223 protein-coding genes, 5 tRNA genes, 1 other RNA gene and 1 pseudogene (2 of these 230 running past the window's edge) are annotated in these 230,686 nt (G+C 48.4%); 75 read left to right on the forward strand and 155 right to left on the reverse strand.

Features of this window, described 5'->3' with window-relative positions:
- The 3 genes in view from METBU_RS0110835 to METBU_RS0110845 are tightly spaced (each overlapping or abutting the next) and all read right to left on the reverse strand, a layout consistent with a single transcriptional unit that may run on beyond the window.
- Nucleotides 1-168, reverse strand: the 5' portion of a protein-coding gene (locus METBU_RS0110835) for a type IV pilus inner membrane component PilO (RefSeq protein ID WP_017840648.1). Its footprint begins 468 nt before the window's first position; 168 of the gene's 636 nt are visible here — the first part of the coding sequence; it begins with the start codon at nt 166-168; the stop codon falls past the left edge of the window.
- The gene (locus METBU_RS0110840; RefSeq protein WP_017840649.1) at nt 168-731 is read right to left on the reverse strand and encodes a PilN domain-containing protein; all 564 of its coding nucleotides are present in this window, start codon (nt 729-731) and stop codon (nt 168-170) included. Before METBU_RS0110840 ends, METBU_RS0110835 begins: the two co-directional genes overlap by 1 nt.
- Entirely contained in the window at nt 731-1,792 is a 1,062-nt protein-coding gene (locus tag METBU_RS0110845) for a pilus assembly protein PilM (RefSeq protein WP_026130159.1), read from the reverse strand. Before METBU_RS0110845 ends, METBU_RS0110840 begins: the two co-directional genes overlap by 1 nt.
- An 833-nt stretch (nt 1,793-2,625) precedes the next feature.
- Between METBU_RS0110845 and METBU_RS0110850 the strand changes: the two genes are divergently transcribed.
- On the forward strand, nt 2,626-4,998 hold the full coding sequence (locus tag METBU_RS0110850; protein WP_017840651.1) for a penicillin-binding protein 1A: 2,373 nt from the start codon (nt 2,626-2,628) through the stop codon (nt 4,996-4,998).
- A gap of 105 nt (nt 4,999-5,103) precedes the next feature.
- Here METBU_RS0110850 and METBU_RS0110855 read toward each other — a convergent pair whose 3' ends face one another.
- Together METBU_RS0110855 and METBU_RS0110860 are read right to left on the reverse strand one after the other, a co-directional pair.
- On the reverse strand, nt 5,104-6,600 hold the full coding sequence (locus METBU_RS0110855) for a hypothetical protein (protein WP_017840652.1): 1,497 nt from the start codon (nt 6,598-6,600) through the stop codon (nt 5,104-5,106).
- Between the two features lie 1,429 nt (nt 6,601-8,029).
- A complete protein-coding gene (locus METBU_RS0110860) occupies nt 8,030-9,016 on the reverse strand; it encodes an Rpn family recombination-promoting nuclease/putative transposase (protein ID WP_026130160.1) in 987 nt (328 codons plus the stop codon).
- Nucleotides 9,017-9,344: 328 nt separating this feature from the next.
- Between METBU_RS0110860 and METBU_RS28080 the strand changes: the two genes are divergently transcribed.
- Genes METBU_RS28080 through METBU_RS0110875 form a run of 3 tightly spaced genes read left to right on the forward strand, consistent with a single transcriptional unit; the run spans nt 9,345 to nt 11,484 of the window.
- On the forward strand, nt 9,345-9,635 hold the full coding sequence (locus METBU_RS28080) for a PDDEXK family nuclease (RefSeq protein ID WP_017840654.1): 291 nt from the start codon (nt 9,345-9,347) through the stop codon (nt 9,633-9,635).
- A gap of 13 nt (nt 9,636-9,648) precedes the next feature.
- Nucleotides 9,649-10,659, forward strand: a complete 1,011-nt coding sequence (locus METBU_RS0110870) for a glycosyltransferase family 4 protein (RefSeq protein WP_201764854.1) — start codon at nt 9,649-9,651, stop codon at nt 10,657-10,659.
- A 39-nt stretch (nt 10,660-10,698) separates the two neighbouring features.
- Nucleotides 10,699-11,484, forward strand: coding sequence for a class I SAM-dependent methyltransferase (locus METBU_RS0110875; RefSeq protein ID WP_017840656.1), 786 nt, complete (start codon nt 10,699-10,701; stop codon nt 11,482-11,484).
- 153 nt (nt 11,485-11,637) lie between these two features.
- On the opposite strand, the gene METBU_RS23955 is transcribed toward METBU_RS0110875, so the two are convergent.
- The 25 genes and pseudogenes from METBU_RS23955 to METBU_RS26280 all read right to left on the reverse strand — a co-directional run.
- Complete coding sequence (locus METBU_RS23955; protein WP_138767081.1) at nt 11,638-12,795, reverse strand: glycosyltransferase; 1,158 nt, start codon at nt 12,793-12,795, stop codon at nt 11,638-11,640.
- Nucleotides 12,796-12,912: 117 nt separating this feature from the next.
- Nucleotides 12,913-14,058: a glycosyltransferase gene (locus METBU_RS25280; RefSeq protein ID WP_017840658.1), complete on the reverse strand. Its 1,146-nt coding sequence runs from the start codon at nt 14,056-14,058 to the stop codon at nt 12,913-12,915.
- Between the two features lie 406 nt (nt 14,059-14,464).
- On the reverse strand, nt 14,465-15,784 hold the full coding sequence (locus METBU_RS0110895; RefSeq protein ID WP_017840660.1) for a flippase: 1,320 nt from the start codon (nt 15,782-15,784) through the stop codon (nt 14,465-14,467).
- The gene (locus METBU_RS0110900; protein ID WP_017840661.1) at nt 15,781-16,977 is read right to left on the reverse strand and encodes a glycosyltransferase; all 1,197 of its coding nucleotides are present in this window, start codon (nt 16,975-16,977) and stop codon (nt 15,781-15,783) included. Before METBU_RS0110900 ends, METBU_RS0110895 begins: the two co-directional genes overlap by 4 nt.
- A complete protein-coding gene (locus tag METBU_RS0110905) occupies nt 16,977-18,011 on the reverse strand; it encodes a hypothetical protein (RefSeq protein WP_040575320.1) in 1,035 nt (344 codons plus the stop codon). The genes METBU_RS0110900 and METBU_RS0110905 overlap by 1 nt, the downstream gene beginning before the upstream one ends.
- A gap of 22 nt (nt 18,012-18,033) precedes the next feature.
- Nucleotides 18,034-18,924, reverse strand: a complete 891-nt coding sequence (locus METBU_RS0110910) for a hypothetical protein (RefSeq protein WP_017840663.1) — start codon at nt 18,922-18,924, stop codon at nt 18,034-18,036.
- 252 nt (nt 18,925-19,176) lie between these two features.
- Nucleotides 19,177-19,758 carry an acyltransferase gene (locus METBU_RS0110915; protein WP_017840664.1) on the reverse strand — a complete coding sequence of 194 codons (582 nt, stop codon included), beginning with the start codon at nt 19,756-19,758 and terminating at the stop codon, nt 19,177-19,179.
- Nucleotides 19,755-20,717, reverse strand: a complete 963-nt coding sequence (locus tag METBU_RS0110920; RefSeq protein ID WP_017840665.1) for a Gfo/Idh/MocA family oxidoreductase — start codon at nt 20,715-20,717, stop codon at nt 19,755-19,757. Before METBU_RS0110920 ends, METBU_RS0110915 begins: the two co-directional genes overlap by 4 nt.
- A 14-nt stretch (nt 20,718-20,731) precedes the next feature.
- On the reverse strand, nt 20,732-20,920 hold the full coding sequence (locus METBU_RS0110925; protein WP_017840666.1) for a hypothetical protein: 189 nt from the start codon (nt 20,918-20,920) through the stop codon (nt 20,732-20,734).
- Between the two features lie 128 nt (nt 20,921-21,048).
- Nucleotides 21,049-21,333, reverse strand: coding sequence for a DUF2442 domain-containing protein (locus METBU_RS0110930; protein ID WP_017840667.1), 285 nt, complete (start codon nt 21,331-21,333; stop codon nt 21,049-21,051).
- Between the two features lie 212 nt (nt 21,334-21,545).
- Nucleotides 21,546-21,635, reverse strand: coding sequence for a DUF4160 domain-containing protein (locus METBU_RS29220; RefSeq protein WP_201764855.1), 90 nt, complete (start codon nt 21,633-21,635; stop codon nt 21,546-21,548).
- Entirely contained in the window at nt 21,605-21,796 is a 192-nt protein-coding gene (locus METBU_RS28085) for a hypothetical protein (RefSeq protein ID WP_017840669.1), read from the reverse strand. Before METBU_RS28085 ends, METBU_RS29220 begins: the two co-directional genes overlap by 31 nt.
- The gene (locus METBU_RS28090) at nt 21,784-21,933 is read right to left on the reverse strand and encodes a hypothetical protein (protein WP_175421660.1); all 150 of its coding nucleotides are present in this window, start codon (nt 21,931-21,933) and stop codon (nt 21,784-21,786) included. The genes METBU_RS28085 and METBU_RS28090 overlap by 13 nt, the downstream gene beginning before the upstream one ends.
- A gap of 12 nt (nt 21,934-21,945) precedes the next feature.
- Nucleotides 21,946-22,356 (reverse strand): type II toxin-antitoxin system VapC family toxin, encoded by a 411-nt coding sequence (locus tag METBU_RS0110945; protein ID WP_017840670.1) that lies wholly within the window; start codon nt 22,354-22,356, stop codon nt 21,946-21,948.
- Nucleotides 22,356-22,625, reverse strand: a complete 270-nt coding sequence (locus tag METBU_RS0110950) for a hypothetical protein (RefSeq protein ID WP_017840671.1) — start codon at nt 22,623-22,625, stop codon at nt 22,356-22,358. Before METBU_RS0110950 ends, METBU_RS0110945 begins: the two co-directional genes overlap by 1 nt.
- 53 nt (nt 22,626-22,678) lie before the next feature.
- Nucleotides 22,679-23,029 (reverse strand): ATP-binding cassette domain-containing protein, encoded by a 351-nt coding sequence (locus METBU_RS0110955; protein WP_017840672.1) that lies wholly within the window; start codon nt 23,027-23,029, stop codon nt 22,679-22,681.
- Nucleotides 23,030-23,033: 4 nt separating this feature from the next.
- The gene (locus METBU_RS0110960; protein ID WP_138767080.1) at nt 23,034-23,330 is read right to left on the reverse strand and encodes a hypothetical protein; all 297 of its coding nucleotides are present in this window, start codon (nt 23,328-23,330) and stop codon (nt 23,034-23,036) included.
- A complete protein-coding gene (locus tag METBU_RS0110965) occupies nt 23,293-23,883 on the reverse strand; it encodes an ABC transporter permease (protein ID WP_026130163.1) in 591 nt (196 codons plus the stop codon). Before METBU_RS0110965 ends, METBU_RS0110960 begins: the two co-directional genes overlap by 38 nt.
- A gap of 476 nt (nt 23,884-24,359) precedes the next feature.
- Nucleotides 24,360-24,980 (reverse strand): hypothetical protein, encoded by a 621-nt coding sequence (locus tag METBU_RS0110970; protein ID WP_017840673.1) that lies wholly within the window; start codon nt 24,978-24,980, stop codon nt 24,360-24,362.
- Nucleotides 24,981-24,995: 15 nt separating this feature from the next.
- Nucleotides 24,996-25,700, reverse strand: a complete 705-nt coding sequence (locus METBU_RS28095) for a class I SAM-dependent methyltransferase (protein WP_174888151.1) — start codon at nt 25,698-25,700, stop codon at nt 24,996-24,998.
- Between the two features lie 9 nt (nt 25,701-25,709).
- Entirely contained in the window at nt 25,710-26,978 is a 1,269-nt protein-coding gene (locus METBU_RS0110980) for a glycosyltransferase (RefSeq protein WP_235726403.1), read from the reverse strand.
- A 471-nt stretch (nt 26,979-27,449) separates the two neighbouring features.
- Nucleotides 27,450-28,355, reverse strand: a complete 906-nt coding sequence (locus METBU_RS0110985; protein ID WP_017840675.1) for a glycosyltransferase family 2 protein — start codon at nt 28,353-28,355, stop codon at nt 27,450-27,452.
- Between the two features lie 616 nt (nt 28,356-28,971).
- Nucleotides 28,972-29,529 carry a Uma2 family endonuclease gene (locus METBU_RS0110990; RefSeq protein ID WP_017840676.1) on the reverse strand — a complete coding sequence of 186 codons (558 nt, stop codon included), beginning with the start codon at nt 29,527-29,529 and terminating at the stop codon, nt 28,972-28,974.
- Between the two features lie 529 nt (nt 29,530-30,058).
- The gene (locus METBU_RS0111000; protein WP_138767077.1) at nt 30,059-30,355 is read right to left on the reverse strand and encodes a BrnA antitoxin family protein; all 297 of its coding nucleotides are present in this window, start codon (nt 30,353-30,355) and stop codon (nt 30,059-30,061) included.
- Nucleotides 30,339-30,587 (reverse strand): annotated as a pseudogene (locus tag METBU_RS26280) (BrnT family toxin); the annotation flags it as partial. The pseudogene METBU_RS26280 and the gene METBU_RS0111000, both read right to left, overlap by 17 nt.
- Nucleotides 30,588-30,923: 336 nt before the next feature.
- Here METBU_RS26280 and METBU_RS0111005 point away from each other — a divergent pair.
- Both METBU_RS0111005 and METBU_RS23975 read left to right on the forward strand, forming a co-directional pair.
- A complete protein-coding gene (locus tag METBU_RS0111005) occupies nt 30,924-31,160 on the forward strand; it encodes a FitA-like ribbon-helix-helix domain-containing protein (RefSeq protein ID WP_017840679.1) in 237 nt (78 codons plus the stop codon).
- Nucleotides 31,126-31,419: a PIN domain-containing protein gene (locus METBU_RS23975; RefSeq protein WP_201764856.1), complete on the forward strand. Its 294-nt coding sequence runs from the start codon at nt 31,126-31,128 to the stop codon at nt 31,417-31,419. Before METBU_RS0111005 ends, METBU_RS23975 begins: the two co-directional genes overlap by 35 nt.
- A gap of 793 nt (nt 31,420-32,212) precedes the next feature.
- Here METBU_RS23975 and METBU_RS0111015 read toward each other — a convergent pair.
- Nucleotides 32,213-33,103 (reverse strand): DUF4351 domain-containing protein, encoded by an 891-nt coding sequence (locus tag METBU_RS0111015; RefSeq protein WP_017840681.1) that lies wholly within the window; start codon nt 33,101-33,103, stop codon nt 32,213-32,215.
- 248 nt (nt 33,104-33,351) lie between these two features.
- Between METBU_RS0111015 and METBU_RS23980 the strand changes: the two genes are divergently transcribed.
- Nucleotides 33,352-33,555, forward strand: coding sequence for a type II toxin-antitoxin system RelE/ParE family toxin (locus METBU_RS23980; protein ID WP_017840682.1), 204 nt, complete (start codon nt 33,352-33,354; stop codon nt 33,553-33,555).
- Nucleotides 33,556-33,655: 100 nt separating this feature from the next.
- On the forward strand, nt 33,656-33,937 hold the full coding sequence (locus METBU_RS0111025; RefSeq protein ID WP_017840683.1) for an addiction module antidote protein: 282 nt from the start codon (nt 33,656-33,658) through the stop codon (nt 33,935-33,937).
- 460 nt (nt 33,938-34,397) lie between these two features.
- Here the strand turns inward: METBU_RS0111025 and METBU_RS0111030 are convergent, their stop codons facing one another.
- The 4 genes from METBU_RS0111030 to METBU_RS0111050 form a co-directional block, all read right to left on the reverse strand.
- Nucleotides 34,398-34,715: a helix-turn-helix domain-containing protein gene (locus tag METBU_RS0111030; protein WP_017840684.1), complete on the reverse strand. Its 318-nt coding sequence runs from the start codon at nt 34,713-34,715 to the stop codon at nt 34,398-34,400.
- Nucleotides 34,708-35,082, reverse strand: a complete 375-nt coding sequence (locus METBU_RS0111035) for a type II toxin-antitoxin system RelE/ParE family toxin (RefSeq protein WP_026130165.1) — start codon at nt 35,080-35,082, stop codon at nt 34,708-34,710. Before METBU_RS0111035 ends, METBU_RS0111030 begins: the two co-directional genes overlap by 8 nt.
- A gap of 595 nt (nt 35,083-35,677) precedes the next feature.
- Nucleotides 35,678-37,474, reverse strand: coding sequence for a tetratricopeptide repeat protein (locus METBU_RS0111045; RefSeq protein ID WP_186005680.1), 1,797 nt, complete (start codon nt 37,472-37,474; stop codon nt 35,678-35,680).
- Between the two features lie 373 nt (nt 37,475-37,847).
- Nucleotides 37,848-38,336 carry a pilin gene (locus METBU_RS0111050; RefSeq protein WP_017840688.1) on the reverse strand — a complete coding sequence of 163 codons (489 nt, stop codon included), beginning with the start codon at nt 38,334-38,336 and terminating at the stop codon, nt 37,848-37,850.
- A 295-nt stretch (nt 38,337-38,631) separates the two neighbouring features.
- On the opposite strand from METBU_RS0111050, the gene METBU_RS0111055 reads away from it, so the two are divergent.
- The 3 genes from METBU_RS0111055 (at nt 38,632) to METBU_RS0111065 (ending at nt 40,600) form a co-directional block, all read left to right on the forward strand.
- The gene (locus tag METBU_RS0111055) at nt 38,632-38,910 is read left to right on the forward strand and encodes a type II toxin-antitoxin system RelE/ParE family toxin (RefSeq protein ID WP_017840689.1); all 279 of its coding nucleotides are present in this window, start codon (nt 38,632-38,634) and stop codon (nt 38,908-38,910) included.
- Between the two features lie 13 nt (nt 38,911-38,923).
- The gene (locus METBU_RS0111060) at nt 38,924-39,226 is read left to right on the forward strand and encodes a HigA family addiction module antitoxin (protein WP_017840690.1); all 303 of its coding nucleotides are present in this window, start codon (nt 38,924-38,926) and stop codon (nt 39,224-39,226) included.
- Between the two features lie 306 nt (nt 39,227-39,532).
- Nucleotides 39,533-40,600: a DUF4351 domain-containing protein gene (locus tag METBU_RS0111065; RefSeq protein WP_017840691.1), complete on the forward strand. Its 1,068-nt coding sequence runs from the start codon at nt 39,533-39,535 to the stop codon at nt 40,598-40,600.
- A 559-nt stretch (nt 40,601-41,159) separates the two neighbouring features.
- Here METBU_RS0111065 and rpmE read toward each other — a convergent pair.
- The 3 genes from rpmE to nhaD form a co-directional block, all read right to left on the reverse strand.
- On the reverse strand, nt 41,160-41,360 hold the full coding sequence (gene rpmE, locus METBU_RS26285; protein WP_083877704.1) for a 50S ribosomal protein L31: 201 nt from the start codon (nt 41,358-41,360) through the stop codon (nt 41,160-41,162).
- Between the two features lie 571 nt (nt 41,361-41,931).
- Entirely contained in the window at nt 41,932-43,299 is a 1,368-nt protein-coding gene (locus METBU_RS0111070) for an AmpG family muropeptide MFS transporter (RefSeq protein WP_175421658.1), read from the reverse strand.
- 55 nt (nt 43,300-43,354) lie between these two features.
- Nucleotides 43,355-44,710, reverse strand: coding sequence for a sodium:proton antiporter NhaD (gene nhaD, locus METBU_RS0111075; RefSeq protein WP_138767275.1), 1,356 nt, complete (start codon nt 44,708-44,710; stop codon nt 43,355-43,357).
- Nucleotides 44,711-45,105: 395 nt separating this feature from the next.
- On the opposite strand from nhaD, the gene METBU_RS0111080 reads away from it, so the two are divergent.
- From METBU_RS0111080 to METBU_RS28420, 5 genes are all read left to right on the forward strand, one after another.
- A complete protein-coding gene (locus METBU_RS0111080; protein WP_017840694.1) occupies nt 45,106-46,758 on the forward strand; it encodes a nitrite/sulfite reductase in 1,653 nt (550 codons plus the stop codon).
- Entirely contained in the window at nt 46,745-47,200 is a 456-nt protein-coding gene (locus METBU_RS0111085) for a DUF934 domain-containing protein (protein ID WP_017840695.1), read from the forward strand. Before METBU_RS0111080 ends, METBU_RS0111085 begins: the two co-directional genes overlap by 14 nt.
- 586 nt (nt 47,201-47,786) lie before the next feature.
- Entirely contained in the window at nt 47,787-47,990 is a 204-nt protein-coding gene (locus METBU_RS28755; RefSeq protein WP_235726404.1) for a hypothetical protein, read from the forward strand.
- A 19-nt stretch (nt 47,991-48,009) separates the two neighbouring features.
- Entirely contained in the window at nt 48,010-48,804 is a 795-nt protein-coding gene (locus METBU_RS28415; protein WP_201764913.1) for a hypothetical protein, read from the forward strand.
- A 22-nt stretch (nt 48,805-48,826) separates the two neighbouring features.
- Nucleotides 48,827-49,399, forward strand: coding sequence for a hypothetical protein (locus METBU_RS28420; protein ID WP_201764857.1), 573 nt, complete (start codon nt 48,827-48,829; stop codon nt 49,397-49,399).
- Between the two features lie 98 nt (nt 49,400-49,497).
- Here the strand turns inward: METBU_RS28420 and sucD are convergent, their stop codons facing one another.
- Complete coding sequence (gene sucD / locus METBU_RS0111100; protein WP_017840696.1) at nt 49,498-50,367, reverse strand: succinate--CoA ligase subunit alpha; 870 nt, start codon at nt 50,365-50,367, stop codon at nt 49,498-49,500.
- The gene (sucC, locus tag METBU_RS0111105) at nt 50,364-51,530 is read right to left on the reverse strand and encodes an ADP-forming succinate--CoA ligase subunit beta (protein WP_017840697.1); all 1,167 of its coding nucleotides are present in this window, start codon (nt 51,528-51,530) and stop codon (nt 50,364-50,366) included. Before sucC ends, sucD begins: the two co-directional genes overlap by 4 nt.
- A 545-nt stretch (nt 51,531-52,075) precedes the next feature.
- On the opposite strand from sucC, the gene METBU_RS0111110 reads away from it, so the two are divergent.
- A complete protein-coding gene (locus tag METBU_RS0111110) occupies nt 52,076-53,707 on the forward strand; it encodes a sensor histidine kinase (RefSeq protein ID WP_017840698.1) in 1,632 nt (543 codons plus the stop codon).
- The gene (locus tag METBU_RS0111115) at nt 53,704-55,041 is read left to right on the forward strand and encodes a sigma-54-dependent transcriptional regulator (protein ID WP_017840699.1); all 1,338 of its coding nucleotides are present in this window, start codon (nt 53,704-53,706) and stop codon (nt 55,039-55,041) included. The genes METBU_RS0111110 and METBU_RS0111115 overlap by 4 nt, the downstream gene beginning before the upstream one ends.
- Nucleotides 55,042-55,291: 250 nt before the next feature.
- On the opposite strand, the gene METBU_RS0111125 is transcribed toward METBU_RS0111115, so the two are convergent.
- From METBU_RS0111125 to METBU_RS0111150, 5 genes are all read right to left on the reverse strand, one after another.
- Nucleotides 55,292-55,741, reverse strand: a complete 450-nt coding sequence (locus METBU_RS0111125) for a hypothetical protein (protein WP_017840700.1) — start codon at nt 55,739-55,741, stop codon at nt 55,292-55,294.
- Between the two features lie 328 nt (nt 55,742-56,069).
- Nucleotides 56,070-57,290: a UbiH/UbiF/VisC/COQ6 family ubiquinone biosynthesis hydroxylase gene (locus tag METBU_RS0111135; protein ID WP_017840702.1), complete on the reverse strand. Its 1,221-nt coding sequence runs from the start codon at nt 57,288-57,290 to the stop codon at nt 56,070-56,072.
- 5 nt (nt 57,291-57,295) lie between these two features.
- On the reverse strand, nt 57,296-58,507 hold the full coding sequence (gene ubiH / locus METBU_RS0111140; protein WP_017840703.1) for a 2-octaprenyl-6-methoxyphenyl hydroxylase: 1,212 nt from the start codon (nt 58,505-58,507) through the stop codon (nt 57,296-57,298).
- Complete coding sequence (pepP, locus tag METBU_RS0111145; protein ID WP_017840704.1) at nt 58,507-59,817, reverse strand: Xaa-Pro aminopeptidase; 1,311 nt, start codon at nt 59,815-59,817, stop codon at nt 58,507-58,509. Before pepP ends, ubiH begins: the two co-directional genes overlap by 1 nt.
- Nucleotides 59,818-60,297: 480 nt before the next feature.
- Nucleotides 60,298-60,828, reverse strand: a complete 531-nt coding sequence (locus METBU_RS0111150) for a UPF0149 family protein (RefSeq protein ID WP_017840705.1) — start codon at nt 60,826-60,828, stop codon at nt 60,298-60,300.
- 258 nt (nt 60,829-61,086) lie between these two features.
- Here METBU_RS0111150 and METBU_RS0111155 point away from each other — a divergent pair, with 258 nt between their 5' ends.
- The 4 genes from METBU_RS0111155 to METBU_RS0111165 all read left to right on the forward strand — a co-directional run bounded on the left by METBU_RS0111155 (nt 61,087) and on the right by METBU_RS0111165 (nt 62,296).
- A complete protein-coding gene (locus tag METBU_RS0111155; protein ID WP_017840706.1) occupies nt 61,087-61,314 on the forward strand; it encodes a TIGR02449 family protein in 228 nt (75 codons plus the stop codon).
- Entirely contained in the window at nt 61,311-61,619 is a 309-nt protein-coding gene (locus METBU_RS0111160; RefSeq protein ID WP_017840707.1) for a cell division protein ZapA, read from the forward strand. The genes METBU_RS0111155 and METBU_RS0111160 overlap by 4 nt, the downstream gene beginning before the upstream one ends.
- Nucleotides 61,620-61,631: 12 nt before the next feature.
- Nucleotides 61,632-61,812, forward strand: a non-coding RNA gene (gene ssrS / locus METBU_RS26295) — 6S RNA.
- Nucleotides 61,813-61,837: 25 nt separating this feature from the next.
- A complete protein-coding gene (locus tag METBU_RS0111165; RefSeq protein ID WP_017840708.1) occupies nt 61,838-62,296 on the forward strand; it encodes an EVE domain-containing protein in 459 nt (152 codons plus the stop codon).
- 271 nt (nt 62,297-62,567) lie between these two features.
- Here METBU_RS0111165 and METBU_RS0111170 read toward each other — a convergent pair whose 3' ends face one another.
- Entirely contained in the window at nt 62,568-63,797 is a 1,230-nt protein-coding gene (locus tag METBU_RS0111170) for a pyrophosphate--fructose-6-phosphate 1-phosphotransferase (protein ID WP_017840709.1), read from the reverse strand.
- A 340-nt stretch (nt 63,798-64,137) separates the two neighbouring features.
- Between METBU_RS0111170 and METBU_RS0111175 the strand changes: the two genes are divergently transcribed.
- Nucleotides 64,138-64,941 carry a spermine/spermidine synthase domain-containing protein gene (locus METBU_RS0111175; protein WP_014149725.1) on the forward strand — a complete coding sequence of 268 codons (804 nt, stop codon included), beginning with the start codon at nt 64,138-64,140 and terminating at the stop codon, nt 64,939-64,941.
- Nucleotides 64,938-67,073: a YgiQ family radical SAM protein gene (locus tag METBU_RS0111180; protein WP_017840710.1), complete on the forward strand. Its 2,136-nt coding sequence runs from the start codon at nt 64,938-64,940 to the stop codon at nt 67,071-67,073. The genes METBU_RS0111175 and METBU_RS0111180 overlap by 4 nt, the downstream gene beginning before the upstream one ends.
- A 151-nt stretch (nt 67,074-67,224) precedes the next feature.
- Here the strand turns inward: METBU_RS0111180 and METBU_RS0111190 are convergent, their stop codons facing one another.
- The 5 genes from METBU_RS0111190 to istA all read right to left on the reverse strand — a co-directional run bounded on the left by METBU_RS0111190 (nt 67,225) and on the right by istA (nt 73,149).
- Entirely contained in the window at nt 67,225-67,515 is a 291-nt protein-coding gene (locus tag METBU_RS0111190) for a hypothetical protein (protein ID WP_017840711.1), read from the reverse strand.
- Between the two features lie 253 nt (nt 67,516-67,768).
- Nucleotides 67,769-69,019 carry a group II intron reverse transcriptase/maturase gene (ltrA, locus tag METBU_RS0111195; RefSeq protein WP_014148637.1) on the reverse strand — a complete coding sequence of 417 codons (1,251 nt, stop codon included), beginning with the start codon at nt 69,017-69,019 and terminating at the stop codon, nt 67,769-67,771.
- Between the two features lie 757 nt (nt 69,020-69,776).
- Nucleotides 69,777-70,706 (reverse strand): Rpn family recombination-promoting nuclease/putative transposase, encoded by a 930-nt coding sequence (locus tag METBU_RS0111200; protein ID WP_017840712.1) that lies wholly within the window; start codon nt 70,704-70,706, stop codon nt 69,777-69,779.
- Between the two features lie 150 nt (nt 70,707-70,856).
- The gene (istB, locus tag METBU_RS0111205) at nt 70,857-71,603 is read right to left on the reverse strand and encodes an IS21-like element helper ATPase IstB (RefSeq protein WP_017840713.1); all 747 of its coding nucleotides are present in this window, start codon (nt 71,601-71,603) and stop codon (nt 70,857-70,859) included.
- Nucleotides 71,590-73,149: an IS21 family transposase gene (gene istA, locus METBU_RS0111210; RefSeq protein ID WP_083877846.1), complete on the reverse strand. Its 1,560-nt coding sequence runs from the start codon at nt 73,147-73,149 to the stop codon at nt 71,590-71,592. Before istA ends, istB begins: the two co-directional genes overlap by 14 nt.
- 909 nt (nt 73,150-74,058) lie before the next feature.
- Between istA and METBU_RS0111215 the strand changes: the two genes are divergently transcribed.
- Both METBU_RS0111215 and METBU_RS29135 read left to right on the forward strand, forming a co-directional pair.
- Nucleotides 74,059-74,262, forward strand: a complete 204-nt coding sequence (locus tag METBU_RS0111215; protein ID WP_017840715.1) for a type II toxin-antitoxin system HicB family antitoxin — start codon at nt 74,059-74,061, stop codon at nt 74,260-74,262.
- On the forward strand, nt 74,234-74,599 hold the full coding sequence (locus METBU_RS29135; RefSeq protein ID WP_328285802.1) for a type II toxin-antitoxin system HicA family toxin: 366 nt from the start codon (nt 74,234-74,236) through the stop codon (nt 74,597-74,599). The genes METBU_RS0111215 and METBU_RS29135 overlap by 29 nt, the downstream gene beginning before the upstream one ends.
- A 661-nt stretch (nt 74,600-75,260) precedes the next feature.
- Here METBU_RS29135 and METBU_RS0111225 read toward each other — a convergent pair.
- The 9 genes from METBU_RS0111225 to METBU_RS0111270 form a co-directional block, all read right to left on the reverse strand.
- The gene (locus METBU_RS0111225; protein WP_017840717.1) at nt 75,261-76,667 is read right to left on the reverse strand and encodes a DcaP family trimeric outer membrane transporter; all 1,407 of its coding nucleotides are present in this window, start codon (nt 76,665-76,667) and stop codon (nt 75,261-75,263) included.
- Between the two features lie 17 nt (nt 76,668-76,684).
- Nucleotides 76,685-77,140, reverse strand: a complete 456-nt coding sequence (locus METBU_RS0111230; RefSeq protein ID WP_138767074.1) for a hypothetical protein — start codon at nt 77,138-77,140, stop codon at nt 76,685-76,687.
- Nucleotides 77,141-77,493: 353 nt separating this feature from the next.
- On the reverse strand, nt 77,494-78,039 hold the full coding sequence (rimI, locus tag METBU_RS0111235; RefSeq protein WP_017840719.1) for a ribosomal protein S18-alanine N-acetyltransferase: 546 nt from the start codon (nt 78,037-78,039) through the stop codon (nt 77,494-77,496).
- 2 nt (nt 78,040-78,041) lie between these two features.
- Nucleotides 78,042-78,830 carry a uracil-DNA glycosylase gene (locus METBU_RS0111240; protein WP_017840720.1) on the reverse strand — a complete coding sequence of 263 codons (789 nt, stop codon included), beginning with the start codon at nt 78,828-78,830 and terminating at the stop codon, nt 78,042-78,044.
- 74 nt (nt 78,831-78,904) lie between these two features.
- A complete protein-coding gene (locus tag METBU_RS0111245; RefSeq protein WP_017840721.1) occupies nt 78,905-80,449 on the reverse strand; it encodes a 2-isopropylmalate synthase in 1,545 nt (514 codons plus the stop codon).
- Nucleotides 80,450-80,876: 427 nt separating this feature from the next.
- Nucleotides 80,877-81,617 (reverse strand): CDP-diacylglycerol--serine O-phosphatidyltransferase, encoded by a 741-nt coding sequence (gene pssA / locus METBU_RS0111255; protein ID WP_026130168.1) that lies wholly within the window; start codon nt 81,615-81,617, stop codon nt 80,877-80,879.
- 698 nt (nt 81,618-82,315) lie between these two features.
- Nucleotides 82,316-83,332, reverse strand: a complete 1,017-nt coding sequence (gene ilvC / locus METBU_RS0111260; protein WP_017840724.1) for a ketol-acid reductoisomerase — start codon at nt 83,330-83,332, stop codon at nt 82,316-82,318.
- 213 nt (nt 83,333-83,545) lie between these two features.
- Nucleotides 83,546-84,037: an acetolactate synthase small subunit gene (gene ilvN / locus METBU_RS0111265; protein WP_017840725.1), complete on the reverse strand. Its 492-nt coding sequence runs from the start codon at nt 84,035-84,037 to the stop codon at nt 83,546-83,548.
- Nucleotides 84,037-85,773 (reverse strand): acetolactate synthase 3 large subunit, encoded by a 1,737-nt coding sequence (locus METBU_RS0111270; protein WP_026130169.1) that lies wholly within the window; start codon nt 85,771-85,773, stop codon nt 84,037-84,039. Before METBU_RS0111270 ends, ilvN begins: the two co-directional genes overlap by 1 nt.
- 503 nt (nt 85,774-86,276) lie before the next feature.
- Here METBU_RS0111270 and METBU_RS0111275 point away from each other — a divergent pair.
- Nucleotides 86,277-87,131 (forward strand): isocitrate lyase/PEP mutase family protein, encoded by an 855-nt coding sequence (locus METBU_RS0111275; protein WP_017840727.1) that lies wholly within the window; start codon nt 86,277-86,279, stop codon nt 87,129-87,131.
- Here the strand turns inward: METBU_RS0111275 and METBU_RS0111280 are convergent.
- The 3 genes from METBU_RS0111280 to moaD form a co-directional block, all read right to left on the reverse strand.
- Complete coding sequence (locus tag METBU_RS0111280; protein WP_017840728.1) at nt 87,128-87,925, reverse strand: DUF2797 domain-containing protein; 798 nt, start codon at nt 87,923-87,925, stop codon at nt 87,128-87,130. The genes METBU_RS0111275 and METBU_RS0111280 overlap by 4 nt on opposite strands.
- 312 nt (nt 87,926-88,237) lie before the next feature.
- Nucleotides 88,238-88,717 (reverse strand): molybdenum cofactor biosynthesis protein MoaE, encoded by a 480-nt coding sequence (locus METBU_RS0111285; RefSeq protein WP_017840729.1) that lies wholly within the window; start codon nt 88,715-88,717, stop codon nt 88,238-88,240.
- Nucleotides 88,718-88,723: 6 nt separating this feature from the next.
- Nucleotides 88,724-88,957 carry a molybdopterin converting factor subunit 1 gene (moaD, locus tag METBU_RS0111290; RefSeq protein WP_017840730.1) on the reverse strand — a complete coding sequence of 78 codons (234 nt, stop codon included), beginning with the start codon at nt 88,955-88,957 and terminating at the stop codon, nt 88,724-88,726.
- A gap of 72 nt (nt 88,958-89,029) precedes the next feature.
- Here moaD and moaC point away from each other — a divergent pair, with 72 nt between their 5' ends.
- Complete coding sequence (gene moaC / locus METBU_RS0111295) at nt 89,030-89,506, forward strand: cyclic pyranopterin monophosphate synthase MoaC (RefSeq protein ID WP_017840731.1); 477 nt, start codon at nt 89,030-89,032, stop codon at nt 89,504-89,506.
- Nucleotides 89,507-89,544: 38 nt separating this feature from the next.
- Entirely contained in the window at nt 89,545-90,240 is a 696-nt protein-coding gene (locus tag METBU_RS0111300; RefSeq protein ID WP_017840732.1) for an ABC transporter permease, read from the forward strand.
- A gap of 143 nt (nt 90,241-90,383) precedes the next feature.
- On the opposite strand, the gene sodB is transcribed toward METBU_RS0111300, so the two are convergent.
- Nucleotides 90,384-90,965, reverse strand: coding sequence for a superoxide dismutase [Fe] (gene sodB / locus METBU_RS0111305; protein WP_017840733.1), 582 nt, complete (start codon nt 90,963-90,965; stop codon nt 90,384-90,386).
- 757 nt (nt 90,966-91,722) lie between these two features.
- Here sodB and METBU_RS0111310 point away from each other — a divergent pair.
- The 3 genes from METBU_RS0111310 to fdxA all read left to right on the forward strand — a co-directional run bounded on the left by METBU_RS0111310 (nt 91,723) and on the right by fdxA (nt 94,114).
- Nucleotides 91,723-92,193 carry a CYTH domain-containing protein gene (locus METBU_RS0111310; RefSeq protein WP_017840734.1) on the forward strand — a complete coding sequence of 157 codons (471 nt, stop codon included), beginning with the start codon at nt 91,723-91,725 and terminating at the stop codon, nt 92,191-92,193.
- 60 nt (nt 92,194-92,253) lie between these two features.
- Nucleotides 92,254-92,916 (forward strand): tetratricopeptide repeat protein, encoded by a 663-nt coding sequence (locus METBU_RS23990; RefSeq protein WP_017840735.1) that lies wholly within the window; start codon nt 92,254-92,256, stop codon nt 92,914-92,916.
- An 874-nt stretch (nt 92,917-93,790) separates the two neighbouring features.
- Nucleotides 93,791-94,114, forward strand: a complete 324-nt coding sequence (fdxA, locus tag METBU_RS0111325; protein WP_017840737.1) for a ferredoxin FdxA — start codon at nt 93,791-93,793, stop codon at nt 94,112-94,114.
- A 522-nt stretch (nt 94,115-94,636) separates the two neighbouring features.
- Here the strand turns inward: fdxA and rplQ are convergent.
- The 51 genes from rplQ to METBU_RS0111575 form a co-directional block, all read right to left on the reverse strand.
- Nucleotides 94,637-95,017 carry a 50S ribosomal protein L17 gene (rplQ, locus tag METBU_RS0111330; protein WP_026130170.1) on the reverse strand — a complete coding sequence of 127 codons (381 nt, stop codon included), beginning with the start codon at nt 95,015-95,017 and terminating at the stop codon, nt 94,637-94,639.
- A 25-nt stretch (nt 95,018-95,042) separates the two neighbouring features.
- Entirely contained in the window at nt 95,043-96,053 is a 1,011-nt protein-coding gene (locus tag METBU_RS0111335; protein ID WP_017840739.1) for a DNA-directed RNA polymerase subunit alpha, read from the reverse strand.
- A gap of 24 nt (nt 96,054-96,077) precedes the next feature.
- The gene (rpsD, locus tag METBU_RS0111340) at nt 96,078-96,698 is read right to left on the reverse strand and encodes a 30S ribosomal protein S4 (RefSeq protein ID WP_017840740.1); all 621 of its coding nucleotides are present in this window, start codon (nt 96,696-96,698) and stop codon (nt 96,078-96,080) included.
- Nucleotides 96,699-96,716: 18 nt separating this feature from the next.
- A complete protein-coding gene (rpsK, locus tag METBU_RS0111345) occupies nt 96,717-97,103 on the reverse strand; it encodes a 30S ribosomal protein S11 (protein ID WP_017840741.1) in 387 nt (128 codons plus the stop codon).
- A 29-nt stretch (nt 97,104-97,132) separates the two neighbouring features.
- Entirely contained in the window at nt 97,133-97,489 is a 357-nt protein-coding gene (gene rpsM, locus METBU_RS0111350) for a 30S ribosomal protein S13 (RefSeq protein ID WP_017840742.1), read from the reverse strand.
- A 78-nt stretch (nt 97,490-97,567) separates the two neighbouring features.
- Nucleotides 97,568-97,681, reverse strand: coding sequence for a 50S ribosomal protein L36 (gene rpmJ, locus METBU_RS26305; protein ID WP_083877706.1), 114 nt, complete (start codon nt 97,679-97,681; stop codon nt 97,568-97,570).
- A gap of 30 nt (nt 97,682-97,711) precedes the next feature.
- On the reverse strand, nt 97,712-99,013 hold the full coding sequence (gene secY / locus METBU_RS0111355) for a preprotein translocase subunit SecY (protein ID WP_014149753.1): 1,302 nt from the start codon (nt 99,011-99,013) through the stop codon (nt 97,712-97,714).
- Between the two features lie 21 nt (nt 99,014-99,034).
- The gene (rplO, locus tag METBU_RS0111360) at nt 99,035-99,469 is read right to left on the reverse strand and encodes a 50S ribosomal protein L15 (protein ID WP_017840743.1); all 435 of its coding nucleotides are present in this window, start codon (nt 99,467-99,469) and stop codon (nt 99,035-99,037) included.
- Entirely contained in the window at nt 99,469-99,654 is a 186-nt protein-coding gene (gene rpmD, locus METBU_RS0111365) for a 50S ribosomal protein L30 (RefSeq protein ID WP_017840744.1), read from the reverse strand. The genes rplO and rpmD overlap by 1 nt, the downstream gene beginning before the upstream one ends.
- Before the next feature lie 5 nt (nt 99,655-99,659).
- Nucleotides 99,660-100,166: a 30S ribosomal protein S5 gene (rpsE, locus tag METBU_RS0111370; RefSeq protein WP_017840745.1), complete on the reverse strand. Its 507-nt coding sequence runs from the start codon at nt 100,164-100,166 to the stop codon at nt 99,660-99,662.
- 10 nt (nt 100,167-100,176) lie between these two features.
- The gene (gene rplR / locus METBU_RS0111375; protein WP_017840746.1) at nt 100,177-100,530 is read right to left on the reverse strand and encodes a 50S ribosomal protein L18; all 354 of its coding nucleotides are present in this window, start codon (nt 100,528-100,530) and stop codon (nt 100,177-100,179) included.
- 9 nt (nt 100,531-100,539) lie between these two features.
- Nucleotides 100,540-101,073, reverse strand: a complete 534-nt coding sequence (gene rplF / locus METBU_RS0111380) for a 50S ribosomal protein L6 (RefSeq protein WP_017840747.1) — start codon at nt 101,071-101,073, stop codon at nt 100,540-100,542.
- Between the two features lie 15 nt (nt 101,074-101,088).
- Nucleotides 101,089-101,484 carry a 30S ribosomal protein S8 gene (rpsH, locus tag METBU_RS0111385; protein WP_014149759.1) on the reverse strand — a complete coding sequence of 132 codons (396 nt, stop codon included), beginning with the start codon at nt 101,482-101,484 and terminating at the stop codon, nt 101,089-101,091.
- Nucleotides 101,485-101,504: 20 nt separating this feature from the next.
- Entirely contained in the window at nt 101,505-101,810 is a 306-nt protein-coding gene (gene rpsN, locus METBU_RS0111390; protein ID WP_017840748.1) for a 30S ribosomal protein S14, read from the reverse strand.
- 14 nt (nt 101,811-101,824) lie between these two features.
- On the reverse strand, nt 101,825-102,364 hold the full coding sequence (gene rplE, locus METBU_RS0111395; RefSeq protein WP_017840749.1) for a 50S ribosomal protein L5: 540 nt from the start codon (nt 102,362-102,364) through the stop codon (nt 101,825-101,827).
- A gap of 17 nt (nt 102,365-102,381) precedes the next feature.
- Nucleotides 102,382-102,699, reverse strand: a complete 318-nt coding sequence (rplX, locus tag METBU_RS0111400) for a 50S ribosomal protein L24 (protein ID WP_017840750.1) — start codon at nt 102,697-102,699, stop codon at nt 102,382-102,384.
- Between the two features lie 13 nt (nt 102,700-102,712).
- Nucleotides 102,713-103,081, reverse strand: a complete 369-nt coding sequence (rplN, locus tag METBU_RS0111405) for a 50S ribosomal protein L14 (protein ID WP_014149763.1) — start codon at nt 103,079-103,081, stop codon at nt 102,713-102,715.
- Nucleotides 103,082-103,120: 39 nt separating this feature from the next.
- Nucleotides 103,121-103,384, reverse strand: a complete 264-nt coding sequence (gene rpsQ / locus METBU_RS0111410; protein ID WP_017840751.1) for a 30S ribosomal protein S17 — start codon at nt 103,382-103,384, stop codon at nt 103,121-103,123.
- A gap of 3 nt (nt 103,385-103,387) precedes the next feature.
- Nucleotides 103,388-103,579, reverse strand: a complete 192-nt coding sequence (rpmC, locus tag METBU_RS0111415) for a 50S ribosomal protein L29 (RefSeq protein ID WP_017840752.1) — start codon at nt 103,577-103,579, stop codon at nt 103,388-103,390.
- Complete coding sequence (gene rplP / locus METBU_RS0111420; RefSeq protein ID WP_017840753.1) at nt 103,579-103,992, reverse strand: 50S ribosomal protein L16; 414 nt, start codon at nt 103,990-103,992, stop codon at nt 103,579-103,581. Before rplP ends, rpmC begins: the two co-directional genes overlap by 1 nt.
- Nucleotides 103,993-104,008: 16 nt before the next feature.
- Nucleotides 104,009-104,680 carry a 30S ribosomal protein S3 gene (gene rpsC, locus METBU_RS0111425; RefSeq protein WP_017840754.1) on the reverse strand — a complete coding sequence of 224 codons (672 nt, stop codon included), beginning with the start codon at nt 104,678-104,680 and terminating at the stop codon, nt 104,009-104,011.
- 8 nt (nt 104,681-104,688) lie between these two features.
- Entirely contained in the window at nt 104,689-105,024 is a 336-nt protein-coding gene (rplV, locus tag METBU_RS0111430) for a 50S ribosomal protein L22 (protein ID WP_017840755.1), read from the reverse strand.
- Between the two features lie 8 nt (nt 105,025-105,032).
- Nucleotides 105,033-105,305: a 30S ribosomal protein S19 gene (rpsS, locus tag METBU_RS0111435; protein WP_014149769.1), complete on the reverse strand. Its 273-nt coding sequence runs from the start codon at nt 105,303-105,305 to the stop codon at nt 105,033-105,035.
- A 12-nt stretch (nt 105,306-105,317) separates the two neighbouring features.
- Complete coding sequence (gene rplB / locus METBU_RS0111440; protein ID WP_017840756.1) at nt 105,318-106,145, reverse strand: 50S ribosomal protein L2; 828 nt, start codon at nt 106,143-106,145, stop codon at nt 105,318-105,320.
- 41 nt (nt 106,146-106,186) lie between these two features.
- Nucleotides 106,187-106,489 (reverse strand): 50S ribosomal protein L23, encoded by a 303-nt coding sequence (gene rplW, locus METBU_RS0111445; protein WP_017840757.1) that lies wholly within the window; start codon nt 106,487-106,489, stop codon nt 106,187-106,189.
- Nucleotides 106,486-107,106, reverse strand: coding sequence for a 50S ribosomal protein L4 (gene rplD / locus METBU_RS0111450; protein ID WP_017840758.1), 621 nt, complete (start codon nt 107,104-107,106; stop codon nt 106,486-106,488). The genes rplW and rplD overlap by 4 nt, the downstream gene beginning before the upstream one ends.
- Complete coding sequence (rplC, locus tag METBU_RS0111455; RefSeq protein ID WP_017840759.1) at nt 107,103-107,762, reverse strand: 50S ribosomal protein L3; 660 nt, start codon at nt 107,760-107,762, stop codon at nt 107,103-107,105. Before rplC ends, rplD begins: the two co-directional genes overlap by 4 nt.
- An 18-nt stretch (nt 107,763-107,780) precedes the next feature.
- Nucleotides 107,781-108,092: a 30S ribosomal protein S10 gene (gene rpsJ, locus METBU_RS0111460; protein WP_014149774.1), complete on the reverse strand. Its 312-nt coding sequence runs from the start codon at nt 108,090-108,092 to the stop codon at nt 107,781-107,783.
- Nucleotides 108,093-108,097: 5 nt separating this feature from the next.
- Complete coding sequence (gene tuf, locus METBU_RS0111465) at nt 108,098-109,288, reverse strand: elongation factor Tu (protein WP_017840760.1); 1,191 nt, start codon at nt 109,286-109,288, stop codon at nt 108,098-108,100.
- A gap of 28 nt (nt 109,289-109,316) precedes the next feature.
- Nucleotides 109,317-111,413 carry an elongation factor G gene (gene fusA, locus METBU_RS0111470; RefSeq protein ID WP_026130171.1) on the reverse strand — a complete coding sequence of 699 codons (2,097 nt, stop codon included), beginning with the start codon at nt 111,411-111,413 and terminating at the stop codon, nt 109,317-109,319.
- 24 nt (nt 111,414-111,437) lie between these two features.
- Entirely contained in the window at nt 111,438-111,908 is a 471-nt protein-coding gene (rpsG, locus tag METBU_RS0111475; RefSeq protein ID WP_017840762.1) for a 30S ribosomal protein S7, read from the reverse strand.
- Between the two features lie 19 nt (nt 111,909-111,927).
- Nucleotides 111,928-112,302 carry a 30S ribosomal protein S12 gene (gene rpsL, locus METBU_RS0111480; RefSeq protein ID WP_017840763.1) on the reverse strand — a complete coding sequence of 125 codons (375 nt, stop codon included), beginning with the start codon at nt 112,300-112,302 and terminating at the stop codon, nt 111,928-111,930.
- A gap of 174 nt (nt 112,303-112,476) precedes the next feature.
- Nucleotides 112,477-116,679, reverse strand: coding sequence for a DNA-directed RNA polymerase subunit beta' (gene rpoC / locus METBU_RS0111485; protein ID WP_017840764.1), 4,203 nt, complete (start codon nt 116,677-116,679; stop codon nt 112,477-112,479).
- 84 nt (nt 116,680-116,763) lie between these two features.
- The gene (gene rpoB, locus METBU_RS0111490; protein WP_017840765.1) at nt 116,764-120,840 is read right to left on the reverse strand and encodes a DNA-directed RNA polymerase subunit beta; all 4,077 of its coding nucleotides are present in this window, start codon (nt 120,838-120,840) and stop codon (nt 116,764-116,766) included.
- Between the two features lie 127 nt (nt 120,841-120,967).
- The gene (gene rplL / locus METBU_RS0111495; protein WP_017840766.1) at nt 120,968-121,336 is read right to left on the reverse strand and encodes a 50S ribosomal protein L7/L12; all 369 of its coding nucleotides are present in this window, start codon (nt 121,334-121,336) and stop codon (nt 120,968-120,970) included.
- Between the two features lie 44 nt (nt 121,337-121,380).
- Entirely contained in the window at nt 121,381-121,875 is a 495-nt protein-coding gene (rplJ, locus tag METBU_RS0111500; protein WP_017840767.1) for a 50S ribosomal protein L10, read from the reverse strand.
- Between the two features lie 187 nt (nt 121,876-122,062).
- A complete protein-coding gene (rplA, locus tag METBU_RS0111505; protein WP_017840768.1) occupies nt 122,063-122,758 on the reverse strand; it encodes a 50S ribosomal protein L1 in 696 nt (231 codons plus the stop codon).
- Complete coding sequence (gene rplK, locus METBU_RS0111510; RefSeq protein WP_017840769.1) at nt 122,758-123,189, reverse strand: 50S ribosomal protein L11; 432 nt, start codon at nt 123,187-123,189, stop codon at nt 122,758-122,760. Before rplK ends, rplA begins: the two co-directional genes overlap by 1 nt.
- Nucleotides 123,190-123,291: 102 nt before the next feature.
- Nucleotides 123,292-123,825, reverse strand: coding sequence for a transcription termination/antitermination protein NusG (gene nusG / locus METBU_RS0111515; protein WP_017840770.1), 534 nt, complete (start codon nt 123,823-123,825; stop codon nt 123,292-123,294).
- Nucleotides 123,826-123,828: 3 nt separating this feature from the next.
- Nucleotides 123,829-124,206, reverse strand: a complete 378-nt coding sequence (gene secE, locus METBU_RS0111520) for a preprotein translocase subunit SecE (protein ID WP_017840771.1) — start codon at nt 124,204-124,206, stop codon at nt 123,829-123,831.
- A 38-nt stretch (nt 124,207-124,244) separates the two neighbouring features.
- Nucleotides 124,245-124,320, reverse strand: a tRNA-Trp gene (locus METBU_RS0111525).
- Nucleotides 124,321-124,356: 36 nt separating this feature from the next.
- Nucleotides 124,357-125,547, reverse strand: coding sequence for an elongation factor Tu (gene tuf / locus METBU_RS0111530; protein ID WP_017840760.1), 1,191 nt, complete (start codon nt 125,545-125,547; stop codon nt 124,357-124,359).
- 38 nt (nt 125,548-125,585) lie between these two features.
- Nucleotides 125,586-125,661 (reverse strand) — tRNA-Thr (locus METBU_RS0111535).
- Nucleotides 125,662-125,678: 17 nt separating this feature from the next.
- Nucleotides 125,679-125,752, reverse strand: a tRNA-Gly gene (locus METBU_RS0111540).
- A gap of 20 nt (nt 125,753-125,772) precedes the next feature.
- Nucleotides 125,773-125,857 (reverse strand) — tRNA-Tyr (locus METBU_RS0111545).
- A gap of 153 nt (nt 125,858-126,010) precedes the next feature.
- On the reverse strand, nt 126,011-126,631 hold the full coding sequence (locus METBU_RS0111550; protein ID WP_017840772.1) for a 50S ribosomal protein L25/general stress protein Ctc: 621 nt from the start codon (nt 126,629-126,631) through the stop codon (nt 126,011-126,013).
- Nucleotides 126,632-126,673: 42 nt separating this feature from the next.
- Nucleotides 126,674-127,627, reverse strand: a complete 954-nt coding sequence (locus METBU_RS0111555) for a ribose-phosphate diphosphokinase (RefSeq protein ID WP_017840773.1) — start codon at nt 127,625-127,627, stop codon at nt 126,674-126,676.
- A 40-nt stretch (nt 127,628-127,667) separates the two neighbouring features.
- Nucleotides 127,668-127,742, reverse strand: a tRNA-Gln gene (locus METBU_RS0111560).
- Nucleotides 127,743-127,766: 24 nt separating this feature from the next.
- Entirely contained in the window at nt 127,767-128,615 is an 849-nt protein-coding gene (ispE, locus tag METBU_RS0111565) for a 4-(cytidine 5'-diphospho)-2-C-methyl-D-erythritol kinase (protein WP_017840774.1), read from the reverse strand.
- Nucleotides 128,608-129,195 carry a lipoprotein insertase outer membrane protein LolB gene (gene lolB, locus METBU_RS0111570; protein ID WP_017840775.1) on the reverse strand — a complete coding sequence of 196 codons (588 nt, stop codon included), beginning with the start codon at nt 129,193-129,195 and terminating at the stop codon, nt 128,608-128,610. The genes ispE and lolB overlap by 8 nt, the downstream gene beginning before the upstream one ends.
- The gene (locus tag METBU_RS0111575; protein ID WP_017840776.1) at nt 129,192-130,853 is read right to left on the reverse strand and encodes a tetratricopeptide repeat protein; all 1,662 of its coding nucleotides are present in this window, start codon (nt 130,851-130,853) and stop codon (nt 129,192-129,194) included. The genes lolB and METBU_RS0111575 overlap by 4 nt, the downstream gene beginning before the upstream one ends.
- Nucleotides 130,854-131,257: 404 nt before the next feature.
- On the opposite strand from METBU_RS0111575, the gene hemA reads away from it, so the two are divergent.
- The 4 genes from hemA to METBU_RS0111595 are packed head-to-tail and all read left to right on the forward strand — an operon-like array spanning nt 131,258 to nt 134,905.
- Nucleotides 131,258-132,517, forward strand: a complete 1,260-nt coding sequence (gene hemA / locus METBU_RS0111580; RefSeq protein ID WP_026130173.1) for a glutamyl-tRNA reductase — start codon at nt 131,258-131,260, stop codon at nt 132,515-132,517.
- Complete coding sequence (gene prfA / locus METBU_RS0111585) at nt 132,514-133,599, forward strand: peptide chain release factor 1 (protein ID WP_017840778.1); 1,086 nt, start codon at nt 132,514-132,516, stop codon at nt 133,597-133,599. The genes hemA and prfA overlap by 4 nt, the downstream gene beginning before the upstream one ends.
- Nucleotides 133,600-133,604: 5 nt before the next feature.
- Complete coding sequence (gene prmC / locus METBU_RS0111590) at nt 133,605-134,450, forward strand: peptide chain release factor N(5)-glutamine methyltransferase (RefSeq protein ID WP_017840779.1); 846 nt, start codon at nt 133,605-133,607, stop codon at nt 134,448-134,450.
- A gap of 38 nt (nt 134,451-134,488) precedes the next feature.
- Nucleotides 134,489-134,905 (forward strand): M67 family metallopeptidase, encoded by a 417-nt coding sequence (locus METBU_RS0111595; RefSeq protein ID WP_017840780.1) that lies wholly within the window; start codon nt 134,489-134,491, stop codon nt 134,903-134,905.
- Between the two features lie 30 nt (nt 134,906-134,935).
- On the opposite strand, the gene METBU_RS0111600 is transcribed toward METBU_RS0111595, so the two are convergent.
- The 5 genes from METBU_RS0111600 to gatC are packed head-to-tail and all read right to left on the reverse strand — an operon-like array spanning nt 134,936 to nt 139,390.
- Nucleotides 134,936-135,505 (reverse strand): Uma2 family endonuclease, encoded by a 570-nt coding sequence (locus METBU_RS0111600; protein WP_017840781.1) that lies wholly within the window; start codon nt 135,503-135,505, stop codon nt 134,936-134,938.
- 53 nt (nt 135,506-135,558) lie between these two features.
- Nucleotides 135,559-136,998, reverse strand: a complete 1,440-nt coding sequence (gene gatB, locus METBU_RS0111605) for an Asp-tRNA(Asn)/Glu-tRNA(Gln) amidotransferase subunit GatB (protein WP_017840782.1) — start codon at nt 136,996-136,998, stop codon at nt 135,559-135,561.
- Between the two features lie 18 nt (nt 136,999-137,016).
- A complete protein-coding gene (locus METBU_RS0111610; RefSeq protein ID WP_017840783.1) occupies nt 137,017-137,622 on the reverse strand; it encodes a Uma2 family endonuclease in 606 nt (201 codons plus the stop codon).
- Between the two features lie 12 nt (nt 137,623-137,634).
- Nucleotides 137,635-139,086, reverse strand: coding sequence for an Asp-tRNA(Asn)/Glu-tRNA(Gln) amidotransferase subunit GatA (gene gatA / locus METBU_RS0111615; RefSeq protein ID WP_017840784.1), 1,452 nt, complete (start codon nt 139,084-139,086; stop codon nt 137,635-137,637).
- Nucleotides 139,087-139,102: 16 nt separating this feature from the next.
- Nucleotides 139,103-139,390, reverse strand: a complete 288-nt coding sequence (gene gatC, locus METBU_RS0111620; protein ID WP_017840785.1) for an Asp-tRNA(Asn)/Glu-tRNA(Gln) amidotransferase subunit GatC — start codon at nt 139,388-139,390, stop codon at nt 139,103-139,105.
- Between the two features lie 676 nt (nt 139,391-140,066).
- Between gatC and METBU_RS0111625 the strand changes: the two genes are divergently transcribed.
- The 13 genes from METBU_RS0111625 (at nt 140,067) to METBU_RS0111685 (ending at nt 153,982) form a co-directional block, all read left to right on the forward strand.
- Entirely contained in the window at nt 140,067-141,110 is a 1,044-nt protein-coding gene (locus METBU_RS0111625; RefSeq protein WP_014149802.1) for a rod shape-determining protein, read from the forward strand.
- A 142-nt stretch (nt 141,111-141,252) separates the two neighbouring features.
- Nucleotides 141,253-142,176: a rod shape-determining protein MreC gene (gene mreC / locus METBU_RS0111630; protein ID WP_017840786.1), complete on the forward strand. Its 924-nt coding sequence runs from the start codon at nt 141,253-141,255 to the stop codon at nt 142,174-142,176.
- The gene (mreD, locus tag METBU_RS0111635; protein ID WP_026130175.1) at nt 142,163-142,651 is read left to right on the forward strand and encodes a rod shape-determining protein MreD; all 489 of its coding nucleotides are present in this window, start codon (nt 142,163-142,165) and stop codon (nt 142,649-142,651) included. The genes mreC and mreD overlap by 14 nt, the downstream gene beginning before the upstream one ends.
- Nucleotides 142,652-142,663: 12 nt before the next feature.
- On the forward strand, nt 142,664-144,523 hold the full coding sequence (gene mrdA, locus METBU_RS0111640) for a penicillin-binding protein 2 (protein ID WP_017840788.1): 1,860 nt from the start codon (nt 142,664-142,666) through the stop codon (nt 144,521-144,523).
- A complete protein-coding gene (gene rodA, locus METBU_RS0111645) occupies nt 144,501-145,631 on the forward strand; it encodes a rod shape-determining protein RodA (RefSeq protein WP_017840789.1) in 1,131 nt (376 codons plus the stop codon). The genes mrdA and rodA overlap by 23 nt, the downstream gene beginning before the upstream one ends.
- Nucleotides 145,632-145,633: 2 nt before the next feature.
- Nucleotides 145,634-146,962: a lytic murein transglycosylase B gene (mltB, locus tag METBU_RS23995; protein ID WP_017840790.1), complete on the forward strand. Its 1,329-nt coding sequence runs from the start codon at nt 145,634-145,636 to the stop codon at nt 146,960-146,962.
- 53 nt (nt 146,963-147,015) lie between these two features.
- Nucleotides 147,016-148,179, forward strand: a complete 1,164-nt coding sequence (locus METBU_RS0111655) for a D-alanyl-D-alanine carboxypeptidase family protein (RefSeq protein ID WP_017840791.1) — start codon at nt 147,016-147,018, stop codon at nt 148,177-148,179.
- A 3-nt stretch (nt 148,180-148,182) separates the two neighbouring features.
- Entirely contained in the window at nt 148,183-149,028 is an 846-nt protein-coding gene (locus METBU_RS0111660; RefSeq protein WP_017840792.1) for a D-amino acid aminotransferase, read from the forward strand.
- Complete coding sequence (locus METBU_RS0111665; protein WP_017840793.1) at nt 149,025-149,291, forward strand: YbeD family protein; 267 nt, start codon at nt 149,025-149,027, stop codon at nt 149,289-149,291. The genes METBU_RS0111660 and METBU_RS0111665 overlap by 4 nt, the downstream gene beginning before the upstream one ends.
- Nucleotides 149,292-149,416: 125 nt before the next feature.
- Nucleotides 149,417-150,025, forward strand: a complete 609-nt coding sequence (gene lipB / locus METBU_RS0111670) for a lipoyl(octanoyl) transferase LipB (protein ID WP_017840794.1) — start codon at nt 149,417-149,419, stop codon at nt 150,023-150,025.
- The gene (gene lipA, locus METBU_RS0111675) at nt 150,022-150,987 is read left to right on the forward strand and encodes a lipoyl synthase (protein ID WP_017840795.1); all 966 of its coding nucleotides are present in this window, start codon (nt 150,022-150,024) and stop codon (nt 150,985-150,987) included. Before lipB ends, lipA begins: the two co-directional genes overlap by 4 nt.
- A gap of 103 nt (nt 150,988-151,090) precedes the next feature.
- Complete coding sequence (locus METBU_RS0111680) at nt 151,091-153,367, forward strand: Tex family protein (protein WP_017840796.1); 2,277 nt, start codon at nt 151,091-151,093, stop codon at nt 153,365-153,367.
- A gap of 57 nt (nt 153,368-153,424) precedes the next feature.
- Nucleotides 153,425-153,982 (forward strand): exosortase system-associated protein, TIGR04073 family, encoded by a 558-nt coding sequence (locus METBU_RS0111685; protein WP_026130176.1) that lies wholly within the window; start codon nt 153,425-153,427, stop codon nt 153,980-153,982.
- A gap of 196 nt (nt 153,983-154,178) precedes the next feature.
- Here the strand turns inward: METBU_RS0111685 and METBU_RS0111690 are convergent, their stop codons facing one another.
- A complete protein-coding gene (locus tag METBU_RS0111690; protein WP_017840798.1) occupies nt 154,179-155,444 on the reverse strand; it encodes a hypothetical protein in 1,266 nt (421 codons plus the stop codon).
- Between the two features lie 24 nt (nt 155,445-155,468).
- On the opposite strand from METBU_RS0111690, the gene METBU_RS28105 reads away from it, so the two are divergent.
- A complete protein-coding gene (locus METBU_RS28105) occupies nt 155,469-155,855 on the forward strand; it encodes a hypothetical protein (RefSeq protein WP_175421642.1) in 387 nt (128 codons plus the stop codon).
- 50 nt (nt 155,856-155,905) lie between these two features.
- Here METBU_RS28105 and METBU_RS0111700 read toward each other — a convergent pair whose 3' ends face one another.
- Nucleotides 155,906-157,330 (reverse strand): sodium/proline symporter, encoded by a 1,425-nt coding sequence (locus tag METBU_RS0111700; protein WP_017840800.1) that lies wholly within the window; start codon nt 157,328-157,330, stop codon nt 155,906-155,908.
- 547 nt (nt 157,331-157,877) lie between these two features.
- Entirely contained in the window at nt 157,878-158,762 is an 885-nt protein-coding gene (locus tag METBU_RS0111710) for a TPR end-of-group domain-containing protein (RefSeq protein ID WP_026130177.1), read from the reverse strand.
- A 300-nt stretch (nt 158,763-159,062) separates the two neighbouring features.
- Here METBU_RS0111710 and METBU_RS28110 point away from each other — a divergent pair, with 300 nt between their 5' ends.
- Nucleotides 159,063-159,488 carry a hypothetical protein gene (locus METBU_RS28110; RefSeq protein WP_186005681.1) on the forward strand — a complete coding sequence of 142 codons (426 nt, stop codon included), beginning with the start codon at nt 159,063-159,065 and terminating at the stop codon, nt 159,486-159,488.
- 31 nt (nt 159,489-159,519) lie between these two features.
- On the opposite strand, the gene METBU_RS0111720 is transcribed toward METBU_RS28110, so the two are convergent.
- The 3 genes from METBU_RS0111720 to ectA all read right to left on the reverse strand — a co-directional run bounded on the left by METBU_RS0111720 (nt 159,520) and on the right by ectA (nt 162,076).
- Nucleotides 159,520-159,924, reverse strand: a complete 405-nt coding sequence (locus tag METBU_RS0111720) for an ectoine synthase (protein ID WP_017840804.1) — start codon at nt 159,922-159,924, stop codon at nt 159,520-159,522.
- A 300-nt stretch (nt 159,925-160,224) separates the two neighbouring features.
- Nucleotides 160,225-161,535: a diaminobutyrate--2-oxoglutarate transaminase gene (ectB, locus tag METBU_RS0111725; RefSeq protein WP_017840805.1), complete on the reverse strand. Its 1,311-nt coding sequence runs from the start codon at nt 161,533-161,535 to the stop codon at nt 160,225-160,227.
- Nucleotides 161,536-161,581: 46 nt separating this feature from the next.
- A complete protein-coding gene (gene ectA, locus METBU_RS0111730; protein ID WP_017840806.1) occupies nt 161,582-162,076 on the reverse strand; it encodes a diaminobutyrate acetyltransferase in 495 nt (164 codons plus the stop codon).
- Between the two features lie 779 nt (nt 162,077-162,855).
- Between ectA and METBU_RS24000 the strand changes: the two genes are divergently transcribed.
- On the forward strand, nt 162,856-163,347 hold the full coding sequence (locus METBU_RS24000; RefSeq protein ID WP_017840807.1) for a MarR family winged helix-turn-helix transcriptional regulator: 492 nt from the start codon (nt 162,856-162,858) through the stop codon (nt 163,345-163,347).
- Nucleotides 163,348-163,429: 82 nt separating this feature from the next.
- Here the strand turns inward: METBU_RS24000 and METBU_RS0111740 are convergent, their stop codons facing one another.
- Together METBU_RS0111740 and METBU_RS0111745 are read right to left on the reverse strand one after the other, a co-directional pair.
- Complete coding sequence (locus METBU_RS0111740; RefSeq protein ID WP_017840808.1) at nt 163,430-164,317, reverse strand: lysylphosphatidylglycerol synthase transmembrane domain-containing protein; 888 nt, start codon at nt 164,315-164,317, stop codon at nt 163,430-163,432.
- A 309-nt stretch (nt 164,318-164,626) separates the two neighbouring features.
- Nucleotides 164,627-165,649, reverse strand: coding sequence for a glycosyltransferase family 4 protein (locus METBU_RS0111745; protein ID WP_017840809.1), 1,023 nt, complete (start codon nt 165,647-165,649; stop codon nt 164,627-164,629).
- A 27-nt stretch (nt 165,650-165,676) separates the two neighbouring features.
- Here METBU_RS0111745 and METBU_RS24005 point away from each other — a divergent pair, with 27 nt between their 5' ends.
- Nucleotides 165,677-166,369 carry a CDP-alcohol phosphatidyltransferase family protein gene (locus METBU_RS24005; protein ID WP_017840810.1) on the forward strand — a complete coding sequence of 231 codons (693 nt, stop codon included), beginning with the start codon at nt 165,677-165,679 and terminating at the stop codon, nt 166,367-166,369.
- Nucleotides 166,359-167,141 (forward strand): class I SAM-dependent methyltransferase, encoded by a 783-nt coding sequence (locus METBU_RS25295; protein ID WP_083877707.1) that lies wholly within the window; start codon nt 166,359-166,361, stop codon nt 167,139-167,141. The genes METBU_RS24005 and METBU_RS25295 overlap by 11 nt, the downstream gene beginning before the upstream one ends.
- Nucleotides 167,142-167,455: 314 nt before the next feature.
- Here METBU_RS25295 and METBU_RS0111760 read toward each other — a convergent pair whose 3' ends face one another.
- On the reverse strand, nt 167,456-169,054 hold the full coding sequence (locus tag METBU_RS0111760) for a SulP family inorganic anion transporter (protein WP_175421657.1): 1,599 nt from the start codon (nt 169,052-169,054) through the stop codon (nt 167,456-167,458).
- Nucleotides 169,055-169,203: 149 nt separating this feature from the next.
- Here METBU_RS0111760 and METBU_RS0111765 point away from each other — a divergent pair, with 149 nt between their 5' ends.
- The 3 genes from METBU_RS0111765 to METBU_RS0111775 all read left to right on the forward strand — a co-directional run bounded on the left by METBU_RS0111765 (nt 169,204) and on the right by METBU_RS0111775 (nt 172,330).
- Nucleotides 169,204-170,097 carry a LysR family transcriptional regulator gene (locus METBU_RS0111765; protein WP_017840813.1) on the forward strand — a complete coding sequence of 298 codons (894 nt, stop codon included), beginning with the start codon at nt 169,204-169,206 and terminating at the stop codon, nt 170,095-170,097.
- Nucleotides 170,098-170,427: 330 nt separating this feature from the next.
- Nucleotides 170,428-171,231: a class I SAM-dependent methyltransferase gene (locus METBU_RS0111770; protein WP_017840814.1), complete on the forward strand. Its 804-nt coding sequence runs from the start codon at nt 170,428-170,430 to the stop codon at nt 171,229-171,231.
- The gene (locus METBU_RS0111775; protein WP_017840815.1) at nt 171,221-172,330 is read left to right on the forward strand and encodes a TolB family protein; all 1,110 of its coding nucleotides are present in this window, start codon (nt 171,221-171,223) and stop codon (nt 172,328-172,330) included. Before METBU_RS0111770 ends, METBU_RS0111775 begins: the two co-directional genes overlap by 11 nt.
- Before the next feature lie 176 nt (nt 172,331-172,506).
- Here METBU_RS0111775 and METBU_RS0111780 read toward each other — a convergent pair whose 3' ends face one another.
- Together METBU_RS0111780 and METBU_RS0111785 are read right to left on the reverse strand one after the other, a co-directional pair.
- The gene (locus METBU_RS0111780; RefSeq protein WP_026130179.1) at nt 172,507-173,304 is read right to left on the reverse strand and encodes a DODA-type extradiol aromatic ring-opening family dioxygenase; all 798 of its coding nucleotides are present in this window, start codon (nt 173,302-173,304) and stop codon (nt 172,507-172,509) included.
- Between the two features lie 223 nt (nt 173,305-173,527).
- Entirely contained in the window at nt 173,528-173,866 is a 339-nt protein-coding gene (locus METBU_RS0111785) for a hypothetical protein (RefSeq protein WP_017840817.1), read from the reverse strand.
- An 873-nt stretch (nt 173,867-174,739) separates the two neighbouring features.
- Between METBU_RS0111785 and ltrA (METBU_RS0111790) the strand changes: the two genes are divergently transcribed.
- Entirely contained in the window at nt 174,740-175,918 is a 1,179-nt protein-coding gene (gene ltrA / locus METBU_RS0111790; protein WP_017839828.1) for a group II intron reverse transcriptase/maturase, read from the forward strand.
- 326 nt (nt 175,919-176,244) lie between these two features.
- On the opposite strand, the gene METBU_RS0111795 is transcribed toward ltrA (METBU_RS0111790), so the two are convergent.
- The 10 genes from METBU_RS0111795 to METBU_RS0111855 all read right to left on the reverse strand — a co-directional run bounded on the left by METBU_RS0111795 (nt 176,245) and on the right by METBU_RS0111855 (nt 188,243).
- Nucleotides 176,245-177,144, reverse strand: a complete 900-nt coding sequence (locus METBU_RS0111795) for a class I SAM-dependent methyltransferase (protein ID WP_017840818.1) — start codon at nt 177,142-177,144, stop codon at nt 176,245-176,247.
- Between the two features lie 3 nt (nt 177,145-177,147).
- Nucleotides 177,148-177,516 (reverse strand): 6-pyruvoyl trahydropterin synthase family protein, encoded by a 369-nt coding sequence (locus METBU_RS0111800; protein WP_017840819.1) that lies wholly within the window; start codon nt 177,514-177,516, stop codon nt 177,148-177,150.
- A gap of 7 nt (nt 177,517-177,523) precedes the next feature.
- The gene (locus METBU_RS0111805) at nt 177,524-178,561 is read right to left on the reverse strand and encodes a zinc-binding dehydrogenase (protein WP_017840820.1); all 1,038 of its coding nucleotides are present in this window, start codon (nt 178,559-178,561) and stop codon (nt 177,524-177,526) included.
- A complete protein-coding gene (ribA, locus tag METBU_RS29140; protein ID WP_017840821.1) occupies nt 178,551-179,894 on the reverse strand; it encodes a GTP cyclohydrolase II in 1,344 nt (447 codons plus the stop codon). The genes METBU_RS0111805 and ribA overlap by 11 nt, the downstream gene beginning before the upstream one ends.
- A 1,040-nt stretch (nt 179,895-180,934) precedes the next feature.
- Nucleotides 180,935-182,509 carry an apolipoprotein N-acyltransferase gene (lnt, locus tag METBU_RS0111825; protein ID WP_017840824.1) on the reverse strand — a complete coding sequence of 525 codons (1,575 nt, stop codon included), beginning with the start codon at nt 182,507-182,509 and terminating at the stop codon, nt 180,935-180,937.
- Nucleotides 182,510-182,769: 260 nt separating this feature from the next.
- Nucleotides 182,770-183,186, reverse strand: coding sequence for a hypothetical protein (locus tag METBU_RS0111830; protein WP_017840825.1), 417 nt, complete (start codon nt 183,184-183,186; stop codon nt 182,770-182,772).
- Nucleotides 183,183-183,971: a lysophospholipid acyltransferase family protein gene (locus tag METBU_RS0111835; protein ID WP_017840826.1), complete on the reverse strand. Its 789-nt coding sequence runs from the start codon at nt 183,969-183,971 to the stop codon at nt 183,183-183,185. The genes METBU_RS0111830 and METBU_RS0111835 overlap by 4 nt, the downstream gene beginning before the upstream one ends.
- Before the next feature lie 89 nt (nt 183,972-184,060).
- Nucleotides 184,061-186,130, reverse strand: a complete 2,070-nt coding sequence (gene glyS / locus METBU_RS0111840; protein WP_017840827.1) for a glycine--tRNA ligase subunit beta — start codon at nt 186,128-186,130, stop codon at nt 184,061-184,063.
- Nucleotides 186,127-187,047, reverse strand: a complete 921-nt coding sequence (glyQ, locus tag METBU_RS0111845) for a glycine--tRNA ligase subunit alpha (RefSeq protein ID WP_017840828.1) — start codon at nt 187,045-187,047, stop codon at nt 186,127-186,129. The genes glyS and glyQ overlap by 4 nt, the downstream gene beginning before the upstream one ends.
- A 692-nt stretch (nt 187,048-187,739) precedes the next feature.
- Nucleotides 187,740-188,243, reverse strand: coding sequence for a DciA family protein (locus METBU_RS0111855; RefSeq protein WP_017840830.1), 504 nt, complete (start codon nt 188,241-188,243; stop codon nt 187,740-187,742).
- A gap of 311 nt (nt 188,244-188,554) precedes the next feature.
- Here METBU_RS0111855 and METBU_RS26310 point away from each other — a divergent pair, with 311 nt between their 5' ends.
- A complete protein-coding gene (locus tag METBU_RS26310) occupies nt 188,555-188,764 on the forward strand; it encodes a cold-shock protein (protein WP_017840831.1) in 210 nt (69 codons plus the stop codon).
- Nucleotides 188,765-189,010: 246 nt separating this feature from the next.
- Here METBU_RS26310 and METBU_RS0111865 read toward each other — a convergent pair whose 3' ends face one another.
- A complete protein-coding gene (locus METBU_RS0111865) occupies nt 189,011-189,289 on the reverse strand; it encodes a late competence development ComFB family protein (RefSeq protein ID WP_235726405.1) in 279 nt (92 codons plus the stop codon).
- Between the two features lie 534 nt (nt 189,290-189,823).
- Here METBU_RS0111865 and METBU_RS0111870 point away from each other — a divergent pair.
- The gene (locus METBU_RS0111870) at nt 189,824-190,306 is read left to right on the forward strand and encodes a cytochrome P460 family protein (protein WP_017840833.1); all 483 of its coding nucleotides are present in this window, start codon (nt 189,824-189,826) and stop codon (nt 190,304-190,306) included.
- Nucleotides 190,307-190,433: 127 nt separating this feature from the next.
- On the opposite strand, the gene glk is transcribed toward METBU_RS0111870, so the two are convergent.
- Together glk and METBU_RS0111880 are read right to left on the reverse strand one after the other, a co-directional pair.
- Nucleotides 190,434-191,417, reverse strand: a complete 984-nt coding sequence (gene glk, locus METBU_RS0111875) for a glucokinase (protein ID WP_017840834.1) — start codon at nt 191,415-191,417, stop codon at nt 190,434-190,436.
- A complete protein-coding gene (locus tag METBU_RS0111880; protein WP_017840835.1) occupies nt 191,414-194,650 on the reverse strand; it encodes a glycoside hydrolase family 15 protein in 3,237 nt (1,078 codons plus the stop codon). The genes glk and METBU_RS0111880 overlap by 4 nt, the downstream gene beginning before the upstream one ends.
- 344 nt (nt 194,651-194,994) lie before the next feature.
- Here METBU_RS0111880 and METBU_RS0111885 point away from each other — a divergent pair, with 344 nt between their 5' ends.
- Nucleotides 194,995-198,294: an ATP-binding protein gene (locus METBU_RS0111885; protein ID WP_083877708.1), complete on the forward strand. Its 3,300-nt coding sequence runs from the start codon at nt 194,995-194,997 to the stop codon at nt 198,292-198,294.
- Here METBU_RS0111885 and METBU_RS0111890 read toward each other — a convergent pair.
- Complete coding sequence (locus METBU_RS0111890) at nt 198,272-199,396, reverse strand: ISAs1 family transposase (RefSeq protein ID WP_017840837.1); 1,125 nt, start codon at nt 199,394-199,396, stop codon at nt 198,272-198,274. The two genes, METBU_RS0111885 and METBU_RS0111890, sit on opposite strands and share 23 nt — an antisense overlap.
- 53 nt (nt 199,397-199,449) lie before the next feature.
- Here METBU_RS0111890 and METBU_RS25300 point away from each other — a divergent pair, with 53 nt between their 5' ends.
- From METBU_RS25300 to METBU_RS0111905, 3 genes are all read left to right on the forward strand, one after another.
- Nucleotides 199,450-201,282 (forward strand): GGDEF domain-containing protein, encoded by a 1,833-nt coding sequence (locus METBU_RS25300; RefSeq protein ID WP_017840838.1) that lies wholly within the window; start codon nt 199,450-199,452, stop codon nt 201,280-201,282.
- 462 nt (nt 201,283-201,744) lie between these two features.
- The gene (locus METBU_RS0111900; protein WP_138767070.1) at nt 201,745-202,959 is read left to right on the forward strand and encodes an MFS transporter; all 1,215 of its coding nucleotides are present in this window, start codon (nt 201,745-201,747) and stop codon (nt 202,957-202,959) included.
- Nucleotides 202,960-203,008: 49 nt separating this feature from the next.
- Nucleotides 203,009-203,887 (forward strand): bile acid:sodium symporter family protein, encoded by an 879-nt coding sequence (locus tag METBU_RS0111905; RefSeq protein ID WP_014147198.1) that lies wholly within the window; start codon nt 203,009-203,011, stop codon nt 203,885-203,887.
- 248 nt (nt 203,888-204,135) lie between these two features.
- Here METBU_RS0111905 and METBU_RS0111910 read toward each other — a convergent pair whose 3' ends face one another.
- Nucleotides 204,136-204,444 (reverse strand): DUF2288 domain-containing protein, encoded by a 309-nt coding sequence (locus tag METBU_RS0111910; RefSeq protein WP_014147197.1) that lies wholly within the window; start codon nt 204,442-204,444, stop codon nt 204,136-204,138.
- A 322-nt stretch (nt 204,445-204,766) separates the two neighbouring features.
- On the opposite strand from METBU_RS0111910, the gene METBU_RS24025 reads away from it, so the two are divergent.
- From METBU_RS24025 to METBU_RS0111965, 11 genes are all read left to right on the forward strand, one after another.
- Nucleotides 204,767-205,540, forward strand: coding sequence for a TPR end-of-group domain-containing protein (locus METBU_RS24025; RefSeq protein ID WP_017840840.1), 774 nt, complete (start codon nt 204,767-204,769; stop codon nt 205,538-205,540).
- 723 nt (nt 205,541-206,263) lie between these two features.
- Nucleotides 206,264-209,647: a transglutaminase family protein gene (locus METBU_RS0111925; protein ID WP_017840842.1), complete on the forward strand. Its 3,384-nt coding sequence runs from the start codon at nt 206,264-206,266 to the stop codon at nt 209,645-209,647.
- A gap of 412 nt (nt 209,648-210,059) precedes the next feature.
- The gene (locus METBU_RS0111930; protein ID WP_017840843.1) at nt 210,060-212,624 is read left to right on the forward strand and encodes a circularly permuted type 2 ATP-grasp protein; all 2,565 of its coding nucleotides are present in this window, start codon (nt 210,060-210,062) and stop codon (nt 212,622-212,624) included.
- Entirely contained in the window at nt 212,621-213,544 is a 924-nt protein-coding gene (locus METBU_RS0111935) for a transglutaminase family protein (protein WP_017840844.1), read from the forward strand. Before METBU_RS0111930 ends, METBU_RS0111935 begins: the two co-directional genes overlap by 4 nt.
- 295 nt (nt 213,545-213,839) lie before the next feature.
- Nucleotides 213,840-213,995 (forward strand): hypothetical protein, encoded by a 156-nt coding sequence (locus METBU_RS28115; RefSeq protein ID WP_186005692.1) that lies wholly within the window; start codon nt 213,840-213,842, stop codon nt 213,993-213,995.
- A 44-nt stretch (nt 213,996-214,039) separates the two neighbouring features.
- Nucleotides 214,040-214,735: a P-loop NTPase family protein gene (locus METBU_RS0111940; protein WP_017840845.1), complete on the forward strand. Its 696-nt coding sequence runs from the start codon at nt 214,040-214,042 to the stop codon at nt 214,733-214,735.
- Between the two features lie 371 nt (nt 214,736-215,106).
- Nucleotides 215,107-217,623, forward strand: coding sequence for a hypothetical protein (locus METBU_RS0111945; RefSeq protein WP_017840846.1), 2,517 nt, complete (start codon nt 215,107-215,109; stop codon nt 217,621-217,623).
- Between the two features lie 5 nt (nt 217,624-217,628).
- Nucleotides 217,629-217,967: a J domain-containing protein gene (locus METBU_RS0111950; protein ID WP_017840847.1), complete on the forward strand. Its 339-nt coding sequence runs from the start codon at nt 217,629-217,631 to the stop codon at nt 217,965-217,967.
- Nucleotides 217,964-218,614, forward strand: coding sequence for a nucleotide exchange factor GrpE (locus METBU_RS0111955; RefSeq protein WP_017840848.1), 651 nt, complete (start codon nt 217,964-217,966; stop codon nt 218,612-218,614). The genes METBU_RS0111950 and METBU_RS0111955 overlap by 4 nt, the downstream gene beginning before the upstream one ends.
- 17 nt (nt 218,615-218,631) lie before the next feature.
- Nucleotides 218,632-220,386, forward strand: coding sequence for an Hsp70 family protein (locus METBU_RS0111960; protein ID WP_017840849.1), 1,755 nt, complete (start codon nt 218,632-218,634; stop codon nt 220,384-220,386).
- A complete protein-coding gene (locus METBU_RS0111965) occupies nt 220,386-220,808 on the forward strand; it encodes an FmdB family zinc ribbon protein (protein WP_017840850.1) in 423 nt (140 codons plus the stop codon). Before METBU_RS0111960 ends, METBU_RS0111965 begins: the two co-directional genes overlap by 1 nt.
- A 314-nt stretch (nt 220,809-221,122) precedes the next feature.
- On the opposite strand, the gene yacG is transcribed toward METBU_RS0111965, so the two are convergent.
- From yacG to METBU_RS0112010, 9 genes are all read right to left on the reverse strand, one after another.
- Nucleotides 221,123-221,329: a DNA gyrase inhibitor YacG gene (yacG, locus tag METBU_RS0111970; protein ID WP_014147184.1), complete on the reverse strand. Its 207-nt coding sequence runs from the start codon at nt 221,327-221,329 to the stop codon at nt 221,123-221,125.
- The gene (gene zapD, locus METBU_RS0111975) at nt 221,329-222,099 is read right to left on the reverse strand and encodes a cell division protein ZapD (protein ID WP_026130183.1); all 771 of its coding nucleotides are present in this window, start codon (nt 222,097-222,099) and stop codon (nt 221,329-221,331) included. The genes yacG and zapD overlap by 1 nt, the downstream gene beginning before the upstream one ends.
- A gap of 3 nt (nt 222,100-222,102) precedes the next feature.
- Nucleotides 222,103-222,726, reverse strand: a complete 624-nt coding sequence (coaE, locus tag METBU_RS0111980; RefSeq protein ID WP_017840852.1) for a dephospho-CoA kinase — start codon at nt 222,724-222,726, stop codon at nt 222,103-222,105.
- The gene (locus tag METBU_RS0111985; protein WP_017840853.1) at nt 222,713-223,615 is read right to left on the reverse strand and encodes a prepilin peptidase; all 903 of its coding nucleotides are present in this window, start codon (nt 223,613-223,615) and stop codon (nt 222,713-222,715) included. Before METBU_RS0111985 ends, coaE begins: the two co-directional genes overlap by 14 nt.
- A gap of 155 nt (nt 223,616-223,770) precedes the next feature.
- Nucleotides 223,771-224,991 (reverse strand): type II secretion system F family protein, encoded by a 1,221-nt coding sequence (locus METBU_RS0111990; protein ID WP_017840854.1) that lies wholly within the window; start codon nt 224,989-224,991, stop codon nt 223,771-223,773.
- Between the two features lie 2 nt (nt 224,992-224,993).
- Nucleotides 224,994-226,712, reverse strand: a complete 1,719-nt coding sequence (gene pilB, locus METBU_RS0111995) for a type IV-A pilus assembly ATPase PilB (RefSeq protein WP_017840855.1) — start codon at nt 226,710-226,712, stop codon at nt 224,994-224,996.
- 101 nt (nt 226,713-226,813) lie between these two features.
- The gene (locus METBU_RS0112000) at nt 226,814-229,624 is read right to left on the reverse strand and encodes a valine--tRNA ligase (RefSeq protein ID WP_017840856.1); all 2,811 of its coding nucleotides are present in this window, start codon (nt 229,622-229,624) and stop codon (nt 226,814-226,816) included.
- A 65-nt stretch (nt 229,625-229,689) separates the two neighbouring features.
- Nucleotides 229,690-230,118, reverse strand: coding sequence for a DNA polymerase III subunit chi (locus tag METBU_RS0112005; RefSeq protein ID WP_017840857.1), 429 nt, complete (start codon nt 230,116-230,118; stop codon nt 229,690-229,692).
- Nucleotides 230,119-230,686 carry the end of a leucyl aminopeptidase gene (locus METBU_RS0112010; RefSeq protein ID WP_017840858.1) on the reverse strand. Its footprint extends 932 nt past the window's final position, so 568 of the gene's 1,500 nt are visible here — the last part of the coding sequence; its start codon lies off the right edge, out of view — the gene reads right to left on this strand; the stop codon is at nt 230,119-230,121.

The raw sequence follows: 230,686 nt of genomic DNA on the forward strand, positions 1-230,686 counted from the left end.
CCGCTCAGTTTGTTCCAATCGTTCCAACGCTTCCAATTGATCGGCGGTATCGTAATAATAACCGCCGACCGCAACGAGTACGCACGCAATTGCAATGACTACGGCTTTAACCGGTGTCGGCCAAGACCCGGCCTCATTAAAATCCCAATTAATTTCAGACAGATTCATCAGTTTTTCTCATCTTCGGAAATCGCGCCCAGTTTCGCGATAAGAATAAAATCGCTGAGCTGATCGACTTTGGTTTTTTGTTGAGACTGAATGATGTTCAACTTTGGACTGTGCAGCCACTCTGAAGCCTCAATCGCCCGCATAAACGCCGATACCCGCGCATTCGATTCGGTCTTGCCGTTAAACGTCAATACCTTATCGGACTGCACAAAGCTTGTTAGAAAAACGCCGTCCGGAGTCCTTCTAGCGACTTCGTCGAACAGGTGTACAATCAGGGGCCTACTTTCCTGCAGCTTTTGAATCACATCGATCTTAGTCAGTAATTCGGTTTTCTTTTCTTCGATGTTTTTAATTTCGGCAATTTTCTTGTCGACCGCAGCGATTTCATTCCTGAGCATTTGGTTCCGACTTTCCTGATACGACATTACGTCGTCGTAATGCATGTGAACCGCAAAAATCAACACCAAGGTTAAGGCAATCGACAACAAAGCAGCAGTCAAGAATTGCTGTTGCTGTTGTTTTTTAAGCTCGGCTCGCCAAGGGAGCAGGTTAATTCGGGCCATTAATCGAAACTCCTTAGCGCAAGACCGCAGGCAATCATCATAGCCGGCGCATCGCTACTTAAACTTTGCGGTTTCACTCGATTCGATAAAGCCATATTGATAAACGGATTGGCAATAAAACAGGGAATACTCAAGTTCTGCTCGACCAACTTATCGACACCGGGTATCGAGGAACAACCACCCGCCAAAATAATCGAATCGATCGTTCGGTTGGCGCTCGATGAAACAAAAAATTGGAGCGATCGGGCGATTTGCTGAACCATCGCCTTCTTGAATGGCTCCAATACGTCAATAATATAATTATCCGGAAGACCGCCGTGCCGCTTGGCAAGACCGGCTTCTTCGTAGGACAAACCGTAGCGTCGTTGAATTTCATCGGTCAACTGCCTTCCGCCGAAGCCCTGTTCGCGCGTATAAATGGTTCTACCGTTCGCAATGACGTTCAAAGTCGCCATCGTCGAACCGATATCCGAGATAGCAATAGTCTGCCCTTCGGTTGAACCGGGCAATTGATCGGAGATAAGCGCAAAGGCGTTTTCCATCGCAAACGCTTCGACATCAATGATTTTGGCTTTTAAACCAGCCTTTTCCAAGGCCTCGATGCGGTCCTCGACATTTTCACGACGGGATGCAACCAAGAGCACATCAACCATTTCGGAGTTTTTAGCGTTTTTTCCTTGAACTTCAAAATCCAGGTTGACCTCATCCAGAGCATAAGGCACATATTGATCTGCCTCTACCATGATTTGTTCGTAGACTTCTTCGTCCGAATAATTAGCGGGCATCGTAATGATTTTGGTCATGACCGCCGAACCCGCAACCGCGACGCAGGCATGTTTGACTTTCGTTCCGGATTGTTTGATGGCTTGTTTGATCGCATCAGAGATTACATCGACATTCGCGAAATTTTTATCGATAACGGCATCCTGCGGCAATGGCGCTACAGCATAACTTTCGACTCGATAACGAGGACCGTTTTTCGATAATTCCAATAACTTAACGGCTGCCGTGCTAATGTCGATTCCGACTACAGGCACATTTTTGCGACTAAACCAGTTCATCGTGGAACCCTTGTAAAACATTGAATTGTTGTTGCATCGAATACTCTGCTGCCTATCTAGTTATCGATAATCCTAAAAAGAGCGGTCTACAACACTTTCACCGGTCTGGTTAAGCCTCAAACTGCCCTTTTTAGGATAATGCGTCATGATAAAAAGCACATAAGCCATCAAAACGAGAGCACATCTTTAGTGTTGGATTAGAGCGCCGAAACACTGGCACTAACATCAATACGCCCGATCAAACTGCACAGGCACCAGTATAGTAGTGTTTTTAAATTACATAAAAAAATATTCATTCCGCTTTGATTTCGATCGCTTTTTCAATTCGAATCACCAATATCGCATAGCTGATAAAAACAAATTTTCAGTATCGAAAATCAAAGATTTAGTCTCCGTCCATAAGATATATTCACCCATATGAATGGCCGTCACTCCATGGCAGAACGAGGTTTTCAATCCCATTCTAAAAGTTTTAACCGTGACCAAAGAACCGAAACGTTCGGGGCTTGAGCATACCCCATACGCATCAAGCTAAGGATTTCGTGATAAATAACGTCCTGGAACTATGGGCTTTGTTGAGGGTTCGGTAACTCGCTTGGCAGGTGTCGGCGGCAGCAACAAAATAACATGATTTTCGAGCATTCATCAAAGTTTGTGTTGCTCAAAAGTCAAATCAAGTATATTTTTAGCAACAGTCAATGTCAGATTTCTTTTTATTCAATCCGTTAAGAATCAATCGAACCTGACGATATAATCAAAACACTAGTCACCAACTTGTTAGCTAGACAATAACATCGGCACAATTACTTTAGTGGTACAAACCGGAATACTTCGTGATAATTAAATTACTGATCACCTTTTTTAAATGGCTCAGCGTGCTTTTTCTAATCGGCCTGATATCAGCGGCGATTTACGGCTATCTGTTATTAGAGCGCATCTCCGAAGAACTGCCCGATGTTAACCGATTAAAGGATGTTCATTATCAAACGCCGCTACAAATTTATAGCAAAGATAATCTTTTAATCGCTGAATTCGGCGAAAAAAAACGTAGCCCTATCACGATCGACCAGGCTCCGAAAGAGCTAATTCATGCATTTCTAGCCGCCGAAGACAAACATTTTTACGAACACCAAGGCGTCGATTTTGTAGGCCTATTTCGCGCCGCTTTGAAACTAGCCGCCACCGGTAAAAAGGAACAAGGCGGCAGCACGATCACGATGCAAGTCACACGAAACTTTCTACTGAGTCGCGAAAAAACCTACACTCGCAAATTAAAAGAAATACTTCTATCGCTCAAGATAGAAGAGATTTTTTCAAAAGATACTATTCTCGAACTTTATTTGAATAAGATCTATCTAGGTCAACGCTCCTACGGCGTTGCCGCTGCCGCCCAAACTTACTACGGCAAATCATTAAACGACCTTACGCTGGCGGAATCCGCAATGATAGCCGGCCTACCAAAAGCCCCTTCGGCCTATAATCCTATCGTTAACCCTGCGCGGGCAATGGAAAGACGTGACTATGTATTATACCGAATGCATAAAATCGGCTATATCGACCAACAAACTTACCAAGCCGCCCTCGCCGAAGCCAATACAGCAAGAGTGATTCATCGCGGCATCGAACTGTCGGCGCCTTTTATCGCAGAAATGGCCCGGCAAAAAATTCTTGAACTTTACGGAACTCAAGCATACGGTTCGGGGATGAAAGTCTACACGACGATTACCCGCCCTCTGCAAAACGCAGCCACACGGGCTTTAAGAAATGCGGTGCATAGCTATGACGAGCGCCACGGATACCGTTTTAAATTGCCCGATGCTCCCGCTCAAAAAACCGACATCGACAAAATGCCGATCATCGGCGACAGCTATCCGGCGTTGATCAAACAAATCGATAACGACAAAGCAATCGTCCAATTACGCGGCGGAAAAACCGTTGAAGTACCATGGAAGAACATGAAATGGGCGCGCAAATTTATTTCACGAAACGCGCGAGGGTCCGCGCCGCAATCCATCCGCGACCTATTCAAAACCGGCGACGCTATTTTTGTCAGACGACTGAACGATAAAACCTGGGCTTTAGCGCAAATACCGGAAGCCGAAGGAGCTTTAGTCGCCATCGATACGATCGACGGAGCGATACTGGCATTAGCCGGCGGTTACGACTTCAATCACAACAAATTCAATCGAGTGACACAGTCGAACCGGCAACCGGGATCGGGCTTTAAACCCATTATCTATACAGCAGCCTTGGAAAACGGTTACACGGCCGCATCGCTAGTCAACGATGCTCCTATTGTAATGGAAGGCTCAAGGCCCGGTCATGAATGGCGTCCGGAGAACTATAATCGAAAGTTTTCCGGCCCGACCAGCCTAAGAGTGGCGCTTCGACAATCCAAAAACCTGATTTCAGTTCGCTTGCTGATGAATTTAGGCATCAAGCCCGTCATTGAGACTGCCATGCGTTTCGGGTTTCAAAAGAATCAGCTACCCAATAGTTATACGCTTGCGCTGGGCAGCGGCCAAGCCACCCCACTGCAGATGGCGCGCGCTTATGCAGTCTTCGCGAACGGCGGCTTTCTGGTCGAGCCTTACTTGATCGACCGGATTGAGTCCGGCGACGGCAAATTACTGTATCAAGCCAATCCTCAAGTCGCCTGCCTGGATTGCTCCAGCGAATCTCCGGCATTCATCAATCAAGCACCACGCATCATCACGCCGCAAATTAGTTTTTTAATGAACTCTCTGCTACGCGACGTTGTACAAAGAGGCACCGCAGTCAAAGCGAAACAACTCGGACGCGCCGACCTTGCCGGAAAAACCGGCACGACCAACGATCACCGCGACGCATGGTTTAACGGTTATAGCGCCACCGTATCCGCCGCGGCATGGGTAGGATTCGACAATTTCAACAGCTTGGGCGACAAAGAAACCGGCGGCGCCGCCGCCTTGCCGATGTGGATGGAATTCATGCAAACCGCTTTACGCGATAAGCCGGAAATCCCTTTAACGCAGCCGGAAGGTGTTGCAAAGATGTATGTCGACGCAGAAAGCGGCATGATGCTTTCGGCAGAAATACCGGGAGGCATATGGGAATTTTTCGACACGACGCAACAAGCCAAAATGCATTCGCACACGAATTTCGAATTCACGGAACCCGGAGAAGCCAATTTCAGCGAAAGACATCCCATTGAAACGCTGTTTTAGCCCCTAAGAACATCAATGCCATTAAGTTAAGCCGTTCGTGGCGAGCCTGTCGAACCATGGGCGGCTTAACTTATCGACTCGAACTTCGACATGTCTTAAAAAGGATCAACCGCCAAGCTCGCCACCATCAGCTTCAAACCTGACCTGATAGCGCATATATTGCGCAGTCTCTTCCAGCAAGCGCAACAGCACCAAACGCCCCTCCTTCAACGCAATCTCAGTGCCCAAATTAAACTTCTTATGCCAGGGAAGATAGCATTGATAATGCCCTTCGTAACTTTCCATTATAAAAATCTCCTCAGGCGATGAATCGGCGGTGGTAACCGCAAACGGGCTTTCAGAAACCAATTCCAATAAAGCACTCTGGTATAGCGATTTTTTAACCGACACAATTGGTCTTGCAATCGCCAACAAAGGCTGCAAGCTTTGACCATAAAGAATCAGCAAGCTGTTTCCTTCTACAGGCAGCTTCAAGTATTCCGCAAGATAAATCGCGGGCAAACCGGTTTTAAACGTTTTGATAGCACCGTATTGCAGTTCGACTTTTTCCTGCTTTTTTTGTCTGCCCCAAATTTCATCATTGCTGATCCGGCTTAAAACTTGTTCTTCAGGCTCGGGGTCGGCCGCCAATTCGAAATACTCCAGTATTTTTTCAGGCTTCGGCGTATTGATTAACGAAACCCGGCCGCCGCGAATATGCTTATTCAAAAACAATGCGGCCTGCTCATAGCCCGAAACGAAAGCATAATACTTGGGTAAAACGCGTTCCGTACTACGAACCAATTGCTGAAAATTAGACAACGTATTAAAGAGAGCGGCCCCATAAGTAACCGGCAAACTCACCTGCGTATTCAGCACGGCTTTAGTCAACGCTTCGACATGGAAAGTCAGCACTTTCAGACCTTCCGGCTTTAAAACCAAAGGCTCGGGCGGTTTACCGCGTTGATAGTCCCAATAAAAACCCGTCTGATGCTCAAATAGCGTCAATAAAGCTTGCTTTTGCGTGCAAAAAGCAAATAAGGCCTGAATCTCATCACGATTAAAACGATAGGGATTACAAATAACAAACAGTAAATTGCGCCGCAAAGCCTTGGCACCGCTATTCAACGGCTGAAATACCGGCAAAGCCGACGTAATCAACGTATCCAACCCGGCCTCTTGAGCATGCTGATAGGCGAGCCCCATATCATGCCAAAACGAACCGGGTAATCGTTCATAACTCAGTGCGCGATGAAAACTACTCCAGCCAAGCATTTGCAAAGCATAGTTAGCATGCAAAGCCTTATTGGCCGCATTGGTTTGCGCTAAAAAAATATGCAACTGTGCCAGATATACCATCAACTGAGAAGACAACCGAGCCAGCTTATAAAGATCCGGTTTTTGTATAATAATCCGCTCTAAAAATTCAACGATCTTAACCACCACCGGATCGAACAAATCGACGACTAGAGCCAGCTCCTCGCTATCGAGCTTCTCGCTTTGCTTGACCAGTAGATTCAAAACCTTTAATACTTCGCTACCAACCGCCACCGCATCAGGCGAGTTCAATTGACTGAACCAATGTTTTACGGACGAACGATTTAATTCAAAAGGCAGGGTCATGACAAATAATGATGCTTTTGTGACAAATGCGTTAATTCTAGCGCTTTTGAATGAAATTGAAAGAAAGTTGATATTTTACAGCCGATTTGTATCTCGCTTCTTTACGTTTCTATCAATAAAGAGGCTGTGAAAGTACCCGCGAATACATCATAAAAAAACCTGATTAGCAAGTTTCTTCGGCTAAAGCCCAAAGACCAGCATATCCCTAGCAGGACGGGTTTCGTAAGCCATGCGCGTTAAGCTAAAAACGGCCAACCCGCATCACGCTATTCCCCAAGCTCCAGATCGGGAAAGCCCACCTCCGGAAGCTCCAGCTTCCCCTAGCAGAACGGGGTTTGCAACCCCGTCCTAAACGTTTTGACTTTGGCCGAAGTTAGCCGAAATGTTTAGGGCAAACCGAAACGTTGGGGACGGGTTAAATAACCCGTCCCGCAAAGGAAGCTCCAGCTTCCTGAGACCGACACAACCTATAAGCGCCAACTTAAGGGAAAACTCGTCATTCCGCCAGGGATTGGCGGAATCCAGGTCCAGGGATGGCAATGCTTAGCTTCACACTCATGCAACCTGGATATCGGCAATCCATGCCGTTACCTGATTAGCAAGTTTCTTCAGCTAAAGCCCAAAAACCAGCATATCCCTAGCAGGACGGGGTTTGCAACCCCGTCCTAAACGTTTTGACTTTGGCCGAAGTTAGCCGAAATGTTTAGGGCAAACCGAAACGTTGGGGACGGGTTAAATAACCCGTCCCGCAAAAGAAAACTCGTCATTCCGCCAGGGATTGGCGGAATCCAGGTCCAGGGATGGCGATGCTTAGCTTCACACTCATGTAACCTGGATATCGGCAATCCATGCCGTTATGACGAATAAAGCCACAAATACACCATAGTATAGGCACTAAGTTGGTGCTTATGCCGACACAACTGCCGCACACTCTCAATCAACCCCGACTCGCTCGTTCACTCTTTCTTGATTGTCGGGAAGCTAGAGCTTCCCGAACAGGTTACCCAAGCTGGAGCTCTCATCGTTATACATAAATTGAAGGATCACCTAGCGTTAGGTGTCACTGCCATTAAGTTAACGGAAACTGGTCATTCCGCCATGGACTGGCGAAATCCAGTGCCATGGATGGCAAGCTTTTGAGGTGCATTAGAGCCTGAATACAAGCATTATTCATTTCTGTGATGGCTTAACTTAATGGCAGTGACGCTCTGCGTGGGAACTATAGGGGGGGGGGTGAATCATTACAGAAACGCTTGTTTGAGAATGTAGGATGCGGTGAACAGCGTGAACCGCATCAATCACGAACCATGCGGTTCGCGCTTCACCGCATCCTAGGGACTAAGGCAAGACCGGCATGCATTCCCACACTGGCGCGGAGGGAACGAGGAAAAGCCGACTATCTTGACACCGGTAAAAAACAAAATCGGCATTATTGCAGCAATGCATCCAAAGTATCGGCAGCAAAAATGCGCCCGGCCCACTTTTCGAGTTGTCGAGTGTCGGCTTGTTGTATGCGTTGTTCGGCCCACGCAGGCAAATCACCGTATTTCAAACGAATTTGCATGCTCAACAAGTGAGCGGCTTCTTTTCGAACGCCGCGTTTCTCGCCTATTTTTTCACCTTCCTTCATGCCTTCATTTTTCCATTGCAGGGTCCAATCGGTCATTTGTTCAGCTAACATGGCGTCTACCTCATTCAGTTCTTGATACTCAGGGATGCTGTCTTGTTTTAATTTTACGCGCAATAGACGACTTAACCAAATGGCAAAGCTTCGACGAATGTCTTGATATTGCGGCGTTTTCAGTTGTTGGTGCAAGCGCTGAACACAGGCCCGCATGTCATCCGGCGTGCGGCAATGTTCCATGGCAATCAGATGCCCGACCAGATTGTTAGGATGCTTTTGGCTGTAGTCTTTCGGGGTATCTTTTTCTTGCAATAAAAAATAACTCAGGCGCGGCGTGTAAGCGCTTAACGCGGGATGCACCGAATCAATCAAGCCGTCTATGGCTACCGGGCCTGTCCAGTCCGACGAACCATTATAAATGACGATGGGCATCACCGGCGGCAGTTTGTCGCCTTTTTTCAGGGACTGGGAGCGGATGATGTCTTGATAGAGCAGGCCCATATAGGTCATCACGCGATTGGCCATAAAATAGTCGTCGCTGGATTGAAATTCCAGCAGCAAATAGAGATACAGCCAGGTGTCTTTAAATTTCAGCCGCCAGATGCTGTCATCGTGACGCTGGCGTAAGTCATCGGTAACAAAACTGGATTTATACGGTTCCAGAGTTTTAAAGTCGATAGCGTCCAGCCAGTCGGGATGAACGAAGCCGGTGATTAAGTCTTCGACCAGGCGCGGGTGACTGAATAGCAATTTATAGCCGGTGTCGTGCTTCATTGATTTTTTAGTGCTCATGGTTTTCGCATAGGATTTCACCTGTAACATATATTGCTGATAACCCAAAAGCATAAATGAGAACTCAGAAAACTAGCACCGCCAATCAGGCTTGCACGGGGTAATCGAGAATCAGGTTTTTAAAGTTTTGATCGTGCATGAATCCAATAGCTTGAGTCAACGCTTCAATTATCGTTAACTATCGATTTCAAGCGAAATGATTTCAGCCATAACTATAGCCACTATTGAATACCCTTGCATCCACTTTCTATTTTTGATTACTCTGGAGCGACCTAAAACGATCTAGTGCAATTCCGCTCTATGTGAGCGAAACAAAAACGACATTACGTTGAATGTTGAAGAGTTCTTGGTTGCCGAGATCAAACATAAACTCATCGACGGTCATATCCCTACCATGAAGGGAAGGAGAGGCAATCATAACCGCATTGCCGAAAATATCTATACAAACAGAATTCAGCAATCATCTAAAAAATCAACCCTATTTCACCGAAACTCCGGCCATCATCGTCGCAGTACTACCAAAAACGACCCGGTGCAGCAACTGAAAATAGACATTGAAGAGACATACGAAAAGTGCGATAAATTACAATTTAACCCAATAATATTATCGATCTATTAAAATGAAAATATGGATGCCTTACATCGCCGCAGGTAGCGGGTCGGATATTTCAACTCACTATCTAGCAGCCGGCTTAAAAAAATTTGGGTGTGAGGTAATAAAGCAGTCATTCAATCGCTATTTTGAATTCGCTCCGTGGTTACTCAAGCGAGTAACGCCACCAGCCGATACCGATATTGTCTTAACAAACAGCTGGAATGGGTTCGCTTTTATACGCCACGGTGCCCGCATGGTAACTGTGGATAGACTGTTTGTACTTGACCCAGCTTTAGAGCCCTATAAAAGTAAGCTACAGCGTTATTATCACCAATACCTCGTACGCCATTTCGTGCGCCAAAGTCTAAATCATGCCGATGCAGTTGTAGCCGTTAGCCATTACACTGCGGATATTTTAGCTCGCACTCTGCAGTGCTCCCGACCACACGTCATCGTTAATGCGATAGACACCGACTTTTTTTCTCCACCGCCCTCAAATAAAGAACCGTTGCTAAATCGCCCGGTTCGCTTGCTTTATGTGGGCAACTTATCCGCTCGTAAAGGTACAGATCTACTGGCTCCAATTGCCCGTGTGCTCGGCAGCAGGTACGAGCTTCGTTATACATCAGGGTTACGCCTTGCTAAAAACTTTACCAACAGCCCGCCTAACTTGCTACCTATCGGGCGCCTTAACCAAGAACAGGTTCGCGAGGCTTACCGACAAGCAGACTTGTTGATTTTTCCGTCGCGCGGCGAAGGTTTGCCTAGAGCAGTCATGGAAGCGATGGCTTGCGGCACGCCTGTGGTAGCTGCCAATGTCTCCTCACTCCCTGAAGCAGTATCGGATCATGTCGGTCGTCTTTGCCCTGTTGATGATGTCATGGGCTTTGTGAATGCAATACATGAATTGACTCAAGACCCGATTGCTTTAAATAATATGAGCATGAATGCACGCTCTCATGCAGAACAACATTTTAATCTGAATAGAATGATAGAAGAGTATGTTGTTTTGTTTGAGCAGGTCTTACAAAAATCGAAAAATTCTTGACCGTTTTCATGTGTCGTCCAAATAATCAAGGGGGCCATTTTGAGCATTAAGCATCAAAATTACATACAAAACATTTTTTCCATTCTTGATGATATTGGCCGTAAAGCAAGTTTCGATAATGCAATTATCGATTTTGGATGCGGCACTGGCCAAACAGTAAAATTGTTACTTCAGAAAGGCTACCGTAACACTGTTGGTTTCGATATAGATCCTGAGAGAATCGAAATAGCCAAAAAAAGTGTCACTCCCGAGCATCAGAGCTGTTTTCATACCATTAATATATGTCCCTATCATTTGCCAATACAAGACGACTCTGTAGACTTTTTATTCAGCAGCCAAGTTCTAGAACATGTCGAAGTACTTGATGAAGTTTTTTCCGAATTGTCTCGAATAATGAAATCGGACGCAATTAGTGTGCATATTTTTCCTCCCAAGTTCAGACTACTGGAAACCCACACCCATGTTCCCTTTGGAAACACTTTTAGATCAACAGGATGGCATCGACTATGGATTTTACTTGGGTTTAGACAAACACTAACGGAACACCTGTCTTCTACACAATGCGCACAAGCCCATTTAGCCTATCTCCGTAAAAGAACATTTTACCGCACTGAAAAAGAAATTATCGCCATTGCAAACCGTCATGATCTAAAGGCCTATTTTCTAAATGGATTAAAATATTCGCATAATCTAAGAGTTTTACAGCCCATGGCCCCATTCAAGTTAACCAAGTTCTTTTATAGTTCATTTATATCTAAACTTTTAGTATTAGAGCCCGACAACAATAAACAGAATTCGTCATTGCGCGCTGATTTTGGCTCATAGATATTCGGTATGTTCCCAAATTTTCGTAAGAAACGACTCCGTTTACCAACCGACAGCTAATAAAAATCAATTTGATTCAAGTTATTTTTAATACGGTAATTTATGAGTAATGCGCATAATCCAGTCGTTTGTTCATACGGACTTTAAATTCGACTACTGATGATTCGGTACCGACAGCAACAACTCCAAATACGCATTTGCCGCTTTATCGACCGTAAAATCCTCGGCGTGGGCTTTTAATTGCTCGGGAGGCACAAAAAACTCCCCTTTCAAACTCTTTACGATGGCATTACCAAGCGCATCGATATCGCCTACCGGCACCAATTGCCCATAACGCCCTTCTTCCAATATTTCGGCGGGTCCGCTTGGGCAATCTGTAGCGACTATCTGGGTACCGGCCGCCATCGCCTCAATCAACACGCCGGGTAAACCTTCGGTCCTGGAAGATAAAACCAAGACAGCCGCTTTATTCATCCAAGGCAAAGGATTAGCCTGAAAGCCCGGACAATGAACACATGCATGCAAGTCATAATCGCTAATCATCTTATCAATGACTGATATTAACGGCCCGTCGCCCAAAAGCACCAAGCGCGCTTGCACCTGCTTGACTACCTGAGCGAAGGCGGGAAGCAAAATGTCCAAGCCTTTTAATTTTACGAATCGCCCGGCGAAAACAACCCAGGGCCGATCGTCGGGTATGTCTTGAATAGGCAGATCTTCAGCTAAAAGCTCCTGTGTCTGCGGCGTGACGACAGGATTGTAAACCACATGAAGGCGTTCACGCGAAACCGGCAAATACCGGCTAAAATCCTGTGCGACGCCCTTGGAAACAGCAATTACGGCTCGTAAATCCGTACAATATCGGCGTAAAAGAGACATCACCAGGCGTTCTTTCAAACGCTTGAAAATTCCGGTGAATTGTTGCTGCGTGGATATATGATTATGCACGCTCATCACAATCGGCGTCGTCAAACGCAACCGGCGAGTCACCCATAACGCGACCAAAGCAATATCATTCGGCGCCGCCAAAATATGCGTCGGTTTGCGCCGCCTGAGATAACGCCACAGACCGACAGGCAGCCAATAACTACTATGTCGCGCCAGTTCGAATACGCGGACTGATTCCGGCAGATCCCGACATAGCGGGCCTTTGAACTGACTTACCAATAAATCGACCTCAAACCCTTTTTGCCTAAATGCCTCAATCAAATAAATATGCACGCGCTCCATTCCTCCGCCGGCCAAGGTCGGTATCATTACGGCCAGTCTTATATTTGTTTGTTCAACGGACATTGAATTTAAATCTATCATTGAATTATTGTTGATCGAAATCGGTATAGCCCGAATGCAACCAAACGGAATCCGAAAATTTCGGGGCACCGAACTTCCCGTATTCCGCTTCGCTGCATACGGGCTACGCGGAACGCTTTAGCCTATTAAACGATCGGGTTTCGGCTTGTTCGGGTTCGTTTCTTGCGGATTTAATAGCTCTTCATACACCCATGTCTTTACCGAAAAATCGAGATAATGCCGGGCGAACTCGTGCGCATGACTTGGAGTAAAACCATTTTTTCGCAAACCGGCATACCATGTCAGCATGTCCGGTATAGATAACGGCGAATCATCCGCCGCAGCTTTAAATACAAACGCCGCACCCTCATCAATATCGACGTCCGTATAAGAAAAAATCACAGGCAAGCCCATTGCCAAATATTCACGGGTTTTTAGCGGCGATGCAAGGGTAAGATTTTTTCGATGACAGCCAAGAGGCGACACGCCTACATGCGAACTCACAAACAACTCAATCAACTTATCACCGACTTGAAAACCGTTGAAATGGACATAATCAGTAACAGCCACCTCATCGACCAGCGCTTCCAACTTCGCTTTTTCAGGCCCATCGCCGACGATCCGGAAAACGACAATCGGACCGGAATGCAGACTTGCCTGACGATCCGCTTCGTAGGCGGCAATACCTTTAATGACGCGATCGAAGCCATGCCAAAAAAAAAGTTTAGCGACACCAATCAGCACCAACTCGTCGCCGGAATAAGCGGCATGATTTTTAACGCAAACCGCTTGTGTATCGAAACCGTTTCCCGCCAATACTGTTTTGTCTTTTAATCCCAGCATAAACCAAGGATGCTCGCGTCCATACTGAATAATCCGATGCGCAACCCAATGCGACCATGGCAGACTTAAAACCAACAAGATCATGCGCATCAAAGCGCCGCCGAGACACGTTCTTTGCCCCCAAATCTCGAAGAGTCCATTTGCAACGGGTGTCGGGATATCGATGACAACTTTCGCGCCTTTTTTTCTTGCGGCCATGAGCGCCGTCACCAGAATAAGCGAGTAGTAACCGCAACCACGCAAAATGATCAAATCCGCATCCAGGCGCAGTAATTTTTCTCGAAGCTGCATGACACCGCGCCAACCGTCTTCGGTACCCCAAAAAATCTCGCACTGGTAACCTTTCCTCGTCAACGCCTGCATCGTGGATTCGATTTTAGTAACAACCCCAACATCCTTACGCCGATCGATAGCCGCGAGATAACAAATTTTGAGGCTCATTCCGCTTTTTCCTTTAACTGAAGTCTACTACACTCACTGCGCTGCCACACCGTCCGAAACGATCCAACTCGGGCGATGACACGGAGTAGCGGCACGCAGGACCACAATCGCTCTGTAACGTTTCGCTGCTGAAATCGAACGCACCCATTTCGGCATTCGCGAACACTCTTGCGCGCTTGATCAGAGAAAGCGTCCGCATGCGTAGCGGGTAACGTTGGCGCAAGTCATAAAGGCAGAATTGCCGAGTGGCGACGTGTATTTCCCAGAGCAAATGCACTGACGCCCGCTAGATTGGCTGATTCTACTCGACGCCTTACGCCTCCAACACCCGCCGCAGCGACAATCCCGGCCAAAACAATGGCACATCGTAGTAAAACAATAGCAACAATGATCTGAACAAAATCGATCATAATCCCCGAATACCGTTTCGGATATAAAGGATATCCGCAGGCTTGATTATTATCGAATCAAACCAACGATTGCCTGAAAAGCGGCCATAGATCATAAGACGTAGCATTAGGTTAACCGTATAGGCCAGTGTCGTGGCAAGTGCTGCGCCAAATAAACCATAAGGCGGAATGAGTAATAGATTTCCAATGATATTAATGATTACGACAAAAATGGATGTATACATATTCAATTCCGGCCTGCCGCGCGCTGCAATGTCATTGGCAAGAATACGCGACGCAGATGTCATTACAATACCGGGCAGCAATACCCAAAGCGGGATGAGCGCCTTAACATAATCCGCACCAAAAAAAGTTCTTATTAACCAATCAGCCAATATTGCGACACCAATAGCTCCGGTTAGCGTGGCAAGCAAGACCCAACGAGTAATGAAAGGCGTCAGTTTGATTCGCCTATCTTCATTCGATGAAAGTTCTGTCAGTTTAGGTAACAATACCGTACTCACTGCCTGCGAGATAAGCCAAAGCTTTTCCGCCAAAGCAACAGCGATTACATAAATGCCAACGGCGCCGGGTCCTAAAAAAAAATTAGCCAGGAAAACATCGGCTTTGTAATTTACAAAAGCAAGGATATTACTCAAGTGCGCTTTCCAGCCATAACGAATGGTTTTACGGATAACGCTTCCCGGAAGGTCATCAGTGACTCTTTTTTCAACCAATGGCCCGAGCCAAAAGGCCGTAAATATTAAAACGACAACTTGCGAAACAACTTGCGCGGCCATCAACAACGAAATGAAACGGTTGCCGCTAACAATCAATCCTCCAACTAAAAAAAGCAGAACGGCTGGTTGAATAATTCCCAATAGGTTATAAGGACCAAAGCGTTGCAAGCCCTGAAACACGCTTAGCAAATAACTATTCAGCAGTGCTATAGGAAAAACAGCCAATGCCAACCAGAGAATAAACGGATCGATGCCGGGAAAGAGCGCTTCATTTTTCCGGTAAATCATAAACGAACCAACCACTAATCCAAGCAAACTCAACACAGCAAAGATACGCAAATTTGCGCTTATGCATTGACGAACGGTAAGCTGTTGAGATCCCAAATAATAGACGTTTGCCGAGGCCACTCCCAGATTGAGAAAACTTACTAAAAGCGATGGTAGCAACAGCGCAATCGCAAACGCGCCATTGCCTTCGGGCCCATAGACACGAGCAATAAATACAACAGTCATAAGATTTAGCAAGGCGGCAATTATTTGTCGAAAAAAGGTCGCTCCGATGTTGAACGTTAGCTTTCTTAATCCTATGTCTTTCATTGACTGGCTATTTTCGAATTACTAGATTTTGAAAGCGCGTCATGATAGACCTGACTCAGTCGCTCTATAACTGCTTGTTCGCTGTAACGCGACCGGCATCCTTCGCGAATGATTCCAGGGCTAAAATCATGGAAAACCGACCGTAATCGCTGCATGGCTTCCGCCAATGCCGCGACGTTGTCATTAGCTACCAGCACACCCTCTTTCGGTCGAATGATCGACTCCGGACCGCCGCAGCGAGTCGCGATAACAGGCTTGCCTAGTGCCAATGCTTCGATAACGACAACACCAAAGGTCTCTTGGCGACTAGACAACACAAACACATCCGAAGCCGCGATTGCGTCTGCGACTTGATCTCGCGTTAAGGCTCCTAAAAAACGCACGCGACGACCTATTCCAAGATGTTTGGCAAGCGCCTCGAGAGATTCGCGCTCAGGTCCGTCGCCACCAATATCCAAGGTCACAAGAGGAACACCACGGAAAGCGTTTGCGAAAGCCATGATGAGGTTATCAATTTTCTTGTTTTCTTTTAGAATTGCGATACTTATGAAACGAAAACAATCTCCGGTTTTTTTTTGCACCGTAAGAGGTCGTTGAAGAAACCGTGCGTCGACAATATTCGGGATTTCTTGCCAGTCGCCGTTCTCCAAACTCAGTCTGTTTTCCAAAAGCGCGCAAAAAGTTTGACTCACAGCGATACGCCGATAGGCATCACGGGCCACAACCGAGGATATCTTGAGCTGTTCAGGCGTTAACAAGTCACGCGCATACCAACTTGCATGCTCAGTCACGATATAGGGAATGCCATAATTTCGTTTGATTTCAAAAGCCAGAATGCCCGCATTGAGCATAGAATGTACATGAATGACGTCTGGAGTACCGTATTGTTCAATATAACGATCAAACAGTGCTCTTCCTTGACGCAGCCACAGCCAACGCTTGCCGCCGGGAATTAAAGGCAACCACGCCAGGCCATAAGCGCGTAGCGTTGGCAAACCCAGGTCGATCTCCTGCTCGATTCCGTATTTGCCGGTAAAGATTTTCTTCCATTTTTTTAATGGATCAAGCTTCGGGTAAATTACACCCGCTTTAAATCCGTGATTGACAAGCGCAAGGGCCTGCTCGCGGAAAAACACGCCGTTGATATCGTTGTGATGAGCAGGGTACCACGATGGGATGATGAGGATGTGCATCAAAGTCCGATTTTCATAATACTCTGAAATAAATCCCTCACGATACTCCTGGGCGTCAGGTTCTTTGGTTTGGATAGGGCTAAATAGCCAGTCATCGAATCAGAATGCGGAACATGTTTTAGTACCCATTCCTGATGCGCCTTAATTATCCGAGCTCTATTCGAAGCGACTCCGATAAAACTACGATCAATCCTGTCAATATCTGATGAATTCCGAATGGCGCTTCTATAGGTACAAAGGTGGCTATAATATCTTGCTGGCATCTTCATTGCACTTATATCGAATCGCCTTCCTCCAAGCTTTATATGACGAGATATAGTAATTGGTTTAACATCTTCATGCTCGAAATAATAATCAGAGCGGTAGCCGCGTATCGATTTTGGTGGATCGCTGGGGAGTTCGTAAAATTTTTTTAAAACGGACAAGAATATGACATCGTTTATTGCTTTTGATGCTTCAAAAGCATCTACAATATGTTTAGGGCTAAACACTTCACCATTGCACCATAAATCTCTTGGTAATTTCACGATATCCAAAAGTTCTATACAATTTTCCTTGAGTTCGATGTCTAAATTCTTCAGCAAATTAATGCTATGAAAAACAGACCACGTTCTGGTTGCCCAAGCTCGGACATCTAATTCTCCGTTTTTTTCCGCTGTCCAATACTGAAGCATTCTTGATTGCGTGAAGTCAAGAAGGTAACACACACTCAGTCCGATCTTTTCTTCTTTTGTCAACTCATCAAAAGAAGGCGGCCTATCATTACCAAAAATAATATCAATGTTGCTGGCATATATTATAAATTGGATTTCATTTTTCATTGAAATAGGCAATATCACCGGACCGTGCAAAAAAACACCATCGTTAATACCTTTAACACTCAAATTAGATTGTTTACCTCCAAGATTGGAGTCCTCTGTAATGACAATCAGATCAAGATCGGATAATCCCGGAGCGCCAATGCTGCCCATAGTGGCGACAGTCCTGACACTATCATTATTTTGAACCCGCGCCAGATAAATCTCTAACGCCATAGCGTATGAGTTTTTACTTATTCTAGTCGGCCAGTTTACGAGTTTCATCAAGAACTACCTGAAAATTAGATAAGAATTTTTTCATATGAATTAAAAAATCATTAATACATATATCTGATATTTTTTTATTTTTATAAAGATTTATTAAGATCAAGTCGACTTTGTTTTGTGGTATTTTTTCGTATATGGTGTGGTTTCGTAAAAGCTTTATCCAGTTAGGGGAAACTGGCCAGGTATTTCGAAGGTATGTTGCAATCGATAGGGTCGAATTAAATATCTCATGAAAATCTTCACTAAAACGGTGTATGGCTTGCTTCTTATTCAACAACACCCCTTTTGATTGATAATAGTAAACCGGCACCATTAAAAAGTTGCTCAACAGTTGCTTAATGGAATACATTCCAATGCCGTATCGAAAAAATAACTCCGGATTTCTGAGTCGATCAAGAGTGAGTTCTAAATGTTTTCGGCTGACAATTTTTGTATCATCTACTGAATTCGAAATAGTAAATTCCATTTCTTTGCTCGTTAGTGACCAGCAGTTATCATATGCGCAAAGTGGCAAGATTGATTCATTATAATTTGAGATATCATATTTATTTATAAAAAATGCACCATGATGTTGCAATGGGTCAACTTTTATAATTAGCTCATTAACCATTTTATTTATGGCTACTAATTGATTTGATACTGTACTTTCTTTAATGCAAAAAACATCTCCAAGAACAATGGTTATTTCAAGGTCGCTATACTCTGTGAACGAAAAATCGCCAAAGCTTCCATGTATTATTAATGTTTCATATATTGTTAAGCTCGATAAATAACTGTCCAATTCTTTTAAAGAATCTAAAAAAAATATGCTTTTTGATTGCGGTAGATTCTTAATGTCTGGGATTTTTAATGTTTTTTTCATTCAATTCCATTTACTTTTCTAGTTTGGAACAAGCTTAAACCAATCACCTTCGAATAGCCTCGTATTTTGATTCACCAAATGGCGTTGGCGCATAAATATTGAATTTAAACCATTGGTTTAGAGGTATTTATAGGTGAATCTTTGAATGCCGCTGATCATTCTAGCTAAAAACCAGAGAAGCAACGCCAGGAAAATCCTGCAACTAATTGTTTTAGAAATGCTATATTTATGCAACAACGCCTCACTAAACCCTCATGTTTCTACCACCACAACCCAATCCGCCGTCAATCGATAGCATTGACCGCTGTGCGGACAAACCGCCGTTGCTTCACCGTGCAAGGGCAAATCGAGCCTTTCGCCATATTCGCTGATCCAGCCGATCTGCCGGGCCGGTACGCCGACCATCAAGGCATAGGGTTTTACGTCCCGGTTGATCACTGCACCGGCACCGATAAAGGCAAACTCGCCGATGGTCACGCCGCAGACGATAGTGCAATTAGCGCCTAAGGTGGCGCCGCGTTTAACGAGCGTCGGACGGTATTCGTTTTTGCGCGGCACAGCAGAGCGAGGATTGTAAACATTAGTAAACACCATGCTTGGGCCGCAGAAGACCTCGTCTTCCAAGGTCACCGCATCGTAAACGCTGACGTTGTTTTGAATTTTGACATAATCGCCGATAACCGCTTGATTGCCGATATAAACATTTTGCCCCAACGAACAGTGTTTTCCGATTCGGGCACCGGCGCAAACATGCACCCAATGCCAAATGCGGGTTTGTTCGCCGATTTGCGCGCCTTCATCGATAATGGCGCTGAAATGTGCGGTATAGCTCATTTGCTTTGTTTGCTCTCTATCCGATTACAGAAAGGATGATAGTCGCTTTGCAAGCCGGCCGGTTTTTCATTACGAATCCGATAGACCATTTCCACCGCAGTACGCGCCGCATCCAAACCATAGCCTTGACCAGCCAAAATTGCCTGATAGCTCAACGTGTGCAGGTCGGTAAAACCGTCGGAAAATTCAACAGCTCGGTCGTTGACGGTAATCGACCGGTAGGTTCGTTGTCGCGTGTCTTGTTGCGCCGGGGGGAGATCTTGCGCGTTAACAGACAGAAACCAGCGTACTCGTGCGTTTTTCATTTCCAAATAGCCGGCGGCACGCTCGTGTTGATTAATGTGTACCGTGCTATTGATGCAATCGCCGAATACCCAAGCCAGCATATCGAAAAAATGGACGCCGATATTGGTAGCGATGCCGCCCGATTTTTCGACTTGTCCTTTCCAGCTCCGATGATACCAGTTGCCGCGCGAGGTAATGTAGGTAATTTCGACGTCGTGTATCCGGTCGTCCGCTTGCTGAATGTGTTCTTTGAGTTGAATGATCGCCGGGTGAAGACGCAATTGTAATATGTTGAATACTTTTTTCCCGGTTTCTTGCTCCATTTCTTGAAGTCCGTCGATGTTCCAGGGATTGAGCACCAAGGGTTTTTCGCAAATGGCGTGCGCTTGGCTGCGGAGGGCAAAGCGAGTATGAGCGTCATGCAGATAATTGGGCGAACAAATGCTGATGTAATCGACTGGACGCCCCTGCCGGCGCAATTTGTCGATATGACGGTCGAAACGTTCAAATTCAGTAAAAAAGTCGGCTTCCGGAAAATAACTGTCGATGATGCCGACACTGTCGCTCGGGTCGAGCGCGGCGACTAGCCGGTTACCGGTGTCATGAATGGCTTTCATGTGGCGCGGTGCAACAAAGCCGGCCGCGCCGATCAGGGCGAAAGTGTTTGGGTTCATAGATACTGTCGAGTTCAAAATATACGAAACATCCAGATCAAGACCTGGATCTCGTCTTTGCGTAAGTTTACGGCTTTATCGGGCAGGTGCAGCAAGTCGCGGCTAATGTCTTCGATGCCGTAAAGCATAGACCGTTTCAGCGAACGGCAGAATTTTTTGCTGACGTTTTCGACTTTGATTAATACGTCGTCTGAATTTGACATTACAACGCAGCTTTAAGAAATAAAAAGGTTGGTGCTTCGGAAACGACTTTTGCTTACTTGCATGTTTTGTTTATCTTGACCTCGGATTAGGTCAAAGATCGAAAATGGAGGTCGCATAGTGTAAAGCATCATGCCGCAGCCGTTGTGGTTGGAGGATAATGCTCGATCGTATTCCGATAAAGGTCGATAACTGGAAAACACAGATCATAATCTCCCCAAATTAATTCACCGTATTCCACTCTAAAATCTGCAAAATGGCTCGGTTCCAAATAGGCGCGAATGTCGGGGTGATGCGAGCGGGCAAGAAATGATTTGAAGTCGATTTCTTGACTGGTGTTATCGTCAAAAATGAGCCGAATACGATATTCTCCGGTTTGCGTTGCGGAGATTATATTAATGGGGGTGTCTTTCATTTGAGTCTCCGAGTGATACGTTCAGAGGTAATAGACTTATACAGTACAAAGAAGTCTATCCATTTTTGGACTATTTCTTCTGCTTTGACGGTAACAAGCTCCTGAAAAAATCGCATTTCATTAGGTTCAAGTGGTGGGCGTCCAGTAACAGCGGTATAGCTGATTTCGTGAACAACGCCATTGATCAATACGATTTCCGCTCTTGATTCGCTTCACTGACATTTGCCGTGAACATGGATAGGTTCATGCTCGTTTGCATAAAACATCACGATTAATCCGAAATACTCGTATAGTTTTGGCATGGTTTAGATGAAATGTTTATTTTAGCCATATTGCTCATTCCGGTAATGGCGCCGCTGACGTAGACATTCTCTCGACCGGTCAGTATCAGGTGAAATCCGGCACCGACTTCGATCAATGCGCCGACTTTGCCTTTTATCGTGATTTTGCCTATGTCGAGCATAGAGATGCCGGAGTATATCGAGATTGCCGGTCGCGGCTGATATCTTCGATGCCATAGAGCATAGACCGCTTCAACGAGCGGCAGAATTTTTTGCTGACGTTTTCGACTTGGATTAGTAAGTCGTCGGAGTTTGACATAGGACTATCGTGTTATTGGCTCGGCGTTTGAAATAGATTGACGGCGAGATGTTTAGCCGCTTCATTTAGGCGACTGTCATTGGTCCAAAATTCCGTACAGTGATTTTCGATAGCTGTCGCCAAGTGAAGCGCGTCGGGTGTTTTTATTTTATGTTTGATTCTCAGGTTTAACGCTCTGGTAAATATGTTGTCATCAATGGTTAGCCATTGCTGGTCGGCTAAAAAGATTTCGTAATCTTCAACGAGTGCTTGATTGCCGTCAATCGAAGGTTTTACCAGGGATTCGAGACGAACCAAAGGGGATACGCATAAAATGGCATCGAGGTTATTTGCAAGATGCTGTCGAATAAGCGCGCTGAATGGTTGAACTTCTTCCAGCAAGTAAATGACACAACACGTGTCAAGATAAACCAGTCGAGTCATCAGCCATTATTCCATTCGTCTCGAATAGCGCTAATGTGTCGTTGTACTTCTTCCGGATTGGCTTTTGGGCGACGCTGAAAACGGGGTGATGCCAAAAGTCTTAAGGCACGTGAAGCATTGCCTTTGATTTCGGCTGTTACCGCCTCGCGTTCGTTCGTATCGCTTTCTAATAAGGTGAGGAGGGCTTTGCCTTCTAACTTGAATGGGATTGCCTCCAAGGCGTGTATATGTCCGGTTGGGTCGATTTCAACGTGTATGGTTTTTAGCATGACTTTGTTCCTAAATAGCAATCAAGGATAGCAGCACCGACAACAAAACTCATTCAGCCAGTCAACATCGGGTGAAGTCCGGCAGCGACTTCGATCAATGCACCGACTTTGCCTTTGATCGTAATTTTGCCTTTGTCGGGCATAAAGATGCCGTTCAGCATTTTCAATAGCGTACTTTTTCCGGCGCCATTTCGTCCGATAATGCCTAAGCATTCGCCGCGTTTGACTTCGAAGGATACTTCGTCCTCCGCCCAGAATTCCTCTTTGCGTAGTTTGTCGGATCGATCAGGCAAGTGTAGTAGATCGCGGGTAATGTTTTCGATACCGAAAAGCATAGACCGTTTTAGCGAACAGCAGAATTTTTTGCTGACGTTTTCGACTTGGATTAAATCTTCATCCGACATGATTTTAAGCTCGTTCAGCAATTCTCGGCATGGTGATATGAAAAGTTCTCCAGCCTAGCAAAAACACACCGACACTGAAGATCGCCATGTAAGCTATCAAATCCGGCTGCATTAAAGTGTGACCGGCTAACAAGTTTTGCGTTGCAATCAAAAGCGGGCTAAACGGGTTGGCGACATTAACGATGGTGAAAGGTTCTCGGACTGGGGGCGGATAGAGAATGGGCGCCAAAAACATGCCGAAGGTCAGTACCATGCTCAGCATGTTACCCATGTCGCGTAATACCAAGTTGATGATTGCCATGATAAAGCCGGCCCCCCAAGGCCATCAGCAACACCGCAATCAATATCAAGGGAATAAAGACGCTGTGCCAGGAAGGTACAAAACCATACCAGATGAACACCACCGTTACCGGAATCAAACGTATCATGAAATCCAGCGACGCTTGGCCCATGGCCGCAAAGACCAGCGCTTCTTTGGGAAAGTTGATTTTCGTGACCAAAGACCCGGCATTGACCAAACTGTTGGTGCAACCGATCAGGCAACCGGCGAATAGTTGCCAGACGGAAATGCTCCATAAAGCATGAATAACGTAGGGCAGATCGGTCGGCCCCATGTCGAATACGCGGTGCCTTGATAAAAAAGTGAAAATGGCGACTGTGACGATTTGCGGCAGAACCGCCCAAACATAACCCAGCATCGATTGACGATAGCGGACCGAAAAGTCCCTAATGATCAATCGCCAGATCAATTCTCGACTGGCAATCAAGTCTGTGAACATCTCCTGCCAGATCCGGGTTTTATGCCCGTTTCGTCGAGCCATATAGATTTTGGTGTTATTGCTTTGTATTTTCATGCGTTATGAATTAAAGGATGTATAGCCTAGCAGGACGAGGTTTGCAACCCCGTTCTAAACGTTTTGACTTTGGCCGAAGTCAAAACGTTTAGGGCAAACCGAAACGTTGGGGACGGGTTAAATAACCCGTCCCGCAGAAGGATAGTAAAATAACCCCAGCAGTCTTTGACGACTAAAACCCGCATTTCCTTCTGGTACCTAGGGTCTTTGTTAGAACACCATACGCCGATTAGAACAGACCCGGTGTCTCGGCACAAAGCGTTTATATAGTCATTGCACTTGAGAGAACGCAGATACAGGTTTAACCGCCGGCAGGGTTTACAAACTCGTCCGCAACGCTTCCTGCCACTTGCCGTGTCCCATGATGGGTTTCCGCTTCGTTCCTACCCATCCTACGTCTGTATCGCGACATTAAGACTCTTGCGTAGGATGGGTAGAGGCGGAAGCCGAAACCCATCGTTTTAACTTGCCGAGGTTCAGAGTCGATATTCGGCTAATGGATCGGAACGGGCGTTATCGCGAAATAAACCGGAGTCGGCCTCTTCATTCATCAATACCCAGGCCACCACCTCCAGCGGGTCCTCACCCTTAGTCAATCGTTGCGTCTCCTCGCGAAATCGATCGAAAATACCGTCAAGCGGATCACCTGTCCGTAATCGCCGAGCACTATCGATAACCGCTACCGCGCGATTGAGCCGCGTTTGCATTAACCGAATCTGCTGCTGTTTGGTCTGCAGCGCTTCCACCAGAACACTTTGCAGGCGAGACGAATCGAGCCATTCCTCCCGCAATTGCCGCACCTTCTGCGCTATCGCTTCAGGTGTCGACTCGCCATCGTACAATCGATAGGTCACAAACACGCCATGCGCAATAACGACGAATAAGGTAAAAGTGCGCACTCGCACGCCGTCCGCGCTATAAACCAGTTTGCCATCGGTATCGAGATGTAAAATATCGAAATAGACCGCGATTCCCGAAGTTGCGCCGGCGATACAGTCACCCGGACGATAGGTCTCCAATATACAGTCGAAACGTTTAGTCTGGATTTCCAATTCCCGGCCATCCAGTTCGATGTTGAGCGAATCAAACATACCCATTTCAGCAGTCCTCCATCATTGCTTATTATTTGGCGTGGTCTCTGCTCGATGTAGAGCAAGTCGGATTAGGCAATAGTTGTAACCCAACATATCGCGGAGTTCCTGCGGTAGATATTGTAACAACAGTACGCGATAATGCACTTCCCAGGGCCAAAGGCGGTTCGGGGTCGCCAAATAAACCAATCCGTCCGGTTTTAAAACGCGCCCGATTTCTGCTAAATGAACATCCGCGTCCGCTACATGTTCAATGACATGGTTGCTGATCACGATATCGAAGCTCTGTGCGTCAAACGGCAACCTCTCACCGTCTAAAGGGCAAAACGAATAACCTTCGCTTTCGCTACGTTGATCGACAAAATCCACACTCGTTACATCGAAATATTGCGCAAGATAAAAAGCAATTGAACCGTTACCGGCAGCAATTCCCAATTTGGAGATCAAAAAGGGTGTGGGGTATGCTTGGCGAGGATGTCGGCAGCAGGGAGCTGCCGCCAAGCCCCCATGGATGGGTTTACGGCGTTCCTCGGCAGGCATACCCCACACCCTAAAATCGGCGAAACTGCTTAAACTGGAAATTGCTGCGTTACCGATATCGAGCAACTTGAGCGATGTGTTACCTGCCTTCCCCGCATCCTCGATAACTTTGAGTATTTTTAGGGCTTTTGCCCGGCGGGCATGATCGGCAGCGAAGCCCTTATTGATTGACTGATTTGAGTTCATTTCGGACATTTATCGGAGACTGCCGGTCAATTGCCGATACAGCGCCGAAAACCGCTCGCCTATAATAGACCAATCGTAGAGTTGCGCCCGGCTTTGCCCGGCCGTTGCCAAAGCCTGCCGTAAGTCCGAATTGACCATGAGTCGCTCGATCGCCGCTTTAAGCTCCTCCGGTTGCTCGGGGGAAATTAACAGGCCGGTTTTGAGATGCGTGATCACTTCGCTAATACCGCCGGTTTTCGTGCTAATTACAGCCGTTCCGCTCGCCATTGCCTCCAACAAAATAACGCCCTGCCCTTCGGTGTCTCCTTTGCCGTCGACGACAGACGGCGCGATGAATATATCGGCTGCGGCGTAATAGTCCGTTAAATCTTGATTAGGAATGCGGCCGTGAAATTTAACCCTGTCGGACAACCCATACCGGCACGCCAATGCTTCGAGCGAATCGCGGTCGGTGCCGTCGCCGATTATCCAAAGCTCGCTTTTATGTTTTAAATCGTCCGGCAACAAGTGCACTGCGCGAATTAAATCGGCCACGCCTTTTTTTTCAACCAACCGGCCGACGAACAGCAAAACCAAGGTATCGGAATTTAGCGCCGCTCGATGTAGGCGGGGATTTCCGGAATTGAAAGCCGGGTAATCGATACCCATCGGAATGATCACCGGCGCTTTGCCATCCTTGCCGAGCGTATTAGCCGTAGCCCGGGTATTGCTGGTCCAGGCCGAGCAATGTTTGACGGTCCATTGTTTAAGTTGGCTCAATACCGAACCTTGCAAGGCGAAGGCATCGCCGCCATGAGCAGTCACGATTACCGGTATGCGGTGGAATCGAGCCAGCGCCACGGCAACCAGTCCTTGAGGAAAAAGCCAATGCGCGTGCAGTAAATCCGGTTTGTTATGCCTTATCACGCGCCAGGTCTTAAAAAATGCCGCTGCGACAAAGAAAGGGACTTGTAACAATAAATAAGGCCGTGCGCGCATATTAGGCAATATGCCGGAACCATAGGCCAATTGCTGTCCGCTCTTGGGCCAAAAATAAACAAACCGGTGATGCCTCATCAGCTGTTGTTCAAACGTGGGATCGACAGTCGCGTCATCGGGCGAAACAATGTGCAGATCAAAACCTTGCCGGGTAATCGCTTGCGCCAGGCCGCGTAGGAATATCGACGCACTGTCGTCGGCAAAACGCGGATAACTCGACGTTAACCACAACACTTTGACTCGCTTGCAGGCTCCAGCATGGGGGGGCATTCCCATGCTGGAGCGCTCATCGTTATTCATAAATCGTAGATACCGTCTTGCCATCTTAGCTAATGCGACCTCAATACCATTTATTGCTACCTAACGCTCTTGGTTTTCCCTCACCTAGCGTTCACTGTCATTAAGTTAAGGGAAACCCGTCATTCCGCCATGGACTGGCGGAATCCAGTGCCATGGATGGCAGGCTTTTGAAGCACCTTCGAGCCTGAATGCCAGCATTACTTATTCATTAACGGCTTAACTTATCGACCCAGGATTTTTCCATTCACCCTTCGACAGGCTCAGGGCGAACGGAAAAATCCTTAACTTAATGGCAGTGACACCCTACCTACAACCTTGCCGAACGACAAGTCAAGCTAGTGCCAGGTCGCCCGCTTTTTGCACGATAGGTATACTTTATATACTTGTGTATAACGGCGAGCGGCCCTCTGTGGGAACAAGGAGGTACTGGATAACGAATACGAGAAACACGGTTTGCCTGAAATCTGTGCCTCAATCCTTTTCCGCATGGCGGTAATGCAAAGAAGAGACCTGCTCGGACAGAATTCCAATCAAAAAAATGAACAACGAGGCCAAAAACAATACCGCACTCATATTGGTAAACCGGCCGCTGGTAGAGTATGTGTATGCATAATAAGACGCTCCCGTCATAAAAACCAAGAAACTTAACGGCAAAAACAAACGCATCGGCGAAAACAGCGCACCGATCTTCATAATAATGACAAAAAACCGAATGCCGTCCCGCAATAATTTGATATGGCTTCTGCCCTCGCGTTTGCCGGCGTGAATCGGCACATAGGCCACCGGAAAACCGGAGCGGAAAAAAGCCATGGTACTGGTGGTCGGATAGGAAAAGCCGTTAGGTAATAAATATAAAAATCGCCGAAACTTATCGGCTTTAACCGCACGAAACCCCGAGGTCAAATCTTCAATCCGATACCCGGTCATAACCGACGCCAACTTGTTATAAAACGCGTTTGCGAAACGCCGCAGCCAAGACGCATGCGTTCTTACATGTCGTGCACCGACTGCCATGTCGTAACCGGCATCAAGCTTAGCCAGTAAAGCGGGGATGTCTTCCGGATCATGCTGACCATCCGCATCCATGAATACCAAGATATCGCCGCCGGCGTTTCTGGCGCCGGTTTTAATCGACGCGCCATTGCCTTGACTGTAAGGATGGCTGATTACCTTGGCGCCGGCTTTGGCTGCCAATTTAGCGGTGTTGTCGGTAGAGCCGTCATTAACGACGATAATTTCGGCATGGGGTAATAAGTGCTTCAATCGTCGTAGTACCCGTGTAATGTTGTGCGCTTCGTTTTTTGCCGGCAAAACGACGCTGATAGAATTGACTCGCTCCATCTTTACAGCATAGGAATGCATGCTCAACTTATCCATACCGAATCACCGTTAGTATTAATCGCTCCCACGCTCCAGCGTGAAAATGCATACCGTACTTACCCATACCGAGTCACCGTCAATAGTCCTACTTGTTCCACATAATCTCTGGTACCGGAATGCCGCCGATGTTCCGGTTGGTCGACAAAGCCTCATTTTACCGAATTCATATGAAAATATTTAATTTTTCCTGATTAGCAAGATGCTTCAGCTTGCCGAAGCCAACTGTCCGAGCAGTGACCAGTCGTAGACACTTCTGCGGGACGGGTTAAATAACCCGTCCCGCAGAAGGATGAATGATTTGGTAACGGCTTTTGCCCATCGCTTAGCTCCGCATGCATTCCCACGGGAGCGTCAACACCATTAAGTTAAGCCGTCATAAAAAAAAGTAATTCTTGCATTCAGGCTCTAATGTACTTAAAAGCTTGCCATCCATGGCACTGGATTCCGCCAGTCCATGGCGGAATGACGGGTTACCTTTAGTAATGGCATTGACTCGAGCGGGACGGGTTATGTAACCCGTCCTCAACGTTTCGGTTTGGCTCAAACATATCGGCTTGCTTTGACCACGGGCGCAACGTTTATGACGGGGCTACAAACCCCGTCCTGCTTTTCCTTATTCCCACAAATGACTCAAACTAAATGAATGCTCGGCAAATGGATCGGCGCTGACTTGATCGTCATCCTTCAAACTCTGCTGCAACAGCCAATGACCTTCTTGTAAGCGATACGTTTCGAGCGTATGCAACATCGGATCGACCAACCAACAATAGAACACACCCAGACCCGCATAAATCGGCATTTTTTCGCTGCGATCGATTTTGGCGGTTGCGGGCGATAAAACCTCGCAGACCCAATCGGGCACGATTTCAAACCACGCCGTCTCCGGCAGTTGCGGCATGCGTTGTTTACGCCATCCCGCGAGATCCGGTACCAAAACATGACCGCCGATGTGCAATTCCGGCTCGTCAAGTATCCACCAACCGGTAGAACCACCATGTCTACCATGAAATAGTGAACCAATTTCAATACCCAACGATGAACAAGTCAAAGCATGCTTCGGCGCGGGCCTCGGCTGCACTTCCAAACGTCCATTGATGATCTCACCGACCAAATTTTCGGGCAAAGCCAGAATATCGTCATAACTGGGTAATTTAAGCGCGGTGTTTGCCATGTATGCCTCACTTTTCCAATTGACACAATCAATTGGCGTCTAACTGGTTTCATCGTCGCGAGTATAGCATAACGGCATGATTCGGCATTGGGTTGCAGCAATTCCCGGCGGGACGGGTTATTTAACCCGTCCCCAACGTTTCGGTTTGCATCAAACACATCGGCTTGCTTTGGCCGCGGTCGAAACGATTATGACGGGGTTACAAACCGCGCCTTGCTGAAGCTAGGGATTGGGAACAAGATATGTCAAATGTAAGGCCTGACCATGGAATCTGCGCATCGTCGCGAGTATAGCATAACGTCATTACTCGGCATTGGGTTGGGTCACTTGCGAGCGCCCCAGCGAGACGGGTTTATTTAACCCGTCCTCAACGTTTCGGTTTGCATCAAACATATCGGCTTGCTTTGGCCGCGGTCGAAACGATTATGACGGGGTTACAAACCGCGCCTTGCTGAAGCTGGGGATTGGGAGCGTGATATTAAAAATCACAAATCAAAGACTTGACCCCGGCTTTCTTCGTCCTGCGGGCTCAAATCGACTTATGCAATTCTTGCTTGATTGTCTCTCGCACCATGTCGGATAAAGTCAAACCATGGGCAAACTGTTTGAGAGCTTCATTCATTAACGTTTGATAACTGCCGCCGCTCATTTCCGCACGCGCTTTAAAAATTGCCAGCGTCTCGCTATCCACTCGCATGGTGATGCGCATCTTGTTGCCATGTTGGGCCTGTAGTTTGGCCAAGGCAGGAACCTGCGAAACCGGCTTGGCGTCGGCAAAGTCCATATCAGTATAGCGCTCGTACATTGGATCAGAATTGTTGTTCATAGCGTTTCTTCTGCGGTTGGTTGGCTTTCCATGCGGAAATCAGGCGCACACAGTCACCTCGTAACGTCCACACCACGACTAAAATACGATCTTTCCCACCCATGCCCAGCGATACAAAACGCTGCTCGTCGGCAGCATCGACATCTTCACATGTCAGCGCGTATGGGTCTGACAATACATGCTTGGCTTCTTCAAAAGTTACGCCCTCATAATTTAAGGGATTAGCGGCAGCTTTGTCGGAATCCTATTCAATCTTCATCCTGATTAGCAAGATGCTTCAGCTTGCTGAAGCCAATTGTCCGAGCAGTGGCCAGTCGTAGCCACTTCTGCGGGACGGGTTATTTAACCCGTCCCCAACGTTTCGGTTTGCCCTAAACATTTCGGCTAACTTCGGCCAAAGTCAAAACGTTTAGGACGGGGTTGCAAACCCCGTCCTGCTAGGTAATTGTGCATAAAGACAATTCAGTTTCGAGAAGCTAGAGCTTCTCGGACTGCATTCCCAAGCAAAGAACTTGGGAACGAGCGACAATGCTATCATTGATATCACTCACCTTACAAGGAAGCCATCATGCCAAGTCTAGTCGTTAGAAACCTTGATGATTCAATCATAAATGCGTTGAAAGAAAGAGCGGTTAAACACCATCGCTCTACTGAAGCCGAGCATCGAGCCATTTTGGCTGAAGTCCTGATGAAACCTCAACGTAAAAGCTTTGCTGAAGCTTTAGCCAACATACCTACTGTTGGCACGGATACGGATTTTCAGCGCATCAATGACGATACTAGCGAATCCAATGTATTTGATTGATACCAACATCATCAGCGAGCTTAGAAAAGGCTATAAAGCTAATTCCGGTGTGCAAGAATTTTTCGATAAAGTCATTCAGGAGAATGTCCCCATTTACATTTCCGCCATTACGATTGGCGAATTGCGCAGAGGCGTCGATTTGATTTTCCACCGTGGCGACGAAACACAAGGCAAACTGTTGGAAAACTGGCTCAATAGCATCCTCGATCAATATCAAGACAACATCCTAGCCATTGATAGCGAAATTGCTATGCTTTGAGGAAAATTACGCGTTCCTAGGCACGAACATGCCTTAGATAAATTGATTGCAGCTACCGGGATAATCTATGGGCTAGTCATTGTTACTAGAAACACCAAAGACTTCGAAAATACTGGTGTTCGAGTGTTAAATCCTTTTATTGAATAAATGGAAATAACTCGCTTATTAACTTACGGTTCAATAAGAAACTGAAGGTAATTATTCACATCCCCCTATCGTTCCCACGCTCTGCGTCACTGCCATTAAGTTAAGGATTTTTCCGTTCGCCCTGAGCCTGTCGAAGGGTGAATGGAAAAATCCTGGGTCGATAAGTTAAGCCGTCCATGGTTCGACAGACTCACCACGAACGGCTTAACTTAATGGCAGTGACGCTCTGCGTGGGAATGAGAATGGCCGGGGAACTGAATACTCACAACTGAAGAGATTGATTCGCAAGACAGAGAATTCGAAAAAAAGCCCAAATTTGCTTAAGGGATTGGATTGGCTTGGCTTATCGATTACGACAAGCTAATGTACGCCCATTAACTTTCCTGTAACCGACAAAAAGTATTCTGACCCCTTTTTGTCCTCATACTGCATTTCCAAGCAAAGAGCTTGGGAACGAGCGAAAAAAGTAACCTGACCCCTTTTTTTGGGACCCCTTTTTTTCCTTTTTTTCGAGTGCCGCCACTAAATACCTCTAGCCTCTTGGTTGATGTAACATAAAAGGTAATTATGGTAATCATAAATAATGTGTACCTGACCCCAGTTATTCGACCCCAGTTATTTCTCAGTTATTTCTTAATCCCACGAGCTACGGCTTAAATAACTGCTCCAACGTATCGACAAACAAGATACGCTCCACCCATTGATCCAACTGAGTCTTATCGGCGTGATTGATTTTTTCTTCCGCCCAAGCTGGAAGTTCGCCGAATTTCAGTTGTAACTGCTTGGTCAATGTCTGTGTTTCGCCCTCTTGCCGCCCTTCTTTTCGACCTTCTTTTCGGCCTTCTTCTCTTAATATCTGTGCCAATCCCATACGATCCTCCGCTTCAGGTAAATAGTCATTACGATAGGTTGCGATTTCCGCGTCGGTCAAATCCGCGTAATAATCGACAAAGTCGACGTATTTTAGTTGCTTATTCGGGTCTTGTTCCAGTAGCGCCAAGCCCAATTGCGCATCGTGGTAGATGTCCAATTTTTGACCTTTGGCATAGCGCATATTCGGTAAGTTCAAACGCGCGACGATATTATCACTGTCGCGGTAAGCATCCGCGGAAAGGTTCTTCAGCTCACAAGCGATATAGCGAAATCTCAGATAATTATGCCGCTCGCCGCCTAAATGCAATTCGTAAGGGTGACGTCCTCGATCCAGAAAAATCACAATGGGAACCACCCTGTCGGTTTGCGCCAACTCGGCTAAATCCAGACAATAATGCGCCAATCGATAAATCGAAAACCGCCGGGCTTCGGTTTCTTCTTCCAGAAGAAACAAAACCACTTCGCGCCGTCCATCGAGCCATTCGACCAGTAGCGGCGTATCCAGCTCATGAAAGCGGTCGCCGAGCCGTTCTTTCAGCTGCTCCTGACGAAATGGAATGATGCGCGCTTGCGGCAAGTCGTCGGGCGCTTCATCGGCGGCAAAAAACTGCAAGGCTTGCACGGGGTAGTCGAGAATCAGATTTTTAAAGTTTTGATCGTGCATGGTTCAGGTCTCGTTTCCTCGCTCCAGTGAACGTTATTATACATAAACTGTAGGCTAATTTTTTTTTGAGACGAGCGCATGATACAAACGCCAACCCGCCCGATTATCGACAAAATCATGCGTAAACACTCTCACTTCGGCACGTCTTCTTGCAAAACCGTCATCGCCGGCATGAAAATGTCAAATGTAAGGCCTGACCCCGGAATCTGCGGCTTGTCATATCGTAGTCTATAGGCTACTGTAAGCCTATGAATTACGAAATACAGACCACCTCCAACTTTGACAAGTGGCTTAAAAATCTCACAGATCGTAAGGCCGCTTTGGCTATTTTGCAGCGCATTAACCGCGCTAAAATTGGGTTGTTTGGCGAAGTTAAGGCAGTTGGTGACGGCGTGATCGAGATGCGTGTTTTTGTGGGGCAAGGCTATCGCGTGTATTTTACGATTTCGTGACGCCGAAATTATTTTGCTGTTATGCGGTGGCAATAAGTCGTCGCAATAACGGGATATTGAAAAGGCAAAAAATCTTCGTAACCAGCTTCAGGAGTTTGTGATGAAAACTGAAATCCAGCTTTATAATCCGTTTGATTATTTGCAAAGTGATGAGGAGATTACCGAGTATTTAACTCAAGCACTTATGGATGACGATCCGCGCGTTTTGGGGATTGCGTTAGGGTATTTGGCTAAAGCGCGCGGCATAGCAGATTTGGCTGAAAAAACAGGGCTGAATCGAGAAAGTTTATATAAAACGCTATCCGGGAAAACACAACCGAAATGGAGCACCATTAACCGAATTATCAAGGCACTGAATATTAGGATTCAAGCGGTAACTTAATCTATCCTGATTAGCGGGATTGCTTCAGCTAAAGCCAAGCAGCTAAGTTATTCATCAGCGGGATGGTCAGTTTGTAGGAGCGACTACCCAGCCGCGAACGTTGCAGATAGATAAGCGCTTCCGGCTCCGCTTATCGCGCCTAGGTCGGCGCTCCCACATACATAAAACGAAACCAGTACCTATTAAAAGACCTAAAAGCTCTTTTTCTTCTCTGAAAAATGCTTAATTAAGACCTACCCCCCCCTTCTCTCACTGCCATTAAGTTAAGGATTTTTCCGTTCGCCCTGAGCCTGTCGAAGGGTGAATGGAAAAATCCTGGGACGATAAGTTAAGCCGCCCATGGTTCGACAGGCTCACCACGAACGGCTTAACTTAATGGCAATGCCCCCTTCTCTACATTTTAGTGTCAAATTCAAGGCCTGCCCCCAATATCGCTCTACGCGGTACGCGGTTAACGTGATCACGCAATCGCCATCAGCCCTTTTTTCTGGATAACGGTGAGCAGCCGCAAAGCCGGTCCACCAGGCTTTTTTACACCACGCTCCCAGTCAGAAACTAGATTCTTGGAAACATTGAGGTAGCGTGCAAACACCGGTTGCGAGATGTGCTCACGCAAACGGATCTCTTTGATCTCTTCCGGTGTCAGTACGTGAATCGGCGTCAGACACGCCTCATCAAATTCACGCATCGTCTGCTTATCGACGGCGCCAATTTCGTGCAAAGCCTCCATCGTCTCATGGATGGCGGCAAAGGCATCGCTGCGGTATTTCTTAGGCATCTTTCACGACCTCCTCAAACTGACCGTTTTCGATGAGCCGTTGCAAATGCTCATCGGTGAGTGCAAGAACCTGCTTAGCCATCTTCTTGAACTGGATCTCTTCATCCTCGCGGATGTTACCCTGCTCGCTCTTAGGGAATCCAAAAACGAAGAAAGCTTTGTCCTCCTTGCGGTACAACACAATGCTGCGGTATCCCTTGGACTTGCCGACACCTGGACGTGCAATCCGCTGCTTGATTACGCCACCACCCAGATCGGCATCGATCTGACCTTGTTCGGCACGCTCCACCGCACCCCAAAGTGCTTCGGCTGAGATTTTTTCTTTGCGGGCAAACCGCTCAAACCAGGCATTTTTAAAAACTCTCAAACCAAAGCACTCCATTTAGTGAGCTCATGGTATCACACTAAGCATGACACATTAAAACAAAATTATCCCCCTAACTCCATCGTCTGCTTGCTGCTTGGACCATAGCTATCGGAATGCTCTTACTCTGCCCCGAGTGCCGCCACTAAATACCTCTAGCCTCTTGGCTGATGTAACATAAAAGGTGTAATTATGGGAATCATAAATAATGTGTACCTGACCCCAGTTATTTATGCTGGTGTTCGAGTGTTAAATCCTTTTATTGAATAAATGGAAATAACTCGCTTATTAACTTACGGTTCAATAACAAACTGAAGAGATTGATTCGCAAGACAGAGAATTCGAAAAAAAGCCCAAATTTGCTTAATGGATTGGCTTGGCTTATCGATTACGACAAGCTAATGTACACCCATTAACTTTCCTGTAACCGAAAAAAAGTAACCTGACCCCTTTTTTCGCTCATTAACTTTCCTGTAACCGAAAAAAAGTAACCTGACCCCTTTTTTCCTTTTTTCGACCCCTTTTTTCTCGGACTGCATTCCCAAGCAAAGAGCTTGGGAACGAGCGATAAACTGGAGCATGAGAACGGGAAACGCGGCTATGATTCCAATTGCTCAACAACAGCAATCCATTGTTGTCTGAGTATTGGATTTTTAGGGGCCTTGTCGATGGCTAGATGCAATAATTCACGAGCATCGGCGTTCCGTCCTTGCTGAAGCAGTTGCGTATATAACAAAACTAACACTTCCTGGTCGGGGGATCGATGAAAGGCCTTTTGTAACAACTCAATGGCCAAATCATGTTGTTGCTCATACAGAAATAAACGCGCTTGAAGTAACCATAATGCGGCTTGAGTGCGGGCTCTGGAAAATTTGGGATTCGCTAACAACTGCTTGCTGATTTGATGCAAATCTTCTGTTCGTAAAAAAGGGCAAGCACCCTGTTCATGAAGCTTGCGAATGGCGTCCAATGAAAATAAAGCCAAATAACTAAAATGACTGTTTGCCAATGTCGTCCGCATCATCGCCAAATGCGACGCCACCCCTTCGGCATCGCCGCGCATACAACGCAATCTTAAACCTTGCATGGCGACACTACTTAACGCCGGATTTAACGATAGCGCCCGATCCAAAATCGCTTGGGCTTCATTCAAGCGGCCTGCGGAAACATAAGAATGCGCCATGGTTTGCACTGCGCGCGGGGAAGCGGGATGTTGCCGCGCCCATAGCTCCAGTTCGCGGTTACCCCAAATCGATGTCACTTGCCAAAGCACAAATGCGAGAAAGCAAAAATACAATCCGCCTATACCGTATTTCAAAGCCTTAGAAAGCGGCATACGGCTAAAGCCCCAGGACAAGGCCAACACCGGGCCGATGAGCGGTAAATAATTACGGTGCTCGAAGTACAATTCCAAAGCAATCCAAGAGGACTCGATGAAATGCCCCGCCAAATACCACAACACGGCAAACGCCACGACAGGATAGCGCCGCCGCCAAATCAAGGCACCGACGAAGGCTACCAACCATGCCAATCCAGCCAGCCAAGCCTCCCAATCCGTCGCTTGATAAATCCGATAATCGTCATGGAAAGGGCCTAGCGCGAAAGGTCTAGGTAAAAAAGCCAGTCGCAAATAATCCCACAAGATAACCGGTTGCGTGAATAAACGCTCGCTTAAGCTAAAGGCCCGGTTACCATAGGCATGGACAGAACCTGGCAAAATCCATAGCATATACAAGCCCAGTACGACACTCGGCAACACAATGGCCATTCGCAAATAATTCCGAGGCCACATGGGCGTATTCCGCTCTTCGGCGGTCAATAAGATCCATTCGATGATAACCAGAAACACCGGCAACAACACACCGTTTTCCTTGGTCAACATCGCGAGGACAGTACATAACCCTACGCCAAAAATTGTCAGCCAAACAGACCAAGTTTGCGTTTGCCGTGCGCGCCCCCATAGATACACCCAAACCCCGATTAGCACAAAAGTCGCGCTGAGCGATGTCATGCGCTGCACGACCATCATGGAGGTCGACGCCAATATCGGCAATATCCCCCAAAGTCCCGCCGCCAATGGGGCAAAGCCATAGCCGCCAGAAAACAAATCAGGACATAGCTTTTGCAATCGGCGGATAATCAACGCCAACAAGAGGACATTGATCAAATGAATCCAAGTATTCGTGATTAGAAAAGGGGTGGCGAAATCGGGATAGGCGGAAGCATTCAACAAGAAGCTGGCCAAGGCTACCGGACGACCAAGCGGCCCCGCATCGCCATTAACGATATAAAACAGCGCGCTAGGCCAATCCTTAACGTAAAGCAAACCGTCTAAAGTAGGAGGATCATCGAAGAAAAAAATACCACCGAAGCCCGCGGAGTAAACAGAATACAAGGCAATTAATAGAACCAAAATGGGCAGTGCCCTGTTACTGGTAGGGGAGACTGTTGCTGTAACAAAAAAAAAGGATAAGGCTTTCTTCATTGGATTAATCCAAAGTAGGAGATTAGAGGTGTCTTATTTTTACAAGTATTTTTGACTTAGCTTATCGGAATTTTTTTTGAATTCACAAGAAACGTCGATCGATGGGATGTGAATTAACCCTAAGAATGATTCCATAGCCAAACGAAGCCGATATAGCTACAAAAAAATAAAATAGCCGCCGAACAAAAAAACCGCTCTACCCAAAGAGGTAGAGCGGTTTATAGATGATCCCATTATCCGGTAAGAGTGGGAATGGGCACCAATCCGTCTTACGAATAACCTATTAGCCGCGGCAAGAACCTGGTAAATATTTGGAAGGGATAGTAGTGCCGTCAGTGGTAAGACCGCAGCGCCATCTGAAAACCTGAACTCCAACATCAGTGTTCGCAAGAGGAGTAGTCTCGTCTTTCATTGGCACTAAAGTCAAGAATTTATCATCGATATCAGCGTCACCAAAACCAGTCGCCGTAATTGTAACTTTACCAGCATTGTCGGTCGCAATTAACTTAACATATTTGGATGATTGAGCTGTAGTTTCACACCCCCATTGATTTGCGGCTGGTAAAGTTGATGCGCTACTTGTTTGCGCTACTTCAGTAATCGCGGTTCGACAGGTGCTCCCCGCTAAAACGACTTCAGACATTTTAGCCCGAACCGTGTAGTCTTGATAAGCCGGCAGCGCGACCGCCGCCAAAATACCGATGATCGCGACCACGATCATCAGTTCGATCAAGGTAAAACCTTGTTGTGTTTGTGTTTTAAAATTTTGCATGGTAACCACCCCTGTGTTGGTAAAAAGTTCGAATTGAATTCAGCTAGAATAAAGCATTCGCCATGCCAATCTTCAGAACTAGAGCGGAGTTCTTTGCATTTCAATGCATTAGGCGAATACCCTTTTGGCGAGCGGCTCGATTCAGTCACCTAGACCGGAAATCCTACTCGTTACGACTTTCTAAAAACGGCGGTTTGTGACAATTTTTGTCAGCTCTGTGATTGATCTTCTTAATAACTCCGGTGAGGATTGCGCATAAGCTGACAAGTGATACGCTTGGCTATACGATTTAGCCATGATTAAATCATTTCAGCATAAAGGGTTAAAGATTTTTTTTGAAACAGACAATAAAGCCGGGATTATTCCTGACCATGCCCCGAAACTTTCTCGCCAGTTGCTAAGGCTGGATATAGCCGGATCTGTTGACGATGTTAATTTGCCGGGTTGGCGGTTACACGCTTTAGCCGGTGAACTTGCCGGATATTATGCTATTAAGGTAAGTGGCATTTGGCGAATTACTGTTAAATTTGAAGGTGAAGATGTAGTCCTGGTTGACTACGTGGATTATCACTAATGAGGTATCAACGATGACGCATATTTATACCCCCCCCCACCCCGGAGAAATTTTAAAGGACGATGTTTTACCCGCATTGGCTTTAACCGTTACTAAAGCGGCTAAGCAACTCGGCGTAACCCGTGCGGCCTTATCGCGTGTGTTAAATGGTAAAGCAGCCATTTCGCCGGAAATGGCGTTGCGCCTGGAAAATTGGCTGGGCCTGGAAAATGGTGGCCGTGCCGATTTGTGGTTAGCCCAGCAAGCGGCTTACGATCTTTGGAAAGTGAGACGCAACTATACCCCTAATGTACAACGAGCAGTATTGTTGGACTGACATGAGGAGGATCAGGGGGATTAGGGTCAGGCCTTACATTTGACATTAAGCCCGCGTAGGTCCGATTAGCGTAGCGTAATCGGACGCATGTTGTTGAGACAAGCGTTATCATCGAGTCCCACAAAAGGGGTCCACAAAAGGGGTCACACAAAAGGGGTCAGGTTACTTTTTCTTGATTACGAGCCATAGCGCCGTAAACAAAAAAATCGGGATCAGGCCTTACATTTGACTTCGAGGAAAATCGGGCGATGGGGGCTGATCTTTCAGTCACACATTATTTCGTTTCTAAGTCGCTTAGTCCGGTGGATGGCAAAGTTACGTCCATCAAAAAAGCCTTGGCATAAGGCATTCAAATCGTCGCATTATCAATCTATCTATGCGAGAATTGCCGGCATGGCTGAAGTTTATTCCGATGATTACGACACCCCCTGGAAAGACATACTCGAACATGCATTTCCTGAATTCATGGCCTTTTATTTTCCCAGCGCTCAAACGCAAATCGATTGGGATAAAGGATATGAATTTAAAAACACCGAACTGCGGCAAGTGGTGCGCGATGCCGAGTTAGGCAAACGCTACGCCGACGCGCTGGTTCAAGTGACTTTATCGACAGGCATGGAAAGCTGGATTTATATTCATATCGAAATCCAAGGCCAAAAAGACCCGGCCTTTGCGCAACGCATGTTCACTTATAATTACCGGTTATTTGACCGTTATGCGCGGCCAATCGCCAGCCTTGCGGTTTTGGCCGACAACGATGCGCATTGGAAACCCGATCATTATGGCTTTAAGGTGCTCGGCTGTAGTCACCAGTTGAATTTTCCGGTTGCCAAATTATTGGAGTATGAAAGCGAACTTGAACAACTGGAAAAACATCCTAATCCTTTTGCGATTATCACGGCGGCGCACCTGCGCACACGGCAAACCAAGCATGATCCGGAATCACGCTATCGAGCCAAACAAGCCTTAGTGCGTTTACTGTACCAACAAGGCTGGGAGAAGCAGCGAATATTGGATCTCTTCGCTGTGCTGGATTGGATGATGCGTTTGCCCGATTGGCTCGAACAGCAATTATGGCAAGATATTCAACTTATTGAAGGAGAAACTCAAATGCCCTATGTTACCAGCGTCGAACGGCTTGCCACTGAAAGAGGCATGCAAAAAGGCATGAAAAAAGGCGTGCAACAAGGCCGGCAACAAGAATGCCTTGCTCTGGTTACACGCCAATTACGCCGCAAATTTGGCCGCGAACCGGCCTTAGATAACGCTTTGACGCAATTAAGCCTTTATTCTTTAGCCGAGCTAGAAGAGCTGGCTGACGCCCTGTTGGATTTTAATAACATCGAAGATCTGGAAGCTTGGCTTACCCAATAAGCCAGGCATGCAACCCGGCAGGCTGTCCTGTCGTTGTGGAGCGAGAAAATACTTTCACAGTCTCTTCCGTTTGGGAAAGACACACCGGAAGCTCCAGCTTCCTGAGACCGACACAACCTCCGCACAATCCCAATCAACCTCGACACGCTCGCTCGTTCAATTTTTCTTGATTGTCGGGAAGCTAGAGCTTCCTGAACAGGTTACCCAAGCTGGAGCTTGGGTAACAGCATATTGTAGTTTTTGTGACTAAGACTGGCCCCTGCTCGGACACTTCTGCGGGACGGGTTATTTAACCCGTCCCCAACGTTTCGGTTTGCCCTAAACATTTCGGCTGACTTCGGCCAAAGTCAAAACATTTAGAACGGGGTTGCAAACCCCGTCCTGCTAGGCGGGAGATTTTTTAAATAAATACCCTCAATCCCCCTTTTTCAAAGGGGGAGGCCAACAATTACGCCTGAATTGCGGTAATTTGCCAACGGGGTCGGAATACTCACATCGGAAAGGTTTGCGCCTTTGTAGCAATCCGGCGCATAAGAAATTTTCGGTTTCGGCTATTGGTTTATTTGCCGTATTTTTTACGGAATTTGTCTACTCTTCCTGCGGTGTCGACTACCCGTTGTTTACCGGTATAAAAAGGGTGGCATGCGGAGCATACCTCAACTTGAAGATCCTTACCCAATACGGACCCGGTTTCGAAGGTATTGCCGCAACCACATGTGACTGTGATTTGTTTGTATTCTGGATGAATGTCTGGTTTCATGTTTGCTTCCAAATTACCCGTTAGTGGGCCACGTACTTATTAATGAACTGCGTATGATACTGTTTATATAAGTAAATCGCAATATCAATTTTTGATCGATCCCTTATGGCATTTGCTTCTTTCTACACGCAAGGGCGGGTTATTTAACCCGCCCTGAACGTTTTGATTTGCCTTGGCCACGGGCGAAACGTTTAGGACGGGGTTCACAAGCCATGCGCGTCAAGCTAAAAACGGCCAACCCACATCACGCTCTTTCCCAAGCTCCAGCTTGGGAAAGACACCCCGGAAGCTCCAGCTTCCTGAGACCGACACAACCTCCGCACATTCTCAATCAACCCCGACTCGCTCGTTCAATTTTTCTTGATTTTCGGGAAGCTAGAGCTTCCTGAACAGGTTACCCAAGCTGGAGCTTGGGTAACAGCATATTTTAGTTTTTGCGACTACGACTGGTCCCTGCTTGGACACTTCGCTTCGACAAGCTGAAGCATCTTGCTAATCAGGAAATAAGCTGGAACTTTGCCTCCCCCTTTGAAAAAGGGGGATTGAGGGGGATTTATCTAAATAATCTCCCCTAATCCCTCTTTTTCAAAGAGGGGGACTGAATATTTACTCGCGCATAGCGCCTCATCAACACCAGCACCAATACGATTGCCGGCAATCCGACCGATGCGGAATAGACGAAAAACCATTCATAACCGTAATGCTCGACCACTATTCCCGAAAACCCGCCTAGAAGTTTCGCAGGCAAAGTCATCAGCGAACTGAACAAGGCGTATTGGGTCGCGGTATAGGCCGTACTGGTCATACTCGATAAGTAGGCTATGAACACTGCGGTCGCAATACCTCCGCTGAGATTATCGGCACTGACGGCGCCGGCGAGCAAAACCAAACTGGGCTCCGAGACGGCGAGCAGCACGAACAGTAAATTGGTCGCTGCGGCCATCACCGCGCCGAGCAACAAAGGCTTCATGATGCCGTAACGGGCCACCAATACACCGCCGATCGAGGCCCCGGCGATGGTCATGAAAAACCCGAAAATTTTGCTGATGTCGGCAATTTCTTTTTTACTGAAGCCGATATCCAAATAAAACGGGTTCGCCATCACGCCCATCGTGATGTCGCTCATTTTATAAGTCGCGATCAGCACCAGTATCATCAAGCCGAATTTGCCGTTCCGCGTGAAAAACTCGACGAACGGGCTTAGCACCGCATCGGAAAACCAGGCGCCCAATCGAGCCATCCAATTTCGGGGACCGGCCACTCCGAAGGCCGCCTCTACTCTTCGCGCCAATTTCCGTGCTTCTTGATCTTCGTTAGGGAGCGGCTCGTCAATGATCAGCGTGGCCACGACACCGACCAGCATGCAAGCCGCCATTAGTTGATAGGCAATAGCCCAGCCGAAATACTCGGCCAGATAAAATGCGCCGGCTCCGGCCACTAGCAAGGCAATTCGATACCCGAGCACATACATCGCCGCCATCGCGCCTTGATATTCGACGACGACCGCTTCGATTCGATAAGCATCGATAACGATATCTTGGGTCGACGAACAAAACGCCACCCAAACGGCAAATATCGCGATCCATTGCAATTGCGATTCGACATCGGCGCTCGCCATGCCGACTAGGCCTGCGGCAATACCCAATTGAGCCAGTAACATCCAACTGCGCCGCTTGCCGATACACTTGGTCAACCAGGGTAGCGGCAACGTGTCGACCACCGGCGCCCAAAAGAATTTGACGGAATACGTTACGCCGACCCAGCTAAAAAAACCGATAACGGACAATTCGACGCCGACATCGCGCAGCCATGCCGACAGCGTCGAAAACACCAATAGAAAAGGAAGACCGGCCGAAAAGCCGAGAAAAACCATACCCAGCACGCGAGGCCGGGTATAGACGAGGAAGGCTTCGCGCCATCCGCTCTTAACAGCCGTCATGCCGGCAACCGGCAATCAAGCAGCGGAGCGTCAACGCGAAGCCGATGCGCCATGATTAGCCGTTCACCAAGTAGTGAGCGAAAATACTGGCGGCATAACCGGCGGCGATCGCCGGCGTCCATTTCAGATGACTGAAGAAGGTGTATTTATGATTGGACTGCCCCATCAACGCTACGCCCGCCGCCGAACCGATCGACAGCATCGACCCGCCCACACCGGCGGTCAGCGTAACCAGCAACCATTGGTACAAGTCCATATCCAAGCCCATGTTCAATACCGCGAACATCACAGGAATATTGTCGACAATCGCCGACATCACACCGACCAGTATGTTGGCCGAGGTAAATCCGAGTCCGTCGTACATCGCGACCGACATCAGTTCGAGATAGCCTATATAACCCAACCCGCCTACCGCGAAAACGACGCCGAAGAAGAAAAATAAGGTATCCCATTCGGCATCGCGCACTTTGTTGAAGATATCGAATTCGTAATCTTCGTTACTGCGGTATAGCGTGGTGATATGAAAACCGTAGAGCATCAAGACCGAAAGTCCGAACATCATGCCCATGAACGGCGGCAAATGCAGGAATTGCTTGAAGCTGACCGCCGAAACGATGGTCAATGCGAACAATACGCAAACCGTTACCGCACCCGGTTTCAATTCGATCGCTGCTTCGTGAACCGCCTCAGGCTGTTCGTTCGGCACCGCGAAATGCATGAAAGCGGCTGGCACAAGGTAATTGACCACGGACGGTATAAACAGCGCGAAAAAGTCGAAGAATTCCGCATAACCGGCTTGCCATACCATTAGCGTCGTGATATCCCCGAACGGACAAAACGCGCCGCCGGCATTCGCCGCAATCACTAGGTTAATGAGACCGATCGTGATGAATTTATCGTTTTTCTTACCGACCGCCAATACGACAGCGCCGACCAACAAGGCCGAAGTCAGGTTATCGGCAACCGACGACAGGAAAAACGTGATCACACCGGTAATCCAAAACAGCTTACGATAACCGAATTGCTTTCTGACCAGCCAGGAACGCAACGCTTCGAATACATTACGCTCGGCCATCGCGTTGATATAAGTCATCGCAACCAGCAAGAACAACATTAAAGCCGCGTATTCTTTCAAATTATACTCGAAGGCTTCGTGCAACTCTTCGACCGAAATGCCTTTCGAGGTCGCTAGAATAGCGGCATGCGCCCAAATAATACACGCCGCAAAAATGACCGGCTTGGATTTTTTCAATCCAGTAAATTCTTCGGCCATCACGAATCCGTACGCGATCACGAAAACTAATACGGTATAGATACCTCGCTCGGTACCGGTTAGCCCCAAGTTTTCAAACCCGCCCGCCAGCGCCAGCTCCGGCAGACACAAAGCCAGTATTACAAATATAAGCCGCAACAAAAGAACCCCCTGATTTAGTAAATTATTGGAAAAAGACCGTTAAAATTTTTCAAGCGGGATATTATAACCGCATAATAAACTTTGTCATTTTATCCGTGTCGGTATAATATTGCCGGTTTGTAATAATTCACACCCCCCTATCGTTCCCACGTTCCAGCGTCACTGCCATTAAGTTAAGGATTTTTCCGTTCGCCCTGAGCCTGTCGAAGGGTGAATGGAAAAGCCTGGGTCGATAAGTTAAGCCGTCCATGGTTCGACAGGCTCACCACGAACGGCTTAACTTAATAGCAGTGACGCAGAGCGTGGGAACGATAATTACCGGGGAACTGAATAGTTACGCCGGCTCACTTATTCGCCCTCCTAGGGCGCTTTTCCAACAGCTCATCCTCACTATGTACCAATACACTCAAGACGATCAAACGCTCATTGATGAACGTGTCGCCCAATTCAGAGGCCAAACCGAACGCTTCCTGAAAGGAGAACTCGACGGCGATCAATTCCGCGCGCTTCGCTTAATGAATGGCTTGTACATTCAAACTCACGCGCCGATGCTGCGCGTAGCCGGCCCTTACGGCCTGCTGTCGTCCAGGCAATTGCGCAAATTGGCCGAAATCGCCCGTAAATACGACAAGGGTTATTGTCATTTTACGACGCGCCAAAATATTCAATACAATTGGCCCAAGCTCGAAGAAGTCCCGGACATTCTCGCGGAACTGGCCGAGGTTCAAATGCATGCGATTCAAACCAGCGGCAACTGCATGCGCAATACCACGACAGACCCCTTGTCCGGCGTGTGCAAGGATGAAATCGAAGACCCCCGCCCTTACTGCGAAATTATTCGCCAATGGACTACGCTGCACCCCGAATTCGCGTTTTTGCCGCGCAAATTCAAGATCGCGGTCAGCGGCGCGCTGCACGATCGGGCCGCGACGCAATTTCATGATATCGGCCTGCATTTGGTTAAAAACGATGCCGGCGAAGTCGGCTTTAAAGTTTTCGTAGGCGGCGGTCTGGGTCGCACACCGGTCATCGGGCAAGTCATTCGTCCGTTTCTGGAAAAAAAGCATCTATTGTCTTATCTGGAAGCCATCGTTCGTATCTACAACTTATTCGGGCGCCGCGACAATAAGTACAAAGCCAGAATCAAAATTTTGGTTAAAGAAGAAGGCCTCGAAAAGATCACCGAACTGGTCGAGCAAGAATGGCAGCTGAACAAAAGTAGTCTCGAGCTAAGCAAGGAGCGTATTGAATTCATTAAAGCTCAGTTCGCGCCGCCGGCCTACGAAACCGGCGCCGATCTTGACTGCAGTTTCAATGATCGTCTCCAAGACAATCCGACTTTTGCAACTTGGGTCCGGCAGAATACCGCCGATCATCGCGTACCCGGTTATCGTGCTGCCTTCATTTCGCTGAAAGCGCCCGACACTCCGCCCGGCGACATTACCGATACGCAATTGGACTTGGTCGCCGATTTGGCCGACCATTTCAGTTTCGGCGAAGTCCGCAGTACGCACCGGCAAAATTTGATTCTTACCGATGTCAAGCAGGCGGATTTGTTTACCTTATGGCAGGAACTCGTCGCCGCCAATTTGGCCACGCCGAATATCGGCACAGCGACCGACATCATCTGCTGCCCGGGCCTCGATTTCTGTTCGCTGGCCAACGCTGGTTCCATCGGCATTACCCGCGAAATCAATCAGGCCCTGGACGATCTCGATTACTTGCACGATCTCGGCGATATCAAGATCAACATCTCGGGCTGCATGAACGGCTGCGCGCATCAGAGCGTCGGCCATATCGGGATTCTCGGCGTCGATAAAAAAGGCGAGGAATGGTATCAGATCACACTGGGAGGTTCGTCCGAAAACGAAGCCGCGATCGGGGAAAGACTGGGGCCTGCGGTTGCCAAAGATCAAATCACGCGGGCCGTGCAAGACATTCTCGATGTTTACATCAAGCAAAGACAGGAAGACGAGTCTTTCTTGACTACCGTTAATCGCGTCGGCATTACGCCCTTTAAAGAGCAAGTTTATGCAAATCATTAAAGATAAAAAAATCACCGAAGACCATTGGCAATTTGTCGCCGATGACCAAGACATCCCGCAAACCGGCGATATTACCGTTTCCGTATCTCGCTGGCTGAACGATAAAGACTCCTTTGCTCGGCGCGAAGGACAAACCGGTCTCAGAATTCGCTCGACCGATGCGCTTGAAGACATTGCCGGCGATTTAGCCGGAATGCCTTTGGTCGAATTGGACATCGCGATGTTCGGCGACGGGCGTTCGTTCAGTCAAGCTTGGCTGCTGCGCAACCGCTATCATTACCGCGGCGAAATTCGCGCGGTCGGTAATTACTTGATCGATCAGATATTTTATCTGCACAGAACCGGCGTCGATGCCTTTCAATTGGATGAAAGCAGAAAGCCGGAAGCCGCGCTGGCCGCACTGAACGATTTCTCGGTAGCTTATCAGCCGTCGGTGAATTAGCCGCTTCTCAGCTCTTATCCCGTAATTATTCCCCCTATCGTTCCCACGCTCCAGCGTGGGAACGAAGACCGAGACGCTCTAGCGTCTCGTAACGCTGGAGCTTCCTGTGACCGACACAACCTCCGCATATTCTCGATCAACTCCGACTTGCTCATTCAATCTTCCTTGATTGTCGGGAAGCTAGAGCTTCCCGAATAGGTTACCCAAGCTGGAGCTTGGGCAACAGCATAATGTTTTGTTTTGATTTGCATCTACGATATATTGAGGATGCAGTGTTTTCATATCGTATCTCCAGTATGTAGATGATTTTTTGGGGTTGGAAGTTTAGCTAATATGGCTTCGATACCGTTTGATATCACCTAACCCTCCCGGCTTCGAAATCGCGATCTGGGGATCGCTCTAGGCTGTCGAAACGCATGCATCAAATCACATACCTTATTAATATTCAATAACTTAAAATCATTCTGGATGCAATCGTTTGACCAAAACGACAGCTTAAGCCGCTTTTATTTTGCTCATAAAGCGACTAATCAATGACTTAGCTAAAAGAAGCACAACTATATGGTTTATAATCGTTCACTTTACAGTGATTTTATTTCCTCAGCTTGTGGATTTAAAATTATCGCTGTATGCGGTACAAATAGGTCTTATTTTAACCCATCCCCCAAATACTATGCTTCAAATGTCAAAACTACTAAACAGCCGCGATGAATGGAAAAACAAAGCGACTGAGCGCGCAGCTGAGCTTCGTGAGCTTAGAAAAACACAAAAACGTCATTTGAAAAAATAGCGGAACTGAAACGGAATAATTGCCAGTTAGAGCAGCTTGTCGAAGCAAAAAAAACATTACCTTCGAGCATCAGTCAACCCTAACAACCCAGGATATTGCTGTTGTACCCGCGAATCCTTCAACGGTTATTGACATAACACAAGCTCAGCAAACGCGACTTTTATGCGTGCTTATCGTGCTTGATGCGGTGGTTTCTTTTCGTAGCGTTCCGCGCATTCTTGAATTATTTCATTCACAAACATCGCTTGAATTACCGTGGACGCCACATTTTACTTCGGTGATTAACTGGAGTTTGCGCGTCGGCTTAGGGTTACTGCGCCAAGTGTGCCCAACGTGCGAGCCTTGGATTGCGATCATTGATTACTCCATTGATATAGGGACTAAAAAAGCACTGGTCGTGCTCCGCGTAAAAACACAGTCGCTGCGCCAACGCGGCAGCGCTATTCAATTACAAGATTGTGAATGTATCGGTCTTAAGGTGCGTGAAACGGTTAATCATCAGACGGTTTGCCAGGACTTAGAGGACATTTTTGCTATCGCCGGCGTACCTCAAGCGATTGTTAAAGACTGCGACTACACGCTGGCAAAAGGTGTGCGACATTGGTCGGCCAAACAAGGAAAACCGGTGCCCGTCATTGATGACATCGGTCACTGCATGGCCAGCGCGCTGAAAAGTCAATTTGAAAAAACAGCGGATTATAAAGCCTTTACTGCGGCACTGGGTCAAGGTGCGAAATGCCTGAGACAGACAGAATTTGCCTGTTTGACACCCCCTAAATTACGGACTAAAGGGCCGTTTTCAAAGCATCAGTAAACTCGGTGAATGGGGGGCTAAAATGCTGGATGTCTTTGCCGTTAAAGGCGGCGCGAAGAAAGGCAGCGTGTTAGCTAAATTACGGACGGTGTTTCCGGGCTTTTTACGGATGAAACCCTTTATTGAGCGCTTCGCGTTGACGACTAAAATAGTCTCAGAGGTGATGGAAATCATTAAAAACAAAGGGCTTAACAAAGTCACCTACCAACAATGTTACCAATTATCAAAAACATTGCCGCGAAATTCTAAAGTCAAAACACACCTACAAGCTTGGTTAAAAAAGCATGTGCAGATTCAAGCAGAGCTGACCGAACTGCCGTTGTTAAGCAGTAGCGATATTATTGAAACGCTGTTTGGAAATTATAAATATATGCTTGAACGCAGTCCGCAAGCTGACATGAATCGCTCCGTGCTATTGATTCCTGCTTTATGTGGCAGTCGAAAAGAAGCGGTGATTGACCAGGCATTAAATAAAGCATTTCAAGTAGATCTAGCACACTGGGAGGAGAAGAATATCCCTTATACGGTAAGAAAAAAGCGCCAAGAATTTTTTAAACATAAAAGCCAAAAATCGGGGAAAATAATAACGGACTAGATCAGTCTTTCGACAGGCTAGGATCGCTCCCACAGAACCATCCTATCTCTTGTGGGAGCCGCTATATCAGTCGCAGGGCGCGCATCGCGCGCCTTTTTCTAGCCGCAGACTTTTTTCATGACTTCGCCGATCTCGGTGGGCGAGCTGACCATTTCGACGCCGGCCGCTTTCATCGCGGCGATTTTGCTTGCCGCCGTACCTTTGCCGCCGGTCACGATCGCACCGGCATGACCCATGCGTTTTCCGGGCGGCGCGGTTTGTCCGGCGATATAGCCGACCACCGGTTTCGTGACATGCGCCTTGATGTATTCGGCCGCCTCTTCTTCCTCGCTGCCGCCGATTTCACCGACCATGACGATGCCCTGCGTTTGTTCATCGTCCTGAAAGCGGCTGATCACGTCGATAAAATTCATGCCGTGAATCGGATCGCCGCCGATACCGACGCAGGTGCTTTGACCTAAGCCTTCGCGCGTCGTTTGATGCACCGCCTCGTAAGTCAATGTCCCTGATCGCGACACGATGCCGATCTTGCCGGGCTGATGAATGAAACCCGGCATGATGCCGATCTTGCATTCGCCCGGCGTGATGATGCCGGGACAATTCGGGCCGATCAAAACCGCATCGGACCCGGCCATCGCGGCCTTGACGCGCAGCATGTGCAATACCGGGATACCTTCGGTGATACAGACGATCACTTTAATGCCGGCATCGAAGGCTTCCAATATCGCATCGGCCGCATAGAACGGCGGCACATAAATCACCGTGGCTTCAGCCTGCGTTCTTTGCACGGCCTGTTCGACCGTATCGAAAACAGGTAAATCGCAATGAGTCTCGCCGCCGCGTCCGGGCGTTACGCCGCCGACCAGTTGCGTGCCGTATTCGAGCGTTTGCAACGAATGGAAAGTGCCTTGTTTACCGGTAAAGCCCTGACAGATGACTTTCGTTGCTTTGTTCACCAAAATGCTCATACACCCTCCGCCAGTGCGACTACTTGTTCGGCGGCCTTTGCCAAGTCATCGGCCGCTACTAAATTCAATCCCGATTCCCGAAGTAATCTGCGCCCCGCCTCGGCATTCGTGCCTTCGAGCCGGACTACGACCGGAACCTTGACACTGACCTCCTTGACTGCGGCTAAAATGCCTTCTGCGATCACGTCGCATTTGACGATGCCTCCGAAAATGTTGACCAGCACGGCCTTGACATTCGGGTCGGCCAGAATCAATTTAAACGCTTCGGCGACTTTTTCGGTATTCGTGCCGCCGCCGACATCAAGGAAATTAGCTGGACTCCCGCCTTTCAATTTCACCAAGTCCATCGTCGCCATCGCGAGCCCCGCGCCGTTGACCATGCAGCCGATGCTGCCGTCCAAGGTAATGTAATTGAGCCCGAATTGCTGCGCCTTGTGTTCCTTTTCGTCTTCTTGACCGGGATCGCGCATCGCGGTGATATCTGAATGCGCGGCGACCGCGTTGTCGTCGAAATTGATCTTTGCATCGACCGCGATCAATTCGCCTGAATCCGTCGTCACGAGCGGGTTGATTTCGATCTGGCCTGCGTCTTTTTCCAGTAGCAGCCTATAGATGCCGGCCATGATTTTTTCAAGACTCTTGAATTGTGTAGGCTGTAATCCGAACGCAAATGCGACTTTTCGGCATTGATAAGGCTGAAGTCCGGCCGCAGGATCGACTTGAAACGATATGATTCGGTCCGGCGTTTTTTCCGCAACTTCTTCGATATCCATGCCGCCGTCCGCCGATGCGATAAATATCACGCGTTCGCTGCCTCGGTCGACCAATGCGCTTAAATAAAACTCGCGATCGATTTGCCCGGCCTTTTCGACATAAAGCGTCTCGACCGGCAAGCCTTCAGCGCCGGTTTGCTGCGTCACTAAGCGCGTGCCCAACAATTTACGGCTGAATTCGGTAATCTCGTCTAAACTTTTGGCAATTTGGACGCCGCCGGCCTTGCCCCGCCCGCCCGCATGAACTTGCGCCTTGACGACCCAAGCATTGCCGCCGAGTTCGCGCGCGACCTGTTCGGCATGTCCCGCCGTTTCAGCCGGACTGCCTTCCGGCACTGGAATGCCATAGAGTTTGAACAACTGTTTAGCCTGGTATTCATGGATGTTCATCGTTATTTTCCGGTGGTTAAAAAATTACCTGATATCTTGCTTACATTTAGGTCCAATTCGAAAATATAGCTTTCTATATTAGACCGGTAAACAAACTCCCGTATTTATCCTGCTTCTCGAACCTGTTTACTATGAAAGTTTGTAAATTTGGACTCTTTATCTAATTTTTCGACATGAAGGCTACTCACTTAACGCGGGACAGTTTAAGGTTAATCCGTTCGTGGTGAGCCTGTCGAACCATGGGCGGATTAACCATCCACCCTTCGACAGGCTCAGGGCGAACGGTTAACCCTTAGTGCTTTTGTCCCGCCTTAAGGATTTGGCCGTAAATAACTTCCCTATTTTTGGAGGGTTCGGTTGCTCGATTGACAGGCGTCGGCGGCAAGGATAGCCGCCGTCGAGCCTACATGGACGTATTCACGGCGTCCTGTCGAGCGAGTGACCGCACCCTCCGCCACGCCTCGAACTGTCATTTGCCGGGGCGATGACCGGGCCTTCATGAATGTTACTGTAGGTTTATTTTAACCAAGCCGCAATAAAACACCATGCTTAATGAACTCAAACCGGAAAACAAATCCGATATTATTTATCCTTGTCCTTTTTCGATGGGATACGGCATCCCTCGCCAACAAGCCTGGCTGCTGTTAAAAGTTTTCCTGACTTACCGGCTGATTCTGGCTTGCTTATTCGTGATGTTATTCTTTAGCCAACTTGGTCCCGGCACGGGAGCCCGTCACGACGAATACTTGTTTATCATCAGTGGCAGCAGTCATTTGGCGCTGACGATAATTTCCGGTTTTTGTTTGTTGCGGCGATTGATTAGCTATACCGTTCAGGCTCAAACACTCATTTTCACCGACATTATTTTCATTACGCTGATCATGCATGCTTGCGGCGGCATCAACAGCGGCGTCGGTATCTTACTCGCCGCATCGATCGCCGCAAGCGGACTTTTAATCGGCGGGCGATGCGCGCTACTATTCGCCGCCATTGCTAGTTTGGCCATTCTTGCCGAGCAGATTTATGCGTTCCAAACCCATAGCTTCAGAGATACCGCCTATACCTATGCCGCTATGCTCGGCGCTTCATTCTTTACGATCGCAATGCTGGCCTATGCGCTCGCGCAACGCACCGAGCAGTCCACCGCGCAGCAAAAAACCATCAACCAACTCGAGGAACTCAGCAAATACATCATTCAACATTTACAATCGGGAATTATCATTTCCGATCGCGACCATCAAATACGGATGAGTAACGAAGCCGCCGCAAGGCTTACCCAATGCTCAACAATGCCCGATCGTCTACATACTATTTCTCCCTATTTAGCGGAAGCTTTCTCGTACTGGCTGAACGACCCCAGCCAGGATTTCGCTGTGATTCCCTTAACGGACGGCAGCGAGATGCAAACCCGGTTTACGGCGCTTCCGACCCGGCACGAAGCGCTCAACATGATCATTCTTGAAGATATCGCGTTTTACAATCAGCGTTTGCAACAAAGCAAACTCGCCTCGCTTGGGCAATTAACCGCCAGCATCGCTCATGAAATTCGCAACCCGCTCGGCGCCATCAGCCATGCAGGACAACTCCTGGCGGAAAACATCGAATTATCGGACGAAGACCGGCGCCTAACCGAAATTATTAGAGATCATTCGACCCGCGTGAACAAGATTATCGAGGATATTTTACAATTGTCCCGGCGTAGCGCTTCGTTACGTAAAAAAGTCGACTTGATTCAATGGCTAGACGACTACATTGAGCAATTCTGTGCTGAAAACGGTTTCGCTCGCGATCTTTTCACCATGACGACCGAATCGAAGCACCCGCAAGCGTTGGTGGACAAAGGCCATTTAAAACAAATTCTCGACAATCTGTGCCAAAATGCCTTGAAATACGGCAGCCCGGAAAAAAAACTAATCTCATTAGCGATCCGTCAACATGAACAAATGCTCTGCATCGAAGTGATAGACTCCGGACCCGGCATCGATCCAAGTCACCGCAAGCATCTGTTCGAACCTTTTTTTACTACTTCGGCGCAAGGAACCGGTCTGGGGCTTTATATTTCGAAGGAATTAGCCGAGCTCAATCAAGCCAGGCTAAGCTATCATATTACCGACCAGAGCCAAAGTTGCTTCCGGCTCTGTTTACCGAACGCGGAACAAACTTTGATTGAAATATGAAACACCCCCTGACTTTAGTCGTCGACGACGAGCCGGATATCCGAGAGCTGTTAAGCATTACGCTCAAACGCATGAACATCGATACCTTGTGCGCGGAAAATGTCAGCTCGGCTCGCCGGTTGTTGCAACAACATCCGTTCGATCTTTGCCTGACCGACATGAAGCTACCCGACGGCAACGGGCTCGAATTGGTCGAATACCTTCAAAGCACGGGTAGCACGATTCCGATTGCCGTAATTACCGCACACGGCAACATGGACACTGCGATCAAGGCAATGAAAGCCGGGGCCTTCGACTTTATCTCAAAACCGGTCGATTTACCGGTACTTCGGCAAATCGTCACGAAAGCCTTACAATTAGCCCCCGATGCCGATACCAAGGAAAGGCGCACACGACATATTTTATTGGGCGAATCGGAGCCGATGCGCCAAGTCAGGTCTAAAATCGACAAGCTGGCGCGTAGCCAGGCGCCGGTCTATATCAGCGGCGAATCGGGGTCGGGTAAGGAATTGGTGGCGCGCTTGATTCATCAACAAAGCCCGCGTAGCGACAAGCCTTTTGTTGCCGTAAACTGCGGCGCAATCCCGCCCGAACTTATGGAAAGCGAGTTTTTCGGACATAAAAAAGGCAGTTTCAGCGGTGCAATTGCCGATAAAAAAGGTTTATTTCAAGCAGCCGAGGGCGGTACGCTATTTCTCGATGAAGTCGCCGATCTGCCTCCTTCGCTGCAAGTCAAATTACTCCGCGCGATTCAGGAAAAAAAAGTACGCGCAGTCGGCGAACAACACGAAACGCCGGTCGATGTCCGCATCCTGAGCGCCACGCATAAAGATTTGAATCAATTGGTTCAGGAAGGGGTTTTTCGGCAAGATTTATACTACCGGATCAATGTCATCGATCTCAATATTCCGCCGCTTCGCGAACGAGGCGCTGATATCGCGCAACTGGCCGAACACATTTTGGCTTCGCTCAATAGTAACAACTTTTACCGAGTTCAGCTTTCGGAATCAGCACTGACCGCATTGAAAAGGTATCGTTTCCCGGGCAATGTTAGGGAACTCGAGAATATTCTGGAACGCGCCGTTGCGCTCAGCGACGGCAAAACGATCGATGCGGACGATTTAAATCTGCCGATTAATCCGGAAATCGTCCCTGATGCGCCAGCGTTCGATCCGTCAAAAGCGTCGTTGGAAGATTATTTGGAAGATATCGAGCGAACCGCTATTACCATCGCACTCGAAAATAACCGATGGAATAAAACCGCAGCAGCAAAAGAGCTGGGGTTATCGTTCCGATCATTGCGTTACCGGTTAAAAAAACTGGGCTTGGACTAGGCCTTTCGAAAAAAGCCCTTTTCGCCAATTCCAGTGTTCTCGCTTTTTAATTTCAACATGTCTTGGAAAGTGTTGCCGATCATAGGTTATAAAGCGCCAGGCGTAGAGTGCGCATCGCGCACCTATGTCGGGACCTCTCGTCGGTTAGGCACCGTGGAAAGGTGCGCGATGCGCACCCTACAATGCTATCCATTGAACGGCTAGCAAACCTCAACCGTAAACCGCCCGACCGAGGTGATGCGGCAGCCTATTAGGCCCGGTATTTATCCATTTGCAGCAAACTGTCCAAAGCCGTTTTAATTTTGGCATTGGCTTCATCGTCCAATTCGCTGTTTTTATAGACTTTATCGAGCAAACCTTCTTTGACCATGGCCTCTTTTATCCAGCGCTTGGCAAAGCGGTAATTGGTCGGAATACTGGCCGTTTCGCCGGTCGCAGGATCGCGTAAACCGCTTTTGCTTACGGACGATTCATCAGCTTCAGGCGCCTTCGCCACTGGCTCTGGCGCTTTTTTAGCAGTTCGCTGCGCCGGTTTATTTTCGACAATTTTCACTTCAGCGGGTTTAGCGGTTTCGGCTTTCGCCGGATGCGAATCCTCTTTTGACTTAATGGCTTTCATATCGGCCACTTGATCGCCAACCACCGCGTAAACGACATAAGCTACAAAAATCGTCGTTAAAATAAACAATATTTCCGCCATATTCCCTTCCTCCAGTTAATTAATTGAGTTGCCTGTTTAATTCGCCATTCGGCAAGATCATTAGGCTGTTTGTTATTATCTTTTTCATCGTTTAAAAAAGCCGTGGACTTATTCGTTATTTTTCTTAACCTTGTCACCGACCACCATATAGACGACATACGCGACAAATATCGTCGTTAAAATATAAAACCCCGTTGCCATCGATTACTCCATTTTAATTTGTTATTCTATTTTCGCCGAAAAACAGGCCTTTTTTAATAAAAAACCAAGCGTTTCGGGATAACAGCGAATATACCAGAAGCCGCGCGACCGGGTAAACCGTAAATCCTTACCAACAGACCTGCCCTTTGGCCAAGCGCGGCAAGTCATCCCTTAATCCCATGGCATGACGGTTCAAATAATCTTTCAACGCCGTAGTATGATTGATACGGTTCATGCCGAACGAACGTAGTTTGGCGAACATCGGATTGCCGACCGCATAGGTTTTATTGATTAAATCCATACTCGCCATCATCATTAAGTTATCGCCTTTACGCCAGCGCTCATAATGCCTTAGATATTGAACACCCGATAACGGCCGCCCCGACCGTTGAGTGTCTATGACGGCTTCAGCCAAGGCTGCGGCATCCAACAAACCGGCATTGGCGCCTTGTCCGGCCAAAGGATGCATCGCATGCGCCGCGTCGCCCACCAATGCCAAATGACTGTCGGTATAGCGGTCGGCAAATTGAAATTTCAGCGGAAAGGCCGCGCGCGGACCGATCTTGAGCATGTTACCAAGGATACCGCCCGATGCTTGCTGTAATAGCCTTAAAAACTCGTCATCGGGCAATGTTAAATACTGTTGCGCAGTCTCGGTCGATAAGGTCCAGACGATCGAACACTGACCATCGAAAAGGGGCAAAAAAGCCAAAGGACCTTCTTCGAGAAACCGCTGCCATGCTGTCGCTTGATGCTCGAGCTCGGTTTGCACAGTCGCGACCAAACCGTCTTGTCGATAGGGCCAACCCGTCACGCCGATACCGGCCATAGACCGCAAGGCAGATTCGCGCCCATCGGCGGCAACCACCAAAGGCGCTTCAAAACTTTGCCCATCCGTCAATCTTAGGCGCCTGCCGTTTTCGATCGATTCCATGCGCTCGATTTCGGCAGGCGTGATGCATTGAACGGTCGGCAAGCCGTCCAAGATGTCCCAAAGCGCCGCGACCGTAATTCGGTTTTCGACGATATGTCCCAATTCGGGGAACACCGTATCGGCGCAATCGAAATGCAAATAGCCATCGGAGCGGCCATCCCAGACTCGCATGTCCTTGTAAGGCGCGGCGCCTTTTTGCACGATTCCGCGCCAAGCACCGACACCCTCCAGAATGGCCTGAGAGGCTTTGGTCAACGCCGATACGCGGATATCCCGCAGGCTTTCGTCCCATTGCCGCTCCGGACTGCGCCTGTCCAATAACATGGTTTCGACCCCGCCATACCCTAGCGCACAAGCCAAGGCCGCACCGACCATGCCGCCGCCGACCACTATCACTTCCGCTTGCATCGTCATCCGCCTTATCTCCTGTTTCCGACGCGCGGCAGTCTGCCGGCCAAGCCCATCGCATGGCGTGTCAATAACGATTTACCGCCGGGCAATATATCGAGCAATGCCAAACCCAAATTTCTGGCGGCCGCCAAGGCCAACCAGTCATTCGAAAAAATCCTGACTACGTTGTCGGTAAAGCCGATTATTTTATTCAGATCCTTGCGCCTGGATTGAGCATAGCCCTTCAAGAACATCGAGTCGCCGATATCGCGCTTGCGCTTGGCTTGTTCGATCAGCATCTCAGCTAACTGCACGACATCGCGAAGCCCCAGATTGAAACCTTGTCCTGCAACCGGGTGTAATTGATGCACCGCATTTCCGATGATCACGGCGCGCCCTTTCACCATCGTTTCGGCCTGTACCAAGGTCAGCGGGAAGGCCCTGCGCGGAGCCGCCAAACTCAACTCACCCAGGCGATAGCCGAAACACTCTTGCAATCGTTCGATGAATTCCTTATCGGAAACCGACATCAAGCTTTCCGCATCCCTGTGCGTATTGGTCCAAACCACGGCGCATTGACTTCCTTCGATCGGCAATAAAGCCAAGGGCCCGGAAACGGTAAAGCGTTCGAAAGCGGTATTACGATGCGGCAATGAGCAATTTACAGTCGTCACCAACGCCGTTTGCCCGTATTCGGTCGTTTGCTGCCCAATATCGAGCAATTTCCGCACCGAGGAATTACCGCCGTCAGCGCCGATCAGTAGCTTGGCAGTCAAGGTTATTGATTCGTCATGGTATTCGAGATTCGCGCCAATATCGCTATCGGTACTGGCCAAACCCGCCAATCGAGCCGGACTGAGTTTGGTAACTCCGGACCGTTCGACCAAGTCCGCGACATGGCTTTCAATGTCGCGTGCCTTGATCACATAGCCCAGCGCCTTGACGCCTTCCTTTTTCGCCGACAAGCGGGTTTTCCCGAAATGCCCGCGATCGGACACATGAATATTCTCGATCGGCGCGGCCTTATCGGAAACTCCCTGCCACGCTCCGAGCGCATCCAGCATCGTCACGGTGCCGGCAGCCAATGCCAAGGCGCGATCGCCGGCCCATGAGTTTTGTAATTGCTCGCGGCTCTGAGCTTCAATCACGGCGATTTCGAGCCCCGAACCTTGCAATGCCAAGGCCAGGCAATTACCGGCCAATCCGCCGCCGATAATCAATGCATCGTATTGTGTCCGCATCAGGCCGCCTGCATCAACGCTTCGATGGCTTCAACGCTTTTCGGCACGCCGCCGGTCAATATTTCGTGCCCGTCTTGCGTCACCAGCACATCGTCTTCTATTCTGATCCCGATACCCCGCCATTGTTCGTCGACTTGCTCGCAATCCTTAGGAATATAAAGGCCGGGTTCTATCGTCAACACCATGCCCGGCTCCAATATCCGCCATTCGTCCTTGACCTTGTAATCGCCGACATCGTGTACGTCCATGCCGAGCCAATGCCCGATTCGGTGCATATAGAATTTTTTATAGGCTTCGTCCTTGATCAGTTTCGCCACGCGCCCTTTCAGCAAACCCAATTTAACCAAGCCTTTAGTCAAGGTTTTTACCGATGCCTCATGAGCCTGATTCCAAGGATTGCCGGGCTTGATCTCGGCCAAGGCCGCCGACTGAGCATCGAGCACCAGTTGATAAAGTTGCTTTTGCGGCTCGGAAAAACGCCCGGAAACGGGAAAAGTGCGCGTGATATCGGCCGCATAGTGATCGCATTCGGCACCCGCATCGATCAATAACAAATCGCCGTCGGCTAATTTAGACGTATTTTCGGTGTAATGCAGCACGCAAGCATTCTTACCGGCGGCTACGATCGAAGGATAGGCGACCGCCCTTAAACCTTGCTGTAAAAAATGATAGATGATTTCGGATTCGATTTGATATTCGTATAAGCCGGCGCGGCATTTTTGCATCGCTTTGACATGCGCATCGGCGGAAATTTCGGCCGCCTTACGCATCAGTTTGATTTCGGCCTCGCTTTTGAACAAACGCATTTCGTGCAAGATATGTTCGAGCGATACCAACTCCAACGGCGCATTGACGCCGGCCCGAGATTGATTGCGTAAATGATGCACCCATTCGAGCAGGCGGTGATCCAAATCGCTATCTCGGCCCATCGGATAAAAAACCTTTTCTTTATTTTCAATGAGTCCAGGCAGTATTTCATCGATATCGTCGATCGGAAACGCATCGTCGGCGCCGTAATCGGTCGTTGCTCCGATCAAACCGGCGTGCGCACCTTCCCAAAGCGCTTTTTTCTCATCGTATTCGCGGCAAAAAAGCAAATATTGTCCTTGCTGCCGACCGGGGATGAATACCGCTAGCGCATCCGGCTCATTGAATCCGGTCAGATAATAAAAATCGCTATCTTGACGAAACGGGTAATGTACATCTCGATTACGGGTTTGCGCCGAGGCGCTGGGTATCAACCCGATATTACCCTTGCCGATCTGTTGCATTAACCGCTTACGGCGTTTTTTAAATTCTGCTTGCTTCATTTTTTCTGTCGTTCTCGATTTTTACTGTGAAAGAGGGCGATCATACCCCCTTTATACTCAAAAATTAGATAACTTTATGAAGGTATGGGGTGTGGCTAGCGAGGATGTCGGCAGCAGGGAGCGCTGCCGTCAAGCCCCATGGATGGGTTCACGGCGGTCCTCGATAGACACATCCCATGCCTTTCATTCTTAGACGGTTTTTCAATCAAAAGGCAGTAAAGCAGTCGCTACTCGACTAATGAAGTATCGGCGACAGGCATGAACCGCTCTTTCGATAAATAGCATCCGGACCGGTTAACTGGATCGGATGCGTGTTTTATACCCATCGCAGATGAAAATTCGGTGCCGGGGTGTCCGTCAAAGGACGCCGTGAATACATCCCTGTAGGCTCTATGCCAGCTCCATGCTGGCAAAGCCTTTGCCGCACACCCCGGCGCCTCCTCAGGTGCTGCCGAAATTTGAAATGCGAAAGGTATATCTTTAATGAGTGGTACTGCTAATGGAACCGGACAATTCATTACGAATTAACTGTACTGCAACTCGTAAGTATTCTTGAATTTCAGCAAAGGCTTCTTGGCTCTCTTCGCTATCTTCATCGTCCGAGAGGACTTCCAGCTTAGTGATTTCGACAATATCCTTCACTATTTCGCCGACATCACCGGTCCAATTTGAAGACGATTGGCTAAAACCGATACCGAACAAAAAACCTTGGCACCAATCGCGCATCGCTTCAACGGCTTCGCTTAAGCTATCATCGTCGACATCCGGCAACATTAAATCGAAGGTATAATCGTCATCCGTCAATAACGATCTGGTTTGTTCGAATAAATCCCCTAGCACAACATTTCCGCCAGATGCGGCAGATCCTTCTCCGAATAGCTCATCCAGCCAATTTGATTGACTGGCTCTTACATCAACACACAACATTCCGGTTGCAATGCCATGCGCTTCTGCTGCCGTCACCTCGGCACCCTGTTCCCGTAGCGTCTGATCGATTGTCTGATAAATCATTTTCTTGTTAAAAAATACGGATTCCAAAAAATTAACCGGCTTATGCTAACATTGATTGGACGAATGGATAATACTGAGAGAAAGTTATTTTTAGCAAACCGTCATTTTCAGTACAATTAGCCAAGTTGCACATTTTGTCTTCTTGAGTTTATTCGCACGGTAAATTCGGCTCCTTCGCCGCTACCCCATTGAAAAAGGCCGGGGCATAAAAACCGAAATTTGCCAATCGATGACTACACTTTATCTACTTAAATTATTATGCCAAACGCTGAAAACGACCATTCACTGGAATTAAAAGACTTGGAAGAAAAGCTCGATCGTTTGATCGAACAATACAATGCGATCAAAAATGAAAACCATTCGCTTAAAATTAAACAAGCGGAACTCGTCAAGCAAAAAGCCAAATTACTTGAAAAAACCACACTAGCCAAAACCCGAGTCGAAGCGATGATCTCCCGTTTAAAATCCATGGAGCATGGTGCATGAGCAGAAACACTTCCGCCGTCACACTCAACATACTCGGCAAAGAATATAAAATCGCCTGCGAACCCGAGGAGCAAGACGGACTGACCGAATCCGCGCGACAACTCGACAAAAAAATGCGCCAAATAAGGGACTCCGGCAAAGTCAGCGGTGCCGATCGCATTGCCGTCATGGCGGCGTTGAACATGGCTCACGAACTTCATCTAGCCGAATCCCGCAACCGCGAACTGGAATTACATCTGCAGGAAAGCCTGATAAAAATGAGTAATAAAATAGAAAACGTTTTGGAAATTGCAGAAACGCGTTAAAATGAAGTCCTGTATCTCCTGCAGCGTTCGAGGGTGGGCTGGGTGTTTCCTGAACCTATATTTACCCCGGGAACAATTGTTCGGCATTGGTGTGCATACCCGCTTTACGCGGGAAGCCTGAAAGGCCATCTGCGTTCCCACTTGAACCGTCGGTTCAAGGACGAAAGCTCATTACGGCGCAGGTGGGAGATACTGCCTTTATTGCCTTTCCTATATCCATGAACTACTGGTTAATGAAATCCGAACCTAACGAATTCGGTATCGACGATTTATTTAATAGACCCCATCAGACCGAACCGTGGGACGGCGTCAGAAACTACCAAGCCAGAAATATGATGCGCGATCAAATGAAGATCGGCGATTTGGCTTTCTTTTATCATTCCAACTGCGATATCCCCGGCATCGTCGGGATCATGAAAATTAGCCGAGAAGGCTACCCCGACCCTTTCGCATTCGACCCCGACGACAAACACTTCGACCCGAAAAGCTCGCCCGACAATCCGCGATGGTTCATGGTGGATGTTCAATTCGTAAAAAAACTATCCCGCACGATCCCGTTACAAGAACTGAAACAATACCCAGAATTGGAAGACCTTGCCCTAGTCAGACGCGGCAACCGCCTATCGATCATGCCGGTTTCGAAAACGCAATGGGATTTCATATTGGGGCTTGAATGAAACGATAGTGTTTGGGTTATGCTGGATTGTGAAGATGAGGCTCACGCGAAGACGCGAAGGGATAATGAATGATGAATGCGCTGCTATCACAGCCTGATTTACCAGCAAGCTTAACGTGTTATTTCAGACTCTTGTTTATTCTTTCCTTCGCGTTGCCGCTAAACGATCCAGTTTTGACTTTTTGCTTTCCTTAGCGTCTTCGCGCCTTCGCGTGAGGAAAAAAAATCACATAACAAGCCGGGCAACGGCAGCCGCCCGGCCAATACAGTTTTTAGTGGCTCACTTCGACTCGCGCGCCTTTACTTTGCCCGATTCCGCCAAGCATTTGCACGAACCAAGGCGTGTCGATATCGAACGGTTTGCCGCCTTTGATGCGCGGGAATTCGATCGCACGCAAGACGTTACCGTTATCCTCATCATGACCGATGACGCCGGACTCGCGGCGTAATGCGCATTCGACCGCTAAATCGGCACAGGATTTGATCAAACGAATATCATCGACGTTCGATGCCGATGCCCGTGCGAAATATCCCGATTTTTGAATCAAGGTTTTTTCCGCGCCGATCATTTCGGCGAATTGCTCGCCGAACCATTTACCCGGATTGACCGCATCAAGCTTGATGTGACCGAACGCATCGCGCGGAACTTCTTGGCCCTTGGCCTGCATTTCGGCGACGATCGCATCGACACCCGCGCCTTCCGAAACGAATATATTGACGCAATCGACTTTATCCATCACCTCGCGCAAGCGCTTCGCTTCGGCTGCCAGATCGATTTCCATTTCGGGAACGAAGACACCGTGTACTTCGTATGCCGCGCGATCGAGACCGATTTCAGGCAGCCATTCGGAGCGATCCAACAATTTGCGGTATTCCATTGCGGTTGCGGCAGTCAGCCATCCGCAATTGCGGCCCATGACTTCATGAACGATGAGCATGCGTGGATTGGCGTTATACTCGGCCACGACATTTTGAAAATAATGTGCGCCTTGCTCCGCTGCAGTCCATGCACCTAAGGATTGTTTAATCGGGAATACGTCGTTGTCGATCGTTTTCGGCAAACCGATGACCGTCAATCCATAATCGTTTTTCGCCAAGAAGGCCGCCAAATCGGCTGCTGCGGTATTGGTATCGTCGCCGCCGATCGTATGCAGAACATCGACGCCGTCTTTGACTAATTGATCGGCCGCCACTTTTTGAGGGTCCTGACCTTCTTGAACCAACCCCCGCTTGATGCAGTCTTTGACGTTGGTCAGTTTGACCCGGCTGTTGCCGATCGGCGAGCCGCCGAACTTATGCAGCAACGCGGCGTTTTCGCGGATTTTCGGGGTCACGGCGTAAGAATCGCCGAGTAGCAGGCCTTTGTAACCGCTACGATAGCAGATGATCTCGATCGAAGGGTCGATTTCGGTGTAACGCTCGATGAGACTGCCGATGGCTGAACTAAGGCAAGGCGCTAAACCGCCCGCAGTGAGAATTGCGACTTTTTTTGGTTTGTTCATGAGATTTAAGCTTTGTGGTTATAAAGTTTGTGATTATAAAAACATTATGCAGTGTAAACGCGGAAAACACTTCCTCCGCTTTTTTAAACCCGGCTCATGCCGTTTGGGAATTTAAACGACGTAACGCTTAATTATAGAGTCTGAATCGGTCGGCGGTAAATTTTAGCATAATCGAATCAAATCGCTGCCGTCGATTCAATCCTCTAATATCCGAAAATTAACTCGATAAATATGCCTATGCGCCGATTTTTGAGACAGGCCGTCCAATTTCAGCGAAAATATAGGCAAATTCTTCCCTCCATTTATTAACCTGCCTCCATCTTTCGGATTATCCGACTCTATGCGTAAATACCAGGGACAATTAGTTCACCAAAGCTTCGATGAAGAAGGCGTCATCGAAATCGTCGAATCGGAAGGCGTTCGCGCCTTGCATTTCGGCTCGTCATCACGGCAAAGCAGCATGTTGCTGACCGATCCGGACCAATTGCATTCGCTGTATGCCCGCGCAATGATGGCCTGGCTGTTGTTTAAAGACGCCCCCGGCGATGTATTGATGATAGGCTTAGGAGGCGGGTCTTTGGCAAAGTTTTTACTGCAACGCTTCGAAGACTGTAAAATAAAGGTCGTAGAATACCGGCGCGGCGTCGTTAAAATCGCACGCAGTCATTTCGATTTACCGCTCGATTCGCGTCTGAAAATAAAAATCGGCGACGGCGGGCACTATATCCGCCAAAAGAGTCTAACGGCATCGGAAAGCTACGATTTATTGATGATCGATGCGTTCGATCACGAAGGCATGTCCGATTCGATCGGCGGCGAAGCGTTTTTCGACGGCTGCAAGACTTTGTTGAAGCCGGACGGCATGCTAATCATCAATTTATGGGGCACCGACAAAGCGCTGTTTCAGGATGTCGCTTGGCACTTAGGCCGGGTTTTCGACTGGCGCCTATTGTTTCTGCCGGTGCGCGGACGAGGCAATGTCATAGGCTTTGCTTTTAACGACCCAATGCCCTTGCCGACTCAAAAAGAACTACGAGGCCGTACGCAAGCCCTCGAGAACAATTATCATCTGGAATTTCCCGTTTTTTTACAAGATTTAAAGCGCAACAACCGTACTTTATTCAACCGGATTATCAAACCATGATTGCTCCCGCGATGCCTAGCGCACCGAATCTTTTCGGCTACCGCAAATACTGGGCGCACCGTTTCGGAACGGCGCCCGAATTACCGATGACTCGCGCCGAAATGGACGAACTCGGCTGGGATTCGTGCGACGTCATTCTAGTCACCGGCGACGCCTATATCGACCATCCGAGCTTCGGTATGGCGCTGATCGGCAGACTCCTTGAAGCACACGGTTTTCGTGTCGGTATTATTTCGCAGCCGGACTGGACTAGCGCGGAAGATTTTAAGCGCCTCGGCGCACCCAATCTTTTTTTCGGCGTGACCGGCGGCAACATGGATTCGATGGTCAACCGCTACACGTCGGACAAAAAGATCCGCTCTAACGATGCTTATACTGCGGGCGGCGAAGCCGGCAAACGACCTGATCGAGCGGTCAACGTGTATTCGCACCGCTGCCGCGAAGCTTTTAAAAATATTCCGATCGTCATCGGGGGGATCGAAGCGAGCCTACGCCGAATTTCGCATTACGATTATTGGTCGGACAAGGTCAAAAAATCGGTCTTGCTCGACTCGAAAGCCGACCTGTTGGTTTACGGCAATGCCGAACGGCAAGTCGTCGAGATCGCGCACCGGTTAGCAGGCGGCGAAGCCATCGCCGATTTGCAATTCATTCGCGGCACCGCGCATTTCGTCAAACAAATTCCCGAAGGTTGGCTCGAAAAAGACTCGACCGATGTCGACATTCCGGGCCATGTCGCGCCACCCGCAAACCCTTATCAAGAAGAACCCGCCTGCGACAGCAAGCCGGCCGGCAATGTGATCCGTTTCGAGCGGCGCATCGGCAACGACAAACGCGCGCAGACCGTCATTCGTCTGCCGGCCTATGAGGCCGTCAAGGACGATAGCATCCTTTACGCCCATGCCTCGCGCGTGATGCATGGCGAAACTAACCCTGGGAACGCGCGCGCATTGATTCAACAGCACGGCAACCGATTACTCTGGGTCAATCCGCCGCCGATCCCGCTCAGCACGCAGGAAATGGACGGCGTGTTCGACCTGCCCTATTCGCGCCTGCCGCATAAACGTTACGGCGAGGCGAACATTCCCGCGTTCGAGATGATTCAACACTCGGTCAATATCATGCGCGGCTGCTTCGGCGGCTGCACATTCTGTTCGATCACCGAACACGAGGGGCGCATCATACAAAGCCGCTCCGAAGATTCGATCATCCGCGAGATCGAGGCGATCCGCGACACCTCGCCGAATTTCACGGGCCATATTTCCGACCTGGGCGGGCCAACCGCAAACATGTACAGATTGGCCTGCAAGGATCCGAAAATCGAAGCGGCTTGTCGTAAACCTTCATGCGTATTCCCCGGTATCTGCGACAACCTGAATACCGACCATTCCCATTTGATCAAATTATACCGGCGCGCCCGTGCGCTGCCCGGTATCAAGAAAATCTTCATCGCCTCGGGACTACGCTACGATCTGGCCGTCGAGTCGCCGGAATATGTCAAGGAGCTGGTCACGCACCATGTCGGCGGTTATTTGAAAATTGCGCCGGAACATACCGAGCAAGGTCCGTTGTCGCTTATGATGAAACCGGGCATCGGCACCTACGATCGTTTCAAGCAAATGTTCGATAAGTATTCGAAGGAAGCCGGCAAGGAGCAGTATCTGATCCCCTATTTCATCGCCGCGCATCCGGGCACGACCGACGAAGACATGCTGAATCTCGCACTCTGGCTCAAACGCAACGGTTTCCGTGCCGATCAGGTTCAAGCCTTTTTGCCGTCGCCGATGGCGATCGCAACCGCGATGTATCATTCCGGCAAGGACACGCTGCATAAGATCGGCCGCAAGGCACCGGATATTTCGATTCCGAAAAGCGTCAAGCAACGCCGTGTACATAAGGCTTTTTTACGCTATCACGATCCGAAAAACTGGCCGCTGCTGCGCGAAGCCTTGAAAAACATGGGGCGCGCCGACTTGATCGGCAACGGTAAAAAGCATTTGGTACCGACGTTTCAGCCGAAAGGCACCGTCGACTCAGCCCCCGCCAAGACGCAGCGATTTACAACCAAACATACCGGCTTCGGAAATAAACAACGCAAGCAACCGGGCCGGCGAGCCGCAAAGTCTCGTTAGAAGTTATACAACGCCCTGAAATAAATCATGTCGAAACCGCCTTGACTGCCGTTTTCGAGATCGCGGCGGTAGCGCATGTATACCCCTCGTAGATCAAAATTCGGCACCGGGGTGCTCGTCAAAGGACGCCGTGAATACGTCCCTGTAGGCTCTATGCCAGCTCCATGCTGGCAAAGCCTTTGTCGGACACCCAGGCGCCTCCTCTAGCACTGCCGAAATTTGAAGTGCGAAAGGTATACTCCAATCCGAACAAGGCGTCTTCGATCGGTATCCAATACAAATTGGGTCTTCTAAAAGCCGGTTTTAATAAATCTTTGCATGATCGCAAGCGCGCCAAGATTTTTCGCGAAAGCTGAAATGGGGTCCGTCCGATTTCAGCAGCGAAAAATGACTTGGCGATTATTGCCTTCGGCGGCCCCGATTCGCCCTGCGTCCGTGCCACTACGCCACATCATCGTAAACTCGATGCGGCTTCGTAGCACTCCCACAAATGGCTTTACGCCGTGTCGCGATGCCTTGTATTTTGCCTCCGCCTGCGCTATTCGCGCAGACTCCGGCAAAACACCCGGCGCTACGGCTATCGGGGACTAAAAATCTTCACTTCGCTAACGCTCCGTTGTTGAGTAGACCGCAGGCACTTCCCCCACAGACTCTCGCAGAACGGTACGTGAACCTCTCGATTCATACCGCTCCCATCAGGCAAACGCACCTATCATTCCCGCCCGCCAATGGGCAAACAAGTTTGGATGTTGATCTGCAATCTTCTCCAGAAACAGCATTGCCTTTATTTTATGCTGGCGTAGCGGCTTGAACTTTCGTCTTACCCACCTCACCAGAGTCATGTTGACGTGACGACACATACCATATAACGCAGATCGGGTATAACAACCATAATAGCCTATCCATCCCCTAATGATGGGATTCAACCATTGTGCTATTTGCCCTAAGCTCAACTCGGTACGCGTTCTGACTCGTAACTTTCTGACCTTTCCTCGCATTGACTTCAGCGCCGCTTTACTCACCGCCGGCGTAAAGTTTACAAACACACTGTTTCTTTTGCGATTCCTACACAGTCGCCGTCTGAACGTATACCCCAGAAAATCAAAGGAGGTATGCTTATAGCGCCCTTTGCGACTTCCATCTTTACAGTAAACAATCTTGGTTTTCACCGGATGAAGTTCAAGCCCACAGGACTGAAAGCGTTGTTTCAGTGCTTCCAGCATGTGTTTGGCTTCTGCCTCACTCCGGCAGTGCACCAGACCATCATCGGCATAACGACACCAGGGTGTATCCGAGTAGTGCTTTTGCAACCATTTGTCGAAGACATAGTGCAGAAACAGATTACTGAGCACCGGACTGACAACTCCACCTTGTGGCGTGCCTTTTCCCCGGCTACTCAATTCCCCATTGGGCATCTGCATCGGCACCGTCAACCAGCGCTCGATATACAATCTCACCCAAGCCGTATCGGTATGCTTATAGACCGCTTTAAGCAATAGATCATGCGGTATATTGTCGAATAATCCCTTAATATCAAACTCAAGTACCCAGTCATAGCGCCAACAACGTTCTCGCGTGACACCCACCGCATCGAGTGCTGACTTATTCGGCCTGTAGCCATACGAGTCAGGCAAAAAGTGCGGCTCAACCTGGGGTTCAAATTCCAGTTTGACGACCATCTGAGCAATACGATCACTCACGGTGGGTATACCCAAAATCCGTTCGCCACCTGCTTTCTTCGGTATGGCTACCGCTTTGACAGGCGGCGGGAAGTAACTGCCGGACGACAGCCGATTCCATAACTTGTAAAGATTGTCTTTCAGATTTCTTTCAAAATCTGCCAACGATTGCCTATCAACACCTGCAGCACCCGCATTGGCTTTCACCAATTCAAATGCACGCATCACTTGCCATTTCGAAATGACAAATGGCTTTGCCTCGCTCATATCATCCTCCTGCCTTTCAACAGTTGTGATAGCAATAAAGGCTGCCTGATGTTGCCCCTTCGCTCCTCGTTCATTACAAACGCTTCAACACTACTACGAGCAACTCCGCCCCAGTATCACGCATCGGTACTCTCATACTTATCAATTTAGTGATTTGCATTTCTCCCTTAACATCATGATGACTGGTTCCCACAGTTCCCATTGAAAGCCCGGTACAGAGTCACGCCCACTATACGCCGGACACCATCTGCACAGACTTCGGATCCGCTTGCAGACTCATCCCTGAAGTCTTGGACGCCCCAGGTTTTGATGTCGAGTCTCTGAATAACGACGCGTCAACATAGGTTCGGTTTAACTCGTCTCTCTGTACCCTACCTGCTAATTATGAATTAGCTTTTCCTCAACGCTCACTACCTGCACTCTTAATACAAGCAGCTTGAGGTGGTTTAAAGCCGGTTTCCGACAGCAGACTTTGATGGACCTACCATCATCTTCCAATGAGCTTATACACATCTGATCGCTATTTCCGTATAGCGTCAGTTTGTGTGCCTGTGGCACACTCCAAGATTTTCAGCGGATGAGTAACCTAGCCCCCTGGGGTAATGAAATTATTCAATTGATGCGGATTGGCAACATACCCCGTCCCGCTCCACTGCCATTAAGTTAAGGATTTTTCCGTTCGCCCTGAGCTTGTCGAAGGGTGAATGGAAAAATCCTGGGTCGATAAGTTAAGCCGTCCCGCTCAGGAAGTTGATTGTTATCCGTCATTTGATCTCCCTCTGGTAAGTTCTTGAATATCCTCTAGCGTTAAGTCCAGCAATTTAGCCACTTCCGCTTCCGGTATCCCATGACCGAGCATTTTCAATACCGATTCAGCTCTGGCTTTTTGATAACCGATTTGCTCACCCTCTTCTTTACCTTCCGCTCTACCCTCTTCTTTACCTTCCGCTCTACCCTCTTCTCTACCCTCTTCTCGCGCGGTATCGATGACATTTTTTAAATCGCGGTAGTATTTCAAGCTAGATTCATAGGCCTGGCGCTCTTCGGGCTCAAAACGGGCAATGCTCGCTTTTTCAAACAAGCTCAAAAAGACTTTTTCGCGCAAGCGCGGCGGGATGTCGTCCAGTTCATGCAAATGGCGGAACAAAAAGAACCATTTGTCTTGCAGGGTGTCGAGTTGGTCTTCCGTTTTCCTAAAGTTGGGCAAGGTCAAGTAGATAAAGGTCAGCTTGTCGTAAAACACCTGATGATGCTGATTTTTCAATTGCACACGATGGATGACTTCATCGCGCTGGGCATTGTCCTCATCATCAAACACAAAGTCCAGGATGCCGATGGTGTAGACCGCCGACAGCCTAAAATCCCAGTCGCCACGTTGGGCTTGCTGTTGAATCGGGAAGGTGGCGTAAAAGACGCTGCGGTCTTTGAAGAAGTTCTGTTTGGCTTTTTGCAGCTCGACAATAAAATATTCACCGGTCGCGCTGACGCAATTTAGGTCAAAGATGGCTTTGCGATCCAGCGCCGTCGCGCCTTGGTACTCGTTATTACAAAACTGTAGTTCTTCAATCTGGTGCCGTTCCGGCAGCAAGGTATTCAAAAAGCTAATCAGATGTTCTTTACTTGCCTCTTCGCCAAAGGCTTTTTTAAAGCCAAAATCGGTGAATAGATTGATGTACTTTTCTTTCATGGGACAGGACAAGGTCAAGACAATACATGACGCTCAGTTTAGCATAAGTCATGCTGTGTCTTTTATTCCTGGACAGTGTTTATAGTTTCTGTCAATGGCCAACAGAATTGAGCCAGTTTTGGCCATTTAAATTGAGCCACTTTTCCAGGGTTACGATGCTTGATTTAGCTTTGATTTGAGTCGATAACTTTCCCCTCCTAGCATAAAAATGTGTGAATGATGGATGATGCGGTCGACGATGGGTACGGCGACGTTGTCATCGATAAAAAACTCGCCCCAGTTGGTGAATTCCTTGTTGGTGGTCAGGATCACCGAGCGGTATTCGTACAGCGCGTTGATGAGCTGAAACAGGTTGTGCATGCCTTGTTTGTTCATCGGCAGGTAACCCAGTTCGTCGATGATCAGTACATCGAATTTGAGCAGTTGGTTGATTTTCTTTTTCAACTCGCCTTTGAGTTCGGCCAGTTCCAAGGCCTCCATCAAGCCTAGCGCGGTGTTGAAGCTGACCTTATAACCGGCATCGATGGCTTTCAGGCCGATGCCGATGGCCAGGTGTGTCTTGCCGACCCCGGGCGGTCCGATGAAGACCACATTGTCCCGATTGTCGATAAAGCCGAAGTCGAGCAGACTGTTGACTTCCCGTTTACTGATGGTGGTCTGAAAGCGATAATCGAACTCTTCCAGGCTTTTGAGCAAAGGAAAGCCAGCGCGTTTGCGGTTTTGCTCGATGCGCTTGGCGTTGCGCTGGCGCTGTTCATGTTCAACCAAGCTTTCGGCAAACTGCAGGTAGGAACTTTCATGGGTCTCGGCTTGGCCAAGCAAGGTTGGCAAGTGTTCGGCAATGGCCGTCAGGCACAAGCTGCGATATTGCCTGGCAATCTGATCAATGGATGGCATGGCTCTCTCCTTGGCCAGCCGAGTGGCCATTCAGGGCACGATAACGGGCCAGCGGACATTCTTGCTTGATGGCGGCAGTGGCCTGCTCTGATGGCGGCATCGATAGGGCATCGCTGTCGTCCGAGCGTCCCACAGACTGCCGCCAGGCCTCCAGTCGTTCTTTCAGGCCGCTGGCCGTTAACCGAGGCGTGTCGATCAGTCGCGTCAGCACCGCTTCGGGAATCGCACCCTGCTGTTTGATCTGCTCGGTCAGCACCTGCTTGGCACCGGCCAGCTGGTCTTTGTAGATTTTCGGCGAGCTGGCTTTCAACAGGGCACACAGCTGAGTCACGACCGCCGGAGACGGCAGCAGTTCATGCAAGTCCTTTTCAAGCGTTTCGATGCGTAGCGACATATCCCGGTAATGATGCCGGTTCTTAATAATTTGCCCCTTTTCTAGACACACAGCATGTTCGGCGATCACTTTGTGAGTACTGAGATCGCTGATCTGGATGACGCCGTTAGCTTCATGCACGGCGACACGGGCGCATTGATACGCCATCGGTACCGAGTATTTATTGGATTGCCAGGCGATCAAGCCGGTTTTATCCGCCTTGCGGGTGATGCGGGCCTGGCTGGCGGTCGCGTCAACACAAGACGGCGTCAGGTAAGCCCGCATATGGCCTTGCTCGTTGGCCGCGTAATGTATCGCCGGTTGTTGGCCGGTGGTGCCGTGTCGCCGTTGATTGGCTATCCCGTCGAGCCAGTCGGTCATATGGGCCTTCAAAGCATCCCAGTCGGTAAAAGTCTCGCCATACAAGGCATTTTGTTTGACGTATTTGACCCCGGCCTCGACCTTGCCTTTGCTTTCCGGATCATAACCTTCACAAGCCCGAATCGTGAAGCCCGCTGCCGTGGCGTACTGATGGAAGCGCTGGTTCAAGCGCAACTCGCGAAACACTTCGCTAATGACCACCAGCTTGGTCTGATCGTACACGCACTCTTGCGGTATGCCGCCGAAATAGCGAAATGCCGCATCGTGCTGGCGAATCAGCGTTTCGGTATCAATCGGCTTGGCGCAGACCGAAACATGCATCAGACGCGAATACGACAGCACAAACACCATGAAATATACCGTCGTCGCCACGCCGCCAATCATCACATCGCGCAGTTCGCCGCCATCGACCTGGCATTGTTCGCCCGGCACCATGTCCAATACCGGCTCATAATAACGCGCCTGCTTAAAGCTAATCTCTTGCTTGAGAGCCTGTATATAACGCCGTACCAAACGGTCGGAAACGGCCAAATCGTCCACTTTGGCCTTCAGTTTGCGCAGCACTTTGACCGCTGACAAGCCCGGATAGGTTTGCAGCAACTGAATAATGTAGTCGCGGTAATCGTCTAGCTTCTTACCACGGGCTATCTCTTCCTGCAGGGCACTAATGTCCGCAGCCGACAGCTTCAGGTATTTGCTCACGGTGTTACGGGAAATACCCAATTGACTGGCAATCTGACGCTCGGATAAGCCGTTGCCATCGTTGTATAACGCTTTAATCTGATGGATCACAATCCACTCCTTCATGACGCTCCCTGGAAAAAATTCAGGGACTCTGTCAGATTTATTGGTACAAATAAAGTCTGAAAAAGTGGCTCAAAATTGTTGGCCATTTCTGGCTCAGTTTAATTGGCCATTAACAGTTTCCATATTTACGCCCTCGCCCCCCCCGGTTAGTGACTATCGCATTTCATTTGCATCTGATCCGTTTTATTTACCCGGTCCTGCTCAAAACCTAAGCGCCACGATACTACCATTAAGTTAAGGGGTACCCGTCATTCCGCCATGAACTGGCGGAGTCCAGTACCATGGCAGCAGGCTTTTTAAGCATATTCGAGCCGGAATTTCAGCATTACTTGGACTCTTTGACGGCTTAATTGTTAATGGCAGTGAAGCGCCACGGGGGAAAATGCCAAGCCGTGCTTGACGGTAGGTATTCCCAAGTTTGAGCTAGAGAACGAGACAGAAGCCAAAGGGTGTCAAATGTACGGCTTGACCCCAAGCTTCATACCCCTTCCCGCTTGAGACCACAACCTTTTATGCTGTTACCCAAGCTCCAGCTTGGGTAACCTGTTCAGGAAGCTCTAGCTTCCCGCCAATCAAGAAAGATTGAACGAGCGAGCGAGTCGGGGTTGATTGAGAATGTGCGGAGGTTGTGTCGGTCTCAGGAAGCTGGAGCTTCCTGTGTATCTTTCCCAAGCCGGAGCTTGGGAAAGAGCGTGATGTGGGTTGGCCGTTTTTAGCTTGACGCGCATGACTTACGAACACCGTCCTGCTGGGGATATGCTGATCTTTGGGCTTTAGCTGAAGAAACTTGCTAATCAGGACTTGGATTGAAACGTTTGGAACGAAGCACATACCCCGTCCCGCTCAAGAAGTTTTAAGATGTGCCCGTTCCCAATCAGCAATAAGGAGCCAGACATGAAATTAAAAGTAATTATTCATCCTGCGGAAGAAGGTGGTTTTTGGGCGGAAGTACCTGCAATTCAAGGGTGCGCCACACAAGGCGATACTTTTGAAGAACTACTCTCAAATTTATATGAGGCCGTGGAAGGCTGCCTTTCTGTTGACTTGGAACAAATTGAAATCTCCAAGAATGACAGGGTGCTGGAGCTTGCCGTGTGAAAGCAATCTCCGGCAAACACAATTTGCCAAGATTCTGGAAAATCAAGGGTGGCATTGTGTTCGGGTAAACGGTAGCCACCATGTGTACATGAAACCCGGTAATCCCGCCCGTATTTCCAGCAATTCCCAATTTGGAGATCAAAAAGGGTGTGGGGTATGCTTGGCGAGGATGTCGGCAGCAGGGAGCTGCCGCCAAGCCCCCATGGATGGGTTTACGGCCTTCCTCGACAGGCATACCCCACACCCTAAAATCGGCGAAACTGCTCAAACTGGGAATTGCTGCCGTATTTCGTTACCTATACATGGCAATGAAGATTTGAAAATCGGTTTGCTTTAGCATTTTATGAAAGTTGCAGGAATTACAGAAAATGAACTGTGAAACCAAGTCTAATTGAAAGAACGTTAGGTTTTACCTTCATGTTGGTTTCAAACGTATGGGACGAGGTAGACTCTTGTTTGAGAGTGTCTACCGTCAAGCTCCGCTTGGCGAACGATAAGCAGAGCTTAAAGGTAAGCATTCCCAAGAAGAACTTGGGAATGAGACACGGTAAAAAACACTTGATACCGACGTTCCAGCCGAAAGGCACCGTCGACTCCGCCCCCGCCAACAAGCGCGCCAAGATTTTTCGCGAAAGCTGAAATGGGGTCCGTCCGATTTCAGCAGCGAAAAATGACTTGGCGATTATTGCCTTCGGCGGCCCCGATTCGCCCTGCGTCCGTGCCACTACGCCACATCATCGTAAACTCGATGCGGCTCCGTAGCACTCCCACAAATGGCTTTACGCCGTGTCGCGATGCCTTGTATTTTGCCTCCGCCTGCGCTATTCGCGCAGACTCCGGCAAAACACCCGGCGCTACGGCTATCGGGGGCTAAAAATCTTCACTTCGCTAACGCTCCGTTTCCAAGATTTTCAGCGGACGCAGCGATTTACAACCAAACATACCGGCTTCGGAAATAAACAACGCAAGCAACCGGGCCGGCGAGCCGCAAAGTCTCGTTAGAAGTTATACAAAGCCCTGAAATAAATCATGTCGAAACCGCCTTGACTGCCGTTTTCGAGATCGCGGCGGTAGCGCATGTACTCCAATCCGAACAGGACCTCTTCGATCGGCATCCAAAACAAATTGGCTTGCCATGACCCGACCCGCTTATTAGCGGTACCGGTCGTTCCCGGATTATTATCGGTCGCTGCCATCGAATACAGTAAGGTAGACCGCCATTCCGGACTCCACCAATGCCGGTAAGCCGCATAAGCGCCCCAACTCGTCTGCAGATCGATTTCGCCTCGTGCATTAATAGTCGCATCGCTGAAGGTATTGGCGGCCACATAACGACCCAAGCCGTTACCGTAAACGTAACCCAAACGGATATCGTCCTTATCCCAGGTTTTGATCAGTGCCGAACCGCTGGTCGACCAACTCAGTTTAGAATCGGTATTGTCGAGCTGCAAGCCATTGCTCAAGGTCGTTTTATCCTGCCGGATATCGCGCATCATTACCGCCATCGTCGCCGAACCCCAGTCGGCTTGATGCCGGATACGCCCGACCAAATCCGGCCAGCGATCGTCGGAAGGCAGCACTTGCCTGCCCCAAGGATCGGTCAGCGTCGTCTCGGGATTTTCCACCGATACATCGTAGGAGAGCCAATCGCCATCCCAGCTCCAGCGAATCTGAGGCTGACGAATGAAACCCATGATGGTCGGGTCGACTATAACATCCGCAGTCTCGTTCAATTGAAACGAGGACCAAGTCTGTCCGACCGTCAAGCCGTCCAGTTGAAAATAGGCATGGCGCAAACGAATCTGATGCGAATTAGTCAGAATCTCGTTTCCCGGCGTTCCGGCGAAGTCGGTTTCAACCAATGCACGGAGCATGCCGAAACGAGTGGGCGTTCGGCTTTTAATCCAGAGCCGGGTCTCGCGGAGATGACTATTAAATTGACCGTTTTTTCCGGAACGGTCGAGCGGAGCCTCGTAAGTTCTTCGCAATGGGGTATCGGGCCACATTTGAAAAGCATCCAATGTCAAACGTCCGCCAACCGTCAACACCGTATCCAAGGCTTTCAGCTCCAACAGGCCATCGCCCTCCTGCATCGTTTTTTCTCCGGCAACATCGACGACACCGGTCGCCAAGGTTTCCGTTGCACTTTCAATTGACATTGAATCGGCTGATTCGACAGGCCCTTCAGATGGAACCGGAGCTTGTTGCCGGGCTTCTAGCTTGGCTTCCAAATATTCCAGGCGTTTCATAATTTCACTGGCTTGCTGCCGCAATTGGCGAATTTCCTCTTGCGGGTCGAGCTCTTCCGCGCCTTCCGAACTCAATGCATGGATTGTCAGCGCACCGAAAAAGCAGGCGCGAGCTAAAAATCCCGAACGCTTGGCCTGTAAAACTCCATGCCGCATCTACCTATTTCCTTCACTCAATGAATTTGAAAACGGCTGTGGCATTCGTTGCAAGTCTCTGCGACTCGATCGAGTGAGGCATTCAATGCTCTAATCCGGTACGCTTTCGCCAAACGCCGAATGCCCTCGGCTTGCGCGTCCAATCGGACGGCCAACATTGAAAAAACCGCTTTTTCGTCGTCATCGAGCTCAAGATAATTATCCTTGCCGGGCAAGTCTTGTATATAGCGGCTCACGCTTTTGATTCTGTCAGCCATTTGCAAAGCTTGCCGCCGCCGCTCGTCTTCGACCTCTAAGGCATTGAGTTTTTGATCGTAAACCTCATGGCTCATCGAACGCATCAAACTACGTAAGCAATCCCTAGCTGCCATTAACGCACAAGGATCATCGAATTGACCATGAATACCGCCTCCGAATTGCCCGGTTTGGCAAGCAGATAACACCATCAATAACTGGACACACACGAAAGTCACTAAGGAACGAGTATGAAATAACTTCGACACCTTTTGGAAGGGGGGGCGATGGCTCGATTGACAGGTGTCGCCGGCAGGGCTGACTTTTTCTCCTCGACAATTGCTCCTGCATTGCCTTAATACACGCCATCCATGGCGTAATACAAAATCTGCAGTCATACCATCCATGGCAATCTGATAGCCGCCACAAAGCCTACTACTTGTAGAAGTTATTTTGCGCATATTCCTAAACGTTGGAATCTATTTCGTTCGATGTCCATCGCAGCCTCTTCTACATAGCAGAACTCGGTTATTCAATCAGCGAATCCAGAAGAATCGACGATTATTGTTTAGGAACCGGCATTGAAATACCTTCAATAAAACAACTCCAACGCCAGCATTAATGCGTCTTCCCGCCCTTCTTGAGCAGGGTAATAATCCTTACGGATACCGATTTCATTAAAGCCCATTTTTTGATACAACGCAATGGCGCCAATATTGGAAGGACGGACCTCCAAAAAGACGGTTTCGGTTTTATACCATCTAGCGACGTCGACTAGGTGCGTTAACATTTTACGGCCGACACCTTGTCCTTGGTCTTCCGGCGCGACCGAAATATTCAAAATGTGCGCTTCGCCAACCGCGATCGAAACAATGCTGTAGCCCAATATTCTATCGACGTCTTCACAGACCCAACAACTGTAGCCCGCTTTGAAGCAGTCTTTAAAAACGCCTTCACTCCATGGAAAATCGTAGTTAGTATTTTCTATCGTTAAGACGGCGCTTAAGTCTTTGCCGGTCATGCGCCGCATCCTTAACAAATCATCCCTAGATACCGAATCCGGAAAAATTTTTGCGTAAAACTCACGATCGGCATCGTAAACGACAATATCTTTAAATCGTTGTAATAACTCCCGCATGCTCAACCTTTAATTTCGTCAAATTTAGCTATAGCCAATTGTAGATCCTGCCAGGCTTTACGCTTTTCTAGCGGTGACCTCAGCAGATAAGCCGGATGATATACCACAACCAGAGGAATGCCGTCCAATGAATGTACCGTCCCTCTGAGCTGGCCGATGTTCTTGTCGGTTTTGAGTAAATTTTGTGCGGAAACGCGCCCGACCGCCAGAATAATTTTCGGCTTTAGCCAAGCGATTTGACGATGTAAATAGTCGCTACATGCTTCGACTTCGGTCGTTAAAGGATCACGGTTATTCGGCGGCCTGCATTTTAGAATATTGGTGATAAAAACGTCATCGCGCTTTAAGCCAATGGCTCTTAGCATTTCGGTTAGCAATTGACCGGCCCTGCCGACAAACGGCTCACCTTGACGATCCTCGCTTTCGCCTGGCGCTTCGCCGACGACCATCCACCCCGAACTTGCCGAACCGCTGCCGAACACGGTTTGCGTCCGACTTTCGCATAGTGTGCATTGTCGGCATTCCGACACTTCATTTTGTAAATCCGCCCAAGTTGTTTTGGAATCGGACAATTTCGGCTGCGCTTCGACTTCAGGAACAAGGGGGAGGTCAGGCGCAACCGGTGTCGCTGTTTTTTGAACATCACCGAGTAGAGCGGATACGGCCGTTTGCGGCGCCGCGAAATCACTTACCCCGGAGTTTATTCGATCACCAACCGGTGCTTGACGGGAAACCCAAACATCGATCCCGATCGCTTTTAGGTAATGAAGTCGAATCTCAGTATCCAACATCGTTTGGAGTGTGCTCAGCGCACTGTCGTATTGAGTATAATTCGGAAGTGCGCGAGCGGATAGGAAAAGGAAGCTTAAACATCGCCTTTTTGCGGGTGCCGGCGCTGATTAGGCGCTTGCAATTTATTGACCGCATTGATATAGGCTTTCGCTGAAGCGATGACGATGTCGGTATCGGCACCCAAGCCATTGACGATGCGCCCTGCCTTATCGAGGCGTATCGTAACTTCCCCTTGCGAATCGGTGCCGTTGGTAATATTGTTGACCGAATACAATTCCAGAATGGCGTGTGTATTGACTAGACTTTCAATCGCTTTCAGACTGGCGTCGACCGCACCGCTACCGTTCGAACTGCCTGTCATTTCTTGATTATCGATGCGTAAAGTAACCCGCGCCGTCGGCACTTCTCCTGTTTCGGAGCAAACGCTTAACGCGATCAATTTGATGTATTCATCCTCGCCGCTAATGCTGACTTCGGAAATCAAGGCCTGCAAATCCTCATCGAAGATCTCGTGTTTTTTGTCGGCCAGTTGTTTGAAACGGAAAAACGCTTCGTTCAATTCTTCTTCCGAGGTGAACTCGAAACCGAGTTCGGTCATACGGGTCTTGAAAGCATTGCGGCCGGAATGTTTACCCAACACCATCCGGTTTGCGGCCCAGCCGACATCCTCGGCGCGCATGATTTCATAAGTCTCGCGGCTTTTCAGCACGCCGTCCTGATGAATGCCGGATTCATGCGCGAAGGCATTCGCGCCGACGATCGCTTTGTTCGGTTGCACAGGGAAACCGGTTATCGTCGAGATCAAACGCGAACAAGTCATGATTTCTGTCGTATCGAGCGTAGTGTCGCACGGAAAAACATCTTGGCGCGTTCTTACCGCCATCACGACCTCTTCCAACGCGGCATTGCCGGCACGCTCGCCAAGTCCGTTGATCGTGCATTCGACCTGGCGTGCGCCGTTCATCACCGCTGCTAAAGAATTGGCAACCGCCAAGCCCAAATCGTTGTGACAATGCACCGAGAAAATCGCCTTATCGGAATTCGGTATCCGTTGAATCAAGTTACCGATTGTCGCGCCGAATTGATGAGGAACACTGTAACCGACCGTATCGGGTATGTTCAGCGTAGTCGCACCGGCATCAATGACCGCCTCCAAGATACGGCACAAAAAATCTTCCTCTGAACGCCCTGCGTCCTCGGGCGAGAATTCGACGTTATCGGTATATTGTAGTGCGCGTTTGACGGCTTTAACGGCCAACTCGATCACTTGTTCCGGCTGCATCTGCAATTTCATTTGCATATGGATCGGCGAGGTTGCGATAAAAGTATGAATGCGCGAACTTTCAGCGCCTTTCAAAGCCATACCGGCTTTGTCGATATCTTTGTCCAAAGCCCTCGCCAATCCGCAAACGGTGCTGTTTTTAACCGCCTTCGCGACCGCCTCGACCGCTTCGAAATCGCCCGGACTCGCGGCAGGAAACCCTGCTTCGATCACATCGACTTTCATTCTTTCCAGCGCTTTTGCAATTCGGACTTTTTCATCGCGCGTCATCGACGCCCCCGGACTCTGCTCGCCATCGCGCAAAGTCGTATCAAAAATAATTAATTTGTCTTTCATGAGAACTCCGTTCATCAAGAAATTTGATGTTAAGGAAACTGATTAGTAAGGATTGTGTATTACGGGGGAGGAGAATAAAGTATGTGCCCGCTAGGGCAGCAGCAGAAAAAGAAGAGTTGGTTTGAACGGCGCCGAAAAAGCAGCACCGAAAACGGTGCTTGTCGAATTGCTGGCGGTAATAGAGAAGTGAAATTTCATGAGTTGGACTATACGCGATTGTGTTTTTTGCCTCAAGAAATTTGTTAAGGATCGAGCATGAAATAACTTCGACAACTTCTGGAAGGGGGTTCGGTGGCTCGATTGACAGGTGTCGGCGGCAGGGAAAGCCGCCGTCAAGCCTACATGGAAGTATTCACGGCGTCCTGTCAAGCGAGTCACCGAATCGCCGCAAAGCCTATTACTTGTAGCAGTTATTTTGCGCATATTCCTAAGTCTTTCTATGAAGTCTGCGGCGACGCATGACCAAGGTAAAAACCGGTCCGGAAATCGCATACCCTAAAGACAACAAAAACAACATGGTTTGCGGCTGCGCCATCACAAATGCAACTCCCAACATCACGGCAATCGCGACGACGAAAGGCACCTTCCCCTTCCAGTCTATGCCTTTAAAACTGAAATAACGAAAATTACTAACCATCAACAAGCCGGTTGCAATCGTTAAAATCAAGGCCGCATACTTTAGCGCATCGATATCGTAATCGTATTCGATCGAAATCCAGATAAAGCCGGCCAATATTGCGGCGGCGGCGGGACTCGGCAAGCCTTGGAAATAGCGTTTGTCGTCGGTTTCGACTTGCGCGTTAAAACGTGCCAATCTCAACGCGCCGCCGGCCATGTGCACGAATGCCGCAAATAGGCCTAGCTTACCCAAGCTGGAAAACGCCCAGAGGTACATTACCAACGCAGGAGCGGCGCCGAACGATATCATATCGGATAAGCTATCGTATTCGACGCCGAATTTGCTTTGCGTATTTGTCAAACGCGCCACGCGCCCGTCGAGCCCGTCTAGAATCATGGCGGCAAAAATCGCTACGGCTGCGGTTTCGTATCGCCCGCCCATCGCGGATGTAATCGCGTAAAAACCGGCGAACAACGCGCCTGTCGTAAACAAATTGGGTAATAAATAAATACCGCGGCGGCGAGGCGTGGAAGATTTTTCAGGCGTCATATTTTTCATCTACTGTTGCAACATTTGCAATAAAACAATACCGCAGATTATACAATGAGCCGAAAAAGCACTCATGAATTAATAGCGACTTGGAAAATAGATCCGGAGACGAATCATTTGTGTTACGTAACGGCTAAACACATACTTTGATGCAAATTTCGTTTAGGATTTGGTATAAAAAACTTCCCTATTTATCGTTCCCAAGCTCTGCGCTCATCGTTATACATAAGTCAAAAATTACCTTTTTGCAATCTTAACCAATGAGACCTCGATACCATTTATTGTTACTTGACACTTTCGGCCTCGAGATCGCGATCAGGGGATCGCTCCCACAGAGCGTCCGCCGCTCTCTGTGGGAGCGACGCCTACGTCGCGACTATCCTTTTAATATTAATATCCGCAATTTTATCAAACAGCACAGTTCCCAAATATTCGATAACCTTTGTTCAGCAAGTTTACCGGTTCTTCTTATGTATAACGGCGAGCGCTGAAGCGTGGGAATGATAGGGGGATGTGAATAATTACTACTGTGATGCCTATTTCGTTTAACGCCAAAGTTATTTAAGGGACAAACATTAAATAAGTACGCTACAGGACAAAAGAGCGCGTCAGTTACACGAAAACGTGGACCCGCGAAGTCTAAAAAATGCGAGAGCGGCTTTTTTGCCGCTCTCGCATGCCTCGTAAACGCTATACGATTAGTTCTTCGACTTGTCGACGATTTTATTGGCGCTAATCCATGGCATCATACTGCGCAGTTTTTCACCGACGATTTCGATCGGATGCTCGGCATTTAGGCGACGTCTTGCCGTCATTTCCGGATAACCGGTCATGCCTTCCATAATGAATCTTTTCGCGTATTCGCCTTTTTGAATGTTTTCCAACGCCTCGCGCATGGCATAACGGCTTTCTTCGTTGATGACTCTAGGACCGGTCACGTACTCGCCGTATTCCGCATTGTTCGAAATCGAATAGTTCATGTTCGCGATACCGCCTTCGTACATCAGATCGACGATCAATTTCAATTCGTGCAAACACTCAAAATATGCCATTTCCGGCTCGTATCCGGCTTCAACCAGTGTCTCGAATCCGGCTTTGACTAACTCAACCGCACCACCGCACAATACGGCTTGCTCGCCGAACAAATCGGTTTCGGTTTCATCACGGAAGGTCGTTTCGATGATGCCGGAACGACCGCCGCCGATGGCCGAAGCGTAAGACAAACAAATACTCTTTGCGGTACCGGAGGCATCCTGCTGAATCGCGATTAAATCGGGAATACCGCCGCCCCGGACGAATTCGGAACGAACAGTATGGCCGGGAGCTTTCGGAGCAATCATAATCACATCGAGGTCGGCACGCGGGACGATTTGGTTATACAAAATCGAAAAGCCGTGCGCGAACGCCAATGCTGCGCCTTGTTTCAAATTCGGTTCGATTTCGGCTTTGTATAATTGCGCTTGGAATTCATCCGGCGTCAGAATCATCACGACATCGGCACTCGCCACCGCTTCGGGAACCGATTTAACCGTCAAGCCTGAAGCTTCGGCCTTGGCTACCGAGGGAGAGCCCGCGCGCAGACCTACGACGACATCGACACCCGAGTCTTTTAAATTGTTGGCATGCGCATGACCTTGAGAACCGTAGCCGATGATCGCTACTTTTTTACTTTTGATGATCGAAAGATCTGCGTCTTTATCGTAATAAACTTGCATGTGTTTTCTCGTTTTGTTTTATGAATAATGTTTGCTTTGAAGTCTAGATATCACTGCCATTAAGTTAAGGACTTTTCAGTTCGCCCTGAGCCCTTCGGCTGCACTCAAGAGAGCTTTGTGGAAGGGTGAGCGGAAAAGTCCGAGTCGATAAGTTAAGCCGTCCTTGGCTCGACAGGCTCACCATGAACGGCTTAACTTAAATGGCAGTAAAATCTAGAGATGCAGCCCTTTTTCGCCCCGGCATATTCCGGTAGCACCCGATCGGACCACTTCGATGATAGTCGTTTCATCGATCGCCTTGACGAAGGCATCCAATTTATCCGATGTTCCGGTCATTTCGATCACGAAAGTCATCGGTGTTACATCGATTATTCGGCCGCGAAAAATATCGGCGATACGTTTAATTTCGGCGCGCGTGGCTTCGCTGGTTTTGACCTTAACCATCATCAATTCGCGTTCGATATGCGCCGATTCCGCCAAATCGATTAGCTTCACGACATCGACCAACTTATTGAGCTGCTTAGTGATTTGTTCGATGATATCATCATTGCCTCGCGTGACCAGAGTCATGCGCGACAGACTTGAGTCTTCGGTAGGTGCGACGGTCAACGATTCAATGTTGTAGCCGCGCGCCGAAAAAAGCCCGGCGACTCTCGATAAAGCGCCGGCTTCATTTTCAATTAAAATGGAGATTATATGCCTCATTATGCCAGCTCCCTGTCCGTCGGAGTACCTGGAGCAATCCGCAATTTCATATCGTGATGTCCCTTACCGGACTCTATCATTGGATACACGTTTTCAGTACGGTCGGTAATGATGTCCATGAATACGGTTCTATCTTTCATCGCGAACGCCTCTTCCAGAGCTGAGCGCAAATCTGCCTTGTTTTCGACCAGCATGCCGACATGACCATAAGCCTCGGCCAGCTTGACGAAGTCAGGCAAGGTATCCATGTAAGAATGTGAGTAGCGGCTCTCGTAAGAAAACTCCTGCCATTGCCGCACCATACCCATGTAGCGATTATTCAGATTAATGATCTTAACCGGCGTTTTATACTGCAGCGCAGTCGACAATTCCTGAATGCACATTTGAATACTGGCTTCACCGGTCACGCAAGCGACATCCGCCTCCGGGAACGCCAATTTAACGCCGATCGCTGCCGGCAAACCGAAGCCCATCGTACCCAATCCGCCCGAATTGATCCAGCGGCGAGGCTTATCGAAATGGTAGTACTGCGCTGCATACATTTGGTGCTGACCGACATCCGAAGTAATGTAAGCATCGCCTTTCGTTACTTCGTAAAGCTGCTCGATAACATACTGCGGCTTGATTAACGGACTTTCGCGATCATATTCCAAGCATTGCACCGAACGCCATTTGTCGATTTGCTCCCACCATGCCGCCAAGGCTTTTTTGGATGGTTGCTTTTTGCTCTCTTTGATCTGCTCGATCATTTGCGTCAGAACGGGTTTGACTTGTCCAACGATCGGTATATCGACTTTGACGGTTTTCGATATCGATGCCGGATCGACGTCGATATGAATAATTTTGGCGTAAGGACAAAATTCGGCTAGCTTGCCGGTAACCCGGTCATCGAAACGTGCGCCGACGGCAAGAATCACATCGCTTTCATGCATGCCCATATTCGCCTCGTAGGTGCCATGCATACCCAACATCCCGATGAATTGCTTATCGGTGGCGGGATAGGCACCTAAGCCCATTAGCGTATTGGTAATCGGGTAACCCAGCGTTCGAGTCAATTCGATCAATTCCCGACTTGCCTCGCCGAGGATCACCCCCCCTCCCGAATAAATCATCGGACGCTGAGCGGACAAGAGCAACTCGACGGCTTTCTTGATCTGGCCTTTATGCCCTTCGACGGCCGGATTGTAAGAACGCATAGTCACTTTGCGCGGATACTTATACGGTACTTTGATGTTCGGGTCGGTAATGTCTTTCGGCACATCGACGACAACAGGCCCGGGGCGCCCGGTCGACGCAACATAAAAGGCTTTCTTGATGGTTTCGGCCAACTTGGTCACGTCTTTGACCAAAAAATTATGTTTGACGCACGGACGACTGATTCCCACCATGTCGACTTCTTGAAACGCATCGCTACCGATGACCGGCGACGGCACCTGCCCTGAGATCACCACCATTGGAATCGAGTCCATGTAAGCGGTTGCAATACCGGTTACCGCGTTTGTAGCTCCCGGACCGGAAGTCACCAAAACGACGCCTGTTTTTCCGGTCGCTCGCGCGTAGGCATCAGCGGCATGAGTGGCGCCTTGTTCATGGCGCACCAGAATATGCTTGACGTCGTCTTGTTGAAAAATAGCGTCGTAAATATGCAGCACTGCTCCGCCCGGATAGCCGAATATATACTCCACTCCTTCGTCTTTGAGACTTTGAACCAAAATTTGTGCGCCGTTTAGCTCCACACTATTACCCTCTGCATTAACTATCAGGTGATCAATAAAACCCATTCATGACTGAATCGCTTGGTTTTATTTTAAAAAAAGGTTAGATAAACTACTGGTTTTGCCCCTGTTCGTCAAGACAAATCAAGACTTTGATGCCATAACTACCATCACTAAACATGGCAAAATCGACGGGTTATAAAGCGCGTGACTTATACATCGAATTCAACAGCACATAACCCATAACATTGAGTACCTACCGGTATTGCTCACACCCCGCTCCACCAGCACTACCGAAACCGACTTAGGAACTAGCATGAAATAACTTAGACAATGGTTGGAAGGGGATTTGGTGGCTCGATTGACAGGTGTCGGCGGCCGGGATAGCCGCCGTCAAGCCTACATGGACGTATTCACGGCGTCCTGTCAAGCGAGTCACCAAATCGCCACAAAGCCTACTGCTTGTATAAGTTATTTTGTGCATATTCCTTACTAAAACTCTCTGTCCAATTTAAATAAAGCCAATGAACGCCGCCGAAAAATTACGCCTGTTACTCGCCCGCCCCGGAATTATCGTGATGCCGGGCTGTCATGATGCATTATCTGCAAAACTATGCGAAAAAGCCGGCTTCAGCACGGCTTTTATGAGCGGTTTTGCGGTTTCGGCCGACCGCCTCGGCCTGCCGGATACAGGCCTGATTTCTTATGCCGAATTGCTCGATCAGGGACGTAATATTTGCAATGCCGTGTCGATTCCTATCTGGGGCGACGGCGATACCGGTTTCGGAAACGCGCTCAACATCAAGAGAACCGTACAAGGTTATGCTCAAGCCGGTTTTGCCTGCATCATGCTTGAAGATCAAATCGCTCCCAAACGCTGCGGACACACCCGAGGAAAATCGGTTGTCGGACGCGACGAAGCCGCGATGCGGATACAAGCGGCCGTCGACGCCCGCAACGAAGGCGCCGATATATTGATCATGGCACGAACAGACGCCAGAGCCACTCACGACTTAGACGAAGCGATCCTGCGCGCGAATCTGTTTCACGAAATCGGTGCCGATATCAATTTTCTGGAAGCTCCTGAAAGCGAACAAGAAATGCGCCGTTATTGTGCCGAAGTACCGGGACACAAAGTCGCTAATTTGATCGAAAGCGGAAAAACTCCGCTTTTACCTCACGAGCAACTCGAAGCGATGGGTTATAAAATTGCCGTTTACCCATTGACGCTGCTCAATGCTTCAATCGTCGCTATGCAAAACGCGTTACATGGACTCAAAACCGGCCAAAACTCACCGAAAACACTGAGTTTCCAGGAATTGACCGAAACCGTCGGATTCGAGGACTACTACCGGGAAGAAAAACGTTATCGCTTTTAGCCTGCCCAAAATTCGATCTGATAACCTGAAAATTTTCTAACATTGATGACGCCGGTATCGAATAGCAAATATTGACCTTTTATTCCTTCCAAAACTCCTCCGACCTCGTTTTGCTTATCGAAATTAAAAGATTTTACTTTTGCCGGATAACGTTGGACAGGATAAGCGATATCGACCGGCTCGACATTCGGTAGATATTCGATCGCACTATCGCCGAAGCGCGCGGTGATATCAGCCAACTCCTCCCGACACAATGACAAAAGCTCATCGCGCTTAGCGCATAAATCAGCCGGCGTTGTATTGTTCTTAAGCATTTGCTGCCAACTGGTTTTATCGCTGACATATCGACCCATTGCCACTTCGACCAATCCAGACACATAGCGCGAGGCCACTTTCATAATAGGCAATGCCTGTATAGCGCCTTGATCGATCCACCGTGTCGGAATCTGCGTTTGCCGTGTAATTCCGACTTTAATACCGGAAGCATTGGCCAAATAAACAAAATGCGGCTGAAAACAAAATGTTTCACCCCACTCCGGTTCGCGACAAGTACCTTGATGATAGTGACATTTTTCCGGTTTTAAAATACACATATCGCATTGCGCGAGCGAGACGAAGCACGGATAACAATAACCCTGGCTAAAACTTTTTTTGGTGTCCCGCCCGCAATGAACGCAAGCAATCTTACCGGTAAAGCGCATCGTTACCGGGCGACCGATAAATTGATTCAGTTCTATGCCATCCTCGCCTAAAGCCAACCGATAACTTACCGACTCGCCTAATTCTGCTTGCATTTTCGTTAAAAAACCTAACACTAATTATTCCCCCGACTTTTGAGTCGTTTCAAATAGAGCTGATATACATCGCGCGGAGCGGGTTATTAAACCCGCCCAAAACGTTTCGATTTGCTTTAGCCTCGCCAAAAACATTTATACCCATCGCACTTCAAATTTCGGCATTGACGCATGGAGGCGCTGGGGTGTTCGGCAAAGGCTTTGACAGCAGGGATGCTGTCACAGAGCCTACATGGACGTATTCACGGCGTCCTTTGACGGACACCCCGGCGCCGAAATTTGACCAGCAAAGGGTATAAAACCTCGCCCTTCTCAACCCAAAATCGTCGACATATCGTTTTTTGGAGAGCGCAAATAACCATCGGTGTTGTGTTCCACCCAGCGTTCGTCGCCATTTGGCAGTCGCTCTTTTTTCCAGAACGGCGCTTTATTTTTCAGCGCCTCCATGATCTGACGCCCCGCGTCGAAAGCATCACCCCGATGCGAAGCCCAAACCGCAACCAACACAATCGGTTCATTCGGTTTGATTTCGCCAACCCGATGCACGACCAAGGCATCCAGCAAATGCCAATCGCGTGTCGCTTGTTTTACGATATCTTCCAACTGCTTTTCGGTCATGCCCGGATAGTGCTCTAAAACCATACCGGTTACCGCATCGCCATCGTTAAAATCCCGCATCGTCCCGACGAACACATTAGTCGCTCCAAACTTACCCGTCCAATGCTTCGCCGAATCTTGGTACGCTACGACCTCATGCCACGGGTCGAATAAATCGGCACTAATTTTGATCATATCGTCTCAGCCTCCCGTAACCGGCGGAAAAAAAGCCACTTCATCGCCGTTTTGAACCGAATGCTCAATATCGACATATTCCATGTTTACCGCAGCCAATATATTGTCCGGCATCAACCGGTTTGCATTGGCCATCGCCCAAATTTCCGCCACCGTCACTGCACCGTTCACATCGACCATATCATCGGAACGACCGACACTGTCCTTTAAACTGGCAAAATAACGAACTTTAACTGACATAATCATTCACGCTACACTGAAAAGATAAGATAATAAAGGCACATACCCATTTAACCATCTCATTTAAACCCTATGACCCAATTAACCCATTTTAACCAATCCGGCGAAGCCCACATGGTCGATGTCGGCAATAAGGATATAACCGAAAGAGTCGCTATCGCCGAGGGCTATATTGAAATGAACCCGACGACACTAGCACTCATCGAGCAAGGGACGCATAAAAAAGGCGATGTACTGGGCATTGCTAGGATAGCGGGCATCATGGCCAGTAAAAAGACTGCCGACCTTGTACCATTATGCCACCCATTGCCCATTTCGCACGTCGAAGTCAACCTTGGAATCGAAAATGACACAAATCGAGTGTATTGCCGCACTACGGTCAAAACCCGAGGACAAACCGGGGTCGAAATGGAAGCATTGACCGCTACCCAAGTCTCGTTACTGACTGTTTACGACATGTGCAAAGCGGTGGACCGAGGCATGACCATTCAAGGCGTACGCCTACTCAAAAAATCCGGCGGCAAGTCAGGCGATTGGCTACGCCCTTGAAATACAGCCCACTCCCAAAGTCGCCGTCTCATTTTTAAATGTCTTATTTTAGCGAAGCATTAGCCGCCGCGTTCCGGCTCATTATACAATTCGATCGCGACATATTTTTTATCGTTTGGACTTCGCTAAAAATTGCCTTTGTCGCCACTGTCTCTGCAGGGATTGGCGCAATCTTACTGGGGATATTGGCGACGGTCAGCGACTTTCACGGGAAACGCATTCTACAACATCTGCTAAACACCTTATCGGCAATGCCTACCGTTATGATAGGCTTGATATTGTACGGATTGCTGAATCGCCGCGGACCCTTCGGCGATTTAGAGCTACTCTATACTCAAACAGCCGTGATTATAGGCGAGGCTTGTTTGATTTTTCCAATCATCATGAACATGACCATGGTTGGAGTTCAGTCGGCCGACCGACGGTTAGTGAATACATTAAAAATGCTCGGCGCAGGCCCTATCGATCAAATATTCCCGATTATCAGCGAGCTCCGTTTTATTTTATTGACTGCCATCATCACCGGCTTTGGCCGAGCCATCGGCGAGGTGGGAGCCGCGATGATGCTCGGTGGGAATATTCAAGGCTCTACCCGCACAATCACGACTGCAATCGCCTTAGAAACCGGCAAGGGCGATTTCGAAATGGGATTAGCTCTTGGAATACTGCTGCTGTCGATCGCCTTTTGCATTAATCTTGCTTTGCAAATGCTACCCGCCAAACCCGACACATAAAAAAACCCCAACCACGGGAACTGCGATTGGGGTCCATAGATCTTGATAGTCAAATTTCGGCGCCGGGACGCTTATCGAAAGACGACATAACCCAGCGTCTCAATTCATAAAGCCGATGTCGAATCTATTTGGTACTGCCGCTATTAAGCCGTGTAATTAGCCAACGCAAAATCCCAATTGACCAGAGCCCAAAATGCCTCCAAGTATGCTGGACGGGCATTACGGTAATCAATGTAGTAAGCATGCTCCCATACGTCGCAAGTCAATAAAGGCGTCTGACCTTCGGTCAATGGGCAGCCTGCATTACTGGTACTCACCAAGGCCAAGGAACCGTCTTTATTTTTTACCAGCCATGCCCACCCCGACCCGAAGGTGGTAACCGCGCACTTGGTAAAAGCCGCTTTAAATTCGTCGAACGAACCAAAAGTTCTGTTGATCGCGTTTGCCAGATCGCCGGTCGGTTCGCCTCCGCCATTAGGGCTCAAGCTATTCCAATAAAAAGTGTGATTCCAGATTTGAGCCGCATTATTGAAAATACCGCCGGACGATTTAACCACAATTTCCTCGAGAGGCAATCCGTCAAATTCGGTACCGGGAACCAAATTATTGAGGTTTGTTACATAGGTTTGATGATGCTTTCCATAATGAAACTCTAAGGTCTCCTCCGAAATATGAGGAGCCAATGCATCTTTTGCATAAGGTAATGCAGGAAGTTCGTAAGCCATGTATTTCTCCTAATTTTGAGTAAAAAAACAACCGACATTATGCCGGGCAGAAAAAAACCAAGTAATTTGATAAAGATTTATACTTTATCACTGACAGCCGATTAAATAAAGACTATGCATGCGGTAATAGTTTAAAAGATCGGCGCCCGCGAAGCCGCATGCTGTTACCCAACACAGAAATCTGACTACTTATCGATATGGTACCAAAATAGACTTTTTATTGCATAAGGATTCAGTTATATACCTTTCGAATTTCAAATTTCGGCAATACCAGAGGAGGCGTCGGGGTGTTCGACAAAGGCTTTGCCAGCATGGAGCTGGCTAGAGCCTACAGGGACGTATTCACGGCGTCCTTTGACGGACAGCCGGGCGCCGAATTTTGATATACGATGAGTATAACTGCAAATCCCAATTTGGAGATCAAAAAGGGTGTGGTGTATGCTTGGCTAGGATGTCGGAAGCGGGACAGATTTTTCTCCTCGGCAACGATACCTATCGCACTTCAAATTTCGGCATTAGCGTATGGAGGCCTGGATGTTCGGCAAAGGCTTTGGCAGCATGGATGCTGTCATAGAGTCTACATGGAAGTATTCACGGCGTCCTTTAGCGGACACCCATGCGCCGAATTTTGATCTACGACGGTTATAGTAAGTAATTTACAACGAAATGCCTAGTCGCCCATGCCTTAGTATTTCGGCGCATCACCCCAAAACTTACGAAACCCAATTAATCCACCACTCTCTATAGCCTTCCAATTATGGCAATCGAAATAGAACACAAATTTTTATTACTTAATAACGACTGGCGAAAATCGGTCACCAAATCCATAAAGTACAAACAAGGGTATCTAGCATCGGAAAAGAACACTTCAATCCGCGTAAGAATCAGCAATACCAAAGCATGGCTCAACATTAAAAGCGCCACAATAGGCAATTTTCGCCATGAATACGAGTACGAAATTCCTCATCAAGATGCAGAAGAAATAATCAACAATCTCTGCAGAAAACCACTGATTGAAAAAACCCGTCACTTGATACCGATAGGCCCGCATATTTGGGAAATCGATGAGTTCGAAGGAGAAAACCAAGGACTCATTGTCGCTGAGATTGAGTTACAAGAAACCGATCAAGCCTTCATTAAACCGGAATGGGTAGGACAAGAAGTCACGCATGATTTGCGATATTACAACAACAACTTATCATCAAACCCCTTTTCGAATTGGCGATAAATTAACTTTGTTTCATAAATATCATTGAAATAGAGATTTTTTTGCCATATTATTTGCAGCATGAAAAGATTAATTTTTGTTGTTTTTTTGCTACTCCCATACCAAGGCTTCGCTACCGAGCTTGACCGTATCGTTCACTCGATTGAAGCCGAGTGGGCCTCGATTTATTTTTCCTCAAAAATTCGCAACAAAGAAAACGCCTATACTTGCTTACTGGATAGAACCAAAGAATTAGCCAACCAAATCCCAGACAGCCCAGAATTAATGTTTTGGCAAGCCACCATCATTGCCTCTAGAGCCGAACATCAAAATCCCATCGAAGCCTTGGCTGCCATTCACAAAGCACAAGATCTGTTATTAAAAACCATAAGCATTAAACCCGACACACTGGAAGGATCCGCGCTTATTACATTAGGCTCACTCTACTATCAGGCACCTGGCTGGCCCATCGCATTCGGTGACGACAAAAAAGCCGAGCAATACCTCAAAAAAGGACTGCAAATCAACCCTAAAGGCATAGAAAGCAACTTTTACTATGGCCAATATCTCTTAAATAAAGACCGGCCGGAGCAAGCGATTGAATATTTCAAAACCGCATTAAAAGGACCGATACGCGAAGAGCAAAAATTTGCCGACTCTTCTCTTAAAGAAAAAATAAAAATGATAATATCCAAAACAGCCCTTGGATCGGAAACAAAAAAGAAACATATCGCATCTTTATAGACCAAACTGCCGTACCCAACAATTCGCAGCACAACCAAGCAGCCCAACCTAAGGTATCCCAAAAAAACAACCTCCTTGAGTCATGAGCGTTGCCGAGGATTCAGTAACTCGCTTGGCAGGACGCCGATAATACCTCCTTACAGGCTTGACGACTCCTTTCCTTGCCGCCGGAACCTGCAAAATCAGTTTCCGATCCCGCCATAAAAAGAGCATTATTTATGATCGAATTTAAAACATATTCCCCGCTTTATTACTGCAAATCCGCATTACCGGCATACCATCAAGAACCCTCGAGTGAATCGATTTACCAGCCTCACCCGTAAGCAAATAACGGCAATTCATACATAATTTTTTCTTCCCACCTAACCCATTTCTTTCAAAGACAAGAAGTGAATACTTACTAACGGTAACATCTAGATAATCTATTGATATACCTTATGAACTTCATATGCTTTATAGTAAACCACCGAATTATTGTTAATGCTCGAAAACCCGAAGTTCTTATCTAAATTTTCGATATGCAAAAAAGCCGACTCCGAAGAGGGCGCGACAGCTCTCGACAGACAATCGGCGGCAGAAGTAGCCGCCATTCGAGCCTAGATGGACGTGTTCATGGCACCCAGCCGGGAGAGTGACCACAATCCTCACCAACGCCATGCACTTTCATTTACTAGGGCGATTACCTAGCTCTCATGAAAGCCAGGATTAGTCAAGTTAAAAGATTTCTTAACACGAATCGAACATGCTCATCTCAACTTGAGCGATATTTTGTATAATGTATTTATAATTTCAAGAGATTCATTCAGAACCTGCTTTCTGATATGATTAGTCCATTTAAATACGCAATTTTAATCAACATCAATTGGTAACCAATATGACCTTTGTAGTCACCGAGAATTGTATTAAATGTAAATATACCGACTGCGTTGACGTTTGCCCAGTCGACTGCTTCCATGAAGGCCCTAACTTTCTAGTTATCGACCCCGATGAATGCATCGATTGCACGCTCTGTGAACCAGAATGCCCAGCTGAAGCCATTTTTGCCGAAGACGAACTACCGGAAGGACAAGAGATTTTTATCGAAATTAATGCTGATCTCGCAAAGAAATGGCCTGTAATCAGCGAAGTCAAGGACCCCCTGCCTAACGCCGACGAGTGGAACGGCAAACCAGACAAAACAAAACTACTGGAAGAATGATCCGCTAACAACAAACCATTACCAAAGCGACATCGCCATCCTGCATACGTGCCTGCTCTTTATAAGAGCAAAGCACGCATGCAGCGTCAAGCACATCCAACCTACTACTTATACCTTTAGGACTTCAAATTTCGGAATCGCTTGAAAAGGAACCGCGATGTGCAACAAAGGCTTTGTGCACATGAAGCCAGCATAGCGCCTGCAGACATATTCACAGCACACTTTGACCCTAGAAACGATTTTCATCATGAAGAGTAAGAGGTTAATTCAATATCCTGTTATGCATTTACATATACCTATCGTAGATCAAAATTCGGAACCGGGAGGCCCGTCAAAGGACGCCGTGAATACGTCCATGTAGACCCTATACCAGCTCCATGCTGGCAAAGCCCTTACCGAGCACCCCGGCGCCTCCTAAAGCACTGCCCATATTTGAAGTACGAAAAGTATTCATAAAACTCAAGACATAAAAAAAGCCGGTTTAAAACCGGCTTTTTTTATGTCTTGAGTGGTCAGACAATCTTATTCGGCATTATCGCTAGCTATTGGGCGATCTACCAATTCAACATAAGCCATAGGAGCTGAATCGCCGGATCTAAAACCACACTTCATAATACGTAAATATCCACCTTGACGATCTTTATAACGCGGTCCCAGCTCATTAAACAATTTAGTTACTACAGAGCGATCACGCAATTTGGCAAACGCCAACCTTCTCTTTGCAACTGAATCTTCTTTGGACAATGTGATAATCGGTTCTGCGTAACTTCTTAACTCTTTAGCCTTAGGTAAAGTAGTTTTGATAAGCTCATGCTTAATTAACGAACCAACCATATTGCTGAATAGCGCCTTACGGTGGCTACTATTCATATTAAACTTTCTTCCTGACTTGCGATGTCTCATTGTAAGTACGACCTAAAGTTATAATTTAAAAACTGTTTTGATTCTGATCAACCAGATTATCAGGAGGCCAATTTTCTAGGCGCATACCTAGCGATAATCCTTTTAAAGCCAGCACATCTTTTATTTCAGTGAGGGACTTTTTGCCTAAGTTGGGTGTCTTTAGCAACTCAACTTCAGTTCTTTGAATCAAGTCACCAATGTAAAAAATATTTTCTGCTTTTAAACAGTTTGCCGATCTGACAGTTAATTCTAAATCATCAACAGGCCTCAACAACACAGGATCGATATCCGGACCTTCTTGAGGAGCCTCTTTTTCATCTACAGGTGGCGCAACTTTCTCAAAATCAACGAATACTGACAACTGATCATGCAAAATAGTTGCCGCTAGCTTTATAGTTTCTTCAGGATCAACCGTTCCATTTGTCTCCAATTCGACTATTAACTTATCGAGATTGGTTCTTTGCTCTACACGCGTACTTTCAACTTGATAAGCTACTTTTATAATCGGACTAAACGAAGCATCAACCTGCAAACTACCGATTATCGGATTATCTGATTGTTGTTTACGCGCACTGACCGGCTCATATCCGCGCCCCCTTCTTACGCGGATCTTCATATTAAACTGCTTATCCTGGGTTAGATTTGCAATAACCAAATCAGGATTAACAATCTCTACATCGTGAGGCAACTGTATATCTGCAGCAGTAACAACGCCGACACCGCTCTTGGAAATAGTTAATACAACATCATCTTTCGAGTGCAAAAGGACTGCTAATTTCTTTAAGTTCAAGATAATATCAATAACGTCTTCTTGAACACCTTCAATTGCCGTATATTCGTGCAGCACCCCTTCAATTTCTATATCAGTAACTGCGCAGCCAGGAATCGAAGACAATAACACCCGTCTCAAAGCGTTGCCAAGCGAATGTCCGAATCCACGCTCAAGAGGCTCTATTACAATCCTTGAATGATTAGCGGATTTGCTTACTACCTCAACAAGACGAGGTTTCAATAAGCCGGAAATACTATTCTGCATTTATATCCCTTAGTTTAAGGTTTATTATTTTGAGTATAACTCAACAACAAGCTGCTCATTAATATCGGAACCTAATTCAACGCGATCAGGTAAAGATTTAAAGGTACCAGCCATGTCCTTGCTATTAACATCAACCCAATTCGGGAATCCGTATTGCTCAGTGACAGTTAACGCATCAATGATTCTTTGCTGTTTTTTGGCTTTTTCCCTGACACTAATTACATCACCAGGCTGAACCTGATATGAAGGAATATTAACCAACGATTCGTTGACCATAATCGATTTATGACTAACCAACTGTCGCGCTTCAGCTCTAGTAGCAGCAAAACCCATTCGATAAACGACGTTATCAAGCCTAGACTCAAGAAGGTTTAATAGGTTTTCGCCCGTTGCCCCTTTCTTTAAATCCGCAGTCTTGTAGTAATTTCTAAATTGTTTTTCCAGTACGCCGTAAATTCTTCTAATTCTTTGCTTAGCACGTAACTGCAATGCATAATCGGAACTTCTTGTACGCTTAGTACCGTGTTGCCCAGGCCGCTGGTCAAGCTTACACTTACCTTCTAACGACTTGCCTCTACTTTTTAAAAAAAGATCGGTCCCTTCTCTACGGCTTAATTTACACGTAGGGCCAAGATATCTTGCCATAACAAACTACTCCAGAACTTAAACGCGGCGTTTTTTAGGTGGACGACAACCGTTATGAGGGATTGGCGTCACATCAATTATGTTGCTGATTTTGAAACCCAAGTTACTTAACGAACGAACGGCCGACTCTCTCCCAGGCCCAGGACCTTTGATTAATACGTCTAGATTTTTCATTCCGTATTCTAAAGCGACAGAACCGGCTCTTTCGGCAGCAACTTGAGCAGCAAAAGGAGTACTTTTTCTTGACCCCCTAAAACCGGAACCACCTGACGTTGCCCATGAGAGCGCATTACCTTTTCTATCGGTAATAGTAACAATGGTGTTATTAAAGGAGGCATGCACATGCGCAATGCCATCCGCTATTTCTTTTTTAATGCGTTTTCGCGCACGATTTGGACTTGCCATTTATCTATGAACCTCTTATCGAAATATCTTTATTTTCTAATAGGCTTGCGAGGGCCCTTACGGGTTCTTGCGTTCGTCCGTGTTCTCTGCCCTCTTAAAGGCAGGCCTCGACGATGTCGGATACCACGATAACAACCAAGATCCATCAATCGCTTGATGTTCATTGAAACTTCACGCCGCAAATCACCTTCCACGGTCATTTTGGAAATCACATCACGAACAGAATCAAGCTGTTCTTCCGTTAATTCTTTAATTTTTTTTGACGGTGCTATACCTACTTTTTCGCAAATCTGATTTGCTGTTTTGCGTCCAACACCATAAATCGCTGTCAATGCAATCTCTGCATGCTTATGATCTGGTACGTTAATCCCGGCAATACGTGCCATTTAGATACTCCCCTGAGCAATGACTCTAAAGTTAAGCGCCGAATAATAACATTTTATGATTTATGGCGCAATAGAAAATTATCCTTGACGTTGCTTATGGCGTCCATCTTCACAGATCACCCTTACAACCCCATTTCTTTTTATGACTTTGCATTTTCTGCATATTTTTTTAACTGACGCACGAACTTTCACAATGCACTCCGTAATACTTGAAATACTTATTTATTTTTTAAGATGCGCTTTTTTCATCAAGCCTTCGTATTGCTGCGACATCATATGCGTCTGCATCTGAGAGATAAAATCCATCACGACAACAACGATAATCAACAACGAGGTTCCGCCAAAATAAAATGGCACATTCCAATAAACGATCAGGAATTCAGGCAGTAAACAAACACCTGTGATGTAAAAAGCACCAATTAACGTAAGACGCGTCATCACTTTATCTATATAAGCACTGGTTTGTTGCCCAGGCCTTATTCCAGGCAAAAACGCACCCGACTTTTTTAAATTGTCCGCAGTTTCTTTCGAATTAAAAACCAAAGCGGTATAGAAAAAGCAGAAAAAGATGATAGCCGCCGCATAAAACATAACGTAGACTGGCTGACCGGGCGATAACATGGTTGCAATATCCTTTAACCAACCAAAACCCTCTGCGTTACCGAACCAACCCGCAACCGTAGCCGGAAACAGAATAATGCTGGAGGCAAAAATAGGCGGAATAACACCCGCCATATTAAGCTTTAAAGGAAGGAAGCTACTTTGCCCGGCATACATTCTCCTTCCTTGCTGTCTTTTAGGATAATTGATAATAATCCTTCGCTGCCCTCTTTCGACAAAGACAACCAATGCAGTAACGGCAATAGTCAGTAAGAAAAGTAAAATAATGAACGCGCTGTTCATTTCACCGGTTCTTGCAAGCTCCAATGTCCCACCGACAGCAGATGGAAGTCCTGACACGATACCGGCAAATATAATTAATGAAATACCGTTGCCGATACCTCTTTCAGTCACCTGCTCGCCCAACCACATCAAAAATATGGTCCCTGTAACGAGTGTTATCGTCGTTATGAGAACAAAACTCATCCCTGGCGCAATAACAACAGATAAGCCTCCGGCCGTTTGATTTTGCAAAGCTATTGAAATACCAACAGCCTGAAAAGTCGCCAGAACTACGGTCCCGTAACGCGTATACTGAGATATTTTACGCCTTCCGGACTCGCCTTCTTTTTTCATCTGCTCCATCGTGGGAATAACCACAGTCATCAATTGCATGATAATCGAAGCAGAAATGTAAGGCATGATACCAAGAGCAAATAAGCTTAAACGCATCAATGCTCCACCCGAAAACATGTTAAACATATCGAGAATGGAACCGCTTTGCTGTTCAAACATAAGGGCTAACGCTTTTGGGTCGATGCCAGGAACAGGGATGTGAGCCCCTACTCGATAGACGAAAAACGCCCCCAGCACGAATAGCAATCTAGACCTTAATTCTGAATAGCCACCTGCTTTTTCAGCCATTTGTGCTCTTGTTGTATTCACTTAGACCTCTACTTTGCCGCCAGCCGCTTCAATAGATACTTTTGCGCCTGCAGTCACTTTTATACCTTTCAAAGTAACAGCTTTTGAAATTTCACCTGATTGAATTACTTTAGCAGTTTTAGTGAAAACAGGAACAACACCAGTTTCGATCAATACTTGCAAATCGATGGTTTCAGTCGGCAAATTAGCCAATTCACTTAAACGTACTTCTGCTGTTAAACGCTTGCATCTTGAAGTAAAACCTACCTTCGGTAATCTTCTTTGAAGGGGCATTTGTCCACCTTCGAATCCAACCTTATGAAATCCACCGCTTCTAGCTTTTTGGCCTTTATGCCCTCTTCCACAGGTTTTCCCAAGGGTAGACCCGATACCGCGACCAACACGCTTGGCTTTTTTTCTTGATCCTTCAGCAGGACTTATTGAATTCAAGTACATTACAATTCCTCTACCTTTAGCATGTAGGAAACTTTATTAATCATCCCACGATTTTCAGGGGTATCGATAACCGATACCGTATGATTAATACGACGTAAACCTAAACCTTTTAAGCAAGCCTGATGACTTGCTAAACGACCGTGTTTACTTTTTGTCATTGTTAATTGTAATTTTTTATCTGACATAACAACTATCCGATTATCTGCTCAACAGACAGGCCGCGCTTGGCTGCGATGTCTTTTGGCTCATGCATTTCAGTTAACCCGGCAATCGTCGCTCTAACAACATTAATCGGGTTGTTCGTTCCAATGCATTTGGCCAAAACGTTATGAACACCGACCACTTCGAATACCGCACGCATTGCTCCGCCGGCAATGATACCGGTACCTTCCGACGCTGGTTGCATATAGACTTTTGCCGCCCCTGTGGACGCCGTAACTGCATATTGCAAAGTATCGCCTTTTAGAGCGACTTTACGCATGTTTTTTCTTGCCTGTTCCAACGACTTTTGGATTGCAACGGGTACTTCTCTGGCTTTACTCACGCCATAACCCACACGCCCCTCACCGTCGCCAACGACTGTTAAAGCAGCAAAGCCGAAAACCCGACCGCCTTTCACAACTTTTGCAACACGACGTACCGATACTAATTTTTCTTGTAAACCGTCTGTACTTGCTTGAGATGGTGCTGTAGCCATAATAAATCTCCTAAAATTTTAAACCGGCTTCACGCGCGGCATCAGCAAGCGCTTTAACACGCCCATGATATTTAAAACCTGAGCGGTCAAAAGCCACTTCAGTGATTCCAGCCGCAATGGCTTTTTGGGCTACAAACTTTCCAACTTCAGCAGCTGCTTCGACGTTTCCCGTGTTCTTTACGGCTGATTTGATTTCAGCCTGAACAGTCGAGGCACTTGCAAGTGTGTGCGTCCCATCAGAACTAATGACCTGCGCATAAATATGTTGCGAGGTTTTATGTATGGTCAAACGGTTCGCGCCAGAGTTTTTAATTTTGCTGCGCAGTTTTAGAGCGCGCTTTAAGCGTGATGCTTTCTTATCCATTACTTTACCTTACTTCTTCTTGGCTTCTTTTCTGACTACATTCTCATCAGCATATCTAACACCTTTACCTTTATAAGGCTCCGGCGGACGATACGCTCTAATCTCTGCAGCAACCTGACCGACTTTTTGCTTATCAAAACCTTTGATAATAATTTCGGTTTGACTAGGGGTTTCTATCGTTATGCCCGCAGGCACTACATAATCAACCGGATGAGAAAATCCAAGAGATAAGCCCAAAGTATCACCTTTAGCTTGTGCTCTATAACCGACACCGACTAAAGCCAATTTCTTTTCAAAACCTTGCGAAACGCCGATTATCATATTGTTAATTACGGCACGAGCGGTCCCGGCTTGGGAATTGGCAATTTTATCACCCTTATCCCACTTAATTTCGATTTGGCTGTTATCGATGACCAGACTTACTTTTTCATGTAATGCGGCAGACAGCTGACCTTTAGTCCCTTTTACAGTAACTTCATTGCCTTCGAGTTTGATATCAATTCCGCTTGGTAGAGCGATAGGTACTTTTGCAATTCTTGACATGACTTGGCTCCCTAATTAACAAACAGTACAAACAACTTCACCGCCATGCCCTATCGCACGTGCCGCTCTGTCAGTCATGACACCTTTCGATGTCGAAACGATAGCTATGCCCAGGCCGCCCAAAACCTTTGGAAGTTCTTCCTTCGACTTATAAATTCTTAGCCCGGGTCTGCTGATTCTTTTTACTTTTTCAATGACGGGTCGGCCTTGATAGTATTTTAATACTATGGTCATTTCACTATGACTACCTTTCGTTTCAACACTATAGTCAGTTATGTAACCTTCATCTTTTAACACTTTTACGATGGCTACCTTCAATTTTGAAGAAGGAAGTTTAACGCTAATTTTTCCGGCAGATTGACCATTTCTAATTCTAGTCAACATATCTGCTATTGGGTCTGTCATACTCATTTCAATTCTCCAAACAGATCTTACCAACTCGCCTTAACCAAACCAGGCACATCACCACGCATGGTCGATTCTCTTAATTTATTTCGAGATAAACCGAATTTGCGATAATAGCCATGGGGACGACCGGTGATATTGCACCGGTTGCGCAAACGAGAAGCGCTCGAATCCCTAGGTAGCTTTTGTAATTGAAGATGAGCAGCTTCTTTTTCTTCAAAAGAAGCGCCGGGATTGCGAATGATTTCCTTTAACTCTTTTCGCTTGGTGTCATATTTCTTTACTAATTTGTTACGCTTGACTTCGCGCGCAATCATTGATTTTTTCGCCATTACTCGATCGCCTTTTAGTTTTTGAATGGAAAGTTAAATAGCTTCAACAAAGCCAAACCTTCTTCGTTGGTTTTTGCTGTTGTCGTAATGGTAATATCCATTCCGCGAATAGCATCAATTTTGTCATAATCAATTTCAGGAAAAATGATTTGCTCTTTGACGCCCATCGAATAATTACCACGTCCATCAAAACTCTTAGGACTCATCCCCCTGAAATCCCTAATACGAGGAATGGAAATATTAATCAAGCGATCCAAAAATTCATACATTCTATCACTACGCAAAGTGACTTTACAGCCAATCGGCATGTCATCACGTATTTTAAAACCGGCTATCGATTTTCTTGCCAAGGTTACAATCGCTTTTTGACCGGCAATTTTTTCCATATCGCCGAGAGCAGACTGTAAAATTTTCTTATCGGCAACCGCACCGCCAACACCCATATTGAGAGTGATTTTGGTAATCCGGGGCGCCTGCATAATTGATTTATAGCCGAATTGTTTCATTAATTCCGGCAGGATCTTGTCTTTATATTCAGTTTCTAGTCTAGCCATGTCTAAATAATCCTCTATTAGATATCAACAACTTCATTAGTTGATTTAAAAAACCTGACTTTTCTTCCATCTTCTAGAAACTTAAAGCCGATTCGATCCGCTTTTAGGGTTTGTGGATTGTAAATACCGATATTAGAAAGGTGTATAGGCATATCTTTATCAACGATACCACCAGCAACGCCGGCACGTGGGTTGCCTTTTTGGTGTTTTTTAACGCGATTGATCCCTTCAACCATTACCTTGTTATCTTTAAATACTTTGGTAACTTTACCGCGCTTTCCTTTATCTCTACCGGTCAATACAATGACTTCGTCGCCTTGTTTTATTTTCTGCATGATTTGATCCTTTTTATAAAACTTCAGGAGCCAGGGAAATAATTTTCATGAATTTATCCCCCCTTAATTCGCGAGTTACAGGACCAAATATGCGTGTACCGAGAGGCTGCAATTGGTTATTAAGAATGACAGCGGCATTTCCGTCGAAACGAATAACCGAACCATCAGGACGGCGAACTCCTTTACGAGTTCGTACAACCAAGGCGTTGTAAACTTCGCCTTTTTTTACTCTACCACGCGGAATTGCATCTTTAACACTGACTTTGATAATATCGCCAATGCCGGCATAACGCCGATGTGAACCGCCTAGCACTTTGATACACATGACCTTTTTTGCACCGCTATTATCGGCAACGTCAAGGTTAGTTTGCATCTGAATCATGATTAATTCCCAATTGTCTCGATATTAAATTCTTTGTGCTTATTTATTGTTGCTTTCAACAACTTCAACTAGCTTGAAGGTTTTCCTTTTAGACATTGGTCTACAAGATGTGATAGACACAATATCGCCTTCATTGCATTGATTTAGCTCATCATGAGCCATTAATTTCGTCGAACGTTTTATATATTTTCCGTAAACAGGATGCTTGACAAAACGCTCCACCAAAACGGTAATGCTTTTATCCATTTTATTACTAATGACACGACCGCTTAAAGTTCTTAACTTTTCTGTATTTTCATTCATGACTTACGCTCTCCCCAATTCATTCATAATAGTGTGGATACGGGCAATGTCACGTCTAACTTGCTTGACCTGAGCGGTCTTAGTCAACTGGCCTGTTCCTTTTTGCATCCTGAGATTGAATTGTTCTCGCGATAGCTCAAGCAGCATATCAGCTAATTCTTGTTTCGATTTTTGTCGTAATTCGGTGGCTTTCATCACATTATCGTCCGAGCTATGAATGTTGTCTTAATCGGCAGTTTTGCAGAGGCTAAAGCAAAAGCTTCTCTTGCAAGCTCTTCCGGCACACCTTGGATTTCATACAGCATGGTACCCGGCTTAATCTGAGCAACCCAATATTCTACACTACCTTTTCCTTTTCCCATCCTAACTTCTAAAGGTTTTTTGGTAATTGGCTTGTCTGGGAAGACTCTGATCCAAATTTTACCACCCCGTTTTACATGACGAGTGATTGCTCTACGTGCAGCTTCGATCTGACGGGCTGTAATCCTTCCTCTGGATGTGGCTTTTAAACCAAATTCACCGAAACTAACCGATGAGCCACGAACAGCAATACCGTTATTTCTATTTTTATGCTGCTTACGAAATTTTGTTCTTTTGGGTTGAAGCATGACTTTATCCGTTCAACTATTTTTTAGATTCTGTAACATCGGAAGCACCTTGTGCATCCATATCAAATACTTCACCTTTGAAAATCCAGACTTTGATGCCAATGATTCCATAAGTAGTATTTGCCTCGGCCGTACCATAATCAATGTCGGCTCTTAGTGTGTGCAAAGGCACACGACCTTCTCTATACCATTCGGTACGGGCAATTTCAGCGCCGTTTAAACGACCGGCAACATTGATTTTGATGCCTTCTGCGCCCAAACGCATGGTATTTGTTACCGCGCGCTTCATTGCTCTACGGTACATGATTCTTTTTTCAAGTTGCTGAGCAATACTTTCTGCTACCAAATAAGCATCTAATTCCGGCTTTCTAATTTCTTCGACATTCATCTGTACAGGAATGCCCATCATCGCCGAAACTTCTTGTCTCAATTTGTCGATGTCCTCGCCTTTTTTGCCAATTACAATACCAGGTCTGGCCGTATGAACGGTTATATGAGCATTACTTGCCGGGCGATTAATCTGAATACGACTAACAGAAGCGTGTGCAAGTTTTTTCTTGATAAATTCTCTGACTTTAAGGTCTTGATGCAGAAAAACCGGGTAATCCTGAGAGTTTGCGTACCATCTAGAAGTCCAGTCTTTAACAATTCCAAGGCGAATACCCGTTGGATGTACTTTTTGTCCCATTTTTACCTCTACTCGTATTCTGCTACTTTGATTGTTATATGACAGGTTCTTTTCAATATTTTATTGGCCCGACCTTTTGCTCTTGGTTTAAAACGCTTCATAGTCGGCCCTTCATTGACAAAAACTGTAGTAACTTTCAGTTCGTCGACATCGGCACTTTCGTTATGCTCTGCATTGGCAATCGCCGACTCAAGAACCTTTTTAATGACTCCTGCCGCGTTTTTCGTACTAAATGACAAAATGGCCAGTGCTTTTTCAACAGGCAAACCACGAATTTGATCACCTACCAACCTGGCTTTTTGTGCCGACATAGGTGCATTGCTTAATTTTGCTGAAATTTCCATCCTACACCTTACCTTGATTTTTTATCGGCCACATGCCCTTTATAGGTACGTGTCGGCGCAAATTCACCGAGTTTATGCCCTATCATATTCTCAGAAACAAGAACAGGGACGTGTTGACGCCCATTGTGGACAGCAATAGTTAAACCCAACATATCGGGAATAATCATTGATCTTCTTGACCATGTTTTAATCGGTTTCCTATTATTGGCTTTTACCGCATCCTCTACTTTTTTAAGAAGATGATGATCTATAAAAGGACCTTTTTTAATTGATCGTGGCACGCTATTTCCTCTCTATTTCTGCTTACGGCGTCTGACAATCATGTTGTCTGTGCGTTTATTTTTTCGTGTTTTATAACCTTTAGTCGGCATACCCCATGGCGAAACCGGGTGTCTGCCACCGGAAGTTCGCCCTTCACCGCCACCATGCGGATGATCCACAGGATTCATTGCGACACCGCGAACGGTCGGCCTTACGCCTCGCCAACGTTTTGCACCGGCCTTACCCAGCGAAGTTAAGTTGTGTTCTGAGTTAGAAACCTCTCCAATCACGGCTTTACAATCTGCCATGATTTTGCGCATCTCCCCTGACCTTAGTCGAATGGTTACGTAAGCGCCATCTCTAGCAACTAACTGAGCGGAGGCTCCTGCGCTTCTGGCTAACTGAGCACCTTTACCCGGCTTTAATTCAACGCAATGAATAGTAGTACCCAATGGGATATTTCTAAGCGGCATGCAATTGCCCGGTTTAACCGCAGTCGTTTCAGCGGATAAAATCTCTTGACCCTGGGTTATGCCTTTCGGGGCGATAATGTATCGACGCTCACCGTCTTTAAAGAGAATCAAAGCAATATTGGCGGTTCTGTTGGGATCGTACTCGATACGCTCAACAACAGCCGGAATATCTATTTTATTTCTTTTAAAATCAATGATCCGGTAGTGATGCTTATGACCTCCACCGACATGACGTGTGGTTATGCGCCCTTGATTATTACGCCCGCCATTTTTGCTGTTTTTATCAAGCAACTGTGCGAATGGCTTGCCTTTATGTAACTCATCGTTTTTGACACGTACAACAAACCTCGATCCAGCCGATGTAGGTTTTGATTTTACAATAGCCATGCTTTCTACCGTTTCCTATTGATCTTTTAAACTTTTTACTATTAAGCTGCCGAGAAATCTATATCGTGGCCGTCTTTGAGCTTGACATAGGCTTTTTTCCAATCGGAACGTTTGCCAAGGGTTTGACCAAACCTCTTCTTCTTCCCTTTGACATTCAGTACACGTACCGAATCGACTTTCACTTCGAACATAAGCTCGACCGCTTGCTTTATTTGATTCTTGGTCGCCTGTTTCTGAACGCTAAAAACGAACTGTTTATTTGCTTCAGCAGCAATGGTGCTTTTTTCTGAAACAACAGGGGCTCTCAAGACACTAGCCAATTTACTTTTGATTAGCTCGTTCATGCCAATCTCTCCTCTATCATTTTTACCGCCGCAGGCGTCATAATGACCTTTTCTGCCCCTACCAGCGATACCGGACTTATATTATCCGCAGAACACACTTCTAAATAAGGAATATTTCTTGAAGCCAAAGCAAGATTAAAATCTACCTCATCGGATATGATTAAAACCCGCTTGCAATCCAACCCACTCAGCTTTGCAACCATTTCTTTAGTTTTGGGCGATGAGGGGATAATCTCATTGCTGACAACTAAACGATCTTGTCTTAGCAATTCGGACAAAATTGAACGTAAGCCCGAACGAAACATTTTTTTATTCAGTTTTTGCTCAAACGATCTTGGTCTTGCTGCAAAGGTCACACCACCAGTTCTCCACAGTGGACTGCGCATTGTACCAGATCTAGCTCGTCCCGTCCCTTTTTGACGCCAAGGCTTACTACCACCTCCACTTACATCAGAGCGAGTCTTCTGTGCTTTCGTCCCGGAACGTGCACCAGCCAAGTATCTAGTCACCAATTGATGGACTAAAGTTTCATTAAAGGCTTGGCCAAAAACTTCATCGCCTACCGCGACTGCTGCGGCAGATTCATTTTCGTTAATTGCAGGAATTTGTATACTCATGATTTATCCTTCTTATTCCGCATTTTCGCAGCCGGGGTAATCACAACATCGCTGCCTTTCGCTCCAGGCACAGCCCCTTTAACCAAAATCAGATTTCGCTCGCTATCGACTGCATGGATAGTTAGGTTATCAATCGTCGTTTTGGCCGCCCCCATATGACCGGACATTTTTTTCCCTTTAAATACACGACCAGGCGTTTGACACATACCATTGGAACCGGGTGCTCTATGCGACAGTGAGTTACCGTGCGTCGCATCTTGAGTTCTGAAGTTATGCCGCTTGACTGTACCTTGATAGCCTTTACCAATGCTTGTTCCGCGGACATCTACCACCTGTCCTTGAGCAAAAATACTTGCTTGCAATTCGGAACCGGCAGAAAGATCGTCGCCTTCACCGTCATCCAGCCTGAATTCCCACAGACCTCTTCCTGCGGTTACATTCGCAGCCGCAAAATGACCTGCCATCGCTTTATTCACTCTGGATGATTTCTTTTCACCCGCAGTGACTTGTATCGCGCGATAGCCATCATTTTCGATGCTTTTTACCTGAGTTACTCGGTTAGACTCTATCTGAAGAACCGTCACGGGTACTGACGATCCATCTTCGCAAAATACTCTGGTCATACCACATTTACGACCAATTAGACCTATTGACATCTGCCAATTCCCCTACATTTAATTCAACTTTATTTGAACGTCCACACCGGCTGCCAGATCCAATTTCATCAAGGCATCGACAGTTTTTTCGGTTGGCTCGACAATATCGAGCAAACGCTTGTACGTTCTCAATTCATATTGATCGCGCGCGTCTTTATTGACATGCGGAGAGATCAAAATCGTAAACCGCTCTTTTTTGGTAGGCAGCGGAATAGGGCCTTTGACTTGCGCACCCGTTCTTTTCGCTGTTTCTACGATTTCACCTGCGGATTGATCAATTAATTTATGATCAAAAGATTTCAGGCGTATTCTAATAGTTTGACTCGTCATATTGTTTACTCGATTATTGATGCAACAACGCCCGCGCCAACGGTACGACCACCTTCACGAACCGCAAAACGCAAACCTTCTTCCATCGCAATCGGAGCAATCAATTTTACTTCGACATTGACGTTATCGCCCGGCATCACCATTTCTACGCCTTCCGGAAGATCGACCGCTCCGGTCACATCCGTGGTTCTGAAGTAAAATTGCGGACGGTATCCGTTAAAGAACGGAGTATGACGTCCGCCTTCGTCTTTCGACAATACGTAGATTTCCGCTCTGAAATGTGTATGCGGCTTAATCGTGCCTTTGTGCGCCAATACTTGCCCGCGCTCCACTTCGTCTCTTTTGGTGCCTCTTAACAAGACCCCAACGTTATCGCCCGCTTGACCTTGATCCAATAATTTACGGAACATTTCCACGCCCGTACAGGTGGTAACCGTTGTCGGTCTAATGCCGACGATCTCTACTTCTTGACCGACTTTGATGATACCGCGCTCTATACGACCAGTAACCACTGTGCCGCGACCGGAAATCGAGAACACGTCTTCAATCGGCATCAAGAATGGTTGATCGATTGCTCGCTCCGGCTCCGGAATATAGCTGTCTAACGCTTCTACCAGCTTAATAATCGACGGTACGCCGATCTCACTGGTATCACCTTCCAGAGCTTTTAATGCCGATCCGACGACCAACGGGGTGTCGTCACCCGGAAATTCGTACATGTCCAATAATTCTCTGACTTCCATTTCAACCAATTCGACCAACTCGGCATCATCGACCATATCGGCTTTGTTCAAATAAACAACGATATAAGGCACACCGACCTGACGCGCCAGCAATATATGCTCACGCGTTTGCGGCATTGGGCCGTCAGCTGCCGAGCATACTAAAATCGCTCCGTCCATTTGCGCAGCACCGGTAATCATGTTTTTGACGTAGTCGGCATGACCCGGACAGTCTACATGCGCATAGTGGCGTGCTTCTGATTCGTACTCTACGTGAGCCGTTGCGATTGTGATACCGCGCTCGCGCTCTTCGGGGGCGTTATCAATTTGATCGTAGGCTTTATAGACGCCGCCACGCGCATCCGCCATGACTTTGGTCAATGCTGCCGTTAATGTGGTTTTACCATGATCCACGTGACCGATGGTTCCTACGTTAACGTGTGGTTTTTTACGTTCGAATTTTTCTTTGGACATGATTCAATACCTTTATTTTCTATTCAATTTATGAAACTTTTTTTATGATTGCTTCTGCAATATTTGCAGGTGCTTCAGCGTATTTTTCAAATTGCATACTGTATGTTGCTCGCCCCTGTGTTGCAGATCGCAAATCAGTCGCATAACCGAACATCTCCGCCAACGGAACTTCACAACTGATAGTTTTACCTGCAGGAGTGTCGTCCATACCCTGAATGATTCCACGGCGCCTGTTTATATCACCCACAACATCACCCATGTAATCTTCCGGAGTCACGACTTCTACTTTCATTATTGGCTCCAGAAGGACCGGATCGGCTTTTTTTGCACCTTCCTTAAAGCACATTGACCCCGCGATTTTAAATGCCATCTCGCTCGAATCAACATCGTGGTACGATCCATCGAACAATGATACTTTTACATCCACCACTGGAAATCCCGCCAAAACTCCATTTTCCAATTGCTCCTGCACTCCTTTGTCAACTGCCGGTATATATTCCCTTGGAACCACGCCGCCAACAATTTCATTCACAAATTCATAACCGGAACCGGGCTCTCTCGGCTCGATTCGTAACCAGACATGTCCATATTGACCACGCCCGCCGGATTGACGTATAAATTTTCCTTCTTGTTCCACGCGTTTGCGAATAGTTTCTCTATAAGCAACTTGAGGCGCACCTACGTTAGCATCGACGCTGAACTCCCTTTTCATCCTGTCAACGATGATCTCTAGATGCAATTCACCCATCCCTGAAATGATGGTTTGCCCCGACTCTTGATCGGTATGAACACGAAATGAAGGGTCTTCTTGGGCAAGTTTCCCAAGAGCAACACCCATTTTTTCTTGGTCTGCTTTGGTTTTAGGCTCTACCGCTACTGAAATGACCGGCTCAGGAAAGTCCATTCTCTCAAGCACAATGATCGATTTCATGTCACATAAAGTATCGCCGGTAGTAACGTCTTTCAATCCTATTGCCGCCGCAATATCGCCAGCATGTACTTCTTTGATTTCCTCACGGGAATTAGCATGCATTTGCACTAATCGCCCTATACGCTCTTTCTTCTTTTTTACCGAGTTATAAACGGCATCTCCGGAGTTAAGAACGCCCGAATACACCCTAATGAAGGTTAAAACCCCAACAAACGGATCGGTAGCAATTTTAAAAGCCAGCGCAGAGAAAGGTGCATCATTGTCTGCCGGCCTTTCCTCTTCGGTCTCATCATCTTCTAGAACACCCTTAATTGCCTTGACTTCTGTAGGCGAAGGCAAATACTCGATCACTGCATCCAACATAGCCTGAACACCTTTATTTTTAAAGGCTGACCCACAAAATGCCGGCACTGCAAGATTATCTAACGTGAGTGTTCGAATACCTTTTCTTATCTCTTCTTCAGACGGCTCTATACCTTCCAGGTATTTTTCCATTAATTCATCAGAGCTTTCCGCTGCCGATTCAATCATGTGCTCTCGCCATTCTTGACAAAGCGGTAGCATTTCGACCGGAATTTCTCGCTCCTCGAAATTCATCCCTTTAGTCTCTTCGTCCCAATAAATGGCTTTCATTTTTATCAGGTCTACAACACCTTCAAATGAATCTTCAGCACCAATCGGCAACTGCATCGGAATAGGTTTGCTTCCTAAACGATCTTCAATTTGCTTAACAACCCTTAAAAAGTTAGCGCCCTGTCTATCCATTTTATTTATGAACGCCAACCTAGGCACATGGTACTTGTTAGCCTGCCTCCAAACCGTTTCCGATTGCGGCTCAACCCCGCCAACTGCGCAAAAAACAGCGCAAGCCCCATCCAGAACTCTTAGCGATCGCTCTACCTCGATCGTGAAGTCAACATGCCCTGGTGTATCAATAATATTGATCTGGTGCTCCGGAAACTGTTTACTCATGCCACTCCAAAAACAGGTCGTAGCGGCAGAAGTAATAGTAATCCCTCGTTCTTGTTCTTGCGCCATCCAATCCATAGTTGCCGCTCCGTCATGCACTTCACCAATTTTGTGTGAAACGCCTGTATAGAACAATACGCGCTCGGTAGTCGTAGTCTTTCCGGCATCAATATGCGCCATGATGCCTATATTTCGATATCGACTAATCGGTGTTTTCCGTGCCACTTTGCGCGCCTTTAGTAGCTTAAATTACCAGCGATAATGAGAAAACGCTTTATTAGCTTCCGCCATACGATGAGTTTCTTCTCGTTTCTTGGCGGCTGCACCGCGGCTTTCGAAAGCATCTAACAACTCACCAGCCAGTTTTGACGGCATGGTTTTTTCATTTCTTTTACGAGCCGCATCAATCAACCAGCGCATTGCCAAGGCTGCACGCCGGGAAGGCCTAACTTCGACAGGAACCTGATAAGTTGCCCCGCCGACACGCCTTGACTTCACCTCAACACGCGGCTGAACATTTTCCAGCGCCCGAGTCAATACTTCCAATGGCTCGGCATGACCTTTGCTTTCAATAACATCCAGCGCACCATACACAATTTTCTCGGCAACCGACTTCTTTCCGCTAGTCATTATCATATTCATAAACTTGGTCAGCATAGTACTACCAAATCTAGGATCCGGAATGACGTCTCTTTTCGCCGCTACTCTTCTTCTTGACATTTAATCCACCAAACTTCGCTTAGGCTTTAGGTCTTTTCGTTCCGTACTTCGAACGACCGCATTTTCTATTTTTGACGCCCGAAGTATCAAGACTTCCGCGAACGACATGATATCGAACACCCGGCAAATCTTTTACCCTACCGCCTCGAATCAACACAACGGAATGCTCTTGCAGATTGTGACCTTCACCACCTATGTAGCTACTCACTTCTGCACCGTTAGTCAATCGTACCCGCGCGACCTTTCTTAATGCCGAATTCGGCTTCTTGGGAGTCGTTGTATAGACTCGAGTACATACTCCGCGGCGCTGAGGACACGCTTCCAACGCCGGAACATTGCTTTTTTCTATTTTTTTAGCACGCGGCTTACGAACCAATTGGTTGATCGTGGCCATAAATTAGTTACTCCGATAATTCAGTTTACCCGCCAGACAATAAAAATAACCGCCGTACATTTTTATGCACAGCGGCCATATAATGCTTATCCTGACAAATAGCGTTAGCTCATTTGAGCAGAGCATCTTAACGCTAATTTTTAACCAGGTCAAGCCGATTTCAATTTTTCACACTTATTCAGTGTTTAAGGCTTGCTTTAACGCCTCCTCCACATCACCTGCATCTACTGATGAAACATTATCACCATCAGATGAAACTTCTATTTCTTTGTTGCGTCGTTTTCTTCTTTGCTCATGATAGGCCAATCCAGTACCCGCAGGTATCAAACGCCCAACGATGACATTTTCCTTCAAGCCATGAAGACCGTCGCTCAACCCACGCACCGCCGCATCCGTCAATACTCGAGTCGTTTCCTGGAAAGAAGCGGCCGAAATAAATGACTCTGTTGCTAACGACGCTTTAGTGATGCCTAATAAAATAGATTCAAAACTTGCCGGTATCTTGCCTTCCGCTTCCATTTTTTCATTGATTTCACGCACATAGGCTCTCTCCACTTGATCTCCTTTCAAAAATTCCGTGTCGCCGGCCGCGGTGATTTCAACTTTACGAAGCATCTGTCTAATGATTGCTTCAATATGTTTATCATTGATTTTTACACCTTGTAATCGATAAACGTCTTGAATCTCTTTCACTAAATAATTTGCTAGATCCTCAATGCCACGCAATCTTAAGATATCGTGCGGCGTCAATTCGCCTTCAGCAATAGTTTCACCCTTCTCGACGTGCTCACCTTCGAACACAGTAATGTGCCGCCATTTCGGTACCAATGTTTCGTATTGCTCTCCGCTTGCATCGGTAATAATTACCCGTTGCTTGCCTTTAGTCTCTTTACCGAAGGATATTGTGCCGGTTGTTTCCGCTAAAATCGCCGGATCCTTGGTTTTTCTTGCTTCAAATAAATCGGCAACGCGAGGTAAACCACCGGTGATATCGCGCGTTTTACTCGATTCTTGAGGAATCCTCGCCAAAACATCACCGACTTTAACCTCGTGCCCATCCTTGATGCTGACAATTGCTCCGGTCGGCAGGAAGTACTGCGCGGGAATCTCTGTTCCTGGAAGATAAATCGTCTCTCCGGCGGCATCCATTAGCTTAACCATTGGGCGTAAATCTTTACCGGCACTGCCCCTTTGTTTGGGATCGGTCACCACCAAGGAACTTAACCCTGTCACCTCGTCCGCTTGTTTTTGAACCGTTACGCCATCCATAAAGTCGAATAGGCTAACTACACCATCAACTTCGGTAATTACCGGATGTGTATGCGGATCCCAGTTGACAATAATCTCTCCGCCATTAATTTTACTGCCATCCTGGACCGACAAAACCGCACCATAAGGAATTTTATAGCGCTCACGTTCACGGCCATATTCGTCGATGATACCGATTTCACCGGATCTAGAAACCGCAACCAAATTCCCTTCGCGATTCGTAACGGTCTTGAGGTTACTCAACTTAACGGTTCCGGCCGATTTAACTTGCACATTACTGATCGCTGCCGATCTCGAAGCTGCACCGCCAATATGGAAAGTACGCATAGTCAACTGCGTCCCCGGCTCGCCGATGGATTGTGCAGCAATGACACCCACTGCTTCGCCGCTATTGACTAAATGCCCTCTAGCTAAGTCTCGACCATAACATGCGGCACAGACGCCATGACGATTTTCACAAGTAATAACCGAACGCACATAGACTTGATCGACACTATTTTCTTCAAGCACCGACACCCAGTATTCATCAAGCAAGGTTCCACTTTTAACGACCACTTTTTCGCCTGCAGCATCCATGACGTCGTTAATGACTACACGACCTAACACACGCTCAGCCAATGGCTCGACAACATCGCCGCCTTCGATAATCGGCGTCATCGACACCCCTTGCGTCGTTCCGCAATCGTCGCCCGTAATAACCAAATCCTGAGCGACATCGACCAAACGCCGCGTCAAATAACCCGAGTTGGCTGTTTTCAAAGCTGTATCGGCAAGCCCTTTCCGTGCGCCGTGAGTCGAAATAAAGTACTGTAATACGTCTAGACCTTCCCTGAAATTAGCGGTAATCGGCGTTTCGATAATCGAACCGTCCGGCTTGGCCATCAAGCCGCGCATACCGGCCAACTGTCTAATCTGTGCAGCGGAACCCCGAGCACCTGATTCGGCCATCATGAAAATTGAGTTGAACGATTTCTGAGTAACCTTGTTTCCATCGGCATCTTCGATTTCCTCAACGCCCAATCCATCCATCATGACTTTCGCAACTTGATCATTTGCGTGTGACCAGATGTCAACTACTTTGTTGTATCGCTCACCGTCAGTTACTAAACCAGACGAGTATTGCCGCTGTATCTCGTTAACTTCCGAATTAGCCGTATTGATGATTTCTTCTTTTTTTGCCGGTATCGCCATATCTTCTATGCCAAATGAAACACCGGAACGTGTTGCATAACGAAATCCGAGATACATCAATTGGTCGGCCAAAATGACTGTTTCCTTGATACCTAAATGCCGGTAGCAATAATTGATCAGTCGCGATATATTTTTCTTCGTCATATCGCAATTGACTATCTCGTACGGCATACCTTCGGGAACAATTTCCCAGATCAATGCTCGGCCAACCGTCGTTTCGACGCGATAGGTTTTTTGTTCGGAAACGCCTCTATCGGTCTTTATTCTTTCAGTAATTCTTAATTGAATCTTGGCCTGTAAGTCGACACTTTTAAATGCTAAGGCTTTATGTACTTCGTCTGTTGAAACAAAGATCGATCCGTTCCCTTTGGCATTGACTTTCTCTCGACTTATAAAATAGAGCCCTAAAACCACGTCCTGAGACGGGTTAATAATCGGCTCACCGCTTGCCGGAGACAAAATATTATTGGTCGCCATCATCAACGTTCTGGCTTCAAGTTGAGCCTCTATCGATAACGGGACATGCACCGCCATTTGGTCGCCGTCAAAATCGGCATTAAAAGCACTACAAACCAAAGGATGCAACTGTATCGCTTTACCTTCGATTAAGATTGGCTCGAACGCTTGTATCCCTAAGCGATGCAAGGTCGGCGCCCTGTTTAACAAAACCGGATGCTCGCGAATGACTTCTTCGAGAATATCCCAAACCTCGGCACCTTCTCGCTCAACCATTTTCTTCGCGGCTTTAATGGTTGTGGCAAGCCCTCTTAATTGCAATTTGCTAAAGATGAACGGCTTGAACAATTCCAAAGCCATTTTTTTAGGCAACCCGCACTGGTGTAACCGCAGGGTCGGCCCGACTACGATAACGGAACGCCCGGAATAATCGACACGTTTACCCAACAGGTTTTGCCTGAAACGGCCTTGCTTACCCTTAATCATATCGGCAAGAGATTTAAGCGGCCTTCTATTGGTACCGGTGATTGCCCTACCTCTACGGCCGTTATCGAGCAAAGCATCGACCGACTCTTGCAACATTCGCTTTTCGTTTCGAACGATAATATCCGGCGCGTTTAAATCCAACAAACGATTGAGCCGGTTATTCCTGTTAATGACGCGACGATAGAGATCGTTTAAATCCGACGTGGCAAATCGCCCGCCATCTAAAGGCACCAAAGGTCTCAATTCCGGAGGCAAAACCGGCAATACTTGCATAATCATCCATTCAGGACGATTTTTAGAGCTCAACAGCGATTCGATTACTTTTAAGCGTTTAGAAAACTTTTTAATCTTAGTTTCTGAATTGGTACCGTTGATCTCTTCGCGTAAACGATTGATTTCGCCGTTCAGATCGATCGCTTTGAGTAAATCAAAAACGGCTTCGGCACCCATTTTCGCAACGAAATCATCGCCAAATTGCTCGACGGCATCGAGATACTCGTCATCGGTCAGCAACTGCCCTTTATTAAGCGGCGTTACGCCCGGATCAAGCACAACGAATGACTCGAAATACAAGACGCGCTCAATTTCACGAAGCGTCATGTCTAGTAGCAGCGCAATCCTCGATGGCAAGGACTTTAAAAACCAAATATGAGCGACCGGACTGGCCAATTCAATGTGTCCCATTCTTTCTCGACGCACTTTCGAAAGCGTGACTTCAACACCGCATTTCTCACAGATAACGCCTCTGTGTTTCAGTCTTTTATATTTTCCGCATAAACATTCATAATCGCTCACAGGGCCAAAAATTTTGGCACAAAACAATCCATCTCGTTCCGGCTTAAAAGTTCGATAATTTATTGTTTCAGGCTTTTTAACTTCTCCGTAAGACCACGAACGAATCATGTCAGGAGACGCCAAACCTATGCGAATTGAATCAAAATCATCGGCGCGACCTTGGCGCTTTAAAAAGTTCATTAAATCTTTCAAGAGCTTATCCTCTCTAAATGGTTTCCGGCGCGTGTCCGGAACGGGTAGTCAAATTAAGGTAAATAATCGAACTCAATCGCTTTCTAACTCAATATTGACACCGAGTGAACGTATTTCTTTGATCAAGACGTTGAACGATTCCGGCATGCCAGCTTCCATCTTGTGGTCGCCATCGACGATATTTTTATACATTTTGGTTCTACCTGTTACATCATCAGATTTCACGGTCAACATTTCCTGCAAGGTGTAAGCCGCTCCATAAGCCTCAAGCGCCCAGACCTCCATCTCCCCGAAGCGCTGGCCACCGAACTGCGCCTTTCCACCAAGCGGTTGCTGAGTGACTAAGCTGTACGGACCTGTTGATCGAGCATGCATCTTATCGTCAACCAGATGGTTCAATTTCAGCATATACATGTAGCCAACTGTGACTTCTCGCTCGAAAGGCTCCCCGGTCAATCCATCATAGAGTGTGGTTTGACCATGTTCGGGATAATCAGCCAGTCTCAGCATGGTTTTAATTTCATCTTCGGTAGCGCCATCGAACACCGGAGTAGCCATCGGCACACCACCGACCAAATTATGTGCTAATTCTAAAATCTCTTTATCGGATAAGGAATTCAAGTCCTCTTTGCGACCGCTGCTATTATAGATTTTTTCTAAAAACTCTCTAATTTCAACGATTTTTGCTTGGGCCTCGAGCATTTTACCTATCTTGATCCCCAAACCTTTAGAGGCCCAACCCAAATGGGTTTCCAACACCTGCCCCACATTCATGCGTGACGGAACCCCAAGCGGATTCAATACGATATCGACCGGATTTCCATCGGCAGTATATGGCATGTCTTCGATCGGTCTAATCATAGAAATAACCCCTTTATTTCCATGCCGCCCGGCCATTTTATCGCCAGACTGAATTCTTCTCTTGACCGCCAGATAAACCTTAACCATTTTAAGAACACCAGGAGGCAAATCGTCGCCCATGGTGATCTTTTTGCGTTTCACATCAAACTTGACGTCGAAATCCTTTCTCTGCTGTTCGATTTGCTCGACGACTCCTTCCAATTGGACATTGATGTTTTCATCTTCCATTTTGATTTGCAGCCATTGAGAAGGTCTCAATTTGTCCAGATATTCTTGATTAACAACAGTACCAGACGCTAAATTATCAGGCCCGGACAAAGCTTTCTTGCCGACAATCATTCTAGCGACTCGCGCAAAAATATCCTTTTCGACAATTTTCAGCTGATCATCCAGATCTTTTCTATAACGCTTGATTTGGTCTTCTTCGATTTCGAGAGCACGCTTATCCTTCTTAACACCATCTCGTGTAAAGACCTGGACATCGATAACGGTCCCTTCAACGCCGTTCGGTACTCTTAATGACGTGTCTTTAACATCCGCCGCTTTCTCACCGAAAATTGCACGTAATAGTTTTTCCTCTGGTGTTAATTGCGTCTCACCTTTCGGTGTCACTTTCCCGACCAGAATATCGCCGCCTTTGACCTCGGCACCCACATAAACGATTCCGGACTCATCCAATTTCGATAACGCTTCTTCGCTGACGTTAGGAATGTCAGCGGTAATCTCTTCCGGATTATATTTAGTATCCCGAGCAACACAGGTTTTTTCTTCAATATGAATGGTCGTAAAACGATCTTCTTTAACAACACGCTCGGAAACTAAAATCGAATCCTCGAAGTTGTATCCATTCCAAGGCATAAAAGCCACAAGCATATTTTGACCTAAAGCCAATTCGCCGATATCGGTCGAGGGTCCATCAGCTAATATATCCCCGGCATTGACGATGTCGCCAAGCTTAACCAATGGTTTTTGGTTAATACAGGTATTTTGGTTGGATCTTGTGTACTTGGTCAGATTATAAATATCGACACCCGGCTCACCTGCTTCGGTTTCCGCATCGTTTACTCTGACCACAATTCTGGCGGCATCGACAGCCTCAATAGTCCCGCCTCTCGTTGCCACGACAGCCACCCCGGAATCCTTTGCCACCGTGCGTTCCATACCCGTACCCACTAACGGCTTCTCGGCTCTTAGTGTCGGAACCGCTTGACGTTGCATATTGGAACCCATTAATGCCCGATTCGCGTCATCGTGCTCTAAGAACGGGATAATAGACGCGGCAACCGAAACTATTTGTTTTGATGATACGTCCATGTATTGGACGGTATCGGACATCGCCAACGTAAATTCATCTTTATAACGGCAGGATACCAAGCCTTCCTTTAATCGCCCGTTTTCATCCACCGGCACGGAAGCCTGAGCAATCACAAACTCCCCTTCTTCGATCGCCGAAAGATACTCAACTTGATCGGTCAATTTACCGTCGACAACTTTTCTGTAAGGTGTTTCAAGAAAGCCATATTCATTGGTACGTGCATACACGGCCAATGAGTTGATCAAACCAATATTCGGCCCCTCCGGAGTTTCGATCGGGCAAACGCGTCCGTAATGCGTGGTATGAACATCACGCACCTCGAAGCCGGCACGTTCGCGCGCCAATCCACCCGGGCCCAAAGCCGATACCCGGCGCTTGTGCGTAACTTGAGAAAGCGGATTATTTTGATCCATGAACTGTGACAGCTGGCTTGAGCCGAAAAACTCTTTAACCGCCGCAGATACCGGTTTCGCGTTGATAATTTCCTGCGGCATCAGGCCTTCGGAATCGGCTAATGTCAGCCGTTCTTTAACCGCACGTTCTACCCTGACCAAGCCAACTCGGAATTGGTTCTCGATCATCTCGCCAACCGAACGGACTCTTCGGTTACCCAAATGATCGATATCATCGACATTACCGTTTCCGTTTCGGATATTGATCAATTCCTTTAATACATCAATGATGTCTTCCTTGCTGAGCGTCCCCTCTCCGGTTGTTTCTTGACGACCCAGGCGCCGATTGAACTTCATGCGCCCAACCGTCGATAAATCGTAGCGGTCATCGGTAAAAAACAAGTTTTGAAATAGATTTTCTGCCGATTCTTTTGTCGGCGGCTCACCCGGCCTCATCATGCGGTAAATTTCTACTAATGCTTCCAGCTGCGTGCTACTCGTGTCCAAGCGCATCGCATTAGAAATATACGGCCCTTTATCCAGATCGTTAACATAAATCGTATTTAGTTCTTGTATACCGCTATCAATAACTTTATCGAGCAATTCTTCGGTTATTTCGTCATTGACATTGGCAATAAGCTCACCAGTCGATTCATCGATCAGATTATGGCTTAATATTTTTCCGTGTAAATAACTTTTAGGGACTTCGATTTGAGTGACCCCAGCATCTTTTAATTGGCGTATATGTTTTGCCGTAATCCGTCGTCCTTCTTCGATAAGAACCTTTCCGTCATGCTTAAAATCGAATGCGGCAATTTCGCCCCTCAAACGCTCCGGCACTAAATCAAACAAACAACTACCGTCAGCCAAGACAAAGCGATTGGTTTCGAAGAAGATATCCATCATTTCTTCGTTGTTATAACCCAGCGCTCTTAGCAAGATCGTTGCGGGAATCTTTCTACGTCTATCTATTCTGACATAGACACAGTCTTTATGATCGAATTCGAAATCAAGCCAAGAACCGCGATAAGGTATAACTCGTGCGTTGAATAATAATTTTCCTGATGAATGCGTTTTTCCTTTATCGTGATCAAAAAACACGCCCGGAGAGCGGTGCAACTGAGAAACGATTACCCGCTCGGTTCCGTTGATGACGAAAGTACCGTTATCGGTCATTAACGGTAACTCACCCATGTAGACTTCCTGCTCCCGGATATCCTTAACAACTTTCGTACTTCCAGGTGCGTCCTTATCGTAAATAACTAAGCGCACCAACACTCGCAGTGGCGCTGCAAAAGTTGCACCTCTTTGCTGACACTCCCTGACATCGAATGTCGGCTCTCCTAACCGGTATTTTACATATTCCAGAACCGCATACCCGGAATGACTTTCTATTGGAAAAACACTGGAAAAAGCAGCATGCAAGCCTACGTTCAACCTTTTTTCCGGCGACATACCGGATTGCAGGAAACTTGCGTAGGAATTGATCTGCGTCGCTAAGAGATATGGCACATCAAGTACTTCTGTACCTTTGCCAAAGTTGTTACGAATGCGTTTTTTTTCGGTAAAAGAGTAGGCCATATTGCTTCCATACCTATTTCATCAGGAATTATTTTTTGCCGCCTATTAATAAGCGGCAAAAGGCCGATGACAAAATGTCACCAGCCATACTAAGAGGCTTAATGCCTTAAAAATCGTGTCAAAATTGTTACTTAATTTCGACTGAAGCACCCGCTTCTTCAAGATCCTTTTTGACAGCTTCGGCTTCGGCTTTACTAACGCCTTCTTTCAACGTAGTCGGCGCACCTTCAACAGCGTCTTTCGCTTCTTTCAAGCCCAGACCCGTGATTCCGCGAACTGCTTTAATAGCGGCCACTTTATTAGCGCCGGCTGCAGTCAGAATAACATCGAATTCGGTTTGTTCTTCAGCTACCGCTGCAGCGGCTGCCGCCGGTGCTGCCGCCATCACAGCCGCCGATACGCCGAATTTCTCTTCCATCGCCGAAATTAAATCAACGATTTCCATAACCGTCATGTTAGAGACCGCTTCCAAGATATCTTCTTGTGAAATTGCCATTATGTATTTCCTCTAAAATAGATTTAAAACTGGTTAAAAAAAGGTTATGCCGCTTCTTTAAGGTCTTTAAGTGCAGCCAATGTCCGTGCAAGCTTACCAACCGGAGCTTTCATGACCGACATCAACATACTAATTCCTTGATCGCGTGTCGGCAGTCTTGCCAGTCTTTCAAGTTCATTAGCATCATATGCCTGCCCACCGATTGCCACTATTTTAGTGACAAGCTTGTTATGACTTTTTGCAAACTCATGGATTAATCTCGCCGCACAACCTGGATCTTCCATCGAAAACGCTAGCAATAACGGACCAACTAAGCCTTCTTGCATGCATTCGAATTCTGTTCCGGCTATGGCTCTTTTTGCCAATGAGTTTTTCACAACCCGCAGATAAACACCCGTCTCTCTAGCAGTTTTCCGTAATTCGGTCATTTCCGACACGGTTAAACCGCGATATTCCGCCGCGACGGCGGAATGGGCTTTAGCGGCGAATTCGGCAACCTCTTCGACGACAGCTTTCTTGCTATCTAAATTTAGTGCCACAATTTACCTCCGGTACATTTCTGATTTTTAATCAGAATCAATAAAACGCATCTTCAGTAGATGCCCCTTACGGTCCCTTTCACCAGCTTTGCGGTTCCAGCTTCCGTCTACGCAGGAAAATTAAGTTTTACAACACCTGCGGTCTTTGACGGTTGCCGGCATTTCCGGCAACCCAAAGTTTTTGCCCTTAACCGGCAAGTCCGCTCTGATCGATCCAAAGCCCTGGACCCATGGTCGAAGACAGTGTAATTTTTTTCATATAAACACCTTTCGCGGCACTCGGCTTAGCTTTACGCAAATCAGCCAATAATGCTTCCAGATTTTGCTGAATGGCTGTCGCATCAAAATCTACCTTACCAATTGAGCAGTGTATGATCCCAGACTTGTCTGTTCGATAACGCACTTGCCCTGATTTTGCGTTTTTAACTGCGGTTGCAACATCCGGCGTAACTGTTCCGACTTTAGGATTTGGCATTAAGCCTCTTGGGCCCAAAATCTGTCCCAACTGGCCAACCACTCTCATCGCATCGGGAGAAGCGATCACCACGTCGAAATTCATTTCACCTTTTTTAACCTGATCAGCTAAATCGTCCATACCGACGATGTCGGCACCTGCTTCTTTCGCCGCATCGGCATTGGCACCTTGAGTAAAAACCGCGACTCTTACTGTTTTTCCGGTTCCATTTGGCAATACGGTAGCGCCACGCACATTTTGATCTGATTTCCTTGGATCGACGCCTAGGTTGACACTGACATCGATCGACTCGACAAACTTGCTGTTACCAAGCTCTTTCAGTAAACCAACCGCTTCGTTGACCGAATATTGTTTGCTTCTGTCTACTTTTGACTTTATCAGTTTTGCTTTTTTAGTCAGCTTTGCCATTACACGCCCTCCACATTCAGGCCCATACTACGAGCACTTCCGGCAATTGTTTTAACTGCGGCATCCAAGCTTGCCGCATTTAAATCTTCCATTTTTGTCTTGGCTATTTCTTCAAGCTGCTCGCGCGTCACTGTGCCAATTTTCACTTTATTCGGCGTACTGCTCCCGCTCTTAACACCAACCGCTTTTTTCAACAGGATCGAAGCAGGCGGAGTTTTAGTAATAAAGGTAAAACTACGATCGCTATAAACAGTGATAACAACCGGAGTAGGTAACCCTTTTTCCAATTCTTGAGTTTTTGCATTAAAGGCTTTACAAAACTCCATAATGTTGACACCATGCTGACCTAATGCAGGTCCAACCGGTGGACTGGGATTCGCTTCGCCTGCTTTTACTTGCAACTTTATGTATGCATTGATTTTTTTTGCCATTATTTACTCCAAAACGGGTGCAAACGCTTTTCAGCTCCCCTAATAAACAAAAATCCCGGACACAGTCATATCCAGGATTTTAAAAAATTTATTTGACGCTTTTTATGATTTTTCAACTTGATTAAAGTCTAGCTCTACCGGTGTCGATCTACCGAAAATCAAAACCGAAATTCTTAGCTTACTCTTTTCGTAATTAACTTCCTCTATCGTTCCGTTGAAATCTTTAAATGGGCCGTCATTGACTCTTACGACCTCACCGACCTCAAACAAAACTTTCGGCCTTGGCTTGTTAACCCCTTCCTCGACTCTATTTAAGATAGACATCGCTTCTTTTTCTGATATAGGGGCAGGTTTATCGGAAGTCCCTCCAATAAATCCTAACACTCTAGGAACATCTCTAACCATATGCCATGTTTCATCGGTCAACTCCATCTGCACCAGGACATAGCCGGGAAAAAACTTACGTTCGCTTTTGCGTTGCTGACCCATTCGCATTTCGACAACTTCTTCTGTAGGCACCAGAATTTTACCGAAATACTGTCCTAGCCCTTCTCGTTTTATCCTTTCTTCTAATGCTTCTTTTACTTTATTTTCAAAGTTCGAATAAGCATGAACGACATACCAACGTAGTGCCATTTATTATCCTCCTTGACCGGTCAATAAACGCACACCCCAGAACAAAAACATATCAAGCAACCAAAGTATTACGCCAACGATTAGAACCATTGCAAAGACCATTAAAGTCGTTCGCATTGTTTCTTGGCGCGTTGGCCAAACGACTTTTCTTACTTCTTGCTTCGATTCCAGTGCAAAATTCCAAAATCCTTGACCTATCCGAGTCGTTAACATTAGCCCCATCGCAATTAGCACGATAACGACTAGCGAGAGAACCCTATATAATAAGGCATATTCGGAAAAGTAGTAAAAACCCGCAAGACCTGCAATAACAAAAACAATTGAGAAAACTTGCTTAACAACATCACCTACCGATGCTGAGGGTTCAACTTGTGTACTCATGATTGTTATTACGATTTATAGTTATTGTATTTTTCTGATGGCAGGCCAGGAGGGAATCGAACCCCCAACCTGCGGTTTTGGAGACCGCTGCTCTGCCAATTGAGCTACTGACCTAATTCAGAAAATATTAAAATGTTATAAGCGCTTTCGTTATTCAATAATCGAAGCAACAACGCCCGCGCCAACGGTACGACCACCTTCACGAACCGCAAAACGCAAACCTTCTTCCATCGCAATCGGAGCAATCAATTTTACTTCGACATTGACGTTATCGCCCGGCATCACCATTTCTACGCCTTCCGGAAGATCGACCGCTCCGGTCACATCCGTGGTTCTGAAGTAAAATTGCGGACGGTATCCGTTAAAGAACGGAGTATGACGTCCGCCTTCGTCTTTCGACAATACGTAGATTTCCGCTCTGAAATGTGTATGCGGCTTAATCGTGCCTTTGTGCGCCAATACTTGCCCGCGCTCCACTTCGTCTCTTTTGGTGCCTCTTAACAAGACCCCAACGTTATCGCCCGCTTGACCTTGATCCAATAATTTACGGAACATTTCCACGCCCGTACAGGTGGTAACCGTTGTCGGTCTAATGCCGACGATCTCTACTTCTTGACCGACTTTGATGATACCGCGCTCTATACGACCAGTAACCACTGTGCCGCGACCGGAAATCGAGAACACGTCTTCAATCGGCATCAAGAATGGTTGATCGATTGCTCGCTCCGGCTCCGGAATATAGCTGTCTAACGCTTCTACCAGCTTAATAATCGACGGTACGCCGATCTCACTGGTATCACCTTCCAGAGCTTTTAATGCCGATCCGACGACCAACGGGGTGTCGTCACCCGGAAATTCGTACATGTCCAATAATTCTCTGACTTCCATTTCAACCAATTCGACCAACTCGGCATCATCGACCATATCGGCTTTGTTCAAATAAACAACGATATAAGGCACACCGACCTGACGCGCCAGCAATATATGCTCACGCGTTTGCGGCATTGGGCCGTCAGCTGCCGAGCATACTAAAATCGCTCCGTCCATTTGCGCAGCACCGGTAATCATGTTTTTGACGTAGTCGGCATGACCCGGACAGTCTACATGCGCATAGTGGCGTGCTTCTGATTCGTACTCTACGTGAGCCGTTGCGATTGTGATACCGCGCTCGCGCTCTTCGGGGGCGTTATCAATTTGATCGTAGGCTTTATAGACGCCGCCACGCGCATCCGCCATGACTTTGGTCAATGCTGCCGTTAATGTGGTTTTACCATGATCCACGTGACCGATGGTTCCTACGTTAACGTGTGGTTTTTTACGTTCGAATTTTTCTTTGGACATTTTACTTTCCCGAAAAAGCTTTTATTGTTGCAAATATATGGAGCCCATAACCGGATTTGAACCGGTGACCTCTTCCTTACCAAGGAAGTGCTCTACCTACTGAGCTATATGGGCAGAAACCACCGATCATCTGGAGCGGGTGATGGGAATCGAACCCACGTGACCAGCTTGGAAGGCTGGAGTTCTACCATTGAACTACACCCGCAATTTTAAATTCAAACAGGATGGTGGAGGGGGGAGGATTCGAACCTCCGAAGGCAGAGCCGGCAGATTTACAGTCTGATCCCTTTGGCCACTCGGGAACCCCTCCAAAACCAGGAGCAGGCCATTCTTACAAAATCTAACGACCTTGTCAACAAGAACAACCCTTTTTTGCGTTTTTTTCAATATTCAACTTATAAAACGCAAATTACAAACTTTTTAATTGCCTGCGAACTAACTTACACAAGCAATTTTTATACGCTTATTCTTCAGCTTCAGCTGAGGTCTCGCCTTTCTCAACTCTAGGCGGCACTACTGTCACCACCGAAACATCCGCGTCATGGTCATCGCCATGCGACAAAGCCAAAAACTCAACACCCTTCGGCGCAGCTAACTGAGAAACATGCAATGTTTCGCCAAGATTCAAACTCGACAAATCCACCTCAATATACTCAGGTAGATCCTCCGGCAAACACGCAACCTCTATATCGACCAAATTATGCATAACCACACCGCCTAATTTAGCTCCAACACAGACATCCTCATTAATAAAATGAAGAGGAACTTGCGCTTTTAGCTTTTCATTTGCCGTTACGCGCAAGAAATCCAGGTGCAGCACTCTAGCCTTGGCCGGATGCCTTTGAACAGCCTTGAGGATTGCCTTTTCCGCTTTACCCGCAACGACTACGTCCAAGATATGCGAATATACAGCCTCGTGAGCGAGATGCTTAACAACCTCATTATGATCCAGAACCAACATTTCAGGATCAGCCTCTCCGCCATAAATTACCGCAGGCACTTTTCCTTGCCGACGAACCGACTTAGCCGAAGCAGTTCCGGGCTTTTTCCGAGCTTCCGCCACGAATTCAAATACACTTGACATTACATTCTCCAAAGCTGTGCATCTATACACTTCGCTAATTTATCAATCCACATACAACGAACTAACCGACTCACCGACAGCGATACGCCTTATCGTTTCCGCCAACATTTCGGCAACGCTGAGCTGCCGAATTTTACCAATGCGACTTGCTTCTAAGCTCAACGGTATCGTATCGGTTACGACCAACTCGTCCAAAACTGAATCTCGCAAATTATCAATTGCTCTTCCAGAAAGAACAGCATGCGTACAGTAAGCTACAACCTTGACTGCACCATGACCCTTCAATGCTTCCGCCGCATGGCACAGGGTACCGGCAGTATCGACAAGATCATCGATCATGACACAGGTACGACCCTCAACATCGCCGATGATATGCATTATCTCGGAGACATTGGCTTTCGGACGCCTTTTATCTATTATAGCCAAGTCGGCATCATCAAGCCGTTTTGCCAGAGCTCTCGCTCTTACGACCCCGCCCACATCAGGCGAGACAACTATTAAATTCTTATATTTTTGCCGCCATACATCACCCAGTAAAATTGGCGACGCATACACGTTATCGACAGGAATATCGAAAAAACCCTGAATCTGATCTGCATGAAGGTCAACGGTCAATACCCGGTCCGCACCCGCCTCACCTATCATTTTGGCGACTAACTTAGCACTGATCGGAACCCTTGCCGAACGCGACCGCCTATCCTGTCTTGCATAACCATAATACGGCATAACTGCCGTTATTCGAGATGCCGATGCCCGACGGAACGCGTCGATCATCACCAACAACTCCATTAAATTCTCATTTGTCGGCGAACAAGTCGGTTGAATGACAAAGACATCCTTGCCCCTTATATTCTCCTCAACCTCAACCGCAACCTCACCGTCACTAAATCTTCCCACTGTGGCCATACCGAGCCGCATACTAAGCTTTTTAACAATACCTTCCGACAATGGCAGATTCGCATTACCGGAAAACACCATTAAAGAGGCGTCACTCATTCAGGCACTCCCAGATTGAATTAATTTGCTGTTTAGGTAATGGCTGGGCCGCCAGGATTCGAACCTGGGTATGCGGGGATCAAAACCCCGTGCCTTACCGCTTGGCGACGGCCCAAATACTTAGATATACTTACCAGTCTTAAGCATCATTCAGACTTGAGTACAACGGAGATCTGTTCATTCCTTTACACAGATAGGATTGCCACTTTCTACTCAGTGACAAATACGCTTTTTTAGCTGCCAACTCTGTATCAAACTGAGCAAAAACGCATGCTCCTGTACCTGTCAATCTTGCTTCGGAGAAATCGGACAACTCCCGCAAAGCCCCATCAACAGACGGGTAAAACTTGCGCACAACATCTAAACAATCGTTTTGGTGTTGCCCTGCAATAAAGTCGGCTATTTTGATTGATTTACTGTCCCTTGTCAAATCTTTTGATGAAAAAATTTCTTTTGTATCGACATGACAATCCGGCTTCAGCACCACGACCCATTTTTCCGGCACTTCAATTTCCTGAAGCACCTCACCTACGCCTTCCGCCCAGGCGCTATGCCCAAAAACAAAAATCGGCACATCCGCACCTAATCGCAAACCTAATTGCATAAGCCGTTCACGGGAAAGACGTAACCGCCACAAATCGTTAAGCGCGACCAAAGTCGTAGCCGCATCGGAACTCCCCCCGCCTAAGCCGCCGCCCATAGGCAGGTGCTTTTCAATCTCAATGACCACCCCCCCCTTATAACCGGTTTCATCTTTTAACAAACGAGCGGCCCGATAGGTTAAATCCTGGTCTTCCGGAACCCCGGGAAGGGGATTCCGCAACGAAATCACCGAATCACTTATAGGCCGAAATACCAGCCAATCACATAAATCAATGAACTGAAATACCGTTTGTAGCAAATGATAACCATCTTCTCTTTGCCCTACAATTCTTAGCATTAAATTTAATTTTGCCGGCGCGGGCCATCTTTTATTCACCTCACTCATGCGTATTCCATTGATCTATTATTAGCTTTAATTTCACTTCCGGATTGGAAACATCAATTTTGTAGGGCAACACCCCTCGATCGGTTTTTTGCATCTTCCTATATCGGATCGTCCAGTTATCCTGAATAAAACCATTGCCGATATTTTCGAACGACTCATTCGGATCGGTCAATCCTACCACCCAGTACCGCAATGATCTCAATGGCACATAAAAGCCCAATTGTTCGGTTATAAACTCATCGGACCAATCATAATATCTGACCGCACCTTCGCCACGATCGACATCGACATAATCATCGGCAATATGAATATTAACCGCTCCCTGACCGAAAGGCCCCGAAATACGAATCATCTCATCGCTATCCGCACGTCGCCATTCTATAGCGGCCGCCCACGAATCACTTCGAGCCGTTAACGATACACGCCCATCCAAGCTCCATTCCTGCAATTGATAAAACCCATCCCGCCCCGACTCCGAATAAACCGCCAAGTCTTTAACCGGCAAGGCTGAACATCCTGTCAAAACCGACAAAACCAACACAAGCCATCCATAGAGGTATTTTTTGCATTGACTTTTCATTCAGCGTCAAGAATGCGCCGCTGAAAATCCAAAAGATATTCATCCTCCGGCGACTTTTTTATCGTCTGTTCGAATAATTTCTTCGCCTCATCCTTGCGACCCAAGGCCCATAAGACTTCCGCCAAATGCGCCGCAATTTCGTTCTCCTGCTGCTTAGAATAAGCCTTCTGCAAATATTCTAAAGCCTTTTCATAATTGCCCAACTTAAATTGCAACCATCCGTAACTATCGATAATGACCGCCTCATCCGGCTGCAATTCCAGAGCCTTTTCAAGATAGACCCGCGCCTCCTCGTATCGGTCGGTTCTATCAGCCAAGGTATAACCCAAGGCATTTAAGGCACTCACATCATCGGGATACTGTGCCAGTATCTTTCTTAAATCCTGTTCCAGCACGTCGAGACGATCAATACGCTCTGAAACTAAAGCCCGGGTATATAACAATTCCTTTTGTTCGGGCATTTCTTCGATCGCCTTGCTTAACAAATCGAACGACTTGATATATTGCTTTTGTTCGTTATAAAACTCCGCTTCTAACAACAGCGCACGCATCTTTTCATCGGCAGACCGAGCGCGAAGGCGGCTTATCCGTTCGGAGGCCTCTTCAAATTGCTTATCTTTAATCAGTAGCGATATCCCCGCAGCCGCGGCATCGAAGCGCAAACTCCCCCTCGATACCCTATCGAACCAAACCAGAGCATCGCTATTTCTGCCATCTCGAACCGCAATTCTACCCAGATAAAAGCTTGCCTGATCACTCCATTCAGGATATGGAATCAAGCCCTTAAACAAGGATTCCGCTTTATCATCTCTCTCCATCTGTAGATTAACCAGCGCCAAAGAGAAACGCGATTCAAAATCCTCAGGCTCATCATCAATGATATCGAGATAAAGCCTGCCGGCTTCTTCATACTCGCCTAGTTTAACCAAGACTTGGGCCAACAATTTCTTGACCTTCAAGCTATCTTGATTTTGATCCAATAAATCCGTTAGATAAATCCTTGCATTAGCCAAATCACCTGAAAAAGCCGCTATTTGCGCCCTAAATAACAAAGCCTTTTCCCAATCCGGACGCAATTCAATGGCTTGGTCAATTTTCCGTTGCGCCAATACATTACTGTTTAACTGCATTGCCAACATGGCCTGAATAAAAAAAACAGTGGCTTCTTCCGGCCTTTGCTCGGCAAGATCTTCCAATACATCATAAACAAAAGTTGTATTACCTTTTTGACCCAACGCCCTAATTAACTCGACAACCGCATCTTCAAAACCCTCCGAATCCATGTCCAACAAAAACAGGGCATGCTCGATAGCCGATGGCTTTACTTCCTTTCTTAAGGCCGACAGTAAGGCAATCTTTCTTGCTGTTAAATTATCAGGCTCCTGTTTCAACCAAAGCTCGACAGCCTCATCGCCTCGTTCGCTATCTTTAATGTATAGCGCTATCTTCGCCGCACGCTCGGTCAACCTAACATCATTGACACGCTTTGCGGCCTCAAGATACCCCTCCAGGGCAACATCGTATTGCCCTCGTTGCCCGGCAATTTCAGCAGCCAGCAACATATACATAATGTCCGGCTCAATAGCAGTTTTAGGCTCCGCAGATTCGACACCTTGCTCGCCATGAGAACTCTGTGAATACTCGTCAAGATCATCCATGGCTCGCCCTCTTTCCTGAGAGGAACCGCAACCACTAAGAAAAACAAGGGCTATTACGGCAATTAACTTATAATTCGACACACTCACATCCTTCATATTTTGCAATACAGTTTTGCAATAGATTAGCAGAAAAACATTTCAGTTCGGATAGTTGTTTTACTGCATTTGAATAAAACTTAATTATTTAATTAAAATATTAAAAAATTTGACTAAAAAAATATTTTTGGCAAACAATGGCGCGCCACGGAAAACTAACCTATGACGAAATTGAAATCCGCTAAGTTCAATCGGCAATTTTCCACATGCATAATCGAGATAGCAACTTTAAACAATTTCAATAGCCCAATAAGCCTGAATTAACAAGCTAAAAACCACATTCGCTCCGAACTCTATAATTTAAAAAGATGACACTTCTTGCCGTAGGGATAAATTACAACACTGCCCCCGTTTCTATCCGAGAACGGCTAGCTTACCCTGCCGAAATATTGGATTCATCGCTCAAGGACCTTTGGCGTTTAAGGGATATATCCGAGGCCGCTATTCTATCGACTTGCAACCGAACAGAATTTTATTGCGAGTCATCAAACGAAAATAAACATATTTTAATCGATTGGATCGCTCAAACCCGTAAAATCAAGCCTAACGACTTAACCCCCTATCTTTACACCTACAACGACAGCCAGTTAATTCGGCATATGTTTCGTGTCGCATGCGGCTTGGATTCCATGGTCCTTGGCGAGCCGCAAATTTTGGGGCAAATGAAAGCCGCCTATCAAGCCGCTAATGACGCGGGAACCTTAGGCAAATATTTAGGTAAGCTCTTTCAGCACACTTTTGCCGCGGCAAAAAAAGTCAGAACCGATACCGCCATCGGGTCGAGCCCAGTTTCAGTAGCCTTCGCCGCCGTGCAATTGGCACAACAAATCTTCGACAAATTAAGCGAACAAACCGCAATTCTAATCGGCGCGGGCGAAACCATCGAATTGACGGCACGGCACTTGGTCCAACACGGTATCGGACGCATCATCATCGCCAATCGAACCTATGACAAAGCGCACGCCTTGGCAACACGCTTTAACGGTTATGCCATCGCACTATCTGAGTTACCGATGCACTTGGCCGAGGCCGATATCGTCGTTTCATCTACAGCAAGCTCATTGCCGATTTTAGGAAAGGGACGAGTTGAAAGTGCCATCAAAAAACGCAAACACAAGCCGATGTTCATGGTCGACTTGGCGGTACCGCGCGACATAGAATCGGAAGTCGAACAACTAAACGACGTCTATCTCTATACTGTCGACGATCTCAAAAACACGATCGACCAAAACATGGATAACCGGCGCAAAGCCGCCGAGCAAGCGGAAGAAATCATCGACACACAAGTCGAACATTTTCTTTCCTGGCTGCGTTCGCAAGGCGCCTTAAGCACAATCAAGGATTTCCGGATACAAGCCGAAAAAACGCGTGACGAAACTCTTGAAAAAACCTTAGTCCTTATGAGAAACGGCTTGTCCGCCGAGGAAGCGCTGCAAAGACTCGCTCACTCATTAACTAACAAGCTCATCCATACGCCCAGCGCGCAAATTCGGGAAGCCGGCGCCAACGAAAGACACGACTTAATAGCGGCGGCCCGCGAAATTTTCAAATTAAATCATACACAATGAAGCCATCCATAGAACACAAATTAGCCAACTTAAGCGAACGTTTCGATGAAATCACCGCATTATTGGCCGAACCCGAAGTACAAGCCAATCAGAATAAATTCCGCTCATTGAGCCAAGAATACGCGCAAATCAACCCGATTGTCACTTGCTATAAACGCTATCTCGATACCGCCGAAAATCTAGCCGGAGCACAAGAAATGGCCAAAGATCCGGACCCGGATCTGCGCGAAATGGCTCGCGAGGAAATACTCGCCGCCGAAAAACAACAAAAGGCTATCGAGCAAGAACTGCAGATTTTATTATTACCGAAGGACCCTAACGATAACAGGAACATTTTCCTGGAAATCCGCGCCGGGACCGGCGGCGACGAAGCGGCTATATTTTCCGGCGATCTCGCACGCATGTATCAACGCTATGCCGAGAAAAAAGGCTGGAAAACCGAGATCATCAATGAAAACGAAGGCGAACACGGCGGCTATAAGGAAATCATCCTGCGCGTATCCGGCCAAGACGTTTATTCGCAACTCAAATTCGAATCGGGCGCGCACCGGGTTCAACGCGTTCCGGAAACCGAATCTCAAGGTCGTATCCATACATCGGCCTGCACCGTTGCAGTCATGCCCGAAGTCGAGGAAGTCGATGCTGTCGACATCAACCCGGCCGACCTACGCATCGACACCTACCGCTCATCGGGCGCGGGCGGGCAGCATATCAACAAGACCGAGTCGGCAATCCGCATCACGCACATCCCGACCGGTATCGTCGTCGAATGCCAAGACGAACGCTCGCAACACAAAAACCGGGCTCGCGCCATGTCGTTACTGCATTCGCGTATATTATCGGCCGAACAGGAAAAACACCAAGCCGAACAACAAGCCAATCGCAAACTTCAAGTCGGCAGCGGCGATCGTTCCGAGCGGATTCGCACCTACAACTACCCGCAAGGCCGCATGACCGACCACCGGATCAATCTGACGCTTTATAAACTTGACGAAATCATGGAAGGCGGACTCGAGCATGTCATCGAGCCGTTGATCAACGAGCATCAAGCTGAACTGTTGACACAATTGGGCGAAGAATAAGACCGATGCCCACCGTCCAATCGGCACTGAATGATGCCGTTCAACGCTTAATCTCGGTTTCCGAATCATCCTTGCTCGACGCCGAAATCCTACTCTGCCTCGTGCTTGAAAAAGACCGCTCTCATCTGCGCGCATGGCCGGAAAAAAAATTATTGCCCGAACAAAACAGCCGTTTCGAAGCATTGCTGCAAAAACGCCTTTCGGGCATGCCGATCGCCTACATTACCGGCAACCGCGAATTCTGGTCCCGTGATTTCGAAGTCTGTCGCGATGTGCTGATTCCGAGACCCGACACCGAACTGTTGATCGAGCTGGCCTTGAAACTGATACCGGAACGGCAACCTTACCGACTGATCGATTTGGGCACCGGCTCCGGCATCATTGCCATTACCCTTGCCGCCGAGCGCCCCGATAGCGAAGTCATTGCCACCGATTTCAGCACTAACGCGCTGGCGATCGCCCGCCGAAATGCCCAGCAACATAATGTACGGAACATCCAATTTTTACAAAGCGATTGGTTAGAGGCAATAAGTGACACTGCGTTGTTCAATCTTGTCGTCAGCAACCCGCCCTATGTCTCCGATAACGATCCGCACTTGGCCGAAGGCGATGTCAGATTCGAACCCAAGTCCGCGTTAATTGCGAACAATCACGGCCTGAGCGATATCGAGCGCATCGCGACCGCCGCCAGGCGACATTTGCTTCCTCAAGGTCATTTATTGATCGAACACGGATACAATCAACAAGATCAAGTCCAGGCTATTTTTAGCCAATTGAATTACCGTAATATTGCCACTTATCCCGATCTTTCAGGTCAGCCTCGGGTCACCTATGGACAATGGCGCTCGTAGCGATTAAATTTAAACCCTCCACACGCCGACAGCGAACCATGATACAAATTTCAGAAATTCATATTCCCCGAAAAATCACCAATCAACTGCTGCATCTCGCGCAATTGTCACCCGAAACCGAGGTTTGCGGACTGATCGGAAGCCTGAACGGTATTCCGAACCATTGCTACCCTGTCGATAACAGCGCCGATCACCCTGAAAACCGGTTTTTATTGGATCCTAAACAGCAAATCGCTGCGATGGGACAAATGCGCGAAAACGGTGAGGAATTGTTCGCGATTTATCATTCCCACCCGACAACGCCGGCATTTCCTTCAAAAACCGATTTGGAAATGGCAAGCTATCCTGAAGCGCTCAATTTGATCATTTCGCTGAACACGAAAGGCGTACTGGAAATGCGCGGCTTCCGGATCGCCGAACAAAAGGCAGAGGAAGTCCCATTGATTTTGGGCTAATACTTGGTTTTGACGCAAAAGAATCGTTCGTCAGCCATCTTTACCAAGGCGTAAGCCTTCATAAATATCGCCGATATCGACAACACAACCGATCGATGCAAAAAAGACGGCCTGGCCTTGTTGAAAGAGCCGCAAATCCCATTGCTCATCGCGCCGGTAGCATTCGACACGCTGCGTATCCTGAGCGATCAACACATACTCGTCGAGACTGGATAACTTCCGGTAGTGATGAAATTTCTCTGCGCGATCGTAACGCTCGGTTGCGTCGGAGAGTATTTCGACGATCAATTTCGGCTGAGTATTAAAATGCTCATGAGTATCGTCAGCCGAACAGGTAACATGCAGATCGGGATAGAAAAAATTGTCGTCCGTTTCGGTTTGCACCCGAACCTTCATTTCGCCTGAATGAACTCGGCAAGGCGAACCTCTCAGATGCGCATGCACATGAGCGATCAGGTTCATTGCGATCGTATCATGCGCGCGCTTAACGCCGACCATCGCATAAACTTCACCCCCGACATACTCATGCTTGATGTAACTGAGTAATTCGCCTTGCAAATAATCCTCGACGCTGATTTTCAGATTTTCCGCTAATGCCATATAAACCGCGCTTATTCCATTGGATGGGCCGGAATTCCGCCCATCCAAAAACCTTACCTTTTCAATTTGGTTTTCAAAATCTTATTGACCTCGGCCGGATTCGCCTTACCCTGCATTTCCTTCATGACTTGGCCGACAAAGAAGCCGAAGACCTTATCCTTACCGCTGAGATATTGTTCAACTTGACCAGGATTGTCGGTGATGATTTTATCGATGATCGCCTCGATCGCACCGGTATCGGTAATTTGCTTTAAGCCTTGGCTTTCAATGATTTGATCGGCCGTTTCTTGGCCTTGCCACATCGCCTCGAAGACTTGTTTTGCGATTTTGCCCGAAATCGTGTCATCGGCTATACGTTTCAACAAGCCTGCCAAACGCTCGGCATCGACCGGGCATTGACCGATTTCCAAACCGGCCTTGTTCAGAGCGCCGAGCACGTCGCCGGTTACCCAATTTGTACAAATCTTCGCTTCGCCGCCGGATGCATCGACCAATGCTTCGTAGTAATCGGCTAATTGCCTCGACGAAGTCAGCGTAGCAGCACTCTCATCGTCCTGACCGTATTGCTCGATAAAACGCCGTTTCTTCGCATCGGGCAACTCCGGTAAGGTAACGCGCACCTCGTCTTTGAAGGCTTCGGTAATCTCGACCGGCAATAAATCGGGGTCGGGAAAATAACGGTAGTCGTTCGCCTCTTCCTTGCCGCGCATCGAGCGGGTTTCATCTTTATTCGCATCGTAAAGCCGCGTTTCCTGTACGACCTTACCGCCGCTTTCGATCAGGTCGATCTGGCGCTCGATTTCGTGATTGATCGCTTTTTCGACAAAGCGGAACGAGTTGATGTTTTTGATCTCGGCGCGCGTGCCGAATTCCGCCTGACCTCTCGGACGCACCGAAACGTTGGCATCACAACGGAACGAACCTTCTTGCATGTTGCCGTCGCAGATTTCGAGGTAACGCACGAGTTCGTGCAGCTTGCGCATATAGGCGACCGCTTCTTTCGCCGAACGCATGTCGGGATCCGAAACGATTTCCAGCAATGGTGTGCCGGCACGATTCAAATCGATACCGGTCAGGCCGTGAAAATCCTCATGCAGGGACTTGCCTGCGTCTTCCTCCAAATGCGCGCGTGTAACGCCAATGCGCTTCGTTACCCCATCAACGTCGATATCCAGGTGTCCGTTGCCGACGATCGGCAACTCGAACTGACTGATCTGATAACCTTTCGGCAGATCCGGATAAAAATAATTTTTGCGCGCGAAGACCGAGTAAGGCGCGATTTCTGCCTCGATCGCGAGACCGAATTTGACGGCCATGCGCACGGCCTCTTGATTCAATACCGGCAACACGCCGGGCAAGCCTAAATCGACCGCGCAAGCTTGTGTGTTCGGTTCGGCGCCGTAAGCTGTCGATGCGCCTGAAAAAATTTTGGATTTTGTCGCGAGTTGTGCATGAATTTCCAACCCGATGACGACTTCCCATTGTGAATTCATTGCTTATTCCTTATTGATTTATTCGGCAAAAACTTCGACCAAATCGATTTTTAGTTCGGGAAAAAGATAGGGCTGTACCGTTTCGTCGCCTGCATAGAGGCCATGGAGCCTATAGACTTCGCCATCCCGGTCCAACACGAATTGCTGCACGGCGCGTTCATACGGAAACACCAACCAGTATTCGCCGACGCCGCTTTCCTGATACAGATCGTATTTGAAGCGAAGTTCCTTCTTATTATTGCCCGGAGAAAGCACTTCGATGATCCAATCGGGCGCGCCGTCGCAGCCCTGTTCGGTCAGCTTGTTTTTATCGCAGATCACGCACAAATCGGGCTGTACGACACTGAAAACTTCGCGGTCGCTCAATTTCGATTTGCGGCGATCGTAAAGCTTAACGTCGAACGGCGCGGCAAATACTTCGCAGGACTGGCTCTTGAAATAAGCACCCAAATCCAGAAATAATTTGCCGGAAATCCGCTGATGCTTGACATTCGGCGCCGGCGACATCGTAAAGATCTTGCCTTTGATCAACTCGACCGTTTGATCCAAACGCCACGTCAAATAATCGGCGTAGCAGTAGCTCCCGTTCATATCCAATTGCGACAATTCGGTAACTTTGGCCATATCCAACCTCTTTTATTCGAACCCTTTCGGCACCTGCTTGTGCCAGTCAGTATTCATCTGATAGCGATGAGCTACATTCAACAACCGGTCCTCGGCAAAATAATTCCCGATGATTTGCAAACCGACCGGTTTATTGTCAACGAAACCGGCCGGAATCGACATGGCCGGAAGACCTGCCAGATTGACCGCGATTGTATAAATATCGGACAAATACATTTGAATTGGGTCGCCGGTTTTTTCGCCGAGACCGAACGCCACCGTCGGCGATACCGGGCCCATCAGCACATCAACCTCAGCTAATGCGCTTTTGAAATCGTCAGTGATCAAACGCCTGACTTTTTGAGCTTTTAAATAATAGGCATCGTAATAACCGGCCGACAAAGCATAGGTTCCGATCAAGATACGGCGCTTAACTTCCTTGCCGAATGCTTCGCCGCGCGAGCGCGTATACAAATCGGCCAAATCGGCCGGATTGTCGCAGCGGTAACCGAAACGGACGCCGTCGAAACGAGACAGATTAGCCGAACATTCGGCCGGTGCAATCACATAATAAGCCGGAATCGCGTATTTCAGATTCGGCATTGAGACTTCTTTGACCTCGGCGCCCAATTTGCGATATTCATTGACGGCTGTTTCGATGACTGCGGCGATTTCGCCATTCAACCCTTCACCGAAAAATTCTTTCGGCAGACCGATTTTCAGACCGCTTAACGGTTGATTCAGCCCGGCCGAATAATCGGGAACCGGCATATCGACGCTAGTCGAATCCTTCTCGTCGAAACCAGCCATCGCTTGCAGCATGATAGCCGCATCCTCGGCTGTACGCGTCATCGGGCCTCCTTGATCGAGGCTTGAGGCATAGGCAATCATGCCATAGCGGGAAACGCGCCCATAAGTCGGCTTCAAACCGGTAATACCGCAGAAAGCCGCCGGTTGACGTATCGAACCGCCCGTATCCGTACCTGTCGCACCTGCCGTGAGTCCTGCAGCAACCGCCGCGGCCGACCCGCCCGAAGAGCCGCCCGGAACGCATGTAACATCCCACGGATTTTGTACCGGACCGTAAAAACTGGTTTCGTTCGACGAACCCATCGCAAACTCGTCCATGTTCAATTTACCGAGCGTCACAGCACCGGCCCGGTTCAGTTTTTCGACGACGGTCGCATTGTACGGCGAAATGAAATTATCGAGCATCTTCGAACCACAAGACGTTTTAACGCCATCGGTGCAGAAAATATCTTTTTGCGCAATCGGTATTCCGGTTAATAAATCGGCCGTTCTTGCCGCCAACCGTTTATCCGCGGCTTCGGCTTGGGCAAGCGCCTGCTCGGCCGTCACGGTAATGTATGCATTGAGCGCCGAAAACTGCCGAATCCGTTCTAAATAGTCTTGCGTCAACTCCACGCTGGAAAATTCGCCGGAACGCAAGCCTCGAGCTAGTTCGGCGATGGTTTTATTATTCATAGCCTTCCCCCATCCTTCATTCGATCACCTTAGGGACCAAATACAATCCCAATTCGACTTGAGGCGCAATCGCTTGAAATTTTTCTCTCATATTCGACTCGGTCACCCGGTCCGGTCTCAGCCTCTGGCATTGCTCCATGGGATGCGCCATGGGAGCAACTCCCTCGGTACTTAATCCGCTCATTTGCGTAACCAAATCGAGTATGCCGGATAAATCGCGTGCATAAGTGTCGACATCTTGAATATCGACGCCCAACCTTGCCAAGTGCGCAATTTTATTTACATCTTCAGTCGTTAAAGACATTTTCAAACTCCATTATTCATCAATCCGAAAACATGACTATTCGCAGCTCAAAATTCGAGCATTTCATAACTTTCTGGAAGCATCTAAGGATTTAGTCGAAAATAACTTCCCTATTTTTTGGAGGGTTCGTTTGCTCGATTGGCAGATATCGGCAGCTTACACGGACGTATTCACGGCGTCCTGCCAATCGAGTTACCGAACCCTCAACAAAGCTCATAGTTCCAGGAGGTTATTTATCACGAAATCCTAAAGCGTATCCGTATGTGGTTTATCTAAAAAATCCGATTTATACCCAATCGTAGATCGAAATTCGGCGCCGGAGTGCCCGTCAAAGGATGCCGTGAATACGTCCTGTAGGCTCTATGCCAGCATCCATGCAGGCAAAGCCTTTGCCGAACACCCCTGCGCCTCCTCGGGCACTGCCGAAATTTGAAGTGCGAAAGGTATACCAATTCTCGCGAATCCGGCGGCATTGCACGACCGTAATTTCCGTGCCGGCTTATAGCCACAATAACCATACCCTTGCCCGGAAAAAGCGGTTAATTTCAGTGCGGCAACAAGCGAATATTGAAACGGAATTTTGAATTGCGATAAGTATAATACTTTATATCTTGCTCAATTACCCGCTTGATTGATAAAGTAATACAATTTATTCGCTCAGGATACAGGTTAATAAATGTTCAAACGAATACGCGGCCTTTTTTCCAACGATCTCTCGATAGATTTAGGAACCGCCAACACTTTGATTTACGTTCCGGGAAAAGGAATCGTATTAAACGAACCCTCGGTTGTGGCCATCAAGGAAGACAAAATTCGCGGAGCTAAAACCATTGCGGCGGTAGGTATGGAAGCCAAAATGATGCTTGGCCGAACCCCCGGCAACATAACCGCGATTCGCCCTTTGAAAGATGGCGTGATTGCCGATTTCGCCGTAACCGAACGCATGCTGCGGTATTTCATCGAAAAGGTTCACGAAAACAAACTGCTACGACCCAGCCCTCGCATCCTGATTTGCGTCCCATGCGGATCAACCCAAGTAGAACGCCGAGCGATTCGAGAATCCGCCTCGATGGCCGGCGCCCGTGAAGTCTATTTAATCGAGGAACCTATGTCGGCTGCGGTCGGTGCAGGACTCCCCGTCGACGAAGCCCAAGGTTCGATGGTACTCGATATAGGCGGAGGCACATCGGAAGTCGCCGTCATCTCATTGAACGGTATTGTCTACTCAGCATCGGTACGAATCGGAGGCGATCGTTTCGATGAGGCGATCATCAATTATGTCCGCCGTAATTACGGCACACTGATCGGCGAGGCTACCGCCGAACGAATCAAACATGAAATCGGGGCCGCTTACCCGGGTAGCGAAGTCAAAGAAATCGAAGTCAAAGGGCGCAATCTCGCCGAAGGCGTACCGCGCAGTTTTTCGTTAAACAGCAATGAAATTCTGGAAGCGCTTCAAGACCCTTTGTCCGGCATCGTCGGTTCTGTTAAAGTCGCATTGGAACAAACTCCGCCGGAACTTGGCGCCGATGTCGCCAACCGCGGTATTGTTCTAACCGGCGGCGGCGCACTACTCAAAGATATCGACCGTTTGATCGCAGAAGAAACCGGACTACCGGTTTATATCGCCGACGACCCACTAACCTGCGTGGCTCGCGGCGGTGGAATCGTTTTGGAAATGTTGGATAAAAAAGGCCCTAGCGCATTTTCGCTAGAGTAGCTTCAACGGCAAAACAATGCTCGCCAAGACGTTTGGTTCGGCGGAATCGAAGCCTTGAATAGCTTACCAAAACAATTTCCACGGACGGAATGTCGATTCGAATGATACGCGTTCGAACTATCCAAATAATATTCTGTCCATTATGGACTATTTGCCTATACGGTTCATTTTCGAGGTAATCGTTATCAATCCTTTATTTGCCACCGGCCCTTCGATTAATACGCGACTGCTGGTGGCGGTAGTGGCTTCAATCGCGCTTCTGGTCGCTGAACGCAAAAGCTCGCAACTGGACAAACTTCGTAGCGTACTATCAATGATTACCTATCCGATTCAATCGATTACGGACTGGCCTCTACATCACTCCAAAGAAACCGTAGAATCGATAAAATCACTTTATAGTCTAAAAGAAGAAAATGAACAGCTGCGTCAGGAACAATTGATTTACAAATCCCAACTACTTAAGTACGAAGCTCTGGAGCAAGAAAATATCCGGCTGAGGGCCTTACTGGAAAAATCCTTTAAATTGGGCGAACAGGTACTCGTCGCCGAGTTATTGTCCGTCAACCTAGCCCCTTTCGAACATGTCGTCGTCGTCGATAAAGGAACGCGGTTCGGCGTGCATGCTCAGCAAGCGGTTTTGGATGCTTACGGTGTGGTCGGCCAAGTATACCGTGCGCTTCCGCTCAGCTCTGAAATCATGCTAATTACCGACCCGGGCCATGCGATCCCAGTACAAATCAATCGTAACGGTTTACGCACGATCGCAGTCGGCAGCGGGCGAATCAACAGGCTAATATTGCCTTATTTAGCAAACAACGCCGACATCAAGGAAGGCGATCTACTGATTAGCTCCGGCCTAGGCGGTATTTTTCCGCAAGGCTATCCTGTTGCTGTCGTCGAAAAAATAATCCCCCAGCCTAACAAACCTTTTGCCGAAATATACGCAACCCCTAAGGCGCAATTAAATCGAAGCCGGGAATTGTTAATCGTATGGAAAAGCGAAGCGCCTATCCCGCTGGAAACTCAAGAAACAGAACAAGCGGATGAAAATCATGCCGAAGAATAATACTTTCGGCTACGGCCGTTATCTTCTCTCGATCATATTTGCCATGAGCCTGAATATTGCCGCCTGGCCTCAACCTATGGCGCCATTCAATCCCAATTGGATATTGCTCGTAGTTATTTACTGGGTACTGGCAGCACCCGAACGAGTCGGCATATTTAGCGCTTGGACCATCGGCTTACTGACTGACGTATTAACCGGTAGAATGCTAGGCTTGAATGCGCTCATCAACTCGCTAGTTGCCTTCCTGTGTTTGAGGTTACACAAGCGACTCAGACAATACCCGATTCTGCAACAAGGCCTATTTATCTTTTTTTGCCTTCTCGTATCTCAATTTTTGATTTTCTGGATCACTGATAGCCAAACTATCGCACGCGCTTCTTACACTTTTTGGTTACCCGTACTAACCGGCACCCTTTTCTGGCCTTTAGTCTTTTTTTCTTTGCGTGCAATACGGCTCTACCGACGCATTCGTTGAGTCGTTCGTCTCATGCCTCGCACCTACACCATAAAAAACCCGGCGGAGGAAAACCGCATTTTTACGGGACGCGCCATTGTCGCGATGATCTTCATTCTACTGCTGTCGATCGGCTTAATCGTCCGTTTGGTTTACTTGCAGATCGTCGGTCACGAACATTACGCGACCCTAGCAAAAAACAATCACATTAAAATATCGCCTCTGCCACCGACCCGCGGCATCATCTTCGACCGAAAAGGTAGGGTGTTGGCAGATAATGTTCCAACATACAGCCTTGAATTGATCCCCGAACAAATCAAAAATCTCGACGATACGCTCGCACGATTACAAGAGTTACTGGACATTCCCGAAGATAAAATCGAGCAGTACCAAAAATTGCGCAAACGCGAAAAACGTTTTACCAGTACGCCGCTATTACTGCGTATGACCGAGGAAGAAATCGCCAAGTTTGCTGCAGTTAGACCTTATTTTCCCGGTGTCGATATTCATGCTCGTTTGGTCAGGCACTACCCCTACGACATTCTAACTTCACATGTCATCGGTTATGTTGGCCGCATCAATGAAAATGAATTAAAAACGCTCCCGGTCTCCGAATATCGCGGCACTCACCATGTCGGCAAAGTCGGCATCGAATTAGCTTATGAGACTGAACTACACGGCAAAGCCGGCTATGCCGAAATAGAAACCAACGCGCAATCTCGAGCGATCAGTACTTTAAAAACAGTCGATCCGACTGCGGGATCGAACCTACACCTAACTCTCGATATCGATCTACAAAAGATCGCTTATGATGCACTCGATATTTACAATGGGGCGGTCGTGGCGATCGAGATAAAAACCGGCGGCGTCTTGGTATTTACCAGTCGCCCCGGCTTCGACCCGAATCCGTTCGTCTACGGTATCGACAGTAAATCTTATAAAGAACTGCAAACCTCGGATGCCCAACCGATGTTTAATCGAGCGCTGAGAGGTCAATACCCGCCCGGCTCAACAATCAAGCCTTTTATGGCCTTGGCAGGGCTTGAATATCAAGTGACCCACCCAGGCCAAAAGACTTATTGCCCAGGTTATTTTCAACTACCCAATGTCAAACATAAATACCGGGATTGGAAAAGAGGCGGCCATGGTACCGTGGACTTGAATCTCGCAATCGTGCAGTCTTGCGACGTGTACTTTTACAGCCTGGCCTTATCGCTCGGCATCGACAACATCCACCGTTTTTTCACGCAGTTCGGCTTCGGAGAAAAATCCGGCATCGACCTAGTCGGCGAGCTACCGGGCCTACAACCCTCGAAACAATGGAAGCGCAAAGCCCGTAATCAATCCTGGTATCCCGGCGAAACGGTTATAACCGGCATCGGCCAAGGTTACACCCAGGTCACGCCGCTGCAATTGGCTAGAGCTACTGCAACGCTGGCCAATAAAGGCAAGGTCGTCCATCCGCATCTGGTAGGATCGTTTACCGACAATGGCGTTCTGAAACCCGCGGAAGCCAAACCGGAAACCACCCTCGCGCTAAATCCCAGAAATATCGACGCGGTCGTCTCCGCGATGATCAATGTGGTACATAGCGCCAGGGGTACGGCCAGAGTCATCAGCCGCGGCATCGATTATCAAATTGCCGGCAAGACCGGCACGGCCCAGGTCTTTACCGTCAAACAAGAAAAGCGCTATAACGAAAACGAAATCGCTTTTAAACTGCGCGATCATGCTTTATTCATGGCATTCGCGCCGGCTCATGACCCGCAAATCGCGGTTGCCGTCATTGCCGAAAACGGAGGTCATGGCGGCACGGTTGCGGCACCGATAGCCGGAAAAATCATTCGTCAATATTTACAGGAACCCAGCGATGAAGACCGAAACGCGCAGTGAACAATTCATACCGCACTCGCTCCTCGGCAATCTATTGAGAAAATTGCATATCGACATTCCCTTGCTGATATGTTTGCTGCTAGTTCTTAGCCTAAGCTTTCTGATTTTGTATAGCGCCAGCGGACAAGATACCGACATTCTGATCCGTCAGGCTACCCGCATGCTGATTGCCTTTGTCCTGATGATCGTGCTTGCGCATATTAATCCTTATCAATTCAAACGTTATTCGACGGTTCTATACGGAATCGGCGTAACCTTGCTGGTTGCCGTGCTGATCATGGGGCAAATCGGTAAAGGCGCACAGCGTTGGCTCGACTTAGGCTTCTTTCGCTTTCAGCCCTCTGAAATGCTAAAGATTACCGCACCGATGATGATCGCCTGGTATTTATCGGAAAACACGTTGCCCCCGAAGTGGAAACAAATGGGTATCGCAGGCTTGTTGCTCCTGCTGCCGACGCTATTGATTGCAAAGCAACCCGATCTCGGCACCTCGATATTGGTCTTCAGCTCGGGAGCCGCGGTCATCTTTTTCGCCGGACTGTCATGGCGATTCATCTTCAGCATCGGCGCTATTATTGCTTCGCTGACCCCCATCATTTGGCATTTTATGCGCGATTATCAACGCGCCCGGGTTTTGACCTTTCTCGACCCGGAAGCCGACCCGCTCGGTCGCGGCTATCATATCATTCAATCGAAAATAGCCATCGGCTCCGGCGGCATCTACGGCAAGGGCTGGCAAGGCAGCACCCAGGCCCCACTCGATTTTCTGCCTGAAAGCTCAACCGACTTCATTTTCGCTGTGTTTGCTGAAGAATTCGGTCTCTCCGGCTGCCTTGTGTTAATCGCGCTCTACATTGTCATTATCAGTCGTTGCCTGTATATTTCAATACAAGCGCAAGACAGTTACAGCCGCTTATTAGCAGGAAGCCTCAGCTTTACATTTTTTGTCTATGTCTTTGTTAACATAGGCATGGTCATCGGCATCTTACCGGTTGTCGGCGTCCCGTTACCGCTGATCAGCTACGGCGGCACCTCGATGGTTACCTTGCTCGCAGGATTCGGCATCCTGATGTCTATCCATACCCACAAAAAATTCTTACCGACTTAACGATGAAGCAAACCTCAATAGCCACTTTAATGCTTTGCGGAGCTCTGATACTGAGCTCCTCCAGCCCTTCTTCGGCGCAAGCGACCGCGCCGATCTCGCAGTCCGAAACATTGCCCGAAAACATGTCGGTATTCATACGTACGATGACGGCTAAGCACGGCTTCGACAAAAACAAACTGAATACATTATTCCGGTCGGTCGAATTGCAACCGCGCATCATTGAGGCCATCACACGTCCTGCCGAAGCGATGCCCTGGTACAAATACCGGAAAATATTCATGACCGAAGCGCGCATCGAAGGCGGCGTTAAATTTATGCAAGATAATGCTTCGGCCTTGGCCGTTACACAACAAAAATACGGTGTCCCGCCTGAAATCATCACGGCGATCATCGGCGTCGAGACTTCCTACGGTAAAAATACCGGCAGCTACCGGGTCATCGATGCCTTGTCGACATTGGCTTTCAATTACCCGAAACGGAGCCCGTTTTTCACCGGCGAGCTTGAAAACTTTTTATTGTTGTGTCGCGAGGAACACATCGATCCGTTACAACCGACGGGATCTTATGCCGGCGCAATGGGCATCCCGCAATTCATGCCGAGCAGTTTTCGCAGCTATGCTGCCGATTTCGAAGGAGACTATCACCGCGACATCTGGAACAATCCGGCCGATGCCATTGCCAGCGTCGGCAATTATTTTTACAAACATCACTGGCAACGCGGGCAACCAGTAGCTTTTCAAGCGGCCGTGCAGGGCAACGCTTACCGCAAAGCTCTTGGGGGAGATCTGAAACCGGACCGTACTATAGTCCAACTTAAGGCCTTAAATGTCGAATCGATAGAAACTGCGAGCCCCAACCAGAAAGCCAAACTCCTTGCTTTCGAACTGGAGCAAGGAGAAGAACTATGGCTAGGCTTGGACAACTTCTACGTCATCACCCGTTACAACCATAGCCCTCTCTATGCCATGGCGGTTTATCAGCTCAGCCGCGCGATTGCCGAACACTCGGAAACACCAAAGATAAGCGCCGGTCTACCGGATAACCCAACTGCCGCCCCTCCCCTCCAGGAAAGCGGCCAGAAGGTCGCCATCTATATACAACTGGGTGCTTTCGGTAATGAAGCCAACGCTCAAGCTTTACGCAAAAAAGTCGCCGAACACAGCCTCCTGCCGCTACCCAAAATTAAACCCGTCACTCAAAACGGAACGACGCTTCACAAAGTGCAAATCGGCCCGTTCAAATCCGCCGAAGATGCCGAACGGTTGAACGCCAAACTGAATGAAATCGGCATCGATCAGACACAGTATATCGTCGAAAGCATCGGAAATTAACCAATCACTGTTACAATATGATCTTCTGTTTTTGTATGCTCACACCGCGAATAATGACCTCCTCAAAAGTTTACCTCAGCCTGATTGTTTATCTATTTTTTAGCTTATTGCAAACGGCAAACGCGGCTTCCGATAAGACCGATCCGATCATGATTCCTTCGCCGCCGAGTATCGCCGCGAGCAGCTATATTTTGCTCGATGCCGATAGCGGCAAAGTGCTTGGCGAAAACAATGCCGACGTCAAACTCCCCCCCGCCAGTCTGACCAAAATCATGGCCGTTTATGTCGTATTCACCGAATTGAGTAAAGGCCATCTGAGCCTGAACGAAAATGTCTCGGTTAGTCAAAAGGCTTGGCGCACTCCCGGCTCGCGCATGTTCATCGACGTTAACAAGCAAGTCACGGTCGAAGAATTGCTTAAAGGCATCATCATTCAGTCGGGGAACGACGCGAGCGTCGCACTGGCCGAGCATATCGCCGGAGACGAAGCCACTTTCGCCGAAATGATGAACCAACAAGCCGCCATACTCGGCATGAACAACAGCCATTTCGTCAATAGCATGGGACTGCCCGACGACGACCATTACACGACCGCGCAAGACTTGGCTATTCTAACTCGCGCAATGATTCGTGAATTCCCTGATTACTATGCGTGGTTTTCGGAAAAAGAATATACCTACAATAAAATTACCCAACGCAATCGCAACAAGCTTCTTTGGCGCGACCCAAGCGTCGACGGCGTCAAAACGGGCCATACCGAAGCGGCCGGTTACTGCTTAGTCGCATCGGCGGTTCGCGATGGCATGCGTCTAATCTCTGTAGTCATGGGAACGAAAAGCGAACGCGCCCGTGCCAATGAAAACCAGTCCTTGTTGAATTACGGTTACCGTTTCTATGAAACCCATAGACTGTACAAGGGCAATGAAGCCTTGACCGAAACCCGCATTTGGAAAGGCGCGGATAAAAACTTGTCTTTAGGCCTAGCCGAAGACCTTTATGTCACGATCCCACGCCGCCATTACGAAGACTTGAAGGCTGTCATTAATTTTGAACAAAAAATCATCGCACCGGTCAACCAAGGCGACAATTTAGGCACCGTCAGTGTTACGCTGGCCGGCGAACCATTAATGGAAAAGAATCTGATCGCACTAACTACCGTAGAAAAAGGCAACTTAGTGCGCAAACTTTACGACACTGTTCTCATGCTGGTGAAATAAAAAATGAGCGATAACCCGACAGTTTATTTAAACGGCCAGTATCTTCCGCTCGATCAAGCCAAAATCTCAGTTCTTGACCGCGGTTTTCTATTCGGCGACGGCATTTACGAAGTCATTCCGGCTTATGCCGGGCGCTTATTCCGCCTCTCTGAACACATCGACCGTCTCGAAGCCAGCCTGAAAAGCATTCGCCTAAATAGCCCTCACAGCCGCGAGCAATGGGCCGATATTTTAGAGCCGCTGCTCGAACCGGGACAGGATCAATACATTTATCTGCAAATCACACGCGGCGTAGCGCCGAAACGTGACCATGCATTCCCCGAGCATATCGAGCCAACCGTATTCGCCATGTGTTCGCCTATCGTGCCCTTAAGCGGCCGCGACAGTGGCGTCAAAGCCATCACGCTTGACGACACCCGCTGGGCATTATGTCATATCAAGGCTATTACCTTATTAGCCAACATTTTGCTTAGACAAAAAGCCGTCGACCAAGGCTGTACCGAAGCGGTACTGGTCAAGGACGGCTACGTCACCGAAGGCGCGGCCAGCAATATTTTCGCGGTCCTCGACGGCATTCTGGTGACGCCGCCGAAAGGCGAAGAAATTTTGCCCGGCATCACCCGCGATGTCATCCTGGAACTCGCGAGAACCAATGATATCGCCTATAGCGAAGATATTATTTCGCTCGAAGCCCTGAAAACCGCGGACGAAATCTGGCTTACCAGTTCGACCCGAGAAATCATTCCAGTCGTCGAACTCGACTCGGAACCGGTCTCGGACGGTAAACCGGGACCGATTTGGCAAAAAATGCATCACCTTTATCAAGAGTTCAAGAAAGCCCAATCATGAGCGAACAAGAAGATATATTGAAATTCCCCTGCCGCTTTCCAATCAAAGCGATGGGCATGAACAGCATTGAATTAGATATTCATGTCGTCGAAATCATTCGGCGCCATGTCAACGACCTTAACGAAGGCGCAGTCACATCGCGCCCCAGTAAAGGCGGAAAGTACACTTCAGTAACCGTCACTATCACCGCGACCAGCAAACAACAACTGGATGCGATTTATCAGGATTTAACCGACTCACCGCTCGTGTTGATGGCTTTATAGTGCTAAACGAATCACGTTTTCCAATGAAGACTTTCCATGAAGTATCATTGACGGCAGTGATAATGAAGAATATCGGCGATAATTCCTATCCCTATAATCAGCGCTCCATTGCATAAGATAACACGATGACACTGGCGATCCGCAACCTCGGCCTGCAACCCTACGAAGGGGTTTGGCGCGACATGCAAACGTTCACGCAGCAACGCGCCCCCCATACTCCGGACGAACTGTGGATCGTCGAACATCCGCCGGTTTATACGCTCGGTTTGAACGGCAAACGCGAACACCTCTTGCAAGCCTGCGATATTCCCGTCGTGCAAACCGATCGAGGCGGACAGGTCACCTACCACGGCCCGGGACAACTGGTACTATATACATTGTTGGACATCAAGCGCTTGAACCTGGGTATCCGAGCACTGGTCACGACGCTCGAGCAAGCAATCATAGAAACGCTGGCCCAATATGGCATCCGAGCATCGTCGCTAGCCGACAAACCCGGCGTTTATGTCGCGGACAAAAAAATCGGCTCAATCGGACTACGGGTAAAAAAAAACTGCAGCTATCACGGACTGAGCTTGAATAACCACATGGACTTAAGACCATTCGACCGAATCAACACTTGCGGCTACGCCGACATGCAAGTCACGCAATTAGCCGACTTCGGCATCGAAATCGAAACTAGCGAACTGGCCGTGCCGGTCGCTCACGCCATCACTCAGGCAATATCACGATGACTTTACAAGCCCCTTCACGAAACACGCCGGAGTCGCATCAACGCAACTCCGTCAAACTCTCTCGAATCCCGGTCAAAGTCGAACCGGCTGCAGAACCGCTTCGCAAGCCTGATTGGATACGCATTAAAGTCTCGACGAACGAAGAAATCAACCGCATCAAAAAACTATTACGCGAAAACAATCTGCACACGGTCTGCGAAGAAGCCGCTTGCCCTAACCTCGGCGAATGTTTCAGCCACGGCACCGCGACCTTCATGATCATGGGCGATCTCTGCACTCGTCGCTGCCCTTTCTGCGACGTTGCGCACGGAAAACCAAAACCCCTCGATCAAAACGAACCGCTACATTTGGCGCAGACAATCAAGGCAATGAAGCTGAAGTATGTCGTGATTACCTCGGTCGACCGCGATGATTTGCGAGACGGCGGCGCCGGCCATTTCGCCGATTGTATCGCCGCAATTCGACAAGAAACGCCGACCACCAAAATTGAAATACTGGTTCCCGATTTTCGCGGTCGCCTCGACAAGGCTGTCGACATACTGAGCCGAGAGCCTTGCGATGTGTTCAATCACAACCTGGAAACCGTTCCGAGACTGTACCGAGAAGCGAGACCGGGCGCCGATTACCAAGGCTCGCTCGATCTGCTCAAACGTTATCACGAAGTCCGCCCGGAAACGCCGACCAAGTCCGGCATAATGCTGGGCCTCGGTGAGACGCACGACGAAGTCGTCGAAGTCATGAAAGACTTGATCGCTCACGGCTGTTCAATGTTGACACTGGGCCAATACCTACCGCCCAGCAAGGATCACCTACCGGTCAAGCGCTATTGGACGCCCGAGGAATTCGACGAACTGGCCGAAACGGCTTACGCACTCGGCTTCAAGCAAGTCGCCAGCGCGCCGCTGGTCCGCTCGTCCTATCACGCCGATCTGCAAGCCAAGTCGATGGTTTCGAACGATTGAAATGTAGGATGAATTGAGAAGATAGGTTTCACTGCGGTTCATCCATCCTACGACGCTTGTAAAATTATCCATTCACTACTTACGATTCACTATTCACCCCAATATGGACATCACTCAACGCATCGCCGAAGAATTAGCCGTCAACCCGAAACAAGTCAACGCCGCTATTGCATTATTGGATGAAGGCGCGACCGTGCCTTTCATCTCACGTTACCGCAAGGAGGTCACCGGCGGCCTTGACGACACGCAACTGCGTAACCTGGAAGAACGCCTGATTTATTTACGCGAGTTGAACGACCGGCGCGAAACCATTCTCGAAAGCATCAAATCGCAAGGCAAACTGACGCCCGATTTGGAAAAAGCTATCCTCGATGCCGACACCAAAACGCTGCTCGAAGATCTCTATCTACCGTACAAACCGAAACGCCGCACCAAAGCCCAGATTGCGCGCGAAGCCGGCCTCGAACCCTTGGCCGATGCGATACTGGACGACCGCAGCCTCATCCCGAATGAAGTCGCGCTTAGCTATATCGATCAAGATAAAGGCGTTCCCGATACCGCCGCCGCACTGGACGGCGCGCGCCAAATCATCATGGAACGCATTTCCGAAGACGCCGAACTGCTCTCCGAATTGCGCGAACGCATCTGGCAAAAAGGCATCATTCACTCGGCCGTCGTCGCCGGCAAAGAACAGGAAGCTGCTAAATTCAAGGACTACTTCGATTATCAGGAAGCGATCAACAAGATTCCATCGCACCGCGCGCTCGCCTTATTTCGAGGCCGCAACGAAGACTTGCTCAGCATCACATTGAAACCTGCCCGAGAAGACCAGTACGAACATCGTTTATGCGAACAATTCGTCGCAAAACGCTTGAATATCACCGACACCAACAGACCGGCCGACGCGTGGCTCGCAGAGACCGCGCGCTTCGCTTGGAAAATCAAATTATTCACACGCATCGATCTGGACCTGAAACTGCGGCTTCGCGAAGCCGCAGAACTTGAAGCGATCAGGGTATTCGCAAGCAACTTACGGGATTTGTTACTCGCCGCACCGGCCGGCCCGAAGGCGACGATGGGCCTCGATCCGGGCATCCGCACCGGCGTTAAGGTCGCGATCGTCGACCCGACCGGAAAATTGCTCGCAACCGAAACAATCTATCCACTTCAACCGCGCAATCAATGGGATCAGTCTATCGACACATTAGCCCGACTGATCGCGCAACATCGAGTCGATTTGGTTAGCATCGGCAACGGCACCGGCTCGCGCGAGACCGATCAACTGGTCGGCGATTTGATCAAGCGTCATCCGGAATTGAAAATCACCAAGTTGACCGTCTCGGAAGCCGGTGCGTCGGTTTATTCGGCATCGGAACTGGCCGCGAAAGAATTCCCCGATCTGGACGTCTCGCTCAGAGGCGCGGTCTCGATTGCGCGCCGCTTGCAAGACCCGCTCGCCGAACTGGTCAAGATCGATCCGAAATCGATCGGCGTCGGCCAATATCAGCACGATGTCAATCAAGCACAACTGGCTCGCATGCTCGACACCGTCGTCGAGGACTGCGTCAACGCGGTCGGCGTCGACGTCAATACCGCATCGGTCGCATTGCTCAAGCAGGTATCCGGCTTATCGGCCAGCGTGAGCGAAAACATCGTCGCGTTCCGCGATCAAAACGGCCCTTTCCAAAATCGCAAGCAATTGAAGAAAGTCCCTCGCCTCGGAGACAAAGCCTTCGAACAGGCGGCCGGTTTCTTACGCGTAATGAACGGCGACAATCCGCTTGACGCTTCCGCCGTGCATCCCGAAGCCTATCCTGTCGTCGAAGCGATCATTGGCGACACAGGCAAATCGGTTCGCGACTTGATCGGCCAAAGCGCTTATCTACGTTCATTGAACCCGGCCAACTACACCGACGATACCTTCGGCCTACCGACCGTGACCGATATTTTGCAAGAACTCGAAAAACCGGGACGCGACCCGCGCCCCGAATTCAAAAGCGTGCAATACAAGGAAGGTGTCGAAAAAATCACCGATCTGAAACCCGGAATGATGCTCGAAGGCGTCGTGACTAATGTCGCGAACTTCGGCGCTTTTGTCGATATCGGCGTACACCAGGACGGTCTGGTGCATATTTCGCATTTGGCCGATGTCTTCGTCAAAGACCCTCGCGATGTGGTCAAAACAGGCGACATGGTCAAGGTTAAAGTATTAGAAATCGATGTCCCCAGACAACGCATTTCGCTAACCATGAAAAAGGAAGAATCCAACGCGGAAATAAAGCCGGCACCTTCACCCCGCAAACCTGCCAAACAACCTCGGCAAGCACCGAGGCCTCAGGGCGCGATGGCCGACGCATTAGCCAAAGCGTTGAAAAAATAAACTTTAATTCCTCTGCTATACTGAAGCGAAAAATTAAATCAACCGGCAGGATTTGCTATGACATCATCTAATCGCACCATGATCCCAGTGCTACTGGTCAGTTTTTTGACCGCCTTCGCGCCCGAGTCTCAGGCTCAAAATACCCATCCCCGCGTTTGCGGCAGCTATGGCGAAATAGTCGGCCATAAAGCGCTTAATGCTTTCGGTAATCTGGGCGGCTCAATACTTGAATTACCGAAGAATGTCATCAACACATCGAATCAAAGCAACGTCTTTTACGGCTTCACCGGAGGCCTTTTTAAAGGCATCGTCAACATGGCAGGCCGGATAGGCGTCGGGATCGCCGACTTGGTAACGATTCCGCTTCCGACCAAACCCATCGCATATCCTCTCTATGTTTGGGATGATTTCGACATCGATACGACCTACGGCGAAGCTTACCGTCTCTACCAGTGCACGCCGCAACTGAAACCCATCGTCCAAGCCCCGGAACCGGAGCCCGTCATTGAGCCTGAACCGGCGGTATACACTCCGCAGCCTATAGAGACGCAGGAGGTCTATGAAGACACTTCACGAAAAATAGACCAGTTATTCAAAGAGGAAATGCATAAATAACGAAACCAGGCGGAACCGAACATAAACCCATCGTAGATCTAAATTCGGCACCGGGGTAACCGTCAAAGGACGCCGTGAATACATCCATGCAGGCATAGCCTTTGCCGATCACCCCGGCGCCTCCTTAAGCACTGCCGAAATTTGAAGAGCTAAGGCTATATATTCTTAGAGTACTGTATAAAAACGGGACTGAAATTTAAGCCGGCAACTCTTCTGACGAAGGCTTTAGCTTTACAGACGCAGACGCCTGAATATTAAGTAACTCTTCTTCAACGCCGGCGGCATGCGTCAATTCCGCAACATTTTGTTTAGTGAAAAAACCGTCGAAATCGCCAAATCGCTGCACATATTCAATGATTAACGACGAATGCTCCGAAGCACTTGAAAATATCTGCTTAATACCTTCTTCTCTCGAACCGATAACATCCAACAAAAACTTTTTTCCCTGACGAGAGATCTCACTCACCACGTAGTCGATATTTTCCATGCCATTATATTCGCCGTCATTAACACCGATCGCTAAATGATGCAGGCGAGGCCCGTAATTACGGACGAAGGTTTCGGTCGGCGATGGTAACTTTTCCAAGTGATTAACAAAATATGGCGTGTTGTTAGCCGTAAACACTTTTGCAGGACTATTAATCTCATCCGCAAAATGCACGCTTTTAGTCACATTGGTTGAAGAGTTTTGGTCTTTGATATCGTATGAACCCCAATAAAAATAACTCGACAGCGATAGCCATTCGAGAATCGCAGTTTCGCGATTCTGGCTATAAATACGTGTTGCCAAATGATCGATGGGATTCAATAACTTGTCGATACCGAGCTCTTCCTGCAGCTCCTTGGCTTGCCGATAAGCAGCTTGTACATCGTCTCGAATCCGGGAAAGCCCCAATGAATACACTCTGATCTGATCTTCCGGTCGCTCCATATAAGCGACAATATTATGGCTATAGGGTGAAGGCTTACTGATCGCCAAATTACCCGGCAGCTCCAATCGACGAATCTCATCTTGCGAAAAAAAGCGAAATTCACGCTCTTGTTGCAAACGCGTCACCTCGCTCATGTTTTCCACTCGAAGAATTTCACCCATATAACGACTGTTCGGCTTACTCGCACCAATTGGGTAGACTTCATTCAAGCTTCGAAAAATACCCATAGTCGATGGGTCTTTGACCTCTCTAATCAGCAGGTCGGGCGAACTCATGTCGATACGTAAAATATGCGTCCAATGAGATTCGCTTTCCAACGTCACGAGATAATGATAAGTCGTCATTAAGCAAAGTTCGCCGACATAGCGAATAGAGTGGCCAGGATCCACTGTGATCATTAGCGCGTCGATTTGCCCTATCATGTCGGTCAAACCGACACGATCCCGTTCGGTCAAAAGCTCGCGCAGATAATGTTCGAAAAAATCGGAATTCTCTTTGTCGCCGTGGCGTGGGAAAGAAAGTGATTTCATGGTATGTCTTCCTGAAATTTGTTCTTGCATCAGGCCGTTACCGGCCCATTAAACAAATTTATTAAGCACAAGACATACCATATCGCGAAAACACCTATTTTTATTCAATATCAATTACGTACAAAAAAATTCTCTGAAACTAACGATTTGTTTATGCGTCAAGATTGTGCATTAAAAGCAGCAATTCCCAATTTGGAGATCAAAAAGGGTGTGGGGTATACTTGGCGAGGATGTCGGCAGCAGGGCAGAAAAATGCTCCTGTATTTTCTGCATTCATTACATCCATGTAACTCAGCAATTGCCGAGGAGCAAAAATCTGCCCTGCCGCCGACGCCTGCCGGTCTAGCAACCGCACCCTCTTCGGAGCCGGTATTTTCTCTGCCGAGCTTCGTTTATCGAAAAATTAGATAAAGAGTCCAAATCTACGAACTTTCACAGTAAGGTACATGAAGATATTTGCACTAAGAAACGTTCACCTTATCTTTATTCCATACATGCCGGAATAACTCGGCTAAACAAAGAATAATCAATCCCGTAACGATCCCAATCAAACCTTCGTAAGCTTTCTCGTGCAAATCCAGATAACGCCATAATATGGCGGCCGCCAAGCCGCTCGCGACTGCAGCAAGACTCGCGAATTGAGTGGGCCGCATTCCCACGCATAGCACCAACAGCAAAGGCGCAAAGGCGCTTGCCAATCCGGACCATGCCATAATTACCAAGCTGAAAACACTATGATTATTTGCTAATGCACCGAGTAAAGCCAAGAATGTCACGACAACGGTTACTCCTTTGATCAAATACTGGTTTTCGATTTGATGCGGCAAGATATCGTGAGTCAACGCCGCCGAACAACTTAACACTACCGAATCGGCAGTAGACATAGTGGCCGCAAATAAACCCGCTAAAATCAAACCGACCATGGCTGGAGACAACAACTCCATGGCCATCGTCGGCAACGCCAACTCGGCATCGAAAGCCTCCGTATCGACCAGATAAATGCGGGAAAGTAGCCCTACGCCGGTGGCCGCCAAGTAAAACGCAATATACCAAAGGTAATACCATAAACGTGCTTTGTTCATACTGGTAGTATCGTCAAGCGTCATGAAACGCACCATGATATGGGGCTGACCGATGACCGACAATCCGGCAAAAAGCCAACTGATTGCGAATAATAAACCGCCGGCAATACCCGGCAAGGCCAAAGATTTGGGGAACCAGTCTAAAAAACCGTCAATTGCTTGCATTTGCATCAGGGTCGATTCGACTCCACCCAGCGACTGAGTCGCTGTAAACAACAACACACTCATTGCAACAATCATCACCATCGACTGCGCAGCATCCGTCCAGATAGAAGCTCGAATACCGCCCGCGAAACAATACAAGGTAACCAATATGCTACCCATAACCGCCCCAGCCCAAGAAGGCCATCCGAAAAGCACATGCAATGCCTTACTACCGGCGACCAGTTGCGCGCTGGCGTAAGCCAATAGAAAAACCAACGAAATCAAACCTATAACACGTTGCAGCGCCGGCTGATTTCCCCCTGCGCTCCAGACGCTAAGCACGCCGGCGTAACTGACTTCACCGGTGGTTGTGGCCGCGTCCTTAAGTCGTTTGTGCACCAATAGCGATGCTAAAAAATCTCCGGTAATCCAACCTATCATTAACCAAATGGCGGCGAGCCCTGAGACATAGGTATAACCGATAACTCCGATGAACATATAGCCACTATTATTCGTGGCCACCGCCGATAAACCAACCAGCCAAGGTTTAATATTGCCGCTGGCCAGGTAATAATCCTGCTTGGTGCCACGGCTTTGCCAATAGGACGCCAAGCCAATCAGCGTAAATAGCAGTAAAAAAAAACTAAACGAGAGAACCATTAATATTCCTATCTGATCGATAAATCTTATAATTTTTTCAGGAAGTGCGGGGAGTGGAGAGAGAGGTGGAGCGGCATGAAGGGAGAAATGCCGTATAAGGAAATGTCGCTAAGGGTTTCACAAATTGCTTCCTGCAACTATGAGGTTTGTAGCGGATTCGGTAACTCGCTTGGCAGGACGCAGTGAATACGTCTTTGCGGGCTTGACGACGGAATCTGATTGCCATGGATGGCGTGAATGCAGATTTTGCAGGAGCAAAAATCTGCCCTGCCGCCGACACCTGTCAATCGATACCCATCGCACTTCAAATTTCGGAATTGACGCATGGAGGCGCCGGGGTGTTCGGCAAAGGCTTTGACAGCAGGGATGCTATCACAGAGCCTACATGGACGTATTCACGGCGTCCTTTGACGGACCCTCCGGCGCCGAAATTTGACCAGCAAAGGGAAGAACAGCCGCCCTCTAAAATAGAGAATCTATTTACGACCAAATCCTAAGCTCTGTTACGAACACCATCAGAATTGGGTTCAGCAAATGAAGACAGGGTTTAATGAGTATTATCTTCGCTGGGCAACAACTCGATAAACGGCTCAAAGTCTTTTAACGCTTCCAAGGCAGGGTCATCGGCAAACTTATCGCGATAATCCTCGGTGCGCTCCAAGGCCTCGGATAAACAGTTAACGGCCTCTTCATATTGATTCAATGCGGTGTACGCACAAGCCAATTGGTAAAAAGCATGGCCGTTTTCAGGGTCGCTTTTCAACGCTTGCTGACATAAATTGACGGCCCACTGCGGTTCGCCCATGTCGAGCACCGCATCGGCCTTATAAGTCAATGCTTCGCAATCCTCAGGACGCAATTTTAAAATTTGATCGTAGATGGCGATTTTATTGGCCAAGCTGCTTGCTTGTCCTGCCCTGAGCCACAGCGATTGCACATCTTGCGTCCGCTCGATATCCTCGCCGATTTTCTCAATCAATTGAGCTTCTTTGTTGAGCTGTTGCTCGACAATTGCCAAGCGCTCTTCGTATTCATGGACTAGTTTCGATACTTTCTTATCCGCCATGGACTGCACACGCTCTTTAATATCTCTAAGCGAGGTCCAACCCAGCAACACCAAAATGGTACTAGCACCGGCAATCAAGTAGAAAAAATAAGTGACCGTGTTAGTGGCGTAAGTAACGCCTCTATCGACCGAGCTGAGCTCTCTATCCACAATTTGCTGAATCAGCTCATTTCTTTGCGTAGCCATGTCCGTACGCAATTGCTTGAGCTCATCCAGCATATAGCGCTCGATGAATGGGCTATATAAAGGCTTATCCAAAGATTCAATTGCATCTAACCGCTCTTGAACCTCTCTCTCATTGTCGACAAGCTCAGCCAACGCAAAACAAGGCGCAAGCAGGATCAACACCATTAATATTCTAAGCATAAATCGATTCTTCGGGACAGTAGCCATAAAAGGCCTCGGCAATGAGACTTGGTTTAGCAGTTAAAGAACTCATGTCTCGATAGGCTGGCTATATATGATACGACCTAATTAACATGAAGAATCTATAATCCCCCCGTATCATCAAAGTGCTCAAGGGATGGTTAGTGTGCGATTACTCGCCAGACAGAACACAGTGAACCCAAGCAGCATAAACACGCTGAATAGTTACGACGAAAGTAGAGTTGCTATTCGCCTTAGGATTTGGCCGTAAATAACTTCCCTATTTTAAGGAGGGTTCGGTTGCTCGATTGGCAGGTGTCGACGGCAGGGCAGATTTTTGCTCCTGCAAAATCTGCATTCACGCCATCCATGACGTTTGCAGATTTTTGCTCCTGCAAAATCTGCATTCACGCCATCCATGGCGTTTGCAGATTTTTGCTCCTGCAAAATCTGCATTCACGCCATCCATGGCGTTTGCAGATTTTTGCTCCTCGGCAATTGCTGAGTTACATGGATGTAATGAATGCAGAAAATGCAGGAGCATTTTTCTGCCCTGCATCGCCTAAAGCGCCTACTGTTGGAGCCCTAATACACGCCACCCATGGCGTAATGCAAAATCTGCATTCATGCCATCCATGGCAATCAGTCGCCGCCGTCAAGCCTACACGAACGTATTCACGGCGTCCTGCCAAGCCGAGTGACCGAACCCTCAACAAGGCTCAATAGTTCCACTAGGACGTTATTTATCAAGAAATCCTTAGTCAGCTACAGATTCAGCTGTCAGCTCGTAGGCACCTTCCGCATTATGAACTTCTTTGCCATTCAGTGGCGGATTGAAGACGCAGGCCATCTTCATCTCCTTGAAAGCACGCAGGACATGTTTGTCGTGTTGATCGAGAATATAAAGTGTTCCCGGATGAATCGGATAAACTTTACCATCATCAAGAGTCTGTACTTCACCCTCTCCCGACATACAGTACACGGATTCCAAATGGTTTTGGTAATGCATTTGAAAATCCGCGCCTTCGTATATCGTCGTGACGTGAAAGGAGAACCCCATTTTGTCGTCTTTCAATAGCAAACGAGTGCTCTCCCAGTTACTATCCGGAGAAACAATACGGCGTTCGGTTTTATTGGCTTCGTCTAATCGTCTAACTATCATAATTGAAGTATTGTGTTACTAATGTTTGATGGCGCATTTGGCCGACGAGTTTTCTCGTAAGGAATACAAGGCATACCTTACCTAACTTTTTTAGGCTTTGGCCATGATCGGTAAGAAATGCTTAACAAGCGGTAAAAAATTAGGCAACCACCTCATAACCAAGCATTATTTACCATGAAAACCATGAACATAGTCAAGAAAAGAGCATATAAATCAATAAACTAATTTCATAAAACTTCATGCTCTTCATGGCTTCTTCGCTATGCCAAGGCTGAATGTCTGCGCTGCATGGACCCAGAATTAACTGGCCATTTTGTATTCCGCTTCAAAATAGTTTTTTTCTTGAGGAATGGAACTTTCCTTGGCGCAAATCTCCTTAATCGATTGCTCGACAATATCGATGCCTTTCTTCAGATTGTCTTCGCCTATCGTTAACGGACATAAGAACTTAACGACATGATCTTCAGCGCCGCTGGTTTCAATAATCAAACCCAGCTGAAAAGCCCGACGCGTAATTTTTCCGGCAATATCGCCATTGACGCAATTGATCCCTTGAAACATACCGCGTCCACGCGTGGTAAAATTGCCTTCGCCGTATTTTTCAACGATGGCATTGAGACGCTCTGAAACATACTCGCCCTTTGCTTTGACTTGCTCGGAAAAAGCGTTGTCTGACCAATAATGATCAATAGCCGCTTTCGCGGTAACAAAGGCAAAATTATTCCCGCGGAATGTCCCGTTATGTTCGCCGGGCTTCCATTGATCGAGCTCCGGTCTTATCAGCACCACGGCAAAAGGTAAGCCGTAACCGCCGAGCGACTTGGACAACGTCACGATATCCGGATAAATTCCGGCTTCTTCAAAACTAAAATACGTCCCGGTACGTCCGCAGCCCGCTTGAATATCATCGATAATCAACAAAACATCATGCTTTTTACACACCTTGTCCAGATTTTTTAGCCATTCAAAGCCCGCAACATTAATTCCGCCTTCACCTTGTACGGTCTCGACAATCACTGCGGCCGGCAGATCGATACCGCTACTGGAATCCGAAAGCACCTTATCCAAATAGGCGGTCGTATCGATCTCGTCGCCTAAGTAACCGTCATATGGCATTCGACTGGAGCCGTTTAAACTCACGCCGGCCGCGCCCCGATGATGCGAATTACCGGTTGTTGCCAAAGAGCCGAGACTCACGCCATGAAAGCCATTGGTAAACGAAATCACGTTTTCCCGTCCGGTCACGTTTCGCGCTAATTTCAGAGCCGCTTCAACCGCGTTGGTACCGGTGGGACCGGTAAACTGCATCACATATTCCAAGCCTCTCGGCTTGAGAATTTTCTCATTGAAAGCTTCCAAAAACTCGCCCTTGGCCTTGGTATGCAAATCCAAGCCATGGGTAATGCCATCGCTATGGATATAGTCCAAAAGCTTCTCTTTGAATATCGGATTATTGTGTCCGTAATTTAACGTTCCGGCTCCCGCGAGAAAGTCGATATATTGGTTTCCTTCCTCGTCATAAAGGAATTCTCCCGTTGCTTTGTTAAATATACGCGGAAATGAGCGCGCGTAACTTTGTACTTCGGATTCGATCTCTTCAAAAATTTTCATAATCGTTTTCCCCTTTATATTGTTGGGCAGGTGTGTCAATCGGCTATCAAGCCATGTTGAACGGGCCAATTTTGACCAGCATTTCGGAATCGTGTTGTCCATCGAAATGCCGGTCTCGATCAAACAGCGTCGAACTGACAAGTTCCGCATTCAACTGCTTGGCCAAGCGCTCAAAAAGCGCCCACGAAGCCCGGTTAGGTGGATTAATGGTGGTTTCGACGAAAGATACCTTGGCGCACTGAGGCCGGGTGAGGAGGTGCCGTAACATTTTGCCGGCAAGGCCCTGTCCACGAGCCGATTCGCCAACGGCAACTTGCCAAATGAACAATGTATCGGTGCTACTAGGAATAAGATATCCGGAAACAAAACCGACTAAATCGCCTTGATGAGATGCGGCAACCGAGGTATCCGCAAAGTGACTGCATTGTAATAAATTGCAATAGATGGAATTAGGATCCAAGGGTGGACATTGCGCAACCAAACGATGGACAGCCATGCCGTCCTCGGACGTCGGAATACGCAAATCTAGTGTTTTTAACATAATGGTTTATATAAGCTCCACGCATTTATTATTAATAACACTAAACATATTTAATATAAAATCCTTAATGAATCCTGTGTGGATTACTATTTTCATGGACTATATAACTCTTTGCTGGTCAAATTTCGGCGCCGGGGTGTCCGTCAAAGGACGCCGTGAAACGTCCATGTAGGCCCTGTGACAGCATACCTGCTGTCAAAACCTTTGCCGAACACCCCGGCGCCTCCATACGTCAATGCCGAAATTTGAAGTGCGATGGGTATAGTTGATACAAGTCAATGAAGAGGCAATAATGCTTAGCGAAATATGCATAGTACACTAAACATTACGATCAATCAACCAAGCCTCGAAACCCACCTCTTGACAAGCTCATTTTTTTATATATTTATCAACATTTTATGACTCGAAATGACATGCCGCATAAATCTAGCCGTTACCCTCCTTATTCAATCGGAGTTGAGTGCTCATGACAAAAACCATCAACCTAAATTCGCAGCTCAACCATGAAGCACATAAAGTTAATGGTGAAATGCTTTTTCTACTCCCTTTTGATTGAAAAACCGCCTAAGAATAAAAGATATGGGATGTGTCTATCGAGGACTGCCGAGACCCCATCCATGGAGGCTTGGAGTGCGCTTGGCGAGAATATCGGCAGCCGGGCAGTTGCCGCAAAGCCTACTACCTGTAGAAGTTATTTTGTTCATACTCCTAAACTATCGGTTTATTCGTGAACTCGTTTTATAATTCCCGCTTCGCACACTATAAAGAAGATATTCCTGTTGAATCGAATTGAAGAAGTACTCATCGCACTGCGCCGAGTCATCCGAGCGACGGACCTACACTCAAAACACCTAGCCAAAACCACCGGATTGACAGCGCCCCAAATCTTGCTCTTACAAACCATTCGCGATAAAGGCGAGTTGACTATCGGGGAAATCGCCCAATGCATGAGCCTAAGCCAAGCGACCGTAACAACGATTCTCGACCGCTTGGAAAAAAGAAAATTGGTTTACCGCGAACGCTCCAAAGAGGATAAACGAAAAGTTCACGCTCATCTAAACCCGGAAGCCATTGAAACCCTCAAAAATGCCCCACCTCCTCTGCAAGACCAATTCACCCGTCAATTCGGCAATCTGCAGAAATGGGAACAAACCATGATTATTTCGGCGCTGCAACGTATCGCACAAATGATGGACGCCCAAGATTTGGACGCATCACCGGTACTGGATACCGGTAATCTGGACAAACAAGCCGAACCGGCTGAAAAATAGATTGGTAACGCCAAAGATGATGCACTGCTTACTTAAATTGAGGGACTTGAACCAACCGCAAAATCTTAAAATTAAAGCCCCTTTACTTTTTCAACAAAAACAACAAACCTAGCAGTGTCGTCAACAAGTAGGTAAACCCGAAGATAATCGATATTGCCGCACTCTCCTCTGCAGGTAAACCGGCAAACGATAAAACATATACGGAGAACATCTCTCTCGTCCCCCAATCCGAAATAGAAATAGGCAACAATGTCAACCCGGCGAAAATAAGCGGTAGCAATGTAAACAGCGTAAACGGCAGCTTCGGGTCGCCCAAACCGTAAGCCGCCAATAAAAAGCCAAGCATCAATAATAATTGAATCAACGACGATAACTCATAATGCGACTGCCCGAGACTCATTACGTCACTGATATTATTACGAGCCATCGCGGCTCGAATTTTCGTAGAAAGCACAGTTCTAAACAGAACGGCGCCCGCTATCGTTACTATCGCCAGGCCTTGCAGCAACGCAGCAGCCGAAATTATCTCGGCAAAGACCGGCCAATTAATCGGCAACGTCAGTAGCAGTATGAACACCAATGCAACCAGCCCCGATAAGCGGTCGAGCACTTGGCTGCCGATCAACGATTGAGTATCCCCATAATCTTGAAGTACTTTAAATCGAGCCACTTCGGAAAAAATCAAAGGCGGACCGATTTGGCCGCTTAACGCACCAATCCATATTGCTTTCAAATAATCCGCGTAAGTAGCCTCAACATTCAATTGCTGAGCGATGAGCCTCCATCGGTAAGCCATCAACATCAGCACGGCAATATGACAAACCACCAAGAGCAATCCGAACACAGGATTAAAGCCACGCAAAGTTTGCCAGAGTAAATCGCTATCGGTTTTATTCAGGATGAAGATCAACAATCCGATAGCAACAAACCATCGGAAAATTACTGTTAGCCACTGTTTTGATTTATGCATCGTATCCAACCATCTTAAGAAAGAACCTGATTAGCAAGATGCTTCAGCTTACTGAAGCCAATTGTCCGAGCAGTGGCCAGTCGTAGCCACTTCTGCGGGACGGGTTATTTAACCCGTCCCCAACGTTTCGGTTTGCCCTAAACATTTCGGCTGACTTCGGCCAAAGTCAAAACGTTTAGGACGGGGTTGCAAACCCCGTCCTGCTTGGGATATACTGGTTTTTAGGCTTTAGCTGAAGAAACTTGCTAATCAGGAGAAAGAATACCCATCGTTCGCGATCAATGTACCGCAAGCTGTTCTCGCCGATTATCATTGCCCCGTCAAGCAAAGCGCTTCTTTACACAAGCGGTCAAAAATCATGAAGCTTTGCCCCCACGACCGACCCTGAAAAAATTGCCGCTTCCGGAATCTGCGCCGTAATTTCTCCTCGCTAATCAGCTTTGCCAAATGAGCGCGAAGCGCCCCGACATCATTTACAGCAAACAAAAAGCCGCTCACCCCATGCCGGACAATTTGCCCAGCCGCTCCGGTCTCGGAGCAAACGATCGGCAGACGCATCGCCGCCGCCTCGGCCAGGGCGATACCATAGGATTCATAATGGCTCGCCGAGACAAAGACATCCGAAATCCGCATCAAATCGCTGAGTTGTTCCGAAGTCAGCACACCTTCGTAACGAATGCGATCGAGTAGATTCATTTCGCCGGCAGAGTGCCAAAAACGTTGCGTATATTCCGCATCAACCCTATCGCTGCCACAGAAATGCCATTGCCACGACCACTCGGTCAAGCTGGCCAGCGCTTGAAGAATATCGAGATAGCCTTTTTCCGGCAATAAATTGGCTACCGTCAAAAATTGCACTATCGTACTGGTATTTTTTTGCACAGGTTCCGGCTTGAAAGCTTCGTCTATGCCTGGCTCGCATAAACCGACCGATTTGCTTGGAAACCGTTTTTGAATCTCGTCGATAACCGCTTGCCCGGTCGCAATAACAAAGCGCATCGACTCGATCGCTCGGCATTCAATCTCCCGCCAAACAGCCCGCTCGCGTGCTGTCGACAACGGATTCATAGACGGCAAATAATGACATAAAAGACAACAGGGACTGTTCTGCAGACTTTCAGCCATGCAGGCCAACTCTCGCCAGAACAGACTATCCCAAATCAACAACTCGAAATTTTCGTGCCATTCGGCCAGTCGTTCGCGATCGATAGCCGAGACAGTGACCGAATGCAACGGAAAACGGCACAGGCGCGCTTGATGTAGTATATTCCGGTTATAGAGATTGCCTCCCGAAATTTCGACGAGGGGTGGATGTAACAACGCTATCTTCATCACAACACTCCGAATAAATTCGACACCATGATAACGGAACTCTCAAAGCAAACCCGATTGATTCGCTGGAGCAATCTGCATTCGACGATCTTGTTAGCCGTCTGCACTGCGATACTGCTGCTCTCATGGCCTATCGAACTACTGCTAGGCTCTGCGGCGTCGTCGTTTGCCTGGTTCGTTGTTCGCGGCCAAGGCAATTGGCCATCAATAGCTCAATTCGGCCCCGCCAATGCCGTGACCTTGTTCCGCTTGCTGCTGATCTTTAGCTTGGCAACTTTCACCCACCGGCCCGACTTGATAATTCTCCTGGCATTACTCGTTCTATGCCTCGACGGCGTCGACGGCTGGCTGGCACGGAAATTCGACTGCGCTTCGGAATTCGGCGAATATTTCGATAAAGAAACCGATGCTTTTTTCATGCTGGTGCTATGCTGGCTGATCGCACTCGATCAGCGCCTGGGTTTGTGGATACTGCTGCCGGGATTGATGCGCTATGTATTCGTGTGCTTTTTAATGATCGCAAAGCCGCCAACCTACAAAGAACAACAAACGACCACAGGCAAGGTCGTTTTCGTCGTCACGATACTGGCCTTGATCTCCTGCTTTACCGATTATCCAGCGATCTATCGCCCTTTGGCGCTCGCAATCACGTTGTTGCTCAGCTATTCGTTTATCGCCTCGATCCGCTTAATTTACCGCCCCGCCCGCGATGATGCATAAGCTTAGAACCCGACAAGTCGAAGGTTCCGCCGATATTCGCGCCTTTTTCGACCGACTCGCCGCCACTTACAGGGAGGCGCACGGTCGCGCCGACCGCCTTTTAGCTTACCGCCTTTCAATCATCCGGCCATTGCTCGGCAAACGACGCGGCACATTGCTCGAAATCGGCTGCGGCACCGGCATGCATTTATTTGAATTAGCCGGCCTTTATGAACAAGCTATCGGCACAGATCTTTCGCCGAATATGATTTCGGAAGCCGACAGATTACGCGAAAAGCATGCAAATCGCGAAACCATCCGATTCGCGGTCGATCCGGCCGAACAATTAAGTACTATAGAATCCGGACAAATCGATACGGTACTGTGCATCGGCGCCTTCGAACACATGCCCGATAAACCGCGAGTACTTCGGCAAATCGCGCGTGTCTTGAAACCCGGCGGCGAATTCATCTGCTTAACCCCTAACGGTGCTTATTGCTGGTACACGGCGATCGCCCGCGGATTTCGCTGGGACACTCAGCACTTAAGCAGCGACCGCTTCATGACGAGGCAAGAGCTGTGCGGGTTACTAAACGACGCGGGACTGGTGCCGGAAACGATAGACTATTGGACTTTCATCCCAAAAGGCGACATGCCTTCGCCTATTTATTGGTTGCTGTCCGGTTTGAATATTATCGGTAAAAGGCTGAAAATACCGGCATTGCGCGGCGGAATATATCTGAAAGCCGTTTTTAAGGAGGGGCAAAGCAAGGATGCCTACAAGGCTGAATAATTCATGATGACGTGAAGTAGCACAATATAATGGATATGCTGTTACCCAAGCTCCAGCTCTCATCGTTATACATAAATTGTAGGGTACGCTGCGCGTACCAAAGCCGAGCCCTGGAGGTTTGGTTGGCACATGAATATCGCGGGGTTACCATGGGACGCACAGCGTACCCTACGCGGTTCGTCTAGCAGCGTAGCCTGGATGGAGCATAGCGCAATCCGGGAAGTCAGGTGCCACACCAGTCCCGTATGCCGCTCCGCTGCATACGGGTTAGATACTCCATGATTGAACTGCCGAAAAACAAAATCAGTCCCCCACTAACCCCTCAGTGCGCGCCGAACGGACAATGGATGCTTGGCGACGGCATAGTGTTTGTGTAAACCGGTTATTTCACAGGTACCGCCCGATCTTTGATACTCGGCGCGAAAATGATAAATGAATTCCAATACCGTGCTATCGATCAAATTAACTTCACTCAAATCGAAAATCACCTGCTTGCCTTTAGGTAACGTGCCGGTCATGCTTTTTAACGCAAGAAAGTTTGAAAACACGGCCGCCCCGTGGACCTGCACATGAAAATTGCCGGGATCCTGTTCATTAATACGATAGGCGACCTGAAAAATCTGGGCAGGCTTCAGACCACGCAAACCGTGCAGCGCCAACTCAATGACAATACCGATCAACACCCCTAGCAAAAGATCCGTCAGTAAAATACTGATCAAGGTCACGACAAACACCAAAAAATGGCCGAAACCAACACTCAAAGTTTTGGCAAACTCCATCGGCGAGGCGAGCCTAAATCCCGTATAAACCAACAATGCCGCCAATGATGCCAACGGAATCTCTTGTATCAGATTGGCCCCCAAGCTGATAAATAGCAGCAGGAATATACCATGAAAAAAGTTCGACCAGTTGCTTTGCGCGCCATAACTGATGTTTGACGAGCTGCGCACGATTTCCGCAATCATCGGCAACCCGCCGACTAGGCCGCAGAGCGTATTGCCCATGCCGATAGCCATCAAATCGCGGTTCAAATCGGAACAACGGTGCTTGGGATCTAGCTTGTCCACCGCCGCGGCGCTCAGCAAGGTTTCCAAACTGCCGATAAGAGTGATATTAAAAACGCAGAACCAAAATTTAGCCGTGCCGATCAGCGCAAAGTCCGGTAAATACAGCGCATCCAACGGATTGTTTGGAAGATTGAGCAAAAAAGCAGGACCGATTAAAAACTCACCCTGGGTCAAAAACTGCGTCACTACAGAGTGATAGCGATGCACATGATCCAAATCGAAATAAAACGTCAACAGCAAACCGGAAAACAAAACCCAAAGCGGTGCAGGTAAGGTACGACTGACTTTAAAAGGAAGACGGGGCCAAAAGATCATGACGGCCAAGCCGATCAAACCAATCATTGCGATAGGGACATTCATATTGATCACTGCCCTCGGCAAAGCCATCGCTTGTTGTACAATAGATCCTGGCTCAGTAGGAACTCCAAGCAAAACATAGCTTTGTTTGACCAGAATGATAATACCGATGGCCGCCAGCATCCCGTGTACTACCGAGGAAGGAAAAAAGGCACTGAGTTTGCCCGCGCGCAAAACGCCCAGGGCAATTTGGATCAAGCCAGATAAAACAATAGCCGCCAGCGTATAGGAAACGCCGACGGCAGTATTGCCCGCACCCAAGGTATGCACGGAATCCAACACCACCACGATTAAACCAGCTGCAGGACCGTTGATCGTGAGTTGGCTACCACTCACACGAGACACCAAGATTCCGCCAATGATCGCAGTAATCAGGCCGCTCATCGGCGGAAAACCGGAGGCCATCGCGATACCTAGACACAAAGGCAAGGCAATCAGAGAGACAAAAAAACCGGCACGAAGATCGTTATAGACAAGTGTTTGAGGCATGGGCGTCATGAGGTAGTGATAACTCCCCAATAGACTATCCTTTCGAACTACTTTAATCTAATAGATAATTTCTGCAGTTTTGTTATATTTTATATATCGATATCGGCAATCCAGCCCTCCCCTCTTATATGCTGCACAACTGAATAATCATGGCCATCTTGAACTATCACCACCTGCGTTATTTCTGGGTCATCGCCAATGAAAACAACTTAACCCGAGCCGCAGAAAAACTGCATATCTCGCAATCTGCACTGAGCATACAGTTGCGTAAACTCGAAGAAAGCTTCGGACAAAAATTATTTGAACGCGAAGGCCGGCAGTTGATCTTGACCGAAGCGGGTCACGTTGCCTTGGATTATGCTCAAGCCATTTTCCGCGCCGGTGATGAGCTATTGAGTGTCATGCAGCGCCGCGAAGCGGGTAGCCGACTTTTACTGCGTGTCGGAGCAGTTTCCACCCTATCGCGCAACTTTCAGTTGGATTTGATTAAACCGCTGCTGGCTTTGAAAAATATTGAGTTGGTGCTGCATTCCGGCAGCCTTAACGCCTTGATGCAGCAAATGCAGGAACATACCCTGGACTTGCTCTTGTCTAATCGTCCGGCTCCCGATGCCCTGGATCGAAATTGGCAATGTCATTTGCTCGATGAACAGCCTGCCAGCCTAGTCTGTCAAGCACGGACGGCCCCGACCAACTTTCGTTTTCCGGACGATTTGCACCATGCCGGATTATTCGTGCCCAGCATGGAAAGCGAAATCCGCACCGCTTTCGATTTTTTGCTCAACCAGGCCGGCGTTCGGCCCAAAATCATTGCGGAAGTGGACGACATGGCCATGCTGAGGCTGTTGGCGCGTGAATCCGGAACGCTAACGCTGGTGCCGCCGGTGGTGGTGCGTGACGAATTGCTGAGCGGCCATTTAGTCGAATGCGTGCAGATAGCGGAAGTCAAGGAACGATTTTATGCAATCACCCCTGAACGACACTTTCCCAATCCGCTATTGAAAACCCTATTTGATAATTTCACGCCTTCTCGCGAAGGATGAAATAAAACCACAATGCGCATAACACCGCCCCGTTAAACCGCGAACAACCCTTGTTCAAAATTCAAGCCAATGAGCATTTGCTACAATGCAAGACCCCCATTATTTAGCTCTAGGACGTTATTTATTGCACCAAGTTAAGATCAGACATATTTGCAATATGTATCATGCTAAATCCGATATTGGCCATGCATTTTAATCATTGGAAAATTTACCTATAATAACTGGCTCTATTCAACGATATCCAAATGATGCCAATCCTTGCCACAAGCTATTCAATCACTTGTGGCTAGTGACGCATTGGCGTTCGAACTCAATCTAAGGAAAAAGACCATGTCCGGCTATGTTGATGAAGTTGTCATTCCGTATGATCGCGACCTTGGGCCTGTCCTATTCCAGCATTACGGCGCCGATACCGCAAGACGCGTCGCCGAACAAGCGCCGAAGGACGTGCTGGAAATCGCCGCCGGCACCGGCATCGTGACGCGTCACTTGCGCAGCTTATTGGCGAAAGAAGCGCGCCTGACCGCAATCGACATCAGCGATTCGATGATGGACGTGGCTCGAAAAAAGTTTCGGGCCGACGAACAAGTCACGTTTCAAAACGCCGACGCCACCGCGTTGCCGTTCGATGACGAAGCCTTCGATGCCGTGGTCTGTCAATTCGGCATCATGTTTTTCGATCGAGACAAAGGCTTTCGCGAGGTTTACCGCACCTTGAAGCCGGGCGGCCGGTACTTGTTCCGGGTTTGGGATTCAGAACGTTACAACCCCTTCGCCAGCTTGAGCTTCGAAGTCCTCAAGCAATACTTTCCGTCGGATACCCCGCAGTTTTTATTCGATCCGGTGTCCTGCCATCGCATCGACCCGCTCAAGGAACAATTGATTCAAATCGGTTTCGACCCGGTAGTCATTTCGGTGCAGCGCCACGAATACAATATTTTCGATGTGACTGCGTTCGCGCGGGCCTTAGTTTACACGCCGGTGATCTTCGAAATCAGGGATAAAGGCGGAGTCGATCCCGAGGACATCGTAACCGAACTGGCCGAAGCCTTCCAAAAAGAGCTTGGCTCAAGCCCGATGCGCTATCCGATGCAAGCGATTCTGTTCGAGACGGAAAAGCCTAATGCCCGATAACTTAGATACCAACCCGAATAACTTTATGCACATCATGAAAACAAAATCATTTATCCCCAAGTCCTGTTTGGCGGCGTTGACGCTTCTTTTGACGCAGAATGTGTCTCATGCGATGCCGGGCATGGACATGCCGGCCGGCGAAAACGCAAAGCCGCACCCGCTAGCGAAAAGCATCGGCGTGCCGATTAACTCATCGGCCTCGGAATTTGAACTGACCTACAGCGCCGACGGCAAAACGGTCGTTTTCGTTTCGACGCGTCCAGGCGCCATCGAATCCAAAGGCAATCCCTACAACTTTGACATCTGGATGTCTCATAACGTGAATGGCGTTTGGCAAACGCCGATTCATCTGGGGCCCGACATCGACCCAAACGTTGGGCCGAACATCAATACATCCGCGTGGGAATTGGAACCGAGTCTGTCGGATGACGGCAACGCGCTTTATTTCACCCGCTACGAACCAGGCAATCTGTCTACCGGCGATCTCTATGTGGCGCAGAAAGTCGATGGCGTCTGGCAACCGGCCAGAAATTGGAACGATGTGCCGGAACTGCCTAACCTCAACACGCCGACCGGCGAAGAACATTGCCCGATCATCGTCTCGGACAGCCTGATTTATTTCAGTTATCAGCAACCCGGAGTCACCCAGGACAGCGACATCTGGAAGGTCGAAAAGAAAAACGGGGTTTGGCAGAAACCTCAGAGTCTCGGCCCAAGAATCAATTCCCCTTACCGAGACCATTTGCATTGGACAGGACTGTCGAAGGACGGCAAAAGCCTGATCATTACCAGTACGCGCCCGGATTTCGGCTCGCGTGGCGGACACGACGAATGGATTTCGTATCAAAATCCCCAAGGCGAATGGCAAGAGCCCTTGAACCTAGGCGACACCATTAACACGGCGGGCGAGGACATGTGCTGGGCCTTCACGCCGGACGGCAAGCAATTTTTCGGCGGTTGGGGCCCGCAAGGCTCCTATGATATGAATGTCATGTGGATGAACAAAGACGACGTGCCTTTGCTCAAGAATTTCGATCCGATCGGCCCGCCGCCCAACTTGCTTGCCAAAAGCAAGGCAAAAGCCGGCAAAGCTAAATAGTTGTCTTGTTTCGCCCGTTGAGCGTTCTCGCCTTAAAAATGCCAGAACGCTCTGAAGTGTGTTTTTATATCAGGCACTCAAATATACAACGCTATCGACTACATAGGCGTAAAATTCAATGAGACCGCCTATTGCAGGCAGCATTGATGGCGTGCCAGGCCATTTTGAAATTCGGCTCACCACAGATACAAACTCGATTCTTTGTTCATGATGACGGTCCGATACTGTTCGGAGCTCGGACTTTGAGCCACGCCGTAACAAACATGAAGAGGCAGCAGGTGCTCTTCCCTCGGATGACAAAAGCGCGCTCCAGGCGCCTTGCTCCAGCGAATCAACAGCCCTGCTCGTTCTTCTTCCCGGATTTCACGACTGGAACATACATTCACTAACCAGTCCTCAAATGAGTGATTGAGCCGGTTGGATTCTTCATCGTCAGGCGTAAAAAATGCTCTCATGTTATGAAACGAGAAGCCTGAGCCTATTACCAAAACGTTCTTCCGACTCAAGTTCTTGAGGGCGCGGCCTATTTCGATGTGATGAGAGGGATCGAGCGTGTCAACAAGAGACATTTGAACGCACGGAATATTCGCTTCCGGATACATGATTTTAAGCGGGACAAAAACACCGTGATCAATGCCTCTCGACTCGTCCTGTCTGGCATCAATCCCCGCATCGGCCAACATCCGATGTAGTTCGCTAGCCAAGAATGGCTCGCCGGGGCAGGGGTACTGGATTTGGTAGGATTCCGGCGAGAACCCGTGATAGTCATATATCAAGAAAGGGCTCTGTCCAGAAGTGATCGTGGGATTTTTTTCTTCCCAGTGCGCGCTGACCACTACGAGCGCGTCGGGTTTTGGAATGCTTGCCGCAATGCTTTTCAGACATGAAATCATTTCTTGATGCGCAGAATCTCCCAGCAAGGGCAGAGGGCCTCCGCCGTGGGATAGAAACAGGGCTTTGGGTGTTTGTTTCATCGTTTCTCCAGAATAAGTGGGCAGGGGTTGCCGAAATCCAGGCTGCATGGATAGCTCGAAGCTTGCCATCCGTGGCGCTGGATGCCCGCACTTTTGCCCTTTGGGTATCCCTGCGAGCATGACGGACTTTTTTAGGTTTAGCTTAAGCATCTTGCTAATCAGGTAGGATTTTTAAACGCTTCCGAAAGCACATGAGACTTGTAACTATTACCTCGTGCAAAGCCTATTTTTTCTTATAAAAATTAGAAGTATAGCAAGCCATCAGCGCGCCTCTAACCATCGAGGCATCATCTTGTTTATACAGTTGACTATCTTTATCGCTCATCGTAAACATAAGCCTTTTGGTTTCATCGAAAATATCCCTATTGCCGAAAACAGAATCTGCCACACAATTACAATAAGACCTAGCCTGCTCGACTGGACGCGCCCGCCCTTCCTTTTGTATGCAACTATCAAGAAAAGCAGACTTTACCTGAGACATACCACTATCCTCACCACCGCCTCCGCACGCCGACAAAGCAACCGCCCAAACAGCCATGATAACTGATTTATTTTTACTCATTTCATTCCTTATTTCTTGGACCCAAGGGTTTCAATCTTAAACAGTTCAGCCATGATTGACTAACAAAAAACAAAAGTCGGAAGAAAAAAGGGGGAAAAGGGTTCAATTACTCCCTTTTGATTCAAAAACCGCCTAAGAATAAAAGGCATGGGATATGTGTGAGTCGCAGGTACCAACGGCTCAGTCTTAAACGGTGCGACCTATCGTGACAGGAACGTTGCGATGTGTCTAATCCTACCTGTGCGAATCCGTATTTGTACAGAAATGCTTGCTCGAACTCGTCTTAGACGGGGTACGCAGTTAGGGTCACTCAGGTAACTGGTGGCGTTGAAGGAGCCAGGCAAGCATAGTCAGGGAGGTGGCAGGTTTCAGCCTCGAATCAGGTGTCAGGGTCTATGTCCGCCTGAAACACTGGGGAGTTTTTTTTCTTCTCTCACTGGGATTTATACGGTTATTCTCAGTGGCTATTAGGGGTGCTTGCTGTTGTCGCCCAGACATAATGGTTATTGGTACTGACCGATGAAAGTCCTACGGCGTCTCTTGATTTTAACCCCTTCAAGAGTAATGCCCGCCTATAAGTTTATGGCGAAATGGCGGGNTTATGCGCTGGTGTGTGAGATTCCCCAAACTGAGCACTTTAAGGATGGCAGCGTCTTCGGTGTAGCCACGCAATTGCGCGGTGATAGAAGACTCCGTTGTTAGAAATACGTTGTCATGGTTTTTCCATGAAGAAAGTTAGTCCGTCGGCTACGACCCCAAAATGGTCTGTCCTTCCTCTTTTGGAAAACCCGACGGTCGCTAAGAAACGCCTTCCACGGCACGACCGTTGGCAAGGTATTGGTTAGTGTATGAGGGGTAAATCAGGTTGTCTTTATGTTAGTGAAACCGCTTAAGATTAAACATCATTCTTTAACAGGCAGAATAACCATCGAACGGGTGCGCAAGGCATTTCTTAATGTCAAACGTAACCGGGGCGCTGCCGGCGTTGATAAGCAAAGCATTGTGATGTTCGAGGCGAATCTTGAACAGAATTTGCAAGCATTGTTGAGCGATTTAAAAACGCGGGGGACATTTTCTCCGCATCCGCTCAAACGTGTGCGTATCGACAAAGGGAATGGGAAATTTCGCCCGTTGGGCATTCCCGTGGTCCGTGACAGGATTGCGCAGGATGTCTTGCGGCAACTGCTGGAACCGTTGTTCGAGCCTTTGTTCCATCCAAACTCGTGTGGATTTCGGCCAAATAGGAACTGTCATCAGGCCATTGAACGGGTGCTGGACATCTGGCGCGAGGGCAATCGCTATGTGCTGGATGCGGATATATCGGGATTTTTCGATAACATCCCGCACCATGTCATCATGACGGGGCTATCCAATGTGGTCGCTGATGGGAATATTCTGGGTATTATTGAACGGTTTCTTAGGTCTGGCGTCATGGAAGACGGCGTTTTTAAACCAACGACGATCGGCACGCCGCAAGGCGGTGTCATTTCGCCTTTGTTGGCAAATATTGCGCTGAACTATCTGGATTGGCATCTGCATGAGCATGGCTTGAACTTTGTGCGTTATGCGGATGACTTTGTCGTTCTATGCCCATCCGAGGAACAGGCAAAAGAGGCATTGGTTCTTGTCGGGGCGTTTTTAAACACGCATCTTGAGTTGAAACTCTGCCCTGAGAAATCGCAGGTCACCACATTTAGTGAGGGTTTTGCATTCTTGGGGTTTGATATTAGCTCAAGGGCGGTCACGATGCGCCCAAAGTCCATAGAGAAATTCAAAGATAAAATCCGGGAGTTGACCTGTCGCTCCTATAACTTGGATAGTTACCGCATCATGCGGGTTAATCAGGTGATACGAGGGACGGCAAATTATTTTGCAACGCCGTTCTCTCATAATCGTTATCTGTTTACGGAATTGGACAAGTGGATTCGAGTTCGCTTACGGTGCATGAAGTTTAACAGGAAATGGAAGACCGATAACAGGCGTCTACGTCTGAAGCACTTTAAGAATAAAGGGTTGTTGAGTCTCAGGGCGTTCTATCATGAACCTGCATAGCAAATACAATGACTCCCTTTCGAGGGCAATCTAGGCGGAGCCGCCCATTGTCTGAAAGAGACACGATGGTAAATAGAGGGAATTAACCTTCTTGCGGCAACGGGGGGCTGGTGGTGATCCTCCAGCCTACCCACTGTCTATCGAGGACCGCCGTAAACCCATCCATGAGGGCTTGACGGCAGCTCTCGAACGCTAGGGATTGCGTGAATGCAGATTTTGCAAAAAAAGGGGTCAAAAAAAGGGGTCAGGTTTAATTAAAAATTAAACCTGACCCCTTTTTTCCCCTTTTTTGACCCCTTTTCGTGTTAAATCTTAGACTCAACTATTCAATCACGCTTCCGCGCCAAAATATCGATTTGATGAACGATGATGCCGAGCGTGCGCTCTTGCCTTTGCTGCCGACGGCATTCCAGCCATCGGTCGAGTTTTTCCCTGGCTATCGCCGAATCGCGTCGGCCTTCCGAATAGATCCATCCCAGCAAGCGTTCCAGAACCGCTTGATCGTCATCGCGATAAGTGCCGTCTTCGGGCGTGATGTTCCAGTCGGAACCACCGTAGCTGACGATTTCGAAACCGGCATTCAGCAATTCTCCGTACAGACGCCGCCCGCACTTTGCACCGCCCGTTTCCGAACCATTCAGGCGGCGTGCTTCCATTGACGCATCGTAGGTCTGCAACAAGGCGTCTTCGAACTCGCTGTCCGGATACGGCGGAAACACGACCGTCTCACCGTCGTAGTTGATCGTAGCGTAGAACAAGCCGCCCGGTTTCAACCCGGCATGAAAACAGGACAATGTTTGTAGTAACGGGACCAGGTCCATGAATGCATGCGCGGTGATGACGTCGTAGCGGTTCGACGCGGGTTGAAACTCGCTCAGCGGTGTGCAAATGCATTGAAATTCGATTCGGTCCGCGCCGCGTTCGGCGCTGAGAAGGCCGGCTGCTTTTTCGACCGCAAAACCTTTGTCCCGCAAAACAGTGGCGATCTCTGTTTCGGCGATACCGAGCAAGCCGGATTCGATGTCGAGCCCGGTCAAGCGCATTGCGCTGCGATCGCTATGCTGAAGGATGCGCCGAAGCATAGCTCCGGTGCCGGTACCGACATCGAGTAACTCGAGCGGATTTCTGCCGGACAGCTCATTCAAAAAGTGTCGCCAAACTGCAGGGTTCAGGCTGCGTTGATCCAGCGCGTATTTGGCTTGCAGGAATTGGGCGAAGGCGTCCAAGGCTTATTCCCGATAGCCCGCCCAGTCGCGCTCGTTTTCCCATAATTTGACGGTCAGTTTTTGCTCGCCGAAATCCAGCCTCGACTGTAACCCTTCGTGAATGATGCGCGCGAAATGTTCGAGCGACGGATTGAGCCCATCGAACTCGGAAAGATCGTTCAACGTGACGTCCTTAAACCGTTCGATCACGGCAGATAGCGCGTTTTCCAGATCGACGATATCGACCAGGTAGCCGTGACTGTCCAAGCGGTCGTGCTCGATTTGGATTTCGACTCGGTAATGATGACTGTGCCGCTGATTCTCAGCACCCCAGTCGCCGCCCACCAGATAATGCTGCGCGATGAAATCTCTACAAATAGCGAGTTGATACATGAACACCTCAGTCGTCTTGATAATCGAAAATAATCTGTAATGCCGCGTCTTTTTGCCCGGCATTCGTGTCGAATGCTTGCTTGCATTGATCAAGCCTGAACCGATGCGTGATCCAACGCGCCGGCTCGATGGCATCGAGCCAATGCCAAGCCGTAGCTATGCGCCGATGCTTGTCCCATCGTCCGGACAGCATGGGGTTCATCGTGCTGACCTGGCTAGACAGCAATTGAATGCGCCGCCGGTGGAAATGCCCGCCCAAATCGACGTCGACCCGCTTGTTGCCGTACCAGGAACCGACCAGAATACGGCCCGAAAATCCGGTCATGTCGATGGCCCGGTTCAATGCCTCGCTATTGCCGGACAATTCGATCACCAGGTCGAAACCGTCCGCCCCTCCCTCGCGCAAACAGTCTTGCAGATCGCGCCAAGCGTTTTCGTCGTTCGGGTCGACGCAATGCGCCGCGCCGATGCGTTTCGACAGCTCGCGCCTCGATGCGACAGGGTCGGCCGTGATCAGGCTGGCCAGCGGAAAACGCGCCAACAGTTCGCAGGTCAGCAATCCGACGACGCCCTGGCCGAAGATCAATACTCTTTCGCCGAGCAGCGGCGCGGCATCCATCACGAAATTCACTGCCGATTCCATGTTCGGCAGAAACAGCGCATCGAGCGGCGACAAGCCGTCCGGAATCGGCAAGCATTCGCTCAAGGCAACGGCCGCATGGGATTGATGCGGATGAAAGGTAAACACCTTGCGCGCGAGCCAGCTTTTATCGACACGCGCACCGACCTCGACGATCTCCCCGACCAAGGCGTAACCGTATCGAAACGGATAAGCGAAACTACCGGCCAGACTCGGTATCGTCGCGTCTTGCTCCAGCTCCTGCGGAAAGCGCCCATCGAAAATCATCCCTTCGGTGCCGGGACTGATCGCCGAATGATGCGCCTTAATCAGCACCTGGTCATCGCCGAGCGGCGGTAGTTCGATCGTCTGCAGCGCGACTGCGCGCGCGGCGGTATGAAAGACGGCCTTAGCTTCAATCGTCATCGTGCAAGGCGCCATATAAAATCAGATCGCCGCCGAGCGGGTGATAGCGGCAATCTTTTAGTTCGAGCATCGGGCGACACGGCTTCTCGACGGCCCTGAGCCCTCCGATGATTTTCGGCGCGATCGTGATCACGCAATAATCGACAATATCTTCAAGCAAAAAGGCATTGATGACCTCGGCCCCGCCCTCGACCATCACGGTCTTGATGCCCAGTTCTGTCAATAATTTACGCAGCGCCGCCAGATCGATATGACCGTCCGAGCTTTGTTCGACCCGATACACCCGGATACCCTTGGCCTCGAGGCGGCGCTGCTTGTCGGCGGGCGCTTGTTTGGTCGCGACCACGATCGGCAGTTTGCTAGACGCGCTGAGCATCTTCGCATCTTCGGGAAAGCGAAGCAGGCAATCCAAGATGACCGGTTGAGGATCATCGCCCTCGACATGGCGCACGTTCAGGCGCGGATTGTCAACTAGAGTCGTGTTGATGCCAATCAGCAAGGCATCGTGATGGGCGCGAAGCAGATGGGTCAACTTCAACGAGGCGCTGCCGCTCAACGGCAACGACGATTCGGCATTCAGCGCAATGCTGCCGTCGATGCTTTGCGCATAACTCAACGTAAAAAAAGGTGGCCGGTCTTTGCTTCGGTGAAGTTTGTCGAGCCGGTCGATGAAAGGCTGCATGAATTGCAGGTCTTCGGGAACAGGCACGGCTGTATTCTGTTGGTCAAAGCTCAACAAATGCCGTAATTTCTCGGCCTTGACCTTCAGATAGCCGACGTTTTCGCGATGATAGACGGACTCTATCGGCACGCGTTTTTCGACCACGATCCCCATCGCCTCCAACCCGCTGATTTTATCGGGATTGTTGGTAATCAGCTCAATCGACGTCACACCCAATTCGCGCAAGATCAGTGCGGCTTGAGTATAGTCGCGCTCGTCGGGCAAATGGCCGAGCCGGATATTGGCTTCGACGGTATCGAGCCCCTGATCCTGAAGATTGTAGGCTTGCAGTTTTTTCAGCAGACCGATGCCGCGCCCTTCCTGACGTAAATAAATCAACACGCCGAACCCGGCCTGCTCGATCATCTGCAGCGACAAGGCCAACTGATCGCCGCAATCGCAGCGCCGCGACCCGAAAACGTCGCCGGTCAAACATTCCGAATGAATACGCACCGGCACGCGCTTCTTTCCGGCCACACCGTCTTTGACCAGTGCGACATGCTCCTTATCGTCGACAGGATTGCTAAAATAATGCAGTTGAAACTCGCCGTGTGCCGTCGGCAAACGCGTCCTGACAAGCGTTTCAATCGTCGATACCGCCTTAACATTCATAATTTTGCCGGTTGTTTTGTTCTTATAGTCGTTGACAGGCCTTGATCAGACCGGCTTGTTTCGAAACTTCATGCAATGGGTTTCATTGTACTCATTTCGATTTTAATTTCATGGAAAAGTTTTGGGTGGTATGGCGATATTTGAAATGCGACAATTGGTCACACTTGCGCGTTGCAAAGCAGGAGATAAGATTATGATTACTTAATTGTTCTCCGATTAAGGCATATATCCTTCTCTCAATGCGGCTTACCAACCGCATTTTTTTTGCCTCGTAAAAAAACGAGCAATCAGTGCGATTGTTTTTAAATAAGGCCGGCCGGAGTCCTTGATTCATTCCTCGCGCGGCACAATCCTCCTCCAAAATCCTTATGTTATTGTCCACGGTCTTTCAAGAAAGCGGCTATCTATACCCATCTTAGATCAAAATTCGGCACCGAGGTGTTCGTCAAAGGACGCCGAAATTTGACTAGCAAAGGGTATACTAGGCGTGGGTATTGATCGCTATAGCATCAAAAATAAAAAAGCGTAAACCTAAATTTGGAAGTTTAACCATGAAGTACATAAGGTTTATTATGTATTTCAAGAGTCTACCTAAATATTGCTGCTATCCTTTCGGGTGAGCGAAAGTCACACACAATCGATTGACAAGTTATTGAGTTAACTTATTATTCTTCATGATCTTCATGGTGAAATGCTTTTTCTAGGGTAAATGATTTACGAATAGGAGGACTGAGGATTTCGCGACAAATCATTTTAAGGAGTTATGAACTGCGACAATCTGTCGCGCGGCAATCGGTCACATTCCGAAATAAAGAGAAGCCGGCTAAGATATATCCAACTCAACCGCTGATGCGTTTGTGCTCAAATATCCTTCCTCTTGTATGCGGCTTTTTTAGCCGCATTTTTTTTGGCCTGCGTTTCACCGATACCAACAGAAAAACCGACAATCCTCATTTTCTCCCGCCTTGGCTGATCAGGGTTTGCAACCCCGTCCCGCAAAAGCTTCTCTGAGAGTCTGGAGTTTTTGGCGAAATCGCTTGTTATTCGGTCGGCTCCCTTCTTGAGAAAAATCCCGTAATTAATAGCCCGACAAATATAACGGTCAACAAACTCGGCATCAATTCGAAATGACGCTGATAAAAAGTAGAAGCCGGATTTTTTTGATAAGGGACGGTATATAAACCGGACCATTCTTGATTGAGTGGTGATCGATGCAAAACTTTGCCGGAAGCCAGCGCGACTGTCGATATGCCTGTGTTTGTCACCCTGACGACAGGCCTTCGAAATTCGACGGCGCGCGCCAAAGTCATATACAGATGTTGGTAAGGTTCTTGCCAGGTCCCGTACCATGAATCATTGGTCGCATTGACGATAAATTGCGCGCCAATGTCGGAAAGGCCTTTCGAAAAATCAGGAAACAAACTTTCGTAACACACCTGAGGTCCGATTTTGTAATCGTTTAATTGCAATAACACGGTGGGCCCCGGCCCTTCGGCGAAATTACCGACCATCGGAAACCAATCGCGCAGCCATGGGAATTTTTTTTCACCGGGAATATATTCGCCCAAAGCCAATAAGATTGTTTTGCTGTAATGCGGTTCGGTAACCGTTCCTTGCCTATCCAACGCAAACAACGAATTGGTAATCAAACCGGAACGCTCGTCCTTAGCATAGGCGCCGGTTATCATTCCGATTTGACGCTCGCGCAAGTATTCACTAAGTACTCGGGCATAATACGAGTCGTTGTACTGTCCGCCAAGCAAAGACGGAAACGAGGTTTCCGACCACAACACGAAATCGACTGCAACATCGGGATTCGACTCCAAACCGTTTTCGGTCACGGTCAGATATTTTTTTAGAATTTCGGTCTGAAAGCCCTTGCCGTGCGCGGCCGCATGTTTTTCAGTGTTGCCGATATTGGCTTGTACCAATAGCGTATTGAAAGAGGCTTCAGGTTCAGGTAACCGATTTTTTAACCCTAGCCCGGCCACATTCAAACCGATAAAAACAATGATAACGCCGGCTAAAATCGTCAAACCGCTAAGCTCTCGGCGTTTTTGCCAAGCAACCAACAACGGCCAGTTCAGCAATATCGTGATCATGCTCAAACCGGTGAATCCGACAAACTCGGCCCATTGATAAACCGGTAGACCGAAACCATACCAGGTGTAACCAAAATTCCACTTGAACAGCATCGGCAAGCCGAATTCGCATATTGCTGTCAACACGGCCATTTGTGCGAATGACAGCCACTGCGGCCAACGGAAATATTTAACGCCGAAATACCACAACAAACCGGCAGCCGGGACGAACAAATGACCGAACAAGGCGAACAAGATCATCCCAATGCCGGCTAGAAACCAGTTGACTTGGGCAAATTCATGCAGGGTATAGGTCACCCAATTGAAGCCGATCAAGGTGTAAATGAAGGTCGTCAGAAAACCGCCGAGCAAGACGTTTTTCAAACTGCTCTGCCGTTCCCAGAACAGCCAAAGCGGCACGAAACAAAACAACGAAGCCCAGGGAGGAAAAGGAATATAACTCGTTCCGATAAAGACGCCCGAGGCAATCGGCAACAGCCATTGATGTTTGAAAGAAGATGCGGCTGTTTTCATTGAGTATTGATGAGTTCACTCGTTCCCAAGCTCTTGCTTGGGAATGCATTACAAGAAGCTCCAGCTTCTTGAAACCTAAGCCAGGAGCTTAACCAAAGGGTTTCCCAAACCGGAGAGCCTGTGAAAGCGTGTAGAATGCGGCAAAAAACGTGCCTCGCCGCATCCTGTGATGCTTCGTCAAGCAGAGCTTGAGGATAGGCGTTCCCAAGCTGGAGCTTGGGAACGAGACATAAAATCTATTTCGAATCAGACCGATTCGATTATTCGGCTTCTTTAGCTTCTTTAGCTTCTTCCTCGGTCGTCATGATCAACGAAGCAAAACAATTCATCATGCTTTCCGTATAATTGGCATGCGCATCGGCAAGATCCTTGGGAGAGCCGAATTCATTTCTCAGCTCATTGAGGACTTCCTCCGGGTTTTCCGCTTTGCTCAATGTCAGCATCTTCGTGTAACTACGATAGGCCGCGCGTCGATTCGGGTCGAACGCTAAGACGCCGGGCATGTTATGCGAGCTTAAATCAACGACACAGCGCGCCATCGTTTCCGGCGATAGCTTATAGTCTTTAACATCTTTTTCTTGCCGCATGTCTTCGAGAACGGCTTGTTCATATTCCGTTTTTTCGCTGCACGCAACAAGCATTGACGCAGCCAATGCAATAAATACTATTTTTTTCATTCGATTACCTGATAATGAGTTGCCGGAGTCTGGGGCAAGTGAGAGATTTCGGTCATGGCTTGTTCGATCCAAGCTTCGGCTTCGGCATTGATATCGCCAGCTTTACGGTTTTGGGTCTCGATAGGCGGTCCTATTCTGACCTGAACGACGCCCGGATATTTTAAAAAACTGTAACGCGGCCAATATTCTCCGGCATTATGCGCGACAGGAATTACCGGGTAGCCTGATTTTTGCGCGAGTATCGCACCGCCGGCATTGAATTTCTTTTTTTCTCCGGGAGCGGCGCGCGTTCCTTCCGGAAAAACCACGACCCATAATCCTTCCTTTAGGTATTCCGAACCCTTATCGATCAAGATCTTCAATGCTTCGCGTTGATTGTTGCGATCGATCGCAATCGGTTTGAGAGTGGCCAGAGCCCACCCCCAAATCGGCAGCCATAGCAGGGATTCCTTGAGCACCGCCGTTTGCGGAGGCAAGATTTTTCTCAGCGCCACGGTTTCCCATGCCGATTGATGCTTGCTGAGCACGACAGCAGCATCGATGCCTTGAATATGCTCCAAACCTTCCACTTCATAACGAATTCCACAGGATTTTTCGACCATCCATAGCAGCAAATTTATCCAAATGCCTGCGATTTTATAGCGGACCGAAAACGGCAGGACCACGCTGGCCAAGATGATCGGGCTGAACAGCAGCGTCGATATAATGATTCCCAGCAATAATAAGGACGATCCGAGGTAGACACGAAAGGAGGGCTGATAATTGAATGATGTCGTCTGAGTCATGAATGAAAACGTTCTAAAGATCACGGAGGATTAAAAACCGCTCGAGCCGGTACAGTGAGAAAATCGGCACGAGCGGCAATCTCTCCGAATTACGATTGCAGCCTTGAAATATCGGCGATTTGCAAAAACTGCTCGGACAGCATGTTCAGCAAGCCGAGACGGCTATTTCGTAAATCGACATCATCGGTCATAACCATGACGTTATCGAAAAAAGCATCCACGGCATCCTTCAACTGCGCCAGTCGATTCATCGCTGCGGTATAGTCCTGTTGTTGCAATAGCGGCGTAATCGCTTTGGCTGACGCCTGTGCGGCTTGCAACAATGCTACTTCCGCCGGTTCAGTCAGCGCATTGCTATCGAAATTATGGGGCGCTTCGGTTTTTTTCAAAATATTGCGAATTCTTTTGTTGGCGCCGGCCAGGCTCTCGGCTTCGGGACGTTGCCGGAACGTTTTGACGGCTTCCAAGCGGCGCATGAAATCCAACGGCTCTTCCGGCAATACGGCCAGTACCGCGTCGAATTCGTCGGGGCTAAACCCTTTGTCCGAACAATACCCTTTGAGCCGGTCGTAGATAAATTCCAGCACCATTTGATGAGTCTTAGCTCTGTCGAAGTCGTGTTCGACTTGTTCAATTGCAAAATCCACGCACGCTGTCAAATTTAACGGAAGTTCGCGTTCGATCGCGGTGCGAAGTACGCCGAGCGCGGCGCGGCGCAGTGCATAGGGGTCCTTATCGCCGGTCGGAATCAAGCCGGCGCTGAAGATACCGGTCAGCGTGTCGATCTTTTCGGCCAACGACAAAATTTGTCCGGTCTTGCTAGCGGCCGTGACGCTTCCGGATTGCTTAGGAAAATATTGCTCTTCGAGCGCCTCGGCGACTTCGGCCGGCTCATTGTCGGCCAGTGCGTAATAGCGGCCCATGACGCCTTGCAAGTTTGGGAATTCTCCGACCATTTCGGTCAATAAGTCGGTTTTGGCAAGAACGGCGGCGCGTTTGGCCAGGTTCGCATCGGCATCGAGTTGCGTAGCGATGTAATCGGCCAGTTGTTTGACCCGGTGCGTTTTATCGGCCAAGGTGCCCAAGGTTTTTTGGAAGACGATGTTTTTCAGCGCGTCGACCCGGTCTTCAAGACGCAGCTTGCGGTCCTGTTTCCAGAAAAATTCGGCATCGGACAAACGCGGAGTGATCACGCGCTCGTTGCCTTCGCGTATCGATTCCGGACGAGTGCTTTCAATATTGCTGAACGTGATGAAATGCGCCGACAAACTACCGTCGGCCTGCTTGACCGGAAAATATTTTTGATTGGTCTGCATCGTCGTGATCAACACTTCGGCCGGCAACTCCAAATAGCGCGGATCGAAATGCCCGATGACTGGGACCGGCCATTCGTTCAGCGCGGCGATTTCCTCGAGCAGGTCTTCCTCGATATGTGCGGTACCGCCGACCGATTGCGCGGCCTGCTGCGCCGCAAGCCGAATTTTTTGCTTGCGCTCGTCAAAGTCTGCAATGACTTTACCGGAATCGAACAAGATATCCCGGTAGCGGTCTGCGCTCTCGATAGTCAACGCAACAGGCGCATGAAAACGATGGCCGAAAGTTTGCTTACCTGTAGTCAGGCCGAGAATATCGGTCTCAATGACCTGATCGCCGAACAACAGCGCAGCCCAGTGCACCGGCCGAACGAATTCGGTCGTATAATCGCCCCAGCGCATGCGCTTGGCTATCGGCAAGGCATGAATGCTGGCACGTAATATTTCGGGAATCAACTTTTCGGTGGCCTGACCTTCGATCGGTTGACGATAAACCAACCATTCGCCTTTGTCCGTGCTCAAACGCTCCAAACCGTCTACCGTGGTGCCGCAACTGGCGGCAAAGCCCTGAGCGGCTTTGCTTGGCATACCATCGGCGGAGAATGCAGCCTGCACTGCCGGCCCGCGTTTTTCAACGGTTCTATTCGGCTGTGCAGTCGCGAGATTTTCGACCCAAACCGCCAGACGTCTGGGCGTGGCATAGCCTTTAATGCCGGAGTAACTTAAATCGGCATTATCCAGTCCTTGCCGGACATTGTTGAGCAAGGCTCGGCTGAGCGTTATTAGTGTTTTCGGTGGCAATTCCTCGGAACCCAATTCAAACAATAAATGTTTGGCGTCGCTCATGCTTGCACCTCCTTTGCGGCCAACATCGGAAAGCCCAGCGACTCGCGGCGTTGGTAATAACATTCGGCGACCGATTTGGCCAGATTCCTGACGCGCAGAATATAACGCTGACGCTCGGTAACCGAGATTGCACGGCGGGCGTCCAGTAAATTAAACGTGTGAGAAGCTTTGAGTACCATTTCGTAAGCCGGTAACGGCAAATCTTGCGTCAACAATTTTTCGCATTCCTGCTCGTAAGTATCGAAACAATTGAATAAGAATTCGACATTGGCATGTTCGAAGTTATAGGCGGACATTTCAACTTCGTTTTGATGAAAGACGTCGCCATAGCTGACCGTGCCGAAAGGCCCTTTGGTCCAAACCAAATCGTAAACGCTTTCGACGCCTTGCAAATACATGGCGATGCGCTCCAAGCCGTAAGTAATTTCGCCGGTAACCGGTTTACATTCGAGGCCGCCGACTTGTTGGAAATAGGTAAATTGCGTGACTTCCATGCCGTTCAGCCAGACTTCCCAGCCCAAGCCCCAGGCGCCAAGCGTCGGCGATTCCCAGTTGTCCTCGACGAAGCGGATGTCATGCTCAAGTAAATCCAAGCCCAAATAACGCAATGAACCCAGATATAGTTCTTGAAAATTATCCGGCGACGGTTTCAAGATGACTTGGAACTGATAATAATGCTGCAAGCGATTCGGATTCTCCCCGAAACGACCGTCGGTGGGTCTGCGCGAAGGTTGAACGTAAGCGGTATTCCAAGGTTCCGGGCCGATCGAGCGAAGAAAGGTCGCCGGATGAAAGGTGCCGGCGCCGACTTCCTGATCCAGCGGCTGCAATAATACGCAGCCCTGCCGGGCCCAATATTCCTGCAAGGCTAGAATTAGCCCTTGAAAAGTTAATAAGTCGTTATTTGTGCTTGACACGGTTGCTCCAGGGAATAATTAAACAACGATTCGTCTCCTAAATCGTTTCGTCCGTTTTTAAGGCTTTGACTCTAAATGCACTTATAATTTATCTAAATAAAAGCGCCGCTTTCTATGCTGCTTTCTATTAAGAGTGGCAATATAAAAAATGTGCGATTATAACTGAAATCAATAAAGAACGGGCATGAAAAAAGTTACGCAATCGACGCCATGATTTTGGCTATATTCACGTTAATAGTTGAAGTCATCGAAGTATATACCCATCGGATATCAAAATTCGGCACCGGGGTACTGCCCATACGCATCAAGCTAAGAATTTCTTGATAAATATACCCTTTGACGGTCAAATTTCGGCGCCCGGGGGTCTCGCCAAAGGACGCCGTGAATACGTCCATGTAGGCTCTGTGACAGCATCCCTGCTGTCAAAGCCTTTGCCGAACCCCCCGGCGTCTCCATGCGTCAATGCCGAAATTTGAAGTGCGAAAGGTATAAACCTAAAAAGAACAGTTGAGAGTCTCAAACCACCGTTCGCCCTTCACCCTTCGGCTGCGCTCAGGAGAGCCCCGTCGAAGGGTGAAGGGTAGTTTGAGGCTTCACCAAGCCGGTGAAAGTGTTGTAGACCCTTCATGCTTCGACTTAGCTCAGCACGAACGGTCTACAACACACCTCAACTGCTCTTTTTAGGATAAATATTATTTCGATGACTCGCTTTTCGGACTCGCCTTTGACAAGCGTTCTAATGTCGAACTCAGCTTTAACAATGCGCAAGCTAAAGAGTCGTCCTCGCGGGCTTCGGCATTATGCCGAATTTCGGCAATACTGGCTGCACCGGGGACATTTACGTGGCGCTCCGGTTGCTCAACTTGGCGATGAAGCGCTTCGGTGATTTTAAATTGTAAAATATCTACTTGGTGATTAGGCATTTTATCGATAGCACCTAGGATGGCATTGCGATAAAAGCGTAGTTGCGACGCCCAATTAGCCGAATCGGCATACACCATTAGCTTGTTTCGATCGATTACACAATGCTTGGCATGCTCTTTCAACTGATCGGGCAAGGCCTCTCTAACAATTTTTAATAGTTTTTTTTGTTGCTCAATTTGGCTATATAAGGAGGCAAGCGAACGATTGGGATGCGCAAGCAATTGTCTAAAAGCGGTGGAGTTCGGCATATGCTTGAAAATTTTGATCGACATTCAGTTTAAAACGATTATATAGAAATTTTCTAGTGAATTCAGTGACTATTAAAGAAATACCCACCCTATAAGGCGATTGAATCTAGACGGTAGCTGTTTTGCCGGTTGACTTTGGGGAAATAAGGCATAGAATAATCCTAGCTTGAAATTCGATATATCTTTGATGTTTTAGTTACGACGTTTTTTCTGTAGTGCTCTGTTTCTGTAGATCCTCGTTACGTTCTGCCATTAAGAGATTTCACTATTTCTTAGCTAGACGGTCCGCTTTATGGACTAAATTGATTTAAATTTTTATTTTTAAGGTTTTGAGTATGTCTACTACTACAACAGGCACAGTTAAATGGTTCAACGCGGACAAAGGCTTCGGTTTCATCGAGCAAGGCCAAGGTCCTGACGTTTTCGTTCATTTCCGCAACATTGCGGGTTCCGGTTTTAAATCCTTGACTGAAGGCCAAAAAGTTCAGTTTATCGTGACTCAAGGTCAAAAAGGCCCACAAGCCGAAGAAGTTACCGTTATCTAAATAATTTTGCATAAATAGCTTACGGCTACTTATCCGACACAAGGAAGTGTCGACGAAGGTATACCTTCCCTGTTTCCTCCCTCATAGATTTAACCGGTTCGCCAATTCCGGAGTGGATTAACGAACTTACCCACCTTAGTAATCGCCTTTTAGTTTCGACTTACCCGGCATAGCAAACCGTGCCGTAGCGTAAAAGACAGCGAAAGGATTGACGATCCCACTTAAGATTCACCCAACTTCAGACAGTTAATCGCGCTGATCGTGAGGATTCAACCGTACTTGCTCAATGGCCTGATTAATTGCTTCGGCGACCTCTTTTTCCATCTCTTGATATGTTTTTTCGGTAAGATAAGAACTTTTATCGACCATGCTACGCACATAGCAAGCAGGTAAGCGATTCAACGCAAGACAGGCAACATCATCAATAAAATCTTGAGTCAACGGCTCCTTGGTCTTTTGAACAATATTCCAAAGCTGGTCAACGACTAACCTTTCATAATAATTATTAATGTTTGGCATACTCATCCTTATCCTCTCAATTTATAAACGGCTAATTATCTGCGTTAGCTATTTTGCGCGTTAAATAATAGTACAAATCTCAAACTAAAGCTTTCATCCTAAAAAGCCGCCTTAGATAATAGCGATTCAATACTATTTGACAAAACCCTCAAATGAGCATAAAAAGAACTCAATGGTTTCGAACTGAAACCATTGAGGATGCGGTAAAAAATAACTTCCCCAGTGGTTCCCACTCTCTGCATCACTGCCATTAAGTTAACGGAAGCCCGTCATTCCGGCATGGATTGCCGGAATCCAGTTGCCATGGATGGCAGGCTTTTTCGGTTCCTACGGTCCTCCGTGGGAACCCATACCTTGGCTGCCGAGGCAAGATCCACGCTGGAGCGGTGGAAACGAGAAAGAGTCTGAATGACGGCAATCTTTAGCCACATGACGGCTTAACTTAAAGGCCGTGACGCTCTGCGGGGGAATGATAGAAAATCGGAAAGTTATTTGCACCCACATCCTAAGATCCTGTCTAATTTAATGAGAGGTCAACACATGAAAAAACATCTATCGATTGTATTATCCGGGGTACTTTGCTCATTAGCCACTGCCAGCTTCGCAGCGGAACAAGCAGTCCCTTTCCCCGAAGGCTACCGAAACTGGCTTCACACCAAGAGCATGTTGATTCAACCGGGACACGCATTAGAAGACCCCTTTCAGGGGATCCATCATATCTATGCCAATAAGTTGGCTGAAGACGGCTTGAAAACCGGCAAGTATAAAGACGGCGCGGTATTGGTTTTCGACCTGCTCAATTATGTCGAAAAAGATAAAACGATAGAGGAAGGCGATAGAAAACTAATCGGCGTCATGCTCAAGGATGCCAAGAAGTTTGCCGACACCGGCGGTTGGGGCTTCGAAGGTTTTGCCGGCGACAGCAAAACCGAAAGACTGGTTACCGATGGCGGTCAGTCCTGTTTCGGTTGCCACGCCCCTCAGAAAAAAACCGATTATGTGTTTTCGGAGTTCCGCAAATAAAGGATAATTTTCAACCCATAAACCACGGACGACGCGGCTTCGGCGAATCACTCCCCGTGTTTAATGCCAATCATTTCGCGTCGTCCATTTACCAATACATTACCTTACCCATATTTCCGGATATCGTTCAGCCGAAATAACTGATCGCCCCCATCAGCGGGGTACGCGGATTCAGCGATAATTTTACCGACACGGTATCTAGAAAACCGCTGAAACGGCCCTTGGCTTTAAATGCTTCGATAAACTTGCCCGACTCCAATGCCGACCGAATTTTAGGGCCAATACCTCCCCCGATAAAAACCCCGCCGGTCGCGAATGACTTCAAGGCCAGATTACCGGCTTCGGCACCGTAAAGCTCTATAAAAATCCGGATGGTTTCGGTACATAAGGGATCTTCGCCGTTGATGCCTAATCTTGAAATAATCGCATTACGATCGCAGCCGTAGACACTCGGATAAGCACAGTCAGGAACCGCTGGACAAGCAGGAGCGAAACGGTTTTCGACCAAAAAGTCATAAATATTGCCGAACCCCATGCCTGAAACGAGCCGTTCGAAACTCACATGCCCGTTATATTTTTTTCTCAAAAAGTTCGATAGCTGATCTTGCTGAACGGTTTGCGCGGCAAAGTCGCAATGACCGCCCTCGGTCGCTATCGGATGATGGCGCGCTCCGTCCCAATACAATATTGCTTCACCGAGACCTGTTCCCGCTGCAATCACGGCCATATTTCCGGCTTGCGATTTGGCGTTAGGGTTCAATTCCACCCAATCTTTTTCGTCCAGACACAGCATGCCGAGCGCCATCGCTTCCAAATCGTTTAATAAGCGTACTCGATCGGTGCGTAAGGTTTTTTTCAGTGCCTTAGCATCGAGTTGCCAGGGCAGATTGGTCGGCTCGCAGCGCTGCTCGATAACAGGCCCTGCGACGCCGAAACAGGCCGAATCGACCTTCACGCCCGCCGGTAAGAATTTATCTAATACCTCATCGAACTCTGGAAATTCAACGCTGCTGAAGGTTTGTTCTTGTTGCAACGTAATCAAGCCGTGTTCATTCTTGCTCAATAATGCCAAGGTCGTTTTGGTCCCTCCGATATCGCCTGCCAGAATCATTGTGAATCTCCTTGTTTTGTTTGATTATTATTTTCAAGTAGATAAATCAACGCATCGAGCATGCCGTTAGCGACTTGATGCGGAGGCAGCTGATAAAACGCCTGCCAAGCGAGCGAAACGACCTCTTTGTAATTATCCTTAGCTTCCGGATGAAGCTTGAGCCAACAAAGTCTGACCGCGTGACCGATGATAATATCGGTCACCAGGGTATCTTCGATTCTAATCGACGGATTGTCGCGAAACACGAAAGCCATTGCGTTTAGGGCTTCGACGGTCAACTGCCGGTAGACCGGTGCCTGAATCTTATTTAGCAAATGATTGACATGTAATTTGAAGCTTTGTTCGCCCGACGTCATTTGCGCTAACGTCGTTTCGCTATCCAACCGTCTCTTGCTGCTGAGTTTATCACCGATCATCAAGCCTTGACAGTGATGCAAAATATCCCAAACACCCGTAAAAAAACTTTCGCTTTCCCGACCTAGACTACCCCGACGTTCGCGCCAGTTATACCAGTCTTCGGCTTCGCCGAAATATTCAGGGTCCATTTTTGGCGAAAAGCGTGCGCAAGTCAATTCCTGACATTGACCGACATAATTTAGCGTTTCGACTCGCTCGAATTGATATTGCGTATTGGTGAAATCCTCGAGAGTCTCACGGACTTTTTGCAACAACTGATAAGGCGGCAAGGTCAAGACTTCGTTATAAGCCTGATCCAAGGTACAGTTCGAGTCCTTTTTTTGGCGCACCAAAATCAACTGCAAAATATGCCCGACACGAATCGTATGCATATCGGCAAATAGCTCCGGCTGGTACTTGATCAGCATACCGAGATACAGTATTAACTCCTGAATGATGATGTGCTCACTAGCGTCGTGAGTATCATTATAAGTACGGATAATCTCCAGAATCTCCGACGAGTCGGCCGGGCGCTTCAAAGTCGCCTTACCGCTGTAGGCCCGACCTACCGTTAATTGATGCTGATGCACCAAAATTTCGGTAGCCGCCTGCTCGAGATCGATATCGTATTTACCTAGTAAGCCCGCGCTACGACGAATGATATCCCAAACCGCAAGATCGCCCGCGCGGATATAGACCTCTTCGAGCAAGCCGCGAATCCGGCATGGATTGCCGTCGGCATCCTTAAGCCCGGTGTCGTAATCCAAACCATGACGCCCAGCCAGTAACACAAGCGCTTCCAATTGTGCATAGAGATTGGCGCTCGCGGTCAATTGTTCGATCAACGCTTCATCGTCACTGATTTCCCAAGTGATCGTAACAAAAATATTCAAAGGCTCCGGCGGTTCGGTATCGATCGGCAAAATCAGAAAACAAGGCCGTTGCGGCTTGTCCCAAGAGGCCTCTGAAAACTTGAAATCGTGTAAATAATCGATCTTTTCATAACTTGAGCTTTCGGCCAATTTCGATAGCTCGCCGAATTTAATGGGCGTGCTGTTGATTTGCCCGCTTTGCAACTCTTGAATAAACTCGATCAACACATCACGATCGTCATCGCTGAGCATATTATATTTAACAACCAACACAAATAACGGATCACCCGTTGTGCCGTCCCAATTTTTATGAATGTAAGACAACTCCGAGCGTAAGCGCTGAATCAGTAAACGGTTGTCCATGGCTAAGTAAAAACCCTTTTGATTCAACAATTGAGGTAAAAACACCAACCGTTCGTTGGCCATCAAATAAATTCTGGATGTCGCCAGGGTTCTTAATTGCCGTAGCGGTCTTCCGGTTAAACCATGATTATCATTGCGTCCGATATTCGTATAGGCTGCAGCCAATTCGCTCGCGTCGCGAATTTGGATAGGCGAAATTTCCGCCAGCGTTTGGGTGTCGATTCCCCATGCCTTCAAATCGGCTTGAATCGTTTCATCCTCGGCAATCACCGCAACCTGCAAGGTGCAATCGCAGGTTTTCTCGCGAATATTATGCCGACCGAGCGGGTCGATGTCGTCGATCGCTAATAACCCGTCTTCTATCAGGTTTCCAAGAATGAACAAACCTTGCGCCCAAACCAATGGAATGTTTTCGTTCGGAACCCTGTCTTGACTATTAGGATTCGCTTTTTCGGCGTCGATTGCCTCTTTCGGTACGATATACAGTTCGGGCAATAATTGCCGCCCGTTTTGTTCGACTAGGAGCGCATCCAGCTTAGCCCTGTATTGCGCCGCCTCGTTATTATTGCCCGCATACAAATTATTCAGCAGCAGGTAACAAAAAAACAACGGCCACTCGCATTCGATGTCCATAAATTGCTTTAATTCATGCGGCTCGTAATGCAGGCGGCTCGGGTCTTCCAGTTCGGTTTGGTGGCCGTCCAGCAAAAAACGCTTACAGCCGTATCGGCCCTCAAGTTTTTCACGGATCAAGGCCTCGGTACGGTTTTTCAATTCCTGATTGTCGACCGCGAAAGCCGGAAAACCGGTAATGCTCAATACCGCCGCATCCACTTCCTTGGATAACGACTCCCTGGGCAGCAAAGACTCCAGTGCGTTACGGGTGCGGGCGATATCATCGCTGATCACATGAATGACCGAGTTTTGCCCTCCCATGGGGCCAAACAAATTGAAGCCGGACATCGCCTCAAGCGCGGCCTTGGCCATGCCGATCGAGCTAGCGTTCAACTCGGCGATGCCCCGATTAATTTTGTTGCCGCGTTCCCAAATACCATAATCGGGAGTCCGGTAAGCCCGGCTGATGTAGTGCACCAAATTCTGCACGAAATTGACTTCGTCGATCGTAAATACGATGCGCAGCCCCGATGCAGTCATTTGCGCCAGCATCAACAAAAATAACGACGTGGCATCCAACTGCAAATGCCCCCATTCGCTGTCGCCGACCACCACTTCGCCGGTTTTTAGATCGTACTTGGCATGCAGCGCATCGAGCGGATCTTGCGTTTGTTTAAACATTTCGACTTTATGGGCTTGGCGCATCATTGCTACTAACAGCCCGCGCATTAGCTTAACCACGCTTTGTTCAAGCAAATATGCCTTACCGTTCGGTTCGCCGGATTTTCGATAAGCTAAAGCCAAACCCCAAGGAGCAAGGATGCTATAAACGTTATCGCGAACCCAGGCGTCGTTGTAATTACCGTGAACGTTGTTTGCGGTACTAGCCGGCAGTAAGCCGCTGATCCAGTCTTGTCTATTTAAAATGATATCTCGCACTTCGTCGAAATAGGCATCCAATTTTTCAATTTGCAATTTGTTCTTCATGAATTTTTTCCGTGTAACGAACACAATCTTTTGGATCGTAACTATTTAGCCCCCCGGCAATTAACGTTCTCACGCTCTGCGTTGGAACGCCTGAGTAGCTCTGCAGTGACACAAGACGCTAGAGCGTCTCGGTCTTCATTCCCACGCCGGAGCGTGGGAACAATAGGGGGGTTGTGAATAATTACTTGGGACCTGCTTTTTACTTTAACTTAAAGCCATGCAATCAGACGATTTTATTTTTGGGATGAATCAAGCAAATTATATTCCTTACGACTCGAAAGTCTTCTTATCACCAACCGGATTCTGCTAATCTGTTCTTCTATTTCAAGTTTCGGTGTAAAACTTTGTTGCAAATAGACGAGTATCTAATAAAAGAATGTCTATCCGATAGAGGCTGGTATCGGCTGTATCACGCCGTGCGCGTGCAAGATCGCAAGGAAGTGACGCTTAAATATCTGGAGGAGAGTCATCCGAGCGACACGATGCTGGCATGCTTTCGCAGTGAATTCGGCATGCTGAAGCGCGTGGCGATGCCGGCCGTTATCGAGGGCCTGGACTTGTTGAATCACGGCCGGCGCTTGATTTTGGTGCGCGAATACTTTAATGGGTGCACATTACGGGAATATGCGGCCGGCCTGGCATTACCGGTTCAGGAAGCATTTGGCTTGATTTTCGAACTCATTGAGTCGATCGCCGCGATACATCGGCACGGAGTCGTTCACGGCAACTTAAACCCCACCAATATTTTGGTCGACCCGAAACAAATGCAGTTGAAATTGCTCGGCTTCGGTCGAGCCGCATGCGCCTTACAAACCCGTGCTGAACCGGAGGCGCCCTATCCGAGCGAGCGTGAGATCGATTATTTGGCCCCCGAACAAAGCGGTCGGATGAATCGCGGCATCGACGGTAGAGCCGACATCTATGGGCTCGGAACGATCGTATTTGAATTGTTTACCGGCCGCAAACCGTTTATGTCGCCGGACTCGATCGGCGCGATTCACCGCCATATCGCCCATGAGGTCCCCGATCCTAGGGAATTTTGTCCTGACTTGCCTGATGACCTGGCGCGTATCGTCATCGGAATGCTCGCTAAAGACCCTGAAGAGCGTTATCAAAGAGCGGACGAGTTGTTGTCGGATCTTTCGCTCTGCCGACAAGCGTTGTGCAAAGGCCAGAGCATGGAAAGAACCATGCCTTCCGTTTTTCGGAACCCGCGGCAACTCTATGGACGCGAAGCCGAGTTGGGGCAATTGGAAGCCGCCTTGACTCAGGCACGGCATGACAAGGCCGTTCTCTGCCTGGTGACGGGCCCCTCGGGCGTCGGTAAATCGCGCTTGATCGAGTCATTCAACCAACAAAGTCTGCCGGCCGATTGCTATTTCATCTCCGCCAAATGCGACCAATTTCAAAATAATCCGCCGGCGCGCTTGTTTCATGACGCATTTAGTCTTTTACTTAAGCAAATATTGGGCGAAGAAGACGAAGCGTTGGCGATCTGGCGGCATCGCCTATTCGAGCAACTGGGAGACGAAGCGGCAGCCGTCATCGAGTTGATTCCGGAACTCGAGCTGTTGTTGGGGGCGCAACCGGCGCTTGCCGAATTGCCGGCAGCCGAAAACAAGGTTCGTTCATTGCGGCTGTGGTTACGCTTCGTACAGATCTTTTGCCGGCCGAACCGGCCTCTGTGCGTATTTCTCGATGACCTGCAGTGGGCCGATCCGGCGTTGTTCGAGTGGTTGGCGGCGATGTTGTCGGGCCTAGAGCACCTGTTGTTGATAGCGGCGTACCGCGGCGATGAAGTCAATCCGGGCGATAGAGTGATTGCGCTTGAAAACAAATTTCGCGACGAAGGCGGCCGGGTCGAAACGATCGAGTTGAATGCCTTGCCGATGCCGGCCCTGACCGCGATGATGATAGATTCAATCAGGCTCGAAAAGAAGACGGCCGACGAGTTATGCGCTTCGATCCATCTCAAGACGCAGGGCAATCCCTTCTTTTTCCTACAATATCTGCGCGAGCTTCAGCGAAACAACGTCTTGCACTATGATGCCGGAACCGGCCAATGGCGCTTCGATCGCGAAAGGCTTTGCGCGGCCGCCATCAGCGACAATGTCGTCGACTTCATGACGAAGCGGGTCGGCAAACTCGACAAGCCGGTGCGTGAATTGTTGAAAATCGTCGCCTGCATCGGCTGTGCGGTAGATCCCGACACGATTGTAACCGTGTTCGGCGAAAACACCTTGCCGTATAAAAATTTGGCCGCAGCCGAAACGTTGGGCTTGCTGCTCAAGCAGTCCGACATGGCAGAAAAAAACAAGGCGCGCTATTTTTTTTCGCATGATCGAGTGCAGCAAGCCGTCCATTCGTTATGCTCGGAACACGAATTGCTCGGCAATCGATTGAAAATCGGCCGTTTTTGGGTCGATCAAGCCAGAATGGGGCATGACAGGTCTTTACTGTCTCAGGCGGTCGACCATCTCAATGCGACTCTACCGTTGATCGACGACGCCGGCGAAAGAAGCCGGCTCGGTGCCGATAATTTTAAATTGGGACTGTGGACCAAGCATCGCGGCGCATTCGAACAAGCCTTACCCTATCTGCGCCATGCCTCGGAATTGCTTGCCGATCGACTACCGAGTTTCGGCGGTTTAGCGTCGGTGCTTTGGCAACGCGCCGAATGCGAACATCTATGCGGTCATCACAAACAGGCCGAACGGCTTTTCGAACAGGCCGTCACACTGTCTCGCTCCGAACTCGAAAAAGCGCGCATTTTCGAATTGATGATTCAATTCTATGCCGATCTAGGCCGATTCGACCGCGCGTATCGAGTCGGCCGACAAGCGGCCGCATTGTTCGGAATCGATCTACCGAAGCGCTTCAATCGCTTGAGTTTTCTGGCTGAGTTCCTGGCGTTGAAGTTCCGTTTACGAAAGTTCACGACCGACGATTTGCTCGATTTGCCGGCAGTCGCCGATGCGAGAATGGACATCGCGATACGCCTGCTGTCGGCTACATTGAAGGTCGCCTATCAAATAAGGCCGGAATTATGCGCCGCGATTTCGGTGAAACAGGTCCATCGATGCCTGAAGCACGGCAACAATGCCGAGGCCGTGATCGGCTACATGGTATTCGGCGTGATTTTTCTGGGCGGCGTGTTAGGCAATCATCAAGCAGGTTACGATTATGGACGTCTGTCGTTGAGCTTGCTGGATAAATATGCCAATCAGCGGCAGAAGGCCGAAGTCAATTTCGTATACGGTTATTTCGCGAATTCATGGACTCACCCCGCCGTCGACACCGAAACCTATTGGCACACCGCACTCGACGCAGGTCTGGAAAGCGGCGATTGGTTTCACAGCGGCTGCGCCTGTTGCGGATTGATACAAAGCCAACTGATGCGAGGCGTGCCGCTCGATGTAATTTGGCAGGAAAGCGAACGGCTTCTGGCGATACTGAAACGCATCGACGGCCGCGAGCATTCGGGCGTCATTGAAGGCATACGCCAAGCGATACGAAACTTGCGCGGCGATACCGATGCGCCGACATCGTTCGGTTCTGCCGATTTCGACGAAACGGCCTTCGTCGAAGCGTTGGCCGATTACCAGGGCAAACGCATTAAAATTACTTTCCTAACAGCAATTTAGCGCGGTAGCGATCGTTCCAGGCGGCTTTGAGTCTTTTCTTTTTCATGCTGAGTTTAGATTCCTCTTGCTGGAACAGATTGACACAGATATGCCGGATGGTGGTCATAATCGCAGCGGCATTACCTTTTCGAATTCGGTTGTCATCTTCTCGAAAGACCACGTCTAAGCGCCAGTGCAATTGGTTTTCAATACCCCAGTGATGGCGCACAGCCCGCGCAAATAGCTGCGCATCGGCTTTAATGCTGTTAATGAAACAACGCTGCTCGATTGTTACTTTATCGCCGATGTGGCATTCGCGCTCCACGAAGCCAATGCTGCGTAATTCTTTCCAGAGCTCCGTTTTCGGGAGCGTACAAAGCTCCTCGGTAATCCAATAACGGCGGGTTTCTAAACGCCCATGGTCGTTGTCGATTTCTTCGTGATAAGCGTATTCGACGTGGTTAAAATTCGCTTGCTTGGCCGTGTTGAAAAAATCCTCGACGGCTTCATGCAATTCGCCTTGATTGCCTTTCAGGCCCAAACAGTAATCACCGCCTTGATCGACGATTTGCTCAGCAATCGTGCGCTGGCAGCCCATGGCATCAATGGTCACAATACAACCTTTAAGTTCTAGCAAAGCCAATAGCTTCGGGATTGCGGTAATTTCATTCGACTTTTCTTCGGTCGCTTCTTGGCCGAGCACTAATCCATTCGCACAACCCCAGGCGCTGACCATGTGCAACGGATTTTGGCCGCGTTTGCGGTCATGCGAACGGCGTGCGGTTTTGCCATCTATCGCAATCACTTCATCGGGTATCACTTCGCGAATGGCGTTCACCCAATCTATAAAGCAACGTTGAAATTCTTTCGGTGACAATCGAGAAATGACATACGCCAAGCAATCATGCGATGGAATGCCATTCTTTAACGGTACAAACTGCCTTAACCAATCTAATTTATTATGGCCAAACTCTTCAATGGCTTCCCAACCCTCAGCACCGCTTAACGAGGCGCAAACAGTGAGTACAATGATATCCATCAACTGATGAAGTTTCTTACGTTCAATTCGGGGATCAGTCACGTTGGAAAAGTGCTTAATTAAACTGCAGTCCGTTGGTAACATACGCAAAATTCCGATACGATACCTCTAAACTCTATGTTTTAACAGTATTTTTAATGCGTTTGCCCTGGGCCGATTACGGTTCGCGGCATTTTGCGCATTATTATTACGTCAACAAAATGCAGAGTTTGTATCTGTGGGGCGATGACGAGCGAGCCATGGGCACGAGCCGCGACTCATCGGCCTATCTGAAAGATTCGGCCGGCATGCTGCATGCAGCGGAACACCATTTCTATACAGCATTGATTCTCGCCAAACGTTATCCCGCGATGCCTCGCATCGAACGTTTCCGTACCTTGTGGATCATCCGGCGCACCGAGAAAAACTTTAGGCGCTGGGCGCGGCGCTGCCCGCAAAATTTCCAGAGCCGTCTTTTTATGCTACAGGCTGAAATTTACCGCCTGCAACGGAAACCGGCACCGGCGGCATTGGCCTGTCAACAGGCTGCCTCCGACGCCGAACTCAACGGACAATTGCATTTGGAGGGCCTTGCGAATGAATTGGCCGGGCGCCTTTATCGAGAACAGGGGCAGGAGCGGCTGGCCCGGTTTCATTTCGAAGAGGCGGCTTATTGTTACCGGCGCTGGGGCGCGACCGGCTATTTGCCGCACTTCAACGAGCGCTATGGCTTGACCCTGGCAAACCGAGCCGGATCGCCGCCGCATGACATCGGACATCGCTGGGATCTCGAAACATTGCTCAAGGCCGCCGAGACGATCGCGGCTGAACGGCGCTTGCCGGATTTATTGCAAACCTTGATGAACATTGTGATCGAAAACGCCGGCGCGCAACGCGGCGTTTTGTTGTTGCAGGAAAGCGGCGGGCTCTTCGTTCAGGCCGAAGCACGGATCGATTCGAAGGACATCGAGTTGATGCAACGCTTGCCGCTGGCATTAGCAAGCGACTTGCCGCAAACGGCGATCAATTATGTCTCGCGCAGCCGGGAAACGGTCATCTTGGATAATGCCGGGAAAAGTCCAGTCTACGGGCGGGACAAGGTGATCATCGAGCGCCGCGTACGTTCCCTGCTATGCACGCCATTGTTGCTGAGCGGCGAACTGCAAGGCGTACTCTATCTGGAAAACAATGCGGCGGACGCCGTTTTTACCGAGGAGCATGTTTTTTTGTTAAGGCATTTGAGCGGCCAGATCGCGATTTCGATCGATAACGCTCAGGGCTATCGCTTGCTCGAAGACAAGGTCTCCGAACGCACCAAGCATATCGAAAAGCAGAAAGCGGCGCTGAAAGAAAAAAACAGCGAATTGGAAGCACGTAACGCCACGATCGAAGCGCTCAACGAACGCTTGTTGAATGAAAACCGCGTGCGCCGACTTGCCGAAGCCGATTTACAGAAAGCCAACGAGGAATTACAGCGCCTGGCGACCATGGATAGCTTGACCCAAATCGCCAACCGACGCTGTTTCGACGACTATCTCGCCCAAGAATGCCGGCGTCTGGAACGTGACAATGCACCGCTGGCGCTGATTTTATGCGACATCGATCATTTCAAGCTTTTCAACGACCGTTACGGTCATCAGGCCGGAGACGAATGTTTAATTAAAGTCGCTCAGGCGATTGCCGGCGCATTGCGCAGGCCGACCGATCTGGCGGCGCGCTACGGCGGCGAAGAATTTGCCGTGGTCATGCCTCGTACCGGCGCACCGGGCGCGCTGCAAGTCGGCAAGCTGATACAGCAGGCGGTAGCCGACTTGCAAATTCCGCATCTAGGCTCCGAGGCTACCGGGTTCGTCACGGTCAGCATCGGTATCGCAACCGCGACTCCGTTTCACAAATGTCCGCCCGAGTCCTTGATCAAGGCCGCCGACGCTGCCCTTTATCGTGTCAAAGAAAACGGCCGCAACGACATCGATCTGCAATCGGTTGCGTGACTGCCGTTTGCTATACCCATCGTAGCAACAATTCCCAGTTTGAGCAGTTTCGCCGATTTTAGGGTGTGGGGTATGCCTGTCGAGGAATACCGTAAACCCATCCATCGGGGACTTGACGGTAGCGATCGAACGCCAGGGATTGGCGTGAATTCGGATTTTGCATGGAGCAAAATCTGCCCTGCTGCCGACATCCTCGCTGGCCACACCCCATACCTTTTACTCTTAGACGGTTTTTCGATCAAAAGGGAGTAGATAAGGGATCGCACACCCCGGCGCCTCCTCAGGCGCTACCGAAATTTGAAGTGCGAAAGGTATACTTCATGGTTAAACTGCCGAATTTAGGTTAATTGTTCCGGCTTAAGTTGGAGGCCAATCGAACTATCGCGCCCTTCCGCTCGGAAGTCTCATTGTTCTCCTTCTGGTAAAATGCGCGCTTCGATTCAGTCGGCGACGAGGATAACAGTGGCAGGATACTTACCGTTTATCGGGCGGCAATGGCCTCTTTTGGGGTTCGGGTTTTTCACGGTCTTTTGGGGGAATCTCGGACAGTCGTTTTTTTTGAGTTGGTACGGCGCCGATATCCAGCAAACACTGAGCCTTTCGGCATCCCGCTACGGCGGAATTTATGCCTTGGCCACGGTCGCGAGCGGTGCATGCATCATGCTATTGGGCGGCTTGTTGGACAAATGGCGTATCGGTTTCGTCGCGGCGCTAATTGCCGTTACGCTGATGGCGGCCTGCGTGTCACTGTCCTTCGCCGATTCGGTACCGGCGTTGGCGGTCGGTTTTTTTCTAATACGCCTGTCCGGACAGGGCTTGATGCCCTTGACTGCGCAAACGGCAATGGCTCGTTCGTTCAATGAAAATAGAGGCAAGGCCATCAGTATCGCGCTGAGCGGCGTTCCGGCAGGAGAAGTCATCATGCCTGCGCTTGCGGTGTCATTGATTGCACTTTTCGGCTGGCGGCAAAGCTGGCTGATATGGGCGCTGAGCATTCCACTGCTATATTTGCCGTTGACCTATTGGTTTTTGCGCTGTTCGAAGACAAGTTCCAAGGAAGAGCAAATATCCGCCGATCATTCAAGTCCCGGCAAATCTGCCGGCCGGCTTGAGGTACTCAAGGACTGGCGGTTTTGGTCGACCTTGCCGGCAGTATTGTCGGGGCCTTTCATGCTCACCGGTATTTTTATCCAACAGGGCTTCATTTTGGCACAAAAAGGCTGGAGTCCTTCCTGGCTGGCCGGCAGCTTCGTGGCTTACGGTATATTGCATTGGCTAAGCTCGATGCTGTCGGGCCTCTTGGTCGATAGTTTCAGTGCAAAACGTTTGCTGCCCTATATTATGCTACCGCTGTTTCTATCGTTAATTAGCTTGGCGTGTCTTGACGGACTATGGGTAGCACCATTATTCATGAGCTTTCTGGGCATTTCGATCGGCATGATGAATACCGTCATCAGTGCGCTTTGGTCCGAAGTGTACAGCACCGCCAAGCAAGGTACGATTCGCTCGATGATGATGTCGCTGATGGTTCTCGCCTCTTCCGTATCGCCTTGGCTGTTCGGCTTGTTGATCGATGCCGGAGTCGACAGCTTCGGTCTTTTTATTGGCTCGGCAATCGCCGTGCTGCTGGCAGGACTATTGGTCTTGCCGGCTTATCCTCCTATAGCCCGAAAATAAGCGGAAACAAACAAGTTCGGCAATGGCTCAGTCTGAAATGTCATAATCGATGAATAAAAATTCACTTTATCTAGTTGGCGCGATTGCTACCGGTTTTATCTTTAACCGAGGGCATGAATTCTCATTTTTAATCAAGTATCTTTTGATGATCATGTTGTTCTTTCCATTGCTGAAAGCTACCGTACCAAGGGACGCGGCCGTCTATAGCCATGCGATGAAACTATGCTTAGTCATGGCCGGGACGAGTATTGCCGCGTATTGGCTAATAAAGAGCTTGGACAGGGATCTGGCAACGATCGCTTTTTTGCTGATCGCCACGCCGACCGCGACGGCAGCGCCCATGGTAATTCGATTGCTGAACAAAAATGTGACTTATGTAATTACCGCCGTGGTCACGACAAATTTATTAGCCGCACTGTCGTTACCGTTTATCCTGGATTTTATTCATCCCGGAGAACGTAACATTAACCCCGGCAACATGTTGCTGGCGACAATGACGGTCGTCGGCATACCGTTGGTTTTAGCCCAACTCATTAGAGCGTATCGCATTCAGTTGGCGAATAAACTCACAAAGATTAACAAGCTACCGTTTTTGATTTGGCTATTGGTTATCTACCTTGCCACGGCAAAGGCTTCCGAATATTTGTACAGCCATCACGTTCCATCTCTGATGCTCGGAAAGATTGCTCTTATTTCCCTGCTTACATGCGGATTCAATTTTTTGATAGGCCATTATGTAGGCGGCGTAAATTACGCCGTGGAAGGCAGCCAGTCGTTAGGCCAAAAGAATACGATGTTTATGTCCTGGATCGCTCTGGAATACGTTTCCCCGCTTGCAGTCTTAGGCCCGGTTTGCTATTTGGTTTTTCAGAATCTTTATAACTCGGTCTTGTTAAGCAGGAATAAGCACCCAAAACCCGTTGGTTAATGAAGGATACAGACGGCAAAGATATAAACCTAAATTCGGCAGTTCAACCATGAAGCACATGAAGTTAACGAAGTATTTCAAAAGATTACCGAAACATTCCTGCTAACTTTTCGGGTGAGCGAAAGTAGTACACAAACGAATGACAAGTTATTGAATTAAACCTATTATTCTTCATGATCTTGATGGTGAAATGCTTTTTTAGGATATAACTGTACCTGAGACCCGATCAAGGCGAGGCGCATTACGAATTACTCTTGAACCAATATCCAGGGCTTGACGACGACAGCCCAAACTTCCGTATTTGCTTGGTACCACGTTAAGGCTTGTTGATCGGAGACCTGTCCGACTTGCCGCGAATTTAACCACTGCTCTACCTGGTCTTTATTGTCTGAGGCTATTTGATAGGCTGCCTCGACCAAATCCAAGCCTTCTGAGACGTGAATCGCCAAACCCGATGCGAAAAAACGCTGCAACTCTCTCCAGGGGATTTGCGAGGTCTCGAGATTAAGTTTAGCTTTGGCAAGTTCGTGTTCGGCAGTTGTTAGCGTAGCTGTCATAAGATCGAATATTCAAGATAGAATTGAATTAATCGCAATCGCGATATACCTTTCGCACTTCAAATTTCGGCAGTGCCGGAGGAGGCCTCGGGGTGCTCGGTAAAGGCTTTGCCAGCATGGAGCTGGCATAGAGCCTACATGGACGTATTCACGGCGTCCTTTGACGGGCACCCCGAGGCCGAATTTTCATCTACGATGAGTATAAATTAATGATGTAGTCGAAAAATCAAGCTGTTATTCTATACCATTTATAACGAAGCGTCGCCCGCTTAACCTACCGGTTTTTAGATTGCGAACGCACAAACATAGCGAGGATATTTTTATGATCGGATCTTTTTTTCGTAAATCCAAATTAAAAGCGGCTATCAGTCATGTCAATAAAGCCCGAAAAAGAGAAGGCGCTGAGGCGGACCATCATTTCGACAGCGCTTATAAAGGTTTTAGCGAGGTAATCGATAAGGATCTACTGTTTACCGAAACCTTATACAACTGGGGCTTTGCGCTGTTGCATCAAGCCAAAACGAAATCCGGCGACGAAGCAGTCAAACTTTACCAGGATGCTATCGAAAAATTTTCATTTTGCCGCATGATCAATGCCGATTCATTGGGCGCGGCAATCGACGGCGGCGTCGTCTATATGGACTTGGCGCGGCTAAAAGGCGCAGCGCCGAAAGACTCCCTGTACGACAATGCATTAGCGTTGTTTCAGGAAGCGAACCGGATACAATCGGGCTCGGCATCCTATAATCTGGCTTGTATTCATGCGCTACGCAACGACCAAGAAGCGTGTTTGAGCGCACTGGAAGATTCACGCGACCACGGCAGTTTGCCGTCGGTCGACGACATTCTCGCCGATTCCGATCTCGATAACATGAAATCGCATCATTGGTTTATCGATTTTGTCGAGTCCTTGAAAGTGCCAGAGGAACCGGAACCGACTCCCGAAGAAAAAACATCCGAACCGGAAGTCGAAGCATCTTCGCAGCAGCCCGCAGCCGAAACAAAAGAACCGATCGCCGAACCGGAAAAAGCTGTCCCAGTCCAGGAAGAACCCGCTACCGTCGAAACACCGACTGAGGAAGAAGACAAAAAATAATCTCTATCAACACATCTTGTGACCGGTTCGGAACAACACGCGCGAATTGCTCTGAACCGTTCACATCTAAGGGTGAATGTGACCCTTAAATTGGCTACGTTCGCGTTTATATTTGAAGTAAACACTACACCACCAATCTCTAAACTTGAAGACTGTAGGTTACACTGTGTGCACCGCAGAAAACCCACCCGTAGCTTAACGTGCTCTCATGTTTTGTCTTTTCCGTCATCAGTTACGCACAGCGGACCTAAAATCACCTCTGAAAATGCGCTCATCAACCTCTGAGACATACAACCATTCAACGCGCTTCTTTTGTAACCGCGAGATTAATACCAGTCCTGACACAAGGAGTGGGTAGGCACTACATTTGTTAAAGCTGGTTTTAGCCCGGCACAAGTCCGAAATTACACACCGAATCAATTTATGCCGATTCAGGCGTGGAAATTGCATCACTGTTGTTACAGCAGTCGTATGATGATTTATCGCATGCCAAAATGATCGAAAATAAACGGAGATATCAAAAGCACTATGATATCGCGCTAATCCGAAAGTCATTAACTCGCTCCATCTTTGTGCGCAGGCACCAAAATAGAGCGAACCGTTTCAGCGCATTACCCGTTTTGATTTAGCATCATACGCCCGAAAAGTATTCGCCGCTGCTCGTTTCGTTTTTCGCTATACCCGGAAATCGGCTCAATCGAATAGGCTTTATAGGATAATATCATGACAATTCGCGTGGCCATCAGTCACAAAACCGCTTATCTCTTCGACCGCGCCGTCTCGTTGTCGCCCCATGTGTTTCGCCTGAGACCGGCAGTGCATTCGAGAACTCCCATCAAGGGTTATTCGCTGCGTATCGAGCCCGAAGATCATTTCATCAATTGGCAGCAGGACCCGTTCGGAAATATTCTGGCTAGGGTCGTGTTTCCGAAAAAAACACGGTCGCTCAAAGTTGAAGTGGAAGTAATCGCCGACATGACGGTTATTAACCCATTCGATTTTTTTGTCGAGGAATATGCGCAAAAATTTCCTTTTCAATACGATAAACAATTGGCCCGGGAACTGACGCCTTTTTTGGAAGTGACCGAAGACGGCCCTTTATTAAAACAATGGGTGGCCGATTTTGATTTGACGCCACGTAACATCAACGATTTTTTGGTCGATTTAAATCGCAAGGTCTTCAAGGATGTCAGCTATAACATTCGCATGGAACCCGGCATTCAAACGCCCGAACAAACGCTCGAAAAACGCAACGGTTCGTGCCGCGATTCAGGTTGGCTATTGGTTCAGATTCTAAGGCATCTAGGACTCGCCGCGCGCTTCGTCTCCGGCTATCTGGTGCAATTGACCGCCGACATGAAATCGCTCGACGGGCCGTCCGGACCCGAACACGATTTTACCGACTTACATGCTTGGGCCGAGGTTTACGTCCCGGGAGCTGGATGGATCGGCCTCGACCCGACCTCCGGATTATTGGCCGGCGAAGGACATATTCCGCTAGCTTGCACGCCCGATCCGGTCAGCGCGGCGCCGGTCACCGGCGCGACCGACAAGTGCGAAGTCGAATTCGAATTCAGCAATACGGTCACGCGCCTACACGAAGACCCGCGTGTCACGAAGCCTTATACCGACGAGCAATGGTATTTTATCGATGCGCTCGGCCAACAAGTCGACGCGCAATTGCTGCAAGACGACGTGCGCTTGACGATGGGCGGCGAGCCGACCTTCGTGTCGATCGACGACATGGAAGGCGCGGAATGGAATACGCGTGCGGACGGTCCGCATAAACGCGAGCGCGCCCAAGCCTTGACCAAGCGTTTGCGCGACGTGTTCGCGCCGGGCGCGATGTTGCATTACGGCCAAGGCAAATGGTACCCAGGCGAACCTTTGCCGCGTTGGCAATACGGTATCTTTTGGCGCAAGGACGGCACGCCGATTTGGCGCAACCCTGAATTATTAGCCGATATCAAAATCGATTACGGACATGGGCCAGAGCACGCCAGGCAATTCATCGAACACCTGACCGGCCGTTTAGGTTTGACGGGCAAACACATTTCCCCGGCCTACGAAGACGTTTTTTATCACCTTTGGCAAGAAGAGATGCTGCCGGTCAATATCGACCCGCTGCAGTATCGCTTAAAAGATCCGGTCGAACGCAAAACGCTGGCTAAATTATTGGATACCGGCTTAAATCAGCCGGCCGGTTTCGCGCTACCGGTTAAATGGAATTGGAGCAAACAATCCTGGCAAAGCGGTCCATGGCAATTCAAACGCGATCAGTTGTTTTTGATTCCGGGTAATTCGCCAATGGGTCTACGCATGCCTCTCGATAGCTTGCCGTGGATCGCTCCGGAAAAACGCGAAATAACCCATGAACGCAGTTTGTTCGAGACGCTGCCGGAACTGGGCGATTATTACGGCGAAGTCGCACAGCGATATAGCCATTTTGAACAAATCGGGGCTATCCATCCGGAAATCCAAGAACAAAGCCCGCCTGCCGACGACAAGGACATCGATCTCATAGAAGTGCCTCATACCGCAATATGCGTCGAGGCTCGCGAAGGACGGGTCCATGTATTTCTGCCGCCTTTGACGATGCTCGAGCATTACCTGGAATTGATCGCGGCAATCGAAGCGACCGCCGACCAATTGTCGATTCCTGTCGTACTCGAGGGCTATGAGCCCCCGCGCGATTACCGAATCGAACGTTTGATGGTCACCCCCGACCCCGGCGTCATCGAAGTCAATATCCATCCATCCCGAAGCTGGAAGCAATTGGCCGACAATACGCATATTCTGTACGATCAGGCGCGCCAAGTCCGCTTGGGTACCGAAAAATTCATGCTGGACGGGCGCCATACCGGCACCGGCGGCGGGAATCACATCACGATCGGCGGCGAAACGCCGGCCGATAGTCCTTTGCTACGCCGGCCCGATGTATTGCGTAGCTTGATCACTTATTGGCAACATCATCCGGGGCTATCGTATTTATTCTCCGGTATGTTCATCGGTCCGACCAGCCAAGCGCCGCGTGTCGACGAAGGCCGCGATGAAAAGCTTTATGAACTGGAGATCGCGTTTCAACAAATCCCCGAAGGCGAAGCGCCTTCGCCATGGTTGATCGATCGCTTGCTGCGGCATTTGCTGACCGATATTACCGGCAACACACACCGAAGCGAGTTTTGTATCGATAAACTGTATTCGCCGGACAGCGCTTCCGGACGTCTCGGTATATTGGAACTGCGCGCCTTCGAAATGCCTCCGCATGAGCGCATGGCGCTGGTTCAAGCCTTATTGCTGCGCTCGCTCGTTGCTTGGTTTTGGCGCGAACCTTACCGGCATAAATTAGTTCGCTGGGGCACCGAACTGCACGACCGTTTTTTATTGCCGCATTATGTCAGAGAAGACATGCGCCAAGTCGTCGACGATTTACAACGCGCCGGCTACCCGTTTCAATTGGACTGGTTCGACCCCTTCTTAGAATTCCGCTTTCCGCATTACGGCAATACGGTCGTCGAAGGCATCGATTTGGAACTGCGTTTTGCGATCGAACCTTGGCATGTTCTGGGCGAGGAAGTCAGCAATACCGGCACGGCGCGTTTCGTCGATTCGTCGGTCGAACGATTGCAAGTAAAGGTAACCGGATTGACCGGTTCGCGTTATGTGTTGGCTTGTAACGGAAGGCATGTTCCGCTCAGAAATACCGGGCGTAAAGACGAGTTCGTTGCCGGAATCCGCTACCGGGCCTGGCAGCCGCCATCGGCGTTGCATCCGACCATAAGCCCGCATACGCCACTGGTATTCGATATCATCGACACTTGGAACGGGCGCGCGGTCGGCGGTTGCACTTATTATGTCGCCCACCCGGGCGGCCGCAGTTACGAGACCTTCCCTGTCAATGCCTATGAGGCCGAGGCCAGAAGGATTACCCGTTTCTGGAATTACGGCCATACGCCGGGCGAGATTGAAAGGCCGCCGGTCATTTTGCCGTCCGATAGCGGGGTCAGTTTCATACCTCATAAGGACCCGCCAAGACCGATGGCGCCACCGCCCGAGGAGCCTAATAAAGAATATCCGTACACGCTCGATTTAAGACGGCGATATTAGGATAGCGAGTGTTGGATGTGTTCAAGAACAAAGCAATAATCACCATGAAGCTCATGAAGACAATGAAGAAAAAGACTATAAGATCAACAGTGTAATTTTTCATGTCGCTTCATGATCTTACTGTGAAAGTTCGCGGATTTGAAATCTTAATCTAGTTTTTCGATATTCAACACAATGCCGGTTCCGAAGAGGGGGCGGTTGCTCGATCGACAGGCGTCGGCGGCAGGGAGCTGCCGTCGAGCCTACATGGACGTATTCACGGCGTCCTGTCGGGCGAGTGACCGCACCCTCTCCACCAGAGAACTTTCATTTGCCGAGACGATGGCTAGACCTTCATGAACGATATGGTGAAATAATTTTTTCCAGGATACTGTAACGGAGCCTTTGTGACCCGACTCGATCGAATTAGCCTATGAATAGCGTTCTCGCAAAAGAAATCGGTGCTCAGCACTACGCCACACAACTGACCGGCTACGATGAAATGTATGCCAATAAAGGCAAGGTACTGCCTTATTGGGAACATTTCATGAAATCGATCGAGCAAATCGGCCGTGACGAATTGGAGCACCGCCGCCGCGAAGCCCAGCGTTTACTGCGTGAAAACGGCGTAACGTATAACATTTATACCGACGCGCAAAGCCTGAGCCGGCCATGGAAGCTCGACCCGATTCCACTGCTGATCAGCAGTGAAGAATGGGCCGTGATCGAGGCAGGTTTGATACAGCGCGCCGAATTATTCAACCTAATATTGAAAGACATTTACGGCGAGCAAAGCCTACTGAAAAAAGGTTTATTACCGGTCGAACTGGTTTACGGTCATGAAGGTTTCCTAAGACCCTGCGTCGGAACTTTGCCCGATACCGAGCGACAATTATTTCTATATTCCGCCAACTTGGCTCGAGGACCGGACGGGCGCATGTGGGTACTGGACGACCGTACTCAGGCGCCTTCGGGAGCCGGCTACGCGTTAGAAAATCGGTCGGTAATGACGCGCGTACTGCCTGATTTGTTCGGCGAATCGCAGGTTCATCGTCTTGCCGGCTTTTTCCGCGCGCTCCGAACCGGATTAGCAAACCGCTCGCCGACGTCCAGAGCCGATTCCAGAATCGTCGTGTTGACGCCGGGTCCTTTCAACGAAACCTATTTCGAGCACGCTTATTTATCGTCGCAACTCGGTTACACCTTGGCGCAAGGCGACGACCTAACCGTCAGAGACGGACGGGTTTGGCTAAAATCGGTGCAAGGACTGCAACAAGTCGACGTCATCTTACGGCGCGTCGACGATTCGTTTTGCGATCCCTTGGAATTAAAGTCCATCTCGCGCTTGGGCGTCGCCGGGCTATTGGAAGCGGTCAGGCGCGGTAATGTCGCGGTCGCCAATCCCTTGGGCAGCAGCGTTTTGGAAAACAATGCCCTATTGGCTTTTTTACCCAGACTGTCGCGCCATTTGTTAGGACAAGAATTACTATTGCCGTCGGTAGCCACTTGGTGGTGCGGACAACGCCGGGAATGTAATTTCGTACTGGAAAATCTCGGGCGCTTGGTGATTAAACAAATCGACCGTACATCCGGTATTCACGCAGTATTCGGCGCCAACTTAAGCTCCCAGGAAAAAAGCCGATTACGCGCCGCAATTCTGGCAAAACCTTACTTGTATGTCGGGCAGGAACAGGTCGGTTTTTCAACGGTACCGGCTTTCGTAGACGGGCAAATCGCGCCGCGTAATGCGATTCTGCGTAATTTCGTCGTCGCCAGTGAGGATGGTTATCAAGCCATGCCCGGCGGCTTGACGCGGGTTTCGCCCCTCAAAGATAATTTGGTCGTCTCGAACCAGGCCGGCGGTATCAGTAAAGATACTTGGGTGCTGGCGGATCAGCCGGATCAACAAGTCAGTATTTGGCTACAACCGCGCCGAGATCATATTGTCGAGGCGATCAACGAACCCTTGCCGAGCCGGGCCGCAGATAATTTATACTGGGTCGGCCGTAATCTGGAACGCATCGAAGCCGCGGCGCGGTTGCTCCGAACCGTGCTGCAAAGATGGCGAGAAGCTCAGGATTACACTGAATACAGCGATGCCGACTGTCTCAAAACCTTATTACGCGCGTTAACGCATGTCACGGTGACCTACCCGGGGTTTGTAAAAAGCGATCCGTCATTATTGACGAATCCATTGCCCGAACTAACGGCATTGGTCAAAGATGCCGAGCGCCACGGTACGATTCCTTCAAGCATTCATGCCTTTACGCAGTCTGCTTTTAGCATCCGAGACTTATGGTCGCAAGATACTTGGCGCAGTATCGACGACATCAGGCATTGCTGGCGTGCCGGAACATTCAATCAACCTCTGGAAATCGGGGCTCTACAAAGTAAATTAGACGATTTGATTTCAGCGATCGTCGCATTTACCGGCTTGACCAGCGAAAGTATGACCCGTGAAGCCGGTTGGTTGATGTTGGACGGCGGACGTCGCCTGGAGCGCTGTTTGTCATTGATTGCATTGCTGCGCGCGACGGTCGTGATCAAACAAGAGGAAAGCACCCAATATCAATTATTGGAAGCGGTATTGATGACGACCGACAGCCTAAGCATTTATCAACGACGATACCGGTCGTTCGTGCAATTACCGATGGTTTTGGAGCTGCTGGTGCTCGATCAAACGCATCCTCGTTCGCTGGTCTATCAGCTTAATCAACTTTACGACTATGTCAAAGCCTTGCCTCGGGAGCGCGGCAAGGTGCGCATTAGTGCCGAGGAAAAGCTGGTGCTCGAGGCGTTTACCAAGATACGCCTAATCGATATCGCCGCGTTGACCAAAAGTCAGGGAGACAGCGTTGTCTATTCGGCTCTCGAAGAAGTACTAGCGGATACCTCGAAGTTAATGTGGCGTACCTCGGAAATGATCGCAAAAGCCTATTTCAGTCATGCCGAAGGGCCGCATCAATTGAACCCGACGCAACTGGAGGACGAGTTGTGAAATATCGCATTACCCATATCACGACTTACCATTACGCTCATGAGGTCGGGCTTTGTCAGAATGAAGCCCGATTGCAGCCGCGCGATTTTCCGAGGCAGCAATGTTCGGACAGCCGTTTCGATATCAACCCGGAACCCTCGGACTTTCAGGAACGGCTCGACTTTTTCGGTAATCGAATCGCTTATTTCGCGATTCAAAAACCTCACTCTAAATTAACTGTCACTGCCGTGAGCGAGGTTGAAGTGCTGACGGAATCCAATCAAGTCTTTCAAGACAACACTATAAGTTGGGAAGACGCCAGGGACAAATTGTCCGCCAATCCGGCTCAGCAAGCACAGAGTCAATTAACAACGGGGCACGGTTCTTATGAAGCGCTACTCGAAGCCAGGCAATACACGCTCGACTCGCCCATGGTGACATCCGGAACCGAGTTAGGCGATTACGCCCGCCAATCGTTCACGCCCGGAGCTCCGCTGATCGATGCGGTGACCGACTTAATGGAGCGCATTTATCAAGACTTTACTTACGATCCGTCCTTCACGACGATTGCAACGCCGTTGGCCGATGTCATGCGGCATCGACGCGGCGTCTGCCAAGATTTTGCGCATCTGGCGATAGGCTGTTTGAGATCGCTCGGTTTGGCGGCCCGTTATATCAGCGGCTACATCGAAACTTTGCCTGCACCGGGCACCGAAAGATTGGTCGGCGCCGACGCATCGCATGCCTGGTTTGCCGTATTCGTGCCGGGCAGCGGCTGGCTGGAATTGGACCCCACCAATAACAAACTCCCGGCCGATCAACATATCACGCTGGCGTGGGGACGCGACTATGCCGATGTCACTCCGCTAAAGGGCATTGCATTCGGCGGCGGCAGGCACAGCCTGTCGGTTTCGGTCGATGTGCTGAGGCTAGAAAGTTAAGGAATATGCACAAAATAACTTCTACAAGCATTAAGCATTGTGGCGGTTCGGTGACTCGCTTGACAGGACGCCGTGAATACGTCCATGTAGGCTTGACGGCGGAATCTGATTGCCATGAATGGCATGAATGCAGATTTTGCATTACGCCATGGATGGCGTGTATTAGGGCACCAACAGTAGGCGCTTTAGGCGATGCAGGGCAGAAAAATGCTCCTGCATTTTCTGCATTCATTACATCCATGTAACTCAGCAATTGCCGAGGAGCAAAAATCTGCAAACGCCATGGATGGCGTGAATGCAGATTTTGCAGGAGCAAAAATCTGCAAACGTCATGGATGGCGTGAATGCAGATTTTGCAGGAGCAAAAATCTGCCCTGCCGCCGACACCTGTCAATCGAGCCACCGAACCCCCTTTCCACATTTGTCGAAGTTATTTCATGCTCGTTCCTAAAAACGTGCGGATGATTTCACTTCATATTACTTAAAGGAAAACCAATGAGTACCATACATCTAATTGGCGGAGAAAAAGGCGGAGTCGGTAAATCCGTCGTTGCCCGATTACTGGCGCAATATATGATCGACCATGAAATCCCGTTCATCGGTTTCGATACCGATCGCTCTCACGGTTCTTTGCTTCGTTTTTATGCCGACTATGCGTCGCCTACAATCGTCGACAACTATGAAAGCCTCGATAAAATCATCGAAACCGCGGCCGAAAACCCGGGGCAGCAAATACTCGTCGATCTTGCCGCGCAAACGCACTATCCCTTGTCTAAATGGCTAGAGGAATCCGGAGTACTCGAATTGGCCGAAGAACTGGGCGTTACCATTCAATATTGGAATGTCATGGACTCGGGCAAGGATTGCGTCGACCTGCTAGGGAAACTTCTGGATCAATACGATGCCAAATTAAATTACGTCTTGGTTCTGAATCAACTTCGGGATGGAGATTTTACTATTTTGGAACAATCGGGCATCAAAGAACGAGCATTGGGATTAAATGCCAAATTGATGACCTTAAAACGCCTGCATACACCGGTCATGACCAAAGTCGATGCCAACAGCTCGAGTTTTTGGGCGGCTCAAAACAAGAGCGTCGACAATCCTAATGCCTTGGGCTTACTGGAAAGGCAACGCGTCAAAACTTGGCTAAAACAGGCTTATACCGAATTGAAATCGATTGGTATTTGAATGCGGCAAAAAACAGACACCCATGATTTATTCGCCTTAATATACCTATCGCACTTCAAATTTCGGCATTAGCGTATGGAGGCGTCGGGGTGTTCGGCAAAGGCTTTGGCAACATGGATGCTGTCATAGAGCATAAATGGACGTATTCACGGCGTCCTTTGACGGGCGCCACGACGCCGAATTTTGACCAGCAAAGGGTATACAAGTTGAATATTGACCATGACCGGATGATAATGAGCCGTTAACTATAAAAATGCGTTTAGAGATCGATTAAACTAATCGACTCATGGACAAGCAATATTGTAGAATCCAAAAGCTTTCCACCCGCATTTTCATAACCCAGATCATTATCATTTCGGCCAGACCACTCAATGAAAAAAGCCTCGCAAAAAGCACCTTCCGCGGCACCCTACGCTAGTCTAGAAAAAAACGCCTCCTCACACTTTTCGGCAGGACGATATAAAAACGCCGCCGAAATCTATAAAAACTTGCTGAAACACTCCGATAATCCGGATTGGCGCAAAAAACTAGCCGAGTGTTATTTGCAAAGGGCATTGAATATGGCGGAAAAAGGCATGCCGAAGGAAGCCGCCGTATTGTGGGAAAACTATTCGGAATGGGCAGAACCGCCCCTGGCAGCTTTAGAGGCTTATATTTTATGGCTGTTGTCGGTTAAAAACACAGAGAAAGCTTTCGCAAGAATCGATCGAATCGATGCCGAACAACTGGATAAAAATCATCCCGAGCTTGCAGTGTGGCTGGGTTTTTTATTGGTTTGCGAATATCCCGGTATTGAAGCGCATGTACCGCATGACTCGGCTGTAATGCTACATTGGCAAACGGTTCGCGACGCTCTCGAGGCTTACCGGAGCAACCGGCTCGAACATATCGACGATTTACTGAAAAAGCTACCCTTCCGCTCCGCCTTCCGTGACCTTCGATCCCTACTGAAAGCGCAACTGTCCCTACCGGCGTCGATCGAACAAGCGCAAACCTTATTGTCGAAAATTCCGGATGGTTCGCCCTATCGTCCGGCGGCGAATGCTTTGACCGCCTATATGTTTCAAGGATCTGCTTTCGTTGAGGCCTCGCTACAACTCGAAGATAGCCAACGCCGACTGATTGCCAAGGCCAGAGATTTATCGAATAAGCAGATTGAATTGCTCGACGCTATAGACAAGCAACGCAACAATCTGACCGACAAAGCGCAATTCAATTTAGCCATCCGCTACCGCGAACTGATCGGAAACGAAGCGGCGAGCCGCTTTTGCCAAGCCATGCTGGCACGCTACCCCTCCGGACGTAAAGACTTTCTGAAAAACTTCGCCGCGAAAGACTCGATCGAAAGCGAGCGTATTCAGGCCTTAATCCACGAAGAAAACCATGACCACGATGAAGCCGAAGATCACTGGCTGCATTACATTGAGGCGTTAAAAACCCAAGGACCGGAAAGCCATAAAAAAATCGCATTGATATACAGGCATTTGACTCAAAAGCTTCCGCCTAGCCTGGCTGTCGAATTTCTCATGGATAGCTTGCAATACGACCCGGAAGACCGAGACAGCTATCTAAAAATATTGGATTATTTCGAACAGGAAGAACCGGACCCGGAAGAGCATGCGATATGGCTGGCAAAAGGCCTGAAACACCTTCCGAAAGACATCGAGATGCTGGTTTGCGCCGCCAAGTCCGCCATGCGCAAAAAAGCCTTCAAGAAGGCCGCCAAATACGCACAAGACTTGTTGAAAATCGACCCGGTCAATACGTTGGCCAAAGAGTTGTTGTTTTCAAGTCACTTAGCGCATGCACGCAAGCTGATTAAAACCCAAAAATTCCATCTGGTCGACAAAGAACTCCAAGCGGCCGAGCAATTATCGATCGATAAGACTTTACTGAGACAAGCGGACTTAATTCGCGGATTTTATATTTGGGCCGCCGAAGACAAAGACCGTGGCCTCAAAGCCATAGCCGATACTCTACAATCAATGAATCCGGGGGCTGCAACCGCCCACTTCCAAGGTTTTATCGAGTCGGCCTTGATGGATGTCCCCTACGCACCCATCGCAAAAAAATTGCCGGCCGTCAAAGCTTACGAGCTATCCGAACCGGAACTACTGCACTTGACAGAATCGGTCGAGCGCTACGGCGAACAGCTCGAAAAGCTCGACGTAGTGTTCAAAGCGCTCGATAAAATCAAGGCGCCGCTCAAAAAATCGATGAAATTGCTCAATTACGGCGAACAGGCGCTCTTAGCTTGGTGCCAAACGCTCGAACAGATCGATCATTTCGATTTATTGAAACAATGCGCGAAATCGGCCGATGGCGTCTGGGAAAAACCGATCTGGTCGTATTACCGAGTCGTTGCAGAATGCCAGGGCGATCCGAGCCGCCTCGATATTACCTGGACGCTAAGACTGCAAAACGCGATCGAAATCGCTCATGAACAAAAAGACAGTAAGACCGAATTCAAGATTAGACGCTTTATTGAACGCTCCATCGGCTTTCAAAATCCGTTCGGTTTCGACGATGAAGACGACTTTTACGAAGACGGTTTTGACGAAGACGAAAGCGGATTCGACCCCGACATTATCGAGGGTTTGTTCGATCATGTGCCGAAGCGGAATATGATCAAAATCGGCAAAAAGTTTGAAGAAATGATGAATAAATCATCGCCGGAACAGCTCATGATGGATGTGATGACGAAATACGCAGAAAGAGTCGACCCGAACCAGCTCGTCGGATTACTGATGGACCCCAGCTTTCTGGTGGCGATCATGATGCTCGAAGCCGCTCAATCCTTGCGTATCGATATCGACTTGAGTTTCGATGAAATTATCGAATTTTTCACTGACGACGAACCGTTTTCTTTCCCGTTTGACCCTTACTAACCGACATGACGACACCTTATCAAATTCTCGGCGTTTCCGAACATGCCAACGATGCCGAGATCAAGCAGGCTTATTTAAACTTGGTCAAGGAAAACCCGCCCGATCGCGATCAAGAACGCTTTCAGCAAATTCAACACGCCTATGAAACGATCAAAGACAGCGACAGCCGCATTAATTACGAATTATTTCATTTCCCGGAAACCGACTTCAATGCCTTGCTGGATCACGCTTTCCAGCAAAAAACCGAGCTACGTTCCCTGAATCCTGACGACTTTTTCAGGTTACTGAATGCCGTCTCAATCGACAAAGCCGTTACGGGCGCCATTAAAAACAAGTCATCATGAACACCGAAACACCTCCAGCCGAATTGCTCGATACCTTACAGCATTATTTGGAACAAACCGACTTTGCGCATTTGGCGGCGGTCGATCAACCGGATTTGACGGTTTTATTCACCGATCTAGCCGGCTTGAAAAGCGAAGTCAAGGCCGAGTCCCGGCAATTCAAGGCAACGCTCGACACACTCAACGAAGCCGTGTCCGCTCTCAAAACCGATAACCATGTATTGGCGGACGAGCTGGCCGCATCCGCCGAGCGTCTTAAGCAACAAGTGAGAGAGTCTCAGCGCACGCTGCTGCTCGACATTATCGATATTTACGACCGACTCAGCGAAGGCTTTCGAGTACTGCAAAATTACCGCCCGGTCGATGCCTTGTTCAATCATTCGAAAAAACAAGACGTACGTTTTATCAACGGTTTCACAAAGGGCCAGGAAATCACGCTAAAACGCTTCGAACAATTGTTGCAGAGACGAAATGTTTTTTCGATCGACTGCGTCGGTAAGCCTTTCGATGCTCATACGATGAAGACGCTGGAAGTCGGCCATGACACGAAACTGGAAAACGGTATCGTGCTCGAGGAACTCCGCAAGGGTTTTCTATTTGAAGATCAAATACTGAGACTGGCCGAAGTCAAAGTCAATAAACTCTAACATTAGACAAAAACACTATGAATGAAATCATTATCGGAATCGATCTCGGAACGACTAACTCCGAAGTCGCCATCGTCGAAAACGGCAAGGTGCATATTATTACCGACGACGGCAAAAAAATATTACCGTCCGTGGTCGGCATCGACGACAACGGCGAAATACTGGTCGGCGAAACCGCCCGCAACCAATACTTGATTTACCCGGAACGCAGCGTCAAGTCGATCAAGCGTTTGATGGGGCAAGATACCCACGTCATAATGGCCGGCCTTGATTATACGCCGCAAGAAATTTCGGCAATCATCTTGAAACGTCTGAAAGCGATAGCCGAGAAGCATGTCGGCCAATCGATAAGCAAAGCCGTCATTACCGTACCGGCTTATTTTTCCGATGCGCAGCGCCAAGCGACGCACGAAGCCGGCGAAATCGCAGGTCTCGAAGTGGTGCGGATGATCAATGAACCGACCGCTGCCGCGCTGGTTTACGGTGCCGGCCGAGACGAAGCCAAACGCATGTTGGTATACGATTTGGGCGGCGGCACCTTCGACGTTTCTGTCGTCAATGTCCAAGCCGGCGTCGTCGAAGTCTTATCGAGCCATGGCGACAACCATCTCGGCGGCGACGACTTCGACCAACAAATCGTCAATCATATTCAAGACCATATCAAGGAACAACACGGTATTAATATTTCCGAGCATAGCAAGGCGTTGGCGCGCATCACGCGCGCGGCCGAAAACGCCAAGCTGGTATTGTCCGACGAACCCTTTGCTCTGATCGAAGAGGAATATCTGCTCGAACACGAAGGCTCGCCTATCCATCTGACCTTGGAATTGTCGCGCGGCGATTATGAAGACATGATCGAGGATTATATCAACGCGACGATGGATGCCCTGCATATCGCACTCAAAGGCGCGAAATTGACGGTTTCCGACATCGACGAAATTATTTTGGTCGGCGGCTCGACACGAACACCGTGCATTCGCGAGCGGCTGTTCGAAGAATTCGGCTTCGAGCCGCACAGCGAAGTCGACCCGGATTTATGCGTGGCAATGGGCGCGGCCACGCAAGCCGCGATGATTGCCGGACAAGACGTCGATACGGTCCTGGTCGACGTCACACCTTATACCTACGGCACCAGCGCACTCGGCTTTTTGGACGGCGCACCCTATCCCTACCAATTTGTACCGATCATCCATAAGAATAGCGTGTTGCCGACGCGAAAGTCCGAGGCCTTCATGACCTTTCAGGACGGACAAAAATCGGTCAACGTCAGAATTTTTCAAGGCGAAGACCCGGACGCGCTGAACAACATCGAAATCGGTGAGTTCATGGTCGAAGACCTCCAAGACGTACCGGCCGGCAATATCATTACGCTGACATTAGCCCTGGATTTAAACGGGATGCTGCATGTTTCCGCCAAGGAAAAAGCAACCGGCCTCGAAAAATCGATCACAATCAACAATGCAATTTCACGTTTCGAGACCGAAGAACTTGCCGGCGCGAAACGGCGTATCGATAGCCTATTCGGACAAATGGATTCTAGCTCGGACGAGATTGAAACAAGCGATGATGTTTCAGAAAGCAAAGCCGTCGCCGAGGCCCGTCAGCTGATCAAAAAAGCCGAAACCTTATTCGACACGGTATCCGATGAGGATAAAGAAGACATGGTCAATTTGATCGAAACCATCACCGACTGCATCGAAGCCGGCGATGAAGGCGCACTCCAAGAGCCGGTCGAACAATTGAACGACATCATTTATTATCTCGAATCGTAATGAAGCGCTGCCCTTGCTGTAATGCGCGCCTGAACGACGCGCCCCTTTGTCCGCGATGCGGAGCCGACTTAAGTCGCGTCCTGAGCTGCGAGCAACGCGCTAAGCAATGGTTGGCTTTATCGTTACAAACGCTTGAGGCAGGCCACGCAACCATCGCAGCACATGCCGTCAAGCGTTCGTTAAGCTATCGACAAACGCTTGAAGCCCGAATTTTTCGGGAATTTCTGATTCGCCACCAATACGGCGCACTCTATGACTCTCTAGCACGGCAAGATTGGCCGAGCGCGCGCCAAACTATCTCTAACTTGCATGTTTTACAAGGCGATAATGAAGCATTAAGACGCTTCCAGGAATTCATCAATCATTTATCGGCCCGATCGACAAACCATTCCGAACCTTATAGTCGATGGCATTTGCTGTGAAAGTTCGTAGATATAGACTCTTTATCTAATTTTTCGATATGCAAAAGCTAAGCGACGAAAATTCCGGTTCCGAAGAGGGTGCGCTTGCTCGACAGGCGTCGTCGGCAGGGGAAGCCTTTGTCGAGCCCCCCCGATGCCTCCTTACGTGCTGCCGAAATTTGAAGTACGAAAGGTTTAATTAATACTGGCATTCAGGCTCGAATGTGGTTCAAAGGCCTGCCAGTCCATGGCGGAATGACGGGTTTCCCTTTACTGAATGGCAGTGTCTCTCTCCCCTCGAACTTTCATTTGCAGGGGCGAATGCTTTTTCTTGATTAATGAAAAATCGTATCGTCCGGATAGAACTCGTCGTCGACCGCGGGATCTCCGGGAATTCTTTTCTCCTCGGCCGCCCATTCGCCCAAATCGATCATTTTGCAGCGCTCGCTGCAAAATGGCTTAAATAGCTGCTGCGCAGTCCATGGAACGGAGCACCCGCACTGCGGACATTTAACTACCAACGTTTTTTCATTACCGTTCATTAGAATTGGCAGCAGGTCAACATAAAAGGAACGTTTTCCTGGCTTTGAGTGGGCCTGGAACCGTCGGCTGCAGGACGCATGAAACGTATCGTGAACCGGTGCTTGCCGCCGCTAATCTCGGCAAAACAAGGAATGCTTCGGTCAACACTGATTCTGAGCAATTGCAGCGGAAGGCTTTTATCAAGCGAGGACTGATAAAACCCTGCTTCCGCTTCCTCTTCGGTCGGCGTACTGCTTTGCCTAATAAATCCTAGAATCATATCAATCGCTTTACGAATATCCTTAAACGGCTTAGTCCATTGCTCCAAGGCTTGTTGTTGAACGGTCTCGTCTTGTTCCAGCCAGTAATGAAAAGCGGGTAAATCGAACGAGCAAGTTCCGCCCGGTATCGAGCTGCGCTGCGAGATACTTTGAAACAAATCGTTTTCCATCAATTTCAAACCGATTTTTCCGCTAGCCGCATAGAGATTATGACTGGTTTGGTTAAGTTCGCCGAGGATTTCATTTACTTTTTCGGCATTGACCCCCTCGCTGCCTGCCAATTGATTCAACACCTTTATATGACGCTCAAGTTCTTTAAGAATTTCCGACTTGAGATCGTTACGGCTAAAAATCGTCAGAATATCGAGCAAGATATTGATTGCCGCCCGCCTATCGGCCATGGTGCTCCCTTCTAAAAAATGTCCAAGTTGCTTAAAAAGCAACTCGAGCCGTATTAAAATCCGGATTCGCTCATTGAGTGGAAATTCGTAGACTATAGGGGAATTCACTGATTAAAAATCCTGCCGTATGCTTAAGTAAAGATACAAATTGTGCAGTTTTTTAACTTGTTCTGCAAGCATGGAATCGGACGAGGCATTGTCAATTAGATCGTTAGCCAAGGCTTTTCGCTGTTCGCGTGTGGCTTGAGAAGCAATAATCGCTCGAACAATTTTTTCGTCGAGACGATCTCTTTTGGTTACGCGCTCGATTTGGGTTTCAACGGGACAGTCGACCACCAAAACTCTGTCGACTAAATTGAGCATACCGCTTTCAACCAGTAAGGGAACGCAAATGATGCAGTAAGATGCATCAAGCGATTCAACGCGCGTCAATATGCTTTGCCGTACCATCGGATGCACAATCGCTTCCAGCTTACGTTTTTGTTCGGCATCGGCAAAAATCAACTCACGCATCGCGCTTCTATCGAGGCTACCGTCGGCAGCAATCACCTGTTCGCCGAACGCGTGACGAATTTGCTCCAAAGCCTGGCTACCGAATGCGACGACTTCGCGGGCAATAGCGTCGGCATCGATCACCGGAACGTTCAGTTCGGCGAATAAATCCGCGATGGTGGTTTTTCCGGAACCGATACCGCCGGTCAGGCCGATTTTCAACATCGCTTTATAATCCGGCAAAATTGAGATAAGCCTGATTGATTTTATCGCCCCACAATAAAGCGATCCACCCGGCCGCGGCCAAGTAAGGACCGAATGGAATTGGAATATTCTTGTCGCGCTTTACCAAAATAACCATTGCAATGCCGGTAACGGCACCGACCAGGGATGACAGCAAAATAATCGGCAGGATATATTGCCAACCCAACCAAGCCCCAAACATTGCCAACAGCTTGAAATCGCCGTATCCCATGCCTTCTTTGCCGGTCAACAGCTTGAAACCATGATAAACCGTCCAAAGCGATAAATAACCGGCGATAGCACCGATAATCGAGGAATGCGTATCGATAAAGATATCGAAAAGACTTAAGAACAAACCCAACCAAAGTAAAGGTAACGTAATCGAATCCGGTAAAAGTTGATGGTCAATATCGATCGCACTCAGCGCAATCAAGGACCAGGTGAGTATGAGCGCGAACAGCGCCTCTACCGAATAACCGAAATGCCAGGCGATTAAAACCGAAAAAAAACCGGTTAAGCCCTCGATAATAGGATAGCGTTTGGATATCGGCGCATTGCATTGAGCGCAACGGCCTTTCAACAACAAATAGCTGAGCACCGGAATATTTTGATAAGGCTTTATCGGGGTTTCGCAATGGGGACAGCGTGACAATGGAAAGACTAAGTTAAATTTTGAATCGGCTTCCCCACTTCCAGTATCGAGACCGGCACATTGCATATCACCCGTGGACTGCAAATAATCGATGCACTCGCGGCGCCAACTTTTTTGCATCATAATCGGCAAACGATAAATGACGACGTTCAGAAAACTACCAACCATGAGACCGACAATACCGATTAAAGCCATTAATGCAGCCGGCGAGTCGGCAAATATTTCAAGTCCTTGCATGAGTATTATTTGATGGTTCAATTGAAATTAACCGTGATGCCTAAAACCGCAGCACGCCGAAGAAATGAAAAAAACCCATAAGCGTGATAGCTACCTCGGGCAAACCCCCATTCACTATTCACTATTCACCATTCACCATTCACTGCTAACCAACCTTATCCCACTGCCGCACCCATTTTAAAGATCGGCAGATACATCGCGACGATCAAGCCGCCAACCAATACACCCAGCACCGACATGATCAACGGTTCCATCAAACTGCTAAGATTGTCTACCAAATTGTCGACCTCTTCTTCGTAAAAATCGGCAACCTTGCTCAACATCGTATCGATCGAACCGGACTCCTCACCGATTGCAACCATTTGAATCACCATGTGCGGAAATAGAACGGTCTGCTGCATAGCAAATTGCAGACGCTGACCCGTAGCGACATCTTCGCGCATTTTCAAAACGGCATCGGCGTAAATGATGTTTCCGCAAGCCCCCGCAACAGACTCCAGCGCTTCAACTAACGGAACGCCAGCGGCAGACATCGTCGACAGCGTTCTGGAGAAACGCGCGATGGCCGATTTATTCAAGATTAACCCAACGACCGGTATTTTCAGTAAGGTTCTGTCCAGAAAATGATTGAACGGTCTAGATCGTTTATGGAAATAACTAAACGTATAAACAATCGCTACGATACTAGCGACCATTATCCACCACCATGCCTGCATCCATTCGGAAAGACTAATAACCATCTTCGTGAAAGCGGGAAGATCGGCTCCGAAGCTCTGAAACAACTCTTCGAACACCGGTACGACGAAAATCAGCAAAATGGCGGTGACGACAAACGCGACGACCAGTACCGCAATCGGATAGGTCAACGCTTTTTTGATTTTTTTCTTGAGCGATTCGGTTTTTTCTTTATAGGTCGCTATTTTATCGAGCAATGTTTCAAGCACCCCCGCCTGCTCGCCCGATTCGACCAGATTACAAAACAGCTCATCGAAATAGACCGGTCTTCTTTTCAGCGCTTCGGCCAAGGTATCGCCGCCTTCAATATCTGCCTTGATGTCTAGCAACATCTTTTGCATGCTCGGGTTGTCATGCCCTCTACCGATGATATCGAACGATTGCACCAACGGCACGCCGGCTTCGAGCATCGTCGCGAGTTGCCGGCTGAAAATAGCGATATCGCCTGGCGTAATGGCTTTGACACGGGCGCCGAATAAGGGCTTGGGTTTTTTCTTGACACTAATGACGCGCACGCCCATTTTGCGCAATTCGCTCCGAGCAATAGTTTCGGATTTCGCGGCGATTTCCCCTTTGGTCCGCTTCCCGCTTTTATCTTTGCCATCCCAGATGAAATCAATTTGTTCGACTTGTTCAGACATAATTACTCCTTAGTGACCCGGTCGATTTCTTCCAGGCTAGTAATGCCTTGACAGACTTTCTCAAGACCCGACGCGCGCAAGTCGTTGATGCCTTCGGCTTTGGCTTGTTCGGCTAATTGCATAGTATTGCCGCCTTCCAGAATCAGTTTACGCATATTTTCGCTAATCGGCATAACCTGATAGATTCCGACTCGGCCTTTGTAGCCGCTAGTACAATGTTCGCAGCCAGCAGGATTAGCCGTAAAAATTTTAAGCTTAGCTAGCTCTTCTTCTTTGAAACCGGCCGAAATCAACACCGAATCCGGCAAATCGGACTTAACCTTACAATATTCGCATAAGCGTCTGGCGAGGCGTTGAGCCATGATCAAATGCACCGCTGAAACGATGTTAAACGGCGGCACGCCCATTTGCACGAGACGGTTTAACGTTTGCGGCGCATCGTTTGTGTGCAGCGTGGACAATACCAAATGGCCCGTTTGTGCGGCCTTGACGGCAATTTCGGCGGTTTCCAAATCCCGTATCTCACCGACCATAATGATATCCGGATCTTGTCGTAGAAAAGCCCGCAAGGCACCGGCAAAGGTCAACCCGGCTTTCGGATTCATATTAACCTGATTGATACCCGGCACCGTAATTTCGACAGGGTCCTCGGCGGTCGATATATTCCGTTCGACGCTATTTAGCAGATTCAAGCCCGTGTAAAGGGTAACGGTTTTACCGCTACCGGTAGGACCCGTTACCAAAACCATGCCGTAAGGCCGATTGATCGCCTCAAGAAATCGTTGTTGTTGGACGGGTTCAAAGCCGAGTTTTTCGATACCGATTTGCGCGCTGGTCGGATCGAGTATACGCAGTACGACTTTTTCGCCGAACAACGTCGGACAGCTATTGACCCGAAAGTCGATTGCCCGATTTTTCGACAATGCCATCTTAATCCGCCCGTCCTGAGGAACGCGCCGTTCGGCGATATCCATTTTAGCCATGACCTTGATACGGGAAATAATCCGAGTTGCGATATTGGGAGGCGGACTTGCCACTTCATAAAGCATGCCGTCTGCCCGAAAGCGAATTCGGAAACTTTTTTCATAAGGCTCAAGATGAATATCCGAAACACCTTTTTTAATCGAATCGAGCAAAATTTTATTGACGAAACGTACGATAGGCGCATCGTCCACATCACTTGCCGCCTCGTCTCCGGCCGGCTCCTGATCGCCGCCGGTAATTTCTAAATTCTCCAGGTCGGCATCCAGCAAATCGGTCATCGTGGTATCGGCAGCTTCCATTGATGTCTCGATAGCCTTAGACAACTTATCTTCTTCGACCAGAATCGTGTCGATATTCAGGCGCGTATGGAACTTTATTTCGTCTTGAGCTTGAAAATTGCCGGGATCGGAAACCGCTAAAAACAAGCGGTTTCCGCGCTTAAGCAACGGTAAAGCATGATGCTTTCTAATCAGTTTTTCACTGACCAAATTGACCGGCAAGCTACGAATATCGAGCGCGTCGAGATCGAGTTGCGGAATACCGAACTCTTTGGATGCTTTGGCGGTGACCGATTTGCTGTCAACCAATTTATTGGTGACCAAATAACTGATCAGCGGTAATTTGGCTTTCTTCGCAGCCTGCATATGCAATTGCATATCCGCCTCGGTAATCAAGCCGGCTTGGACCAAACATTTCGGTAGACCGCCGATCGGCAGGTCGATTAAATCTGTTGCCATAGATGAGGTTTGAGGTTCAAGGTCCAAGGTTTGAGGTTCAAGGCTCAAGGCTCAAGGTTTAAGATATAAGTTCCACCTTGCCCCTTTCTCCTTGCCACTTATTAAAGTGCCTTTATCTTTATCAACTGTGCTTCCAAACTGTTAAGTGTAGATCGTAACTCGGCGAGTTTCTGTTTTTCTTTTTCGACTACTTCGGCCGGTGCTTTATCGGTAAAGGACGGATTATTAAGCTTGCCTTCGATCCTCGGCAATTCTTTGCTGATGCGTTGAATTTCCTTGTCCAGTCGGGCCGATTCGGCTTCTTTGTCGATCAATCCCGCCATCGGTATCAAAATTTTCATATCGCCGACCAAGGCAATTGCCGATTCGGGCTCGGCATCGCCTTGGCTTAACCATCCAATTTTTTCCAAACGCCCCAACTTCTCCAGATAGATACGGTTATTTTCGACAAAATTACGATCCTGACCTGAGCCGTTTTGCAGCAACACCGGCAAAGGTTTCCCAGGAGCAATATTCATTTCGCCGCGAATTCTGCGCACCCCCAGAATAACACTCATGATCCAATCGATTTCATGCACGGCGGCCTTATCGATTTGCTCAGCATCGGATTCCGGATATGGCTGAAGCATGATGGTCGCCTCATGAACGCCGGTCAAAGGCGCAACGCGCTGCCAAATTTCCTCGGTAATGAAAGGCATTAGCGGATGAGCCAATCGCAAAATTTGCTCCAAAACGGTCAATAATGTTTTACGGGTTCCTCGTTGCTGAGCTTCGCTGCCGGATTGCAACGATATTTTGGCCAATTCCAAATACCAATCGCAATATTCGTTCCAGGTAAATTCGTAAATCGCTTGAGCCGTCAAGTCGAAACGATACGCCTCGATATCGTGGCGAATCGTTTCGGTCACTTCATTCAGGCGAGACCTTATCCAGCGATCCGCCAGACTATATTCGCAATCGGCGTCGTCTAGCCCGTTATCCTGGCCTTCGGTATTCATCAGCACGAAGCGCGCGGCATTCCACAGTTTATTACAGAAATTTCGATAACCTTCCGTGCGCGCCAAATCGAAACGAATATCGCGGCCGGTCGACGCCAATGACGCGAACGTGAAGCGCAGCGCATCGGTACCGAACGAAGGTATACCGTCGGGAAAGTGTTTACGCGTCGCGGCTTCGATTTTCTTGGCTAAATGCGGCTGCATCATGCCAGAGATGCGTTTTTGCACTAACGATTCCAGGTCGATACCATCGATCAAGTCAATCGGATCGAGTACATTGCCTTTCGACTTGGACATTTTCTGGCCTTCGGCATCACGTATTAAGCCATGGATATAGACTTCTTTGAAAGGTACCTGACCCTGAAATTTTAGGCCCATCATAATCATTCGAGCGACCCAGAAGAAAATAATATCGAAACCGGTAACCAGTACACTAGTCGGATAATGTTTGGCCAATTCGGGCGTGTTCTCCGGCCAACCCAAAGTTGAAAAAGGCCACAGCGCCGATGAAAACCAGGTGTCGAGCACGTCTTCATCCTGACGCAGCGGATAGTCGTCTTTGAGCTTATGCACCGAGCGGATTTCCTGTTCGGAACGGCCGACATAAACATTACCTTCGTCGTCGTACCAGGCAGGAATTCGATGTCCCCACCAGATTTGCCGTGAAATACACCAGTCTTGGATGTTGCGCATCCATTCGAAATAGGTGTTTTTCCAGTTGTCCGGCACGAATTTGATCGTACCGTTTTCGACCGCTTCGATCGCCGGCGCCGCCAAAGGCGCAACTTTGACATACCATTGATCGGTCAAGAACGGTTCGATCACGCTGCCGGAGCGGTCGCCGCGCGGCACCATCAATTTATGGTCTTCGATTTTCTCGAGCAAGCCCTGAGCTTCTAGGTCGGCAACCACCTGTTTCCTCGCTTCGAAACGGTCCAACCCGAAATATTGATGCGGTATCAGTTGATCCGGATCGTCCTTGTTATCCCTGATTTGTGCATCGACCGTGAATATATTGATCAAGCCGCCATGCGGCAATGCCTGCATGACGCTTTGATCGCGGTGTCGCAACCAGACTTCGTAATCGTTAAAGTCATGGGCCGGCGTGATTTTGACACATCCGGTACCGAACTCAGGATCGACGTATTCGTCGGCGATGATCGGAATGCGCCGCCCGGTCAAAGGCAGTTCAACAAACTCGCCGAGCAAATGCTTATAGCGCTCGTCATTCGGATGAATCGCAACCGCGGCATCGCCAAGCAGGGTTTCCGGGCGTGTTGTCGCGACAACAAGATGACCGGTACCGTTAGTCAGCGGATAACGCATGTGCCATAACGATCCGTTTTCCTCTTCGGATAAAACTTCCAAATCGGACACGGCGGTGTGTAGCACCGGATCCCAATTGACCAAGCGCTTGCCCCGATAAATCAGACCTTCTTCATAAAGCCGAATGAATACCTCGCGAACGGCGTCCGACATGCCCTCGTCCATCGTAAAGCGCTCCCTCGACCAATCCAGCGACGAGCCCATTCGACGCAACTGGCGCATGATCGTACCGCCGGACTCTTCTTTCCATTCCCAGATTTTCTCAATGAAGGCTTCTCGCCCGAAATCATGGCGCGTCTTGCCGTCGGCCTCGACCAGACGTTCGACGACCATTTGCGTCGCGATGCCGGCATGGTCCGTTCCTGGTTGCCACAGCGTGCTACAACCTTTCATTCGATGATAACGCGTCAACGCATCCATGATCGTGTCTTGAAATGCATGGCCCATATGCAGGCTACCGGTAACATTCGGAGGAGGAATCATGATGCAATAAGATTCGCCATCCTGCCGCGGCGCAAAATAGTTATTTTCTTCCCAAGCCTGATACCAGCGTTGTTCAATTGAATGAGGGTCGTAAGTCTTGTCCATGTTTATGCGTTATTAGTATTTTGAGAAAACGGTAGAAGTTAGCTTGGACACTGCAGCCCGCTGCATTACATTTTATGCGTAACGACTGAGAGCCCGGCTTGGCGGTATTGTTGATAGCGTATTCGACCGGGGCCTTTACTTTCTTCGCTATCGTCCAATATTTCTAGGATGCGTTCGCTATTTATCCAATTATCCGGAATGCGTGTCGACAGATTGATAACTACATCGCGCCAATCGTCGGGCACGCCAAGATGCCCGATCAGGACGGCATTGGCCTTATCGGGCACCATGCCATCGTATAACTGATGCGGCACAAAGCTGCCGGGTCTGAATGTCCAAAGCAGGTCGTCAAGCATCGCGCTTTGCTGGGGGTCTTCGGTCAATAAGTAGCAAAGCCTCCCGCTACGATAGGCTTTTTCGGTCAGTTTACAAGCGAATAACTGCCTATCGCGTTCGGACCGGGACGCTAAGATGTAAAAACCGATATCGGGCATTTACGCTCCGGTTACGGCTCGGCATCGGTCCAACAGATATTGCGCCAGCAAAGGCACAGGACGTCCGGTCGCTCCTTTGGTTAGCCCTGTGCGCCAAGCCGTGCCGGCGATATCAAGATGCGCCCAGCGGAAGTTTTCGGCAAACTTCGATAAAAAGCAGGCGGCAGTAATCGTGCCGGCATCCTTGCCGCCGATATTAGCCATATCGGCGAAGTTGGATTTCAGCAATTCTTGATACTCTTCCCAAAGCGGCAAGCGCCAAACGCTGTCGCTCGCCGTCTCGCCGGCTTTAACCAGATCGTTACAGAGCGCATCGTCATTGCCGAACAAACCGCTCGGTACGCGCCCTAAAGCGACAATGCAAGCCCCGGTCAGAGTTGCCATATCGATGACCGTATCCGGGTCGAATTTTTGCGCATACGTTAACGTGTCGCAAAGGAGCAGACGCCCCTCCGCATCAGTATTGAGTATTTCGATCGTTTTACCAGACATACTCGTCACAATGTCGCCCGGTTTGTTTGCATCGCCGTCCGGTAAATTTTCCGAGGAGGGAACCAAGCCTACGATA

This window comes from Methylotuvimicrobium buryatense 5G (genome assembly GCF_000341735.1).
GTDB classification, from domain to species: Bacteria; Pseudomonadota; Gammaproteobacteria; order Methylococcales; family Methylomonadaceae; genus Methylotuvimicrobium; species Methylotuvimicrobium buryatense.

Bases quoted from the DNA above. Each gene is read 5' to 3' on its own strand.
- lnt (WP_017840824.1), bottom strand. From the start codon at position 182,509: ATGAAAACAGCCGCATCTTCTTTCAAACATCAATGGCTGTTGCCGATT.
- lipB (WP_017840794.1), top strand. From the start codon at position 149,417: ATGACACTGGCGATCCGCAACCTCGGCCTGCAACCCTACGAAGGGGTT.
- METBU_RS0111160 (WP_017840707.1), top strand. From the start codon at position 61,311: ATGAGCAGAAACACTTCCGCCGTCACACTCAACATACTCGGCAAAGAA.
- gatA (WP_017840784.1), bottom strand. From the start codon at position 139,086: ATGAATAATAAAACCATCGCCGAACTAGCTCGAGGCTTGCGTTCCGGC.
- mltB (WP_017840790.1), top strand. From the start codon at position 145,634: ATGAAGCAAACCTCAATAGCCACTTTAATGCTTTGCGGAGCTCTGATA.
- METBU_RS0111300 (WP_017840732.1), top strand. From the start codon at position 89,545: ATGTCTTATTTTAGCGAAGCATTAGCCGCCGCGTTCCGGCTCATTATA.
- tuf (WP_017840760.1), bottom strand. From the start codon at position 125,547: ATGTCCAAAGAAAAATTCGAACGTAAAAAACCACACGTTAACGTAGGA.
- METBU_RS0111110 (WP_017840698.1), top strand. From the start codon at position 52,076: ATGCTTAATGAACTCAAACCGGAAAACAAATCCGATATTATTTATCCT.
- METBU_RS0111280 (WP_017840728.1), bottom strand. From the start codon at position 87,925: ATGCAAGCAGAATTAGGCGAGTCGGTAAGTTATCGGTTGGCTTTAGGC.
- rpsG (WP_017840762.1), bottom strand. From the start codon at position 111,908: ATGTCAAGAAGAAGAGTAGCGGCGAAAAGAGACGTCATTCCGGATCCT.
- METBU_RS0111805 (WP_017840820.1), bottom strand. From the start codon at position 178,561: ATGACGATTGAAGCTAAGGCCGTCTTTCATACCGCCGCGCGCGCAGTC.
- METBU_RS0111740 (WP_017840808.1), bottom strand. From the start codon at position 164,317: ATGCATAAATCAAAACAGTGGCTAACAGTAATTTTCCGATGGTTTGTT.
- METBU_RS0110855 (WP_017840652.1), bottom strand. From the start codon at position 6,600: ATGACCCTGCCTTTTGAATTAAATCGTTCGTCCGTAAAACATTGGTTC.
- METBU_RS0110970 (WP_017840673.1), bottom strand. From the start codon at position 24,980: ATGGGTATGTTTGATTCGCTCAACATCGAACTGGATGGCCGGGAATTG.
- rplX (WP_017840750.1), bottom strand. From the start codon at position 102,699: ATGCAGAAAATAAAACAAGGCGACGAAGTCATTGTATTGACCGGTAGA.
- METBU_RS0111700 (WP_017840800.1), bottom strand. From the start codon at position 157,330: ATGGTTCTCTCGTTTAGTTTTTTTTTACTGCTATTTACGCTGATTGGC.
- METBU_RS0111655 (WP_017840791.1), top strand. From the start codon at position 147,016: ATGACCTCCTCAAAAGTTTACCTCAGCCTGATTGTTTATCTATTTTTT.
- METBU_RS0111175 (WP_014149725.1), top strand. From the start codon at position 64,138: ATGCGTAAATACCAGGGACAATTAGTTCACCAAAGCTTCGATGAAGAA.
- rplA (WP_017840768.1), bottom strand. From the start codon at position 122,758: ATGGCAAAGCTGACTAAAAAAGCAAAACTGATAAAGTCAAAAGTAGAC.
- METBU_RS0111855 (WP_017840830.1), bottom strand. From the start codon at position 188,243: ATGTCGATCAAAATTTTCAAGCATATGCCGAACTCCACCGCTTTTAGA.
- METBU_RS0111005 (WP_017840679.1), top strand. From the start codon at position 30,924: ATGCCAAGTCTAGTCGTTAGAAACCTTGATGATTCAATCATAAATGCG.
- METBU_RS0111625 (WP_014149802.1), top strand. From the start codon at position 140,067: ATGTTCAAACGAATACGCGGCCTTTTTTCCAACGATCTCTCGATAGAT.
- METBU_RS0111965 (WP_017840850.1), top strand. From the start codon at position 220,386: ATGAAGCGCTGCCCTTGCTGTAATGCGCGCCTGAACGACGCGCCCCTT.
- METBU_RS0111770 (WP_017840814.1), top strand. From the start codon at position 170,428: ATGTCCGGCTATGTTGATGAAGTTGTCATTCCGTATGATCGCGACCTT.
- METBU_RS0111015 (WP_017840681.1), bottom strand. From the start codon at position 33,103: ATGCACGATCAAAACTTTAAAAATCTGATTCTCGACTACCCCGTGCAA.
- rpsN (WP_017840748.1), bottom strand. From the start codon at position 101,810: ATGGCGAAAAAATCAATGATTGCGCGCGAAGTCAAGCGTAACAAATTA.
- rpsC (WP_017840754.1), bottom strand. From the start codon at position 104,680: ATGGGACAAAAAGTACATCCAACGGGTATTCGCCTTGGAATTGTTAAA.
- METBU_RS0111335 (WP_017840739.1), bottom strand. From the start codon at position 96,053: ATGCAGAATAGTATTTCCGGCTTATTGAAACCTCGTCTTGTTGAGGTA.
- METBU_RS0110905 (WP_040575320.1), bottom strand. From the start codon at position 18,011: ATGGCGTTAGAGATTTATCTGGCGCGGGTTCAAAATAATGATAGTGTC.
- METBU_RS0111960 (WP_017840849.1), top strand. From the start codon at position 218,632: ATGAATGAAATCATTATCGGAATCGATCTCGGAACGACTAACTCCGAA.
- ilvC (WP_017840724.1), bottom strand. From the start codon at position 83,332: ATGCAAGTTTATTACGATAAAGACGCAGATCTTTCGATCATCAAAAGT.
- rplR (WP_017840746.1), bottom strand. From the start codon at position 100,530: ATGGATAAGAAAGCATCACGCTTAAAGCGCGCTCTAAAACTGCGCAGC.
- METBU_RS0110980 (WP_235726403.1), bottom strand. From the start codon at position 26,978: ATGAATAACGATGAGCGCTCCAGCATGGGAATGCCCCCCCATGCTGGA.
- METBU_RS0111030 (WP_017840684.1), bottom strand. From the start codon at position 34,715: ATGCCTAAGAAATACCGCAGCGATGCCTTTGCCGCCATCCATGAGACG.
- METBU_RS0111680 (WP_017840796.1), top strand. From the start codon at position 151,091: ATGGACATCACTCAACGCATCGCCGAAGAATTAGCCGTCAACCCGAAA.
- sucD (WP_017840696.1), bottom strand. From the start codon at position 50,367: ATGAGCATTTTGGTGAACAAAGCAACGAAAGTCATCTGTCAGGGCTTT.
- METBU_RS0111285 (WP_017840729.1), bottom strand. From the start codon at position 88,717: ATGATCAAAATTAGTGCCGATTTATTCGACCCGTGGCATGAGGTCGTA.
- rpmD (WP_017840744.1), bottom strand. From the start codon at position 99,654: ATGTCAGATAAAAAATTACAATTAACAATGACAAAAAGTAAACACGGT.
- METBU_RS29135 (WP_328285802.1), top strand. From the start codon at position 74,234: ATGACAGGGTGCTGGAGCTTGCCGTGTGAAAGCAATCTCCGGCAAACA.
- METBU_RS0111245 (WP_017840721.1), bottom strand. From the start codon at position 80,449: ATGAAAGACAAATTAATTATTTTTGATACGACTTTGCGCGATGGCGAG.
- METBU_RS0110930 (WP_017840667.1), bottom strand. From the start codon at position 21,333: ATGAAAGACACCCCCATTAATATAATCTCCGCAACGCAAACCGGAGAA.
- METBU_RS0112005 (WP_017840857.1), bottom strand. From the start codon at position 230,118: ATGCCCGATATCGGTTTTTACATCTTAGCGTCCCGGTCCGAACGCGAT.
- moaC (WP_017840731.1), top strand. From the start codon at position 89,030: ATGACCCAATTAACCCATTTTAACCAATCCGGCGAAGCCCACATGGTC.
- METBU_RS0110915 (WP_017840664.1), bottom strand. From the start codon at position 19,758: ATGAGCTATACCGCACATTTCAGCGCCATTATCGATGAAGGCGCGCAA.
- rplP (WP_017840753.1), bottom strand. From the start codon at position 103,992: ATGCTTCAACCCAAAAGAACAAAATTTCGTAAGCAGCATAAAAATAGA.
- METBU_RS0111165 (WP_017840708.1), top strand. From the start codon at position 61,838: ATGAACTACTGGTTAATGAAATCCGAACCTAACGAATTCGGTATCGAC.
- METBU_RS0110985 (WP_017840675.1), bottom strand. From the start codon at position 28,355: ATGGATAAGTTGAGCATGCATTCCTATGCTGTAAAGATGGAGCGAGTC.
- METBU_RS28420 (WP_201764857.1), top strand. From the start codon at position 48,827: ATGCTGGATGTCTTTGCCGTTAAAGGCGGCGCGAAGAAAGGCAGCGTG.
- METBU_RS0110900 (WP_017840661.1), bottom strand. From the start codon at position 16,977: ATGCACATCCTCATCATCCCATCGTGGTACCCTGCTCATCACAACGAT.
- rplC (WP_017840759.1), bottom strand. From the start codon at position 107,762: ATGTCAATAGGTCTAATTGGTCGTAAATGTGGTATGACCAGAGTATTT.
- lolB (WP_017840775.1), bottom strand. From the start codon at position 129,195: ATGAAAAGTCAATGCAAAAAATACCTCTATGGATGGCTTGTGTTGGTT.
- METBU_RS0111955 (WP_017840848.1), top strand. From the start codon at position 217,964: ATGAACACCGAAACACCTCCAGCCGAATTGCTCGATACCTTACAGCAT.
- rplO (WP_017840743.1), bottom strand. From the start codon at position 99,469: ATGTACTTGAATTCAATAAGTCCTGCTGAAGGATCAAGAAAAAAAGCC.
- METBU_RS29220 (WP_201764855.1), bottom strand. From the start codon at position 21,635: ATGCCAAAACTATACGAGTATTTCGGATTAATCGTGATGTTTTATGCA.
- METBU_RS0111310 (WP_017840734.1), top strand. From the start codon at position 91,723: ATGGCAATCGAAATAGAACACAAATTTTTATTACTTAATAACGACTGG.
- METBU_RS0111050 (WP_017840688.1), bottom strand. From the start codon at position 38,336: ATGCAAAATTTTAAAACACAAACACAACAAGGTTTTACCTTGATCGAA.
- METBU_RS0111910 (WP_014147197.1), bottom strand. From the start codon at position 204,444: ATGACAGCTACGCTAACAACTGCCGAACACGAACTTGCCAAAGCTAAA.
- METBU_RS0111060 (WP_017840690.1), top strand. From the start codon at position 38,924: ATGACGCATATTTATACCCCCCCCCACCCCGGAGAAATTTTAAAGGAC.
- METBU_RS23955 (WP_138767081.1), bottom strand. From the start codon at position 12,795: ATGATAGATTTAAATTCAATGTCCGTTGAACAAACAAATATAAGACTG.
- METBU_RS0111690 (WP_017840798.1), bottom strand. From the start codon at position 155,444: ATGAAATCACTTTCTTTCCCACGCCACGGCGACAAAGAGAATTCCGAT.
- METBU_RS0111065 (WP_017840691.1), top strand. From the start codon at position 39,533: ATGGCAAAGTTACGTCCATCAAAAAAGCCTTGGCATAAGGCATTCAAA.
- METBU_RS0111835 (WP_017840826.1), bottom strand. From the start codon at position 183,971: ATGACTCAGACGACATCATTCAATTATCAGCCCTCCTTTCGTGTCTAC.
- mreC (WP_017840786.1), top strand. From the start codon at position 141,253: ATGGACTATTTGCCTATACGGTTCATTTTCGAGGTAATCGTTATCAAT.
- METBU_RS0111780 (WP_026130179.1), bottom strand. From the start codon at position 173,304: ATGAAACAAACACCCAAAGCCCTGTTTCTATCCCACGGCGGAGGCCCT.
- istB (WP_017840713.1), bottom strand. From the start codon at position 71,603: ATGCCATCCATTGATCAGATTGCCAGGCAATATCGCAGCTTGTGCCTG.
- METBU_RS0111025 (WP_017840683.1), top strand. From the start codon at position 33,656: ATGAAAACTGAAATCCAGCTTTATAATCCGTTTGATTATTTGCAAAGT.
- secY (WP_014149753.1), bottom strand. From the start codon at position 99,013: ATGGCTGAAAAAGCAGGTGGCTATTCAGAATTAAGGTCTAGATTGCTA.
- METBU_RS25280 (WP_017840658.1), bottom strand. From the start codon at position 14,058: ATGAGCCTCAAAATTTGTTATCTCGCGGCTATCGATCGGCGTAAGGAT.
- sucC (WP_017840697.1), bottom strand. From the start codon at position 51,530: ATGAACATCCATGAATACCAGGCTAAACAGTTGTTCAAACTCTATGGC.
- rpsK (WP_017840741.1), bottom strand. From the start codon at position 97,103: ATGGCAAGTCCAAATCGTGCGCGAAAACGCATTAAAAAAGAAATAGCG.
- METBU_RS0110920 (WP_017840665.1), bottom strand. From the start codon at position 20,717: ATGAACCCAAACACTTTCGCCCTGATCGGCGCGGCCGGCTTTGTTGCA.
- rplV (WP_017840755.1), bottom strand. From the start codon at position 105,024: ATGGAAATTTCAGCAAAATTAAGCAATGCACCTATGTCGGCACAAAAA.
- METBU_RS0111665 (WP_017840793.1), top strand. From the start codon at position 149,025: ATGAGCGAACAAGAAGATATATTGAAATTCCCCTGCCGCTTTCCAATC.
- METBU_RS23975 (WP_201764856.1), top strand. From the start codon at position 31,126: ATGACGATACTAGCGAATCCAATGTATTTGATTGATACCAACATCATC.
- METBU_RS0110965 (WP_026130163.1), bottom strand. From the start codon at position 23,883: ATGAAAATACAAAGCAATAACACCAAAATCTATATGGCTCGACGAAAC.
- gatB (WP_017840782.1), bottom strand. From the start codon at position 136,998: ATGAATTCACAATGGGAAGTCGTCATCGGGTTGGAAATTCATGCACAA.
- METBU_RS0110990 (WP_017840676.1), bottom strand. From the start codon at position 29,529: ATGGCAAACACCGCGCTTAAATTACCCAGTTATGACGATATTCTGGCT.
- METBU_RS28095 (WP_174888151.1), bottom strand. From the start codon at position 25,700: ATGAACTCAAATCAGTCAATCAATAAGGGCTTCGCTGCCGATCATGCC.
- METBU_RS0111765 (WP_017840813.1), top strand. From the start codon at position 169,204: ATGGCCATCTTGAACTATCACCACCTGCGTTATTTCTGGGTCATCGCC.
- glyS (WP_017840827.1), bottom strand. From the start codon at position 186,130: ATGAGCGACGCCAAACATTTATTGTTTGAATTGGGTTCCGAGGAATTG.
- METBU_RS0111890 (WP_017840837.1), bottom strand. From the start codon at position 199,396: ATGTTACCAACGGACTGCAGTTTAATTAAGCACTTTTCCAACGTGACT.
- METBU_RS0110960 (WP_138767080.1), bottom strand. From the start codon at position 23,330: ATGGCAATCATCAACTTGGTATTACGCGACATGGGTAACATGCTGAGC.
- glk (WP_017840834.1), bottom strand. From the start codon at position 191,417: ATGATTCTGGCAGGCGATATCGGAGGGACCAAAACGACCTTGGCATTA.
- pepP (WP_017840704.1), bottom strand. From the start codon at position 59,817: ATGAAGCAAGCAGAATTTAAAAAACGCCGTAAGCGGTTAATGCAACAG.
- METBU_RS0111990 (WP_017840854.1), bottom strand. From the start codon at position 224,991: ATGTCTGAACAAGTCGAACAAATTGATTTCATCTGGGATGGCAAAGAT.
- ispE (WP_017840774.1), bottom strand. From the start codon at position 128,615: ATGAGTGAGGTGAATAAAAGATGGCCCGCGCCGGCAAAATTAAATTTA.
- METBU_RS0111800 (WP_017840819.1), bottom strand. From the start codon at position 177,516: ATGTATCAACTCGCTATTTGTAGAGATTTCATCGCGCAGCATTATCTG.
- METBU_RS0111000 (WP_138767077.1), bottom strand. From the start codon at position 30,355: ATGAACAACAATTCTGATCCAATGTACGAGCGCTATACTGATATGGAC.
- rplL (WP_017840766.1), bottom strand. From the start codon at position 121,336: ATGGCAATTTCACAAGAAGATATCTTGGAAGCGGTCTCTAACATGACG.
- rpsQ (WP_017840751.1), bottom strand. From the start codon at position 103,384: ATGAATGAAAATACAGAAAAGTTAAGAACTTTAAGCGGTCGTGTCATT.
- rplE (WP_017840749.1), bottom strand. From the start codon at position 102,364: ATGGCTAGACTAGAAACTGAATATAAAGACAAGATCCTGCCGGAATTA.
- rpmC (WP_017840752.1), bottom strand. From the start codon at position 103,579: ATGAAAGCCACCGAATTACGACAAAAATCGAAACAAGAATTAGCTGAT.
- METBU_RS0111865 (WP_235726405.1), bottom strand. From the start codon at position 189,289: ATGAGTATGCCAAACATTAATAATTATTATGAAAGGTTAGTCGTTGAC.
- METBU_RS0111985 (WP_017840853.1), bottom strand. From the start codon at position 223,615: ATGCAAGGACTTGAAATATTTGCCGACTCGCCGGCTGCATTAATGGCT.
- METBU_RS0110910 (WP_017840663.1), bottom strand. From the start codon at position 18,924: ATGAAAAAAACATTAAAAATCCCAGACATTAAGAATCTACCGCAATCA.
- METBU_RS0110870 (WP_201764854.1), top strand. From the start codon at position 9,649: ATGCCTTACATCGCCGCAGGTAGCGGGTCGGATATTTCAACTCACTAT.
- METBU_RS0111155 (WP_017840706.1), top strand. From the start codon at position 61,087: ATGCCAAACGCTGAAAACGACCATTCACTGGAATTAAAAGACTTGGAA.
- ltrA (WP_014148637.1), bottom strand. From the start codon at position 69,019: ATGAGCGAGGCAAAGCCATTTGTCATTTCGAAATGGCAAGTGATGCGT.
- METBU_RS0111555 (WP_017840773.1), bottom strand. From the start codon at position 127,627: ATGAGTGACGCCTCTTTAATGGTGTTTTCCGGTAATGCGAATCTGCCA.
- METBU_RS0111660 (WP_017840792.1), top strand. From the start codon at position 148,183: ATGAGCGATAACCCGACAGTTTATTTAAACGGCCAGTATCTTCCGCTC.
- rpsM (WP_017840742.1), bottom strand. From the start codon at position 97,489: ATGGCACGTATTGCCGGGATTAACGTACCAGATCATAAGCATGCAGAG.
- rpsH (WP_014149759.1), bottom strand. From the start codon at position 101,484: ATGAGTATGACAGACCCAATAGCAGATATGTTGACTAGAATTAGAAAT.
- METBU_RS0111240 (WP_017840720.1), bottom strand. From the start codon at position 78,830: ATGTTGGATACTGAGATTCGACTTCATTACCTAAAAGCGATCGGGATC.
- METBU_RS24025 (WP_017840840.1), top strand. From the start codon at position 204,767: ATGATCGGATCTTTTTTTCGTAAATCCAAATTAAAAGCGGCTATCAGT.
- METBU_RS25295 (WP_083877707.1), top strand. From the start codon at position 166,359: ATGATGCATAAGCTTAGAACCCGACAAGTCGAAGGTTCCGCCGATATT.
- METBU_RS0111760 (WP_175421657.1), bottom strand. From the start codon at position 169,054: ATGCCTCAAACACTTGTCTATAACGATCTTCGTGCCGGTTTTTTTGTC.
- rpsJ (WP_014149774.1), bottom strand. From the start codon at position 108,092: ATGACGAGTCAAACTATTAGAATACGCCTGAAATCTTTTGATCATAAA.
- METBU_RS0110840 (WP_017840649.1), bottom strand. From the start codon at position 731: ATGGCCCGAATTAACCTGCTCCCTTGGCGAGCCGAGCTTAAAAAACAA.
- rpsL (WP_017840763.1), bottom strand. From the start codon at position 112,302: ATGGCCACGATCAACCAATTGGTTCGTAAGCCGCGTGCTAAAAAAATA.
- METBU_RS0111550 (WP_017840772.1), bottom strand. From the start codon at position 126,631: ATGTCAAGTGTATTTGAATTCGTGGCGGAAGCTCGGAAAAAGCCCGGA.
- METBU_RS0111055 (WP_017840689.1), top strand. From the start codon at position 38,632: ATGATTAAATCATTTCAGCATAAAGGGTTAAAGATTTTTTTTGAAACA.
- METBU_RS0111595 (WP_017840780.1), top strand. From the start codon at position 134,489: ATGATACAAATTTCAGAAATTCATATTCCCCGAAAAATCACCAATCAA.
- METBU_RS0111080 (WP_017840694.1), top strand. From the start codon at position 45,106: ATGTACCAATACACTCAAGACGATCAAACGCTCATTGATGAACGTGTC.
- METBU_RS25300 (WP_017840838.1), top strand. From the start codon at position 199,450: ATGCGTTTGCCCTGGGCCGATTACGGTTCGCGGCATTTTGCGCATTAT.
- pilB (WP_017840855.1), bottom strand. From the start codon at position 226,712: ATGGCAACAGATTTAATCGACCTGCCGATCGGCGGTCTACCGAAATGT.
- METBU_RS0111830 (WP_017840825.1), bottom strand. From the start codon at position 183,186: ATGAAAAAAATAGTATTTATTGCATTGGCTGCGTCAATGCTTGTTGCG.
- rplW (WP_017840757.1), bottom strand. From the start codon at position 106,489: ATGAACGAGCTAATCAAAAGTAAATTGGCTAGTGTCTTGAGAGCCCCT.
- ltrA (WP_017839828.1), top strand. From the start codon at position 174,740: ATGTTAGTGAAACCGCTTAAGATTAAACATCATTCTTTAACAGGCAGA.
- METBU_RS0111200 (WP_017840712.1), bottom strand. From the start codon at position 70,706: ATGAAAGAAAAGTACATCAATCTATTCACCGATTTTGGCTTTAAAAAA.
- METBU_RS0111880 (WP_017840835.1), bottom strand. From the start codon at position 194,650: ATGAAGAACAAATTGCAAATTGAAAAATTGGATGCCTATTTCGACGAA.
- ubiH (WP_017840703.1), bottom strand. From the start codon at position 58,507: ATGCGGACACAATACGATGCATTGATTATCGGCGGCGGATTGGCCGGT.
- METBU_RS0111745 (WP_017840809.1), bottom strand. From the start codon at position 165,649: ATGAAGATAGCGTTGTTACATCCACCCCTCGTCGAAATTTCGGGAGGC.
- METBU_RS0111600 (WP_017840781.1), bottom strand. From the start codon at position 135,505: ATGGCATTAGCGGAAAATCTGAAAATCAGCGTCGAGGATTATTTGCAA.
- METBU_RS0111785 (WP_017840817.1), bottom strand. From the start codon at position 173,866: ATGAGTAAAAATAAATCAGTTATCATGGCTGTTTGGGCGGTTGCTTTG.
- METBU_RS0111275 (WP_017840727.1), top strand. From the start codon at position 86,277: ATGAACGCCGCCGAAAAATTACGCCTGTTACTCGCCCGCCCCGGAATT.
- rpmE (WP_083877704.1), bottom strand. From the start codon at position 41,360: ATGAAACCAGACATTCATCCAGAATACAAACAAATCACAGTCACATGT.
- METBU_RS0111925 (WP_017840842.1), top strand. From the start codon at position 206,264: ATGACAATTCGCGTGGCCATCAGTCACAAAACCGCTTATCTCTTCGAC.
- tuf (WP_017840760.1), bottom strand. From the start codon at position 109,288: ATGTCCAAAGAAAAATTCGAACGTAAAAAACCACACGTTAACGTAGGA.
- rplF (WP_017840747.1), bottom strand. From the start codon at position 101,073: ATGTCAAGAATTGCAAAAGTACCTATCGCTCTACCAAGCGGAATTGAT.
- secE (WP_017840771.1), bottom strand. From the start codon at position 124,206: ATGAGTACACAAGTTGAACCCTCAGCATCGGTAGGTGATGTTGTTAAG.
- METBU_RS0110925 (WP_017840666.1), bottom strand. From the start codon at position 20,920: ATGTCAAATTCAGACGACGTATTAATCAAAGTCGAAAACGTCAGCAAA.
- ectB (WP_017840805.1), bottom strand. From the start codon at position 161,535: ATGAAAATTTTTGAAGAGATCGAATCCGAAGTACAAAGTTACGCGCGC.
- METBU_RS0110950 (WP_017840671.1), bottom strand. From the start codon at position 22,625: ATGCTAAAAACCATACACGTTGAAATCGACCCAACCGGACATATACAC.
- METBU_RS0111150 (WP_017840705.1), bottom strand. From the start codon at position 60,828: ATGATTTATCAGACAATCGATCAGACGCTACGGGAACAGGGTGCCGAG.
- METBU_RS0111945 (WP_017840846.1), top strand. From the start codon at position 215,107: ATGAAAAAAGCCTCGCAAAAAGCACCTTCCGCGGCACCCTACGCTAGT.
- yacG (WP_014147184.1), bottom strand. From the start codon at position 221,329: ATGAACGGTAATGAAAAAACGTTGGTAGTTAAATGTCCGCAGTGCGGG.
- hemA (WP_026130173.1), top strand. From the start codon at position 131,258: ATGACACTTCTTGCCGTAGGGATAAATTACAACACTGCCCCCGTTTCT.
- gatC (WP_017840785.1), bottom strand. From the start codon at position 139,390: ATGTCTTTAACGACTGAAGATGTAAATAAAATTGCGCACTTGGCAAGG.
- mrdA (WP_017840788.1), top strand. From the start codon at position 142,664: ATGCCTCGCACCTACACCATAAAAAACCCGGCGGAGGAAAACCGCATT.
- prfA (WP_017840778.1), top strand. From the start codon at position 132,514: ATGAAGCCATCCATAGAACACAAATTAGCCAACTTAAGCGAACGTTTC.
- moaD (WP_017840730.1), bottom strand. From the start codon at position 88,957: ATGTCAGTTAAAGTTCGTTATTTTGCCAGTTTAAAGGACAGTGTCGGT.
- METBU_RS0111085 (WP_017840695.1), top strand. From the start codon at position 46,745: ATGCAAATCATTAAAGATAAAAAAATCACCGAAGACCATTGGCAATTT.
- pssA (WP_026130168.1), bottom strand. From the start codon at position 81,617: ATGACGCCTGAAAAATCTTCCACGCCTCGCCGCCGCGGTATTTATTTA.
- fdxA (WP_017840737.1), top strand. From the start codon at position 93,791: ATGACCTTTGTAGTCACCGAGAATTGTATTAAATGTAAATATACCGAC.
- METBU_RS0111905 (WP_014147198.1), top strand. From the start codon at position 203,009: ATGAATAAAAATTCACTTTATCTAGTTGGCGCGATTGCTACCGGTTTT.
- rimI (WP_017840719.1), bottom strand. From the start codon at position 78,039: ATGCGGGAGTTATTACAACGATTTAAAGATATTGTCGTTTACGATGCC.
- METBU_RS0111575 (WP_017840776.1), bottom strand. From the start codon at position 130,853: ATGGATGATCTTGACGAGTATTCACAGAGTTCTCATGGCGAGCAAGGT.
- sodB (WP_017840733.1), bottom strand. From the start codon at position 90,965: ATGGCTTACGAACTTCCTGCATTACCTTATGCAAAAGATGCATTGGCT.
- METBU_RS0111135 (WP_017840702.1), bottom strand. From the start codon at position 57,290: ATGACGATGCAAGCGGAAGTGATAGTGGTCGGCGGCGGCATGGTCGGT.
- METBU_RS0110860 (WP_026130160.1), bottom strand. From the start codon at position 9,016: ATGAGCACTAAAAAATCAATGAAGCACGACACCGGCTATAAATTGCTA.
- rpsD (WP_017840740.1), bottom strand. From the start codon at position 96,698: ATGGCAAGATATCTTGGCCCTACGTGTAAATTAAGCCGTAGAGAAGGG.
- METBU_RS28085 (WP_017840669.1), bottom strand. From the start codon at position 21,796: ATGCTCGACATAGGCAAAATCACGATAAAAGGCAAAGTCGGCGCATTG.
- METBU_RS0111775 (WP_017840815.1), top strand. From the start codon at position 171,221: ATGCCCGATAACTTAGATACCAACCCGAATAACTTTATGCACATCATG.
- METBU_RS0111180 (WP_017840710.1), top strand. From the start codon at position 64,938: ATGATTGCTCCCGCGATGCCTAGCGCACCGAATCTTTTCGGCTACCGC.
- METBU_RS0111610 (WP_017840783.1), bottom strand. From the start codon at position 137,622: ATGGCCAAAGTTACCGAATTGTCGCAATTGGATATGAACGGGAGCTAC.
- mreD (WP_026130175.1), top strand. From the start codon at position 142,163: ATGCCGAAGAATAATACTTTCGGCTACGGCCGTTATCTTCTCTCGATC.
- METBU_RS23990 (WP_017840735.1), top strand. From the start codon at position 92,254: ATGAAAAGATTAATTTTTGTTGTTTTTTTGCTACTCCCATACCAAGGC.
- METBU_RS0111950 (WP_017840847.1), top strand. From the start codon at position 217,629: ATGACGACACCTTATCAAATTCTCGGCGTTTCCGAACATGCCAACGAT.
- METBU_RS0111225 (WP_017840717.1), bottom strand. From the start codon at position 76,667: ATGCGGCATGGAGTTTTACAGGCCAAGCGTTCGGGATTTTTAGCTCGC.
- rpsE (WP_017840745.1), bottom strand. From the start codon at position 100,166: ATGGCTACAGCACCATCTCAAGCAAGTACAGACGGTTTACAAGAAAAA.
- METBU_RS0110955 (WP_017840672.1), bottom strand. From the start codon at position 23,029: ATGTCGGATGAAGATTTAATCCAAGTCGAAAACGTCAGCAAAAAATTC.
- rodA (WP_017840789.1), top strand. From the start codon at position 144,501: ATGAAGACCGAAACGCGCAGTGAACAATTCATACCGCACTCGCTCCTC.
- METBU_RS0111070 (WP_175421658.1), bottom strand. From the start codon at position 43,299: ATGACGGCTGTTAAGAGCGGATGGCGCGAAGCCTTCCTCGTCTATACC.
- METBU_RS0111870 (WP_017840833.1), top strand. From the start codon at position 189,824: ATGAAAAAACATCTATCGATTGTATTATCCGGGGTACTTTGCTCATTA.
- METBU_RS0111710 (WP_026130177.1), bottom strand. From the start codon at position 158,762: ATGCTTAGAATATTAATGGTGTTGATCCTGCTTGCGCCTTGTTTTGCG.
- METBU_RS0111125 (WP_017840700.1), bottom strand. From the start codon at position 55,741: ATGGCGGAAATATTGTTTATTTTAACGACGATTTTTGTAGCTTATGTC.
- METBU_RS0111115 (WP_017840699.1), top strand. From the start codon at position 53,704: ATGAAACACCCCCTGACTTTAGTCGTCGACGACGAGCCGGATATCCGA.
- rplD (WP_017840758.1), bottom strand. From the start codon at position 107,106: ATGAGTATACAAATTCCTGCAATTAACGAAAATGAATCTGCCGCAGCA.
- METBU_RS28115 (WP_186005692.1), top strand. From the start codon at position 213,840: ATGCAGATTTTGCAGGAGCAAAAATCTGCAAACGTCATGGATGGCGTG.
- rpoB (WP_017840765.1), bottom strand. From the start codon at position 120,840: ATGGCCTACTCTTTTACCGAAAAAAAACGCATTCGTAACAACTTTGGC.
- prmC (WP_017840779.1), top strand. From the start codon at position 133,605: ATGCCCACCGTCCAATCGGCACTGAATGATGCCGTTCAACGCTTAATC.
- lipA (WP_017840795.1), top strand. From the start codon at position 150,022: ATGACTTTACAAGCCCCTTCACGAAACACGCCGGAGTCGCATCAACGC.
- METBU_RS26310 (WP_017840831.1), top strand. From the start codon at position 188,555: ATGTCTACTACTACAACAGGCACAGTTAAATGGTTCAACGCGGACAAA.
- METBU_RS0111215 (WP_017840715.1), top strand. From the start codon at position 74,059: ATGAAATTAAAAGTAATTATTCATCCTGCGGAAGAAGGTGGTTTTTGG.
- METBU_RS0111170 (WP_017840709.1), bottom strand. From the start codon at position 63,797: ATGAACAAACCAAAAAAAGTCGCAATTCTCACTGCGGGCGGTTTAGCG.
- rplK (WP_017840769.1), bottom strand. From the start codon at position 123,189: ATGGCAAAAAAAATCAATGCATACATAAAGTTGCAAGTAAAAGCAGGC.
- ribA (WP_017840821.1), bottom strand. From the start codon at position 179,894: ATGAATGTTAAGGCGGTATCGACGATTGAAACGCTTGTCAGGACGCGT.
- METBU_RS0111930 (WP_017840843.1), top strand. From the start codon at position 210,060: ATGAATAGCGTTCTCGCAAAAGAAATCGGTGCTCAGCACTACGCCACA.
- METBU_RS0110945 (WP_017840670.1), bottom strand. From the start codon at position 22,356: ATGACTCGACTGGTTTATCTTGACACGTGTTGTGTCATTTACTTGCTG.
- rpoC (WP_017840764.1), bottom strand. From the start codon at position 116,679: ATGAACTTTTTAAAGCGCCAAGGTCGCGCCGATGATTTTGATTCAATT.
- METBU_RS28090 (WP_175421660.1), bottom strand. From the start codon at position 21,933: ATGTCAAACTCCGACGACTTACTAATCCAAGTCGAAAACGTCAGCAAA.
- METBU_RS0110895 (WP_017840660.1), bottom strand. From the start codon at position 15,784: ATGAAAGACATAGGATTAAGAAAGCTAACGTTCAACATCGGAGCGACC.
- rplN (WP_014149763.1), bottom strand. From the start codon at position 103,081: ATGATTCAGATGCAAACTAACCTTGACGTTGCCGATAATAGCGGTGCA.
- METBU_RS0111720 (WP_017840804.1), bottom strand. From the start codon at position 159,924: ATGATAGTTAGACGATTAGACGAAGCCAATAAAACCGAACGCCGTATT.
- nusG (WP_017840770.1), bottom strand. From the start codon at position 123,825: ATGGCACTACGTTGGTATGTCGTTCATGCTTATTCGAACTTTGAAAAT.
- METBU_RS23980 (WP_017840682.1), top strand. From the start codon at position 33,352: ATGAATTACGAAATACAGACCACCTCCAACTTTGACAAGTGGCTTAAA.
- rplQ (WP_026130170.1), bottom strand. From the start codon at position 95,017: ATGAGACATCGCAAGTCAGGAAGAAAGTTTAATATGAATAGTAGCCAC.
- METBU_RS0111940 (WP_017840845.1), top strand. From the start codon at position 214,040: ATGAGTACCATACATCTAATTGGCGGAGAAAAAGGCGGAGTCGGTAAA.
- METBU_RS24005 (WP_017840810.1), top strand. From the start codon at position 165,677: ATGATAACGGAACTCTCAAAGCAAACCCGATTGATTCGCTGGAGCAAT.
- METBU_RS0111685 (WP_026130176.1), top strand. From the start codon at position 153,425: ATGACATCATCTAATCGCACCATGATCCCAGTGCTACTGGTCAGTTTT.
- METBU_RS0110845 (WP_026130159.1), bottom strand. From the start codon at position 1,792: ATGAACTGGTTTAGTCGCAAAAATGTGCCTGTAGTCGGAATCGACATT.
- ectA (WP_017840806.1), bottom strand. From the start codon at position 162,076: ATGTTAAAAACACTAGATTTGCGTATTCCGACGTCCGAGGACGGCATG.
- ilvN (WP_017840725.1), bottom strand. From the start codon at position 84,037: ATGAGGCATATAATCTCCATTTTAATTGAAAATGAAGCCGGCGCTTTA.
- rplB (WP_017840756.1), bottom strand. From the start codon at position 106,145: ATGGCTATTGTAAAATCAAAACCTACATCGGCTGGATCGAGGTTTGTT.
- METBU_RS0112000 (WP_017840856.1), bottom strand. From the start codon at position 229,624: ATGGACAAGACTTACGACCCTCATTCAATTGAACAACGCTGGTATCAG.